Below are 189239 nucleotides of genomic sequence, written 5' to 3'. Positions count from 1 at the left end.
ACACAGCGCCGCCGCGTCGAGCAACTCACGGTTGGATTCGCTCCGTCCTTGCACCCGACAATTCTCGACGGTCTGGGCCCAAATCGCGAGCACCGAAGCGAGAATTGTTCAACAGTGTCCTAGGCAAGTGTTGGAGTCCAGGGGGCCGGCCTCGGAGGGTTCTCGGCCCGGATCCCCAGCGCGACCGGGTCAGGTCGCCGCAGGCGAGGCGGTGAGCTGTTCAACTTCATCGTGTTCGGCAACGGCATGCCGCTGTCCCGGAGCCCCTCGCCGATGCGCGGAGCGGACAGACAGCTCCGTCAATCGGGGCCAGGCAGCTCCCGAGCCGGGGAGGTGAGATGGTGGCCTGCCGGCTCGCTAAGGCCGTAACGACCGGGCCCGGCGCGGACGGCGCCAGCCCGGCGGCACGTACCAATGCCGCCGGCAGACGCCGGCTCGACGCCGGATGCCGCCCTCGTGTGGATTAGGCACCTGACTGGCACTGGTTGAGGACGCCTTAGAGGCAGCTCTATCCAGTGCTGGATCTCACAGTGCCTGGGCTCGAGCCTCTGCAGCCCTTAGCCGGCACGGGGCGAGCCCTCCGCAGGGCCGACGCCCGGGTAGCGGCGAGGTTTCACGTGCAACAGGGCGACCTAACCCTCAGGCACACGTTCCACGTGAAACATCCCGGGCGAACCTCTTGCCACACCGGATACGGGGGCACCCAAGTGGAGCCTGCGGCAAGGGCGAGCAGCGGGCGCACTGGGGACGCGCGTGCGCACCAGGCCGCGCCGGGGACCCAGGGAGTGCGGGGGGCACCGGGGAGTACGGGGGGGCACCGGGGAGTACGGCAGGCCTGGGGCGTACGGCCGCAGCAGCCGGACCCTCTATCCCTCCGGTCTAGGACCAGAGCGGCCTCTTCACAGGGATTCCGGTCCGTCGTGGGTACCGGGCTGGGCACTCGACGACCTGGCGGAGGACCTGGGCCGCAAGCGGCTCGGTCATCGACTCCGAGGCGACCAGACCGAGCTCTGACAGTCCCGACGGCAGCCATCGATCCGGAGCACCCCCGGGCGGCTCGGTCACCACCGCCGCGCCTCCGACGCGGAGGAACGGTGCGGCGCACTCCGCAGTCGGCGCCGGCGCGGCGAATCCCCTGGCCACCAGAAGGTCATAGGCGCCTCGCAGAGCCCCCCGAGCCGCTTCCTCGGCCCGTTGGGCGATGACGTCCACCCGGCCGCCTAGGGCGAGGGTGGCGACGAACTCCTCCAGAGCCCCTGCACGCTTGGCCGACCCGTCCAGGAGCGTCCACTCCCACGCTGGGATCGCCAGCGCCAGCACCAGTCCGGGCACACCTCCGCCGCTGCCGAGGTCCATCGCCCGGAGTCGTCCGCTCGCGGCGGCGCTCCCTTTGCGTGCCTCTGCAGCGCCCTCTCGGGCGGGCTCGAGCGAGCTCCCGGTCCGATTGGCGGCAGCAGCACTGCGCAGCACTACCGGGACCAGGGCCAAGCTGCGGTCGATCTGGTCGTCTATGGGCCCGGGACCGAGGAACCCCAGCTCCCGGGACCGGTGTAAGACCTCGGTCAGACGCGCCCGGTCCCCGGCCTCGAGGCCGGGGACCGGATCAGATGTAGTCACTCGGCACCAGACGGGCCGACCTCGACGCCCACAGCGGGGGAGCAGTCAGGCCCACGGGGGAGCGGTCACGCACGCAGCGAGCGGTGACCGGCGTCAGTCTTCGGCCGGCACGACGACGACGTGACGGCGGGCGTCCTCGCCCTCGGAAATGGTGGACACACCATCCACGTCGGTCAGGGTGTCGTGGACGACCTTGCGATCAACCGCGCTCATCGGCTCCAGGGCCTGGCGCACCCCGGTGGCCTTGACGTTCTCGGCGATCTGGAGAGCGAAGCGGGCCAGGGCCTCGGACCGCTTCCGGCGGTAGCCGGCTACATCGACGTTGATGCGGCCGTTACCGGCGCTGGTCTTCTGCTGGACCGCAGAGCGGGTCAGGTCCTGCAGGGCGAGAAGCGTGGTGCCCTTCGGGCCGATGAGCATGCCCAGGTCGGTGCCGGTCACCGCGACGTCGATGACGTCCTCGTCCCCGACGGTTGCGGTGACCTCCGCGGCCACTCCGAACTCCTGCACCAAGCCGAGGAGAAACTCCCGGGCTACTTTGCCCTGCTCCTCGAGCGGTACGTCCACGTTGCTCATCTTGTCCCTCTCCTCGTTGCGCTCTTCGGTGGCGCGGCGCGATCCGCGACCGGTGCCCGCCGACGCCGAGCCGTTTCGCCGGCCGCTGCCCGCCGGGCGGCCCTTGTCGGCCGGGGATTCGGTGACCGCAGCTGCGGCCTCTGCGATCGCTTCGCCGACGGGGTCCCCACCGGCCGGAGCGGCGGCCGGTGCATCACTGCCGCTTGCCTCGGCTGACACTGCGGTGGTCGCTACCGCTCCCGGCGCGCTGGCCGTTTCGCCGGCGGCTCCCCCGGCCCGGTTGCGCCGGCGGTTGCGCCGGTCGTCCTTCGGGCGCGGCGCAGTGGGACGGACCCGAGAACGAACCCTGGCCTCTCCTCGCATCCGGCCGAACAGGCCGGCCTTGGGCTCCGCAAGCACCTCGAACTCTGCGTCCTGCTCGTCAACACCCAGCTCATCGAGGGCGGCCTCTTTGGCCTCCTCGATCGACTTGCCGGTGGTTTCGATCCACTCCATCTAGCGTCCTCGCCGCTTCCTGTTGGTTCGGGGGGTGCGGGCGGCTCCCGTTCGTCCACCGTTACCGGCGCCTGCGCCGGTGCGCGGACGGGTGGGACCAGCTCCGTCACCGTTTCCGTTGCCGTCGGCGCGGGTGGGGGTGGCCCCGCTGCCGTTGACGGCCTTACCGTTGGCCCCCTTGCCGGCGCCCGTTGCCTTCGCGCCGGTGTTCTTGTTTGCCGGGGCCGCTTGAGGCAGCCCCTTGGCCGCCTGCCCTTTGGCTGCAGGTCCCTTCGGAGGGGTCGCCTTGGCGGATGCGCCCTTGGAAGGGGTGCGCCCGGGCTCCCTGGCGGCGCGCTCCTCGCGGGCCTTGGCGGACTGCTCTGCCGCCGAGGAGAGAAGGTCGCGAAAGCGGCTCTTGGGCGCGGGAGCCGAGGGGGCCTCCCGCTTGCGCTTCCCGGTCTCGATATCGCGGGTCTCCGCCTCGATCTCTTTGATCTCCTGCGCCGCCAGCGCCTTGACCTTCGGGTCGTAGCGGTACATGAGGGTCTGCTGGGCGATCCGGCACAGGTTGGACATGCCGTAGTAGAGGACCACGCCAGCGGGGAACCGAATGCAGATGACGCCGAAGATCAACGGCAGGTACTTCATGATCTTCGCCTGCGGGTTGTCCGCGTTCGCCGGGTTGCGGTTCATCATCTGGACCGTCTGGGCGTACTGCGTGCCCATCATGATCAGCAGCAGGATGAAGTAGGGGAGAGCTGAGCCGACGCCGCTGTGGCTGCTCAGGGCGTTCTTCGACAGATCCACGCCGAAAGCGTTGAGGTGGCCGTGCGCCGCGACGATGTCGTGGTACATCGTCGTCGACTTCGACAGGTACCGGGGGGTGGGCGTCCCGTTGGTGATGTGCGACAGCCCGTCGATCACCCGGAACAGCGCGAAGAACACCGGGAGCGGCAGCAGCGTCGGCAGGCAGGAGCCGAACGGGCTGACGTTGTGCTCCTTGTACAGGTCCATCGTCGCCTGGCTGAGGGCGGCCCGGTCGTTGCGGTGCTGCTCCTGGAGCTTCTTGATCTGGGGCTGCAGCTTCTGCATGGCCAGCATCGACCGGGTTGTCTTCAGCGTCAGCGGGGCGATGAGGATCATCCAGGCCAGCGACAGCACCAAGATGGCGACCCCGTAGTTGGGGATCACCGAGTAGATGCCCGCCAGGATGGCGGCGATGGGCTTGGCGATCGGGTCGAGGCTGAGCCCGCCGGCGGCCAGGACGTGCGCGGCTTGGAAATGCATCAGTGCGTCCTCATTCGGGAACGGGATCGGGACCGAAGGGGCCCCCGGGGCGGCACCGTCCGAGCCGGCGGACGGTCAGGACAAGGCCTCGGCGAGTGCCGTGGCGGGCGACGGCCTGGGCGGCGTACTCGGAGCAGGTCGGGGTGAAGCGACAGGGGGAGAGACGACCGGCCCGGGCCACCTGGTAGACGCGCAGCAGCCCCACCACCCCCCGGGCCACCCAGGTCGGAGCAGCAGCCGCCCGGCTGGTGGCTTCGTCACCGTGGGCGTCGCTACCAGAGCACTGGTGTTCCGGGGCGGTGTCTGCCGGGGCCGGACGCGCCGTCGAGGTCACGCCGGTCCCCGCTCGGAGAGTTCGGACCCGGGCGCGGACGGCCGCGAGCGCTCGGCGAGGGTCGTGACCGCGTCGAGCGCTCGTAGGAGAGTCATCCGAAGGTCCTCGTAGGAGAGGTGAACGGCGTCGGGCCCAGCGCCGACCAGGTAAGCGCCGGGCGGCAACCGATTAGCTGCGCTCCGCAAACAGGTACGGAGCTGGCGGCGCAATCGGTTGCGTACGACGGCCGAGCCCACGCGCTTACCGATGGCAAACGCCACCCTGGGAGGCTCCGAGGGGTCCCCGGGGACCCACGATACCGTGAGGGGGCCGCTGCGGCGGCGCCGCCCGGAACGCAGTGCCCGGAAGGTGGCACGGCGATCGACCCGCCAGATCAGGCCGACAGCTTGTGACGGCCCTTGAGCCGGCGGCTCTTCAGGATCGCCTGCCCGGCGCGGGTCGACATGCGATGCCGGAAGCCGTGCTTCTTGGCCCGCTTGCGATTGTTGGGTTGATAGGTGCGCTTCACTCATTGCCTCCTCGAGTGCCGTCAGTTTGAAGGCCCGGCCGCTGCGCCGTGCCGGATGAGCAACGGCGATGCGCGTCAGTCCAGACGGCCCGCGGGCACGTTGAGCAAGGGTAGAACAGTGCGAGGCCGCACGCCACTCGCCCCTCGCTCCCGGCCCGTCCGGGCCTCGTCCCTCGCCCGCGCCGTGATCGAAGTGAACGGCGCGTACGTTCACAATGTGTGGACGGCGAGCACCACGGTGCCACATCCTGCGGCGGCGCGGTGAGCGGGCCAGCGCCCGCGCATTTGCCGCCTCCCGGCTGGTACGCCGACCCGACTGGGTTCCCCGGCAGCGTCAGGTGGTGGGACGGGGCCCGCTGGAGCCACACCACCGGTCGAGCCCCCGCCTACCGCCAGCCGCCCTCACCGCCAGCGCCGCCGGCCGGCTACTGGCCGCCGCCCTCACCGCCAGCGCCGCCGGCCGGCTACTGGCCGCCGCCCTCACCGCCAGCGCCGCCGGCCGGCTACTGGCCGCCGCCCTCACCGCCGCCGACGTCCCCGCTACGGACGCCGCCAGATCCGCCGCCCGATCACTGTGGCGCCGCCGATGGGCCGTCCGCGACCCGTATGCCGGCTCGCGCCGCGTGGTGGGCCCTGCTCGGCCTCGCGATCGGGGAGGTCGCCGGGGGCGTAATCGGTGCGCTCGCTGGGGCGGTCACCGGCGCCGGCAGCACCTCAGCGCTGGTCGTCCTGGCCGGCGAGCTCGGCCTGTGGGCTGGGATGCTCGGCGCCTGCATCTTCGTGGCCCGCCGGTACGGCACGGGGTCGCTCCGCCGGGACTTCGGTGCCCGGTTCCGTCCCGCCGACCTCGGGTGGGGGCCTCTGGTCACCGTTGCCGGTCTGGTCGCCACGGCGGTGTTGTCCCATGCGTTCGTCGGGACCCGTCTGTCGGGGAGCAACACGCAGCTGATCGACGGTCAGACCCATAACACCGCCGGGTTCGCGGTGATCGCGGTGATCGTGTCGGTCGGGGCGCCGATCTTCGAGGAGCTGTTCTTCCGGGGGCTGGTGCGTGCTGCGCTGAGCTCCCGGCTCGGGCCGATCGGGGCGGTGTTCGCCCAGGCTGGCCTGTTCGGGCTGGCACATCTCAACCCGACGAGCGGGCTGGGCAACGTCGAGGTGGTGGTGGTCATCGGCGCGTTCGGCGTGCTGCTCGGTCTGGCCGCTCAGCTCACCGGTCGGCTGGCCGCAGGGATGATCGGCCACGGGCTTTACAACCTCTTGGTGACGGTCGCGATCCTCACCCGTTGACAGTTAGGGTGGCTCACGCGGGGGTCGAGCCCCGCCCGCGGCAGGGCCTGTGCCGCTACTCCTGCCGGCGGGCCGCGCCGGCCCCTTTTCTCCACCTCCATCGCGATGATCGACGCCTCCGCCCCTCACCACGTCCACTCCGCACTGAGCACCCTCCTCGGTGTCGCCAGCGGGTCGGCTACCAACGACCGCGGGGTGATCTACCAGTTCCTCACCAGCGTCGGGGTGGGCAGCTCGACCGCCCACGACGTCCAGGTCTACGCGGTCGGCCCGCTGCGGATCGTTCTGGTGTTCGTCATCGCATTCGTGATCACCCGGCTGGTCTCCCGCCTGTCCCGCCGCCTGGTGGGGTCCCTCAGGCTGGTGTCGCCGCTGGTCAAGGCCACGCCCCGGGGAGCCGACCGGGCTCGCACCCTGGCCGGGGTGATCACGAGCATCCTCAAGGCGATCATCTGGATCGTGGCGTTCCTGACCGCCCTCGGGGAGCTGAGCATCAACCTGGCGCCGTTCGTGGCCACCGCCACGGTGATCGGCGCGGCGGTTGGCTTCGGCGCCCAGACCCTGGTCAAGGACTTCCTATCGGGCGTGCTCATCCTGGCCGAGGACCAGTACGGCGTGGGCGACAGCATCACCATCAACTCGTCGGGCACGACAGGAGTCGTGGAAAGCGTGAATCTCCGCACGACCCGGGTGCGGGCGCTGGACGGGATGGTCTGGTACGTCCCCAACGGGGACATCCGAGCGGTCGGCAACAGCACGGAGACCGACAGCGCGGCGCTCGTCGACATCATGGTCCCCCATGGCACCGATCTGGTCGCCGCGGGTCACGAGGCGGAGGCCGCCGCCCGCCGGCTGGCGGCCCGGCCGGAGTGGGAGAGCGTGTTCAGTGCCCCGCCCGCCTTCGTGGGCGTGCAGGCGACCGACAACGACAGTGTGACGCTCCGGGTGATCGCCCACACCACTCCGGGCAGCCACTATCGGGCGGCCCGGGAGCTTCGCCTAGCCATCCTCGAGGCCCTGCGGGTCGAGGGTCTGGCCTGGGCTGAGGACCCGCCGGCGCTGTCGCCGGCGCCCCCCGCCGCAAGCCCGGCCGGTGTTGCCGCCGCCGCGCCCGCTGCCAGTGCTGACGCCGGCGTGACCACCGCCAGTGGCGCCGCCGGGTCCGGGACCGCCCCTGGCGGGCCGACCGAGCGCTCCTCCGCCACGCCTCCCCGCCGGTTCCGCCGCCGGGGCTGAAATGTTGAGTAGATGGATCGACTTTCCATCCCGGCTTGCGGTACCGTGCTGCTCATCGGCTCGTGACACGTGCCGGAAACATTCCAGCCGGACATCTCCAGGAGGAACCCATGGCTCTGCAGCTCGGTGACGAAGCCCCCGATTTCACGACTGAGACCTCGGAGGGGACCATCTCCTTCCATGAGTGGCTCGGCGACAGCTGGGGGGTGCTGTTCTCCCACCCGAAGGACTTCACGCCGGTGTGCACCACGGAGCTAGGCGCGGTGGCTCGGCTCAAGGACGAGTTCGACAAGCGCAACACCAAGGTGATCGCGATCAGCGTCGACACCGTCGAGTCCCACAAGGGTTGGATCCCCGACATCAACGAGACGCAGGGGACCACGGTCAACTTTCCGATCATCGCCGACCCCGACCGCAAGGTCGCTGACCTGTACGGGATGATCCACCCCAACGCCGGCGACAGCGTGACCGTGCGTTCGGTCTTCATCATCGGGCCGGACAAGAAGATCAAGCTGACGATCACCTACCCGCAGAGCACCGGCCGCAACTTCCAGGAGATCCTGCGGGTCCTTGACTCGCTGCAGCTCACCGCCAAGCACCAGGTTTCCACCCCCGCGGACTGGAAGGAGGGCGACGACGTGATCATCGCCCCGGCCATCTCCGACGAGGCGGCCAAGGAGAAGTTCCCGGCAGGTTGGAACACCCTCCGCCCGTACCTGCGCCTCACCCCTCAGCCCAAGTAGGACGCTACGCCGTGACGGAGTGGCGCCCGTCACATCGCTCGTCCCCAGGTTGTGGATGAATCTGGGGACGAGTAACAGCGGTGTAACTCAGCTGGTGCCGGTCGCGGCGGGGCAGCCGCCGCCGGTATCAGCTGCCGGTAGCGGGGTCACCGGTACTGGGTGGCGGTGATGAACCCGGCGACGATGCAGCCGAGGCCGATCAGCAGATAGACGTTGCTGGCGCCGCCGGGCAGCACGCCGAGGTAGTTCAAGACGATACCGAGCACGCCGATGCCGAACAGGGCCAGCATCAGCACCGGGACCCACCACGGGGAGCTCCTGTCCCACTCGTGGGGGACGGGAGCGGTGTAGCGGCCGCTCGCCGGGCGACCCGACTCCTCGGTACCAGCCCTCGAGGAGCCGCCGCGCGCCCGCGCCGGTCCTCCCTTGGGTGTTACCCGACCGGGCGCGTCCTTGGTCCTCCTGGCCATGGGCGCCAGCGTAGGCGACCGCCGGCATCCGCACCCCAGCGGCCGGCAGCCGCGGGGGCGGCCAGCGCCCCAGCGGCGGGGCCGGCGCCCCTGGCCGGCGCCCGCGCCCCTGGCCGGCGCCCGCGCCCCTGGCCGGCGCCCGCGCCCCTGGCCGGCGGTAACCTCGCCGGCCGATGACCCGGATCCTGGTGGTGGACAACTACGACTCGTTCGTCTACAACCTGGTCCAGTACCTCGGCCAGCTGGGGGCGGAGCCGGTAGTGGTCCGCAACGACCGCCTGGAGGTGCGTGACGCGCTGGCCATGCGGCCCGCCGGGATCCTGATCTCGCCGGGCCCGGGCCGCCCAGAGGACGCTGGAATCACCATCGAGCTCATCCGAGCGGCCGCCGGCGAGGTCCCGGTCTTCGGCGTGTGCCTCGGCCACCAGGCCATCGGCGCGGCGTGGGGGGCGCCGGTGGTGCGCACCGCGGTGATGCACGGCAAGACCTCCGAGGTGACCCACGACGGGCGGGGCGTGTTCGCCGGCCTGCCCGACCCGCTCACCGCGACCCGTTACCACTCCCTCGTGGTCGACCCCTCGGGCCTACCGCCCCAGCTGGAAGCCACGGCGTGGACCGAAGACGGCACCCTCATGGGCCTGCGGCACCGGGAGTTGGCGGTGGAGGGTGTGCAGTTCCACCCGGAGTCGATCCTGACCGCCGGCGGTCACCGGATGGTCGCCAACTGGCTGGAGGCCTGCGGCCAGGCCGGCGCCATCGCCGCAGCGGTCGCCGCCGGCCCGGCCGCAGCCGGCGAGCGCCGCGAGGCTAGGTCGACGCGGTCGTAGACGGCGTCGACGTCGTGGAGGGCGGCATCGTGGTGCTGGTCGTGGTGGTCGAAGGCTCGGCGGTGCCGATCACGATGGCCACCGCGCTGCCCGGCGCCACCTGAGTCCCGCCCGCGGGATTCTGGCTGGTCACCACGCCCACCTGGCTCGGGTCCGCGGTGGGGGCGTTTGTCGGGGTGGCGGTGAGGCCGGCGGCGGCGAGCTTCTGCTGGGCCGCGGACTGGGACAGGCCGACCACGTTGGGTACCTGGGCGCCGGTCGACACGTAGAGGGTGACCTGGGAGCCGAACGGCTCGCTGGAGCCGGCGGGGGGGTCGGTGCGGGTGACCTGGCCGGCGGGGTACTTGGTCGACGCCTCATTGGCCTGGGTGACGTTGAAACCCAACTTGCCCAACGTGTTGCTGGCGGTGACGCTGTCCTGGCCGGCGAGCGCCGGGATCTGGACCTGCTTTTGTCCCGACGACAGGATCAGCTGCACGCTGGACCCTTTGGGGGCCTGCTGGCCGGCGGCCGGGTTGGTGCTGATGACGATGCCGGCGGGGATCGTCGAGGAGTTCTGGGACGGGCCGACGGTGACCTGGAACCCGGCGGCCCGTAGGGTGGTGGTCGCCGCGTCCTGGGTCTGGTTGGTGACGTTGGGTATCTGCACCGACGTCGGGCCGGTGCTGTAGGTGAGCACGATCGGCGTGGTGGTGGACGTGCTGGTTCCCGCCGCCGGGCTGCTGCTGATGACCAGGCCCTGGTTGACCGAGTCGCTCTTGGCGCCGGTCTGGGTGATCTTGGTGAAGCCGAGCCCGGACAGCTCGCTTTGGGCCGCGGCCACCGGCTTGCCGATGATGTCGTTCGGGATGATCTTGGTGGTCCCCGACGACGAGGACCACCACCCGACCTGGCGGCCGAGGAAGAACAGCAGCACTCCGAGGACGACCAGCAGCGCGACCAGCAGCCCGACGAACAAGGCGGTCCGGGACCGTTCGGTGTCCTCCTCGGCGGCGGCCAAGGCGGCGGCTCTGCGGTCGCCGGGGCCGGGGACCGGAACGACCCGGGTGCTGTCGGCCGCCGGCTGGACGCGGGTGGCCGCGGCGCCGACCGCGCCGCCTACGACGGTCGGGGCGTAGTCGCCGGCGGTGACGGCCTGGCCCTGCGCGAAGCGCAGCAGGTCGGCCCGCAGCTCGCCGGCGGTCTGGTACCGGGCGGCGGGGTCCTTGGCCATGGCCTTCATGACGATGGCCTCGTAGGCCGGGGGGAGGCCCGGTCGGGCCTGGGCCAGCGACGGCGGCTCCTCCCGCACGTGCTTGTAGGCGATGGTCACCGGGTTGTCACCGGTGAACGGGGCCCGCCCGGCGACCATCTCGTAGAGGACCACCCCGAGGGAGTAGACGTCGCTGCGGGCGTCGACGGTTAGCCCCTGTGCCTGCTCGGGCGAGAAGTAGGTGGCGGTGCCCATGACCGCCCCGGTCTGGGTCAGGTTTTCCGCGGCGCCGACCGCCCGGGCGATGCCGAAGTCGGCCACCTTGACCTGCCCGGCCTGGTCGATCAGCACGTTCCCGGGCTTCACGTCGCGGTGGATCACGCCCCGCCGGTGGGCGAACTCGAGAGCGGCGGCCACGTCGGCGCCGATCACCGCGGCCCGGTTGGGGTCGAGAGGGGCCTGGCGGATCTGCTGGCTGAGCGTCGACCCGTCGATGAACTCCATGACGATGAAGTAGGTCCGCTCGCCCTGGCCCCAGTCGTAGACGGCGACGATGTTGGGGTGCGAGAGGTTGGCGGCCGCCTTGGCCTCGGCCCGGAACCGCTGCACGAACGACTGATCCGTCGACAGCTCAGGGAAGAGGACCTTCAACGCGACAGGGCGGTCGAGGAGGATGTCCTTGGCCAGGTACACCTGGGCCATCCCGCCTCGGGCGATGTGGCGCACCAGTTCGTAGCGGTCGCTGAAGACCTGCTGCTGGGACATGGGCGTTTCAGACCTTACGGGAGGAAGGCCGCCGGGTGAGCGTCAAGGCGCACTCGTCGGGCTGGTGGATGCGCTCGTCGGCGGGGTGGTGGCCGGAGGGAGCGTGGTGGCGGGACTCGTCGCCGGCGGGGCGGTGAGCGGGGGCGAGGTCACCGGCGAGGTCGCCGGCGGTGAGGTGACCTGGGTGGTGACCGACGGCGAGGTCGTGGAAGGAGCGGTGGTGGAAGTGGTGGAGGGGCTGGTCACCGCGGACGACGACTGCACCGCCTTGGCCGTGGCCGCGCCGCTGGCCAGCCACGCCTGGATGACCGCCTTGGCGACCGGGGCCGCCAGCGTGCCGCCCTGGTACGCGTTGCCGCTCGGCTGGTCCGGGAGGAGCACGGCGACGGCGATCGTCGGGTTGGGGACCGGAGCGAAGGCCGCGAACCACGCGTCGATGGTGTTGTGCCCGGTCTGGGCGGTGCCGGTCTTGGCCGCCACCTGCACGCCGGGGATCTTCGCGGCCCCGCCGGTGCCGTTGGGGGCGTTGACCACGCTCAGCATGAGCTGGGTTACCGCCCCGGCCGTTGCCGGCGACGTCGCCTGCAGCCACGGCTTGTCGGAGTAGGTCGATACCGTCCGGCCTTGGCTGTCGGTCACGTGGTCGAGGACGTGGGGGGCCATGATCGTCCCGTTGTCGGCGATACCGGCCGCCGCCAGCGCCATCTCCAAGGGGGTCGCCGACACGTTCTCCTGACCGATGGCAGAGAACGCGATCGCCGGCTGGTTCTGGCTGAAGCTGGACACCGCCGGGAAGCGGGCCTGAGCCACCGCGGGCAGGTCCAGCGGCGGGGTCTGGTCGAAGCCGAACGAATGGGCCTCGTCGTAGAGGTTCTGGCCGCCGAGATCCAGGCCAATTGCACCGAATCCGGTGTTGCACGACACCGTGAAGAGGCTGAGCAGCTGCCCGCCGCAGGTCTCCCCGGCGAAGTTGTGGAGCAGGGAGGTGGTCTGGGGGAGCTGCAGGGCGTTGAGGACCGGATAGGTCTTGGTGGCCAGCGCCGGGTTGTGGTCGTAGACCGCGGAGGAGGTGATGATCTTGAACGTCGATCCGGGAGGCCAGGTGTTGCGGTACGACCCGGGCGACAGCGGGTTGCCGGGGGCGGCCACCAGCTTCTTGTAGTTGGCCATGACCTGGGTCTGGCTGTGGCCGGAAAGGAGGTTGGGGTCGTAGGTCGGGTTGGAGTAGAGCGCCAGCACCGCGCCGGTGGCCGGCTCGATGGCCACCACCGTCCCGGTCCGCCCGCCCAGGGCGGTGGCCGCCGCCTGCTGCATCTTCTGCGAGACGGTGAGGGTGATGCTCTGGGACTTGTTGGTCTGGGTCAGCAGGTTGCGCAGTCCCTGGATGGACGTGGGCAGCGAGTTGGACAGGTTGGCGCCGGTCAGGATGCTGTCGTAGGTCTTCTCCGCTCCTTCCGCGCCGTAGGTGAACGAGAAGTACCCGGTGATCTGGGCGAACAGGCTTCCGAGCGGGTACTGCCGCTGGTACTTGAACTGGTCCTTGGTCGGCACCGACGTGGCCAGCAGCTGGCCGTCGGCGGACACGATCTGCCCTCGGGGCCGGTCGTACTCCCGCACCACTCGGGACCCGTTGAGCGGGTTGTTGTCGAGGGCGCTGGCGTGGAACACCTGCAGGTAGTTGAGCTGGACGAACAGGGCTATGAACAGGACCATCACCCCGGCTCCCACGAGGCGGATCTGCCGGTTCACGACACCCCCGATTCCGGCGGGGTCGGGGTGCCCAGGTCGATCATGCCGGTGTCGAGGCCGACGTCACTCAACTCGACCAGCGAGGAGGGCCGCACGACCATTGGCGTCTCGGTGTCGTCGGAGATCCGCAGCAGCACCGCGACGAGGATCCAGTTGGCGATCAGCGAGCTGCCGCCGTAGGACACGAACGGGAGCGTGATTCCGGTCAGGGGGATGAGGCGGGTCACGCCTCCGACGATCACGAACGTCTGGACGCCGAGGATGAGCGCCAGGCCGGCGGCGAGCAGCTTCTCGAACTGGCGGTCGGCGCGCAGCGCGATGCGCAGCCCGGTGCCGACCATCAGCAGGTAGCCCATGAGCAGCGCGGCCGCGCCGACCAGGCCCAGCTCGTTGGCCACTACCGCGAAGATGAAGTCCGACGACGCGTAGGGGATGTGGCTGGCGTTGGACTGTCCGGGCCCGGTGCCAAAGACGCTGCCGTCGGCGATGGCGAACTGGCCTTGGATGATCTGGTAGCCGGTGGTCTCGGGATGGGCCCACGGGTCCAGCCAGGCCTGCACCCGGGACTGGGCGTGACCGATGACTTTCAGCGCGAACACCGCTCCGGCGGCGAAGAGCCCGACTCCGAGCCCGAGGTAGTAGGCCCGCCCGGTCGCCATCCAGAGCATCCCGATGAACAGCGCGAAGAAGAGGAACGACGAGCCGAGGTCGTTCTCGGCCAGGAAGATCAGCAGCGACAGACCCCAGGCGACGATGATCGGGGCCAGGTAGCGGGGGTCGAGGACCAGGAACCGGCCGATGCGCACGGTGCCGTGGGCCAGCAGATCGGCCCGTTCGACCAGCACGGACGCGAAGAACACCGCGAGGGCCAGCTTGGCCAGCTCCCCGGGCTGGAAGCTGAACGAGCCGAGGTGGATCCACAGCCGGGCGCCGTTGATGTTCTCGCCGATGTGGGGGACCAACGGCAGCAGCAGCAGGCCGATGCCGGCGAACGCGAACAGGTACCGGTACCGCTCGAGGTCTCGCCCTCGCCGGACGACGGCCAGGGTGGCGATGAACACGAGGAAGCCGAGGGCGGTCCACGCCGCCTGCTTGGAGGCCTGCGAGCTCGACAGCCGGGCGATGAACGTGTAGCCGACGCCGTTGAGCAGGCCGGCGGTGGGGAGCAGGATCGGATCCGCGTTGGGGGCCAGGTAGCGCATGGCCACGTGGGCGACGACGAGCAGCGCGAAGAAGATGAGGAGAAAGGGGACGATGTTGGCGGGGAGCGAGCCGGCCTTGCCCAGCCCCGCGATGGCGTAGAGGCCCCCGACGAGGAGGACCGCCAGCACGATCAACCCGAGCTCGGTGCGGCGCCGGGCCGGGGCCCGGGGCGTGGTGGGCGCTGCGACGGCTGCGGCGGCGTTCATCCCTGCGCCTGCGCCTGCTGGAACTCGCGGGTCAGGTTGGCAACGTACGCCTGGGCGGCGGACATCGACGATTCGGTGACGCCGCTTTGCAGATCGGGGATGTGGCGGCTCTCCACCTGCGCGGTGGTCACCGCGGTGCGCTGCGCCACGGTCGGTTTGATCCACAGCACCCCGCCGGGCCGTCCCTTGTAGATGGTGATCTGCTGGCCGCTCAACCCCACGTAGTAGCTGCCCCGCCCGTACCAGGCCAGGGCGCCGGCGGCCGCGCCGAGCACGGCCAGCAGCAGCAGGAAGAACAGCACGACCCGCACCGTCACCAGCCGCGCCCGGGGACGGGCCGGCGCCGCGGCCCGCTCGGCTCTGCGCCGCTGGCGGCGGGAAACGGCGGGGGCCGGGGCCGCGACGGGGGGTACCACCGGCACCGCGGTGGTCGGGTCGCGCACGTCTTCTTTCCCCACCTCCGAAGCGGGCAGCAGCGTGGCGGTGGCGTCGCGCTCGGGGGTCAGCGCGGCGGAGGCTTGGGCGGCGCGGTCGCCGTCGTCGAGGACGTCGACCACGACAACGGTGATGTTGTCGCTGCCGCCCCGAAGCTTGGCTTCTGCGACCAACTCCTTGGCCGCCTCGGTGGGGTCCGACAGCCGGCGCAGCACCGAGGCCACCTGGTTGTCCTTGACCTCCCGGATCAGGCCGTCGGAGCACAGCAGCAGGCGGTCGCCTTTGAACGGGGCGACGGTCAGCAGGTCGACGGGGACGTCGCTGTCGACGCCGAGGGCCCGGGTCAGCACGTGGCGCTGCGGGTGGAACTCGGCCTCCTCGGCCCGCAGCTGACCCTCGGCGACGAGCTCCGCGACCAGGCTGTGGTCGACGGTCAGCTGCTCGAGCTCGCCGTCGCGCAGCAGGTAGACGCGCGAGTCGCCGACGTTGACCACCGCCAGCTCCTGGTTGTCCCCCGACCCGGTCAGCGCCACCGCGACCAACGTCGTGCCCATGCCCCGAAGCTCAGGGTCGCTCTGGGCGGTCTGCCACACCTTCCGGTTGGCCTCTTTGGCCGCAGCCGCCAGGGCGCCAGGATCGTGGGCCGCCCCGGCGCTCCACGCGGCCTCGAGGGCCTTCACCGCGGTGTCGGACGCGACCTCGCCGGCGGCGTGGCCGCCCATCCCGTCGGCCACCGCGTAGAGGGAGTCGGCGAGCAGCAGCTGGTCCTGGTTGTTGGCCCGGACCAGCCCCGTGTCAGTCGCCGCCCCCGCCCGCAGCACCGTCACCGGTGGCCGCTCACGAGGACAGCTCCAGGACCGTGCGGCCGACCGTCAGCTGATCGCCGCGGCGCATGACGGCGGGGGCCGACACCTTCTTGCCGTTGAGCAGGGTCCCGTTGGTGGACCCCAGGTCCTCGACCCACACGTCCCCGTCTCGTCGGAACACGCGGGCGTGGAGCTGGGAGATGAACGTGTCCTCCGGCAGCGACACCCCGCACCCCGGGGCCCGCCCCACCGTCAGCTCGCCGCCGTCCTGGTTGCCGGGGAGGGCGAAGGTCTGGCCTCGCCGCTCCGGCGGTTCGGTGATGCGCAGGTGGCTCGGCTCGCCCTTGCCCCTCCGGCGGCGGCCTTCGGGCATCGGCACCGGCGGGGGCGCCGCGGCCGGCGTCCCCGCCGGCGGGGCCATCACCGGCGCCGGCTTGGGCTCGCGCAGCTCGACCCACACCGCGCGCAGTACCCGCAGGAAGAACAGGTACAGCACGGCCAGGAAGACGTACTTGAAGAGGGTGATGACCCCGCTTGACACTCCGCCCTTCTACCCCGACCGCTCAGACCTCGAAGCGGACAGTCGACGCGCCGACGGTGATCTCGTCACCAGGGGCTAGCCGTTCCACTCCGTTGACGATCACGCCGTTGCGTCTCGTGCCGTTGGTCGAACCCAGGTCTCGCACCACGTAGCCCCCGTCCTCACCGGCGCGGACCTCGGCGTGGCGCCGGCTGACGTTGGGATCGGCGAGGACCACCTCGCACTCGGGTAGACGCCCGAGGGTGACCGGCCGGTTGCCGATCGCCACCCGGCGACCGTCGGGCAGGACCAGGCTGGCGGCGCCGGCCGCGGGGCGGACCATCTCGCCGGCGACCAGGCACATGCCCGGAGAGAGGCCGTGGTCGATGTCGAGGGTGACGGTGACCGGGCCGATGAAGACGTAGTTCTCGCTGCGGGCGTGGTCGCGGGCCTGCGAGACCAGCTCGGCGATCAGCTCCTCCTCGATCGGGGCGAAGCGGTCGTGGTCCTCGGGGGACAGCAGGACCACGAACCGGTTGGGGGTCAGGGTGCCCCGCGGCGCGACCGTGCGGCGGAGGTCCATCTCCCTGGTCAGACGGCGTCCTACCTCGACGGGCTGCAGCCCGCTGCGGAAAGCCTTGGCGAACACCCCTTCGACGAGGCGCTCCAGGCGGCGTTCGAACTGCTGCAGTCCCATGGTCGGGTCACGAGCGTACTCGGGACCGCCCGCCGTCCGGCGGCACCCGGGTGCACCTGGCGCGCTCCTGATGTATGCTCGTCGCTCCCATCAAGGGTGGGACCACTCGGGCGAGTGGCGGAATTGGCAGACGCGCAGGATTCAGGTTCCTGTGTCCGAAAGGATGTGGGGGTTCAAGTCCCCCCTCGCCCACGACGACCTCCGCGCGGGCCCGGCTCCCTGGGCGTCCCCATGGTCCGCACGCTGCGGCTGGTTTCCAACGACCCGGCACTGTCATCGACCGGAGTGACGATCCGATTCTCGGCCATCCCGGTTCGTTGCCGCGGCCAAGCTTATGATCCGCGGGGTGTCCAACGGGGGGTCGGCTGTACGAAGGTACGTCGCGAGCCGGCTCGGGCGTTCGCCGTGGCCCGCCAACCTGGCCGAGGCAGCCGGCTTCCACACCGTCGCCGGGAAGCTCTACCAGGCCTTCGGAGGCGGAGACGTCGTCGTGGTGCCGCTGCCGGTCGCTGCTGGTGCGCTCCGGCAGCAGCGGGCGAGGCTGCTTCGCTGAGGCGGCAACGACCAGGGCATCGAGTCTCTCGCGTCGGGAGGACTGGGAGGGTTCGAGGCTCCGTTGCCGGCGCTGCTCGTCGAGCTGGTCCACCGCTGCGGTGGAGCGTTCCTCGACGTCGGCGCGAACACCGGCGTGTATGCGGTGCTGGCGCTCGCGGCCCGGTCGAAGGGGCGAGTCGTAGCCTTCGAGCCTGTCCCGGCGATCGTCGAGTTGCTGCGGGCGAACCTGCGGATCAATCAGCCCCGAGCCAGGCGCGTCGAGGTCCTCGAGCGGGCGATCACCGATGTCGACGGCACCGTGCAGCTGTACCTCCCTCCGCCGAGCGGGACGACGATCGAGACCAGCGCGTCGCTCGACCCCACCTTCAAGGAGGTCACCGATGTGGTCCTCGACGTGACCGCCCAGCGGTTGGACACGTGGTGGGCCGGCGCCGGTCGTCCGGAGGTGGACCTGGTCAAGATCGACACCGAAGGGACAGAGCACCGGGTGTTCGCCGGTGCGAGCCGTCTCATCCAAGAGCAACGACCAATAGTCGTCTACGAGCTTCTGCCCCGCGCCGACCCGACAGGCGCCGAGCGGCTTGTAGCGGGCGCCGGATATGTCGATGTGCGGCTCCGGCCCGAGACGCTGGTGGCCGGCGGCCCCGTCGAGTTTGACCCCGACGGTTGGAACCACGCTCTGGTCCCCCGCGAGAAGCTGCCGATCGTGCGTGCGGCCGCCGACCGGCTCGGATTGGGATTCGTGACCGCCGATACCTAGCGGCCGGGACCTCGCGGCTGGGCTTACCCAGAAGCTGCGCCAGCCGGCAGTCGCCAATCGGCAGCCGGTGCTTGGCCGCCGGGCCTAGCCGGCGGCTGCGATGCGGTTGCTCCCGTCGCGTCGTGCGGTGCGGAGGGCCTCCTCGGCGCGAGCAGCCAGGGAGATGCCGTCCTCCTGGCCGTCCCAAACGGCGAAGCCGATGCTGCAGGTCAGGCGTTCGGGCATGGCTTGGCGGACCCGGCCGAGGACCGCGGCGGCTTCCTCGGCCGGGCAGTCCCGCAGCGCGAACGCGAACTGCTCGGCGCCCCACCGGGCCACCGTGTCGTCGGCGCGCACCGCGCGGTGGGCCGCGTGGGCGACTTGGCGCAGCATCTCGTCGCCGGCGGAGCCCCCGAAGGTCTCGCTGAAGGAGTCGAAGGCGTCGACGGCGGCGACGGCGACGGTCAGCGGCCGGCTGCTCCGCTGCGCGGTGGCCAGCGCCGAGCGCAGCTCCTCGTCCCAGCCGCGACGGTTGGGGAGCAGGGTCAGGGGGTCCCGCATCGCCAGCGCCTCCAGCTCCGCCACCAGCTCCGCTTGCCGGAGCGCTACGCCGGCGTAGTAAACGAGCAAGGTGACCGCCTCCGCCCGGCGATCATCCAGGTCGGGGACGTGCTGGTCCCATGCGACGACCAGCACGCCAGTGACGGCGTCGCCGCAGCGGACCGGGACCAGATACAGCGAGCGTGCCGACATGCCGGTGAGGAACGCCGGGGATACCGAGGGATCGTCCGCCGCCTCGGCCAAGAACAGTGACTGTCCGCCCCGGTAGACCCCCACGGCGGAGGAGAGCCCGTCGAGCCCGAAGGCCGCGTCGAGGGACCGCAGATCGGTGGCGGCCGAGACCCGGAGGCCGTCTTCGCCGCTGTAGGGCTCGATGAGCGAGACGTACGAAGCCTCGGCGAGCTGCCGGCCGGCCTCGACGATTATCTGGCGGGCGTCTCCCCCGGACTGGATCTGGCGGATTACCTCGCCCACGGCTCGCAGGTTGCTCCGCGAGGCGGCGGCCGCCTGCTCTGAGGCCTTGCGTTCGGTCACGTCCTGGACGTGCGCCAGGGTCCACGTCTCGCCTGCCGGCCCCGGAGTGTGGTTGACCGTGACCCACGCCCAGCGGACCTCGCCGTCCGGGCGGACGTAGCGTTTCTCGAAGCGGGCCACGCCGCGGCTGTCACCGCTGGGGGAGGCTCCGACAGCCGGCATCATCGACGGCTCGTCGGGCTCGACCAGCCCCGCGGCGCTGTGGTCGAGCAGCTGGCGCTCGCTGCGGCCGACCAGGTCGCACAGGGACGCGTTGACGGCCACGGCCCGGCCTCGTTCGTCCACGAGGGCCATGCCCACCGGTGACTGGTCGAACACCGCCCGCCACCTTCGCTCGGACTCGACGAGGGCTGCTTCGGCCTGCACCTGAGCGGTGATGTCTCGAACCTCGAGGAGTACCGCGGTCTGGTGCTTGTACCGGGTGCGGGTCGCGGTGATCTCCACCTCTACCCGCACGCCGTCGCGGCGAAGAGCGTGGCAGCGGCGTTCCATCACCGTCTGCCCCCGCAGGACGCTTTGGAACACCTCCCGGGCGGCGGCCAGCTCGTCGTCGGGGACGAACATCGCAGCAGGGCGACCGACGACTCCCATCGGGTTGCGGCCGCCGAGCAGGCCGATCGCCGACGGGTTGGCGTACGCCAGGCGGCCCTGGCGGTCGATGACCGCCACGCAGTGCGGGGAGCGCTCCACCAGGATCCGAGAGTGCTCATCCGAGGGACGCTCGGCGCCGACCCCGTGTCCGAGGGTTATCGCTCCGCCGGCGTCTCCGGGCTGCTCGTGTTGCACCTTTGGTGTGCCCTTTCGTGGCTCTGTCGGGCCGTGACCCGGTCGGGGAGCTGGTGAGGAGAGCTTGGCGGAGCGCCGTCCTTGGATGGCGCACCGACCGGTATGGGGCGGATGGTACCGGTGGTCCCGCTGGCCGGGGAGAGGGCGAAAGGCCCTGCTTGCGCGGTTCGGTGGCCCTCCCCGGGCGCCCTGCCGGAGGCGGTCGCTTGTGCCCGATTTGGGCCACCCGGTGTAGCGTGCCGCGGGTGAAGACCACTCTCGGCGCTGTCGTTCTCGTGACCGCTATCGGCCTGGCTGCGTGCGGGAGCAGCAGCTCCAAGTCGGCGGCGGGGACCACCGCGCCGACCTCGGCCGCGCCGGTGACCACCGTGCCAGCGGGCGCCGGATCGTCGGCGACGACGGTCGCTCCCACCGGATCTGCGGCGTTTTGCTCGCAGGTCGACGCCGTGCTCAACCAGTTCCAGGCGGTGTCGAACCCGACGTCGACCGACATCGCCAACGCTGCTGCGTCGTTCGACCACCTGGCCACCACCGGCCCGGCGTCGCTCAAGCCGTCGCTGTCGGCGGTCGCCGGCGACTTCCGCCAACTGGTGGGGATGTTGAAGACCGATCCGCAGGCGCTTACCCGGGAAGAGCCCAACCCCGCTGAGCAGGCGCTCGCCACCCAGCTCCAGGGCGACCTGACCCCGCTGGTCACCTACCGCAAGACCTGCCCGGCCTGACCGGCCTGACCGGCCTGACCGGTTCCCGGTTCCCAGGGTATTCCAAGGAGACTCTAAGGGAATCCGGACGGTTCTCTTATCAGGCTCTTCGGTAGCCCTGCCAGGGTCTTGGCCGTGTCAACCCCTGGTGCACTTCTCCTCGCCGGTCGGCGGATCCCCGGCCTTCGAGCCGCCGGAACCGCCGCGGCCATAGCGGCCGCCACCGCCAGTCTCGCGGCGTGCGGCTCGTCCACCACCACCGCCTCACCGTCGACGACATCGACGACGGCCTCGGCGGCAGCCCCCTCCGCGGGGGCCAACCGCCTGGCGGCGTTCGACAGTTGCATGGAGTCGAAGGGCATCCCGGCCAGTGCCCTCCCGACCGGCAAAGGTCGGGCGGCCTCGGGCAGCGCCACGCCCACCCCGCCGTCCACCACGCCCGGCCAGACCTTCCCTGCCGGCGGCGGATTCCCTGCTCGCGGCGGATCTCGAGGCGGCGGCATCGGTCGAGTCCCCACCAGCCTCCCCGCCGGCGTCACCACCGCGGAGTACACCTCGGCGCTGTCCGCGTGCCGCTCGACTCTGCCCACCTTCGGCGGCCCGGCGGTCAACAGCCCGGCGTTCACCGCCTACCGCCAGTGCCTGCAATTACACGGCCTGACCGTCCCGGCCGGCCCGCGGGGTGCGGGCGCGACCAGCACTACGACAGCGCCGGCTGAGACCACCACCACCGTGTCCGCCGCCACTCGTCAGGCGGCCATGGCCGCGTGCGCGCCGCTGCGGCCGGCAGCGGCCACACCCGGCGCCGGTGGCTCGACGAGCACCACCACCCCGACCGCGGCCGGCTGATGGCCGGCCGGTTCTCGCGGGGCTTCGTGCTCGGAAACGTGGCCCTGCTCGCAGTAGTCGGCGTAGTCGCCTACCTCGGCATCTCCTCGGTGTTCCACAAGGCCTCCGCGTCGTCGGGAGTCCGTACGGTGACCGTCGCCACCGGCACGGTCACCTCCTCGGTCACCGCCACCGGGAACGTGGCACCCGCGGCCACAGACGACGTCTCCTTCGCCGCGGGCGGTACCGTCGCGGAGCTCGACGTGGCCGCCGGCGCTACGGTGACCGCCGGCCAGGTCCTGGCCAAGCTCGACCCCACGGCGGCGGATGCCACGCTGGCTATGGCCCAGGCCCAGCTCGAGGCCGCGCAGGAGACGCTGACCAACGCGGAGACCAACGGTGGCGAGACGCCAGCCGCCCGGGCCAGCGACCAGTACTCGATCACCTCTGCCGAACAGTCTCTAAACACCGCCACCGCGACGCGCGCCAACGACCAGGCCCAGCTGGACAAGGACCAAGCGGCCTGCACGGCCAGCCAGGCGAGCGGAGCCGGGGTGGCCGCCGCGGTGGCGCCCGGTTCGGGCGCCGGCTCGCCGACCTCCGCCACCACGACCCCGCCCGGCGCGGCGGCGACCCCGGCCGGTTCGACGACGGGCGGGGCGGTCTCCAGCGCCTGCAGCGCGCTGACCCAGGACCAGGCCGCGCTCACCCAGGCCGAAAACAGCGTGACCTCTGCCCAGGGGCAGCTGACCAACACCGAGCTGTCAGTGTCGGCCAAGGAGTACGTCAGCCCTGCGGCCCTCGCCGAGGACCGGGCCGCGGTCGAGCAGGACCAGGCCACCGTCGCCAACGACCAGAAGGTGGTCGGTGAGACCACGCTCACCGCCCCGATCAGCGGGACGGTCACAGCCCTCAACGGATCGGTCGGCCAGACGGTGAGCGGTAGCAGCGCCTCGGCTTCCTCCGGCAGCGGGACCGGCGCTTCTTCCTCCACCAGCGGCTCCGGTAGCGGTTCGGGGTCGGCCGGCAATGGCGCCGCCGGCAGCGGCGCCGCCGGCAGTGGCTCGGGGTCGGCCGCCAGCGGCTCGGCGGCCAGCAGCTCCGCCTCGACCAGTTCCTCCTCGGCGTTCCTCGTCATCTCCGACCTGGCCCACCTGGTGGTGACCGCCGGCTTCGCGGAGGCCGACGCACCGAGCGTCGCGGTCGGCCAGCCGGCGACGGTCAGCTTCGACGCCCTGCCGAACGTGACCGTCCCCGGCCAGGTGTCGGCGGTGAGCGACACGTCCACGACGGTCAGCAACGTGGTGGAATACGACGACACCATCAGCCTCACCGACCCGCCGGCGACGGTGAAGCCCGGAATGAGCACGTCGATCAGTGTCACCACCAAGTCGGTGAGCGGCGTGCTGACCGTGCCGTCCTCGGCCATCACCACCACCGGTTCGAACGCGACGGTGACCGTCCTGCAAAACGGCGTCCGCACCATCCGTGCGGTGACCACCGGCGTGCAGGGGGCCACCACCACCCAGATAATCAGCGGCCTCTCGGCGGGCGACACCGTCGTCCTGCCGACGGTGTCGGTCAGTTCGACCGGCGCCAGCCGGGCGACCACCGGAAGGGCACTGACCGGCGGGCTCGGGGGCGGCGGCCTCGGGGGCGGCGGGCTCGGCGGCGGCGGCTTCGGCGGCGCCAAGGCCGGGGGCTGACGTGGCCATCCCCCCGCCCGAACGGGCTGACGTAGCCGTCCCCCCGCCCGAGGGGGCTGACATAGATGTCCCGCCGCCCGAAGGGCCGCCGCGCCGCCCGGTCATCTCCTTGCGGAAGATCACCAAGGTCTACCGGATGGGGGAAATAGAGGTGGCCGCCCTCCGGGGGGTGTCCCTCGACGTGCTGCCCGGAGAGCTCGTGTCGGTCATGGGTGCATCGGGCTCGGGCAAGTCGACGATGATGAACATCCTCGGCTGCCTCGACACCCCCAGCTCCGGCCGCTACCTCCTCGACGGCGTCGACGTGCGCCGGCTGGACGAGACGATCCTGGCCCGGGTCCGCAACCGCAAGATCGGATTTGTCTTCCAGTCCTTCAACCTGATCCCCCGGACCAGCGCGGTGGCGAACGTGGAGATGCCGCTCGCCTACGCCGGGGTCGGTGCCCGAGAGCGGCGGGCCCGGGCGATGGCCGCGCTCGAAGAGGTCGGCCTCGCCGACCGTGCCCACCACCTGCCAAACGAGCTGTCCGGGGGCCAGCAGCAGCGGGCTGCGGTGGCCCGCGCCATCGCCACCAACCCGTCCCTCATCCTCGCTGACGAGCCGACCGGGAACCTCGACACCCGCTCGACCCACGAGATCATGGACATCTTCGCCCGGCTCAACCAGGACGGGCGCACCGTCGTGCTGATCACCCACGAGCCGGAGGTGGCCGAGCTGACCCGGCGGATCGTGCGCCTCCGCGACGGCCTGGTGCTGAGCGACGAGTCGACCGCCGGCGAGCACCTCCACGCCAGCGACATGGGCGCCCGATGAACCCGACGGACCGATGAGCTGGCTGGAGAACGTCCGCATCTCCCTCCGCGGCCTGAACGCCAACAAGCTCCGGTCGTCGCTCACGGTCCTCGGCATCTTGATCGGGGTCGGCGCGGTGATCATCCTGGTAGCGGTCGGCACCGGCTCCTCTCAAGCGGTCCAGAACCGGATCAAGGCGCTCGGCACCAACACCATCACCGTCCTCGGCACCGGCCGCTTCGGGAGGGGGCCGGCCACAACCGGGACCCAGACCCGGGCCGCGACGCTCACCGCCGCCGACGTCGGGCTGCTCCAGGACCGCACCCAAGCCCCCGACATCCTGACCGTGTCACCAGTCGACAGCACCTCGGTCACCGCCACCAACGGCGCCGCGACCTCCACCATGACCGTCACTGGCACCACACCCACCTACATCGGGGCGTCCGACTTCCAGCTGCAAGCCGGTCGCAACCTCACCTCGTCTGATGTCACGGCCCACACCCGGGTGGCGGTGGTGGGGACCACGCTGGTGAGCGACTTGTTCAGCGCCGGCGCCAACCCGATCGGGTCGGTCATCTCGCTCGGTTCGCTGCAGGTGCAGATCGTCGGGGTGCTGGCCACCAAAGGTTCCACGGGGAACAACGATCCCAACGCGGTGGCGATCATCCCCTACACCACCGCCCAGGACCGCCTGACCGGGTACTCGGCGTCGTTCTCGGAACTGATCGTGCAGTCCCGGTCCAGCTCCGACATCAACGCTGCCGAGTCGGAGGCCGCCTCCATCCTCGCCGGGGCCAACCACACCACCGTGTCGGCCCTGCCGTTCAACTTCTTGAACGAGGGGAGCCTGCTGTCGACCTCGCAGTCCACCAACCAGACCTTCACCGTCTTGCTCGGGGCGGTGGCGGCGATCTCCCTGCTCGTCGGCGGCATCGGGATCATGAACATCATGCTGGTCACCGTCACCGAACGGACCCGCGAGATCGGGATCCGCAAGGCGATCGGGGCCCCCAAGTCGGCGATCCTCGGTCAGTTCCTCACCGAAGCGGTGATCCTGTCGCTCATCGGTGGGGTCGCCGGGGTGATCATCGGTGTCGCCGGCAGCCACTTCCGGATCGTTGGCGTGCAGCCGGTCCTGTCGTGGCAGTCGATCGTCGAGGCCTTCGGGGTCGCGGTGGCCGTCGGCGTCTTCTTTGGGTTCTACCCGGCGAACCGGGCGGCGTCGATGCGCCCGATCGACGCGCTCCGCTACGAGTGACCGGCAGAGGTTGGGAAAAGGGGCGGATCAGACGTGGAGGATGACGTGGACGACGACGACACCCGACAGATGCCGGTGACCTCCGCGGTCCGCACCGCGGAACAGCCGGTACCGGGCGCGCAGTGGGCCCCGCCGGCCGCCGCGCCGCTGCTCGGCGAGGAGGACGAGGACGACTGGATGGCCCTGCCGCCGGCCCGCGGCGTGCGGGTTCGGGTCCCCACCGCGGTGCTCCTGGCGCTCGGGCTCGCGGCCGGCGGCTTCTGGGCGGGCGCGGTGGTGCAAAGACACGACGGCTCCTCGGCGTCGAGCGGGACCAGCGCCCTGGCCGCCCGCCTGCGCGCCGGCGGCTTCGCCCGCAGCGGCGCCAGCGGCGCAGGCGGGCTCGGCGCAGGCGGGCTCGGCGCGGCGACCCGCGGGACGGTCATCGACGTTGCTGGTCCCGTTGTGGCGCTCACCGACTCCTCGACCAGTGCGATCGACAAGTTCAGGATCGGACCGTCGACGACGGTGACCCGCACCGGCGACGGTGCGCCGGGGAGCCTCCAGATCGGCGACACGGTGATCGTCCGGGGCACCGCCGGAGCCGGCGGGGTCATCGCCGCGACGTCGGTCGTGGCCACTGCGGCGGGCGTGACCGCCGCAGGCGCCGGCGGAGCGGCCGGCGGTGCCGGGTTCGCCGGCGGAGCGGCCGGCGGGGGCTGACCCTCGGGCGCTGACCCTCGGGCGTGGTGGCGACGGCTGAGCGCGGGGACGCCGCCCAGGAGGTGACCATCCGCGGTCGCGGCGTCTCGGCGCGCGACGATTTAACAACGAGGCCCGGGCCGCACAGCCTGGCGCCGTGCCGTCACCTCTGAGCGGGCAGTCCGCTGTTCGGTCCGCCGGGGTGGTGCCTTGGCGCGCGCTCGGGTACGGTCTGCTCGGAATGGCCGACCTCGTACAGCCGCGCTCCGACGCCGGCACCGCCGAGCGACGCGCAGCGGCGGGGGCGTCCTCGGCGGCGGTGGCGCTGCTGATGTCGGTGACCGCGGTCATCGTGGTCGGCTTGTCAATGCTCGTCGGTGCGGCCCCGGCAGCTGCCGCCGCGCCGCTGCCAGCGGTGGCCAACCCGCCAGCGTGGGGGTGGAACTGCCCGCCGGGCGTGACCCCACCGTCCGCGCAGTGCGTTTACTACACCACCAGCAGCGGAGCGGTGACGACCGGCGCCACCGGCTCGGCCTCCACCGGCTCGGCCTCCACCAGCCAGGGGGGCGCCGCCCTGCCGAGGTCGGTGAGCGCCGGTTTGGGGCCGATCTCCTCGCCGCCGTGGCCCGGTTCCGCCGGAGGTCTGGCGCTGGCCCTTGGAATACCCGCCGCGAGCGGCGCTTTGCTTCTGCGCCGCCGGGGCGCCCTGCGGGTAGCGCAGATCGCTTGGGCCCCGGCCCTGCGGCCGATCCACCGATGGGCCGCGATGGGTCGCAGCCGGCCGGCGGCCCACCGGGCGGCAGCCGTCGGGCTGGCCGCGGTCTTCGCCCTGTCACCGGTCGCCGCCGCCGGCATCGGCAATCTGCGCTTCTCGGCCCCGGCTGACACCGGACTGGTCCCCGACGCCGCCCTGCCCACCGCGCTGGCGAGCACCCACCGGCCCAACCCCCTATCGGTGGCGGCCGACGCGAGGCCGGCGGCTCTGCGTGCGGGGGATCGCCTTCCCCCAGCCGCCACCGCCACCAGCAGCGTCTCTCCCACCGCAGCAAGTGGGATCGGTGGGGTCACAGCGGACCCCGCCGCAATCGCTACGGTCGGCGGGGTTCCTCCGGCGGCGCCCGCCCCCGCGGAGGCGCCCGATCCGGGCGTGGTCCCGGTCCACATCTCCATCCCATCCCTAGGGGTCGACACGGCCATCGCCCCGGAGTCGGTCAGCGCCTCCGGAGCGCTCGGCGTGCCTCTCAACCCGGCCACCGTCGGCTGGTGGTCGGCCGGCCCGCGCCCGGGTTCAGGCGCCGGCACCGCAGTGCTCGACAGTCACATCAACTACGGAGGCCACCCGGGGGCCTTCGCCCGGCTCAGCCAGCTCGCGCCAGGAGCGATTATCACGCTCAGTGGCGACGGCGGTCTAAGGAGGTTCATTGTCAGCGGTACTCGTGAATATTCGAAGGGCGCCCTCCCGTGGGCCAGCATCTTCAGCAGCCAGGTGCAGGGCCGTCTAGCCCTGGTGACCTGCGGCGGAGCCTTCGACACGTCCACCGGCCACTACGCGGACAACGTCGTGGCGTTCGCCGTCCCCCTTGAATAGGGCCGGCCTCGGAACGGTGCCGCCGCGCCTCGACGTCCAGTTGACCACCACCGGCGGTGGTGAGGTGGATGTTGAACGGTTTGTTGAAGCGTGGTGACGGTAGGGTCCCGGCATGTCACGCGCACTGGTACTTGGAGGGGGCGGTCCGGTTGGGATCGGCTGGGAAGCAGGGCTGGTAGTCGGGCTGCGCGACGCTGGAGTGTCGCTGGCTGACGCCGATCTGATCGTCGGCACCTCGGCGGGCTCCGTCGTCGGAGCGCAGCTGGCCGGCGGAGTAGACCTGGCGAGCGCGATCGAGCTATTGACAGCGTCGACCGGCGAGGTCGACGCCGAGGCGAACCAGGCGGCGGTTGAGGGTCTCCAGAAGCTGACCACCATCGTGGCCGAGGCGGTCGCTAGCGGCGGCTCGAGCGACGAGGTCCGAGCCAAGCTCGGCCGGCTGGCCCTCGACTCGCCGACCGTGTCCGAAGCCGACTTTTTGGGACTTTTCGCGGTGATGGCCGCCGGGGAGTGGCCGGATCGCTTCGCCTGCACCGCCGTGGACGCCGCGACCGGCGCGTTCCGGCTGTGGGAGCGCGGGGACGGCGTCGATCTCGCGCACGCCGTTGCGTCGAGCTGCTCGGTGCCGACGATCTACCCGCCGGTGACGATCAACGGCGCCAGGTACATGGACGGCGGGATGCGCGACATGCTCAACGCCGACGTGGCCGCCGGTCACGACGTGGTGGTGGCGGTGTCTTGCACCCTCCTGTCGCTGCCGGAAGGGTTCGGGGATCCGACCCTCGAGGCGATGCTGGCCGGGACTCAGGCCCAGATCGACTCCCTGCGAGACGGCGGTTCCAAGGTGGAGACGGTGGTCCCCGGGGACGAGTTCCTCGAGGTCAGCGGCTGGGGCCTCAACCTGATGGACTTCACTCGCGCCGAGGCCGCCTACCAGGCCGGTGTGCGCCAAGCGGCGCTCGAAGCCCCCCGCCTGAGCGCTCTTTGGACCCCCTGACGCCCTCAGGCCCAGCCCAGCTCGCGCAGCCGGGCGTCGGAGATCCCGAAGTGGTGGGCCACCTCGTGGATGACAGTCGTGCGGACCATGGCCACCAGGTGGTCCCTATCGCGGGCCAGCGCGGTGATCGGCCCCTGGAAGATGGTGATCCGGTCCGGCATCGTGCCGCCGTAGGACAGCGGCGAACGGCGGGTCAGGTCCACCCCCTCGTACAACCCGAGCAGGGTCCGCCCCGGCGGCCCGGGCCCGATCTGGCGAGCGGTGGGCCACTGCGCCACGGTGACCGCGATGTTCTCCATGCGCCGCCCCAGGCGCTCGGGGATGGAGTCGAGGGCGTCGGCGACCAGCTCCTCGAACTCCCGGCGCCCCACCTCCACGACCATCGAGCCAACGCTACGGGTTGGCGGACGCCTCCCGTGCCGCTCCCGTAGCCTGGTGGGGGCCATGGGCGCTACCGACGACGAGCATTCCGGCCCGGGGCCGCGCCCCGAGGCCGCCGCCTGCCCTGCGCCCACCGGCGACGTCCGGGCTGCCGGCGACACCCACGACTCTCACGCCGCGGGCGACTCTCACGCCGCCGGCGACTCTCACGCCGCGGGCGACTCTCACGCCGCGGGCGACTCTCACGCCGCCGGCGACTCTCACGCCGGCCACGGCCATCACCACGGCGTTTCTGATACCGCTGACCTGCGCTTTCTTGCCGGCGCGCTGGCCCTGATCGTCGCTTTCATGGTTGGGGAGGTCGTCGCCGCCGTCCTGGCCGGTTCGCTGGCGCTGCTCGCCGACGCCGGCCACATGCTCACCGACGCCGCCGCGCTGGGGCTGTCGATGTGGGCACTGCGCCTGGCGTCCCGACCCGCCGCGGGGTCGATGACCTTCGGGTTCAAACGCGCCGAGATCCTCTCGGCCCTGGCCAACGGCGTCACATTGCTGGCGATCAGCGTGGTGGTCACCATCGAGGCCGTCGTCCGCCTGGTCCACCCGGGCAAGGTCGACGGCCCCACCGTCATCGCGGTGGCCGCGGTCGGCGTGGTGGTCAACGCCGCGGCCACCTTCATCCTGGCCCGCGCCGACCGCACCTCGCTCAACATCGCCGGCGCCTTCGCCCACCTCCTGACCGACGCCTGGGCCTTCCTCGCCACCCTCGTCGCCGGCATCGTGATCGTTGTCACGAGCTTCGCCCGGGCCGACGCGGTCGCCTCCCTGTTCACCGTCGCACTCATGCTGCGGGCTGGGTGGGGCCTGGCGCGGGCCGCAGGCCGGGTCTTGCTCGAGGGTGCTCCCGAGGGCGTCGACCTGAGCGAGCTGCGCGCCCACCTCCTGCGGCTGCCGCAGGTGACCGCCGTCCACGACCTCCACGCGTGGGTGGTCACCTCGGACCTGCCGGCCGTGTCGGCCCACATCGTGGTCGCCGACGAGTGCTTCGCCGAGGGTCGCTCGCCGTGGCTGCTCGACCAGCTCCAGGCGTGCCTGGCGGGACACTTCGACGTGACCCACTCGACCTTTCAGATCGAGCCGGCGGGCCACGCCGCCCACGAGGCAGCCCACCACGAGTGATGGTCGCGGCCGCTCCCGGCGAGGTCATCCAGCCAGCGCGGACCGGTTTTGGCGGCCGCCGCGTACGCCCGGGGGATACCCCACCACGGAGGGCGCGGAAGGGTACAGTGCGGAGGACTCGGGGGGTCCGGGGGACAAGGAGGGCGCACAATGGCCACCACCACCACGCCGCACCACGAGGTCGTCGCTGAACCAGCGCTTCCTGCCGTGGCCGACCCTGCACCGCTCGGTCTGGCGGCGTTCGCCATGACCACCTTCGTGCTGTCGGTGTTCAACGCCCACATCATCACCGACGCCAAGCTGGAGGGCGTGGTGCTGCCCCTGGCCCTGTTCTACGGGGGCCTCGGCCAGTTCCTGGCCGGCATGTGGGAGTTCAAAAACCGCAACACGTTCGGCGCGCTGGCCTTCTCTAGCTACGGCGCCTTCTGGCTTGCCTACGCCGCTTACGCCAAGTTCGTCGCCGGCGGTCTACCGGCCAGCGACGCGTACAAGGCGACCGGTCTGTTCCTGCTGGTCTGGACCATCTTTACTGCTTACATGCTCATCGCTTCGCTGCGGGTCAGCGTGGCGGTAGCCGCGGTCTTTTTGACCTTGGCCCTTACGTTCCTGTTCCTCACCATCGGCGCCTTGGACCAGTCGACCACGATCACCAAGGTCGGCGGCTGGCTCGGCCTGATCACCGCGGTCGTCGCCTGGTACGCCTCGTTTGCAGGGGTTCTCAACGCCACCTGGAGGCGGACCGTGCTTCCGGTCGTGCCGCTCGTGCCGCAGTAGCGTCGATGGCGATGTCCATCGCCGATCAGATTCGTCGCTATTGGGACGCCGACGCCGCCACCTATGACCAAATGCCGTCTCACCGGCCGACGTCGGCCGGTGAGATCGCGGCGTGGTCCAGCGCCCTGGCCCGGTTGCTGCCGGCCCCTCCGTCCCGGGTCCTTGACTGCGGCGCCGGAACCGGTTTTCTCAGCCTCATCGCGGCCCGGCTCGGGCACAAGGTGACCGCCCTTGACCTGTCGCCGGGGATGCTGGCCAAGCTCCACGACCGGGCCACCGCGGAGGGCGTCGGCGTCGAGATCGTCGAAGGGCCCGCCGACCAGCCGCCCCCCGGACCGTTCGACGCGGTCATGGAACGCCATCTGCTGTGGACCCTTCCCGATCCGGTAGCCGCGCTGCGGGCGTGGCGGGCGGTCGCGCCAGGCGGGCGCCTGGTCGTCATCGAAAGCGTGAGGGGCGACGCCGATCGGGCCGAGGCGCTCAAAGCCAAGGCCCGCGCCCTCCTCGGGCGGGCCCGGGGACGCCACGCCGACCACCACGCCCCTTACAGCGACGCTCTGCTCGCGGCGCTGCCGATGGGACGGAGCACGTCGCCCTCGCAGGTCGTGGAGACGGTGAGCGCGGCGGGATGGCCCGACCCGTGGCTCGAGCGCCTGCACGACGTGGAGTGGGCCACCGCGGTCGGGCTGCCGATGCCCGACCGCCTCCTCGGGGTGGCGCCCCGCTTCACCGTCACCGCCGGCTGAACCCCAGCCGCTCGGTAGCGTGGGTCTCGGCACCCCCGCGCCGATCGGAGTGGCACACATGCACCAGACCGCCCAGCAGATCCGCTCATGGTTGGACGAGGGACGACCGGTAGCGGTCGGTCGTGTCGTCGCCATCCAGGGCTTTTCGACCTGGCCCGGAGACGAGCTGTTGGCGGTCGACGCCGACGGCGCCACCGCCGGGTCGATCCTGGGCGCCGCAGGGACCGACCAGCTGCGCGGCGCCGCGGTGGAGATGCTCGCTTCGGGCGACGCCCAGCGGACGGTGACCGTGGAGATCCACGGCAAAGCGGTCATCGAGGCCGGCCTGTCCTGCGGCGGGCAGGCGACGGTGCGCCTGCAGCCCGCCGCCGCGTTCCCTGCCGCGTTGTGGAGTGCGCTGGCGGCGCGCGCCCCGGTGGCTTTGGTCACCGAACCCGACGGCGGTATGAGCGTGGTCAGCGCCCCCGCCCCTGGGGGCGGCCCGGCCCAGGACGAAGCGGCGTCGAGCGAGCCGCTTCGTCTCGGCGCGTCGGTGCTCGCGTCGGGTCATTCCTCGACCCAGTCGATCGACACCCCGGCCGGCGCGGTGCTGGTCGAGGCGTGGATCTCCCCGCCCCGGGTCGTCGTGGTCGGCAACGGGGATCTGGTGCCGGCGCTGGCCGCCCAAGCCGCCCTGCTCGGCTGGGACACCCGCGCCGTCGAGAACCCCGAAGGCTTGGATGCAGCCCTCGACTGGGCCGGGACCACCGCCGCGCTGGTGGTCCTCAGCCACGACCCGCACGTCGACGTGCCGGCCCTGCGCATCGGGCTGGAGCGAGAAGTGCCCTATGTGGGGGCGATGGGCTCGCGCCGGACCCAGAGCCGGCGCATCGACCGGCTCCAGGAGTCCGGCGTCGACCCCGACCTGCTCGAGCGCATCCACCGGCCGGTCGGACTGGACCTCGGCGGCCGTTCGGCCCCGGAGGTGGCGCTGGCCATCTGCGCCGAGATCCTCGCCGAGCGCACCGGCAGCGACGGCCGTTCGCTGCGGGACCGGACCGGCCCGATCCACGACCAGCCCAGGGCGCAGCGGTGAGCAGCCAGACCACGACGACGTGACCGACGGCCCGCTGTCGCTGCGGGTCATCGGACCCGGACGGGCCGGGGAGTCGCTGCGCCGGGCCCTGGCCGGCGCCGGCTGGTCGGCCCAACCCAGCCTCTACCGGGACGACGACCTGAGCGATGCGGCCACCGGGGTCGAGCTGCTGGTCGTGGCGGTCCCCGACGCCGCGGTGGCGCCCGTCGCCGCGTCGGTGGGGCCCGGTGACGCGGTGGTCATCCACCTGGCCGGGTCGCTCGGCTGCGACGTCTTGGCGCCCCACACCGACACCGGCGGCCTGCACCCGCTGGTGGCGCTTCCCTCGCCCGATGTCGGCGAGACCCGCCTGGTGTCGGGCGCGTGGTTCGGCGTCGCGGCTACCACCGAACGAGCCCGCCAGATGGTCGAGCGGGTCGTCGACGACCTGGGCGGCCGGGCTGTGGCCGTCGCCGACCGCGACCGGGCCGCGTACCACGCGGCTGCGGCCATCGCCGCCAACCACCTGGTGGCGCTCATGGCCCAGGTGGAGGCCGTCGCCGGCGCCGCCGGGGTTCCGCTGCAGGCCTTCACCGCCCTGGCCGCCGGCGCCCTCAGCGACGTCGCCGCCCTCGGGCCGGGCGCCGCGCTCACCGGCCCCGTCGCCCGAGGGGACTGGGCGACGGTACGCGCCCACCGCGGCGCGCTGGCACCCGAGGAGCTCGAGGCCTACGACGCCATGTCCCGCCGGGCAGCCCGTCTCGCCGGGACCGACTGGCCGGTGTCGGGCGCGCCCTAACCTGTCCGCTGTGCGCGGCTCTGTGGCAGTGGAGATGGCAGCCCCCCCGGAGCGGGTCTGGGCGCTGGTGTCGGACGTGACCAGGATCGGCGAGTTCAGCCCCGAGACCTTCGAGGCGGAATGGCTGGACGGCGCTACCGGTCCCGCGCCCGGAGCCCGCTTCCGTGGGCACGTCAGGCGCAACGGGCGCGGCCCGGTGTACTGGACCACCTGCACCGTGACCCGCTGCGAGGAGCAGCGGGACTTCGCCTTCAGCGTGGGTACCGCCGGTAAGACCATCAACACGTGGGGCTACCACCTGGAGCCGAGCGGTGAGGGAACCGAGGTGACCGAGTGGTTCGAGCTGGCCGACAACCCCTTGAACCGCCTCTACTGGCGGATCGCGGGCCGGGCCCGGGGCCGGACCAACGAGGAAGGGATGCGCACCACCCTGGAGCGCATCAAAGCGGTCGTCGAGGCCTGAGCGCGGGCTACCGCCGCCGCCCGGCCCGGTACCGGCGGATCAGAGCGTTGGTGGAGCTGTCGTGATCCAGTGCCGGTTCGGCCTCGGAGGTCAGCTCAGGGACGATCCTCTGGGCCAAGGCCTTGCCCAGCTCGACGCCCCACTGGTCGAAGGAGTTGATCCCCCACACCACCCCCTGGGTGAGAACCGAGTGCTCGTAGGTCGCGACCAGCTCGCCTAGGACCCTGGGGGTGAGGCGAGGGGCCAGGATGGTGTTGGTCGGGTGGTTTCCACGGAAGGTGCGTGCGGCCACCTGCGCCTCGGGGACTCCCTCGGCGCGCACCTCCTCCGCGGTCTTGCCGAACGCCAGCGCTTCGGTCTGCGCGAAGAAGTTGGCCATGAGCAGGTCCTGGTGGGATCCGACCCGGTGGGCTGACTCGACGAACCCGATGAAGTCGGCCGGGACCAGCCGGGTCCCCTGATGGATCAGCTGGTAGTAGGCGTGCTGGCCGTTGGTGCCGGGCGTGCCCCACACGATCGGCCCGGTCGGCATGTCGACGGGATCGCCGGCCAAGGTGACGCTCTTGCCGTTGGACTCCATGTCCAGCTGCTGCAGGTAGGCCGAAAAGCGCGACAGGTAGTGGTTGTAGGGGAGCACCGCGTGGGTCTCGGCGCCGAAGAGATCGTTGTACCAGATGCTGATCAGCCCGAGCAGCACAGGCAGGTTCTGGGAAAACGGGGCGGTGCGGAAGTGCTCGTCGATGGCGTGGAAACCTTCCAGCATCTCCCGGAACCGGTCCGGGCCGACCGCGATCATCAAAGACAGCCCGATCGCCGAGTCGTAGGAGTACCGGCCGCCGACCCAGTCCCAGAATCCGAACATGTTGTCGGGGTCGATCCCGAACTCGGTGACCTTCTCGGTGTTGGTCGACACCGCGACGAAGTGCTTGGCCACCGCCGCCGGGTCGCCGAGGGCCGCCAGCAGCCAGTCGCGCGCCGAACCGGCGTTGGTCAGGGTTTCGAGCGTGGTGAAGGTCTTCGAGGCGATCACGAACAGGGTCTCGGCCGGGTCCAGGTCGTGGGTGGCCTCCCAGACGTCGTTGCCGTCCACGTTGGACACGAACCGGCAGGCGATCCGCCGGTCGCTGAAGTCCAGGAGGGCCTCGTGGGCCATCGCCGGGCCGAGGTCGGACCCGCCGATGCCCACGTTGACCACCGTGGTGATCCGCTTGCCGGTGTGACCCCGCCACTCGCCGGAGCGGACCCGGTCGGCGAACGCGGCCATCTTGTCGAGCACCTCGTGGACCTGGTCCACGACGTTGACGCCGTCCACCACGATCCGCTCGCCTCTCGGGGCGCGCAGCGCGACGTGCAGGACCGGGCGGTTCTCGGTGACGTTGATGCGCTCCCCGGCCCACATGGCGTCGATGCGTTCCCGCAGCCCGGCTCGTTCGGCGACCCCGACGAGCAGCCCGACGGTCTCGTCGGTGAGGCGGTTCTTCGAGTAGTCGAGGTGCAAGTCGCCGGCGTCGAGGGTGAGGCGCTCCCCTCGCTGCGGGTCTTTCGCGAACAGGTCGCGCAGGTGCACGTCGCGGATCGTGGCGTGGTGGGCTGACAGCGCCTTCCACTCGGGGGTGTCGGTGATGCGTACCGGGTCGATCGTCACTGGTGCCTCCGAAAGGTGTGCGCCACGTTCCTACCCCACCACCGCGCCGGTCGCCTCCTGCCCGGTTTGGCTACGTTGGCCCGGTGCTGCGCCGGCTGCTGTTGTGGGACATCGACGGGACGCTGGTCCGAGCCGGCGAGCTCGGGGCCTTGGTGTTCGACCAGGCCCTCGAGGACGTGTTCGGGCGCCGGCCCGAGACCCGGGTGCGGATGAGCGGGAAGACCGACCCGCAGATCGTGCGGGAGTACCTGGCGCTCATGCACATCGCCGAGGAGGAGCATCACGTCCCGGCCGTGGTCGGCCACCTCGAGCGGAGGATGGCGGCGGCCGCCGAGGAGCTGCGGGCCAACGGGACGATCTGCCCCGGCGTCGACCGGCTGCTCGCCGCGGTGGCCGCCGACCGGCGCATCCTGTCCTCGGTGCTCACCGGCAACATCGCACCCAACGCGGTGGTCAAGCTGGCCGCCTTCGGCCTCGACCGTTGGCTGGACCTGGAGGTCGGCGCCTACGGCAGCGACCACGCCGACCGGCGGATGCTGGTACCGGTCGCGATGACCCGGGCCGCGACCTCCTACTCGGCGCGCTTCACGCCCGACGACGTCTGGGTGATCGGCGACAGCGAACGGGACCTGGCGTGCGCTCAGGCCGGAGGGGCGCACTGCCTGCTGGTCGGTACCGGCCGCACCCCGGCCGAGGAGCTGGCGGTGCTCGGCGCCGACGCAGCCGTCGACGACCTGTCCGACACCGACGGGATCCTCAAGCTGCTCACCGCCGGTCTGGACTGACCAGCACGTCGGACAGCGCAGCCAGGTCCTCCTCGGACGGAACCCACTCGCCGGCGGCCACGTTGGCGTGGACCTGCTCGACCTTGGTCGCGCCGGCGATCACCGAAGCCACCGGGCGGCGGGCGGCCAGCGACCCGATGGCCACCTCCAGCAGGGACCGGCCGCGCTCCAGGGCGTATTCGGCCAGGGCCTCCACGGTGTCCCAGGTGGCGTCGGGGACGTCGCGCCCGGCCATCCTGGTGTTGTCGGCCAGCCCGCCGCGGGAGTGCTTGCCGGTCAGCAAGCCGTTCGCCAGCGGGAAGAACGGCAACACGCCGACCCCGAAGTGCTCGCAGGCCGGCAGGAGCTCTTTCTCGGCGCCGCGCTCGAGGAGGCTGTAGTGGTTCTGGGCGGAGATCATCCGCTCCGTGCCCGCCGAGCGGGCCGTCCAATCGGCGTCGGCGACCTGCCAGGGCGCGAAGTTGGAGCTGCCGATGTAGCGCACCTTCCCCTCGTCGATCAGCTCGTCGAGGGCAGCCAGGGTCTCGCCGATCGGCGTCAGCGGGTCCGGGCGGTGCAGCTGGTAGAGGTCGATCCAGTCGGTGCGCAGCCGGCGCAGGCTGTCCTCGACCGCCCGGCGGATGTAGCGCCGGCTGCCGCGGGCCTGGTCGCCGGGACCGTCCCCCATGTCCATCCCCCACTTGGTGGCCAGGACCACCTGGTCCCGGCGGCCCTCGAGGACCTCCCCGAGGATCGCCTCGCTGCCGCCCCGGTTGCCGTAGGTGTTGGACGTGTCGAGGAGGGTGATCCCCGCCTCTATGGCGGCGTCGACCACCCGGCGGGAGTCTTCCAGGCCGAGCCGCATGCCGAAGTTGTTGCAGCCGAGACCGACGACCGACACGGTGAGGCCCGACGTTCCGAGTTGGCGGTAGCGCATCCCTCAGCCTGCCTGCCCGGGGATTCCTACCGGCGGCGCGCCCTCCGGGCTACCCGCCTCTTTTCCCACCGCCCGCGGGTCGGGCCGGCCGGCACCTGGCTAACCTGAGCCCGCTATGACGCTGGCAGGCCGTTCGGGGACGCATCACTAGTTGGCTTCTCGTCCCTCATCCCGCTCGGGCGGAGGGCGGCGGCTGCTGATCGTCGCTCTGATCGTGACGATCGTCGTGGTCATCATCGACGCCTCGCTCAAGTCCCGTTCCCCGGCGCCGGCCCAGACCCTGAGCGGCCAGGCGTGGATCGACGACGTCCTGCCGGTCATCGCCGCCTCCACCACCGAAGGCCAGGAGATCACCCAGATCCGCGCTCACGGGCTGGGCATGTCGGGATCCCAGATCAGCGCCGCGCTGAATCAGGCCGCGAAGGGCGCCGAGCACAACTACCAGTCGGTGCTGGCCCTCAAGGCGCCGGCCAGCGCCGGCGGGGCACCGGGCCTGCTCGAGGCGTGCCTCCTGGTCCGAGCCCACGCGGCCCAGGCCGCGGCGACGGCCATGACCGCGGTGCTGAGCGCGGCGGCCCCGCCCGCGTCGGCCACCGATCCCAACGTGCAGGCCCTGGCCACCGCCGGCCAGGACTTCGCGGTCTCCGACCGGGCCTATCAGCTCTTCGCGTCCAACCTTCCCAAGTCGCTCGGCGTGACCATGCCAGCCTCGACCTGGGTCGGCGACCCTGCGGTGTGGACCCCCGACGGGCTCCAGGTGTACCTGGTCGCGCTCCGCAACGGGACCTCGCTGACCCCGGTCCATCAGCTGACCATCGAAGCGGTCAGCACCAACCCGCCGCCGGTCGGCACCACCAACAACGTCCAGCAGATCGCGCCGACCCGGGGCCTGACGGTGACGATCGTGGTGGCCGACACCGGCAACCAGCCCGAGAACAACCTGACCATCTCCGCTGCGGTGTCACCGTCCGCCCCCAACCAGACCTCGCAGGTCAGGGACTTCGCCAACCTGACGCCGGGCAACAGCTACGCGACGACCATCGGACCGGTCGTGCCGGTGTCGGGAGCGCCGAGCACCCTCACGGTGACCGTCACACCCCCCGCCGGCTCGGCCACCCCGCCGGTGACCAAAACCCTCCAGATCGAGGTGGCGGCCCCGCCCCCGCCGAGCACGACCACCACCACCTCGACCACCGTGGCCGGGAAGTCCAGCACCAGCACGGCGGCGGGCTGATCCGTGCCCTGCCCGACTCGGAGGGCGCCGGCGGCGACAGAATCCGGGGCCAGGGCAGGTAACCTTCCGGTCTCATCGAGTTGAACGGCGTGCGACCTGCGGGTGACGCCCGGGTACCACGGAGGCAGGGACGGTGACCACAGCATGGGTGCTCCCCGGCGGGGCGAGCATGGGAGCGATCCAGGTCGGCCAGGCCGAGGCCCTCGTCGCCGCCGGGCACGCCCCTGACCTCCTGATCGGCACGTCGGCCGGTTCCCTCAACGCGGCGTGGCTGGCCGCCGACCCCACTCCCCGGGGCGTCGCGTCCCTGCGCCGCTTGTGGCTGGAGGTGCGCCGCAACCAGATCTTCCCGTTCCGCCCCGTCGCTGCCGGCCTCGGCCTGCTTGGCCGGCGGGACCACTTGGTGCCCAACACCGCCCTGACCAGGTGGCTGAGCGCCCACCTGCCGTACCGCCGGCTGGAAGAAGCCCGCCTCCCGATCACCGTGACCGCCACCGACCTCGACACCGGCGACCCGGTCTACTTCTCATCCGGCGACGCCATCCCCGCCCTGGTGGCGTCGTGCGCGGTCCCCGGCGTGTTCCCGCCGGTCGCCCTCGGCGGGCGGACCCTGGTGGACGGCGGCCTCGCAGCCGACGCCCCGATCGAGGTGGCGATGGAGGCCGGGGCGGACCGGATCTTCGTCCTGCCCACCCTCGGGCCGACTCCGCCCGGCCGGCCTCGCGGCGCAGGGGACGTGCTGCTGCGGTCGGTCAACCTGATGCTCGGCAACGCCCGTGACAGCGAGATCGGCCCGTGGGCCGACCGGGTCGACATCTTCGTCGTGCCGGCGCCGTGGGTGCCGGGCGTGTCGCCGTTCTCTTTCTCCCACGGTCTGCAGCTGATGACCGAGGCCCGGGCCCGGACCGAAGCGTGGCTGCCGGCTGCCCGCCCGGTCGCCCCCGGCGAGACGGGTCGCAGCGCCACCACCGCCCGCCGCCCTCCCCTGGACTAGCCAGGCACCGGGCCGCCGGCAGAGAACGTGCGGTCCGCCGCCGCGGAGGGCAGACTCCCGCCATGCGCCTGCCTGCAGCCGCCTCCCGCCCGGCCCGGACCTTCGCCGGCGCGGCGGCCCGGCTCGCCGCCGCCGACGCGGTCATGGCCCGGCTGGTGGCCGAGGTCGGCCCGCCGCGGGTCAGCGAACCGCAAGACAGCGAGTTCGCGGCGCTGGTCCGCAGCGTGCTCTACCAGCAGCTCGCGGGTCGGGCGGCAGCCGCGATCCACGGCCGCCTGGTCGCCCTCTTGGAGGGTCAGGTCGTCCCCGAGCGGATCATGGCGCTGCCGACCGAGACCCTCCGCGAGGCCGGGCTGTCCGCCAACAAGGCGGCGTCCATCCAGGACCTCGCGGCCAAGGTCCTCGACGGCACGGTGGTGCTCGACCCCGACGGCCTGCGGCGCGAGGACGACGACGAGGTGGTGGCCCGTCTCACTACGGTGCGGGGCATCGGGCGGTGGACCGCGGAGATGTTCTTGATCTTCCAGCTGCGCCGCCTCGACGTGTGGCCGACGGGGGATCTCGGCGTCCGCAAGGGGTTCGGGCTGGCGTGGGAGGTCCCGATGCCCTCGGCCAAAGAGCTCGAACCGCTCGGAGATCCTTACCGGCCGTACCGGTCGGTGGTGGCGTGGTACTGCTGGCGGGCGTGTGAGATCTACGCAGACGCGCCTGCGAGCGCCGTGACCCGCTGAGCGGTCGCGGGGTCGGGGTACCGTCGGCCGGTGCCGACATCTCCGACTGACCGGGCCTTGCGTGCCGGGCCGGGTGGGTGGGCCGCTACCTGCTCCGCCTGCGCGGCCGCGTACCCGCTGGAGGATTTCCGCTGGCGATGCGATTGCGGCGGGCTGTTGGACCCGTCCTCGCCGCCCCTCGACCCGGCGATGCTCCTAGGGGCGCCCGGCTCAACTGGCGCGCCCGGCGCCCCTGGCGCGGCCGGCACCCCCAGCGCCGCTGGCGCGCCCGGCGCGCCCACCGGGACGCCTTGGTCGCTGTGGCGTTACGCCGGCGCCCTCCCGCCCCTGGCAGTGGCCGGGTCGCCGGCGGTGAGCATGGGGGAGGGGTTGACCCCGCTGGTGCCCGGTCCGGGCGGCGTGTGGCTGAAGTTGGACTTCGTGACCCCCACGCTGTCGTTCAAGGACCGCGGCGCGGCGGTGATGGTCGCCGGCATGTCAGCGGCCGGCGTCGGGTCGGTGGTCGCGGACAGCAGCGGCAATGCCGGCGCCGCGCTGGCTGCGTACGCGGCCCGAGCCGGGATCGCCGCGGAGATCTTCGTTCCGGCCTCGACCTCCCCGGGCAAGGAAGCGGCCATCGCCGGCACCGGCGCCACGGTGCGGCGGGTGGAGGGCGACCGGGCGGCGGCCACCGCCGCGGCGGTCGCCCGGCTCGGCGAGACCGGCGCGGTGTACGCCAGCCACGTGCACCAGCCGCTGTTCCTCCACGGGACCAAAACCTGCGCCTACGAGCTCTGGGAGCAGCTCGGCGGCCGGGCGCCCGGCACCGTGGTATGCGCGGCCGGCAACGGCAGCATGGTGCTCGGCTTGGACCTCGGGTTCCTGGAGCTTCAGCGCGCCGGGCTGATCGAGCGGGTACCGCGGGTCCTCGCCGTGCAGGCGCAACGTTGCGCCCCGCTCCTCGCCGGCGCCCACCAGGGCCCAGCCGCGCCCGGGCCGGTCGCCGCTCCCGGGCCGGCAGCCCCAGCCGCCTCCGCAGCGGCAGCCCCCGCCGCAGCCGCCGGCGGCCCGGGGCCGACGGTCGCCGAGGGCATCGCCATCGCCGACCCGCCCCGAGGCACCCAGATCCTGGAGGTGCTCAGCCGCACCGGCGGCCGGGTGCTGCTGGCCCCCGAAGAACGCATCGGTGCGGCGCAGCGCTACCTCGGGTCGCAAGGCGTCGACGTCGAGCCCACCGCGGCGGCGGTGTGGGCCGCGTGGGACCTTGCCCGCCACGCCGCTACCGGCCCCGCCGACGAGGACGCTCCGGTCGTGGTGATCCTCGGCGGGGCGGGCGTCAAGGCCCGCCGGGCCCCCTGAGCACTCGGGCCCCTGAGCACCCGGGCCCGGAGCGCAGTCCACTCGCCGCTAACCGCCTACGGCGTCACCGGGGGCAACGCCGGCGCCGGACCCGCCGGCTTCCACAGCTCCCACCACCGGCGGGAGTTGACCGGCAGGTCGTCAGCGGCCGGCACCGGGCCGACCCGCCCGATACGCAGCGTCCTCGCCCCGCCGTTGGCGTAGCCCACCTGGCCCGGCGTCCACGCGTGGTACGCCAGCCGGAGGCCGCCCGCGGCGTCGGCGAACACCTCTTGGCCGCCGGGGCCCGCGGCCATCCGATCGCTGCTCACCCACGGGCGTCGCGCCGTCAGCTTGGTGAACGGGCCGAGCGGCCCCTCACCCACCGCCAACCCCATTGCGTAGCCGCTCGACTCCCACCAGCCGGCGGAGTACGCCAGCCAGTACCGACCGCCCGCCGACCACAAGCTCGGGGCCTCGATCAGCGGCTGCTCCCACCCCCGGTCGTGATCGAGCAGCCGGACCGGGTCGCCGGCGAGCGACGCGCCGCCGCTACCCAGCGCCGCGCCCCACAGGCTGGAAGGACGGTGCAAGGCGTTGGCGTCGGCCTTCCACAACAGATAGCGGGTGCCGTCGCTGTCGCGAAACACGCTCGGGTCGATCGAGCCGCCCTCGTCGCGCTGGAAGATCACCGGGCCGGTCGTGACGTCCCGGTAGGGCCCGTCCCACGTGGAGCAGGTGGCCACGGAGATGGCCTGACGTCCCGACACCGGCTCGCGCACCGCGTACCAAAGCACCCAACCGTCGGGGGTGGCGGCCACCGCCGGCGACCAGGTGAACCCGCCGACCGCCCAAGACGCGACGTCGGGCAGCGCGTCGGGTCGATCTTCCCAGCTGTTCAGGTCGGGACTGAAGCGGACCTGCACGTTGCGGCCCACCGCGTTGGTGGCGAACGCACCCCAGCCGCCGGGGACCGCCACGACAAAGGGGTCGGGAAAGTCGCCGGGTGCGGCGGGACCGGCCAGCATGCTCAGCCCGTCCCCGCTCCGGTCATTGGCCTCGGCCCACCAACGCCGTCAACTCCGAGGCGCCGGGCACCGGCAGCGACGGGTCCTGGGCGCCGACGGGGGACAAGACGCTCACCGAGACCAGGCCTCGGCCCACCGCCCCGCCGTCGGAGTCGGCGGGGAGGTGCTGGGGCTCACCCCAGCTCAGCTTCACGGTGTAGCTGCCGGGCGCGCCTTCTTTCGGGCTGAGCCGCACCTCGCCGATCCCCCGGCTGGGGGCCGGGGCCAGCACCGTGGGGCGCCAGCCGACCAGATCCTCGAGCGCCAGGTTGGGCACGTTGACGTTCACCGCCACGGCCGGGCCGCCGAGCACGGCCCTGGCTACGGTCACCCCGACGGTCGCCGCGGTCTCCCACTGCTGGCCGTCGAGGCCGTCACCGACGGCTTGGCCCTCGACCGCCGCGCCTCGTACCGACTGGCTCACCGCCACACCGGGGATCCCCCCGCTGATGGCGGTGAGTGCGGCGCCGACGGTGCCGGAATGCTGCACCGAGCGGCCGACGTTGGCTCCCGGGTTGATCCCCGACAGCACCATGTCGAAGTCGCCATCGAAGGCGCCGAGCCGGGCGTAGTACACGCACAGCGCCGGCGGCCCGCTCACCGCCCAGGCTTCGGGGACCCCCTCGATGCTCGCTTCGTGCACGTCGGGTTGGACGAGATGGAGCGGTCCGAGCGCCACGCTGGCGCCGGAGTACTCGGTGTCAGGCGCGACGACCACGACGTCGCCGAGGGCGGTGGCCGCCCGGGCGAGGCTGTGGAGGCCGGCGGAGTCGATGCCGTCATCGTTGGTGACAAGGATCCGGGGCACTGCTTGACCCTACGCCGTGCCGGGGCCCTCACCGTGCGGCCACCGCAGCCCGAAAGATGAAAGCCGCGACATACCTGGCGCTTGTTGCCGGGGTCTGTCGCGGGTTGCAGGCCTTCTGCGCCGGCGCGCCGCGCCACATCCCTGCCATCGAAGCGAGGTCTGTCGCGGCGTTCATTTCTCCGACCGACCGACCGGGCGGACCGGACCGCTCGCAGCGACGATCGCGGCGGAGGCCACCGCGGCGGTGACCGACAAGGCCGCCCACCCGAGAAGAGCCGGACGGCCCCAGATTCCGTCCGGCCCGGCGACCACCAACACCAGGGCCGCGCTTAGAGCGCCGACGGCCGCCGTCGGTCGGAGCCGGCGGGACAGGGCCGCGGCGCAGACCGGCCCGAGGGCCAAGAGGCCGGCCATGACCACGTGCCGGCCGAGGGCCGCGTCGATGCCGGCGAGGACCACGTCGAGCCCGACCGCGACCAGCCACGGTTCGCGCAGCTCGAGGCGCACCGCGCTCGCCGCGGCGCCGACCGAGAGCACCGACCCGGTGAGCAGCCCCGCGGTCGCCGCGGTCGCCTCCGGGCCGGCCGGGAGCGCGGCGGCGATTATCAGCAGCGGGACGGTGAACCCGATCCCCGCCACCGCACCGGTCCCGAGGAGATGGCGCGACGAGACGCGCGGAGCGTCGGGCTGCCGGGTCGCCCGCCGCCCGAGCGCGGTCCCAGCCACGATCCCGAGCGGCTTACCGAGGACCCGGGCGACGACCACCGCCACGAAGATGCGGGTGGCGTCGGCGCCGGCGAAGAGGTTGCCCGACAGCACGATCCCGATGTTCGCCAGCGCGAACACGGGGAGCACGACGGTGTTCACCAGCGGCTGGACTCGCTGCTCCCACCTGCGGACCTTCGGGTTGTACCCACCGTCGGCCGGCCGCCGGCGGGGTCCCCACGCTCCGAGGGCAGCGCCGACGACGCACGCCTCGACGCCGGCGTGGAGCATCGACCACCAGGCGACGGCGGCCAGCGCGACGCGCAGCGCACCGACCGGCGCCCGCGTCCACCACACGCCGACAAGCAGGCCCAGAGAACCGGCCCCGGCCAGCAACCATCCGAGTTTGACCCCCTGGTTGTAGGCGACGACCAGGATGACGATGGCGACCAAGTCGTCGGCCACCGCCAGGGTCAGCAAGAACATCCGGGCTCGCCCGCCGACGTTGCCGACCACCGTCAGCGCGGCGACCGCGAACGCCACATCGGTGGCCGTCGGGATCCCCCAGCCGCCCGAACCCGCCCCGCCGGCGATGACGACGGTGTAGAGGAGCGCCGGAACGGTCATGCCTGCGAGCGCGGCGACCACCGGGACGACCGCCCTGCGCAGCGTCTTCAACTCGCCGGCGATGACCTCCCGGCGGATCTCCAACCCGACGACGGCGAAGAACGCCACCAGCAGACCCTGATTGGCCCAGTCCCGCAGGCTGAGGTTGAGCGCTTCGTGGTGCGCGGTCCAAAACCGGCTGTAGCCCGACGAAGGCCAGTTGGCCCAAACCAGGGCGGCGACGGCGGCCAGTAGCAGGCCGCTGCCGGCGACTCGGTCATCGGCCAGGCGGGCGACGAACGCGTTGCGGCGGCGGGGTTGGGCTGGTGCGGGCACAGGATCTCCGGGGGTCGGCGAAGACACGCCGACCAGGCTTCCCGGCACACCCAGCTTCACAAGCTAGCGGTACGGCAGACCTAGAGGGCCGGCGGGGCTTCGTAGGCGACGCTGGCCGCCTCAGGCGGCGACGGTCGGCCCACCGCGCTGGCCTCGCCTCGCCGGGATGACGGCGATGAGCCCGCCTACTACACTGGCTGGGCTGTCTCGCACTCGTAGCTCAACGGATAGAGCATCTGACTACGGATCAGAAGGTTGTGGGTTCGAATCCCGCCGAGTGCACCAGAAACGCCCTGGTCAGAGGGTGCTTTGCTGAGGGGCTGATTGAAGCGGAGGGGCGCTGGGACGGCCGGCCCGCCGGCTGCCACCAGGCTGCGGCTGGCAGCGCCAGTCGCTGAGCGCATTCCGCCATGTCGGTAGCATGCGAAAGTGCCACCCCCTCGACGAACCTTGGCTTTCCGCAGTCGGGCAGCGCGGCATCTCTCGTAATGGCGAGCGATGCGGAGACGGCAGGCCTACCTTCGCCGCTAAACCCCGATCCCTCGGCTGCGAAGTCGGCTGCGCGCCCGAGGCGTGAGAGGTCCGGTGGGGGCATCCTGGCTCCGTTGACTGCACGGCGGCTACTTGGCTGGCCACTGGTCATCGGGTTCCTCTTGGCGATAGCCACCTGGAACATCTCGCCGCAGAGCCTGAAACCGGTCGATGTTATCGATTACGACTATCGGGCAGCGTTGGAATGGGCGGCGACAGACCGCCTCTCATTCGGATCGCACCTGGTGTTCACGTTTGGCCCTCTCGGCTTCCTGGCGTCACCAGTTCTGTTCTTCGCGGTCCCTGCCTTTTTCGGCTTCGCGTTTCTTACCGCACTGAAGACGTGCACGGGATGTGTCATCTATCGGTCCCTCCGCAGTTCCGCTCCCGCCGTCGCGGCATTGCTTTTCTCCTACCTGGTTATGGCGCTGATCAGCCCCGGATTCGCCGTGGAATTCCTGGTGCCGTTGGGCTTTGTTTGGGCTGTCAAGATCGTTGATCGGCCTGGCGGACGTCGCCTCGGGGAAGAGCTTGTCATGGCCGGAGGCTTTACTGCCGTTGCCGGCCTGATCAAGGTGAGCCTGGGCCCGCCAGTGCTTCTGGTGTTTGTCGTGGCCTGGGCACTTCGACCAGATCGTGCCGTCCGCCAACTCGGCGGCTACATCGGCGGCCTGGCCGTCGCGTTTGCTGCAGTGTGGCTTGCTACCGGCAATAGTCTGCTGTCGGTCTTCACCTGGCTGAGACTCGAGGCCGCTTTCATATCGGGATATTCGGCAATGGCCAGCGAGATGCCCGGACGTCTCTACTCCTACTGGTTGGCCGGAGTTGCCATCGTCACCGTCGTGGTCATCGCAGGACTCCGTGGCTTCCAGAGGGGAGGATTGCCACATGCCGCTGGGTGGATACTGATGACTCTCGTCGTGACGGAGGTGCTCTTCAGGGAATCATTTGTCCGCCACGATCAACACGATGTGCTGTTCCTCGCCGCCACGCCCCTGCTGTTTATAGCTGTTGCCGGTCCTGCGCAACGACGTGTTTGGCGTGTGCAGCCCGCTCTGCTTCTGACCGTAGCGGTCTGCGAGTCGGCTGTGGTCGGAGTCGCTCCGTCGCTGGTGGCGCGTCCCCAAACCGCGGCACACCTTTGGCTCTCTGACGGCAAGACGATCGTCTTGCCGTCAGACCGTCGGACCTTGGAAGCAGAGGGGAGGAGCGGCTTGCAGGGCATCTACAGGTTGCCGTCGAGCTGGTTGACCGAGATGAGGGGCCAGCGTGTCGCTGCCGCTCCCCGCGGCCAACCGATGGCCTGGACGTACCCGCAGTTGCGATGGCAGCCCATGCCGACGATACAGGAATATACGGCGTACACATCGTCGCTCGACAACCTGGACGCATCGTTCTTTGGCTCGCAGGACGCGCCGCCGTGGGTGCTTCAGCAAAGCTTCGGCCTGGATGGCCGAAACCCCGCCTGGGATTCCCCGGCGGCCGAGCTGGCTCTTCGATGCAACTATCGCGTCGTCAGCACCGACTCGCCGTTTCTCACGTTGCTGCACCGAACCCATGACATGTGCGGACGGGCACAGCCGCTAGCCGACGTTCACGCAAAGCTGGGTCGTGCCGTCACCATTCCGGCACCAGCGGCGGGCATGGCGTTGGTGACCACCATCCACACCAGCCCGTCACTGGCCGGACTTCTTGCTGGTGCGGTTTTCAAAGGTGGCACCTATTCGGTCATCGTCAACAACACGACCCGATATCGGTTCGTAACAGGCACTGGGTCGTCAGCCCACCTGCTCAACTGGCCCGTTGATAGTGGCACTACTATGGCGGTCCCAGCGGTCCATTCTCTAACGGTGGTATCCAACGACCCTTGGGCCTCAAAGTCTTCGGTAGACCTCCGGCTCTCTGAGATACCCGTCGGTCGGTAGCCGCGGGACCCGGACGCGCCGACGCCCCGACCGGCGGTGCCGGCCGGGACGCCAAGGCGCGTGGCTGCGGGCCTAGCCCGCCGCGGCGGTGTAGCTGTAGGGCACGGCCGCCACTTGGTCGCCGGCCGGGATGGCCTGGCCGAAGGGTGACAGCTCGCTGGCGGTGTCCACGTACAGGGTGCCGCTTACCGGTCCGGCCGCAGTGGGTTTCATCACCGCGTAGAGGGTGGTGGTCTGGCCCGGCTGCACGATCACCGGGTTGACCGTCCCGGTCTGCCACAGGTCCCCGTAGGTGGTGGTGACGGCCGGGTCGAACGCCTGGGTCGTCGCCTGCAAGGTGATGTGGGCTGGGGCGGGGGTGGCGCCCTGCTGCGTGAAGACGCCGACCAGCGCCGGGTCCACGTTCCAGTCGCCCGGGGTCACCGGGTTGTCGGTCCAGGTGGCGGTGGCCGAGTCGCCGGTGCTGGTGGCGGCCACCTGGGGGTCGCCGTTGAGCTCCCCGCCGAAGTCGCCCAGGTAGGGCGACATGTCGAAGGTGGCCGGTGCGGTGGCGTCCAGCTGCCCGGCCAGGCCGGTGGTGTCGGTCGGCACGATGAACTGCGGGATCGGGGTGGCGGTGGGCAGGGGCAGGGTGACCGAGGCGCTGGAGTTGTAGGGCTGCAGGGTCTGGGTCACGGTCTGGTTGAGGCGGGGATCGAGGAAGTACGCCTGGGGCGCTCCGCTGGTGTTGTGCACCGTCACGGCCACCACCTTCGACGACTTCAGCGCCACGCTGCCCGTGGGCAGCCCGGTGGCGGTGGCAGCCACCGGGGCCAGGGTGATCTTCCCGTCGAGCGCCGAGGACACGTTCGGTCCGCTGGCCGGGTTGGCGAACGCCACGATGGCCGTCCAGCGTCCCGCTGCAGGGGCGAGCACGTGGCTGGCTGCGCCGACCTCGGTGACGGTTACCGGGCTGGAGGTGGTGCCCCCGACCGCCAGCTGGTTGCTGGCGTGGCCGAGCGCCTCACCGGTGGGCGACACCAGGAACAACGAGTAGTTGTCGGCGTTCCCGTTGCGGTACCTGGTCGACACGTTCAGCTCCGGGGTCCCCTGCGGGACGTCGAAGGAGAAGTACTGCGTCGTCGCCGGGGCGCCACCCCGGCCGTTGCCGCCGAACACCGGCACGCTGAAGGTGCCGGTCCCGCCAGTGAGCGGCACCAGGCTGCGCAGCGCCACCGGGATGGACGCCGGCTGGCCGAATGGGCTGGTCAGGGTGATGGCGGCGGTCTCGTCGCCGGCGGTGGCGGGGGTGGCCACCGCCACCGACACCGTCTTGGAGGCCCCCGGGGCCAGGGTGATGCTCGAGGGGGTCACCGTCCCGAACGGCTGCCAGCTCTGGCCGGTGGCCACGAAGTCGATCGGCGAGCTCGGGGCCACGTCACCCTGGTAGGTGACGTACGCGGTCCAGGTGCCGGCCGCCGGGTAGCGGACCCCGACGTTGGAGGTCAGCGTCGAGCCCTGAGGGAGGCCGTCGATGGCCAGCCGCCCGAACGGGTCGATCAAGCTGACGTCGACGAAGCCGTTCTGGTCGGCGGCGGCCAAGGCGGCGTGGGCGGCCAGGTAGGACGTCCCGGGGGCCACGGTGAAGGTCAGTTTCTGCTGGTAGCTCGCCGAGGTGGCCTTCAGCCGGCGGGCGGCCAGCGTGGTCGGGTCAGACAGCACCCGGCCGGCCAGGTGGACGGTCTGGGTGCCCGAGCCGGAGTTGGTGACCGTCACCGGCTGGGTGACGGTGGTGCCGGCGGGAGCGGTGGCCGCGATCGTGTCGGGGCTGGTCTGCAGCGTCATGCCCTTCCCCCGCGGGGAGCCGTCAGCGGTCTTCACCGACTCCGCGGCCAGGACCGCCTGGTAGGCGTTGAGCAAGCCGGCGCCCTGCTGGTCAGCGGGCAGCCCCACGTCGGTGGCGGTGGAGGTGATGATCTGCTTGATCAGCGCCGGCGTGGGGGTCGCCCCATGGTGGGTCTTGCGGTAGGCCTGGATGACCAGCGCGGCGGTGGCCGACGTCAGCGGGGCCGCCTCGCTCGTGCCTCCGGAGATGCAGGCGCCGTACTGGGTCGCCGAGACCTGGCACGACACCCAGTTGAGGTCACCGGGGGCGATGAGGTTCGGGCCCTTCAGGCCCTCGGTGAACCCGCTGCTGCTGAGGGAGCTGAGGTTGTTGTCCTCCCAGCCGTTGAAGGCCACGCCGCTAGGGGTGATGCCTTCCTGGGCGTAGACCCGGTAGGTGGTGCTGGCCCCTGCGCTCAGGACCGCCGGGTCGGTGCTCGGCGAGCCGACGGTGTTGGTGGGACCGGCGTCACCGCTCGACACGTCGACCAGGGTGCCCGCCTCGGTGGCCTGCTCGTCGGCCTGGCGGACCACGTCGGTCATGGTGTCGGGCAGCGGGTTATAGCCGAACGACTCGTTGAGCACGTTGACGTGGTCGACGGTCACCGCATAGTCGATGGCCTGCAGGATGGCGGAGGTGGTGGCGTCGTAGTTGGTCGGGAACACCTTGAGCCCGACGATGTCGGCCCCAGGGGCGGCGCCGAGCACGTTGAACTTGCAGGTGGTCCCGTCGCTCAACTTGGCGGTGTAGACGCTGGTCCCCTGGGCCCCTATCGAGCTGGCGTCGAGGGAGGCCTCACCGCCGCTCACTGTGCCGATGCCCTCGCCGGTGAAGTCCTTCTCGTCGACCACGACGGACTTGCCGTTGCGTCGGAGGAAGTTGGGCTGGTTGGGCTGGAAGCCCTCGGCGATGAACGCCACGGTCACGCCCTTGCCGGTGATGCCGAGCGACGAGGCGGTGGGCCCGGCACCGGGCAGGTTGCTGTCGGCGTGGATGGCTTCGAGGGCCTGGGGGTCGAGCTCCACGCCGTTGGGGCCGGGCTGGCACGCAGTGCTCGGCGCGGCGGCTGCCGGGGTGGTGGGTGCAGCGGGGGCCTTGAAGGAGAGGTGGGCGGTCTGGTCGGGGACCACGGCGGCTACCGCGCTGTCAGAGGCCAGGCGGCGCTCCTCGGCGGCCGAGACGTTGGCGCTGAGGGCGTTGAGCACCGAGTAGGTCTTCAGGTGGGGGGCGTTGAGCTGGTGCAGCTCAGCCACCACCGGGGCCTGCTGCGAGGCCACCGCCGCCTTGCGCTGCGGGGTGAGGCCGGGGGTGGCCGGCAGGCTGTTCAGCTGGTCCTTGAACAGCACGATGACCGGGTGCGTGGCCCCCGTGGCCAACGCAGCGGCCTGCGGACCGGCCAGCTGCCCGATAGGCGCGGTCGGTGCGGCGGCTGCGCTCCCGGGCGTCAGCGGCAACGCCACCCCCGCCGAGAGCGCCGCTGCTCCGAGGACTCCGAGGCGCGCGATAACAGGTCTTTTCGGCACGTTTTCCTCCCACCTGACGTTGAAGAGCAGAGTATTGCCGCGAAACGAGCGTTACGCCACCGTCTCTGGCAAATACCTCTGTTACGGACTCGTGACGCTCGGTCGTCCGGCGGGCGACCGGCGTGAGCTCAGGTGATCCCGCTGGCCGCGGCGCCCGGTGACAGCCCGAGGCCGTCGAGCTCCTCATCGGTCAGATGGGCCAGGGGATCTCCAGGGTGGGTGACGACCGCGGCCAGCGTGCCCGCCGCCACCACGACGGTGAGGACGGTGAAGATCCCCGTCGAGTGCAGCAGGCCCAACGGGCCGGTGAGGACTCCGACGGCCATGACGGGAAGGGCCAATGCCAGGTAACCCACCATGTTGAACGCGGACACCATCCCGGCCCGGTTGTGGGTGGGCGCGATGTGGTTGATCAACGCCAGGCTGCCCATAAACGTGATGCCGCCGCCCAAGCCGGTGAGGACCGAGCCGGCGGCGAAGAGCGCCACCGAGCCGGCGTCGAGGGCAGCCCACACCAGAGCCAGGCCAGCGCCGAGGGCGCCGACCCCCGCTGCCATGGACCGCCTGGGGCTCCAATGCCGCAGGCTGAGCTGGCTCACACCCCCGAGCAGGTTGAATCCGAAGAGCAGGCCGCCCGCTGCCAGGTGACTGTTGACGTGGAGGATCTGCCGGCTGATCGTCGCGCCGAGCGCCGCGTAGAGAGCCCCGACCGACCAGGCCACTCCGACCGCGGCGCCGGCCACCGCGAAGGACCGCCGGACCTGCCGGGGCACTTCGGGCCGGGTCACGCGAGGCGTCCAGCGCACGCCGGGTGGGCGGATGACCGTCTCGGGCACCGAGCGCAGCAGCGGCACCGAAATCGCCACCAGGCCGAGCTCCACTGCGAAGGGCAGCACCGTCGGAGCCGGCAGGTACTGGGCGCACACCCCGAATAGGAGCGGCCCGGTCGCCGCTCCGGCCACGAACGTGATCGTGTTGAGCAGCGACGCCCGGCGAGGGTCGCGGTCATCGTCGAGCTCGACCAGCGCCGCCGCCACCCCTCCGGTCAAGGCGCCGGTCGCGACGCCTTGCACCGCACGGGCGACGAACAGCCACGCCACGTTCTCCGCGAGCAGGAACACCGACGCACTGACCCCGAGCATGACCATCGCAGGGAGGATCACCTTCCGGCGCCCGATCTCGTCGGACATGCGACCCACGAGGAGCAGCGAGCCGAGCACGGCCAGGGCGTAGGTGCCGAAGATCGCGGTTACCGTCAGCGCCGCGAAGTGCCACTGCTGCTGGTAGACGACATACAGCGGAGAAGGCGCGTTGCTGGCGAGCAGCGCTACAAACAGCGCGTAGGCCACGGCCAGCTGGCGGCGGTTGATGCCGGCCCCGGTCGGCAGGCTGGCAGCGGGTGGCACCGGCGGCAATCTAGCCTGCGTCTCGCGTTTGCACCTTCGACGGGTCTCGTGCCGACGTGGCCGATGTCATAGCCAGAAAGCCGGGGGACCCTCACCGGGCTGATATCCTGGCAATTCCACCTGCGATTGGCCACTCCTCCGGGAGAAATGGCCGATCTGGTGACGTGATCAGCAGGCAGGCAGGCAGGCAGGCGGCGGCCCCGGACCGAGCTGCGCAGATCACGCCCCCCACCGAATCGAGAGAAGGCATGATGGCGACATCATCGTTTGTTGACGCGTTGAAAAGCGCATGGCGTATCGCCGGCCCCCAGCGGCCGCAGAAGCCGACGGAGCTGGCCAGCGTTCTGGCCAGCGCGGACACCCGGGAGCGGGCCGAGCTGATGGACATCATCTCCCGGCAGGACGCATGGGACGACGTCGAGGGCCTCGTCCACTGATCCTGGCTGCTGCCAGCTGGCTGGCCCTCAACGCAGCCCATCGGGCGCGGGTGACCCGCCATGTGCAGTCGATGCCGCACTCGCCGGGCGCTTGTACCCTGTCGGGCCGCTCGCCGGCGCAGGCGTATCCCAGGCGGGCGGGGACCGCACCGGAAGCGACGTTCGCCCGATCGTGGTGTATCTCGACGGTCTCGATGTCGGGCATCGAGAACGCCACTCCTGTCAGCGTCTCGGCGGCCTCCGTGGCCAGCCCCTGCCCGGTGTGGTCCCGGTCGACCCAGTAGCCGATCTCCAAGCAGCGCGGATCGCGCCCTCGGTGGAGTCCGGTGCCGCCGACCACCCCGTCGTCGAGCACCATCGCCATGACGACGTCGCCACCGCTCCGCCAGCTGCGGTCCCAGTCGTGCATCACCGCCGCCCGGTCGCTCCTGGCCATCGGCTCGTCGGCGACCCAGGGCATCCACGGCCGCAGGTGCTCGATGTTGTTGGCCACGGCCGCCGCGAGCAGATCGACGTCGTCAACGGTCCAGCGGCGCAGGAGGAGGCGCCGGCTGCGGACCGCCTCGGGAAGCTGCACTGCGACCACGAACGGCCAGTCTCGCGCCTCGAGCCGCGGGGCTGGGCGCCGCCCGGGCCGGCTCGCCGGCCCGGGTCGCGCCCTTTAGCGGGCGGCGGCTGCCACTTGTCGACGCAGCCCTGGCTCCGGGGCGCGAAGATGTGCGCTCCCGGACGGGCCTGTGCTGGCCCGCCGCCTTTCCTCACCTCCAGGAGTAGCCGTGACCCGTCGCCCACTTCGTCTCGCCGCAGCAACCGCCGGCGCGGCCCTGCTCGTCGCCGCTTGCGGCAGCTCGTCGTCCAGCTCGTCGTCGACGACGGCCGCCGGCGCGACGACGGCGACCACCGCCGCGGCAGGTGGGGGAGTCGACAGCGCGGCCGCCGCGCTGGTGCCGGCGAAGCTGAAGACCGCCGGGGTGGTGCAAGTCGCCACCGACGCCACGTACGCGCCCAACGAGTTCCAGGCCGCCAACGGGTCGATCGAAGGCATGGACGTCGACCTCGGAACGGCTATCGGCAAGGTGCTCGGGGTGCCGTTCAAGTTCTCCAACCAGTCCTTCGACTCGATCATCGGCACGCTCGGAACCCGCTACGACCTTGGCATCTCGTCGTTCACCGACACCAAGGCCCGGGAAAAGCAGGTGACGATGGTCGACTACTTCTCTGCCGGCGAGTCGTTCATGGTCAACAAGGGCCAGCACACCAACCTCACCAGCCTGGCGTCGCTTTGCAACCTCAACGTCGGCGTCGAGAAGGGCACCACCGAGCTCGATGACGCCACCACCCAGTCCAAGAGCTGCAAGGTCAACGTGCAGGCCTTCGACACCGAGACCGAGGTCAACCAGGCGCTCTCCGCCGGCCGGGTCGACGTCGCGTTCGCCGACTCGCCGGTGAACGCCTACTACGCAAAGCAGTCCAACGGGACGTTCCAGATCGTCGGGCCGATCCTCTCCACCGCCCCCTACGGCATGGCCGTCCCGCTCGGCGCCGACTACCAGGGCTTCGACAAGGCGATCGCCGCCGCGCTGACCGACCTGCAGAAGTCCGGGACCTACCAGCAGATCCTCAGCAAGTGGGGCGTGCAGGCCGGCGCCATCTCGAGCTTCACCATCAACGGCGCCACCAGCTGAGCGAACCGTGACCAGCGTCGACCCCGGCGTGCGCGACGCGCACAACGCGCCTGAGGACATCAAGGCGGTCCCGGTCCGCCACCCCGGGCGGTGGGTGGCGGCCGCCGTCCTCGCGGTGCTGGTCGCCCAGCTCGTCCACTTCCTCGTAGCGACGTCAAAGCTGCGCTGGGACGTGGTGCGCAGCTACCTCTTCAACCACCAGATCCTGGTCGGGTTGGAGCGCACCGTCTTGCTGACCGTCGGGTGCATGGCGATCGGGGTGGCGCTCGGCGTCACCCTGGCGGTCATGAGGATGTCGCCCAACCCGGTCGTCAAGTCGGTGGCGTGGCTGTACATCTGGTTCTTCCGGGGCACCCCGGTGCTGGTGCAGCTGCTGTTTTGGTTCTTCCTGCCGACGGTGATCCACTCCCTCAGCTTCGGCGTGCCGTTCGGACCCTCGATCGTGCACGCCGACGCCAAGACCGTCATCACCCAGCTGTGGTCGGTCCTGCTCGGGCTCGGTCTCAACGAGGCGGCGTACATGTCCGAAATCGCCCGGGCAGGGATCCTGTCGGTCGATGAGGGCCAGACCGAGGCCGCGCAGGCGCTCGGCATGCGCCGGGTCCAGACGCTGCGGCGCATCGTGTTGCCGCAGGCCATGAGGGTGATCATCCCCCCGACCGGCAACGAGACCATCTCGATGCTCAAGACGACATCGCTGGCGTCGACCATCGGCTACCTCGAGCTGCTCGGCTCCGCGCAGCTGATCTACGCCCGCAACTACCTGATCATCCCGCTGCTGCTCACGGTCAGCATCTGGTACCTGGTCCTCACCTCCGTCTCCTACGTCGGCCAGTACTACCTCGAACGCCGCTTCGGCCGGGGTACCGCCCGCGACCTTCCCCCGACCCCCTTGCAGCGCCTGCGGGTCTTGGGCTTCGGCCGGCCCGCCGGGGGGCTCGGCTGATGACCCCGATGGTGGAGGCGCAAGGCGTCCACAAACGCTTCGGGAGGACCGAGGTCCTCCGCGGCATCGATCTGTCGGTGGCCGCCGGCGAGGTGCTCTGCATCGTCGGTCCGTCAGGGTCGGGGAAAAGTACCTTCCTGCGCTGCGTCAACCACCTGGAGAAGGTGGACGCCGGGCGACTCCTAGTCGACGGGGTGCTCGTCGGGTACCGGGAGGAGGGCGGCCGCCTGCACGAGCTGAGGGAGCGCGAGGTGTGCGCCACCAGGCGCGACATCGGCATGGTGTTCCAGCGCTTCAACCTGTTCCCGCACATGACCGCCCTCGGCAATGTCATGGAGGCGCCGATGCAGGTCCTCGGGCGCCCGCGCGCCGAGGCCCGGGCCCAGGCGGTGGCCCTGCTCGAGCGGGTCGGGCTGAGCGCCAAGGCCGACAACTACCCCTCGCAGCTGTCGGGCGGCCAGCAGCAGCGGGTGGCCATCGCCAGAGCCCTGGCCATGGGCCCCAAGCTGATGCTCTTCGACGAGCCGACATCCGCGCTGGACCCGGAGCTGGTCGGCGAGGTGCTCGACGTGATGCGCCAGCTCGCCGCCGACGGGATGACGATGATCGTCGTCACCCACGAGATGGGGTTCGCCCGGGAGGTCGGCGACCAGCTGGTTTTCATGGACGAGGGGACCATCGTCGAGTCCGGGCCACCCCGGGAGGTGCTCGCCGCCCCCCGGCACAAGCGGACGCAGGCGTTCTTGTCGAAGGTTCTCTGATGGTCGAAGCTTCTCCGATCGCCCCCGCCGCGCCGCTGTGATCGTCGTGTGCGGCGAGGCGCTCGTCGACTTCGTCCCCCGTCCCGACGGGTTGTGGGAGGCCCGCCCGGGCGGCGCCCCGGCCAACGTCGCCCGGACGCTGTCGGCCCTCGGGGCGCCGACGGTGTTCCTGGGTGGCTTGTCGTCCGACGGGTTCGGGCGAATGCTGCGAGCCCACCTGGAAGACGCCGGCGTCGACGTGAGCCGCTGCCCGCCGGCGCTCCAAGCAACCGCTCTGGCCGTCGCCGACACCACCCACGCCGACGTGACCTACACCTTCTACGTGGAGGGCACGGCGACGTTCGCCGCGGTCGACCGGGCACCAGCAGCCACGAGCGCGCTCTACGTCGGAGGGTTGGGCACCATCGTCGAGCCGATGGCCACCGCCCTCTACGAGCTGCTGGCGGATCTCCCGGCGAGCGCGATCCGCATGTACGACCCCAACGTTCGCCCGGCGTTCGTGGCCGGGATCGCCGACTACCGCGACCAGGTGGAGCGATGGATCGGACGGGCCGACGTCATCAAAGCCAGCGAGAGCGACATCCAGTTCCTCTACCCGGGGGCGCCCTTTGTTGAGGTCGCCGGCCGCTGGATGGACCTCGGCGCCAGCCTGGTGGCGGTCACCCGGGGCGCCGCCGGCAGCGAGGCGTTCACCGCCGGCGCCCGGGCCGACGTCGAGGCGGCGCCGGTCGACGCGACCGACGCCATCGGCGCGGGCGACGCGTTCTCGGCCGGCCTGCTCCAGAGCCTGGCCGGCGCCGGTCACCTCGACCGCCACGCGCTCGCCGCGGTCGGGGTCGAGCACCTCGCGGCGCACCTCCGCGCCGCCGGCGCGGTCGCTGCCTCCCACCTTCGCCAGGGCGCCCGACGCTGACCTCCTCCGGTAAGCATTCCGCCGGCCCCGGAGCTGAGACCTCCTCGGTCGTCCGGGCCCTGGCGCCGGCCGTCGCGGCGGTGCTGGTCGCCGGCGTCATCGGGGCGGTCGTGGTCGGCGGAGGTGGCGGGCGCCTGCCGGGAGGCGCCTCCGAAAGCGGAGGGCATCCGAGCGGGCACAGCGCCACGACCGCAGCAGGCCCCACCGGCACCGCCACCATCCCGGTGACGACGTTGCCGCCCGCAGCGGGGAGCGCACCCTCGTCGGCGACCCTGTCCGCCAACCTCTTGGCCTTCGCCGATCTCGGCGGGTTCTACGATCCGGTGCCTGCCGACAGCTCCCGTCAGCTGGCCGCCTCCCCCTGCCTGAGCCAGCTGGCACCCACAGGCGCGGCCACGTCCGCCTCGACGTACTTCGCCGGCCCGGCCCGCGGCTCGCTGCCCGCCATCAACGAAGTGGTGGCCGGGTACAACGGCGCCGCGGCGACCGCCGCCTACGCCCACGACGTCTCGGTCCTGCAGCACTGCAGCCCGGTCACCGTCACCGTCGCCGGCGCGACCGCCACCCTCCGGCTGGCGCCCGTCGCGAACACGCTGCCTGCCAGTGACACCGAGAGCGCCTTTGGGGGCACCGGGGTGGTCCAAGGGCGCACCTGGTCGGTCGACATCGGCCTGGTCGCTCAGCCACAGGTCGTCTTGCTGGTGATCTACATCGACACCGTGCCCCCCTCCAACGCCATCTACGGCAATTTCCCCTCGACGCTCGCCGCTGCGCTCGGCAAGCTGGCCTGAGCTCAACGCCAGGCGAACACCGGTTGCTCGTAGCCGGCCACCCGCTCGGTGACGCCCTCGAGGGCGACCCGGCGGAACTGCAGGAGGATCGCGCCGGTCGGGGCGTGGATGAGGTCGCCGCCGATCGGGAGCTGCACGACCGGCCGGTCCGACTCGGGGATGGTGACAAACCGGGGGGAGTCCGCCCGGCACAGCTCCCGGAACGACACGCGGTGGACGGAGCGCACCTCACCTGCGTGGGGCGAGATGACAGGGTCGTCGCCGCCCCAGAACACGAACGGCGAGATCACATACCCGGACCGGGTCGGGTAGTCGTCCAGCGCACCGAGCAGTGCTGAGGGCTCCAGGGCCAGGCCCAACTCCTCGCGCAGCTCTCTAAGCGCGGCGCCGAGCGGCGTCTCGCCGTCGTCGACACGGCCGCCGGGAAGAGCCCACTGGCCGGCGTGGGCGCGCAGGCCGGCGGCTCGGCGGGTCAGCAGCACCGCCGGGCCGCCAGCGGTGCCGACCACGCTGCCGGTAAGGCCAAGACCCTCGGCGCCCGGGATCGCCGCCAGGTCTTCGACCGACGCCGGCTGGTCATCCCCGCCATCGGTGTCCGCGTCGCTGTCGACGACGACCACCGCCACCGCGGCGTGGCGCCGGGCGCCGACCGCCTCCGCTTGGCGGTCATGGCGGCGCAGGTTGGCGGTCAGGTGGGCCCGAAGCGGCGCTCCCCACCGCTGTGCTGCGCCGCTGTCGGTGGCTGCGCCCTCGAGGTTTCCGGAATCAGCCACCCCTCGACGGTAGCGGCGGCTTTTCGATACGTATACGGATCGGAACGCTGCTACCGTTTGCGCTGGACCGCGGTAACCCCCCTCGCGGTCCCCTCAACCCCCCGGAGGAATTGATGAGGTCTTTGGCGCGCTGGTGCTTCCGGCATCGCCGTTGGGTGCTGGCCATCTGGCTGGTCGCTCTGATCGGTTCCTCGGCGCTCTCGCAGGCCGCAGGAACGAAGTTCGCGACCAAGTTCCAGCTGTCGAGCACCGAGTCGGGTAAGGCCCTGACGTTGCTGCAAAAGGACTTCCCTGCGGTCTCGGGAAGCTCTGATCAAATCGTCCTCCATGCCACCTCCGGCACAGTCCGGGACCCGGCGATCCAGGCCAGGGTCAGTGCGATGCTGGCCAAGGTGGCCACGCTCCCCGACGTCCGGACGGTGACCAGCCCGTACTCGGCGAGGGGCGCCGGGCAGGTGAGCAAGGACGGCACCGTCGCTTTTGCCACCGTGGTTTTCGACGGCAGCCAGACCAACCCCAAGGCCGATGTCAAGCAGGTCATCTCCACCGCTCAGGCGGCCGCTGACAGCCAGCTGCAGGTCGCGCTCGGCGGTCAGGACATCGAGCAGGCCCAGCAGCAGAGCAGCAACAGCAGCACCGGGCTCGGAGTGCTCTTCGCCCTCATCGTCCTCGGGGTGGCGTTCGGCGCGCTGTTCGCCGCGTTCTTGCCGATCATCACCGCCCTGGTCGCCATCGGCATCGGCTACGCCCTCACCGGCCTAGCCAGCCACGTGTTCTCGGTGGCGGAGTTCGCCACCATCCTCGGGATCCTCATCGGCCTCGGCGTCGGCGTCGACTACGCACTGTTCATCGTCACCCGCCACCGCGCCGGGCTCAAAGCCGGCCGAGACGTCGAGGAATCGGCAGTGATCGCCGTCAACACCGCCGGGCGGGCCGTGTTCTTCGCCGGTATCACGGTGTGCATCGCCCTGCTCGGGCAGTTCGCGCTCGGCCTGTCGTTCCTCTACGGGGTGGCCGTCTCCGCGTCGGTGACGGTGATCCTCACCATGCTCGCCTCTCTCACCCTCCTCCCCTCCCTCCTTGGCTTCTTCGGGATGAAGGTCCTCAGCCGCAAGCAGCGCGCCAGCCTGGCCGCCAACGGTCCGGTGGACGAGGCGGTCGTCGGGTTCTGGGCCCGCTGGGCCGGCTTCATCCAGCGAACGCCCACGCTGCCGGCCATCGCCGCGCTGCTCGTCGTGGTCGTCGTCGCCCTGCCCGTGTTGACCCTGCGCCTCGGCCTTGACGACGCCGGCACCGATCCGCCAGGCAGCACCACGCTGCAGGCCTACACGTTGCTGGCCAAGGGTTTCGGTCCCGGCGTCAGCGGCCCGTTCCAGATCGTCGGCGAGTTGCCCTCGCCCAGCGCCCAGCCGGCGTTCGCGGCCTTGACCAAGGCGTTGGCCAAGGAACCAGGCGTGGTCTCCGTCGGCCCGCCGGTGGTCAGCCCCGACGGATTGGTCGCGGTCGCCAACCTGTATCCCGCCACCAGCCCGCAGTCGAAGGCCACCACCAGCCTGCTCCACCGGTTGCGGGGCCAGGCCGTCCCCAAGGCCGTCGCGGGCACCGGCATAACGGTTCTCGTCGGCGGGGCCACCGCCATCCAGTCCGATTTCTCCCACATCCTCTCCTCCAAGCTGCCGCTGTTTCTCGCGGTGGTCGTGATCCTCGGGTTCATCCTGTTGATGGCGGTGTTCCGCAGCCTGTTGGTGCCGCTCATCGCTTCGGTCATGAACCTGCTCTCGGTCGGGGCCGCCCTCGGGATCATGAACGCGGTGTTCGAATGGGGCTGGGGCCACTCGCTGTTCCGCATATCGGAGAAAGCGCCCGTCGAGGTGTTCATCCCGGTCCTTTTGATCTCGATCCTGTTCGGCCTGTCGATGGACTACGAGGTGTTCCTCGTCAGCCGGATGCACGAGGAATGGGCCCACTCCCGGGACAACCAGCGGGCCGTGACGACCGGGCAGGCTGCGACCGGGCGGGTCATCACCGCCGCCGCGAGCATCATGATCCTCGTCTTCGCGTCGTTCGCCCTCGGCGACAACGTCATCATCAAACAGTTCGGGATCGGCCTGGCCGGGGCGATCATCATCGACGCCTTCGTCGTGCGAACCGTTCTCGTCCCCGCGCTGATGCACCTCTTCGGGCCCCGCAACTGGTGGCTGCCGGGATGGCTGGACCGGGCCATTCCGCAGCTCAACGTGGAGGGCGCCGACTCCGCCGGGTCGGTTGGAGGGCAGCCCGAGCCGGTGCTGACCGGCCGCTGAGCGGCGTGCGGCGGGGCGCGTGACACCGCCCGGCCGGCCCCGCGACCCCCAACTCGACGACGCGGCGATGACCGCGGTCATCGGGCTCATCGTCGAGGGCGGCTACCACGGTGTGAGCATGGACCGGATCGCGGCGCGTGCCGGGGTCAGCAAGGCGGCGCTGTACCGCCGCTGGCCCAACAAGCTGGCGTTGACCGTCGATGCGATCGCCCATCTCGCGACCACCAAGGTCGTCGTGCCCGACACCGGGGACGTGCGGGCCGATCTCGTCGAGTTCCTTCTCGGATTCATGATCGAGAAGCGGGCCGACGCGGGGACCTACGAAGCGCTGAGCGCGGCGATCGCCGCCGACCCGGACTTGGCGATGCAATGCCGCGACACCGTCATCGCCCGGTTCACCGCCATGTTCCGGGGCATCGTCGCCAGGGGAGTGGAGCGAGGCCAGCTGCCGGCCGACACCGACGTGGAGCTGCTCGGCGACATCGCTCCGGCGCTGATCCGTCACCGCCGGCAGCTGGCCGGCGAACCGCTCGACAAGGCCTACATCGACCGGATCGTCGCACAGTTCTTCCGGCCCTGCCCTTCCTGACCCGCCGGCGTCAGCCCCGGCCGGGGGGCGCGGGTGCCGCGGTGGGGGGGAGGGGGTGCAACGGCCAGGCCGCGATGGTGTTGTCGTGGCCCGATCACCACGGGTCGCGGCCGTCCCCGTCCGCGCAGCCGGCGCAAGTGCCGGTGATGGCGAAATGGCGGATGTCGAGCGAGAACCCGTAACGGTCCCGCAGCGCCGCCGCGACCTCCTCGAAGTCCGCCTGGTCGGCGTCGATGACCGCTCCGCAGCGGTCGCAGGTCAGATGCACATGATGGTTCTCGCCGAGGTGCCACTGCGCCGGCCCGTGCCCGAGATGGCTGTGATACACCACACCCAGCTCCTCGAAGCGCTCAAGGGTGCGGTACACCGTCGCCTGGTGCACCGCTGGGTGCTCGGCGTGGATCTGCTCGGCCAGCTCCTCGGCGGTGCGGTGCGCCGGCCCGGTAGCCATGGCCTCGAGGATCACCCGACGAGCACCGCTGGCCCGACCGCCCCGGGCTCGCAGCAGGTCCATCACCTCGGCCACCCGATCTTCGGCCACCCGATCCTCGGCCCCGTCAGCCGTGCTCTGGCCGACGGGGTCGACTCCCCGCTCCACAGCCGCCCTAGCCCGCATGACCCCCGGCCCCGTAGTGCCCGCCGCCGGCGCCCCCATGACCGTGACCGGTAGAGCCACCGACATGACCGCCGGCGCCGATTGCCGCGGCCGCGTCCCACCGGGCCTCCACCCGACCGTACTTCCAAACGGCCAGCGCCGCGACCCAGGTGAGCACGAACACACCGACGATGATGTATCCGGCGACGTTGAGGTTGAATCCGTTGACCACGTCCCACACCCCGCCCGACAACCGCAGCTGGCCGCTCAACACCGACAGCAGTTCGACGGTCCCGATGGCGAACGCTACGGTCACCGACAGCCCGGTGATGATGATGTTGTAGTACACCTTTCGCACCGGCCGGGAGAACGCCCACTCGTAGGCGAAGTTCATGAACGACCCGTCGATGGTGTCGAGCAGGCTCATGCCCGCCGCGAAGAGGATCGGCATGCTGAGCACCGCCCAGAAGGGCAGCCCCGACGCCACCGCCGTGCCCGACAGGATCAAGAACGCCACCTCCGTCGCGGTGTCGAACCCCAGCCCGAAGAGGAACCCGATCGGGTACAGCTTCCAGGGCTTGTCGATCCTCCTGGCCATCGGCCCGAAGAACCGGTTCATCATGCCCCGAGCGTTGAGCTGGCGCTCCAGTTCCTCCTGGTCGAACCGGCCGCGGCGCATGTCGAGGAACATCCGCACGATGGAGACCAGGATCACGACGTTGAGACCGGCGATTATGTAGAGGAACCCGCCTGACAGCGACGTCCCGATGAGCCCGGTGTAGTGGTGCAGGCCGGAGTTGGTGTCCTTCACCTGGCTGTTTAGGGCTCGGATGCCGAAGTTGAGCAGCACCGACAGCAGGAACACGACGGAGGAGTGGCCGAGGGAGAACCACAGGCCGGTCCCGAGGGGCCGCTGGCCCTCCGACATCAGCTTGCGGGTGGTGTTGTCAATCGCCGAGATGTGGTCGGCGTCGAAGGCGTGGCGCATCCCGAGGGTGTAGGCCAGCACTCCGGTGCCGATCCCGAAGGTCTTGGTGCCACTCAGGTGGTAGTGGCCGCGCGCCGCGGCGACGAGCAGCACGATACCGGCGACGTGGAGCAGCAGGATGAACCCGGCCATTCCTCCTACCCGGCGCCACTCGTGGGGTGTCAGCCCGCGCCTGATCGCCTCCAATCGAGACAGCGGGGGTGCGGCGGTCACGCTCACGGCGGTGGGCTTCCTCTGGTCGGTGAGGGCGCCGGTCTGGTTCCGAGCGCCCAGTTGAAGAGTAGTTGCGTGCTGCTCGCAACAAGCAACGAAAATTTGGGCAAGGTGCTTCCCGGCAAGGACTCAGGAGCGTCACGCGACGCCCCGCCAGTCGAGGTGCCCACCACACCACACCCCGGGCGGCTATACCGAACCGGGCTGCCATGACCGATCCTTCTTTCCTCGTTCGCACTGCCCGCCCCGGCGACGTCGACGCCATGCTCGACTTGTGGGTGCTCTCCGGCCTAAAGGTGCAGCGCGCGCCGGCCCGGCAGGAGCTGGAGCGGCTCCTGCGAGCGGGGAGCGACCTGGTGCTAATCGCCGAGGCCCCGGACCCGGAGGCCCCCTCGACGGGCGTGGCGGTGGGGACGGTGCTCGGCACCTGGGACGGGCGCCGGGGTTGGGTTCAGCGCCTGGCCACCGCCCCGGAGTGGCGGGGCCGGCGCATCGCCACTGCCTTGGTCGAGGAGCTGGAAGACAGGCTCCGAGCCCGCGGCTGTCGCAAGGTCAACCTGCTGGTCGAACGGGACAACGCGTCGGTCATGCCGTTCTACGAAGGCGCGGGATACTCCCGCCGCCCCCTCATCTTCATGGAGAAGCAGTTGGAGAAAGGGAGCCGGGGGTGAACGACGATGTGCGCCGGGAGCTGGCCGTGGCGTTCATGGAGCTGGTTCTCCTCGCGGTGCGCGAGCGACCAAGACAGCTGAGTCTCACGTCGCTTTCGACTCTTGACACGCTGGACCGGACAGGGGCGCGGCGGATCACCGAGCTGGCCGCGGTGGAGGGCGTGGCCCAACCCTCGATGACCGCGGTGGTCGCCCAGGTGGAGCGGGCCGGTCTGGTCCAGCGCCGGCGCGACCCGGACGACGCGCGGGTCGTGATGGTCGCCATCTCCGACGCCGGGCGGGAGTTCTTGCACCAGCAACGCCAACTCGGCGCGGCGGCGTTCGCCTCCCGGCTGGAAGCGCTCGACGACCAGGACCAAGCCGAGCTGGCCGCGGTTCTCCCGATCCTGCGCCGGCTGCGCCAGGTTTGACGGTAGGCGAGGCAGGAACTCAGGCGCTCGGCGGCGAAGTCCGCTACGCCGGGACCGCCGCTGCTGCCAGCGGTGACCCCGCGGACCCACACCGAGGAGATGCTCGCCCCATGACCGCCACCGAGCCGTCCAACAGCCGCCTGCGCTCGGCCCCCGCTCCGGCGACCGCCGCCAACCCGATCCTGGGCCTCGAGCCGGCGCTGGTCGCCAAGGCGGTGATCGGCCTCGGGCTGTTCATGGGCGTCATGCCCTTCGTCGGGCCTGCGGTCGGGCTCCCCCTCGACGGCGCAGCGTGGCAGTGGACCACCGACCGGATCGTGCTCCACGTCATTCCCGGCGCCCTCGGCGTCCTCCTCGGGTACGCCGTGCTGCGCGTGGCCCGCTGCGGCCCCGATGCCCGCCGGGCCATGGCCCCGGCGCTGCGCGCGCTCGCGCTCGCCACCATCTTCCTCGGGGTGTGGATGGGAGCCGGCCCGTGGCTCTTCGACATAATCGTGCCCGGCGCCGGGCAGTCGGGGCTCATGTTCCTCGGCGTTCCCGGCTGGTCGTCGATGTCCCCGCTGCACCAGATGGCGCTCGAGATGGTGTGCCACTGGGGGCCGGGGATCTTGATGGCTTCCGCCGGCGTGGCGGTGTCTACCGTCGCCGCCGGCATGCTGGCTCGCACCGGAGACTGACCGGCGGGCCTGGCCGCCCTGTTTGACCTGCGGTCAGGAACTTCCGTTAGGGTTGACCGTCTTACAGTCAGGCCGCCGGCCTGCCCAGGCCGTCACCCGACTCAGGAGGTCACCCATGGCCACGAAGCGCACCGCCGGGACCAAAGCGGTGGTGACCGGCGCCGGCAGTGGCATCGGTCGGGCCTTCGCTCTGGAGCTGGCCGCCAGGGGCGGGCGGGTTGTCTGCAGCGACATCGCCCTGGACCGGGCGGAGGCCACCGCGGCGGAGATTCGCGCCTCGGGCGGGACCGCCCACGCCGTCGCCTGCGACGTGGGTCGCCTGGAAGACGTGGAGGCGCTGGCTGGCGCCGCGGAGGACTTCCTCGGCGCGCCGGTGGACCTCGTAGTCAACAACGCAGGTGTCGGCACCGGAGGCTCGGTGATCGGCGAGACACCGATCGAAGACTGGCGCTGGACGGTGGGAATCAACCTTTGGGGCGTGATCCACGGCTGTCACGTCTTCGTGCCCCGGCTACGGGCCGCCGGGCGGGGCGGGGTGATCAACGTCGCGTCCGCCGCCGGGTTCGCCGCGGCACCGCAGATGGCCGCCTACAACGCCACAAAGGCTGCGGTGATCGCGGTCTCCGAGACCCTGGCCGCGGAGCTGTCCGGCACCGGCATCGGCGTCACGGTGGTCTGCCCGACGTTCGTCGCCACCAACATCGCAGTCAACGGGCGGATGACAGACCGGGGGCGGGAGACGGCCAACCAGCTGATGGCCCGGGGCAAGGTGTCCGCCGAGGGCGTCGCTCGCATGGCGCTCGACGGTCACGACCGGGGCCGCCTCTACGTGCTGCCCCAGCTCGACGCCAAGATCGTCTGGCGGGCCAAGCGCAGCGCCCCGAACCTGTACCTGCGGGCGGTGAGCCTCGGCGCCCGCCTGGCCGAGCGCCGCCTCAGCAAGTCCGAGCCGGCCGCCGGCTGACAAGCCCAGGGCCGGCCCCGCCGGCTGACCAGCTCTGGGCCGGCCCCGCCGGCTGACCAGCTCTGGGCCGCCGGTTGGGCAGCCCAGAGCCGGCGCCAGCGTTCCGTCAGCTTTCCGGCTCCTCGGGGGCGGGGAACCGCACCGTCACCTCCAGCTCCTCGGCTCCCCGCACGAGGCCGAGCGCCAATGTGTCCTCCGCGGCGTCCAGCGCCGCGGTCAGCTGCTCGAGGGAGGTCACACCGACCCCGCCGGCGCTGACGAGGAGGTCACCTCTCCTGATGCCTGCGACCGCGGCCGGGCTGGCGTCCTCGACGCCCCGCACGAGCAGGCCGTCGCGCTCGGGCAGACCGGCCGCCGCCCGGATCCGCCGGGCCACCTGGGTAGGAGCCAGGGCGACGCCGAGGCGCCGGCGGGTCGGCGACTCGCCTCTCGACAGCCCCTCGATCCGGGTCCGCAGACTGTCCGACACCGGCACCGCGAGGTAGAACCCGTCGCCGAGGCGGTGGGTCGACACCGCCAGAAGCCGCCCTGTCGCGTCGACCACCGGACCGCCCGAGGACCCCGGCGCCAGGGGGGCGGTGTGCTCGACCGCGTCCTCGATCAGCCGGCCGCCCGGCCCGCGGAACTGGCGGCCGGTGGCGGAGACCGCCCCCTGGGTGACCCGGATGCCGCCGCCGGGCGGCACGGCGAGAGCGAACACCGGCTGCCCGAGGCCAGGGGCGGCGCCGGCCCACTCGAGGGGGCGTGCGCCTGCGGTGTCGACGGTGATGGCGGCCAGGTCGCCGTCGCCGTCCACGCCGGCGACGGTGCCGGTGGCTTGGCGGCCGTCGGAGAAGGTGACAGTGGTCTGGGCCCCGCGCAGGTTGTGGGCGTTGGTCGCCACCACGCCAGGGGCGACGACTATGCCGGCGCCCCGTCCGGGGCCCCGGCCGATACGGACCACCGCGGAGCCGGCGCTCCCGGCGATGGACTGGATTGCGGACTGCAGATCGTCGAGGACGGGCATGGAGGCCTCCGTGTCGCTGATTGTAACTTGCGAGTTGCAAGCTACCCGCCGAGCTGGGCTAACGGCGCCGCCCCGATCGGCTCGGGATCAGGCGCCGGGTGAGCCGCCCGCCACCTCGTAGGACCACAGCTCCGAGGACACCGACACCGGGCCGCCGTGCGGGGCCGGCCGGTCTGCGCCGGCGTGGCCGTGGGAGAACGCCGGCGACGACACCCACGCCTGGAACGACGCCTCGTCGCGCCACCGGGTCACCACCAGCCACTGCGTGCGGTCGTCCACGGGCTTGAGCAGCTCGAAACCCTCGAATCCGTCTTGGCCGTCCACGGCGCCGGCCCGGGCTGCGAAGCGCTTGGCCAGTTCGTCGCCCGAGCCAGCCGGCACGGTGATGGCGTTGATCTTGATCACGGTCATGGCCCGATCTGAGCAGATCGCCGGCCCCGTCGCTCGCCAGGGTGGCCGCCGTCGCCTGGCATCATCGGTGGTGGTGCACGGTCGCGTCTGCGTCTTCAGCGGGTCGAGTCCCGGTGCCCGCCCCGAGTACCTCGCGGCTGCCGGAGCGCTCGGCGGGGAGGTGGCCCGGCGGGGCATGACCCTGGTGTACGGCGGCGCCTCGGTGGGGTTGATGGGAGCGGTCGCTGACGCCGCCCTCGCCGCGGGAGGCCGGGTTATCGGGGTGATCCCCCAGGTCCTGGTTGACCGGGAGGTAGCCCACGGCGGGCTGAGCGAGCTGCGGGTGGTCGCTTCGATGCACGAGCGCAAGGCTTTGATGGCGGACCTGTCCGACGGTTTCGTGGCGCTCCCCGGCGGGCTCGGCACGCTCGAGGAGCTGGCCGAGGTGTTGACCTGGTCACAGCTGGGCCTGCAGCACAAGCCGTGCGGCCTGCTCGACGTGGCCGGCTTCTGGGCGCCGCTGCTGGCGTTCCTCGACCACGCGGTGGAGGAACGCTTCGTCCGCGTCGAGCACCGCCGGCTGGTCCTGACCGCCCCCGAGCCCGCGTCGCTGCTCGACGCCATGGCGGGCTGGGTGCCAGAGACGGTCGGCAAATGGGTCGACCGCGACCGCCGGTGACGCGCTGGAGGGAGATCGGGGCCGCCGGTTGGAGTTGGCGCCGGCGCCCCAGGTAGAAACGGCGGGCGTGACCGCGCAGCCCGGAATCTTCGCCCTCGGCACCATCGAGCACTGCTACCTTGAGTTGGACCTGGTGGCGGGAGCGGACCCTGCGGGTCTGGTCGGGGTGCTGGCCTGGTTGTGCGGGCCCGGGAGCCCGCTGGCCGGAGTCAGCGTGACGGTGGCCGTGCGCCCCGAACTGTGGGCCGAGGTGGCGCCTGAGCACGCCCCTCCCGGCGTGCGATCCTTCGAAGCGATCGTCGGGCCGGAGCTGACCATGCCCGCCACCCAGCACGACGCCTGGGTGTGGGTCGCCGGCGGCGGGCGCGACATCGTCTTCGACAGCGCCCGCAAGGTCCTCGACGCGGCGGCCGGCGTGGCCACGGTCGGCAGCGAGATCACCGGTTGGGTGTACCGCCACGACCGTGACCTGACCGGGTTCATCGACGGGACCGAAAACCCGAGCGTCGTCGAGGCGCCCGGGGTCGCGGTCCGCGCCGGCGCTCCAGGGGCCGGCTCCAGCGTCGTGCTCGTCCAGCGGTGGCGTCACCTCGACGCGTGGGCCGCTTTGGGGGACGCCGAACAAGAACTGGTCATCGGGCGCAGCAAACCCGACAGCGTCGAGCTCGACGACGAGCGGATGCCCGCCGACTCCCACGTCAGTCGCAACGTGGTGGAGGAGGACGGCGAGGAGCTGGCGATCTACCGGCGCAACACCGCCTACGGCGGGCCGACCGACCACGGGACGCTGTTCGTCGGGTTCTGCGCAGAGCAGCATCCGCTGCAGATCATGCTCGAGCGGATGGCCGGGGTCGGCGACGGGATACGCGACGCGCTGACCCGCTACACCACCCCGCTGAGCGGTTCGTACTACCTGGCACCGTCCCTCGACGCGTTGCAGGCGTTCCTCCCTCCCGACCTCGGGGTGTCGGTTAGCGTCTAGAGGTCAGTGAGCGCCGTCAGCGACAGGTGGTCCAGGGTCGTGACGGCGTTGGCCGTGTACGAGGACGCCGCGCTGACCCCCGAGGGCATGTGCGCGGCGGCCGTCGCGGTTCTCCGGGTCGCGGGGGCGTCGATCGTGTTGGCCGACAGCGACGACCAGCCAGCAGCCACCTACACCTCCGGTCCCGCGTTCGAGCGGGTGGAGGAGATCCAGTACGGCCTCGGGGCCGGGCCGGCGATCGACGCTCACGCCCGGGGCGCGCCGGTGGCGGCGATGGACCTGCGTCACGACCCTCCGGCGGGGTGGGGGGAGCTGAGCGGCGCGCTGCGACGATCCGGCGTCGCTGCGGTGTGCGCCTACCCCTTGGTCCTCGGTGCGGCCCGCCTGGGGGCGCTGACGTTGTACTGCAGCCAGCCGGGACCGCTCGGGCCGGAGCGCAACGCCGACGCGCTCGTCGTCGCCGCGGTCGTCACCCGGGCGCTGCTGGCGGTGCAGGCTGGTGCCGATGACGGCATGGTCGCCTCGGAGCTGGCGGACGGCGAGCCGGATCACGCCGTGGTCCACCAGGCGACCGGGATGGTGTCCGCTCAGCTCGACGTCGGTGTCGGAGAGGCCATGGCCCGGCTTCGCACCCGAGCCCGGTCCGACGGCTCCAACGTCCGGACCGTCGCGGCCGCCGTCGTCGACCGCCGCATCAGGTTCGATCGGTGACCCTCACGTCCGCCGCGGCCGCCGTTCCCACCCCGGAGTCCCCGCCTCCGCCCTTGTCTGCAGCATCCCCCGTCCCTGCGATCGCGCCAACCAAACCGACGATCGCTCGACAGGCCCCTCGACCAGAGGGCCTGGCAGAAAGGAGGCCGCTTCGTGGCCACCCGTGAGACTTTCCTTGCCGAGACCTTTCTCCGTCTCGCCGACACGCTGGTGGCCGACTTCGACGTCATCGACGTGTTGAGCGGGCTGAGTGCCAGGGTGGTCGAGCTGCTCGACGCTTCAGCGTCGGGGATCGTCGTCGCCGACCCGGGCGGCGCCTTGCAGGTCGTCGCCGCGTCGAGCGACCAGGCCAGCCTGCTCGAGTTGTTCCAGGTGCAAAACGAGGAGGGTCCCTGCCACGACGCGTACCGCCTCGGGGCGGCCGTGGTCGACCCCGACCTGGCTGTCAGCACCACCTGGCCCAGCTTCGCCCCCCTTGCGGTAGCGGCCGGGTTCCGTTCGGTCTACGCCTTCCCGATGGCGGTGCGCACCCAGGTCCTCGGCAGCGTCAACCTGTTCCTCACCAACCCTGGCCTGCTCGCCGCCGACGACGTGGTCATCGCCCAGGCCCTGGCCCATGCCGCGACACTCACCCTCCTCCAGAACCAGGCCGCGGAGGACGCCCACCGCCTGACCTCGCAGCTGCAGCGGGCTCTCAACAGCCGCATCACCGTCGAGCAGGCCAAAGGGGTGGTGTCGGAGCTGGCCCACGTCTCGACCGACGAGGCCTTCGTCCGGCTTCGGGCGTTCGCCCGTGGCCACAACATGAAGTTGACCGACCTGGCGGCCAAGATCGTGCGTCGTACCCTCGCCGCCGACCAGCGCGCCGAGCTGCTGGCCAGCGCGCCGATCAGCCGGGACCAAGCGAAGTAGGCCTCGGGCGGAGCCCGAGGCGGTCAGGCCGTCAAGCCGGCCGTTCGCCACGCTTCCTGGTGCCGCGAGGGGCGACCGAAGGGGCCCGACGCAGGCAGGCCATTATCTCCGGGCGCTGCGCCTGCGTCAGCTTCAGGTCCTTGAGCGTCAACCCGCTCTTGTACATCGACGACAGGAAGTCGTACCAGATGTCGGAGTCGCTGGTCGGTCCCTCCGGTGGTTCACCGGACAACTCGATCAGAGCAGCACGTTGGGTTGGGGTCAGCATCGCACCTTCTCAAGCCGGCGGCGGGGTCGCCTCGATCAGCGTCGGTGCAGCAGGATCTACGGCTACCCCAAGCTTATCGGGTTCGGCAGCCGGGCACTGGTTGTAGGGTTGGGACAAAGAAGGGGGGCACACGATGCCCGAGAAGTCGCCCAAGAAGCCCGCTGTCAAGAAGCCCGGCCGCTCCATCAAGGAGAAGCGCCAGGACAAGAAGGACAAGCAGGTGGCCAAGAAGGCCTTCCCCTCCTAGACCGGTCGCCGCCTCGTCCCCCAAACCTCGCCCGCCTGGAGCGGTCGGAGCTGGCTTAGTGTCATCCCGTGCTGCACCACCTGACCCTGTGGGTCCCCGACATCGATCGGGCCGGCGAGTCGTGGGGATGGCTGCTCGGCCACCTGGGCTTCGACGCCGACCGTCCGCGTCCCCGGGTACTGCTGTACCGCCATCCCACCGGGGCAACGATGGTGCTCGAGCAGTCACCCGACATGGTCCCCGGCATGCTCTACAGCCGGATGCGTCCAGGCCTCAACCACGTAGCGTTCCGGGCACCTGACGCGAGCACTTTGAGCCGGGTCGGCGCCGATGCCGCTGCCCACGGTTGGGGCCAGCTCCAAGCCACCGGCCACTCCATCGCCGCCGGCTCGCGAGTCTTGTATCTCGAGGACCGCGACGGTTTCGAGGTGGAGCTGGTGGCCCCTCAGTCATGAAGCGGGCGGGCCGCCCCGCCAGCCGCGTGGGCCGAGGAGCGCCGCGCCGTCTGCTGAGCGCCGGGGCCCTGTGCGCCCTCGGCGCGCTGGTGGCCGCCGGTTGCGGACCGTCGGCGACGAGCCGGGGCTTGCCGGGCGTAGCCGCGTTGAGCGGCCGGAGCCAGGGGCAGCCGCCCGTTGCACCTGGCGGCAGCGCCGAGGTGGCTCCCAGCCCTCCGAGCACCGGGCCCGCCTCGACCGACGCGCCGACGACCGCACCGCCCCCGACGGTAGACCCGGGCACGTTGGGCCAGACCCGTGCGGTGCCGGTCAAAGACCAGCAGTTCGTCGGGGAGATGGCGATGTTCTGGCAGGCGGTGACCACCGGCCAAGCCGCGCTGGCGACCCCAGCGTTCTTCCCGGAGACGGCGTACATCCAGCTCAAGTCGCTCTACAACGACCGCTCGGACTGGACCTACCGGTTGATGGCCCACTTCGCGCTCGACATTCAAGCGGTCCACAACCTGCTCGGGCCGGCCGCGGCCTCCGCCCGCCTCGTTTCGGTCAATTTGGGCCCGGCCCGCTGGATCCCGCCCGACGCCTGCGCCAACCGGCTCGGCTACTGGAACAGCCTCAACTCCCGAGTCGTCTATAGCTCCGGGGGGACGATCCGATCCTTCGGCATCGCCGCCCTGGACGGCTGGCGGGGTGAGTGGTACATCATCCACCTCGGAAGTGAGCAGCCCCCGCCGGGGAGGGGCGTAGTCGACGCCCCCCAGATCGGAACCGGCGAGGCCGGGGACGGCGGAGGCTGCTGAGCCCGCCTATTCCGGAAGCAGGCGGTGGCGGATGGCGGCGTCGACGATGGCGTCGCGCTTGTCGGGGAAGTCCCGCATCGGCACGTCCGCGAGCACGAAGCGGTTCCAGATCTCCGCGCACTCGACCCGAATGAGCGCCATCGACCAGCCCAGCGCCTCGGCCACCGCGGCGTGCGTCGCGGGCACCGGACTACCGGCCAGGATGGGGCGGATGTACTCGGCCATGACCTGCCACTGGCGGGCGGTCAACTCCGGTTCCAGCCGGGTCCCGGGATCGCAGGCGTCTTCGCCGGTGACCGCCGGGCTGTCGGCAGCCCCGGTCACGATGTCGACGACGATGGTGTAGGTCGCGAGCGAGCCGACGAGGCGAACCTCAAAGCAGCGGTCGGCCGGCGAGAAGATCGCCCCCGGTCGCACCGCCTCGAGCGGTGAGCCGCGGGCCAGGACGTCGAAGGCGCGCCTCTCGGCCAGGTTCTCGACCGCGATCCGCCCGGCCCCGACCACGAGGAACTGGCCCGCTCTGCCCGGCACCCCTGCGTCGAGGGCCGGCTCGTGCCCGAGACGAATGCTGCAGCCTGGCGACCGACCGAAAGGTATGACTGGATGTCGCGTCGTGAGAAAACAACTGCCGCGTTCCCAGCTGAGAGACGCAAGGACCTGTCCCTCTTCACCACGCTCCATCAGGCGGATAGTAGAGCTAAAGGTAATGACGCCGGCTTATCGGGGGTGCTATCCGCCTCGCGGCGCCCGATTCGACCCCTTCGACCAGCATGTTTCCGGGGGAACAGGACCGCTCAGCTGGTATGTGACGTAGTGTCATTTATGTGACGCGGCGTCAGCCCGCGCGGTATCTAACTTTGCGCGGTACCCAGCCCGGCAAACGTCGAGTGATCGATCAACCGCCCGATTTTCTGCAACTCGCGCCGCAGGCCGGCAACGGCCAGGGCCATTGTGATGGGGGTCCCGGCGTCCGCGGCCAAGAACGCCGAGGTGGTCACCGCGTTGCGGATCGTCCCGCCGGCGACCTCCACCGCGTCGGCGAGCGCGTCGAGATCCAAGTCGTCGCCGAGCGGAGCGTCCTTGGGTAGGCAACGGGCCCAAATCCGGCGCCGCTCGGCGGCCTCGGGTACCGGGAAGTCGACGATCACGTGCAGGCGCCGGATGAACGCCGGGTCGATGTTCTTGGCCAGGTTGGTGGCCATGATCGCCAGCCCCTCGTACCGTTCCAGACGCTGCAGCAGGTAGGCGACTTCGATGTTGGCGTAGCGGTCGTGGGCGTCGGACACCTCGGAGCGCTTGCCGAGCAGCGCGTCGGCTTCGTCGAAGAAGAGCGCCACGTTGCTGGCCTCCGCGGCGTCGAACACCGCGGAGAGGTTCTTTTCGGTCTCGCCGATGTACTTGCTGACCAGATTGGCCAGATCCACCTTGTACACGTCCACGCCGAGGTCGGCGGCGATGACCTCGGCGGCGAGGGTCTTGCCTGTCCCCGACGGGCCAGCGAAGAGGGCGACGACACCAGTGGACGGCTGCGGGGACAGGCCCCACTCGCCGAATACCACGTCGCGCTGGCGGCAGCGCATGGCGATCTCCCGGACCCGGTCCATCCGGTCCGGGTCGAGGATCAAGTCGTCCCATCCCCTTGTCGGGCGCACACGGACCGCGGTGGCGTCGATGTGACCGGCAGCCAGCCGGCGGACGGCCTGGTGCAAATCGCCGTCCAATGCCCGCGCGGCCCGGCCGACGTGCCACAGCTGGTCGGCGCTCAACCGGTGACCGCTGACCCCCTCCGGTCGCCCGCCGGGGAAGGTCGCCTCCCATTCCTCTTGGGTGGCGGCTGCCGGCTCGACGTCCACCTCCCTCCACGCCGTGCGCGGCAGCGACGCCAGCGACAGCTCGAGGGGGCTGGTGAGCGCCCATCGCAGGTGGTGGGCCCGCTCGATGCGGTCCCTTGCTGTTGCGGTCAGGGCGCCGTCCACCTCGACCACTACACCGGCATCCGCCAAGGTGCCCCAGCGGATGACCGCGTCCCACTGCTCGGGTCCTTCGGGTGCCGGGATGACCAGCACCGAAGCGGCGCCGAGCGCGCTCACCGCCGCCTGGAGCCGGCGGACCCGGTCCGGGCCGGCCGCCACCACCACCGGGTGGTACGCCGCAGCGCCTGGCTGTGGCGCGGGGTCGGTGGAGTCGGAGGCGCCGGGTCCCTCGAGCAGCTCCGCTCCGGCTGGCAGCGCCGGATCCAAAGCCCGGTCCCCGGCCAGCCACCACGTCACGGGGCCGGCGACGGCTACCGCCTCGGCCGCCCACGGGCCGCCGCCCGCCGGCGCCAGCAGCGCCGCCCGGCGCAGGGCGCCTCCCGGGGCGACCGGACCGAGCGCCCGCCGGCCGAGCAGCACCGCCAGGGTCCAAGGGGTGAGCCGCCGGAGCGTGACGTCGTCGTTCAGGTAGCCGACCAGGCGCTGCCGGCGAGGGTCCAGTTCCACGGCGCAGAGCAGCGCCAGCACTTCGGCGTCGAGCTGGTCGAGGCCGGCGGAGCGGACGAGGTCGGGAAAAGGGCCGTGCGCCGACAACCCGGCGAGGAGCCCCTCGCGCGCCGCGGCCACAGCCAGGTCGGCCTCCCGGGCGGCCTCGTCCAACCCTGCCGCCATCTCCCCGGCACGGGACTGCTCCAGGCCGGGCAGCTCGCGTAGGAGCTCGTCGACGTCCTCGTCGCTCACTCGCAGGCCGGCCAGCGGGTCCGGGCCGTGGTCCCGGTTGGCCCGCAGGAGCAGGGCGCTGCGCTGCAGGACAATATCTGCAAATAAGGTCCAATCAGGGGCTGGAGTTACCCTATGTCCCTTTCCGACAGTGTCCGCACCCATGTCGTCTTTAGTGAAGCAGACGCTGGTGCGGCTATGAATGGCCAACTAGTGTCCAGTCGGGAGGGAGCGTTGTGATTCACACGATCGATCGTGCATTGGAACGTTTCCTCCGCATCGGGGTACCGCTGCCGGAGGGCACCGTCGACGTGTCGTTCGAGGCGCCCGACCGGACCTGGGGCGCGTCGCTCACCACGCCGACCATCAACGTGTTCCTGTGGGAGGTCTCCCGCAACCCGGGCCGGATGCGAACCGGGCTGGAGCACCGAATCAACGACGAGGGCAGCATCGAGCGGCGCCGGACCCAGCCGGTCGTCGACCTGCGCTACTTGGTCACCGCGTGGGCGACCGAACTGGCCGACGAGCACCAGCTGCTCGGGTCGCTGCTGACCTGCATCCTCGCCCACGACCGGCTCCCCGCCGACAGCCTCCCCGACCACTTGGCCGGCTCCCGCTGCGCCCTCACCCTCGCCACTCGCGACCAACGGGTGCCCAACGAGTTCTGGTCCTCTCTCGACGGTCGGATGAAGCCCGGGCTGCAGGTCGAGGTCAGCGTGCCGATCGAAGTGTTCGCGTGGACGGCGACGGCGATCCCCGCCGAGGAGATCGGGGTCAACGCGTCGCGCCTGGCGCCGGCGCCCGCCCGCAGCGGCGGGGACGTTCCGCAGCCGCCGGTGATGCGTCGCCGTCGCTCCGGGAGTGCCCTCGTGATGGAGGGACGACCAGGGTCCTCCGAGCCGGAGGGCTGAGGGCGTGCGAGCCCTGGTTCGCTCAGGGCAGGTCGATCTGGCGCCAGCGGTGGGCGCCAAGGTCGTGGTCGAGGTCACCAACGAGCTGGAAGTCATCGACGGGGTCACCGCGTCCCTCGACGGCGGCTACGGCCTGACTGTCACCGTCGAACCGCCGCTGCTGGCCCTGTTCCCGGACCAGACCGGGATCCTGACGCTCACTCTGACCCCCGACGCCACCTACCCGGCGGGCCCCCGCCGCTTGGAGATCGAGCTTCGCTCCAGCGTCGAGCCGGCCGCCAGCACCGTCGTGGAAATCGCCGCGGAGGTGGCGGCCGCACCGCGGGGGACCGTAACCGTCCTGCCGCCGGTGCGCCGGGCCCGCCGACGGGCCCGTTACTCGGTCGTCCTCGACAACACCGGCAACACCGTCCTCGACGCGTCGCTGGCCGCCAGCGACCCCGACCGGGCGCTCACCGCCCGGTTCGCGCCGCCCGGGCTGGTCGTCCCGGCCGGGGGATCGGCCACGACCGCCATGACCGTGCGGGCCCCCCGTCGGTTCTGGGGGGCGGAGCACGGGCGGATCCTCTCCGTGGTCGCCACCGCCCCCGACCTCGACCTCGACACTGCGGCGACCTTCCGTCACCGTCCGCTCGTCCCGAGTGGTGCCCGGACCATCGCCGTGCTCGCGGTAATCGTCGTCGCGTGGGCGGCGATCTTCGTGGTCGCGCTCAACCACGCCTTCAGCAAGGACCCGCTCGCCAAGGACGTGCCGGCGTCGTTCTACGCGGCGTCGCCCGCCGCCCACACCGCCAGCGGCAAGACCGCGCTCGGCTCGCTCGGCGGGTTCCGCTACCAGACCGCGGCCGCCGACAGCGCCCCGGCCGGGGCGGTACCCAAAAGCGGCGTCGCTATAGGCATCGGCGGGACGATCACTGGCACGGTGACCGCCACCAGCACGCAGGCGGGCATCGGGCGCATAACCGTGGAGGCGATCCGCTCCACTCCGAGCGGACCCAGCCTGGTCTCCTCCGCGGCGACAGGCAACGACGGCACCTACAGCATCGCCGGGCTGCTGCCCGGCGACTACTTCTTGCTGTTCACCGCACAGGGGTACCACGACGTGTGGTACCCGGCGGCTCCGAGCATGACCCAAGCCGTGTCGGTCAGCGTCGCCGCGGAAGCCCAAACCCCCGGGATCAACGCGGTGGTCACCGGCATGCCCGGCTCGATCACCGGCACGGTCGTCACCGGATCGCTGACGCCGGTCCCCGTCACCGTCACCGTGCTACCGAAACAGGGCGGGACCGTCCCGGTCGCCACCGTCACCACCGACGGCGCGGGCCACTACAGCATCCCCAACCTGCTCGCGCCCAACAGCTACGACCTGTCGTTCTCCGCGCCGGGGTACCGGGTGGCCAGCGACACCGAAGACCTCGCTGGCGGCGAGGCCCACGTCGCGAACACCGTCAACCTCGAAGCCGGACCCGGCACCCTGGGCGGGAGCGTCACCGCCGGCGGCTCGCCGCTCGGCGGGGTCACGATCACCGCATCGGCCAACGGGCAGACCTTCACCAGCGCCACGCCGACCACCGGGGCGGTCGGCCAGTTCACGCTGGCCAACCTGCCCAGCCCGGCCACCTACCTGCTGACGTTCACCAAGACCGGCTACGGCACCCAGACCGTCGCAGAAGCCCTCGGGCCCGGCCAGTCGCTCACCACCCTGGCGGTGTCGATGGCCGGCGGGGCCGGGCAGGTGTCGGGCACGGTGACCTCCTCGAACGGGGCCCCGCTCGGCGGGGTGACCGTCACGGTGAACGGCGCCGCCCAAGCGGTGTCCACCCACACCCTCACCGCCGGCCAGGTCGGCACCTACCACCTGACCGGGCTGACCACGCCGGGCACCTACACCCTCACCTTCTCGCTGGCCGGGTACGTGCCCGAGACGGTGGGCGTGACCCTGACCTCGAGCGGCTCCGCCCAAGGCATCAACGCGACGTTGCCGACGGGCACCGCCACCATCACCGGGACGGTCACCACGGCGGGCGGCGGCGGGCTCGCCGGTGTGACGGTGACGGTCACCGACGGGGTCACGGTCCGAACGACGGTGACCACCTCCTCCCCGCTCGGCGGCTACAGCATCACCGGGCTCAGCCCCGGCGCCTATTCGGTCACCTTCTCGCTCGCCGGCTACGCCAACCAGACGTCGCTGTCCGTGCTAGCTACCGGCCAGACCGCCCCCGTGTCGGTGGCGTTGGCGGCGGGGGGCTAGCGATGCGCGTCGAGGTCTCCCCCCGCCGGCTGTCCGCCGTCCCCGGCCGGCCCGCGGTCGTCACCGTCCGGGTCGTCAACACCGGCTCGGTGATCAGCGGCCACAGCATCCGGGTCCTCGGGGTCGACCCGCAGTGGGCCGTGCTCGACCAGGAGAGCCTGTCACTGTTCCCCGACTCGAGCGGGGTGGCGCTGCTCACCGTGACGCTCCCGGCCGGGATCCCCGCCGGCAGCCGGGCGCTCACCGTGGAGGTGAGCGAGCTCACCCCGCCCGCCGAAGTGGCCCGGGTCGAGGTCGAGCTGGCAGTCCCGGCGGAGCCCAACGTCACCGTCGCGGTCGACCCTCCGAGCGTCACCGGCGGCAACGGCGCCGAAGTCGGGCTGGTCATCGAGAACACCGGCAACTCGGTCCTCGACGTGGACCTGCTCGGGCGCGACGAAGAGGGGGAGGTCGGCTTCCGGTTCGATCCGGCCATGCCGACCCTCGCCCCCGGCGAAGCGCTCATCGGTACCGCCCACCTGCGGGCCAAGCGGCCGTGGTTCGGCGGCCCGAAGATCCGCCCCTTCACCATCGAAGCCGGCCCGCCGTCGGCGCCGGTCATCGCGTTCGGCGCCTGGGTGCAAAAGCCCCGCCTGACCCGGGGGGCCATGGCACTGGTCGGCCTGCTCGCGGTGGCCACCATCTTCGCCGTGGTCATCGCGGCGTCTCTGTCGCAGGTGGTCAACAAGTCCACCGCCGACCGGAACCTGGCCATCCAAGTCGCCCAGGCCGGGCAGTCGAGCTCGGCCAACGCCGGGACGTCAGGTATCACCGGCACCGTCAACCTCCTCACTTCGGGAGCGGCGGTCAGCGGCGTGACCGTCGAGCTGTACCAGGCGGCCAACACCGCCACCCCGATCCTCTCCACCGCCACCGACGCCAGCGGCGGCTACCACTTCAGCGGCCTGGCCGCCGGCAGCTACAAGCTGCACTTCTCGGGTGCCGGGTTCAGTGAGCTGTGGTACCCGCAAGCCCTGACGCCCGACATCGCGACGCCGGTGAACCTCGTCGCCGGCAAGACCGTCCCCGGCGTCGACATGCGACTCGGAGGCGTCCCGGTCGTGTTGAGCGGTCAGATCATGGGCGGCGACGCGGCCGGAGCGCTGCTGACCCTGCAGATCCCTCCCGCGGCCGGGGCGAGCAGCGCTGCGGCGCCCGCCGGCCAGGCCGGCACCTCGGCGTCGGCCGGGCCGATCATCGTCGCCACCCAGATCCTCGGCTCCTCGGGCGATTTCTCCCTCGGCAACGTGCCATCACCGGGCCTCTACCAGCTGGTGGTGACCAAGCTCGGGTACGCCCCGAGCGTCCAGCAGGTCGATCTCGGCAGCGGGCAGGCCCGCAGCGACATCTCGATCAGCCTCCACAAAGGGGACGGCTCGGTGACCGGCACCGTCTCCAGTCCGAGCGGCCCGCTCGGCGGGGCCACGGTCAGCGCCTCTGACGGCACCACCACCGTCTCTACGGTCACGGTCACCACGCCCGGCTCGGTCGGGACCTTCACCCTCTCGGGCCTTCCGACCCCCGACAACCTGACCCTGGTCGTCTCCGACCCCGGTTACGCCACCCAGACCCTCGCGTTGTCGCTCGCCGCCGGCCAGCAGCTCACCGGTGAGGCCGTCACCTTGACGTCGGGGGTCGGGTCGGTGTCAGGCACGGTCTCCACCGTCGACGGCGCCCCGGCTGGCGGGGTGACAGTGACTGCTACCAACGGCCAGACGTCGATCACGACTGTCACCTTGAGCACCGGCGCGATCGGCACGTACACCTTGAGCGGGCTGACCGTGCCGAGCACCTACACCGTCACCTTCTCCCGTCCGGACCTGGCCAGCCAGACCCAGGCGCTGGCGCTCACCGCCGTGACCTCCAACGCGACCGGCATCAACGCCACGATGCTCTCGAGCAGCGCGGCGATCTACGGCGTCGTGTCCGACGCGCACGGACCGGTGAGCGAGGTCGCCATCCTCCTCAGCTCCGGCTCGACCAGCTACAAGGTGACGTCGGCGTCGGTGCCGACCGCCGGCGCCTACGAGATCGACGGCGTGGTGCCCGGCACCTACACGGTCAGCTTCACCAGGCCCGGCGGCCTGCCGACCTCGAGGATCGTCACCCTCACCGCCGGCCAGCGGTTGCAGTTCGACGCGGTGCTCAACCCGGCCGCGTCGATCTTCGGGCACGTCACCCTGGCCGGCAGCCAGGGCAAGACCCCGGTACCGGGGACCGAGGTCCGGCTGTACCTGACCAGCCAGTACCCGACGGTGGTGCTGGTCACCGCGGTCACCGACTCGAGCGGCAACTTCACCATCTCCAACGTCGACGCCCCGCAGAGCTTCGTCGTCTCGTTCGACTACCCGGCAGGGTCCAGCCCGCAGGAGACCGCCGTCATCACCACCGCCCTCGGCACCGCCACGCCCGTGTGCGGCTCGCAGACCACCGGCACGGCAGGCGCTGCGCCCACCGCCCCCCAGACGACCTGCAACCCCGCCGCCGACCCGGTCCAGGTGACCACCCAATGAGCGTCGGCGGTCCGCAGCTGCGAGTCGACCCCATCGAGGTCGCGCCGGGGCACGCGACGATCGGTTCCTTCACGCTGCACAACCCGGGTCCCTCCCCGGTCACGTGGTCGGTGCGGGTCATCGGCCTCGACCCGCGCTGGGTCCAGACCCCAGAACGGATCGGTCCGGTGCCGCCCGGGGCGACCGCCGCCGGCGACCTGGTCGTGACCCTGCCGCTCGGCCACCCGCCGAGCGACCTGGTGGGGAAGCTGGAGGCCATGGCCGTCGACCGGCCGGCCGGCTCTGCGGCCGAGATCGTCAGCGCCGACCTGGTGATCTCCGTCGGCGACGGGTCGCAGATCGCCGCCGCCATGGAGCCGCCGACGGTGACGGGCCGTGGGACGGCCCGCTTCGACCTGGTGCTGCGCAACCGCGGCCGCACACCGCTGCGCGTCGAGCTGGCCGCCACCAGCCCCGACCGCCACGTCAAGGTTCGGTTCTCGGACCCGGCCCCGGTCCTGCCGCCCGGCGTCGAGGTGCGCATCCCGAGCCGGGTGAAAGGCCCCCGCCCCGTCGGCGGATCGATCCGCCGCCACCCGTTCGGGATCCGCGTTCAGGGGCGGACCACGCCGCTCAACCTCGAAGGGACCCTGCTCCAGCGGCCGTTCTTCAGGGCCTGGTTCACCAAGGCCGTGGCGATCGGGCTCGTCGTGGCGGTGTGGGTCGCCGTGGCCATCGTCGGCATCTCCGCTCTCTCCGGCCGCCTGGCCAAAAGCGCCAACAACAAGGCCATCGTCTCCTCTCCTCTGTCGGTGCCGGCCGCTCCTTCCGCGGGGGCAGGCGTGGCCTCCGGTGCGGCTGGCGTAGGGAAGGCCGCGGGAGGCGCCGCGTCCACCGGCGTGACGCCCCCGGCCGCCCCGTCGGGAGCGTCGGGCGCCCCGGCGCCTTCCAAGGCGCCGGCGGGATCGCCTCTCGCCGGCTCCGCTCTGGCCGGCGCGTCTGGTGGCGGAGTGGGAGCGGAGGCCGCCGGCCCGGCGACACCCGCCTCCGGGCCGAGCGCGCCCGGATCCACGTCCCCGTCGGGTTCGTCGGGGGCTGCGGCCGGCTCGAACGGCGCGTCGCAGACCAGCCGGGTGTCGGGCCAGGTCGCCGCCGCCGACCCTGGCGGGGTGACCGTCACCATCGCGCCGACGTCGCTGGTGGACGAGGCGGCGCAAGGCGCCAACTTCGCCAACAGCGGCGCCGGCGTGGCCGCCACCCAGACCGCGGCCCGCTCGAAGGCGGGCGGATCGACGCCGATCGGGAAGCTGTACGGGACGCTGGTATCGGCCACCACCGCCAGCGGGACCACCGCGACGGAGAGCCCGTCGATGACCACCAAGACCACGCCTGACGGGTCGTGGGCCTTCTCGGGCCTGCGGTCGCCCGGCTACTACCTCGTGACCTTCGCCAAGGCCGGCTACACGACCAGCCGGTACATCGTCACTACCACCGCCGACGGGCAGCCGGTGAAGCTCTCGGCCGCCATCGGCCCCGGCAAGGGAGCCCTGTCGGGGACCGTGTTCGGCCCGAGCGGCCCGCTCGGCGGCGTCGACCTCACCATCACCGACGGCACCATCACGATCCACACCAAGACGCCAACGGTCGGGGCGGTCGGCACCTGGGCGGTCACCGGGCTCAGCACCCCCGACACCTACCTGGTGAGCGCCACCGCCGCCGGGTACGGCACGCAGACCGCCATCGCCACTCTGCCCGCCGGCGGCAGCCAGAAGGGCATCAACCAGACCATGACCCCGGGCACCGGCTCGCTGTCGGGGATCGTCACCTCGGTCCGCAACGGCGCCGGGGTCGGCGGCCTCACGGTCACCGCCAGCGACGGCACCACCAGCCTCACCGCGACGACCACCACGACCAACCCGGTCGGCTCCTACATACTCCCCAACCTGGACATCCCCGGCACCTACGCGCTCACCATCTCCGGGCCCGGGTGGGTGTCGCAGACCCAACAGGTCGACCTCGCCGGCAACGCGGTCGTCAACTCCTCGGTCACGCCGGCCAGCGCGGACGTCACCGGTGTGGTCACCGACGCTCAAGGCGCCGGGCTGCCAGACGCCGGCGTGGTGCTCACCAACGACACCAACACCTACAAGACCCTGACCCAGAGCGCGTCACCCGTCGGCGGGTTCGACTTCGGCCAGGTCCCGCCCGGCCAGTACATCCTCACCGTCACCGACTACGGCTACCAGACCCAGTCGACCGCGGTCACGGTGGTCGCCGGCCAAGCCAAGTCGGTCAACGTCTCGATGCCAGTCGGGACCAACCTCAGCATCAACACCGGGACGATCCAAGGCACCGTCACCGACCTGTTCAACCAGAAGCCCGTCCAAGGCGCCAACCTCACCCTCGACGGCGTAGCGACAGGACAGGTCAGCGCCTCCAACGGCAACTACCAGATCACCGGCGTCGGTCCCGGAGTGCACGTCGTGAGCGTGTCGGCCGCCGACGCGCTGAAGATCGGGTTCGAACCGGCGAGCGTGCAGGTGACAGTCCCCCTCGGGGCCACGGTGTTCGCCCCCACCCTGCTGCTGCCGATCCTCGACAAGGTGGCCGGCGTGGTGCTCGACGGCGCCACCCACCAGCCCGTGGCCGACCCCGTAGTCACGCTGGTCGACTCGACGACGGGCCAGCCGGCCGGCGTGGCGGCGACCACACCCAGCTTCCCGACGACCCTGGTGCCGGCGCCCTCACAAGGCGGTTTCGAGGTCGACAACCTGCCCCACGGCAACTACACGATGACCGTCAGCGCGCCGACCGTGGGCAACGTCAGCTACCAGAAGACGGAGATACCCGTCACCTTGGCGCTCGACACCAACCAGCTCTTCGTGGGGTCGCAGGCTTTGACCCTCGACGAGGCACCGGCCTACCACGTCGTGACCCTCCTGGCCGCCGGGGTGGCACCTCCCGCCTACCAGGCCGGTGTCACCGTCACTCTGACCAACACCAAACCGGCTGACGGCAGCCCACCGCCGGGCACGTCACCGAGCACCGGCGAGGAGCTCACCGTCGGCCCGCTGGTCGCCGGTGACACCTACACCGTCTCTTACACATACACCTCCGGTGCCACGACCTACTCGTCGCCGTCGGTGCAGTTCAAGGCGGAGCCCAACAACCTGGCGGTCGACACCGCCCTGCTCTACCAGCAGATCTCCACCGACACCAACGTCACCCTCTCCTTCCCCTACCGGACCCCGTCGGGAACGCTCCAGTGCCCGGTGTCCACGACGGCGTCCACCGGGGCTCTCGCGCCTTGTCCGACCGTTCCGCTGCTCAACCTGCCCACCGTGCTGATCAGCGGCGCCACCGGCTACGCGTACGTCTCTCCCGGCGTGCCTGGCGCGCCTCAGACGGCCACCGTGGCCGCCACCACCACCGGCGACGGGACGTGGCTGCTTAGCGCCGCCCAGGCCAACCCGTTCGTGTCCGGGCAGGCCACCGTGACCATCGCCAACCCGAGCGGGGTGTCCACCTTCGTCGGGACGACCTCGCCGATCACCCTCGGCGCCGCGACACCGCTTGCGCTCACCCTCGACCCGGTCCCGAGCGCGATCACCGGGACGATCACTCCGTCGTCGGGTGTCACCGTCAGCGTCACCCCCTCCACGTCCAACGGGGTGTCGATCACCGCCGCCGACGTCGCCGGCGCCCTGCAGTTCAGCGACGGGTCCTCCGCCCAGACCGGCGCGGCCGAGCCCGGCGTGTACGACCTCGCCTACAGCGCAGCGGGCTACGACCCGGCCAGCGCGGTACTCACCGTCGGCCTCTGCCTGCCATCCGCGTGCTCCACCACGGTCACGCCGTCCCCGACCCAACCGGTCCCCCCGGCAGTGAACCTCGTCGCTCACGTGGCGCTCACCGTCAACCTGTCCGCCGCGCTCGCTCCGCCGGTCGGGGCCGCGACCGCCTACCTCTGCACGGTGTCTGGCGGGACCGGGCCCGCGGCGTGCGGCGGCGGGAGCTCCAACCTGGTGTCGTCGACCACGCTCAGCGGGACGTCGGTCACCTTCTCGGATCTGTCGGTCACCGCCAGCGGCCTCAACAACGTGGAGGTGTTCATCCGGGCGGCGGGCTACCGGACGTACGCATCGGGGCCCCTCGCTCTCGTCGCCAGCCAGCCGGCGCTGACCGACAGTGTGGTCGAGGAGGGGTGGATCACCGGGCACGTGACCTCCATGATCGGGTCGACGCCGGGAGCGGCGAACAAGGTGACCGTGACCGCAGTCGACAAGGCCACCACCCCGGGCTGCGCGGAGACCAACCCGCCCGCCGTGGTCACCGACGGCAACGGCAACTACACGATCGTCGGGGACACCAGCCCGGGGGCCACCGACGGTGGCCTGTGTGTCGGGACGAGCGACGTCTACCAGGTGAGCGTCACCCCCCCGACCGGTTACACCGCGAGCACGGCGGTCTTTGTGCCGGCGGCAACGCCCCCGTACCTGCAGCCGGGCGCTAACGGCGCCGCCGACCTGACCGTGACCGCCGTCAAGCAGACCGTGACGATCACGATCGCCGGCAGCGACGGCAAGCCAGTGCCAGGCGTGATCCTGAGCGCACTCAGCTCGACGGGAACGACGGTCACCCAGAACGGCCCCAGCACGTGCACCGCCGACCCCGGTTCGAACTGCGACACCATGACCGTGACGATCGACCCGGTGCCCTACACGTTCAACTTCTCGGCCCCGGGGTACTCGCCGCTTTCGGTCGGCCCAGTCCCCTTCTCGCCCGGTGTCGCCCCCAAGCCGTTTACCGTCACTCTCAACCTCCAGCAGAACACCATCCTCGGGGTGGTCAACACCCAAGGTCCGCTCAGCCTGACCGGCCTGAACGGCGCCACCGTCACCTTGTACAAGGCCGACGGCACCACCAAGCTGGCCACCGCCACGACAGCCCACGACTCCGTCTACGGAGACGGGTTCTACCGCTTCGACAGCTCGAGCGTCGCCGGTCAGTCGCCCGATTACATCCCGAGCGGTAGCTACGTCGTGACCGTCGCGCTGTCGGGATACTCGTTCAGCGCGCCGCTCGCGTTCGCCACCTCATACCCCACCACGACCGAGAACCTGACGATGACCGTCAACCCGGTGGCGGTGTCGGTCCCGGTCGCCAACACGCTCAGCCTGGACCTGAGCGGCGCGACCGCGACCCTCACCCCGGACACCGCGGCCCCGACGGCGACCTGCTCGGGAGTCACCCTGGTGCGGGGTCTCGGCAGATCCCAGTCGGTGCAGGTGTCGGGGACGTCCGCGTCGTTCACGTCCGTCGTCCCCGATGCCTACCAACTGCTCGTCAGCGGCACCGTCGCGGCCGGCACGCTGCCGACGCAGACCGCCGTACCCATCGTCATCTGCCCTGCCGGGACGACCCGCCCGAATACCTTCACGGTCCAGGTCGGGCAGATCAATGGGACGGTGACCATCACGCCGGCATCCACTACCTCCCTGGCCAGCGGCGCCGTGGTCAGTATCTCCGGGGGCAGCCCGGCCCTGGCGAACCCGACCGTTGCCTGCTCCAACACCGGATGTTCGACCGGCTCCTACAGCGTGCTGGCGGCCCTCGGCACCAGCTACACCGTTCACGCGGTCCTGACAGGTTCGGGCTATACCGCCCCGGATGTCACGGCCGACCCGACTTCGTCCTCGCCGACCGCGACGGCATCTAGCGCGTTCACGCCGATCACGCACAGCGTGACGGTCACCGCCAGCAGCATCGCCAACAGTTCGATGACGCTGATTAACGCCGTTGTGACGCTCGTCAACGCGCAGCACACCTACACGGGCACCGCCGGCACGGCCATCACTGGGGTGGTGCCCGACAACACCGACGCATACAACGTGACCGTCACCCTCGACGGGGTGACCGTCACCGGCAAGATCCTGGTGCCGATCGCCGACTCCGGCCCGAGCCCCCTCAACCTCACTTCGGCGTTCGCGCCGGTGTCGGGCACCATCGCGCCCAGCCCGGCTCTCACCTCGGGCACTGCTGCGACCGTGACGATCGCCGGGACTGCGCTCCCGGTGACCGCCGCTGGTGGCGTCGGCACCTTCGGTCCGTACTACGAGCCGGCCGGCGCCTACACCATGGCCTTCGGAGTCAACGGGCTGACCACCCAGTCGGCCACGGTGACCGTCGCCGACGGGACCCCGCTGGTGGAGGACGCCACGGCGGTCGTCGTGCCGGTCCAGGACAGCACCGGCTCTCCCGCCAGCGGGCTCACCGCTACGATCACCACCACCGCAGGCGCCTGGAGCGACAACACCGCCAAAACGACCGGCGACGCCATCATCCTCGTCCCATCGGCCGCCGGGGCGGCCGTGGCGTTCAACGGGACCGTGACCGGCACCCTCAAGGGCAAGACGGTCAACGGAACCTTTAGCGGAAGCGTCACCCCCGGGACGGTGCTCACCGTCCCAGCGGTCACCGCCCAGTAGCGGTCACCGCCGGCTCCAGCGCCTTGGGTCTCACGCGGGCGTTACCCGGGCGCCCCCAGAGGGCCACGCGGGCGCCCGCCGGGCGTCCCGCGTGGCGGGTGTCCGTTTCGGTGGCGCGCTTTGCGCGTCCCAGCGAGAGCAAGTGTCTCTAACCCGCGCAATAGTGCGGGTTAGAGACACTTGCTCTATCCGTCCTGCCTCCGGGGTGCGCCGACCGGGCCCCGCGCTGTGCCCCGGCCGTCGCCGCCCCGCTCCGCCCGGGCCGCCGCGGCCGGAACCGCGCCCGACGTCAGGTCAGGTGGCGACCAAGACGACGAGCAGGACCAAGCCGATCACCAGGCCCAACACGAGCAGCACCCACGGCCAGATGACCCGCTTGGCCGGCGGCGGGGGCGGTGGCGGCGGCATGTAGGTGACCGTCGGCTCGGGCGGAGGCGGGGCCTGGATCACCGGGGCGGGGTGCAGGTCGGCCCCGCAGCGGATGCAGATCGCGGCGGTGACCAGGTTGGGTTCGGTGCACGCCGGGCACTCGAGGGTGGCGACGGCCATCCTGCCTGCTGTGCCGGGCAGGCGGCGCAGGCCGGCGTCGCCGCCGGCGCCGGTCGCCGCTAGCTGCGCGGAGCGAGCCCAAAACAGCGGGTAGTCACACGTCCGGCAGAACGACGCCGCGTCGCGTCCCATCTCCTCGAAGTGGCTGACGGTGCCGCAGGTTGGGCAGGTGATGTCGGTGCTCATGCCGCTCCTCGTCGTCGAGTGCCGATGATCGCACGCGAGCCGGTCACGTGCCGTCACCACCGGGTTCCTGCGCGGACCCGTCACCGTCGGGTGCCTGCGCCGACCCGTCGCCGTCGGGCGCAGGACCGCTTTCGTGGGCGGGGCTGCCGCCCGACCGGCTCTCGCCGAGTGGCGCGGCGGCTGTCGCGTCGCCGGCCCCGGGCACTCCCGGCGGCCCCAGCGCCGACGGCACGCCGCGAGATCCTTCGTCGGCCGTCACTCCGGTGCCGTCGGGGGCGTCGGGGCCGCCCGAAGGCCACAGCCGCCGGTCGCCCACCCACACTTCGAGCATGGCGCTGGCGGGGACCTCGTCGGCCACCAGGGTGACGAATTCGGCGTCAGCCAGCCATCCCGTCGAGGTCACGTTCACCCTTACCGACGGCGGCCGGTGGCCGCCGTCGCCTTCCCGGTAGATGCCGCCGCTCTCAACGATGTCGACCGGTCCTCCGGTGATGACACCGAGGTAGCGCTCCAAGCCGCCCCGGGTTCCTCTCCACGCCAGCGCCCGGCTGCTCTCGCGCACCAGCCGGCGCTGCAGGTCTTCGGGGAGCGAGTCGTCGATGGCGTGCAGCCCGATCCACGAGCCCAGCCACCGCACGACCGGTGCGGGGGCGACGGTGACGTCCACCACGTTGGGGATGTTGTCGGCCCCGGCGACCAGGGTGGACGCCACCTCCTGGAACAGGGACACGAACCGGGTGAAGAAGTCGTCGTCGAGCATGCCCATCGGCAGCTGCGCGACCAGCCAGTCGGCCTGGCGGGCCTGCGCTCCCTGGCGGGCGGGGGCCGCCATCAGCGCACGACGACTTGGTGGCGGGCGGAGAGGAACAGCGACTGGCGGTCCAGGTGGATCATCTCCCGGCCGACCCCGTGGCGTTGCCCGGTGCGCAGGTCGTACTCGAAGAGGAGCACCTCCTCGACCCGCTCGACGCCCTCCACCGCTTCGAGCAGCTCCGCCAGCGGCGACGCGTTGAGGTCGGTGTCGAAGGGCCACCCTTCGGCGTTGGTCCCTCCGCTCAACGGGTTGATGTAGCGGTACAGCGCCTCGAGGGCCCGCTGGCGGACCAGCTCCGCGGGGCGCCCGGCCAGCGAGGTGAGCAGCGCCGCGACGGTGACCCCTTGGTAGTACGGGGTGCCGATCTCGACTGTTGTGCCGAGCATCCGGCGTGGCTCGAGGTGCGACGTGATGCGCGCCACGAGCGGGTCGGAGAGCGCGAAGTCGTCGAGCTGCTGATCCATGGGACGGCGCCGGAGCTGCGGGACGACGAGGAGACGGACTGGTGCTGCCGGCTCCGACGGGCTGAGGCAACGGACCCTGGCCACCTCCGTCGACGCCTCGAGGGTCAGGCGCTCGAAGTCGCGGGCGGTCACCGCCCGCTGCCCGGTCCGCAAGGTCAGCGGGCCCCGCAGCTTGGCGTTGGCCGGGGTCTCGGCGTCCACCCCTCCGATCGCCGGTTCCAGGTTGGTCACCCGGTCGATGTAGGCCAGCGAGCTGCGCAGGACGTTCAGCGTCCCCGCGCCGACGTTGCCCGCCGCTCCGCCGCCGTGGCGGTAGCCGGTGATGAGGATCTCGGCGCCGTCGGGTGGGATGGCCCCGTGCTGGCGGACCGTGCCGTCGGGGTAGCGGACCGCCGGCCCGAACGTGACGGTCCCGGTGGCGTCGTCGAGGATGTAGTGCGCGTCGCCGGGCTTGGAAGCGGTGAAGTCGCTGACTTCGAGCCAGTCCTCGGCCCGGTCGGTGGTCACCACCCGAATGACCTCGCCTTCCGCCCTCGGAAGTACCGGCGGCCGGCCGACGACGAAGGTCTGGCCCGGCGCGCCGACCGACCGGCCGAGGGATTCGCCGGGCATCGCCGAGGCGTGTTCCGCCGACGCGGTGCCGCCGAGGACGTCGGCGGTCACCGACGCCAGGCGGGGCGATGTCTGGTAAGGGGCCTGCCCGTCGCGCGCCGGGATCAGCCGGCAGCGCAGCCAGTAGGCGCTGGTCCCGCCGAGCGACAGGGCGCCCATGGTGCGGGGGACCTGCAGGAGGATCTGGCCGTCGCGGTTGAGCCCGCCGGTGGTGTCGAGCTGTACCGGGGCGTGCAGCCACGCCTCCCCCGACCACGCCTCCCAGACGATGGGCGGGTTGTTCGGGTCCACGCCGATGCCTTCGATGCTGGCCGACACCGACAGGCGCAGCAGGTTGCCGCCGAGGGTGTGCCTGAAACCGAGGTACACCGCGTCGCCGGGGGTGAGCGGGGCGGTGGTGAAGCACACCACCTCGCTGCCGGGGAAGCGAAGGTCGTCCCAGGCGTCGACGAGCAGCTGGTCGTTGCTGGCGGTCCCGGTCTTGGCCGCGAACAGGTCCGGCGGTCCGATCGGCAGGTCCTCGGTCGTGGAGAACACCACGTCCTCGCCGGTCGCGGCCCCGATCGCGGTGGTCACTTCGGTGCCGGCGGGCACGACGACGTTGGTGTCGAGCACGGCCGACAACCAAAACGTCAGGTCGACGCGCGCCACCGACGGCGGGAACGGCTCGATGCCGACCAGATCCAAGAACTTGGTGTACAACCGGTCCGGGACCTGGTTCAGCCGGAACAGGATCATCTCGCTCATCCACGCGAACAGCTCGATGAGCGCCACACCCGGGTCGGACAGGTTGTGGTTGGTCCACTCGGGGCAGTAGCGGGGAATGAGGCGCTTGGCTTCGTCGACGATGTCTTGGAAGTGGCGATCGTCGAGGTTGGGGGCGGGCAGGGTCACCTAGCCCTCCTCTCGGGGGATGACGTAGAAGGGGTAGACCAGGTTGCGCCGGTCGTTGGTGGTGCGCACCAGGTAGGTCACGTGGATCCGCACCAGCGACGAGTCGTTGGAGTCAGGCACGATATCGACCGACTCGACCCTGGCTCGAGGCTCCCACTGGGCCAGCGCGTCGCGCACTGCTTGACCCATTAGGCCGAGGGTGTTGGCGTTGACCGGCTCGAACAGCAACTCCCAGATTCGGCAGCCGAACTCGGGGCGCATGACCCGCTCGCCGGGCGCGGTCGACAAGACCACGCGCACCGAGCAGTCGAGGTCCTCGGGACCCGACGTCAGCGCCAGGCTTCCCCGGTTGTCGACCCCCATGGGAAAACGGAAGCCGCGCCCGATGAACGACGGGTCGGCGGCGGAAGGCTCCGAGGAGCGGCCGGCGGGTAGGAGAGGTTCTGTCATCGTGCACCAGCCATCAGTTGATCTGCACCAGTGAGCCCTTGACCTGGGCCACGCCGTCGGCTTCCACCGCGACCATCGCGCCCTTCATGCCGGCTTTGACCTGGCCCTGAAGTGCCAGTTCGCTTTGGGCCGTGACCTTGACTTGGACGCCCTCGATGGTCACGTTCCCGCCCTCGGATTTCAGGGAGATGTTGCCGCTTTGCGAAGCGATCGTGATGTCCCCGGAGTCGCTTATCACTATCGACGACGTACCGGACTTGACCGTGATCGGCTTGCCTTGGGGCATCTCCACGGTGGCGCCGCTGGCCGCCAGGTTGAGCTTGGCCTTGTCGCCGGCCAGCTTGAAGAGGAAGGCCGCGGTGGTCGGGTCGTCGTCGCCTTCGACGATGGAGAACACGTGGCCTTGCCGGGACGTGATCGTGCGCTCCGCGAGCTTCTTGCTGCTCGTGTACTTGAGCTCGGGCGGCTTGTCCGCCCCGTTGAACAGGCCGCCGAGGATCGCCGGCTGGCGGGGGTCGCCGTTCTCGAAGCCGACGAGGACCTCGTCGTTGACCTCGGGCTGGTAGCCGTAGCCGCGTGTGGCGCCGGCGCCCACGTTGACGACGCGAGCCCACCAGGTCTCTACGTCGTTGGAGAGGCTCGGGATCTTGATCTTCACCCGCCCGAGACCGTCGGGGTCTTGGGCGTTGGTGACGATGCCGACGACCAGGCCGGAGTGATGGAACGCCGGGGTCCGGGCGGCGCCGGTGCCGAGCGTGTCGACCAGCGAATGCGAGGTGCGGTCCCCTGCGCTGAAGCGGGTGGTCAGGGGGGTCCCGGCCCGGAAGACGTGCTCGACCTTGGTGACCGGGTACTTGCCGGCGACCTTGGTCGGGACCCCGCTGACCTCGACGGTGGTGCCCAGAGCGATGCTCGGCTCGTCGACGCAGGTGCCCCGCACGGAGACCGCCGCGCTGACGGCGCGGTCCAAGACGGCCTGGCTGATGGACTGGGCCTCGGTCTGGCTGGCCGGCGTGAGGCCCATCGTGAAGATGGCGCTGCTGCCGAAAGCGGCCTGTGCGTCGTTGGCCTTCTTGGCCAGCGGCGAGGTGGACAGCACTGCGGTCGAGGCGGTGCTGCTGCTGCCGGTGATCGGGGTCTTCTGGGACTTGTCCCAACCCTGGACCTTCACCTGGTCGGGGTGCTGGCCGGAGGCTCGCACCGAGAAGGCGATCAGCGACTCGGCGTAGGTCACCGAGACGGTCTGGCCCGCCGCCGGCTTGGCGAAGTGCAGCTTGCGCCCTTCCGCCCACCAGTCGTATCCGGTCCGGCGGGCCAGCTCGGTGAGCATCCCGAGGTCGCTGTCGGGCTGAAGGATCCAGTCGAAGACCTCGGTGGTCGCGTCGACCATCGCGGTCAACCCCGCCTGCGACGCCATGGTCGACACGATGTCGGACACCTTCGACTGGGCGAATGCCTTCACGGTGGTGGTCCGGCTGAGGCGATGCGATCTGTCGTGGGCGGTGAAGCTCAGCTCGGCGGCGCCGTCTTTGCCCATGTCCATGGTGATGCCGGTGATCTCGCCGTTGAACAGCGTCACCGACTCGCCGCTGTCGGGCGCCAGCGCGGCGATCTCGATGGGCGAGCCGAGGTCGAGGCTGGAGTCGTCGATCAAGAAGCTGGCGCCGCTTATGCCGTCACGCTCGAGGAACCGGAGGGTGGCTCTCGCCGGCACCTGGTACTCGGATTCGACGCGCACCTCGGTGAGCGCGTCCAACCACTCGGCACCCAGGTCCGACCCGTTGACGCTCAGCGTCGGGGTCAGTGAGATAGGCAATTCAGAACCGCCCCGGGATGGCCAGCAGCGAGCCGGCGCGGAGTGCCAGCGGATCCTCGATGCCGTTGGCCTCGGCGATGCTGCGCCAGCGGGTCGAGTCACCGAAGTGCAACGCCGAGATGCGATCCAGGGTCTCACCGGGCTGCACCCGATGTACCCGGTGCGGGTAGGGGGTACCCGACGTCGGGTTTTGCGGTCCGAAAGCCATGTCCTGCTGGTATTGCGTGAGGGTCATGCGGGCCCGGGCCCGCAGCGGGGTGCCCGACGACGAGAAGTACTCGAAGGTCACCTCCAAGTCGGTGACGACGGACTTGAAAGAGTGGAAGTCGCCCCAGTGGAAGATCACCCACGGCGGACGGGCGTTTCCGGTGGTGGCGCTCGAACCGGGCAGGTTGCTGTTGACCTCCATCAGCCCGACCAGCTTCGAGGTGTGGGTGCTCACCGACTCCCCGGTCCCGGTCGTGTCGAAGAACAAGGTGAGGCGCAGCACCCCCGACGCTGCACCGGTGTAGCGCAGCGTGGGGACGCCCTTCCCCGGCCGGGTGGCGCCGGCCCAGCCATTGGATTGGGACAGGGCCAGGTCCGCAGGGTTGAACAGGCAGGAGATCGTCTGCTTGTCCTCGGTCTCCAAGAACGCCTTGTTGTTGTTGGATGCGGGCATCAGAACACTCCCGGGTTGTGGCGAAGCCCGCGTCGCTCGAGATCCTCGATGATGCGCTCCTCGACGGCTTCGATGATCTGCTCGAGCGTCTCGGGGGTCAGCTCCCACGCGGTTGGTCCCTGATGGGGGAGGGAGGGCTCCGATTGGTAGCTCACGCTGGGCGCTCCGTGACTGGGGCTGGTGGTGGCCGGCGGGTCGGTGACGAGCCGGGAAACGGCGGGGGAGCCTGCCGCGTCGAAGAACGCTCGCTGCAGGGTGCTGGTGTCGCCGCCGCGCCGGTCGCGGCGTTCGGGGACGAGTGGTCGGGGTGGGGCGGCGGTGGTTGAAGGGGCGGGGAAAGGAAGCGCGGGTGCGGCGACCGCCAGGCGCTCCACGCCGGCGCCGCGAAGGTCGGCAGGGGCGTGGCCGCCCAACGCCCTCAACAACTGGCCGGTGCGGGTGGCGTGCCGTTCCTCGGCGTCGCGGTGGTCGTCCCCGAAGAACCTGGGTACCGCGGACGGGCGGGCGACGTGCACCAGCTCGTGGGCCATGATCTCCGAGGTGCGCGCCGAGCGGTCGGGGGCGCCTTCGAGGTGGATGACCCTCCCTACGGTGGCTGCCCGCTTGCCGGCGGCGGCCAGCGCCGCTCGGCTGTTCGGCCCGGTCGACATGCTCACCGGGGCGCGCCCGGCGATGACTCGGGCCAGGGGCTCCAGGTGGGCCGGCAGCGCCTCGGGCCGGTCTTGGCCGCGGCTGCGCATTACGGCCGCGAACCGGGTGGATGCTGAGGACGGACCCTGCCTGCCGGTGGCCGCTCCGGCGCCGGTCGCCGGGAGAAGCCCCCGCGCGGTGTCTCCCGCCGGTTCGCTGCTCCCATGCCAGCGGATCCGGGCCGCCCCCGGTCCGGGGGCCAGCCCGTCGGGGTGAGTGACGTGGAGCGGGCCGCGGTCGGGGAAGGAGCGGTCGAAACTGGCCAGGCGCTGCAACGACGCGGTGACCGGCCCGGCGACCGTCCACCGGCGGGGGTCGTGCCGGCGCTGGATACCCGGCCCTGCCCGGCGGTGGTCTCCGGCCCGGGGTAGCTGCCCGTGACCGGCATGGAACGGGTCCTCGGACGCACCGGAGGCAACGGCGGTCCCGTCCCCGGCGCGCCGCCGGAGCGCCGGGCCCTGACCCGTGCCGCGGCCGGGGGCGGCGCCGGCCGCATCACCTGGACGCAGCGGGCGACCCAGCCGCTGATCGGACGCGGCAACGCTCCCACGCCCCCCGGGGACCGCCGGCTGAGGAGCCGGCGCCGGGACCTGGCCGGGTGCGCCGGCGGTCGCTGGCTCGCTGGTGGCGGTCTTCGTGCCGGCGCGGGCGGCGCGCGCCGCGTCGCCCCTGCCGCCGGCGGGATCCGACGCGTCGGGCCTGCCGGCGGCGCCGGCCGGCGGCGCGGGCAAGGCCCGAACCACGCCGGGTGCCAGCGAAGCGGCTTCGGCCGGCCCGGCGACGAGGCGACTGATGGCTCGGCTCCACGAACGGCCGACGATCGGATGCGAGCCCGACCCGTCGCCTCCGTCCAGGCGCAGTCGGCGGGCCATCGCGCCGGGACGGACCATCTCCGCCCCGTCGGGAGAGTCGATCGAGCCGGCGAGGGCAGCGCCCGCGTCGCGGGCCGACGACAGATCGCCGGGCGCTCCTGCCGCGCTGGCGTGGAGCCGCTCGCCTGGACTGGCCGGGGACGCCGCCGGTGCTGTTGCTGCTCGCGCCGATGCTGCTGTCGACGCTGGTTCTGTAGTCGGTCCGGCCGCCGCCTGCGGCGATGCCGTTCTCGGCGCCGGTTCTGTGCCCGTCGCGGGTGGCGCTCCCGGCGTTGCCAGTGCCGGGGCCCCTGACGTTCCGGCGTTCCTCGCTCCCGTTTCGCTGCCAGCGCCCCCAGCCGTCGGGCGGTCAGAGGATGCCAGCGCGACCCGGCGGAGCGGGCCGTCCCCCGCAGGGGGGTAACCCGGCGTGGTCCTGGTCCCCTCCGGCCCCCGCCCGCCGAGAGCCGGAGGAGCGACCGGGCCGATCATCCCGGGCCGGGACGGCCCAGCTCCGCCCGGAACCCGCCGCGACAGCAGGCTCCGGCCTGTGGCCCTCTGCAGCGCCGCGCTCACCGGAGCGGCCAGCGCTCCCAAGCCGATCCCCGGAGCGCGCTGGGCCCGCTCGAGCGGGGCGTCCCCAGCCACCGCGGTGGCGTCCGCCGCGTCCCCCGGTCCCGCCGGCGGGGCGGCCGGCGCTACCGGCGCCGGGTGGTGGGGCGCAGCCGGGCTTTCAGGCGGAGCTGACCCCGCTGGCGTGGGGCCCGCCGGGGCAGGGACGGGGGAGGCCGGGGGCGTCGCGGGCGGCACCACCGCCGCGGGGTCGGCCGGGGGCGTCGCGGCCGGCGGCACCACCGCCGCGGGGTCGGTCCCCCAACCAGCCGCAGGGGCCGGCGCCCGACGCAGCACGGAGCCAGTAGCGGCATAGGGGAGCGGCGGTCCCGCAGGCAACGGAGGGACCGAAAGGCCGGGAGGCGGCGACAGGTCGGGGCCTGCCGTCAGAGACTTGGGCGCGACCAGGGCCGGGGGGGACGGGAAGGAGGCCGCGCTTTGGCGAATCGACGCCTGACGGCGCGGCGAGGCCGCCGGCGCCGGTGCGCTCCGGCGTGCCGCGGTCGTGGCGGCCCGCCCGGGCCGGAGGGTGGCGACCGGCCCGGCCGGTACCGGGCGGGGTGCCGGGTGGGCGACCGACGCCGGCGGCGGGAAGCGGTGTTCGGCGGTCAGATCCGCCGCCATCCGTCGCGCCGAGGCGTGGCCCGCGGCGGCGCGGGCCGCGGCCCGCCGAGGTGCGGGCGGCGACGCCCCGATCCCGAAGGACGCGGGGCCGGCCACGCCAGGGCGGCCGGGTCCGGGCGCGCCGCGAGAAGTGGCGTTGCCCGACCGGGAGCCGCCCGGTCCTGGGCCCGCTGCGTCGCCAGGCGACGCGGGGCGCTCCTGCGGCGCGCTGCGGGGCTCGCGCCGAGCGGGCCGGGTCCTTCCGGCCTCCCGGTCGCTCAGCATCGGGCCTACTGCGCTGACGTCGGCGGGGTGACGGACGAACACCCGCTCGGCTGACATCCGCTGCGTCACCGACGCCGGGCCGGTCGCCTCGCCGACGCGGGAACGCATCCGCTTGGACACGGCCCGCGGCAGGCCCCGCGGCGGGGGTGCAGCGGTGTCGTCGTCGGCCCGGGCCCGGTCCCACCACGCGGCCAGCAGCGGCGCGGGCGGCGCCCCTACTGGGAGGGCGGAGGTCGCGGGCACCCGTCGCAGGGTGGTGGCCTCGAGGCGGGCGCGGCTGGATAGGGGACGCCCGACCATCGACGAGAACTGGCCTGCCCCGCCAGCCAGCCGTCCGAGGGATGCCTTGTGGGCCCGGACGTTGTCTCGGTGCCAGAAGTAGCGGCTCGCGATCTGCCGCCCGAGCGGGAACGTCGGGTCCTCGGAGCTCATCGGATCAGGAGTAGGTCTTGGTCGTGAAACCGTGGTGGGCTAGCTCGATCTCTTCTTGCAGCGGGTTGTTGCCGCCGCTGTCGAACTTGGGCCCGACCCATCGCACGGCGAAGGCGTCCTGCAGCTCCCAGGAACGCAGCCGGGTGCCCGACGTGGAGATCGCGGTGATCGCCCCGGTGTTGCGGGTCAACTTGTTGGAGTTGGCCGCGAAACCGGTCCCTGCGGTCTTGTTCACCCAGTCGAAAAGGGCGTTGTTGTTGGTCACGCCGCGCCGCAGGATGATGTGGGGCCAGGTCATGCGACCTGGCAGCTGGTGAACGAAGCCGTTCTCGCCGCCCTCCGAGTAGGTGGCCACCTCAACGGTGACCTCCAGGCCCTCGATCTCGGAGAACATGCCGATCTCCACGCCGTCCACCTCGAAGAGGAAGGCAGCGCTGGTGGGGGCTTCGCCGTTGAACCCTGTGGTGGTGTCGCTCATTGGGCCCGGACCGCTTCCCACGCCCTGGCGTTGAGCGACGCCACACCCCGCACGAGCCGCGCCCGGTCGCCGTGCTCCAAGTCGAGCAGGTCATCGAGGGGCCAGTGGAGGTGGTACGCCAGGTAGACGACCTCCTGCCACAGGGCCTCGGGCGGGTACCGGATCATCGAGTGGTGCTCGGCACCTCTTGGATCGCAGCCCGCCGGCCGCCCGGGCGGTCGCTCTCCAAGGGCACGTACGGCGCCGACGCCGCGGCGGACGATTCGGCGGTCTCCTCCGCCGGCGGCGCGGGGGCGGCCGGCGGAGGCGCCGCGGGAGCCAGCGACTCCTGCTGCGCGGCGAGCAGAGCGTCGATGTCGGCGTCGGTGCCGAAGTTGACCACCCCGTAGAAGTCCTGCAGGTACGCCAGGTCGGCGGCGAAGAGCCCCTCGATCTCGTTGGGCGTCACGAGGGTGATGGTACCGAGGGTGCGGATGACCCGGGCCAGGACCAGGATGGTCAGGCGCGGGTCATCCGGACCCATGATCGTCGGGTCGCGCAGCGGCTGGAGCTCGTCGCGGGCCGTCGCCAGGCGCATGGTGCCCTTGCGGTGCAGGGCGCCGGACTCGTCGACGTAGCCCCGCGGCAGGACGAACTCGAACTCGGTGCGGACCCCGCTCATCCCCTCGCCACCTCCGGCGTCGGGCTGTCAGTCACTTCTTGCGCTCCAGGCCGGAGTAGGAGATGGTGATCGTCTCGGTGATCGGGTCGTTCTTGGTGACGTCGACACCGTCGGAGGCGATCTTGGTCACGAACGCGTCGGTGAAGTTCCACCGGGAGATCTCGGTGAAGTTGCTCCCGTAGATCACGATCGAGCCGCCCTTGCGGGCGTTGGCCATGTCGCCCTTGCGGACGCTGTCGAACCACTTCCACACGTTGTCGGAGGTGGCGTCTAGAGGAGCGAGCCGCTTCACGGTCAGCTCGCCGGTCATCTTGGGCTTCGACAGCGCGACGCGCTGAACCAGCTTGCCGCCGGTCAGTCGCTCGTTGAAGTCGGTGTGCTCGACCTCCATCGAGAGTCCGTCGACGGCCATCAGGTTGCTGATGACCTCGCCGTCGATCTCGAGGAAGAAGTTGGTGCCGATCATCGGGTCGGAAGAGAGGAAGGTGCTAGGCATGGTTCGCTCCTAGGGTCACAGTCGTTGCGTGGTTCACGGTCGGTAAAGGATGGAGGCTGGCACCGGCGTCAGCCGGCGACCTGCTTTTGCTGGCTGACCCGGAAGATGACGAACTCGGCGGGCTTGACGGGCGCCAGCCCGACCTCGACGATCAGGCGCCCCTCGTCGATCGATTCGGGCGGGTTGGTCTCGGCGTCACACTTCACGTAGTACGCCTGGTCCGGCGTTGCCCCGAACAGCGCCCCGGCGGTCCACAAGCTGTTGAGGAACGCGGTCAGCGTGCGGCTCACACCCTCCCACAGCTTGACGTCGTTGGGCTCGAACACCGCCCACTGCGTGCCGTCCAGGATCGTGGTTTCGACCATGTTGAACAGCCGGCGGACGTTGATGTAGCGCCAGTCGCTGTCCGAGGAGAGGGTGCGCGCCCCCCAGATGCGGATCCCCCGCGTGCCGAACGGGCGGATGCAGTTGATCCCGATCGGGTTGAGCAGGGACTGCTCGTTTTTCGTGATGGGCCGCTCGATGTCCAGGCAGCCGCGAATGGTGTCGTTGGCCGGGGCCTTCCACACGCCGCGGGTCTCGTCGGTGCGGGCCCAAACCCCTGCTACGTGGCCCGACGGCGGGACGTACATCTCGCGGTCGCCGTTGGTGCCGGCCGGGTTCTCAACCTTGATCCACGGGTAGTAGAACGCCGCGAACTGCGTGTCGTACATCGCGACGTCGCTGCGCCACTCCTTGATCTGCTGCACGGTCATCCCGGGAGGCGAGTCGAGGACGGCCATCCGGTTGCCCTGCAGCTCGCAGTGCCCGATGAGGGCGGTCTGGACGGCCTTCCAGAGACCGAGGTCCAAGGTGCCGTCCTCCTTGGTGGCCGCGGTGACCAGGTCGGGCACGACCACCATCGTCACCTCGTCGGCGATGGACAGGCCGTTGATGCCCGTGCGAGCCGTCTCGGAACCGGAGAACTTCTTCCCGGTCACGGGGACCGGCTTCGGCGGGGCCTTCTCGAGGCTGAACACGCCCGGCTTCAAGATGTCAACCGCGTTGGACAGGTCCATGCCCTTGTCGAGCAGCACCTTGACCTTGACCTTGGTCGAGACGCCGTTGACCTGCTTCTCGACGTTGTCGTCGCCGGGCGTGAGGGTGACCGACGGGAAACGCTCGACCTCCCTGCCGCCCTCGATGATGACCAGATCGAACGGAGCCGGGCCCTCTTGGTCCTCGCCGCTGTCGACGGGCTCGACCGCGACGGACAGCTCGGCGTCAGGCTCGATGCTGGTGATCTCCAGAGGCGTGCCGAGGGCCCGGTCGGCCGCAGGCAGCGCCAGCTGCGAGGGCTCGCCGGCCGGGACGGTGTTGGGGACCCGGACGATGTAGGCGATGTTGCCGCCGTTTTGGAAGTAGCCGTACACCGAGAGGGGCAGCATGCAGCCCTTCGCGAAGCCGCCGTAGAGCTGCTCGAACTGGGTCCAACTGGTCACCAGTCGGGGCTGGAGGCCTTCGGGGTCGGCCGGGTCGTCAGACGGCGCCTTGGCCGTGAACCCGACAAAGGCCGCAATGGCGGTGGCTGCCGCAGAGAGGCTCTTCTGGGAGGACGGGACTTCTTCGACGTAGACACCAGGTGCGGCGTACGTGGGCATGGACGGCTCTCCTCTTGTTCACAGGACTCGATGTGGCGCATCAACCAGAAAAAGCCGATGGTCGGACCGTCTTTCGAGCGCCCCCTCCATGCGGGTGACCGGCGAACCAGCCGCACCATCAATGCCGGAATGTAGCCCATTGCCCGGCTGCCGTGCGACAGAATCTCGCCGCTCGATCCGTCTTTTGGGTGAAATGCCAGATTCGTCTGGCGTCAGGCCAGAGTGGTGACCCCACCAGACGGGGTGACCGTCACGACCCCACCCCAGTTGCACATGCACTGCGACCCGGCGACGAGCACCGGCTTACCGGCGACGAGCACCTGCGGCGACTGCGGAATCCAGGCCTCGGTGACCGGGATGCACGGCATCGGGGTCAACACGCCGAGCGCAGCTGCGGTGGCCGCGGCGACCATCGGGTTGGACAGGGTCGAGCACATTCCGAACGGCGGGATGTTGACCATGGGGAGGGCGTCGGCGATGGTCGCCACCGGCAGGCCGCCGCTGGTGGTTCGAGCAATCGGCAACACATTCAGCACAGACGGAGCAAGTCCGAAGCTGCACTGCATCATCGCTCCGGTGGTCATGACGGGCTTGGGCATGACAGGGTGTCTCCCTGGGGATTAGAGCGACCAGATCAGGTGTGGGACGCCTTCACAGAGGCAGTTAGAGGCTGGCCGGTGGTGGTGATGATGCAAACGATCGTCCGGTCTTTCGCGGCCCAGCTGCGCACAGACGGCAACAAATAGGTGTAAAACAGCGAAGAGTCTCGGTAGTCGACCCCGGTATACGCCTTGAACCGCTGCAGGCAGCTGCCGTCCGCGAAGGTGCGCAGCGCCGCCGCGCCCGGGTAGTTGTCGCCGGAGTTGTCGTCGACCAGCGCGAACACCTCCTGGGTGTGGGGGGTCTTGCACGAGACAACCTTGAGGTCTGCCACCTCGGCCTTGATGTCGGTGGGCGGGACGATGCAGCTGCCGGGTTTCAGATGGAACACCGACTCGTTGGCGGAGACGGAATGGTTGGAGCTGCCGCAGCCGGCGGCCAGGGTCGCGACGAGCGCGAGCAGGGTGAGGCGGCGCACTATTCAGTCGTTGGCAGTGGTGTCGATGGCGGCCGCGTGGCCAACCGGGCGCGCCGGGGCGTCTCCTCGGATGTGCAGCTCGAAGGTCGCCCGCAGCGCCGCCAGGCGAGGCACCCGCTGCCACCAGGACGCCAGCGCAAGCTGCCGGTTGTCTCTACGCAGCCCGTCCAGAGCCCGAGTGATGTCGTCGAGACGCCCCTCGATGGCCGCCAGCCGGTCGAGGATCTCAGGAGCGGGAGGCTCGGGGGGTCGCTCCGCGGTCCGCAGAGTGCTGAGGACCTGCTCGACGAGTGCCTCCAACACGTTGGGAGCCGGCGCCGCCTGCGCCTCCCCGGACGCGGCGACGGCGACTGCGGGCAGGCCGGGGACATCCTCTGGCGCTGGCTCGTCGCCCACCGCCCACCGCAGCAGCTGGGCCTCCCATTCGCGCTCGGCGGCGGCCAGGCGGGTCCCCTGGGCGTCGGCCACGCAGGTGGCCGACCCGAGCAGCTGGAACCGCAGCAGGTCGCCGGTGCGGATCACCGACGTCCACCGCAGGCCGTCGTCGGTGGACGCCACCAGCTCGGCGGCGAGGTGGCTGGCCTCCCCGCAGTGAACCAGGGTGGTGACCGCCTCCACCGGGTCGGCGAAGTCGCGAAGAGCGCTCGGCGTCAGGTCGCCGATCTGGTAGCAAGCGACGGTCCACGCGACGGCCGGTACCGAAGGGTCGGGCCGCAGCAGCAAACGGAGGGCGTCGGCGTCACCGGCATCGCCGAGGACCACCAGTCGGCGTCCCGCGTCAGCGGCGTGGTGGCGGGCGTCGTCGCTGTCGGGGATGCTGGCGGCCAGCGCGACCACCGCCTCGCGGAAGGCCACCACGTCGGGATGACGGCTGGGGTAGCGGCGCGCGCCGGAAGTCGGGCTCGGCGCCGCCGTGCTCTGAAGATCCTGAGCCGTTGTGGCCATCCCCTCGCCCTCCTACCTGTCCCTCGGCCGGCGGGATGCTTGGCCAGCCCGGACGTGGGCACTATAGGTCTCGTCACACCTCTCCGGTACCGTCGCCTCCATGCTGGAGCTGCACCGAGCGTCGCGTGGTGACAGCCTGGCCGACGGCCTGGCGGAGGTGCTGCGCTCCCCGGTGGGCGACCCGTTCGCCGCCGAGATCGTGGCGGTGCCGACCAGGGGAGTCGAGCGATGGTTGTCGCAGCGGATTTCGGGCGTGCTCGGCGCCCGGCCGGGCGGCGCTGACGGGGTGTGCGCCAACGTCGAGTTCCCGTTCCCGGCGGCGCTGGTAGGCGCCGCGCTGGCCGCGGCGACGGGCGTGGACCCGGCCGAGGACCCGTGGCCGGCCGAGCGATCGGTGTGGCCGCTGCTCGGCGTCGTCGACGACGCCATCGCCGAGCCGTGGCTGGCCCCGCTGGCCGCGCATCTAGGGCAGGCGCCCGGCGACGACCGATGGGCCCGACGGTTCTCCACGGTCCGCCACCTCGCCGACCTGTTCGACCGCTACGGGGTGCACCGTCCGGAGCTGCTGCGGTCTTGGGCCGCCGCCGACCACTCCCCATCCGGCCCCGACGAGGCCTGGCAGGCCGAGCTGTGGCGCCGGCTGCGAGCCCGCATCGGCGTCCCCGGGCCGGCCGAACGGCTGCAGACCGCCTGCGCCCGTCTGTCCGAGGCCCCGGACCTGGTGGAGCTGCCCGGGCGGCTGTCGCTGTTCGGGTTGACCCGGCTGCCGGCCAGCTACCTCGACCTGCTCGCGGCCCTGGCCGCCGGCCGGGACGTGCACCTGTGGCTGTTGCATCCTTCCCCGGTGCTGTGGGATCGGATCACCACGCTGCCGAGCGCGCCCGGCCTGTCGCGCCGCACCCACCGCCCGCCGGTTCCGGCCAACCCGCTCCTGCACACCTGGGGCCGCGACGCCACAGAGATGCAGGTGGTCTTGGCCCGGGCTGGCGCACGGCCCGGCGCGGTGTTGCCGGACCCGGTCGCACCGGCGACCTTGCTCGGGCGTATCCAGGCGGACGTAAGGGCGGACCGCCAGCCAGCCGCCCCCCCTTTCTCCACCTCCTCCGACACCCGCCCGGCGATGGCGGACGACGATCGCAGCATCCAGGTCCACGCTTGCCACGGGCGGGCCCGGCAGGTGGAGGTGCTGCGCGACGCCATCGTCCACCAGCTCGCCGCCGACCCGACGCTCGAACCTCGCGACGTGATCGTCATGTGCCCCGACATCGAGGCGTTCGCCCCTCTCATCCACGCCACGTTCGGGCCCGGAAGGGAGGTCGCCGGCGCCGATCTCCACGTCCGCCTGGCCGACCGGTCTCTGCGTCAGACCAACCCGGTGCTCGGTGCGGTGGCGCGGCTGCTGGACCTGGCGACCGGCCGGGTCACCGCATCCGACCTGCTGGACCTGGCCGGCACCGCTCCGGTGCGGACCCGTTTCGGCTTCGACGACGACGAGCTGACCCGGGTGGACGGATGGGTGCGCTCTTCGGGGGTGCGGTGGGGGATCGACGGTCCGTGGCGCAGCCCGTACCGGCTCGACGGCGTACGCGACGGGACGTGGGCCGCGGGCCTCGACCGGATCCTGACCGGCGTGGCCATGTCCGAGGAACCCCACGCCTTGGTAGGCGGAGTGCTCCCCCTCGACGACGTGGACAGCGGCGACATCGACCTCGCCGGGCGGCTGGCCGAGTTGGTGGAGCGGGTCGGGGCCGTGCTGCGGGACTTCAGCCAGCCCCGAAGCGTCGAAGGGTGGATGACCGCCATCGCCGGCGCAGCCGACGCTCTCATGGCCTGCTCGCCGGCGGACGAGTGGCAGCGCAGCCAGCTGACCCGGATCCTCGACGAGCTCCACGCCCAGGCATCAGCCAGCCCCGCCGGCGTCTCCACGACGCTGTCGCCCGCCGAAGTCCGGGGGCTTCTCGCCGACCGCCTCCGGGGTGTCCCGACTCGAGCCAACTTCCGCACCGGGCACCTCACCATGTGCACCCTCGTCCCGATGCGCTCCGTCCCCCACCGGGTGGTGTGTCTCCTCGGCCTCGATGATGGCGCCTTCCCCCGCCGCAGCACCCCCGGCAGCGACGACCTCTTGGCCGCCGACCCCCACATCGGCGACCGAGATCCCCGCAGCGAGGACCGCCAACTGCTCCTGGACGCGCTGCTCGCCGCCCAAGACACCCTGATCATCACCTACGCCGGGCGCGACGAGAGGACCAACGCCGCCCGCCCGCCGGCGGTGCCCGTCGGCGAGCTGCTCGACGTCGTCGACCGCACCGTGCGCGTCCCCGGCGACGAACCGGCCCGCCACAAGGTGCTGGTCACCCACCCGCTCCAGCCGTTCGACGAGCGCAACTTCGTGCCCGGCGCGCTGGTGGCGGGCGCGCCTTGGAGCTTCGATCGGTCCGCCCTGGACGGTGCGCAGGCAGCTCGCGGGTCGCGCTCTGCCGCGCCGAGCACGCTGAGCGAAGTGCTGGCTCCGTTGCGGCCCGACCCGGTGGGTCTCGACGACCTGGTGCGTTTCGTGGAACACCCGGTGAAGGCGTTCCTCCGCCAGCGGCTCGGTGTCACCGTGCGCGGCGAGCGGGTGGAACCGGGAGACTCCATAGCCATCGAGCTCGACCCGCTGGAGAAGTGGCAGGTCGGCGACCGGCTGCTGGCGGCGCGCCTCGCCGGCGTCGGAGCGGACGAGTGTGTCCGCGCCGAGCTGGCCCGCGGGTCCCTGCCGCCCGGGCGCCTCGGCCGGCGGGTTCTCGACGAGATGACCCCGGCCGTCGAGGCCCTGATCGCGGAGGCCGCCGCGCCCACCCGCGACGCCCGCCTGATCGACGTCACCGCGCCGGGGGCCGGGTTCACCGTGGCGGGCACGGTCGGCGACGTGTTCGGCGCCCAGGTGCGCACCGTGACCTACTCGCGTCTTGCCGCCAAGCACCGGCTGGCGGCTTGGGTCCGGGTGGTGGCGCTGAGCGCGTCGGACCCGGACCAGCCGTGGACGGCCCGTTCGGTCGGCCGGGGCAAGGGCAACGCGGTGGCGGTGGCCCGCATCCCGCCGCTCGGTCCCGACCCGGCCACCCGCCTGGCTCGGGCCACCCAAGAGCTGGATGCCATCGTCGACCTGTACCTGCGGGGCATGCGAGAGCCGCTGCCGCTGGCCCCCAAGACCGCCGCGGCGTGGGCGGCCGAGGCGCATCGCGGGCGGGACGGAGAGGCCGCGGCCAGGCGGGAGTGGGTGACGGGCTACAGCGCGCCTTTCCCGCTCGAAGACCAGGATCCCGCTCACCGCTTGGCTTTTGGCGGTGTACTCGACTGGGACCGCTACGTCGCGGCCCGACCGCGCCCCGACGAGGCCGGCTGGGGCGGTCACCACAGCCGCGCCGGGTGCCTGGCCCAGCGGCTGTGGGCGGGCCTGCTCGCGCTCGAGGTGCTGTCATGACGGGGATCGCGCCGAGCGCCGTGCGCGCCGGGGACGCCGCCGTGCCCTTCGACCCGGCCGCTCCTCTGCCGAGGGGGGTCACGCTGCTCGAGGCGTCAGCGGGGACCGGCAAGACCTACACCATCGCCAACCTGGCGGTGCGGTACCTGGCCGAGGGCACCCCCATCGACCAGCTGCTGGTCGTCACCTTTACCCGCAGCGCCACCGGGGAGCTCCGCGACCGGGTGCGGGCCCGGCTGGTCGCAGCCGAGGCCGGCCTGCGCGCTGCCGCGGCCGGCGTCGAGCGGGCCGGCGAGGCGGCCGGAGCCGACGGAACCGACGGAGCCGACAAGTCGCCAGTCGAGCGTGACGAGCTGGTCGATCTCCTGGCCGAAGGGTCAGTCGATGACGTGGCCCGCCGGCTGGAACACCTGTCGGCGGCCCTCGCCGACTTCGACGCGGCGACGATCTCGACCATCCACGGCTTCTGCGAGCAGGTCCTGACCAGCCTGGGCACCGCGGCCGACTGCGGGCGCGACCTCCGCTTCGTCGAGGACAACGACGGGCTGGTGGACGAGGTGGTCGACGACTTGTACCTGCGCAAGTTCCGTGGTTGGGACCACCCGACGTTCACCCGCAAGGAGGCCCGACAGATCGTCGCCACCGCGGTGGCCAACCGCGACGCCTTCCTCGAGCCGGCCCTGGCCGGCCGCGACACCCCAGAGGGCCTGCGGGCCAGCCTGGCCGCGCGCGGGCGCGACGAGGTGATCCGCCGGTCCCGACAGGCGGGCACCATCGGATGGGACGACCAGATCGCCCGGCTGGCGGCCACCCTCGACGGTCCGTCGGGGGACACCGCCGTGGGCCGCCTTAGGCGGCGTTTCTCCGTGGTGCTGGTCGACGAGTTCCAAGACACCGACCAGCAGCAGTGGGACATCTTCCGGAAGGCGTTCGCCGCCGGCGACGTGCCCCTGCTGCTGATCGGCGACCCCAAACAGGCGATCTACAGCTTCCGCGGCGCTGACGTGTGGACCTACCTCGCGGCGCGGGCGACCGCCGGGCAGCCCCGCACCCTCGGCACCAACTGGCGCAGCGACCAGCCGCTCCTCGACGCGCTCGACGCCCTCATGTCCGGAGCCACCCTGGGCCACCCCGAGATCCCGTACCGGACCGTCACCGCCGCCGCCGGCCACGACACCAGCCGCCTGGCCGGCGCGCCATCGCCGGCACCGCTGCGACTGCGCCTGCTCCACCGGGGCGACGGGCTGATCGAGCAGACAGCCAAGGGATGGGCGCAGGCCGACAGCGCCCGCCTCGCGGTGGCCGCCGACGTCGCCGACGACATCGTCGCTTTGGTCTCCTCCGGCGCCACCCTCCCCGACGAGCGCCCCGCCGGTGGATCCGTCGCAGGGGCCGCCTGCATCGAGGGTCCGGGCGGGATCGGGGCGCGGGACGCGACCGGCCGCGCTCCTCGCCGCCGGGGCTTGACCTGCGGAGACGTGGCGGTGCTGGTGCGGGCCAACCACGAGGCGGCCACCATCCACCGGGCCCTCGACGCCGCCGGGGTGCCCGCGGTGATCGCCGGCGGCGGGAGCGTGTTTGCCACCCCCGCGGCCGGGCAGTGGCTGACGCTGCTCGAGGCGTTGGAGCAGCCGGCGGCGACGGCCAGGGCCCGAGCCGCGGCGCTGACCGCGTTCATCGGCTGGGACGCCGCGACGTTGGTCCAGGCGACCGACGCCGAACTCGACGGTCTCCAAGCCGTGCTGCACCGCTGGGCCGCGGTCCTGGCCGAGCGTGGCGTCGCGGCGCTGACCGAGACGGTGGCCGTCGAGCAGGGGCTGGTCGCCCGGGAGCTGGCCTGCGTGGGCGGGGAGCGGCGCCTGACTGATCTGCGGCACGTGGCGGAGCTGCTGCACGCCGAGGCCCTCCAGTCCGGTGCCGGAGGGCGGGCGTTGACCGCATGGCTGCGGGATCGGGTGGACTCCGCCGGCTCCGACACCGCCGCGGAGGAGCGCAGCCGGCGCCTGGAATCCGACGCCGAGGCGGTGCAGATCCAGACGGTGCACCGCAGCAAGGGCCTCGAATACCCGGTCGTCTACCTGCCCTACCTGTGGCACGCCTTCCCCGACAAGGACGCCATGCCGCTCTACCACGACCCCGACGCCGGCGACCGGCGGACCATCGACGTCGGCGGCGACCGGCCCGACGGGTGGTGGCGTCATCGCGCCCGGGCCGCCGAGGAGCGGCGCGGTGAGGACCTTCGGCAGGCCTACGTCGCGTTCACCAGGGCCCGCCACCAGGTGGTGGTGTGGTGGGCGACGGGGCACGAGACGACCAACGCGCCGCTGGCCCGGCTGCTGCTCGGCCGGGCCCCGGCCGGGTCGATGTCGCCCAAGCCCGCGGCGGTACCGAAAGACGACGACGTCGTCGAGGCCAGGATGCACGAGCTGGCAGCGCGTGCCGCCGGCACGATCACGGTCGAGCGCGTCGGTGCGCCGACCCGGGGTACATTCCAGCCGGCAGCGGCGGAGGCGGCCGACCTCGACGTCGACCGCTTCGAGCGGACCCTCGACGTGACCTGGCGGCGAACCTCTTACACCGGGCTCACCGCCGCGGCCCACGGCGCGGCCCGGCCGGCCACCGTGGCCAGCGAAGCCGAGACGCCCGGCCTGACCGACGAGCCGGCCGCTCCCGACGCCCTGGCCGACGCGGCCCTGCCGTTGACTGCCGGCGGGGGGTCTGGCGGCGGCGGGTCTGGCGGCGGGGGCGAGTCTAAGGGTGCAGGCGGCGGGGGGTCTGGCGGCGGGGGTGGGTCTGCGGTCACCGGCGAGGCGAGCGCTTTGCCGTCGCCCATGGCGGCGCTGCCCGCCGGCGCAGCCTTCGGTATCACCGTCCACGCCATGTGCGAGGCGGTGGACTTCTCCGTCCCCGACCTGCCGGCGGCGCTGTCGGCGGCTCTCGCCGCGGTCACCGGCCGGGCGGAGGACCCGACGTTGGCTGGGCTCCCCTCGGCGTTACAAGCGGTGATCGAGACTCCCCTCGGGCCCCTCGCCGGCGGGCGGCGGCTACGAGACGTGGGACGCGCCGACCGCCTCGACGAGCTGGCCTTCGAGCTGCCCCTGGTCGGCGGCGACACCCCCCGCGCCCAGTTGGCCCTGGCCGACATCGCCGGCTGCATGCGTCGCCACCTACCCGCCGCCGATCCCCTCGGCTGGTACCCCGATCGGCTGGCTGATCCAGCCATGGCCCAGCTGCTGCGCGGCTACCTGGTCGGCAGTATCGACCTGGTCTTGCGGCTGGCGCCGGTACCGGGGGGCGACGGGCCGGCGGCTGAGGGCCGCTTCGTGGTCGTCGACTACAAGACCAACTGGCTGGGCTCGCCCGGCGAGGCCCTCACCACCTGGCACTACCGACCGGCACGGATGGCCGAGGCCATGGCCGCCGAGCACTACCCGCTCCAAGCGGTCCTCTACTCGGTGGCCCTGCACCGTTATCTGCGCTGGCGCCTGACCGGCTACGACCCTCGCCGGCATCTCGGCGGGGTGCTGTACCTGTTCCTGCGGGGCATGGCCGGCGCCGCGACGCCGGTCGAGGACGGCAACCCGGCCGGCGTGTTCGCCTGGGAGCCGCCAGCGGCAATGATCGTCGAGCTGTCCGACCTCCTCGACCGCGGGGTGCCATGAGCAGCTCGTGGGTCGGTGCCGCGGCCCGCCCCCGGCCAGCGGGACTGGAGCCGGCCGACGCCCGCCGGGCGGCGACCGCCCCGCCCGCCCTGGCCGTGTGGAACGAGCCGGCCGTGCTCACCTCACCCGACATCCACGTAGCCCGGCGCTTGGCGGACCTGGCCGAGGCAGGCGGCGTCGACCATCCCGACGCCGTCCTCGGCGCCGCCTTCGCGGTGCGCGCCGTGCGGCTCGGTCACGTCTGCGTGGACCTGGCCTCCATCGCCGGCACCGCGACCAGCGACATCGACCCCGGCGCGGACCTGGCGCTGCTTCCCTGGCCGGACGTCGGCGGCTGGCTCGACGCCATGGCCGGGTCCGGGATGGCGGCGGTAGGCGACGAGGACCCCCACCCACTCCCGCTGCGTCTCGTCGGCTCCCGGCTTTACCTCGACCGCTACTGGCGCCAGGAGCGCCAGGTCGCGGCCGATCTGGCCGACCGGGCGGCCCGGCCCTTCGCCGACAGCGAACTCGACCCCGAGGGGCTGACCGACGGGCTGCAACGCCTGTTCCCCGACAGCGGTACCGGCACCATCCCGCCGGGCGCGCCTGCCCCTGACCTCCAGCGTCTGGCCGCGGCGGCAGCGGTCATCGGGAGGGTCTCGGTCGTCGCCGGCGGCCCCGGTACCGGCAAGACGACCACCGTGGCCAGGATCCTGGCCCTGCTCGAGGCGCAGGCGGCGACTGCCGGCGGCCGTCCCCTCCGGGTGGCCCTCGCGGCGCCGACCGGCAAAGCGGCGGCCCGCCTGGCTGAGGCGGTCCACGACGAGGCGGCGCGCATCGACGTCAGCGACGATGTCCGCCGGCGGCTGCTCGGTCTGGAAGCCTCCACCCTCCATCGCCTGCTCGGCTGGCGCCCCGACAGCGCCAGCCGCTTCCGCCACGACCGCAGCAACCGCCTGCCCCACGATGTCGTCGTTGTCGACGAGACGTCGATGCTCTCGCTGTCGCTGATGGCCAAGCTGGTCGACGCGGTCCGCCCCGACGCCCGGCTGGTCCTCGTCGGCGACCCTCAGCAGCTGGCCTCGGTCGAGGCCGGGGCGGTGCTCGGAGACGTCGTGGGACCGGCCGCCGCGGGGATGCGCATGCACGATGCGACCCGCCGGCGGCTCGTCGCGCTGACCGGCGCCCCGGTCCCGGCCCGCGACCCGGGCGTCGCCGGTGCGATCGGTGACGGGATCGTCGTGCTCCAACGGGTTCACCGCTTCGGCGGCGGGATCGCCCGAGTGGCGGCCGCGGTGGCCGCAGGGGACGGCGACGCGGTGATCACGCTGCTGCGGGCCGGGGGAGACGATCTGCGCTGGTTCGACACCGATCAGGCGAGCAGGGTGCGCGACGACGTGGTGCGCACCGGGGCCGCCCTGGCCCGCGCCGCACAAGACGGTCGGGGCGCCGACGCCGTCGAGGCGCTCAGCGCCCTGCGGGTGCTGTGCGCCCACCGGCAGGGGCCGGCCGGCCTGGAGGCATGGAACGAACGCATCGAACGGTGGTTGGCCGAGGCGGTGCCCGGCTACGGCCTGGGCGGTCCGTGGTACGCCGGGCGTCCACTACTCGTGACCGAGAACGACTACGAGGTTCAGCTCTACAACGGCGACACCGGGGTCGTCGTGGCGGGCAGGGACGGGAGCCCCGTGGCGCTGTTCGAGCGGCGCGGCGCCCTTCGCGAGGTGGCACCCGCCCGGCTGCGAGCGGTCCAGACCCTCCACGCCATGACCGTGCACAAAAGCCAGGGATCACAGTTCGAAGAAGTAGTGGTGGTCCTTCCCGACGCTGGCGGCCCGAGCATCACCCGAGAGCTGCTCTACACCGCGGTCACCCGAGCCCGCCAGCGGGTGACCGTCGTGGGGCCCGAGGCGGTCCTGCGCAGCGCCGTCGAACGACCGATCGCCCGGGCGTCGGGCCTACGGCAACGCCTCTGGGGCGACTAGCAAGCCGCTGCTCAGCCCTGAGGTTGTGGTCGCCAGATCAGGCTGCGGTCAAGGGCTTCGGGCGACGCCGCGCCGGCCAGAGCCATAGCCCGGCGCAGATCGTCGGTCAGCGCCTCGAACAAAGCCTCGACGCCCCTGGCGCCGCCAGCCGCGACCGCCCACTGGACGGGACGGCCGACCATCACCGCGGCGGCGCCGAGGGCCAGCGCCGTCACGATGGCCAGCCCGTCGTGGACGCCTCCGTCCACCACGACCGGGGCCGCGCCGTCGACGGCGTCGACCACCTCGGCGAGGGCGTCGGCGGTGGCCACCGCCTGGTCCAGCTGCCGCCCACCGTGATTGGACACGATGATCCCCGAGGCGCCCGCCGCCAGGCACTCCGCGGCGTCGTCGCCTCGGAGCACCCCCTTGACCAGGACCGGCAACCCCGACACGTCCCGGAGCCACCCGATGGCGTCCATCCCTGTCCCGGCGTCTTGCGTGGTGGCCGCCAGGGCGGCCGCATCGTCGGCGAGGACCGCCGGCGCCAGGTGGCGGCCGGTGTTGACGTGGCGAAGCGACGGAGGGACCGGGATGGCTGGCGCCTTGGACTTGTCCCCCACGATCGGGGTGTCCCCGGTGAGCACCAAGGCCCGCGCCCCGGCGGCCGCGGCCCGACGGACCAGCGCCTCGGTCAACGACCGGTCGGCGAGGACGTAGACCTGGTACCACCAAGGACCGGCTGCATCGCCGACCGCCTCGATCGACGCCGACGACCGAGAAGACAGGACCATCAACCCGCCTCCCGCGGCCACCCCTGCGGCGGTCGCCACCTCGCCGTCGGGGTGCAGCAACCCGTGATAAGCGCTGGGCGCAGCCAGTATCGGGGCGGCCAGGTCGCTGCCCATGATCGTGGTGGCGGTCCGGAGATCGGCCACGTCGCGAAGCACCCGGGGGCGAAGCCGGACCCGCTGCCACGCCCGGACCGCCTCGCCGGCGGAGATCTCCGCCCACGACCCCGCCGCCACGTAGTCCGCGACCTCCGCGGGAACCGTCGCCAGCGCCGCCCGGCGCTGCTCCTCGATCAGCTGCAACACGCCCACAGCGACCCCTGTCTCGTCGAAACGCGGCGCTGGGGACCGTAGCCCGGGCGGCTTGTCATGCAGCGTTCATCGGGATCACTTGCGCTCCGGGATCGGCGCGCACAGGGTGAAGGGCGGCGTCGGCGACCGCCGGCGCCGTACCCTGCTGCACCCGTCGACCTCACCAACACCAGCCGGAGGAGCCCGCTGATGGTCACCGCCCCCGAGACGATCGCACCGGCTTCCGACCGGGCGTTTGCCGTCGAGCAGCGCGGCATCGACTACGTGCCACTGTCGGAGCGCTGGGCCCGTCCCCACCATCTGTTCGGGATGTGGGCGGGCAGCAGCGTGCAATTCGAGTACCTCGTCTACGGAGCGGTGCTGATGACCTTCGGGCTCAGCTTCGGCCAGGCCGTTGTCTGCATCGTCGTAGGCAACCTGTCCTACGTCCTGCTCGGCCTTTGCTCGTTGCAGGGCCCCGTCGCCGGCACCACGGTGTTCACCATCAACCGGGCCAGCTTCGGGCCGAACGGGTCCCGGCTGATGGCGCTGCTCAACTGGGCCACCCAGGTCGGGTTCGAGACCGAGGGCCTGACCCTCATCGTGCTGGCCGCGGTCGCGCTGTCCGCGAAGGCGGGGTGGAGCGCCGGCACCGGAGGCAAGATCATCTTCATCGTCGCTGCTGCAGCCATCCAGACCGTCCTGCCGTTCCTCGGCCACGCCACGGTGGTCAAGGCGCTGCGGGCGATGATCGCCCCGTTTTGCGTCATTTACGTCATCCTGGCCGCCCTCACCCTCGGCAAGGCCAACCCGGGCGGGGTGCACTCCAGCGCCGACGCCGGCACCTTCATGGTCGGCCTGGCGTTCGTGATCACCCTCGCCGGTCTGGGCTGGGTCGAGTGCGGCAACGACTTCTCCCGCTACCTCCCGCCCGACGCATCCAAGAAGGGCATCGTCGGGTGGATATTCCTCGGCACGGCAGTACCAGAGATCCTCATCATGCTGCTCGGCGCTGCGGTCGCCACCTATGTCTCCAGCGCCGGCGACAACCCGGTTACCAACTTCCCCCACGCCTTCAGCGGGTGGTTCCTGTGGCCGTTCCTCGTGGCAGCCATCGTCCAGCTCTTCGCCATCAACTGCTTGGACCTCTACTCCTCGGGGGTCACCCTCCAGGCCATCGGCCTCCCGGTCAAACGCTGGCAGGCCGTGCTGATCGACACCGTCGTCGCCGGCGGCCTGACCACCTACGCCGTGTTCTCGTCGTCGTTCAACAGGCTGCTCGGGGACTTCGTGGCCGCGGTCATCGCCTGGATCGGGCCATGGATGGCCATCTTCCTCGTGGACTGGGTCCTGCGTCGCTACCGCTACCCCGTCGGCGAGCTGCAGCGCACCGACCGGGGCAGCCTGTTTTGGAGCCGGGGAGGGGTCCGGTGGGCCGCGGTGGGCAGCTGGATCCTCGGTTGCGCCGCCTCGGTGTTGGCGTTCAACCAGACGTTCTACGTCGGGCCGATTTCCACACTTGCGACCGGTGCCGACCTCAGCGTGTTCACCGGCATCGCGGTGGCCGGCGTCGCCTACCTCCTCCTCGCCGGCCGCCAGGTGCGCAAGGAGGCCGCCGACCCCCGCCACGACGACACCACCTCCTTGGAGCCCGTCGCCGCTTCCTGACCTGCGCGCCGGGCACGGCGGTCCTCCCGTTGAGTTCATCGGTCTGTCACACTCCGGACCCATGCAAGGGGCAGAGTCGGTCCGGTGAGCGCCGTCATGGACCAGCGCGCGGGAGGGGCGGTCGGACACGTACTCGCCCAGGTCGTGAGATACGAGTACTCCTCGCCGGTCACCGACCTCCGCCAGCGCCTGGTTGTGCTTCCGCCGGAGGTCCACGGTGGGCAGCGGCGGGTCCGCCACGAGTTCAGCGTCCGCGGCGGCGAGGGCGCCACGTGGGTCACCCGCAGCGACCGTTGGGGGAACACTGTGATCGACGTCCAGGTCCCGACGGTCGAGCGCGCCGTCGAGTTCGTCATAGACGCCGGGACCGCTGTCGACGCCAAACCTCACGCCGTCTCCTCGATCGGAAGGTTCGTCCCCCCGACCCACCTCACTCACCCGCCGGCGGAAGGCCCGATCGCCGCGATGGCCTCGGCGGCACGCGACGCCGACGCTCGAGCCATCTGCTCCATGGTCCACCGGTCCCTCGAGTACCGACCGGGTATCACCGGCGTGCGGACCACCGCCGCCGAGGCCGCCGCGGGCGGCGTCGGCGTGTGCCAGGACTTCGCCCACGTGATGCTCGCAGTGTGCCGGTCCGTCGGATTGCCGGCTCGCTACGTATCTGGCCACCTCGCCGGCGAGGGTGCCAGCCACGCCTGGGTCGAGACGCTGACGCCGGTGAACGCCGGGCGCCGAGCCCGGTTCGCAGTCGAGGCGTGGGACCCCACCCACGACCGGCGCACCGACGAGCGGTACCTCACCGTGGCGACCGGGCGCGACTACGACGACGTGGCCCCCCTGTCGGGCACCTTCGAGGCCGACGAGCTGGTCGACGCCACCCTGACGGTCACCAAGACCCTGAGCGTGGAGGCGGGTCCGTGAGCGCCGTCTGTGAGGCGGGTCCTGTGTGAGGTGGGTCGTGTGTGAGGTGGGTCCTGTGTGAGGTGGCGTCCGCCGGGTGACGGCCTTGGTGGGCTGCTCCTGGCCCAGCTCGGTAACCAACCGAGCTGGGCTTCGTGCGGATTGGGTACATACGTTGGAGTGACCGACGATCCTGCAAGCGGCGTCGCCGCCGGGCGACTCTTGGCTGCGACCCGTAAGCGCGTCGTCGAGGTGGTCGCCGACTTGGAGGAGGAGCTGCTGGCCATCGCGGAGTCCACCGCGGCAAGCCCCGACGACGAACACGACGCAGAAGGCTCGACGGTGGGCTTCGAGCGGGCTCGCGTGGGCGGGCTGCTGGCCCGGGCCCGCCAAGAGCTGGACGACCTCGACGCGGCGCAGCGCCGCCTGGCCGCAGGGACCTACCGCCGCTGCGTCGAGTGCGGCGGAGACATCGGCGCCGCCCGGTTGGAGGCGCTCCCGGGCACGACCCGGTGCGTGACATGTGCCACAAAGGGGTAACCAAACGCTGACAGGACGGCATCCAACACCGCGATCCACGTAATTCTTCCCACCCGCAGTGCCGAAGGTGCTACAGGCGTGACAGACTCAACTCAGCTAATGGCCATCGCCGCCAGTTGACCACGGCGGCGAACCACAAGAAAGCGAGATCGATTGACCACGACCGAGACACTCACCGCTCCAGACGAGCTCGAGCCGCTGGGGAGCGAAGGGCCGGTCGCTGTCAAGCAGAGCTGGGAGCAGGTGGCGCTCGCGCTCTTCATCGTGGTGCCCTTCCTCGCTGTTCTCGCTGCCGTACCCGTCCTATGGGGATGGGGCCTCGGCTGGCATGACGTGGTCATCGCCATCGCCATGTACTGGTTCACCGGTCACGGCGTGACCATCGGCTTCCACCGGGCGTTCACCCACCGGTCGTTCCGGGCCAAAAGGTGGCTCAAGGTGCTCCTCGCCATCGCAGGCTCGATGTCGATCGAGGGTCCGGTCATCCAATGGGTCGCCGACCACCGGAAGCATCACCGCTTCACCGATCGCGACGGCGACCCGCACTCCCCGTGGCGCTACGGCTCCAACCTGCGGGCGCTGACCAAGGGCTTCTTCCACGCCCACATGGGTTGGCTGTTCGACCTGGAGCAGACCTCACACCAGAAGTACGCCCCCGACATGTTGAAAGACCAGGACATCGTCAAGGTCAACGCGTCGTTCAAGTGGCTGGTCGTGGCGTCCATGCTCATCCCGCCGGTGATCGGCGGCCTGTGGGCTTGGTCGTGGGCCGGGGCCCTCACCGCGTTCTTCTGGGGGAGCCTGGTGCGGGTATCGCTCCTGCACCATGTGACCTTCTCCATCAACTCCGTGTGCCACGTGACCGGGCGTAAGCCGTTCAAGACCAAGGACAAGAGCGGCAACGTGTGGTGGCTGGCCCTGCCTTCCATGGGCGAGTCGTGGCACAACCTGCACCACGCCGAGCCCTCCGCCGCCCGGCACGGGGTCCTGCGAGGCCAGATCGACACCAGCGCGCGCCTGATCTGGCTGTTCGAGAAGCTGAAGTGGGTCAGCCACGTGCGCTGGCCCGACCGCCGGGCCCTCGCAGCCCGGGCCCGCGAGGCTGTGCAGCCTCCGGCGCCCGCCCCTTCAGCGGCGTAGCGCTCGTCTCCTCAGCCGCTCGTCACCCCCCTCGCCGGCTGTGGGTGGCGGGCGGTGGGTGGTGGGTGGTGGGTGATGGGTGGGTGGTGGGTGGTGGGTGGTGGGTGGTCGCCTAGGGCTCGGATGGCTTGGCGGCCTGGCTCGCCGGCCTGGCTCGGCGGGGCTGAGCGCTGCTCCACCCGCTGGCCACCTGCCCTGCGGCCACCTGCTCTGCGGGCGCGCCGGCTGCTGGCGGCCCTCCGGCCGGGCCGCTTTCACAAGAGCACATGTCTCAAACCCGCGCTCCAGCGCGGGTTTGAGACATCTGCTCTCCGGGTGGCTGCCGCGAGTCTGCTGCGCCGCCCAGCAGGGGCCGTCCGCGTCGCCCAGCCCCGACGCGACCGCCCAGCCCGCCGGACCGCCTATCCCGCCCGGCCAGCCCCCCTCGCCCCCCGCCAGCCCGCCCGGCCGCCGGCCGGCCGGCCTATCCCGCAGCGACCCGCCGGCGGAAGTCCGGCCGCAACGGCATGGCCGCCTGGCCGTCTTCGGTCTTGACCGCGAGGACCTGGTGCAGCTCGATGCGGCGCTGCTCGAACCCCAACCGGCTGCCGGTGAGGTACAGGCGCCACACCCGGGCCTTCCCTTCTCCGACCTCGGCCACCGCCTCGGTCCAGTGCGCATCCAGGTTGGCAGCCCACGCCGCGCAGGTCCGGGCGTAGTGCTCGCGGAGGTTCTCCTCGTGGCGCACTTCGAGACCGGCGTTTTGCAGGGCGCTGATGATGGTGCCGACGCCTTCCAGCTCGCCGTCGGGGAACACGTACCGGTTTATGAACCCCTTGGACCGCACCCCGTCACCGGTGACGTCGGGTCGGGTGATGCAGTGGTTGAGCAGCCGACCGCGGGCCTTCAGCTTCGACGCCAGGAACGAGGCGTAGGCGGGCAGGTTGGCCAGTCCGATGTGCTCGGTTAGCCCGATCGAGCTGATGGCGTCGAACTCGCTTTCGGTGACGCTGCGGTAGTCGGCGTGGCGGATCTCGGCGCGGTCTGAGAGGCCCTGGTCGGCGATCAGCTTCTGGCCCCACTCGGCTTGCTGGCGCGAGAGGGTTACGCCGAGCACGTTGACGCCGTACTCGGCGGCGGCATGGCGGACCATGGTCCCCCAGCCGCAGCCGACGTCGAGGAGCCGCTGGCCGGGTTGGAGGCCGAGCTTGCGGCACACCAGGTCGACCTTCTCGATCTGGGCTTCCTCGAGGGTGGCTTCCGAGGTCGGGTAGACCGCACAGGTGTACGCCATCGTCGGGCCGAGGATCCACTCGTAGAACGTGTTGGACACGTCGTAGTGGTGCGAGATCACCCGCGAGTCACGGTCGAGGCTGTGGCGCAGACCCCACCACAGTCCGGGGCGGACCTCTTCGGGCGGCGGTTGGACCGGGCGCAGGACTCCGACGCCGAAGCTGCGCAGGACCTCTAGGCGCTCCGCCCAGGTCAGGCCACCGACGGTGTCTCGGGCCAGAAGGACCATGGTGTCGTGCAGGTCGCCTTCCAGGTCGAGGTAGCCCGACACGTACGCCCGAGCCAGACCCAGCTCGCCTGGCGCGGTGACCATGTAATTGAGGGCCCGGCGGTCCCGGATGATGATCCGACCAACGGGGTCTGGGTGACCGGCGCTGCTGCCGTCACAGGCCGAGAAGGCCAGGGGGGTCGTACCACCCAGCACCTTTTCCAGAGCCGACGCGATGTTCAACGAAAGGTCCTCCTGTGAGACGGCGGCAACACCGATGACGACGACGGCAGCGAGCTAGACGGCAGGGAAGGCCGCAGCGAGCGAGCCGGTCGCGAGCAGGACGGCAGCACCCTCACCGCCCGGCCACGCACTTGGCGTACAAGTCGAGGAGCCGTCCGCCGGGGTCGTAGGCCTCTTTCAGCTTGCGGTATACCGGCCCGTTGTAGAGCCGCCAGAACCGCTCCTCGTCGTAGAACGCCGTGGAGTACAGCGACTTGCGCCCGCCCAACCGTTCGACCTCGTCCTCGACCCACCGGTTGTGATGCGCCGGGTCCATGCCGGGGGTCAGGGCCACGCTGGACCAGAACCCGACGTTCACATACAACTCGGAGGGGTCCATGGTGTAGAGGTCCCAGGTGGGCGGCTCCGGTGCGGGACCACCGCTCGAGGGCAGGGGCCGGCGGGCCCGCAGCGGGCACAGCCAGAACGGGAGGATCGGCACCTCGCGCTCGAACCCTTCGACGAACTCGGCCAGTCGCGACACCGGCACCTCGATGTCCTGGATGACGTTCTCCCGTTCGGGCAGACCCCGGCGGCGGTCGATGCGGGCCTTGACGTGGTAGCGGTCCTCGAGGGCCATGATCTTCCAGTACGTGTCCGAGCGGAGGCGGGACGGGCCGAGCAGCCGGCGGACCCACGGCCGCTGCACGCCGAAGGCCCGGGAGCACCAGAACCAGTCGGTGTCCCACCGCCACAGGTAGTCGCGGACCGTCAGCCAGTCCTCGGATCGGTGCTGGATCGACCGGTAGTAGATCTCGGTCCAGGTGTAATCGCTGACCTCGGGGGCGGTGTCGGCCCAGGAGCCGAGCACCAGGTAGCACTCGTCGGGCCCGAAGACCGCCCCGTCCACGAACGCCACCGTTTCCCCGTGGAACGCTCCGGATTCGCAGACCTCGGACAGGACCGGCACCAGGTCGCGGATCGACTCGAACCGTACGTGGCGGAGGTGGACGAACGGGCGCACCGGCTCCAGTTCGATCTTCACCCGCAGGGCGTACCCGAGCGTCCCGTATGAGTTGGGGAACCCGAAGAACAAGTCGGCGTGCTCCCCGTCCGGGGTGGCGGTCAGGATCCGCCCGTCGCCGGTGAGGATGTCCAGCTCGAGCATCGATTCGTGCGGCATGCCCGACCGCCACGACGAGCTCTCGATGCCGAGACCGGTGATCGCCCCTCCGAGGGTGATGGTCTTCAGCTGCGGCACCACGAGCGGCATCAGCCCGTGGCGAAGCGTCGCGTCGACCAGGTGCTCGTAGGTCGTCATGCCCTGCACGTCGGCGGTGCGGGCGTCGGGATCGACCTCGATCACTCCGTCGAAGGCGGCGACGTCCAGTCCGGGCCGGGTGGAGCGGGCCCGGGGTCGGAACAGGTTCGAGGTCCGCTTCGCCAGGCGGACCGGGTCGCCGGCGGGAATGGCTTCGTACTGGGCCTTGAGCGCCTCGACTCGATGCCGGTAGGCGACCCACGATGCGGGTGCGGAGGGGACCGTGGACGCCATCGGGAATCGAGGCTATCGGCTGGGAAAAGCACGCCGTGCCGGCGTCGTGGCTGCCGGCCTCGCTTCGAGTGGCTCGAGGCCGGCGGCGCCGCCAGACTCGGTGCATGCACATCGCTTTGAGGCCGTCCGCATGATCGACGTGGAGCGTCATGGTCGCGTCGCTCTGCTCCGTATGGACCACGGCAAGGTCAACGCCATGGACGTGGAGCTGCTCGTCGCTCTGGCTTCCGCGCTGGCCGATTTGGAGGCCGAGGACGTCGGCGCGGCGGTACTCACCGGCAACGCCAGGGTCTTCTCCGCCGGGGTGGATCTGCGCCGGTACGTCGAGGGCGGCCCGGAATACGTCGACGCGCTGTTGCCGGCGCTGTCGGACGCGTTCCTGGCGGTGGTACGGGCGCGCTTCCCCGTGGTCGCGGCCGTCAACGGCGCGGCGATCGCCGGCGGGGCGGTGCTGGCCGCGTCCTGCGACCGCCGGCTGCTGGCCACCGACGCTCGTATCGGGGCGTCGGAGCTGCTGGTGGGCGTGCCGTTCCCCGTCGCCGCGATCGAGATCCTCGCGGCGCGCTGCGGCCGGCGCACCGGAGAAGCAGTGTGGACCGGGCGGCTTTGGACCGACGATGCTGCGGTGGCCGCCGGCCTGGCCGACGAGGTGGTGGATGCCGGGTCGCTGGAAGCGGCGGCTCTCGACGCCGCCGGGGCGCTGGCTGCGATGCCGTCGGAGGTGACCGCGATGACCAAGGCCTACCTGTGGTCCTCGGTGCTGGAACGCGTCGCCGAGCGGCGGGCCATCGACGACGCAGTGAGGGAGCGGTGGGCGGCCACCGACACCCTTGAGCGGGTAGCCGCCTACCTGGAGACCACCACCCGCCGCTGACCAGACCTCGGCACAGGGCCGTGGTTCGCGCCAGCTTCTATACGGCGCGGGCGAAAGCGAGCTGGAAGTGGTCGCGGCGGTCCAGGATCGTGACCTCCACCGTGTACCCACCGGAGGCGTCGACGCCGTGGCATTCGAATCGCCTGCCGGGACGGAGGTCCCCGGGGATGGTGCAAGCCACTGTCCCCCCGTTGGTGCGGGCGCCGATGGCGGTCATCAGCCGGTCGGCAAAGCCGCTGTCCGCCGACGCTGGGAACCCGATTCCCGCCACGGTCAACCCGACCGCCAACACCACGGCATCGAGCACGATCAGCCAGCGAGGCGGGGCCGAAGGCGCAGGGACGCGGGGCTCGATCCCGGCTGTGGGGTTCAGTGCCCGATTCCTGCCGCCGTGGCGATCTCCGACACGACCGCGGGGGCGTCGGCGGCGGAGACGACCAGGCGCTCGAACGCGTTGCCGTTGAGGTCGACTTGCACCGCGGGTCCGGTCTTGCGCAGCGCCACGAAGTCGCGCCCGGCGCCGTGGCGTCGGGTGCCGAGCGCGCCGACGCCAGGGAACCCGGTGCCTGTCGACCTCCAACCTCGCAGCTCGGACCACGGGCGTTCGGCGACGGCCACTGCCCGCACCGCGCTGAGCGGGACGCGCACCTCGCCGTGGAAGGCCCAGAACTTCTCCCACCGTGAGAGCCGCACCACCAGGTCGTCGCCGTCGATCCCCAAGCCGGGCACGCCGCAGAGTGTAGGCCGGGGCCTGGAGTCGGGCATTACCGTTCCGGCGAACCCGCCGGCGCCAACCCGCCGGCGCCAGCCCGCCGGCGCCAGCCCGCCGGCGGCCCGCCCGTCAGTCGCCGGACCCACCCCTGAGGAGCTAACCGTGAACGACCCCATCCCGACTCCGCCGGAGACCCCGAGCCGGGGTGTCGCAGTGGTCACCGGGGCCTCCAGCGGCATCGGAGCCGCGACGGCCCGCCATCTGGTCGCGGCTGGCTTCGACGTTGTCCTCGGCGCCCGGCGCCTGGACCGCCTCGAGCAGGTCGCCGGGCCGCTCGGCGCCAAGGCTCGCGCGCTGCCCCTCGACGTCACCGACCAGGGGTCCGTGGACGCCTTCTGCGCCGAGGTCCCCGAGGTGCGGGTGCTGGTCAACAACGCCGGCGGCGCCAAGGGTCTCGACCCGCTCAGCGCTGCGGTGGAGGACGACTGGCGCTGGATGTACGAGACCAATGTGCTCGGCACGATGCGGGTGACCCGGGCGCTGCTGCCGGCCCTGCTGGCGTCGGGTAACGGGCTGGTGGTGGGCATCGGGTCGATCGCGGCCTTCGAGCCCTACCAAGGCGGTGCCGGTTACAACGCGGCCAAGCACGCCAGCCGGGCCGTCATGGACGTGCTCCGCCTCGAGATGATCGGCCAGCCGGTGCGGGTCACCCAGATCGACCCGGGCATGGTGCGCACCGACTTCTCCGAGGTCCGCTTCGGCGGCGACCGGGAGAGAGCCGACGCGGTCTACCGGGGCGTGACCCCGCTGAGCGCCGACGACATCGCGGAGATTGTCGCATTCGTGGCCACTCGTCCGGCGCACGTCGACATCGACAACGTGGTGGTGCGGCCCCGGGACCAGGCCCGCTCCTGGCTGGTCAACCGCAAGCCGGAAGGCGCCTGACCCGCTCGCCGGCCCGGGTGGCGCTGACCGGCCACAATTGGCGGATGACCTCGCAACAGCGGCGCGTGACAGTGGTCGAGCACCCGGTGGTGGCTCACCGGGTCGGGGCGTTGCGTGACGCCCGCACGCCGAGCGATGTCTTCCGCACGTTGGCCCGGGAGCTGTCGGTGTTCGTGGCCTACGAAGCCTTCAGGGGTCTCGAGACGGTCCCGATCGAGGTGATCACGCCGATCGGGGCGGCTAACGCCCGGTCGGTGACCGGCCACCTCCTGGTCGTGCCGATCCTCCGGGCCGGCCTCGGCATGGTCGAGGGGGTGCAGATGGTCGTCCCCCACACCGAGGTGGCCCACCTAGGCATGCGCCGCGACGAGACGACTCTCGACGCGGTCACCTACCTCGACGGCCTGCCCGACGACCTGTCGGGCAAGCGGGTCGCGGTGTGCGACCCGATGCTCGCCACCGGCGGGTCCTTGGCCCACGCCGTCGACCTGGTCGCCTCCCGCCGGCCGGCGCGGATCGACGCGCTGTGCCTCCTGGCGTCGGCTCCCGGACTGGCCCGCTTCCACGACGCCCACCCCGACGTCCCGGTCACCTGCGTGGCCGTCGACGACGAGCTCGACGAGCGCGGCTACATCGTCCCCGGCCTCGGTGACGCCGGTGACCGGCTGTTCGGGCCGCCGCCGTCGTGACCGCGCCCGGATTCGACGGCCAGTTGACCACCCCCGTCGGTGCGCAACTGGACCTCGAACCGACCCTCGGGTCTCGCCCCGGCGGGGCTCACCGCCTCCAATCCGCCGCTTGACGAGTTGGCCCGGTGGGATGTCTAGACCCTCGCGTACCACCGCTCGGCGTGAGTCAGGCGCCGCTGGAGCTGCTCGGCGGTGGCCTCGGTGATCCGGCGCACCCCCGCCAGGCGGTTGAGCTCGGCGTTGACCTTGGCGTGCGGCCACCCGGTCCGGTGGACGAGGGCGCGGGCCAGCTCGGCGTTGGCCTCCCGGAGTTTGGCCTTGTGCTCCCGGCGGGTCATCACCGTGCCGTCGGGCCCGACGAGGTCGCCGCCGGCGCCAGGCGACGTCGCGTGAAGCGTGGCCAGCGCCGGCAGGGCGACGAGCAGGCTGGGGTCGTCCTCTTCGACGTCGGTAGGGCCGTCGTCGGCGCCGTCTAGCGCCCCGTCGGATCCCGACTCGCCGTGCATCTCGTCGTGGCCGTGGGTGTCGGTGTCGGTCGCCACTGCGGAGATCACCGCGAACAGCGAGAGCTGGTCGTCCCCGGCCTCCCGGTTGGTGGCGGGTAGCTCGTCGAGTGCAGCGGGGTCTATCGGCGTCTCCTCCTTTTCCGATGGCGGCCGCAGGCTGTGGCGCCGGACCTCGGCGATCTGGAACGCCCGGGCCCGCAGGCGGGCGTCGTCGGGGATGTACAGGTAGCTGCGCTGGGCTGGCACGCCGCGCGTCCAGCGCACGAAGCGTCCTACCGCCTGGCGGAAGAACAGCTCGGTTGTGGTCGTGGTGGCGTACACCCCGACCCGGAGGCGGGGAATATCTACGCCCTCCGACACCATGCGCACCGCGACCAGCCACGGCTCATCGGACGCCGCGAAGCGGGCGATGCGAGCCGATGCCGACGGATCGTCGGAGGTGGCGATCACCGGGCGGACCGAATGCCGCCAGGCCAGCGCGTCGGCGATGCCCTTGGCGTGGTCCTGGTCGGTGGCGATGACCAGGCCGCCGGCATCGGGGTGGGTGCGGCGGATGTCGGTCAGGCGATCGTGGGCCGAGCGCAGCACCGTCGGCAGCCAGTCGCCCTCGAGTGACAAAGCGGTGCGCAGCCGCTGGTTGGCCCGAACCTGGTCGAGAGCGTCATCGAAGGTGGCCGACACCACCGCGCCGTCGGGGGCGCTCCACTCCATCTGCCCTCCGGTGCGCGGGAAGTACACCGGTCGCACGACGCGGCCGTCGGCCAGGGCTGCGCCGTAGCCGTACTCGAAGTCGGGGCGGGCCTCTTCGAGCGCGTAGGTGATGAAAGGGATGGCCAGGGTGTCAGAACGAAACGGTGTCCCAGAAAGCGACAGCCGCCGCCGGGACGGCCCGAAGGCGGTACGTATCGCATCACCCCAGGCCCGGTCGTCGCCAGCATGGTGGATCTCGTCGAAGATGACCATCGCGTCGGTGGCCAGCCCGGCGAGCACCCGGGCGCTGGTCGCCACCTGTTGATAGGTGGTCACGATGCCGTGCATGTCCGCGGGGAGGGCACCGTCTGCCGCCGCCCAGGTCGGCTCGAGATGGATGCCGAAGCTGGCCGCGGCCCGCGCCCACTGGACCTTCAGGTGGGCGGTGGGGGCGACCACGATGAGACGGCGGGGGCCGCCGGGGGTGGCCATCTCGCCCAGCGCCGCGGTCAACGCGAAGGTCGTCTTGCCGGCGCCGGGCGTCGCCACGGCCAGGAAGTCGGGTCGCCCGGAGCTGCGAAAGCGCTCCAGCGCAGCCTTCTGCCAGGGGCGGAGTCGGATCTGGCGGGTCATGGCGAGTCGGGGGGAGAGGCGGTCACGGGGAGGGCTGTTCAGTCTGACACGCCCCTAGCACGGCTGTGGCCGCACCGGTTATGGCCGGGTCGAGCCGGACCAAGCCGAGGCCCCGAGCCTGGCGGACCCCGCGACCCACAAGCCGACCCCAGGACGCCGAACCGACCCAGGAAGAAGCCCGGCCGTTGTGGCCAGGACTTCTGTCAGGCGGTGCCTACCGGCGGCACCTTGGCGGAGAGGGAGGGATTTGAACCCTCGGGCCCAGTTTCCCAAGCCAACTCATTAGCAGTGAGTCCGATTCGGCCGCTCTCGCACCTCTCCTCGGAAGGCCAAGGGTAGCCGACGGGGCCGGGCCTCGCAGGAGGCCCCGCCGAGAGGTGAAGTGCTGGTCAGGCGCCTATCGGGAGGAGCCGAGCGGTGCCGCGAGTCGGTCGGCTCGGTGGACCATGACGCACGCCGTATGGGAGTCGCCGCTCGACGAGAACCCGGCCACGACCACGCCGCCATCAGCGAGGGCGGCGACGGCGGTCGGGTATCCCAGCCCTGAGATCTTGAACACCGTCGCCGTCTCGCCGATGGCGCTTAGGTGGCGCAGGGACCCGTTGCCGAAGTCCGCCACCCAGATCGATCCGTCCGTTGCTGCCGCGACGCCGCCGGGCCAGCGCAGGCTGGCGGCGCGCCCGGCGCCGTCGCGGTCCCCGCCGACCGGTCCGCCGGCGAGCGTGGCGACAGTGCCGTCGGGCCACAGCCTCCGGATGGCGTTGTTGCCCGTGTCGGCGACGTAGCAGACGCCCTCAGCGTCGACATCGACGGACCCGGGTACACGGAACCGGGCGTGGGGCCCCAGGCCGTCGCCGAAGTCGTAGATCGACCCGGCCAGGGTGGTCACCTCTCCCTCTGGGGAGATTGCTCGTATCCGGTGGTTGCCGGTGTCCGCGACGTAACAGGTGCCGTCCGGCGCCACCGCCACGTCCATGGGAACGTGGAACATGGCCTCGCCGGCGGTCCCGTCCCGGTAGCCGCTCAACCCACCCGCGAGCACCCGCACCGACCGGTCGGGCCCGACCAGCGATATCCGGTGACGGCTGGGGTCGGCCACGACCAGCGAACCATCCGCTCGGAGGGCGATCCCGGCCGGCCCGAACAGGCGGCCCTGGTCGGACGCGGACTGGTCGGACGCAGATTGGTCGGACGCGGACTGGCCGGACGCCGGCGGCGGGCTGTAGCGCTCCGTGTCGCCGCCCGGGTCGACTCGCCAGATGGCCGAGGCTTGGGGGTCGCTGACGTAGATCGTGCGATCAGGGCCGACCGCGATACCGCCGGGGCGCCCTTCGAAGCTGAAGAGGGGGTGGCAGGCGATCACCGGTATCGGGATGTCCGGCTCCGGCTGAGTCCGCTCGCGCAGCGAGGCGATCTCAGGCTGCCTCCAGTGCAGATTGGTGAACAGTGCGACCATGCCGTCCTCCGTCCTTACGCTGCTTGGCTTCCCCAGGCGTGATGCTCGTCTCGCGCCTGGAGGGTGAGCAGGGCCAGCAGCTGTTGGGCGCGGGACTCGCAGTCGTGCTGCGGTCGTTGGCAGTGCCGCCCGGCGCTGACGGCCAGCTCAGATGCCAGCGCGCAGATGCGCTCCTGTCCCTTCCTCAAGATGCGAGCCTCACGGGGGGTCACCCGGCCCAACGCGACGGTTTCGACGAGTAGATGGCGACCGAACGCGTCGCTGAAGTGCTTCGCCGCCGACGCCATCCGCGACGGGTCGGCGTCGTAAGCAGCCGCGCAGACCTTCCGGGCGAGGGTTAGCAACGCCTCGTGGTCGAGCGGTCTCGCAGTCTCCAGCCAGTGCTGGTGCTGCCCGTACGAATAGGACTCCATTGCAACTCCTTCCCTCGTGCTCCCCCTGAACCAAATCGTGAGTTCTTGCCTGTGCTGGCGGCTCCGTCACCGCTGGTCGGTGCTATCAGCGCGGCCGGAAACCCAGAGCCGACGCAGCAGCCTCGTCCATCAGCGTCGGGTTCCACGGCGGGTCCCATACGACCCTGATGTCGACACCGACAGTCCCGTCGGTGGCGTCGATGATCGCCGCTCGGGCCTGCTCAGGGAGGCTCTCCGACACCGGGCATCCGGGGGTGGTGAGCGTCATCTCGACCACCACCTTGGAGTCCTCGATCCTCACGTCATAGACCAGCCCGAGCGCGACCACGTCGAGGCACAGCTCCGGATCGAACACGGTGGTCAGCGCCGCCCAGGAGGCGTCGACTGCCTCGACCTGCTCACTCGCCTGCCGGTCCTGGTCGGTAGCGGTCTGGACCGGGGTGCCTGCGGGAGGGCTCGGCGGGTTCACGCCGGCCGGCGGAACGTCACCCGCCAGTCACCTCCACCGATGTCTTCTGGCTCGTAGGTGAAGCCCTGTGAGGACAGGACCCCCTCGAGGGGGACTGGCTCGAATGGGGCTAGCACCACTAGGTCCTCACCAGCGGGGAGCGAGGCTACCGCCGACATGATCGTCTCGAACGGTTCCTCACCGGCGGCGATGAGGGGACGGGCATCAACTATGGCCATGTGCTGGGTCCCTTCGGTGACTGGGAGTTGAAGGCTCCCTGTTTGTCTTAGAGGGCTAGAACTACACGTTCGCCTTGCTACAGGAGCACCTTCAGTGTGTCCCCGTCCCGGTTGTAACTCTAGCGTTAGCTAGATATATTAGCACCATGACGGTTGACAACCAGACGGCGGCTCCGGCGGCGGGATCCTGGCGAGGACGCCCTCCCGGCATGCCCGGGGCGGTTCCGCCTCCGCAGGTGCCTCTCAGTTTCATGGCGGCGGCTTCGATGGGTCTGGTCGCCTGCGGCGCGGCATGGGTCTGGGCGGCTAACGCCGCAGCCAGCGATCCGACCGCCGATCGGGTGGTGGCAGCCGCCCACCTGGGGATGCTGGCCACGCTGTCGATGGGTGTGCTCGGAGCCCTCCACCAGTTCACGCCGGTCGTCACCGGCCGGCCGGTGCGCTCGGTGCGTCTGGCGTACGCCACGTTCGCCAGCTGGCTGGGTGCCGCATGGCTGCTCCCCCTGGGTTTCGCTACCGAGCATGAAGCGGTGGTGGAAGCCGGCGGGGGCCTGGCTGCGGTAGCGGTCCTGCTGCTGGTCACAAATCTTTCCGCCTCGCTCGCGGCGCGCGGCAAAGGGTCCCCCGTGGTCGGCTTGCGCTTCGCCCTGGGCGGTTTCGTGGCCACCGCCTGCTTCGGCGTGGTCTACGTTGCCGATCGGCGAGGCAACTGGTTCGATCTGTCGGGTCACGTCGTGCTGGCTCACGCCACGATCGGTCTGTTCGCCTGGCTCGGGCTGAGCTACGTGGCGGTGGCCGAAAAGCTGTGGCCGATGTTCTTCCTGGCTCACGTCCCCGGGCGGCGCCTGCCCGGACGGGTGGCAGTGTGGGCCACTCCGCTGGGGGTGGCACTGCTATCACCAGGCCTGTTGATAGGTCTGCCCCCGTTGGCGTATGCGGGCGTGGGGATCCTGGCCGTCGGGCTCGGCAGCCATCTCCTTTCGCTGTTCGCCCACACCCGTCACCGGCGCCGGGCCCCTGACTTGCACCTGCTGTTCGTAGTCACGTCCGCGCTGTGGTTGGTGACCGGGGCGGCCCTGGCGTTGGCCGCGAGCATCGTGATCGGCCACGACCACCACCGGGGAACCACTTTAGCTGCGGCCGCAGTCGCGGCGTTCGGTGGCTGGCTGCTCGAGACGCTTGTCGGCCACGCCCACAAGGTGGTGCCCTTCATCGCGTGGGCGTCGCTGAGGTCCCACGGCGTCGACAAGAACCCGGCGGGCAAGCCGCTCATGTTCTCCGATCTCTACGACCGCCGGTGGGCCGTGGTCACCTACGCGGCGGTCACCGCGGGGATCGCCTCCCTCTGCGGTGGTCTGGCCGCTGCCACGCCCGTGTTGACGGCGCTCGGAGGTGGGCTGTTCGTGGTCACCGGGTTGATCGTGGCCGCCAACTTGAGCACCGTCCCCTTGCACATGCTTTCCACCCGGGTCCCTCTCGGTGACCCCGTCACCGAGACCGCCGCGTACCAGGGGCTCTCCCGGTGACGATGACTCAAACTGAAGCGGACGCGCTGCGCCGGGCGATGAACCAGGTCGGGCGCCCGTCGACGAGCTAGATCATCCAGTTGCTGGGGGCGGCGGATCGTCGGCGGTGCCCGGCCTGGCGCCGGAGGGAACGTCACAGTCGCTTCGATGCCCTTCGCTCACCACCGCGCCGCATTCGGGGCAGACGAGGTGAGCCCAGCACGCACTGTCGCCGCCCTCTGACCCCGCCGCGCTGTCGGCAGCCCTCGATCGTTCGGCCATTTCTCTGGCCTCAGGCCGTGGCCCCGACCGAACGTTCACGGTGGAGCACGAGACGACACCCGGCCCGGTGGGGGTCCTTGGCCACCAACCGCTCGACGTCGAGACCGCCAAGCCCTTCGGCTAGGCCCTCGGACAGGCCCAGGTGCAGTTGACAGACGGTACCCGGATCGGCCTCGGCCACCTCTGCGAACGGGCACCGTCCGAGGACGAACTCAACTCGCCGCCCTTTCTCCACCCTGGTCGGCCGGAAGCCCCGGCGCTCCATCTCCGCTGCGAGAAGGTCGACTGGGTCGCCGGTGCCGGACAGTTCCGCGGCGCGCTGATGGCCGTCTTGGCGTCCCGCCTGGCGCGGGTCCTGCCTGCGACGCAAAGCATGGGCCAGCAAGGTGGCCAGCCACGGGTAGGCGCCGGCGGTGCCCCACCGTCCCGAGGCGTCGGGGTGGAGCCGATACAGAAGCCTGGGTCGACCGGGCCGAGCGCGATCTTCGACTTCCTCGATCACCAAGTCGGCGGCTTTGAGGACGGCGAGGTGCTGGCGGACCGCGTTGTGGTTCAACTGCACGTAGTCGGTGAGCTCCGCAACGCCCACCGGTTCAGGCGCGTCAGCGATGTAACGGAACAGGCGGTTCCGGGTCGGATCGCCCAGCGCCTTCGCCTCTTGCTGCAGTGAATCGTCCACCATGCCTGATCCTCCGGTGTCTGATCTTCTAGCCTACACCGGAAGAAACTCTCAGGGAGGACCCAGCCCGGACTGGGCTCAAGTTGCCAGCTACGGCCGGTGGTGATCCGCGGCCGCCGGCCTGGGGCTCACCGCCCGCCGAGCGTGGACCGTGTCGCCGTCGCGGCCGGATACAGCGATGAGCGCAACCCGCACGTCCGCTTGAGGACGAGGGACACTGGGCAGGCCCGGACGCTGACATACAGCCACTGGTTGATCCCGACGAAGGCCGTCAGCAGCAAGAACCACTTCGACACCGTGGCGGCCAGGACCGCTGAGAGCAGGGTGACCGAGCCAGCCATGGCAAATAGGACTCGCTCGAGGGGCCAACTCGATGAGGTGGCGCGGGGCGTGGTGGGGGTCATGGGGTCGGTTCTCCTTGTGGTTGAAGCAGTACGTCGAGTTGGGAGAGACGGCGGCGGAGGCTCCCGCACACCTGTTCGCAGAGGTCGAAGAGGTTCTCGTCGGCGATCGAGTAGTAGGAGCGGTTCCCGGACTTGGCCCGCCGGACCAGGCCCGAGTCCAGGAGCATCCCCAGGTGCTTGGACACGTTCTGCTGCGAAGCCCCGGTGCTGACCTGCAACTCGGCAACCGTGGCCGAACCGTCGCGGAGCGCGTCCAACAGCCGGATCCTGGTCGGCTCCCCCAGGACCCGGAAACGCTGCGCGATCAGATCCACCAGGGCGTCAGGGATCGGCGACGGGAGTGCCACGCCAACCACGGTAACACAACTAAACAACTGTGTAGTTGTAGCATTGTACCTGGGGGGGTATAGGATGAGCTGAGCTTCAGGGCGGCATCGGCCGGCCTGCGTCGGGTGTGATCCCTTTGGAGGTTGGTATGGAAGCGTTCGAAACCACCGTCGCGATGTCGATGCCCGACGCGGAGCGGGTGGTCCGTGAGGCGCTGTCGGAGGGCGGGTTTGGGGTCCTGACCGAGATCGACGTGGCGTCCACCCTGGCCGCGAAGCTGGGCGTCGAGCGCGCTCCGCTGAAGATCCTGGGAGCCTGCAACCCCGCCTTCGCCCATCGCTCGCTGGAGCTCGATGCCTCAGTGGCGCTCCTGCTGCCGTGCAACGTGGTGCTCGAGCAGAACGATCCTCAACACACAAGAGTGGCGATCGCCGACCCGAGGGCGCTGCTCGCCACCGTCGACAGCCCCAACGGCGCAGAGCTGCAGGCCTTGGCCTCCGAGGCGGCCGACACTTTGGAAGCCGTGCTGGCCCGGCTCCAGGGCTGAAGCCACAGCCTCGCCGCCAGCGCCCCGACTACCATCGACGGCGTGCCGGTGTTCGCGGTCAGGACCATGCAGGGGCCGGCGTGGGACGACAACCGTGGTATCCGCGACCAGGCGCTGTGGGCGGAGCACGCCAGGTTCGCCGACGGGCTGGTGGACGACGGTCGCATCCTGTTGGGCGGCCCGATCGAGGACCCCGACCCTCGAGTGGTCGCCCTGATGGCCATGCAGGCGCCCGACGCAGCCGGGGTGCAGGACACGTTCTCCGAAGATCCGTGGGTGCGCGCCGGGATCCTCGCTGTCAAAGACGTCCGCCCGTGGTCGATCTGGCTGCGCCCGACGATCGTGACCGGCCCGGGCGGGTAGGCCAGGAGCCACACCCCGGCCGGCAGAGCCCCCAGGCGCCGACCTGCCGCCCCGGGGATCGTTGGACGGTCCGGGGGCCGGTAGGCAACCGCCGGTAGGCAACCGCCGGTCGGCAACCGCCGGCGGGTCAGCGCACCCGCGAGGTCTTCCCGGCGCGGCGTTCCCGCCCGAAGCGAAGCCTGAGGTCGGCGTCGACGGTCGGCGCCGCCAGCGCCCGGGCCAGGCGCCCCAGCGCCGCGGAGACCTCGAGCATCACCTCTCGGGGGTCCGCGTCGATCGCCATCTCGACCACGACCACGGCGCGGGGCACCGGATGGATCGCCAGCAGCCGGACCCGGGCTGCGCTAACCCCGTGGCAGCTGGCCAGGTCGGCGCCGGCCGCTCGACCGACCGCCGAGGCCGGCACGCTGGTACGCCCCCGCTCCCCGTCCCCGAGGCGCAGCGTCCCGAGCCGAGCGCCGTCAGAGACCGGTCGCAGCTGGGCCCTCGCCCAACGCAGCCCGACGAGCAACAGCACCAGGCACACCGCCATGGCGATCGCAGCAGAGAGGTTCGCGGCCCCGAGGGCGTCAGCCGTCCCCCGGCGGTATATGGACCCGGGGGTCTCGGACCACTGGAGGGCGCCGTTGGCGAGCAGCAGCGTCGCGACGCCGGCGGCGGTCAGGATCACGCCGAGGCAACCGAGCACGATCCGGTTGACCCGGTCCGTCGAGGTCGAGTTGGCGCCCACCCGCCGACGGTCCTTCGCAGGGAGGGCGGCGGGGAGGTCCAAGGGTACGAGAAGCGTCGAGTCCTGGGGGGCGGCGGCCGCCGCGGCGACCCCCGCCGGCGGACCGCCCAAGGGTTCGCTCACCACGAAACCGTCGCAGCCGAGCTCGCGACGCCCTCGCCGGCCCAGCTCACGACGCCCTCGCCGGCCCGCTGATCGCGGCTCGCTGCTCGAGGGGGCGCTCGCCGGGCGTGGTGGGGAGACGGGTGGTCCGCACCCGGGCCGTCACCCGCAGCGGCACCACGAGGGGCCACTGCTCCAGCGCGGAGGTGGCCGCGCCGAGCACCGCCGCCTTGCCTGCCGCCGCCTCGATGCCCGGCTCCAGGCGGGCCTGGACCCGGACCCGGCGCCGCCCCACCCTGGCGGAGCTGCGGCTCACCTGCGCCAGCGCGGCGACGTCATAGGCGACCTTGCGGCCGAGACCCTTGCGCGACAGCCACGTGCCGGCGTGGGCACCGCTGCGCAGCAGGAGGCGCACTGGCTTGCGGGGGATCACCTGCACCAAGAGCAGGAGCGCCCCGCCGGCGGCCACGCCGCCCGCCACTACCGCCAGCGCGGTGTCGTTCCAGCGCAGGCTGGAAAGGGTCCGGGCCCAGTCCGAGCGCGGTACGACCAGCGACGGCTCGCCGAGCACGAGCAGCATCGTCTCGATCCCGGCGATGACCGCCGCCCCGGCAACGCCGAGGCCCAAGAGCAGGGCCACGGACCGGTCCAGGCGTCTCACGCCACGACGTCCCGCGGGCTGGGGGCCTCGACGGCGTCGGGGTCGGCCATGTCGAGAACCTCGACGTCGACTTGCCAGGGGCCAGCGTCGGGGTACTCCGACTGGAGGGCGTCCAGCACGGCGTCAATGGCGGACTTCGCGATCGGGGTCACCGGCCCCCAAGCCAGCTTTAGGTGAAGCGTGACCCTGCGGGCACCGTCACTGTTGCGGACCGTTATCCCTGGCACCCGGCCGTTGCTGCCGTAGGTGACCTTCGTGCCGAGGGGGCCGGAGTCGAGGTCGACCACCCCGGGGACGCGTCGGGCCGTGTCGGCGGCGGTGGCGGCGACGGCGGCCGCGGCGGGACGGGTCATCCGATCGTCTACTCGACCCGACCGGTGGCGCCGGGGCTTCCCGTGCCGTCGAAGGACAGGTCGGTGATGGCGATGTTGACCTCGACGACATCCAGGCCGGTCATGGCCTCGATGCGGTCGATGACGTTCTCGCGCACCGCCTCGGCGGTCTCGTGGATCGGGTACGGGTAGCGGACGGTCATCGACAGGTCGACTGCGGCCTGGCGTTCGCCGACTTCAACCCCGACTCCAGCGGTCCGGTGCTCGTCGCCTCGGATCCGCCCCACGACTCCAGAGATGGCCCCCGAGAGGATCCCGCCGAGCGTGTCGACGCCCTCGACCTCCTTCGCGGCGAGCGAGGCGATCTTGGCCACCACGGACTCGGCGATCGTGGTGCGCCCTTTGCCGCCTTCGCTGGCGACGATGTCGGTGCTTGTCGGGGCGGGCGCGGTGACGCTGCCATCCGCTGCGGGGTCGTCGAGACCGGGGCTGGTCGTGGCGTCGGGGAGGGTGCGGGCCATGGGGGCTCCTTGGGAAGGGAAGGTGGGGAAAATGGGCCGGACTCGTCAGTCGTCGTCGCGGCGACCGACGATCGCGCTCAAATCGACCATGCCGTGGGTGACGACGTAGCCGACAATGCCACCGACGGCCGCGAGCAGAGCGGTCACGAAGGCACCCGCGATGCCAGTGAACGCCCAAACCACGCCGATCACCAGTCCTATGAGCACGGAAAACCGGGCCGTTGTCATACTGCACGCTCCCACAACCGGGGACCTCGTAGGTCGAGGCCGACCGCCAGTACCCAGACCGCTACCCCTACGCGTGGTGCGCCAAGCGTCCGACCGTTCCTGGCTGGGCTTGCCCCCAGCCCGCCGGCGAGAGCGCGTAGGTTCTGTTGCGATGCCCAGGGGAACGCAGGTGGTCCGGCGGAGGGTCGCGGACCTTCAGCACGGCGATGACACCCTCGATTACGGACCGGTAACCCACAGGGAAGGCCGGAAGGTGTGGTTCGAGCAGCGGATCGTCACCTTCACCTCCGAGGAGGACGAGGTCTTGGTCCAGGCGTCGGGTGACTGAGCGGGTGTGGGCGGGCTACGCGAAGCTGTAGGTCGGTGTGCGGCGCAGGCCACCGCCGTCGGAGCGCACCGCGAGGTCCTGCACCAGCATCGCCAGAGGGCCACGGCGAGTCTGGAAGTAGAGACCAATGAACCGGCGGTGATCGGCGACGCGCTCGAGGAGCACCGGACCCTCCCGTAGGGCCCGCAACAGGCGGTCGAAGGTCGGGACGTGCGCGCAGCAGATGGCGAGGCTCGCCCCGTCGCTCAGGTACAGCTCCGAGTCGACGAGCAGCCGACCGCTGCCGCTGCGGGCACCGTTGAGGGCGCTCCCCTCGAGGCGCCGGGCGTGATCGAGGCGGGCGGCGCGCCGCTCCGCCATCCCCTGCTTCCAGATCCGTCCCAACCGCCACCGCATGCTCCAGCGGTCGACACGTCGCAGTCCTGGAAGGTCGTCAGCGCCCATGGCTCAGTTTTCCCGGATCTGGCCTCGAATTCCTACGTGCCATAGGTCACCAGTTGCCCGAAAAGGTCCCGAACCGGCCTCGGGCCGGGGGCGATGGGGTCCCTAGTAGAAGCTGTAGCGCATCGGCAGGTGCTTCACGCCGGATACGAACGCCGACTGCGACCACTCCGCCGGGCCCGCCGGCTCGATATCGGCCAGCTCCTGGGCCATCCGGCCGAGGAAGGTCCTCACCTCCCGGCGGGCGAACTGCGAACCGAGACAAAAGTGGGCGCCGCCGCCGAAGGCCGCCAGCCGATCGGCGTTGTGCCGCCGGACGTCGAAGGTGTCGGGGTCCTCGAAGACCGTCTCGTCCCGGTTGGCGCTGGGATACGACAGCAACGCGGCCCCGCCGGCGGGGATCGCAGTGCCGGCGATCTCGGTGTCGCGGGTGGCGTAGCGCATGAAGTGGCGCACCGGGGAGGTCCAACGGATGGTCTCCTCCGCGGCGTTGGCGGCCAGCGACGGATCGTCCCGGACGGCCCGAAGCTGCGACGGGTCCCTCAGCATTGCCTCGACCCCGCCGGAAAGCGCGAAGGAGGTGGTGTCGTGGCCGGCGGTGGCCACGATGATGTAGTACCAGAGGCGCTGGATGTCGCCCATCGGGCACCCGCCCGGCTGACCGTTGGCGATGACACTGGCGAGGTCCCCGGTCGGGCACTTCTGGCGGTCCTCGGTGATGGCGGCGAAGTAGCTCATGAACTTGAAGGCCGCGTTGACGAACACCTCGGCCGGTGTCGCTGCTTCGCCGATGAACTCGGGGTCGGCTGCCCCGAAGAGGCCCTGGGTCAGCTCGAGCATGAGCGGCTCGTCGGATTCCGGCACGCCGTAGATGTCCATGATCACCCGCAGGGTGAAGGGTTGGGCGATGTCCCGAGCGAAGTCGCACTCGCCGCCCAGGTCGCGCATCTTGGCCATGAACATGTCGGTCAGGGCGTCGATGCGCTCCTGACGGTGGCGGACCGCCGCCGGCTTGAACCAGTCGTTGGTCACCTGGCGGTCGTCCCGATGCTCGACGCCGTCGAGGTGCACCAGGCTCATCGGTTCGGGCACCCCGGCCCCGAGCATGCCGTCCCATTCGGCGTTGGCCATCAGCACCGACCGGGTCGTGTTGTGCCACGTGTCGTTGTCGCGCGACACGGCCATGACGTCTGCGTACCTGGTCAGGGCCCAGAACGGCTGGAAGCCGTCGATGGACACCGAGACGATGGGCGTCGAGCGCCGCGCCTCGCCGATGACCGCGTGCCACCGGTCCATGTCGGCCCACTCTTCGGGAAGCACGAACAGGCGCCCCGCCAGCTCTGCGGTGTCGGTGGTGGTCATGGCCGTCTCCCCTGTGTTATCGGCGTTCACCTACGCGGGAGGAATCGTACTCCCAGGCTCATAGCCACCCACAAGCCGCGAACGCCCGCACGGGCCCGGTGACATGATCGGACGGTGATCATCGGCTTGTGTGGGGGCGGTTTTGCGGAGGTCCGCCGAGCGCTGCAGGTGGCGTTGCCTGACGCCGTCTTTTTCGATATCCCCGGCGAGCTTCAGGATCAGACCGTCGACGTGCTCGCCCCGCTCGGCGGGATCATCGACGCGGCACTGATGGACGCGACCCGCCCCCGGATGATCCAACAGTTCGGCGTCGGCCTCCAAGGGGTGGACATCGCGGCGGCCCGGGAGCGGGGGATCCCGGTCGCGTTCTTGCCGGGGGGAGAGACCGGCAACGCGGTTGCGGTCTCGGAGATCGCCCTGCTGCACCTCCTCGCCCTGCTGCGCCGGTTCGACGACGCCCGCCGCGCCGTGGACCTCGCACAAGTCGGGCAACCGTACGGCCATACCCTCGCCACGCGGACGGTGACCGTGCTCGGCGCGGGTGCCATCGGAGCGGAGGTGACCCGTCGCCTCCTGGCGTTCGGCGCCACCCCGCTGGTCGTCTCGCGCCGGACTCTCGACGCCTACCCCTCCATGGCCGCCCTGATCGACGAGGCGCACTACGCGACCACTGACGGCTTGGTGGAATCCTTGACCCGCTCCGGCGCGTTGGTCGTCTGCTGCCCGCTGACCGAAGACACGCGGGGGCTGGTGGGGCGTCGGCAGCTCGACGCCCTCGGCCCCGAGGGGATCGTCGTCAACGTGGGGCGAGGCCCGGTGGTGGACTACGACTCCTTGCTCGAAGCGTTGCGCTCGGGGCGCCTAGCCGGAGCCGGGCTCGACGTGGCCTGGAGCGAACCGATCGACCCGGCCGACCCCCTCCTACGCATGAACGTGACGGTCACCCCTCACATCGGCGGGGTCACCCACGAGTCCTACGCGTCGATGGCGACCGCCTTCGCGGCGAACGTCCGGCGGATGGCCAGCGGTCAGCCGGTGCAGCACCGGGCCGCCTGAGGACCGAGCGCGTCCGCCGGGGCGGGCCGTTCGGCCTCCAGGTTGACCATGATCTGGGTCTCAGCGTCGGAGCCGGCGAGAGCAGCGGTAGGTGCGTGGTCCGCCGGGGCCTGCTCCACCCGTCGGGAACGCCGCCGCCGGTCGTCGATGACCCGCCGGTGGGCGATGGCCGACCAGCCACGCTCGGAAGTTGGCCTCGCCGCCTCGGAAACCGGGGAGCCCGTTGAACACCGCGCCGCCGCCAGCGGCGGCCAGGACGTTGTCGACCTGACCGGGCGAGAGGTGCCTCGGTTTCCTGTCCATAGTCTCCATCTCAGCATCAGTGGCGCGAGCGTCGGGCTGAATCGATTGTCATCACTCTGGCATCACCGTTTCGACGCCCCATCCCGGTCAGGTAGTTGGTACGCTCGAACTCGACCAAGTCGGGAGTTCGCACCAAGCGGGCTGAGAGGGCGGCTAGGGCCGTCGACCGAATGAACCTGTCCGGGTAATGCCGGCGTAGGGAGTAAGCGATGCGTGATTCCACCGCGGCCGCGAGCAGCACTGACAGCCGGAAGACCTATCTCGTCGGTTCCCGGCCGGACCTGCGGGTGCCGATGCGAGAGGTTTCGCTGTCCACGGGCGACGCCATGGTGCTCTACGACACCAGCGGTCCGTGGACCGAGCCCGGCTTCGACGGTGACGTGCGCCGGGGGCTGCCGCCGCTGCGCGACGGGTGGATCGCGGAGCGGGCCGACACCGACGCCTACGACGGGCGTCCCGCCCGCGCTGAGGACGATGGCCGCGTTCGGGCCGGCGGCGATGTGACCCAGGAGTTCAACCGGTCGGCCCGGCGGCCCCGTCGGGCGGTCGGGGGGCGTGCCGTGACTCAGCTGGCCTACGCCCGCGACGGGCGCATCACCCCGGAGATGGAGTTCGTGGCGCTGCGCGAGGGCGTCGAGCCGGCGACGGTTCGAGACGAGGTGGCCGCGGGCCGAGCTGTCATCCCGCTCAACATCAACCACCCTGAAGCCGAGCCGATGGTGATCGGTCGGCGCTTCCTGGTGAAGATAAACGCCAACATCGGGAACTCCGCGGTGACCTCCTCCATCGAGGAGGAGGTCGACAAGATGACGTGGGCCACTCGCTGGGGTGCCGACACCGTCATGGACCTGTCGACCGGCCGCAACATCCACACAACTCGCGAGTGGATCATCCGCAACAGTGCCGTCCCGGTGGGCACCGTGCCGATCTATCAGGCGTTGGAGAAGGTGCACGGCAAGGCCGAAGACCTCACCTGGGAGGCCTACCGTGACACCGTCATCGAGCAGTGCGAGCAGGGCGTCGACTACATGACCGTTCACGCCGGCGTCCTGCTGCGTTACGTGCCGCTTACCGCGCGGCGACGGACCGGGATCGTGAGTCGGGGCGGGTCCATCCTGGCCGCGTGGTGCTTGGCCCACCACGAGGAAAACTTTCTCTACACCCACTTCGCCGAGCTGTGCGACATCCTTCGCAGCTACGACGTCACGTTCTCGCTAGGGGACGGCCTGCGGCCTGGCTCCATCTCCGATGCCAACGACGAGGCGCAGCTCGCGGAGCTGCGCACCCTCGGCGAGCTCGGGCGGATCGCCCGGGACCGCGACGTACAGGTGATGATCGAAGGCCCGGGCCACGTACCGATGCACAAGATCAAGGAAAACATGGACCTTCAGCTCGAGCTGTGTGACGAGGCCCCGTTCTACACATTGGGTCCTCTCACTACCGACATCGCTCCAGGATACGACCACATCACATCGGCGATCGGGGCCGCAATGATCGGATGGCTCGGGACGGCGATGCTGTGTTACGTCACTCCCAAAGAGCACCTGGGGTTGCCTAACCGTGATGACGTGAAGACGGGTGTGATCACCTACAAGATCGCGGCCCACGCGGCCGACCTGGCCAAAGGACACCCCGGGGCGCAGGCATGGGACGACGCCCTCTCAGACGCCCGCTTCGACTTTCGCTGGACCGACCAGTTCAACCTGGCGCTTGATCCAGACACCGCCCGTTCCTTCCACGACGAGACCCTGCCGGCCGACGCCGCAAAGACCGCCCATTTCTGCTCGATGTGCGGGCCTCACTTCTGCTCGATGCGCATCAGTGGCGACGTCCGCCGCTACGCGGAGGAGCGCGGGCTCGGCGTCGACGACGCCTTGCAGGCCGGCCTCGCCGACAAGGCTGCAGAGTTCAAGGCCGAAGGGGGACGCATCTACCTGCCGGTGTCCGGCGACTGACCGCCGGCCAGCGCAGCGTTGCTCCCGCCGCCCGGTCTGGGGTATGACCTACCGTGTGCAAGGACGCGAGGCGGCGCAGACCGATGTGGCGGGTAAGCCTGCAGTGGTGCTTCTGAGCGGCGGTTTGGACTCGGCCACCGCGCTGGCCGTCGCCATCGACACAGGTTTCCGGCCTCACGCTTTGAGCTTCCGTTACGGGCAGCGCCACGAGGTCGAGTTGGCGGCCGCAGGCCGGGTCGCGCAGGCCCTCGGAGTGTCCGACCACGTCGTGGCTGACATCGACCTGCGGGTGTTCGGCGGCTCGGCGCTGACCAGTGACATCGCGGTCCCCCACCACGAGCGGGTCGAGGAGCTCGGCGCAGAGATCCCGGTGACCTACGTCCCGGCCCGAAACACCATCTTTTTGTCCTTCGCGCTGGCGTGGGCCGAGACGCTCGGCGCGGAAGACATCTTCATCGGGGTCAACGCCTTGGACTACAGCGGCTACCCCGATTGCCGACCGGAGTACATCGAGGCGTACGAACGGATGGCCAACCTGGCCACCAGGGCCGGCGTGGCCGGCGACCAACACCTGACGATCCACACCCCCCTGATAGATCTGACCAAGGCGCAGATCATCCAGCTGGGACGGTCGCTCGGCGTCGATTACGGCCTGACCCACAGCTGCTACGACCCTGATCCGGACGGCTCTGCGTGCGGGCAGTGCGACTCGTGCCTGTTGCGCCAGAAGGGGTTCGACGAGGCCGGCGTAGCCGACCCCGTCGTCGCGCGCCGCTGCTGATGGCCTACCGGGTGAAAGAGATCTTCTACACCTTGCAGGGAGAGGGGACCCACGCCGGGCGGCCGGCGGTTTTCTGCCGCTTCTCGGGATGCAACCTGTGGAGCGGCCAGGAGCGGCATCGTCTGGCCGCGGTGTGCAACTTCTGCGACACGGACTTCGTCGGCACCGACGGTCCGGGTGGCGGTCGTTTCGAGACCCCGGCCCTTCTCGCTGCCGCGGTGGCAGCCGCATGGCCCGCCGCCGACCACCCGGCCGCTCGACCCTACGTCGTGTGCACCGGCGGCGAACCGCTGTTGCAGCTGGACGAGCCGGCGGTCCAGGCGCTGCACGACACCGGGTTCGAAGTGGCAGTCGAGACCAACGGCACCCGGGTCGCGCCCGCCGGCTTGGACTGGATCTGCGTCAGCCCGAAAGCCGGAGCTCCGCTCCGGCTCCGCCGGGCAGACGAACTGAAACTCGTTTACCCCCAAGACGAGGCTCCTCCCGCCTCCTTTGAGACCTTCGACTGCCGGCACCTCCTCCTGCAACCGATGGACGGCCCAGCCCGCGACCGCAACACCGCGCTGGCCGTCGACTACTGCCTCGCCCACCCGCAGTGGACGCTGAGCCTTCAAACCCACAAGTACCTGGGCATCCCCTGATATGGAACTGTTCCGCACGATCACCTTCGAAGCCGCTCACCACCTCCCCAACGTCGCTGCCGGCCACAAGTGCCGTCGACTGCACGGCCACTCCTACCGGGTGGAGGTCCGAGTGGGCGGCGACGTCGACCCCTCGACGGGCATGGTGATGGACTTCGCCGACATCGCCCGAGCCTGCGAACCGGTACGGGATCGGCTCGACCACTACTACCTCAACGAGATCGACGGGCTGGACAACCCGACCAGCGAGAACCTCGCCCGCTGGATATGGGACCGCCTGGTGCCGTCCCTTCCTCTCGTCTCGATCGTCGTGCGAGAGACCTGCACCTCGGGAGCCGAGTACCGAGGTCCCGCACCGGCGGCATAGCCTTCGGAGCGACTCGCGGCGACGAGGTCGGTTGCGGGAAGATGTCGGGGTGAGTGACACATCGAAGCTGACTTCGCTGGGATCGGGCGCCACGGTGTACCGCTACGACCAGCCTGACGCGGCGATGCTCGAGCTGTTCGACAACCAGCATCCCGCCACGCCGTGGGTGGTCGAGCTCGAGTGCACCGAGTTCACCAGCTTGTGCCCGATGACGAGGCAGCCCGACTTCGGCCGGATCCTGATCCACTACGCGCCGTCCGAGCTGTGCGTGGAGAGCAAGAGCCTCAAGCTCTACCTGGGCGCGTACCGCAACCACGGGGCGTTCCACGAGGACTGCGTCAACCGGATCGCCGACGACTTGGTGGAGCGGATCGCGCCGCGCTACCTGCGGGTGTTCGGCGACTTCAACGTCCGAGGCGGCATAGCCATCAAGCCGCTCGCGCTTCGCGTCTCACCGGCGTTGACTGGCCCGGAGCGGGCCGAGATCCTCGAGATGCTGAGCCACCACGACGCGCTGCGGCGGGGTTGAACTGGCCGCCTGAAAGGAGCGACGTCCCCAGCTGCTTGGCTCGCAGGACCGTCCGTCCTGGCATCCAGTAGCCATGTCCCGGTCGGTTCTAGGCCATCTCAGCGTCACCTGAATGGAGCACCATCGGGCCCATGCCCCGCATTCGCTTCATTTCAAGCCTCGCTGCCGGCACGGTCCTGGTTGCTGCTCCCCTCGGAGCACTTCCCGGGACCGCGTCTGCGTCTCCGCCGCACTCGGCTGCCGCCGGGCGGGTGCTGGATGCGTCCGGCTTGCATCGGACGGTGCTCGGGTTGTCCGTAGGTAGCGGCCTGACCGCGGCGCCGTTCGTGACCGCGCCGGCAGGCGCGAAGGGTCCCGACGACATCACGACGTTGGGCGGGGACATCTTCACCGCCTACCAAAACGGCATCGGGCCTACGGGGACACCTGCCGGCGCGACCAGCACGCTGGTCGAGTACCACGCCGACGGCGCCATGGTCGCGTCGTGGAGCCTGGTGGGCAAGATCGACGGCCTGAGCTCAGATCCTGCGTCCAACCGCCTGATCGCCACGGTGAACGAGGACGGCAACTCCAGCGTCTACACCGTCCACCCGTCGGCTCCCGCTGGTCAGCAGGTGTTCCACATGGCCTACAGCCCCTCGACTCTCACTTGGGGCGGCGGCACGGACCAGCCCCGGATGTTCAACGGCAGCCTGTACATCAGCGCGTCGGCGCCGGCGTTCGCCAACAACACCCCGCTTGCCAACCCCGGCGGCATCCCGGCGCTCATCAAGGTCGACCTGAGCGAGTCGGCCGGCACCGCCACGTGGACGCCGGCCTACGAGGCGCCCGCCGGCAACTCCGCGCAGATCGCCAGTGACCCGGACTCCTCCAACGTAGTGCCCTCGTCGGTTCCGACCTTCGGCGGCGACTTCGTCCTGGACAGTCAGGGCGACGGCCAGCTCTACTTCATCAGCAACCCGAGCGGCCCGTCGGCCACCGCCACCCCCCTCCAGCTCGGGACCCAGATCGACGACATCGAGTTCGCGACCGCCCCCGCCGGCACCCTCTACGCCGTTGACGGCAAATCCAACCGGATCGTCGCCATCCGGTCCGGGTCCTTCACTCCAGGCACCGCGTTCGTCGCGGTGCCCGGTGACTCGACCGTGCCGAGCTTCATCGGCACCCTCAACCTCTCGACCGGTGCCATCACCCCCGTCGTTGTCGGCCTGACCAGCCCCTCGGGCCTGCTGTTTGTGCCGAGCACCAACGCCGGGCCTTTCGGTTACCGCCTCACCGCAGCGGACGGAGGCAGCTTCACCTTCGGCGACTCGTCGTTCCTCGGGTCGCTCGGTAACGTCAAGCTCAACAAGCCGATCGTCGCCGCGGCGACCACACCGGATCGGGGCGGGGAGTACCTCGTCGCCTCCGACGGCGGCGTGTTCACCTTCGGCGACGCCGCTTTCCACGGATCCTTGGGCGCCGCTGGGAGCCCGAGCCCCGTCGTCGGTGCCGCCGCCACCACCGACGGGTACTGGGTCGTCGCCTCCGACGGGACTGTCACCGCGTTCGGTTCGGCGCCCAAGCTCGGCTCGGTGCCGGCGCCGCCCAGCCCCGTCGTCGGCATCACCGCCACTGCAGACGGTGGCGGCTACTGGGTCACGACCAGCGACGGGTCGGTCTACGGCTTCGGTGACGCCGGCACCTTCGGCGGCCTGCACGGCACCCACCTCAACAAACCGATCGTCGGTATCGCCGGCACGCCCGACAACGGCGGCTACTGGCTCGTGGCCTCCGACGGCGGCGTGTTCAACTTCGGTGACGCCCAGTTCCTCGGGTCGACTGGTGGCATCCACCTGAACAAGCCGGTCGTCGCCATCTCTGCGACCAGTTCGGGCGACGGCTACCGGCTGGTGGCCAGCGATGGCGGTGTGTTCACCTACGGCGACGCCGGCTTTTTCGGCTCCACCGGGTCGGTCGCGCTCAACCGGCCCATCGTGGCCGCCGGGTCGTGACCGGGAGGAACGCCTGAGCCGTCGGGATCGACCGCGGGGGAGGGGCCAGCGCGTCCCGACCCCGCGGAGCGACCTGAAGCCGACCTGAAGGATCGGCGAGCGGTTCGGCGGCTTCAGGAATCCTTCAGCTGGGCCGGGCGATGATGCACGAGATGCCCCACGTCTCAGACGACCACCCGCGGCGGTGCCGACCGGTTCGGCTGCCAGGACTGGCGCCGGAAGCCCTCGGGGGCTGCTGATGCCCCGCGCGTACGACTGGCCCGAGTCCTACTGGGAGCGCACCCCTGACAGCGACCCGGGTCTCGCCGTGCAGCCGGAGCGGAAGGCGGTTCCCTCCGGCCGGCCGCCGCGTCGAAGGCGCCACCCGGTGCTGGTCGCGACAGCCAGTGTGGTGGGCGCATTCTGCCTGCTCGTGGCCATCTCGGTCGTCGCCGCGGCGCGCACCCCCGGCAACTCCAGCTTCGACGCCAAGTGGGCCGACTGGCTTCGGTCGCACCACGCGGGCGGCCTGGTCGGACCGCTGGAGCAGTGGTACTACAACGCCAAGGCTCCGTCGAAAGGAGGTCAGCCCCGCTCGCTGAACCCGGTGCCCAACGTGCGCCGAGGTGCGGCGATCGCAGCCCCGGTGGCGACCCACCTCCCGCCACCGGCCGCGGTCCCCCTCGTGGTGACGCCCGCCGTCCCCGGCGAAGGCCAGTGGCAACCCACCGGGCCGCTCGTCAACGGCCACCCCGCCATCTACGTGGCCCAGTACCGGGCCGACACCGTCTACACCAGCCAGATCACCACCGCGGTGTGGATCGACCCGACAGCGCTGCGGGTGAGGCTCGTGCCCGGAGCCAAGCAGCCGGGCGGGACCTGGCCCGAGCCCCCCTTCTTGAGCGGTGAGCTCGCGGCTCGGGCCGTGGCCGCCTTCAACGGTGGTTTCCGCTTACAAGACGCCCAGGGCGGCTTCTACGACGCCGGCCGGACCGCGGTGGCGCTGCGAACCGGCGCCGCCTCGCTGGTCCTTTACAAGAATGGGACGGTCAACATCGGCGCGTGGGGCAGCGAGGTGACGATGACCCCGAACGTCTCGGCGGTCCTCCAGAACCTCGTGCCGCTGGTCGACGGGGGGAACATCGCCCCCGATGCCACCTACCACGACACCCGGGTGTGGGGCGCGACGCTCGGAGCGAGCACGGTCGTCGCCCGCTCAGGGATCGGCGTCACCGCTGACGGCGCCCTGGTGTACGTGGCCGGCCCGGCCCTCACGGCCAAGACCCTCGCCGAGGCGCTCCAGCGGGCCGGAGCAGTGCGGGCGATGACACTCGACATCAACCCTGAGTGGGTCACCTTCAACTTCTTCTCTCACCCCGACCCAGCCAACCCAGCCGTTACCACCGGCACCAAGCTCTATCCGCAGATGCAGCGGTCAGCCGACCGGTACCTCGGCCCTACGCCGGAGTCCCGCGACTTCTTCACGGTCTCAACGAGCTGACATGGCAGGACTGCACGCAGCTCCAAAAGCACGGGACCGTCGCTTCCTCCTGGCCGCGGGGGTCACCATGTCGGTCGCGGCTGCCGTGGCCCTGGCGGCCACGCTCCTGCCCAGCACCAAGACGTCGCTCAGGACGAGCCAGAAGGCTCCGGCCCCGGTGGCGGCCACCCCCACCACCGCCGCCGTCCCGCTACGGGTCACCGCGGTGGAGCCGGCCTCAGGGTCGACAGGTGTGGCGGGCACAACCGCCCTGACGGTGCACACCACCGCTACCGTCGACCTCGCCGCCGGTGCGCCGACGCCTACCGTGTCGCCTGCCGTCGGCGGCGCCTGGTCGGTGACGGGCACCACCCTTTCCTTCACTCCATCCGGGGCTTGGCCGCCGGACACCAAGGTCGTGGTGACGGTGCCCGCCGGGCTGCGCACCAGCACGGGGGCCACGCTGCCCACCGCTACGTCCTGGTCATTCCGGACCGCGCCGGGCTCGGTGCTTCGCCTCCAGCAGCTCCTCTCCACCTTGGGTTACCTGCCGCTCAGATGGACACCATCGACTGCGACCGACGCAACTCCCACCGCCGACGCGGCGCAGCGGGACGTCTACTCGCCACCCGCCGGTACCTTCAGCTGGACTTGGGCCTCGATCCCACCCACACTGGCCGCAGAGTGGACCCCGGGTGCCGCCAGCGCCATGACCAAAGGGGCGGTGATGGCCTTCGAGTCGGACCGGCATATGGCCGTCGACGGGATCGCCGGCCCGCAGGTGTGGAGCCAGCTCCTTGCCGCCACGACCCCCGGGTCTGTCGCCGCTCCCCGCAGCTACACCTACGCCCTGGCATCGAAAACGCTGCCGCAAACCCTGACCGTGTGGCAGGACGGGACCGTCATTGCCCACAGCCCTGCGAACGCCGGGATCCCCGCGGCGCCGACGGCGGACGGGACCTTCCCCGTGTACGAGCGTCTCGCCACGCAAACCATGCGCGGCACCAACCCGGACGGTTCCCGCTACGCCGACCCGGTGGCCTGGGTCGCCTACTTCAACGGCGGCGACGCTATCCACTACATCGCCCGCGGCTCCTACGGGAGCCCCCAAAGCCTCGGATGCATCGAGGTGCCCTACGCGGTGGGGCAGACCATCTGGCCGCACCTGACGATCGGAACGCTGGTGACGGTTGCGGGGTAGAGCTGCCCTGTGACCGTCGGCAACCGGACCGCACCGACTGCTCAGGACGGCCCCAAGCTCGACAAGCCGGCCAGGCGGGGTCGCCACGCCGCTCCCCGCAACTGGCGGCGGCTGGTGCTGAGCCTCGCCGCCGTCGTGCTCGTCGTCGTGGGCGTCGGCGCCAGAGTTCTTACCGTCCCGGTCCCCCCCACCTCGGCTCGCCCTCTCCTCGCCACCTCCGCCGTCCTCCCGGGGAGCCTGAGTGGACTGGCATGGCCCAAAGCCGGTGAGGCCGCCGTCGCATTCGACAACGGCGCCGTCCTGGCAAGCAACGGGCCGTCCGGTCCCGTGCCAATCGCCAGCGTCACCAAGGTCATGACGGCATACGTGATCCTCCACGACCACCCCCTCCAACCCGGGGAGGGCGGGCCGACACTGACCATCACCGCGGCGCAGGCCGATGCCGTCCCGGCGCTCCGTGCCGCCGGCGAGTCGGTCCTCGACGTGCACGCCGGCCTGGTGCTCGACGAGTACCAGGCGCTGCAAGCGCTGCTGCTCGCGTCGGCCGACAACATCGCTGACGCCCTCGCCGTGCAGGACGGGGGCAGCATGGCCGGCTTCGTCGCCAAAATGAACCTCGCAGCCGCGGCGTTTGGGATGCATGCCACCCACTACGCCGATGCCAGCGGACTGAACCCGGGCAGCGTTTCGACCCCCGCCGACCAGCTCCGCCTGGCGAAGGCCGCCATGACCAGTCCGGTCTTCGCCGCCATCGTCAACCAGCGCTCCGCCTTGATCCCCGGCGTCGGGACCATCACCAACTACAACACCCTCGTGGGCACCGCCGGCTTCCAGGGCATCAAGACCGGTTCGACCACGCCGGCCGGCGGATGCCTGCTGTTCAGCGTGACTAGGGACGTGGCCTCACACCCCTACACCATCACCGGCATCGTGCTCGGCCAGCGCGACGGCGCCTACGTGGCCGCTGCCCTCAACGCCGCCAAAGTCCTGGCCGACTCTGCGTTCTCCACGATCGTGCCTCGCACGGTGGTAGCCGCGGGCCAGCCCGTGGTGATGCTCACCCGGGCCGACCGGAGCGAGGACGTGGCGTCCCCAGCTGCCATCCGCCTGACCGGATGGCCCGGAGAAACCGTCGCTCTTCGGGTTCAGCGGGCGGGACCGACCAGCTTCTCGATCGCGGCGACCGGCACCGGGTCATCGGCCGGGCTTGTGGTCCATGCGCCGCCGTTGGCCCCACCCACCCTGAGCTGGAGAGCCAGTCACATCCTGTCTTGACCGGCCCGCCTGGGCCCCGACGCGCTATCACCCGCCTCCGAGTTGGATTGCTTTGACGATGAGGAGTAGCACGGCGGCAATGAGGTAACCGCGAAGAGAGAGGATGCCTACTCGTAAGGCCGGTGACCATTTGACGGGTTTCAGGAGGGTCAGGGGCGGCATCCGCCACGTCAGCTTTTCGTGCTCGGTCACCTCTGGCGCTGGTGGGAGGATCGGTTGGTGGCTGCGCCGTGACACGACACGAAGTCCGATCACGACAACGACCCCGGCGGCGGCCAGTGCGACGGCTAAAGCGACGAAGACATCGGTGACGTTGACGCTCGGGAAGAGTGTGGTGGCCATGAGGGTGCCGGAGAGGACGAGCAGGACGCCGACAATGAGCGCAGCGAGAAGGTTGAGCCATTTCGGGTTGACCCACGGGCCGAGCACCTCCCGGTCGTTGCAGAGCAGCAAGAGGAACACGCTGGCAGATGGAAGGAGGAGCCCGGCGAGAGCCTGGACGCTTGTAGTGATGAGTCCGAGCGGGGCTCCGGGGATGAGGACGATACCGGCGGCGACCGCGATCATGAGGCTGTAACTGAGGTAGAACGCCTTCGCGTCCTTGAAACCACGATGTAGGGAGTGACGGATACCGAACACGTCGCCGAAGGCGTAGCTGGTGGAGAGGGTAACGGCGGCGGCCCCGAGGATGCTGGCGTCGAAGAGCAGGATGGCAAAAAGGGTGCCGAGCCCATTCCCTCTGGCTGCGAGGAGGTGAGCGACGCCGGCGGCGTCGGTGAAGTTGCCGAAGGCTCTAGTGCCGCGAGCCGCGTAGTCAGCGGCGACCATGATGCACGCCGCTCCAATGACGACGACGAACGACCCGAGGACGGTATCGGCGCGTTCGTAGCTAATGAACCGCGGGGTGATGCGCTTGTCGACGATGTTGGACTGCTGGAAGAACAGCTGCCACGGAGCAACGGTGGTGCCGACGATGGCGATGATGAGCAGTACCGCGGCGGATGAGACGCCCCCGTGGATGCCGGGCACGACGAAGTCGTGCCCGATGGTGCCGTAGCGCGGGTGGGCCAGGAAGAACATCGGGATCTGCACCAGACTGACGGCGATAAAGACGAACATGGCCCGCTCCCAACGCTGGAAGCTGCCCGAAGCCATGATCGCGATCAGGGCCACGCCGGCACTAGGGACGGCGATGTATTTCGAGATGCCGGCGTAGGACGCCGCTAGGGAGATGCCGATGAACTCGGTGACGATGGTGAGGAAGTTGAGGACGAACAGGTCTCCGACGCTGAACCAGCCCCACCCTTTGCCGAACCGCTCGTTGATCAGCCGGGCGTGACCTACGCCAGTCACTGCACCCAAACGGACGACCATCTCCTGGTTCACGACTAGGACCGGGATAAGTAGAAGAAGGGTCCACAGAAGGCTGGTGTGGTAGTTCTGGCCGGCCTGGGCGTAGGTGGACACGCCGCCGGCGTCGTTGTCGCCGACCATGACGATCAGGCCCGGACCGGATATGGCTGCGAAGGTGAGGAGGCGTTTCTTGAGGCTGTGGCGTTCGCCGATGTCGCCGACGCTGATCTTTCCGAACGCCCCTTCGATGTCGCCGAGATGCGCCGAGTCGAGCACGGCCGACACTGGGTCCCGTAGCTGGCGGTCGAGATCGGTGGGTGGCCGCGGGCCTTTGGCCGCCTCTGGACGCTCGGCGCCCGTGGCGGCGGTCGGATCCGTCACGGCTAGGTCCCGGTCGTGGAAGTGGTGGAGGTCCCGCCTGCTGTGTCGTCTTCTGCGGCAGGAATCTCGGGTCGGGGCGGGGGCTCTCGACGTCGCCAGTCGTCGGGGATGGTCGCCTCGAGGACGTCGTCGACGGTGATCACTCCGAGCAGCCGATTGGTGTCATCGACCACGGGGACGGTGAGCAGATTGTAGTCGGCCATCAACAGCGCGACATCAACCACATCGGTGGCGGCCGACACCCGCACTGGGTCGGAGTCCCCCGCATCTGACAGCGGGGTTTCGGGGTCAGCGTGGAGCAGCTCGATGACACTGATAGTGCTTAGGAGCCGACCGTCGACATCGACGGCGTGGACGGTGACGAGCGCTTCGGGTTGGAGGTTCCCGGCGAGCTTGATCCGCCGCAGCGCCTCCGCCACGGTGGCATCGGCGGGGACGGCGAGCACGTCGACGCTCATCAACCCGCCGGCGCTCGAGGAGTTGAACCCGAGGAGCGTGAGAACCTTCGCACGCGTACCGGGCGGGAGCAATTCGATCACGGGCTCTCGCCGGTGCTGTGGAAGCTCGTTGACCGCGTCGGCGGCGTCATCTGGGCGCATACGAGCGAGAACGCTCGCCACCTCAAGGTCAGTCCGGTCCCCGAACAGTCGAGTTGCGGTATCGGGATCCAGTTCCTCGAACACGTCGGCCTCGAGCTCGGGGTCATCGTGGACCACGTCGAGGATCTCCTCGACCTCTGGACGCGACGCTTCCTCGAGCAAATCGGCGATCTGGGCTGGCTTGAGACGGTTGACCCGCCCGAACTTGGCCCGAGCGCTGACGCTAGCGCGGTGACCGATGAGCGGTTCGAAGGCCTTCCAGTCCCTCGACGGGTGACCAGCTGAACGAGGAATCAGTCCGAACAGCCGAGCGGGGCGTCGGGTGTCGAGGCGGGACAGCACCCAGCCTTCCCGGGTGGGCTGCAGCTCGACGTCCCAGGCCCTGATCAGCTCCGCGTCGGCGACATCGATCAGTCGGTGACCGAGGATGTCTTGGCGCAAAAGCACCTCGCCTTCGCGCCGCTCGAAGCTGCGCAGGTCCACCTTCGACTTGGCCAGAGCGACGTGCCCCTCGCTCAGGTCCTCCACGCGACTGATCGGCACGAACACCCGCCGACCGCCCAACTTGACAACCAGCCCCGTGACTAGGGGGTACTCCCCGCCACGAAGACGAGCTATCACGTCATCCACCTTGCCTACCGGCTCGCCGCCCGGTGACGACAGCTCTGACCCCAACAACCCGGAGAGGTGCACTCAATAACCATACCGTATTAGTAGGCGCGTCGATTCCACATTGAGCTACCTCCACCAGTGCAGTGCACGGTAAGTAGCAAATCAAATTGTAGGTGAACTTTGTGAGGGTTCATCAGCATGCCCTCGGTTCCCAATTGGCCATGTAGGCGGTAGACGGGCTAGGTGTTTGACCGCCCGGAGTCGGAACGGTTTGCGCGGCGGCGGGCGATTGGGTGGGCGCCGTCGAGCTCGCCGAAGCCGGGTTGGTCGGCGAGGTTGGAACGCCCGCGAGCAGGCTGCCGGCCTCGACGGTGACGGTGCCGGCTGCCACTGTCGTGTCCAGTCGCAGCACAATCGCGCCCTGCAGGTGTGCCTCGACGGCCAGGGCATCCGCTACTCCGCCCGGTGGGTAATCGATGAGCGTCTCGGTCTCACTTGCCGGGACGGTCAGGTTGCCAGCAGCAGTCGCCGCCAGTCCATCAGCGTTCAAGGCTGCCGCTGTCTTGGCCGCCAGATGGTACGTGCCGGCGAGGTTCTCGACCCGAACGGCGCTCGGCACGGTTGGAGCCGGCAGCGAGCCGGCGTCCCACGCGGCGATCGCCGCATTGTCAGCTGGCTGGACGGCGAAGTCGACGTCGCCGATCGCTGCGCCAGCGTAGTAGTAGCCGCTGGGCCCGCCAACCAGTGTGACCGGCAATGTGATCTCGGGGGCGGTGGAGGGATCCAGGTGCCGGAAGTGAGTGACGAGCTTCGTCAGCTGACCCTTCAGCCCGGGATCGATGATGACCTGGCTCAGGAGGGCGCCCAGGAAGCTGTTGAGCTTCAGTGGGTTGGTGAAGCCCTCCGACTCAGCAGTCTTCACGAGGATCCGCATGACCAACTGGTCCCGTGCGATGCGAGAGAGGTCGGACTGGGGATCCGCCGGCCAGTCGGCCGGGTTGGCCGGTGATCCGGGAGCGTCGTACTGGACGTGGCGGGAGCGGATGAGTTGCAGCGCTTGGGCGCCTCCCAGCAGCTGGCACCCAGTGGCGGTGATGCGGAGGCGGGAGGTCGCATCGTAGAGTTGATCTGGGAAGTCAACCCTGATTCCGCCGAGCGCGTTGACCATCGCCTCAGCGCCGTCGAACTTGAGTTCGATGTAATGATTGATCGGAATTCCCAGGTCATCGGTAATGGCTGCGATGAGGTTGTTGGGCCCGTTGGCGCCGTCGTTGAGCGCGGCGTCGATCTTCTGATAGGGCCCGACCGGGCTTCCGGCGGGCATCGGGACGAATAGGTCTCGCGGGATCGACAAAAGTGAGGCGCGACCCGTGGCTGGGTCGAGGTGAACAATCATGATGATGTCGCTCAAGGAACCGCTGTAAAGGGTCGGGCTGCCAAAGCCGTTCTGACCGGCTCGAGTCTCGTTTCCGATCAGCAAGATGTTCTCGGGCGGCAGCCCACCGGAGGTCTGGGCCTGCTCAGTTTTGCTACCACCGACCTTGGTCAGGTGGGACGCCGCAACGGTTGTTATCGAGTCGAGACGCCACCGGGCGTAGCCGTAAACGGCACCGATGCCGAGAAGACTGGTGGCAACCATTATGTTGACGGCGACCAGGACCCGTCTCGGCCACCGCCTGATGGGGCGTCCTCGACTCGTCGACAGGGGGTGGCCGGCAGTACGCATGAACAGGCGTTCATGTTAGTAGGAGACGTCGGCGCAGTGGTCGCGTCACAGCGGGAACCCCGGCCTCAGCTCAGGCGTCCGGTTGCTGCGGAGCTGCGGAGCTACGGAGCTACCATCCTGGCCAGCCGGACCGCGATGAGCGCAGCCGTGAGCAGCAGGTAGGCGCGCAAAGCCACCAGTCCGACGGTCTTCGACCTGGACATCGGTGCCCTGCCGAGGGAATCAATCGGCGGCATTGTCCAGGTACGTCGCTCCATCGGGTCCCAGGCGACCACCTCGCTCGTCGCGGAGGAACGGTGCAACAGCAGCCATGCGACGAGCGCAACCGATGCGGCTCCGCCGATGCCCATGGTCACCGGACGGGCCGCAAGGTGAGGGAAGACGGTGGTCAGTCCCAGGACGCTCGAGAGAAGGATGAGGCCGCCTAGAGCAGCGGAGGCGGCGACGTTCAACCACCTGGGGTTCACGTGCGGGCCGAGCACCTCCCTGTCGTTGGCCAACAACAGCAGGAACACTGCCGCACTTGGGAAAAGCGCCCCGGAGAGAGCTTGGACGGCCAAGGTCACCGCCCCAAGCGAGCCGTTCGATGCCAGGACGGCGACCGCCGCTCCGATGATGCTTACGGCGTAGGTGGCGTAGAACGTGCGGGCGTTGCCCCACCGACGGTGCAGGGAGTGACGGGTCCCGCGCACGTCACCCAGCGCGTAGGAACTGGCCAAGCTGACGGCGCTGGCCCCGAGGAGCGATCCGTCTATGAGGGCGACGGCGAACACCGACCCGGCCCAGGAGCCGACCCGGTCACGGAGTCCCCGCGCGACCGACTCGCCGTCGATGAAGTTGCCGTGCAACGGGCCCACCCGGAAGGCGGCGGCACATCCTGCCACCACCGCCAGACCAACGACAAGGAACGCCACTGTGCCCAGAGCAGTATCTGCCCGCTCGTAGGGAATCCATCTGGTGGTGATCCGCTTGTCGACGACGTTGGACTGCTGGAAGAACAGCTGCCACGGAGCCACGGTCGTTCCGACCATGCCGACGACGAACAAGATGCCCGTGCCAGTGGCTGCGCCGGTCATGCCACCCGCATTGCCGGTGCCGTGTGCGCCCCCCACAACAAGTCCGAGCGGGAGCACGACAAGGCTGGCCCCGACCAAGCCCCACATAGCCCGTTCCCATCGTCGGAAGTCCCCAAGAGCGGTGATGGCGAGAAGCGCAACGGCGCCGCACGGCACGGATATCCACCTACTGACGCCGAAGTAGCCGAGGCCGAACTGCAGCCCGATGAACTCCGTCATCACGGTGAGCACATTGAGGACGAGGAGGTCGCCAACAGCGAAGCCGCCCCAGCGGGGCCCAAACCTCTCGTAGATCAGCCGTGCGTGACCTGCACCGGTTACCGCCCCCAACCGGGCGACCATCTCCTGGGTGACGAACAGCGCAATGCCCAACAAGCCAAGCAGCCACACCAGCCTGAGGCCGTAGTCCTGCCCGGCCTGCGCGAAAGTGGCCAAGCTGCCGGCGTCGTTGTCGGCCACCATGACTATGACGCCTGGGCCGACGATCGCCAAGAGGGCACCCATCCGCCGCCGGTAGGACCGTCGAGGTGCAGTATCAGAGGCTGCGATCCGACCGAAGCCCCCTACGATGTCCCCCTGGTGGGCTCGGTCGAGCACCGACCGTCTAGCCGCATCCGGGCCGAAGTCCACAACCACGACCTCGTCGGGCGGCCGCCGACTGTCCACAGGGCGCTTACCTTTGGTCTACAGACGAAGCACGATGCTGGACCCCGCGCCTGGAGCGCCGTGACCTTGGGTCGCTGCGTTCGACGTGGTCAACGGCCGCAGAAAGCAGGTCTATGAGGTGTTCGCTGGCAAGCTCGTAGACCCGGCTGCGACCAACACGGTCGGCCCGCACCAGCTGATGCTCCCGCAAGATGCGCAGCTGATGAGAGACCGCCGACTGCTCCATGTCTAACCCCTCGCACAAGTCCCCGACAGTCCGAGGACCGCCCGACAACAGGCAGAGTATCTGGACCCGGCTGGGTGTGGAGAGGGCGAACATCGCGTCGGCAATCTCTTGACTCAGCTCCCGGGACACCGAGGGCTCCTGTGCTTCGCCGCTGCCCGAAAGCCGCGTGATCGGCAGAGAGTCGTGCATGTCAGTTCCCATTCTGCCAACCTTCGCGTCCGGGCAATCGGTGGCAACCCGGCCATGGGACCTCAGGTCGGGGTGCTTCGTCTCGGCGCGGGTACCGGCTGGCGCCCAGTGCGTTTGCGTCTCCCGGACGTGTCCTCGGTCAAATGCCCCAACCGCCTCCGCCTCCGCTGCCTCCTCCGCCGAGAATCTGGTCGATGATCTCCCCTCCGATTATGCCCCCGAGGATGCCCCCTCCCATACCCGAGAAGGCGCCCCGCGGTCGCTGCGCCACCTGGGGGTAGGAGCGGACCATCGTCTCGAGGAAAGACTTGGGTCCGCCCTCTTCGGGCGGTGTCTCGCGCTCGCGGCGCGGTGCGTCGGCGAGGCTGGGTGTCGCGATCACCTGGCCGAGGTAGAAGTATGCCTCGGCGGCGTGCTTGAGAGCGATCTCGATCCCCTCGTGCACTTGGGCGGGCGCCGGTCCCGACGAACCGCCCCACATCGCGTTGGCGTAGTCACTCGCCGACGCGGCCTCGGCCATACCCTGGGCGACGATTTCTTTGGCGTGCGCCTGGCCGGGACCCGGGTCGAATCCCGACAGGGTCCCTTCGGTGTACTCGCGCAGCCGGGCAACGGCCTGGCGCAGCGCTAGTAGGTGGGCGGGCGGGCAGGGCTCGACCTCTACCCATTCGGGGAGGACCTCAGGCAGGGGAACGTCGATTCGGTAGTTCGGGTTCGCCTTGGCGGCGCTGGCGCGGGCCATCCACGCCTGTACCGGCTCATAGAACTCGTGCACCTGCGCGGAGGTCACCTTGGGTACGTAGTTCGCGGTCGCCGGGTCGAGCGCGGCGTCGGCGTCGAGCATTTCGTCGCCGAGGACCTGGAGGGCGAAGGCGACCCAACCGGCCAGCAACGCCGCCTGCACGCCCGGCTCTGAGACGTCCCCGCTGCGGATCTCGTCGAGTTGCAGAATGTAGTCGTACACGCCCCTACCGGCGGCTCGGTAAGGGTCAAGGGAGTCCCGGGAGACCTCCCCGTGCGCCATGAGTCGCTCTCGCCATTTGCTCATGTCTGCCCCCCGAGCGCAACGCTTGCGCCGTCGGAGGTCGCTGGAGGCGGGCTGAGTGCCGCGGGCTGGCGCGCTCCTGAGTCGAGTTCGGCGAGAATCTGGTCGGCCTCGCTGGTCAGCTCCGCGTGGTGGGCGTGCATCTCGAGCACTTCAGGACTGTTGCTCGTCAGCTCCGTCGAGGCCTGGGCCTCGGCGAACTGCGCAGCCACCTTCTGCTTGATCTCGTCGAGCGACGGCACGTCGCTGCTGCGGGTCAGGTCGCTCACCTGCTTGAGGCTGGCGGCCATCTCCTTTTGCATGTTCGCCTGGTCGACCTGGGCGAGAATGGTCCCCTTCTCATTGAGCTTCTGCTGGAGCTGGTCCGCGGATTCCTGGACCGCCTGGCGGGCGTCGGCGGCCGCTTCCTCGAGCTGGGGGATCTGGGCGGTCAAGCCCTGGATCTGCTCCCGGAGGGCGGCGATACGCGTCGCGAAGGTACGGGCCATGTCGAGGTTGCCCTGTTGCTTGGCCGCCAGCGCCGACTTGGTGTACTTGGCCTCCTGGTCGGAAAGGTCCGACAAGCGCATCTTGGCCATCTTTTCCTGGGCGATCACCTGGCTGGCGGCCGCCTCGAGGTCGCGGTGGTGCTCCTGCATCCCGGCGATCGCCTGCTCCAACTGCACCTTGGGGTCGGCGTGGGCATCGAACTCCGCCTCCGCCTTGGCCTCGGCATAGCTGTTGGCTCGGGAGAAGATCCTGATCCAGCTCATTGTCGTAGCCTCCGGTAATTGGACCCGCGCGCAGCGTAGCCCGGCCGGCGAGGCCCAGGGCCGCCTTGCCGGCTGCGGTCACCAGACGGGGTTCTTCGCCGGAGCGTCAGTTCAGCTGCGGTGCAGCCGCACCCCAGGGACCCTCCGGAAGTCGCGAGTGTTCTTGGTGTGAAGCGACAGCGAGTGCACAACGGCGGTGGCGGCGATGAGAGCGTCGGGCATCCGCAGAATCGAGACCTCGCGGCGCAACCGGCCGGCTCGATCGGCGACCCGGCGGTCGACCGGGATCTCGTCCATGCCGGCCAGGAGACGCCGGACGTCGGCCTCCTCGTCGTCCTCGGCGCCGGCCAGCAACTCGGCTCGGGTGATGACCGAGTAGCCAAGTCGGCCGGATCCTCGGGGGAGGCGGCGCACGCCTGCGAGGTGGTCGATGCACACGTCCGTGTCTACGAGCAGCTCAGCCACGTCGATCCCATTCCGAGCGCGACGGCACCCGGCCGGCTATTCCCGGGGCGGCCCCGAACGTCAAGTCGAAGTCGTCCTCCCCCTCCAGCAGCGAGTCGACCGCCTCCCGGATGAGCTGCGACATCGCCACCCCCTGGCGGCGGGCCCGCTCGGCCAAGCGAGCCCGCTGCTCGTCGGTGAGGTAGATCTGCGTTCTCGTAGCCATATACACCACGGAGCATACACCGCCCTACGGAGTCGCCGATCACGGGGCAATGTCGCGCTGCCAGTGTCGCTCGTCGGTGGGCGGCTCGTTTGCGGCGCCGCTTGCAAGTCGCAGCAACGCGTCAGTGAGGTCGTTGGGAACCAGCACCCAGCGGTCGAGGCTGCGAAACGTTCGACAATTATGAACGCCTCATGGCCGTCGCCCGCAGGCGGAGCCTCCAAAAGTGGCGGAGGGAGTGGGATTTGAACCCACGGAGACTTGCGTCTCAAGGCTTTTCAAGAGCCTCGCATTCGGCCGCTCTGCCATCCCTCCAGTGCGCCCGATGGTAGCGGCCGGGGTCGGTCGGACGGGTATTGGCGTCAGGCCGTGAGCGAGCCGGGGTCCTCGGGCACGTCCACGGCATGCTCCCTCAGGGCGTCGAGGGGCACGACGTCGAGCACCCGCTCGTGGGTCGAGGCCAAGACGACGAAGGCGGCGGCCCCGTCCAGGTGTGCCCGGAGCCAGTTGATGGCGGTAACGCACCACCGGTCCCCCGGCACCAGGCCGGGGAACCCGTAGGCGGGCATCGGGGTGATGAGATCGTTGCCGATCCGACGCTGGTGATCGAGGAACTCCTGGGTGACCACGGCGCAGATGGTGTGGCTGCCCAGGTCCTCGGGTCCGGTGTTGCAGCATCCGTCGCGGTAGAAGCCCGTCAGCGGATCGAATCCACAGGACTCGAGCTCCCCGCCCAGCACGTTGCGCTCAGTCATCTGCGCAGTATCGCAGCCCGCCGCCGTTCAGCGGGTATGCCCCCAGCTGTCCCAGAAGGTGATCTCCTCGACGGGACGGCGCACCGCCGGCTTGAAGTCGTCGCCGATGGTGTAGGCCACCGGCAGCAGCGCCACCTGCGAGATGTTGTCAGGGATGCCGAGCAGCTCGGCCGCCTCCTTCTCCTTGTGCAAGTGCAGGGACGTCCACGCCGAGCCGAGACCCCTTGACCGCAACGCCAGCTGGAAGCTCCACACCGCCGGGAGGATGGAGCCGTAGAAGCCGGCGGCCTGGCCGTTGGACGCCCCGTCGACCCGGCCCTCGATGCAGGGGATCACCATCGCCGGAACCCGGTGGAGCACGTCGAGCAGGTACGCCGCGCTGCTGTACACCCGACCCTGCGCTCCCGCCGCCGTCGCGTTCTTGCGTAGGTAGTCCCCACCGCCCTCCTCGTAAAGGCGGGCCAGCTTGACCTTCTTGTCGGGGTCGGTGACGACCATCCACCTCCAGCCCTGGCTGTTGGAGCCGGTCGGGGCCTGGATGGCCAGCCTCAGGCACTCGAGGATCACGTCCGGCTCTACCGGGCGATCCAGGTCTAGGCGCTTGCGGACGGCGCGGGTGGTGGTGAGGAGGTGGTCGGTGACGGCGGTGTCCATGGCCCCATGCCTACCCGCTCAGCGGCCCTGCTGCGTGTCCACCCTTCCCTGCAGCTCACGCATCCAGCTGTCCGCCGCCCTCCACGCCTCGCCGGCCGTGGCCCGGATGGCGTGGGCGCCGTCGCCGGCGGCCGGGTAGCTGCCGAGGAACTTCAACTCGCGGAGGGTCGCGTGGAGGTCCCGGAGGCAGTCGGCGACGACCTCGTCGGCGACGTGGCCCTCGAAGTCGATGATGAAGCAGTAGTCGCCGAGGCGATGCTTGGTCGGGCGGGACTCCAGCTTCACCAGGTTGATGTCTCGGGCGGTGAACTGGCCGAGGATCCCGTGCAGGCTGCCGGGCCGGTCCGCCGACTGGAAGCACACGACGCTGGTCTTGTCGTGACCGGTGGGCGCAGGGATGGTGCTGTCGGCCGGCCCGACCAAGACGAAGCGGGTGACGTTGTCGGGGTGGTCCTCGATGTGGGAAGCCAGCACGTCGAGCCCGTAGAGCTCGGCGGCCAGGGCGGTGCCGATCGCGGCGGTGCCCGCCCCGGTACCGTCGGTTCCCTCCGCCACCAGACGGACCGCCTCGGCGGTTGACGTGGCGGCCATCTCGACCGCGGCGGGCACGTTGGCGCCGAGCCAGCGCCGGCACTGCGCGGTGGCGTGGGGGAACGACACCACCCGGCGCACGTCGGCCAGGGTGGTGCCCGGTCGGGTCAGGAGGTTCTGGGTGATCGGGAGAACCACCTCACGGAGGATGATCAGCTCCCGCTCGAAGATCAGCTGGTCGACGGTGACCGGGACGGTCCCCTCGATCGAGTTCTCGAGGGCGACGAACGCCAAATCGCTCGAGCCGGTCCCCACCGCCGAGAGCACCTCGACGAATGTCCCCATCGCCTTGTGGCTGGCCACCGCCAGCTCCGGGTCGCGGCGCAGCGCCTCCTCTGTGAACGTCCCGCGCGGGCCTAGGAAGCTGATCGTGGTCGTCGGGGTCACCAGCGCCGTCATTGCTGCCCAGGTTAGGGCCGGGCAGGATGGGTCAGCCATGGAAGTGTCCGCCTTGCACCAACTCGTCGACCGCATCCGCTCCGGGGAGGTCGGTCCCGACGACGCCGTCCGCGAGCTGCGCCGGCTGCCGTTCGTCGACCTCGGGTATGCCAAGGTCGATCATCACCGCCCGATCCGGCAAGGCCGACCCGAGGCGGTGTTCGCTCCCGGTAAGACGCCAGCGCAGTGCGCCGGGATCGTCGCCGAGCTGCTCGGCCACGCCGGCGGCGGCCCAGTGGTGCTCAGCCGGGCCGATCCGACACAGGTGACCATCGCTCTCGCAGCCAACCCCGGTGGCGAGGTGAGCGGTGACACCGTCGTGTGGAGGGCCGCGCCTCCCCGGCCGGAGAAGGTCCTGGTCGTCACCGCCGGGACCGCAGACCTGCCGGTGGCCGACGAGTGCCGGGCCACGCTGGCTGCGTTCGGGTTCAATGCCAGCCTCCTCGCTGACGTCGGCGTCGCCGGCCTGCATCGCCTCCTCGCCCACCTCGACGAGCTGGAGCAGGCTGACGCAGTCGTGGTCGTTGCCGGGATGGAAGGTGCGCTGGCCAGCGTGATCGGCGGTCTCACCTCGGTCCCGGTCGTCGCGGTGCCGACGAGCGTCGGGTACGGCGCAGCCCTGGAGGGGGTGACCGCTCTGCTCGGCATGCTCTGCGCGTGTTCGTCGGGACTCACCGTGGTCGGGATCGACAACGGCTTCGGGGCCGCCTTCGCGGTCGCCCGGCTGTGGCCGACCCCCGCCGGGACCGCCGTCCCCGCAGAGCTCGATGAGCCCGCCCCGGTCGGGACCGACGTCCCCGCCGGAGTGGAGCGCCCCGGGACGGCGCAGGCGGGCCAGAGCCAGTGACCGACCCCCAGCACGGGCGGCGAGCGCAACGCCCGTCGGTCCGCGACGGGGTCCCCGCAGAGGATGCAGGCGCGTCGGGCAGGACCATCGCCTGGTGGCACTGCTTCGCCGGCATTGCCGGTGACATGGCCCTCGGCAGCCTGGTCGATGCCGGCGCCGACCTGGCCCTGATCGAGCGGGAGCTGGCGGCCCTGTCGGTGGGCGGCTGGTCGATCGAGTCCGAGGAGGTCCTGCGCGGCGGGGTCGCCGCAACCCATCTCCGCGTCCGGGTCCGCAACGACGAAGTGGTACGCACCCACGCCCACATCGTCGGGCTGATCACCGAGGCCCGGCTTCCCCCTCGAGCCCGGGACCGGGCCCTGGCCACCTTCGCCCGTCTGGCCGAGGTCGAGGGGCGCCTCCACCGCCGGCCGGCGGCCCAGGTCCACTTCCACGAGGTCGGCAGCGCCGACGCGGTGATCGACATCGTCGGCACGTGCGTGGCTCTGGAGGTGCTAGGAATCGATGAGGTTTGGGCCAGCCCGATCGCCCAGGGGACCGGCATGGTCCGCTCTGCTCACGGCCTGCTCCCGATCCCCGTCCCTGCGGTGGTGGAGCTCCTGGCCGGCGCGCCGACCTACGGAACCGACATCCCCGTCGAGCTCACCACCCCCACCGGCGCCGCCCTGGCCTCCACCTTGGCCCGCGGGTTCGGCCCCATGCCGGCGATGACGGTGCGATCCTCCGGTTACGGGGCGGGCACCCGGGACCTCGACGGGCGGCCGAACGCTCTGCAGGTGGTCGTCGGCACCGCCGCCTCGACCGCAGCGGGAGCCGGCCATCCCGTGGTGTTGCTCGAGGCCAACGTCGACGACGTGACCGGCGAGGTGCTCGGCCACACCCTGGACGCCCTCATGGCCGCCGGGGCCCACGACGCGTGGCTGGCGCCGGTCCTCGGGAAGAAGGGCCGCCCAGCCCACGTGGTCAGTGCGCTCGCCGACCCGGCGCTGGCCGAGGCGCTGCGCCAGGTGTTGGCCGAGGAGACCGGGACTCTCGGCGTCCGGCGCAGCGACCTGGTGCGCTGGACCGCGCCCCGCAGCTTCGACCAGGTGGAGGTAAATGGGCACGTGGTCCGGGTCAAACGTGGCCCGGACCGGATCAAGGCGGAGCACGACGACGTGGTGCGGGTGGCCCGCCTGGTGCACCTGCCGGTGCGCGAGGTTGCCCGCCGGGCGGAGGAAGAGGCCCGGAGCAGGGGCCTGCCCGACGCCCCGGCCACCTGACGCCCCGGCCGCCTGACGCCCCGGCCACCTGACGCCCCGGCCGCCTGACGCCCCGGCGGCCTGACGCCTCGGCCGCCCGACGCCCCGGCCGCCGGATGCCAACCGCCGCTCCAAGCACCCGCATCGGGCGCCATAACCGGTCAGAGGGTGGCCGGTTAGCGCTCGTAGGTTACGCCCAGGACCGGCGCATGGCCGTCCGCACGAGCCCAGGAGCCCGCCATGAGCACGCCCACCCTCACCGACGACCGCCGCCCGCAACTGCAGGCCGCCTACTCACAGCTTGCCCGCGTCATCCACTCGGTCAGTCCAGACGAGCTGCGCCTGCCCACCCCTTGCACGGAGTGGGACGTCGCCGGCCTGGTCGACCACGCCGTGTTCGCGTCCCGGCGGGCCGCGGCGCTCGCCGACGGCCGAGCCGACACGGTCGAGTCCGAACACCTGGACCGAGACGCGGCGGTGCTGGCGGTGCGGGCCGCGGCCGCCGACGCAGCCGCTCGATGGACCGACGCCAACGTGGCCCGAGTGACCACGATGCCTTGGGGTGTCGACTACCGGGGCAGCCAGCTGGTGGACATGTACCTGATGGAGTTGGTGACCCACACTTGGGACCTGGCCCACGCCGTCGGCCGCGGCGCCATGCTCGACGACGAGCTGGCGGAGGCGGCCTTCGTCGCCGGCCGCCCGCTGGCCCCACCCGAATACCGGGGCGACCCCGCCGACGGGATGCCCTTCGCCCCCGAGGTCGACGCCGACGACGGGCGGGGGGCCTACGACCGCCTGGCTGCGTTCCTCGGCCGCAACCCGGCTTAGCTGGCTCGCCTCACGGCTGGAGCGCACGACGGGTGGAGCGCTCGGCTTCGCTGATGATCGCTTGCACCCGCGGCGGGGGCGGAGTCGAGATCAGCTGCAGCGCCACCCCCCGCAGGAGACCGACGAGGGACACGGCCATGGCGTCGGGGTCGACGTCGGCTCGCACCGATCCGTCGCGGATCCCGTCGCGGACCTTGTCGGCCAGGAGCCGCCGGAAGCTGGCGTCGTGCTCCGCGTACAGCGGCATCAAGACGGGATCGGCGGCGATCGCCTCACCCCACATCTGCAGGAACGCGCTGGCCGCTGGGCGTCGGCTGGTGACGTTCTTCAGATAGGCGCGAACGGTCGCGGCCAGCCAATCCGCGGCGCTGTCCCCGACCTCTGGGAGGGCGAACGTCCGAGCTTCGCGCATCACCGCCCGAAGGAGGTTCTCCCTGCTGCCGAAGTGATGGGAGACGATGCCCCGGCTGTAACCGGCGCCCTCGCCGACCGCCGCCAGGGTGAGGGCGCGTGACCCATGCTGGGCGATCAACGCCGTGGCCGCGGCCAGCACTTTGCGTTCGGTCTCTTCGCGGCGCTCTTGCTGCGTGCGGCGAACGGGAGGCGGATCGGGCATCAGGACTGCTCGGGCATGGGTCGGCCAAGCATATGGTCCGCCGCCGGCGGCCTGGGCGTAACGGCCTGGGCGGAACGAGCTGGGCGTAACGAGCTGGGCGTAACGAGCTGGTACGATACTTGCGTGTCAACCAACAAGTATCTGAGAGGTCGTCTTGTGTCGCGCACCCCGTTGGTCCTAGTCCACGGCAATCCCGAGTCAGCAGTCATCTGGGGACCGCTCATCGGCGAGCTCGATCGGCCCGACGCGATCGTCGTGTCTCCACCCGGATTCGGGGTCCCCGCGCCCCGCGGGTTCGACTCGTCGACGACTGCTTACCGAAACTGGCTGGCGTCTCAGCTGGAGATGTTCGGCGCCCCGGTCGACGTGGTCGGCCACGACTGGGGCGGGATCCACGTCGCGGCGTTGGCCATGAGTCGCCCAGACCTGATCCGCAGCTGGGCCTCCGACGCGCTCGGGGTCTTCGCGCCCGACTACGCCTGGCACCCGCGGGCCCAGGTGTGGCAGCAGGAAGGCGCCGGGGAAGCCTCGGTGCAGGAACTGTGGGGAGGCGACTTGCAGCAGCGGCTCGCAGTGGCGTCGGCGCTGGGCATGACCGGGCGCATGGCGGAGCGGGTCGCGGCGGGCATGGACCCCGAGATGGGCCACGCCGTGCTCAAGCTGTTGCGCTCGGCTCGCCAGCCGGCGATGGCCGAAGCGGGGCGGCTGCTGGCCCAAGCTGCGCAACGTCCGGGTCTGGCTCTCATCGCCGTCGACGACTTCGAGCGCGCCAGCGGGACGGTGGAGCAACACGAGTGGGCCGCGCGCCAAGCGGGAGCGACAACGGCGCATCTGCATGGCGTCGGCCACTGGTGGCCGGAGGAGACGCCGGCGCCGGTCGCGGAGGCCCTGGCAGACTTCTGGGCGCAGCTGCCCGCCCCCCAAACGGCTACCGCCCCTGGCCCCAGGAGCTGATCGAGCGGCTGCCCACGGCCAGGCGACCCCCGGGACCGCCACGCGCCTCGCTGACGGCAGGAGGCCTGACGCTCACGGCTACTCGAGTTCCATCTCGCTGGCTGTATCGGCCACGTACCCGGCGGTGACGTGGTGGGGGAGGCGGGTGTAGAGCGCCAACCGATACACCGCGAGCGAGAACACCGCCACCACCGCGATGTCGATCCAGAACGGGATGATCTTGTGGCCGGTGCCGTACTGGCCGAACGCCGAGATGACGGTCAGACCGGCCAGCCACGGGATCATCCACCAGTTGTGGCGCCAGTCCAGGGCGGGCCGGGACGCCGGGTCCTTGAAGGCGCGGGCGACGGCCATGACGACGGCGCCGATGGCGATGGCGGCCATCAGGCGCCAGTTGGTCTTCCATCCGCCCCAGTAGAAGATCAGGTTGGCCATGACGAACCCGACCGGACCCCAGAAACCGGCGGCCGGCAGCCGGTAGGGGCGGGGCCGGTCCGGGTCCTGGCGGCGCAGGGCGCCGAGGGCCAGGGGAGCGAACGCGTACATGAGAGCGGACGCGGACGTGATGAAGTTGACCAGGCTCTCCCACCCCGGGAACGGCAGCAGCATGACGATCCCGACCAGCGCGGAAACCCCGATCGACCACACCGGGATCCCCCGCTCGGAGAGCACCGCAGCCTTCGACGGGAAGTAGTCGTTGCGTCCCATCGCGTAGCTGATGCGGCTGCTGGTGGCGGTGTAGATCAGCCCGGTCCCCGCGGGGGAGATGAACGCGTCGGCGTAGATGATCCCCGCCAGCCAGGTGAGCCCCAAGCCAGAGGCGATCGTGGCGTATGGGCCGAAGTTGCCCTTCGGGATCGGGTTGGCCCAGCCGTGCGCCAGGTTGGCCGGGTCGAGGGAGCCGACGAAGGCCACCTCGAGCAGGAAGTACACCACCACCCCGATGAGCACCGACCCGATGATCGCCCGGGGCAGGTCCTTGCTCGGGTTGCGGGCCTCGGCGCCCATCTGGGTGGCCTGCTCGAACCCCTGCAGGGCGAACACCACACCGACCGGCAACGCCGCGAAGATCCCCCGGACGCCGAAGGGAGCGAAGCCTCCTCCGGCGCTGAAGTTGCCGGAGTGGAAGGCGGTGACCATCAGCGTGATCAAGGTGAGCACCGGGATCGCGGTCTTCCACCACACCGCCGCGGTGTTGGTCCGGGCCAGCGACCGCACGCCGAGGACGTTGATCACCGCGAAGACGACGACCAGCGCCACCGCCACCAAGAACCCGTTGGGGAAGGTGAGGACGGCGCTGGTGCTGCCCTTGGGGGTGTGGGTCAGCCAGTGCAGGTGCTTCAGGTTGGTCAGGTAGGTGAGCGCAGCCTCGACCTCGATCGGGGCCAGGGCCACCGTGCCCAGCCACGCCATCCACCCGTTGACCATCCCGGCCGAGCCGCCGAACGCGTAGATCGGGAACGACACCGACCCGCCGGCCACCGGGTACGCGGCTCCGAGCTCCGCGTAGACCAGCGCCAGCACGATCACCACCGCCCCGGCGAGCAGCCACGAGATCAGCGACGCCGGTCCTGCCGCCTGCGCTCCGTGCAAGGCGCCGAGCAGCCAGCCGGAGCCGATCACCGAACCGAGCGAGGTGAACAGCAGGCCGACCACGCCCACCTCCCGGCGAAACCCGCTCTTCGACGCCGTCGTCCCACGATCGAGCGCTGTGGCCATGTCGTCGCCTCCCGTCTACCGGCGCCCACCTGCCTTCCAGCGACCAGTACCCGCGGCCGCGAGTTCTCACGCCTTGATCAGGATCACGCCTTCCCAGCCGTCCAGCTCGGGCCGGTCGACGACCGCGGTCCCTGGATACGCGCCCGCGACGTGGCGCCACTGCCCGGGGAGCAGGCCGGCGAGCAGCAACCGGCCCGCGCTGCGCACCAGGGGCGCGACGTGCGCTCCGATTGTTGCGTGGACCGCCGCGGTGACGTTGACGAGGGCCAGGTCCCAGGTGCCTTGGAGGTCCCCGACCGGCGTGGCCGAAACCCGCACCTTTTCTCCGACCCCGTTTGCGTCGGCGTTGGCCGTGCTCGCCGCTACTGCGTCCACCTCGATGTCGACCGCGTCCACCGCCGCTGCGCCGAGCAGCGCCGCGGTCACCGCCAGGATCCCGCTGCCACAACCCACGTCGAGCACCCGCAGCCCGGCCGGCGGGTGCCGGTCCAGCTCGGCGAGGATCAACCTGGTGCTCGGGTGGGTGCCGCTGCCGAAGCTCCAGCCCGGGTCGATGCGCACCACCAGCCGCCCGCCCACCTCGACGTCCCGCCACGCCGGCGCCACGACCAGCCCGCCGACCCGGACCGGCTCGGCGTAGCGCTTCCACACATCCCGCCAGGAATCGTCGACGGCGCGCAGCTGGGCGCCCAGCTCCTCGGCCACCGTGCGGGCCGCGTCAGAGGTGGGGAAAGAGGCGACGAGGGTGACGGCGCCGTCGCGGTCCTGCCAGCCCACCGCGGTCGCTCCGGCCCCCCACAACCGGTCGGCGGAGAGCTCGGCAACCCCCTCGGGGACGGTGAGCTCTACGACCATGTCCTGGGGCACAGGAAACACTGTCACGCCCCGGCCCGGATGTCCGCCACAATGGACGGGTGCTACAGGCCCGCCAGTTGAGCGTGGAAGTCGGTGGACGCCTCACCCTCGAGGAGGCGTCGTTCGTCGTGCGCGCCGGTGACAAGGTCGGCCTGGTGGGCCGCAACGGCGCCGGCAAGACCAGCCTGTTCAAGGTGCTCGGCGGCGAGGCGCCGGCCTATGACGGGCAGGTGTCGATCCAGGGCCAGCTCGGGTTCTTGTCGCAGGACCCCCGCAAGCTCAAGGAGGCCACCGACTCCACCGGCTTGGCCTACGTGCTGTCGGGCAAGGGACTCGACGAGGCCGCGCAGCGGGTCGAGAAGCTGCGCCTGGCTATGGAGGAGGACCCCTCGGAGCGGGCCATCCACCGCTTCGCGAAGGCCGAGGAGGCGTTCGCGTCGGCCGGTGGGTACGCCGCGGAGTCCGAGGTCCGCTCGCTAGTCGCCGGTCTGGGCCTCACCGCGGACCGCATCGACTTGCCGATCGACGTCCTCTCCGGTGGCGAGCGCCGCCGGGTGGAGCTGGCCCGGATCCTCTTCGCCGGCTCCGAGGTGTTGCTCCTCGACGAGCCGACCAACCACCTCGACAGCGACGCCAAGGCGTGGCTGATGGGGTTCCTGCGCTCCTACCGGGGTGCGCTGCTCGTGATCAGCCACGACCTGGACCTGCTCGACGAGGCCATCACCCGGGTCCTGCACCTCGACGAGGGCCAGATCCACGAGTACAAGGGCACCTACTCCCAGTACCGCACCGCCCGGGCCGCCGACGAGATCCGCCTGGGCCGCCTGGCCGACCGCCAGCAGGCCGAGATCAAACGCCTCTCCACGCTGGCCGACTCCATGCGCGGCCAGACAGCCAAGCGGGCCCGCGTGGCCAAGAGCCTGGACAAGCGGGCGTCGCGCCTCACCGCCACCGCGGTCAGCGGACCGACCAGCCACGAACGCAAGTACCGGGTGAAGTTCCCGACCCCGCCGGCATCGGGGCGCATCGTCCTCGAAGTGACCGACGTAGCCAAGTCCTACGGCGGCCCGCCGGTGTTCACCGACGTGTCCTTCGCGGTGGAGCGAGGGCAGCGCCTGCTGATCATGGGCCTCAACGGCGCCGGCAAGACGTCGCTTCTGCGGATCCTCGCCGGCCAGTCCAGCGCGTCGGCCGGCTCCTACCGCACCGGGCTCAACGTGTCCCCCGGTTACTACGCCCAGGAGCACGAAGGCATCCGCCCCGGCGTGCCGGTGCTCGACCACATGCGCTCGTCGTCGCCCATCGCGGAGCGCGAGCTGCGGGCCTTGCTCGGCATGTTCGGCCTGTACGGGGACATCGCCTTCCAGGACGCGTCGACCCTGTCGGGCGGCGAGAAGACCAAGCTGGCCTTGGCCCAGCTCGTCGCCGGCAACCACAACCTGCTGCTCCTCGACGAGCCGACCAACAACCTCGACCCGCCGTCGCGCACCGCCATCGGCTCGGCCCTCGCCGACTGGCCGGGCACGATGATCGTGGTCAGCCACGACGCTGAGTTCGTCACCGAGCTGGCACCCGACCGGGTGCTGCTCATGCCCGACGGGACCGAGGACGCCTGGAGCGACGACCTCCTCGACCTCGTCGCCATGGCCTGAGGCGCCCCCGTCGCCGGGGGCGGCCCGGCCCTTCACTAGCCTTCGGCGGTGCCTCCCCCCGCTTCTGCTTCTGTTCCCGATCCGTCAGGCGGTCGGCGTGCCGGCGACCCGGCTGCTGCCGCTGGGCCGGCTGCGGCTGACCCGGCCGACCTGGCGCTGGCCTTGCGCCTCGCCGACCGGGCCGACGAGCTGACCGTCGCCGCGTTCCGCTCCGCCGGGTTGGTGGTGGACACCAAGCCGGACCTCACCCCGGTCACCGACGCCGACCGGGGCGTCGAGACCGCCATCCGCTCGCTCATCGCCGCGGAGCGTCCCGGCGACGCGGTGGTAGGCGAGGAGTACGGCACCACCGGCACCGGGCCGCGCCGGTGGATCCTCGACCCGATCGACGGCACCAAGAACTTCGTCCGAGGCATCCCCGTCTGGGCCACCCTCATCGCCCTCGAGGTCGACGGAGCGATCGTCGTGGGGACCGTTTCGGCGCCAGCGCTCGGCCGGCGCTGGTGGGCCGGTCGGGGACTGGGGGCCTTCGCCGGCCCGTGCCCGTCGTCGTCGCTCGCCGGCTCCATGGGGCAGGTCGCGCCGATCCGGGTGTCCAAGGTGGCCGCACTCGGCGACGCCCAGATCACCGGGCCGGGCCTGGAGAGCTGGGACGAGCACCCGGGCGGCGTCGCCCGCCTGGCCGCGCTCGCCGCGGCCACCTGGCGCGACCGCGGCTTCGGCGACTTCTGGTCCCACATGCTCGTCGCCGAAGGGGCCTGCGACGTGGGCCTCGACCCCGTCGCGTCGCTCTGGGACCTCGCCGCCCTCCAGGTCATCGTGGAGGAGGCCGGCGGCCGGTTCAGCGACATGACCGGCGCCCCCCGGCCCGACGGGGGATCGGCCATCAGCACAAATGGTTTGGTTCACGACGCAGCACTGGCCATACTCGGCGGCCATGACCGCTGAGCCGCCGGTGACCGATTCGCTCGAACCGACGGGCCGAACCCAGGTCCGCCGCCACCGGGACCGAGCCACCTACGAGGTCGAGCAGATCGACGCCATCCTCGGCGAGGGCTTCATCTGCCACGTAGCCTGCCACGACGCCGGCACGACCTGGATGGTCCCCACCGCCTACGGGGTGTCGGGCTTCGCCGGCGCCGGCGGCGAACTGCTGCTGCACGGTGCAGCCGCCAACCACCTGTTCAAGGCCGCCGCTGGCGGGGCGCAGCTGGTAGCCACCGTGACCCACGTCGACGCCATGGTCCTTGCCCGCTCCACGTTCAGCCACTCCATCAACTACCGCTCCGTCGTCGTGTTCGGCCAGGCCCGCCACATCACCGAGCCGGCGGACAAAGCCGCCGCGCTCGAAGCCATCGTCGAGCACATGCTGCCCGGGCGCACCGCCGAGGCCCGACCCCCCACCGACAGCGAGCTGCGCCAGACCATTGTCGTCGCGCTGCCCCTCGCCGAGGCGTCCGCCAAGTCCCGCACCGGGCCCCCCGGCGACAGCGACGGCCCCGATGCCGGCCTGCCGGTATGGGCTGGGCTGCTCAACCTGCGCACCTCCGCCGACCTGCCGGTGCCGGCGCCGGGGTTGGGTGCCGGCGGCATCGACGCCGGGCCCTCGGCGTCTTGGGCGGTGCAGCCGGGGCGTTGGTAGCGGCTAGGCACCGCCGGCCGCCCTCGGCGATCCGGGCGAAGGCGGCGTAGGGTCACCACCATGGGGTCCTACATCGCACCAGGCGTCTGGGAGATCGACACGCTGCTCGGCGGGTGGTCACAGGTCACCGCCGGCTACCTGATCGAGGGACCGGCGCCGGTCTTGATCGAGACCGGCAGCCAAAGCTCGGTGCCGGCGCTGCTCGCCGCCCTCGAGGATCACGGCGTCGCCGCCGGTGACCTCGCCGGCGTGGCGGTGACCCACATCCACCTCGACCACGCCGGAGGGGTCGGCGACGTGGCCCGGGCCTTCCCGAAAGCCACCGTCTACGTCCACGAGCGCGGCGCCCGGCACCTGGCCGACCCGGAGCGGCTGGTGCGTTCCGCGTCGCTGGTCTACGGCGACCTGCTCGACACGCTCTACGGCCGCCTCGACCCCACGCCGGCGGAGCGCCTGCACGTGCTGGCCGACGGCGAGGAGATCGAGATCGGGCCGGGCCACGCGTTGACGACCATCGACTCGCCCGGTCACGCCAAGCACCACCTGGCCCTCCACGACAGCCAGAGCGGCGTCCTCTTCGCTGGCGACGCGGTCGGCGTCCGGCTGCCCGACGCCGGCGTGCTGCGCCCGGCGACCCCGCCGGCGGACTTCGACCTCGAGCAAGCGGTCACCTCGCTACGAAAGTTCCGGGACCGCACGCCGGCCGGCGTGGCCCTCGCCCACTACGGGCTGCTGCCAGATCCGATGGCGATGTTGGAGGAGGCAGAGGAGATCCTCCGCCAGTGGGCCTCGGTGGCGGAGAAGGCGTGGCGGGAGGGAAGCGACGTGGTGGCCGCCCTCGAGATCGCGTTCGGCGGCGAGCTGGCCGACATCCCCGAGGAGCACCGCGCCAAGCTCGAGACCCTCAATGGGATCCACTCCAACGCCGCCGGCTTGGTGCGGTGGCTGGAGACCACCAAGGGGGACGGCGCCGCCCAGCCGAGCGCCCATCCGCAGCCGAGCGCCCACCCGCACCCTCACCCCCACTGAGCGGCCGGCGCCGCAGCCGCCCTAACCGGCCGGCGCCACCCCAGCCGCAGCGTCGAGGTCCGAACCCGCGGCGGGCGGCGCATCGGGCCCCCGCAGGTACTGCGTGCGGTACAAGTCGGCGTAGAGGCCACCGGTCTCGATCAGCGACAGGTGGGTGCCACGCTCGACGATGGTGCCGCCGTCGACGACCAGGATCTGGTCGGCGGCTTGGATGGTGGAGAGCCGGTGGGCGATGACGATCGATGTCCGCCCGACCAGGGCCTCGGCCAGCGCCTGCTGCACGAGGTGCTCGGTCTCGGAGTCGAGGTGGGCGGTGGCCTCGTCGAGCACGACTATGGCCGGGTTCTTGAGTAGCACCCGGGCGATGGCCAAGCGCTGCTTCTCGCCGCCTGACAGGCGGTGGCCCCGCTCGCCGACCACCGTGTCGTAACCGTCGGGCAGGGACGCGATCAGGTCGTGGATGCGCGCGCCCCGGGCCGCGGCGACGATCTCCTCGTCGGTGGCCGACGGCCTGGCGTAGCGCAGGTTGGACCCGATGGTGTCGTGGAAGAGGTGGGCGTCCTGGCTGACCACGCCGATGGCGCCGGCCACGCTGGCCAAGGTCACGTCCCGCAGGTCGTGGCCGTCGATCGCCATCGACCCGCCGAGAGGATCGTAGAGCCGCGACACCAGAGCCGACAGCGTCGTCTTGCCGGCGCCGGACGGGCCGACCAGCGCAGTCATGGTGCCCGGCTCGGCCACGAAGGAGATGTCGCGCAGCACCCAGTCGCCCGGGCCTCCCCGCTGCGCCAGCGTGGCCGCCGACTCGAGGGACGCCACCGACACCTCCTCCGCCGCCGGGTACCGGAACCACACGTTGGTGGCCGACACCCGTCCCTGCACCGGGGTGGGCAGCGGCTGGGCTCCCGGCGCGTCGGCGACCATCGGCTCGGCGTCGAGGACCTCGAACACCCGGTCGAAGCTGACCGCGGCGCCCAACAGGCTGACCCGGGTGGTGGCCAGATCGGTGAGCGGGGAATACAACCTGGTCACGTACGCGGCCAGGGCCACGACGGTTCCGACGCCGAGCGAGCCGGTGATGGCCTCCCGGCCGCCGACCCAGTAGACCGCGGCGGTACCGACCGCGCCGACGAGCGACAGCGCCGCGAACAGGTACCGGCTGAGCACCGCCAGGCGGATCCCCGCGTCGCGCACGCCGGCAGCCTTGCCGGCGAACTCTCGCGCTTCGGCGTCGGGCCGGCCGAACAGCTTGACGAGCAGGGCGCCCGAAACGTTGAACCGCTCCGTCATGGTGGCGCTCATGTCGCTGTTGGCCTGCATCTGCTTGCGGGACAGCTTGACGATGCGCCCGGCGAGGAGCCGGTCCACGATGATGAACGGAGGCAAGACGAGCAGCGCCAGCGACGTGATCTGCCACGACAGCACGAACATCGGCACCAGCGTGGCCACCAGTGTCATCACATCCGAGGTCACCGAAGCAACGGTGCCCACCGCGTTCTGGGCGTCGAGGACGTCGTTGGTCATCCGGCTCATGAGCGAGCCGGTCTGGGTCCTGGTGAAAAACGCGATCGGCATGCGCTGCACGTGGTCGTAGAGCGCGACCCGCAGGTCGTAGATGATCCCCTCGCCGATGGAGGACGCGAACCACCGGTTGATGAGCGACAGGGCGGTGGTGGCGAGCGCCAGGGCCACCATCGCCCCGGCCACCAGGTCGACCTCGCTGGTGCGGTGGTGAGGGATGGCGTCGATCAGGTACCGGATGAGCAGCGGCGGCACGGCGCCGATCCCCGCAGTGGCCAGGATGACCAGCAGGTAGATCACCAGGCGGGCCCGGTAGGGGGCGAGGAAGCGCCAGATCCGGGCCAGCGACGCCCGCTCGAAGGAGGCGTCTTTCAGTTTCTCGGGGTCCGGCCCGTGCATACGTCGCACACCGACCTCCTTCCTGGTGGTGTAATCATGTAAGCGGCTACAGCACCAGGAAGGGTAGGTCTATTCCTCCCGGTGCGTCAGCGTCCCTCTGAGACCATCATGGTCACACCGTCGCACACCAGGTTGACCATGTCTCCGGCGGTCGCCTGTCCCTCTTCGGACCCGAACGCCCCAGCCATGTCCTCGGCGCTGTCGAAGCACAGCTCCGCGTTGAGGAAGTACGGCGGGTCGCCGCCGTCCATGCCAGGCAGGCCGAGGCCCCACGTGAAGCGGGACAGGTGGGGCTTGGTCTTGACCAACGGAACGTGGGTGTTCTCGTAGTGGCTGACGAAGGCATCCCGGTCTGCCGGGTTGCCGTAAAGGACGGTTAGTCGGATCATTGCGGTGACGCTAGTCACGCCACCGAGGCCGGGCCGGCTCAGCCGGCGTCGGGACCGGCGGTCAGCAAGAAGCCCGCGGCCCGGAGCCGCTCGACCAGGGGCATGCCGATCCCGGTGGCGGGGGTGAGCACGCCGGCCCGCTCGGGCAGGCGATCGCCGTCCAAGGCCAGCGCCAGGGCGCTCTCGCCGAGCATCACGGCGGTCGCCTTGTAGCCGGGATCGCCGTCGGCCGCGACCACCCCGCGGTAGCGACCGCCGCCCTCGGTGACGGCCACGATGTCGCTGCGGAACCGGCCCGAGTCCATCACCTTCTGGCTCGGCCCCTCGCCGGGCTTGGGCAGCACCCGGTCGAGCAGCGCGCGGGTCGGGGCGAAACGCATCCCGGCCACCGCCCCGGCCAGCCCGCCGGTCACCGCTCCCGCGGCGAGGGCGCCAAGCGGCGCCGCCCCAAACGCCATCACCTCCCGGTACTTCAAGCCGCGGCCGTAAGCCCACCCGGCCAGGGCGTTGGAGCGGCGGACGATGCGCGTGTTGTACGACGCCATGACGAACGGCGCGCTCCACTCCCCGAGCAGGGCGTCGCGCCGAGGGGCGAAGGCGTCGGGCTGCGGGCCGAGGTCCGGCTCGCCGGCCCGGTCCGGGCTCAACGCGTAGGGGTCGTTGACGATCTTGGCCCGCCGCCGGTCGGCGGCGATCGCCTCCATCTGGGCTCGCATCGAGTCGATAGTCCCACCGCTGAACCCGCCTTTGGCCGTGGCCTTGAGGACGGTGTCGGTCAGGCCGCCGGCTCCGTCCTCGGCGGCTCGGGCGTGGACCAGCATCACCCCGATGTCGGAGGGGATGGAGTCGTACCCGCAGGAGGTCACCATGCGCGCTCCGCTATCAGCAGCCCGGTCGTGGAACCGGTCGATGCAGTCGCGCACGAAGAGGACCTCGCCGGTCAGGTCCGCGTAGTGGGTGCCGTGCTGCGCGCAGGCCTCCGCCAGCGCCATCCCGTAGCGGGCGTAAGGACCGACGGTGGTGGCCACCACCGCGGTTCGCGAGGCCATGTCGGCGAGGGCGGCGCGGTCGGAGGAGTCGGCCACCAGCAGCGGCCAGCCGGCGGCCGGGGCCCCCAGACCGTCCCGGACGGCCTCCAGCCGGGCCTGGCTGCGCCCGGCCAGGGCGATGCGGGTGCCCGCGGGGGCGTGGGCGGCGAGGTACCTGGCGGTCAGCGTCCCCACGAACCCGGTGGCCCCGTAGAGCACCACGTCGTTGTCCCGTCGATCGGTCATGGGTCGGAGGTTAAGGCACTCACGCAGGGTCAGCGGAGGGCGCGGCCCGCGCGTCGTCGGGTCCGCTGCCCGAGGGGGCTCGGGTGGCGAGCCCCGCCCTGGTTCGATGCGGCAGCGGAATCGGATGCCATCCCGGTGGGTATGACGGTGGCCGATGTCAGTCGCCGGTCCCGCACCCCGCTCCTTTCCCCGCCGTGTCGCCGTGCCGAGCTTGCCCTCCCCGCGGGGTCCGCTCAGCGAGGCTTTCTTGGCGGCTCTTTCCGGGAGCGGCTCGATGCCGGCGGCGCCGTCGGCGGGCTCCGGCGGCGTGCTCGGCGACGAGGACCTCCAGCTGGTGTTGTACTGCTGCTACGAGCTGCAGTACCGGGGTTTCGCCGGTGTCGACGAGCGCTGGGAGCTGGCCCCGCCGGTGATGGCCCTTCGCGCCGCGATCGAGGACGCGATGGAGGCCGAGCTGCGGGAGTCGGTCGAGCCGTTCCCGCCCGGCACCGGCGCCAGCGAGGTGGTGGACGAGCTGTGGGGCATGGCGCGGGCGGAAGGCCCCTCGCTCTCCGCGTGGCTGCTGGAGCGGGGCACCCGGACCCACGCCGAGGAGCTTGCGGTGCACCGCTCGGCTTACCAGTTGAAGGAAGCCGATCCCCACACCTGGGCCATCCCCCGGCTGTCGGGTGAGGCCAAGGCGGCGATGGTCGCCATCCAATACGACGAATACGGCGACGGCGAGGCGGCGGCCATGCACGCCGCCCTCTTCGCCGACACCATGGCCGCCCTCGGCTTGGACAGCACCTACGGCGCGCTCCTCGACCGGATCCCGGCCGAGACCCTGGCGACCACCAACCTGATCTCGCTGTTCGGGTTGCATCGCCGGCTGCGGGGGGCGCTGGTCGGTCATCTGGCCCTCTTCGAGATGACTTCCGTGGGCCCGATGGCCCGGTACGCGTCGTGGATGCGCCGCCTCGGCGTCCCGGATGCCGGCCGGCGCTTCTACGACGTGCACGTCGAGGCCGACGAGCTGCACCAGCACATCGCGGCCGACGACTTGGTGGGCGGGCTGCTTCGCTCCGAGCCGGACCTCGGCGCGGAGGTGGTGTTCGGGGCCAGGGCCCTCGGGCTGGTCGAGGCCCGTTTCTCCGCCATGCTCCGCCGGGCGTGGGACAGCGGTCGCAGCTCGCTGCGGGCGCCGCAGGCGTCGCCATCGACCGTCGCCGCCTAGCAGCTGGCCCTCGACGAGGCGTCAGCCCTCCCCGGCGGAGAGGTCCTGGCCGGGCCCTGGGGTCTCCACCCCAGCTGTCGTCAGCTCCGAGCCGTCGGCCGCCCCGTCGGCTTGCTGTTGCACTCGCTGCTCCAACTCTGCGTCGGAGGGAGCCGGGTGGCGACCGGCGATCTCGTTGCTCCCGGTCGCCGCTGCCGACGGGTCCGGTCCCGACGACGACGTCTGCTCTGTGTCCGCGGGGGGACCCGCGTTGACTCCTTGGGGCTCGGTCAGGTCGCTGCGGCGCTGCTGGGGCATGCCGGGGTGCTACCCAACGGCCGGCGCTCCGCTCAGACGTTCATTTCGTCCGCCGGTCCGTCCGGCAGCTCGGCGGCTCCTGCGCCGTCGTCGTTCGGGCTCACCGACGCGTCGTCGAGGGTGTAGGCGGTCATCGACAGCGATCCCATCGCGTAGCCCTCCACCAGGACGTCGGCTGGACGGCCGGCCGCCGCGCACATCCCGGCGAGGTACAGAAGCGGGATGAAGTGATCGGGTGTCGGAGCCGACTGGGCGAAGTCGGCGTGCTCCTGCAGCCGGGCGGCGTCGCCCGGTGCCGATCCGAGCACGGAGCGGGCGTCCTCGTCGAAGCGCTGCGCCCAGTCGTAGCCGTCGTCGGGCCGGTGCCAGTCGACGCGGCCCAGGTTGTGGACCACGTTGCCGCTGCCCACGATCACCACACCGCGGCGGCGCAGCGGGTCGAGGGCCGCGCCCAGCTCCAGGTGGTAGTCGAACGGCTTCAGCGCGTTGATCGACAGTTGCACCACCGGCACGCTGGCGTCGGGGAACGCATGGCGCAGCACCGACCAGGTCCCGTGGTCCAGCCCCCAGCTGTCGTGGTCGCGACCCACCCAGGTCGGCTTGACCACTTCGGCCACCTCTTCGGCCAGCTCGGGGGAGCCCGGCGCCGGGTAATCCACTGCGAACAGCTCGTCGGGGAATCCGTAGAAGTCGTGGATCGTCTTGGGGTGGGCCATAGCGGTGACCGCGGTGGCGTTGACGTACCAGTGCGCGGAGACGACGAGGATCGCCCGCGGTGCGGTGATCGACGCGCCGAACGCCCGCCACGCCTCGGTGTAGCGGTTGTGCTCCAAGGCGTTCATCGGACTGCCGTGACCCAAGAACGCGGCGGGAAGCGGGCGGTTGACAGCCTGGTCCGGCAAAGGGTCCTCCCCGGTGTGGTCGGTCTTCGGTTGAATCATTCGGAGAAATCGGCCGGGTGCGGGTGGGCCCTGGCCGCCCGCGGCACCCTACCGGTTCGGCGGGGGCCGATCCGAGGGAGCAGGGAACACCATCGCCCGCCTCGCGAACAGCTCGTCGAAGCGCTCGGTCGCGACGACCGCCCCCCGGGCGCTCTCGACACCGCCGTCGGCGCTCTCGGCGGGCAGCCCCGAGGGGTTGTGCAACCGCAGCCCGCTGTCGTCGACGTCCCACACCAACACCAGGTGGCCGCCGCGCCGGGAGGGGGCTCGCGCCGGCGTGCGGATCTCCTTGGCCACGGAGGCCACGACCATCGCCCCGCCGGCCACGTGCCGGCGAACGTCGGCGGTGCCGAGGCAGCGCTCGGTGCGGCCTTCGATACCCCAGCGCCGGCGCATCCACGCGACGCACGGGTCGTAGACGAGGCCGACGATGGCGTCCCCGTCGCGCTGGTAGGCGCCCGCCGCGGTCAGCTCGGCGACCATCTGCCCGGCCGGGGGAGCCGGCCGGCCGGCCGCGGCGAGCAGCATCTGCATGCACGACGCGCCGCACGAGTGCTCGCTCCACAGTCGGTACTCGTCGGCCGACGCGAAGCCCTCCCCGGCCCAGTCGACGTGCACGGCGGGGTCGCTGCCGTCGCGGATCCGCGCGACGCAGGCGTCGAGCGACCCGAACTGCGACCGGTACGGCGGCGGGCGGAGGAACGTCACCGCGACGATCCTCTCACCCGCCATATGCTCGCCACGACAAGGGGTGGCGACGATGTTCGAGAAGCACCACGAGAAGAAGTTGGCCGAGGAGTACCAACACCGGCTGGCCCAGTGGCAGGCGCTGCGCGACTCGACCGCCCAGGCCCTCGCGGTGGCCCAAGGGTTCAACGGCGAGGGCTCCACGGAGCTGATGCTCAAGCCGGGTGAGGCGGTGTTCGCCGCGGTCAGCAACGCGTCGCTGATCGAGGAGCGCCGGGGTGCGGGCCACTACACCGGCGCCTCGTCGGGGGTGTCGATCCCGATCGGCTCGGTGGGGGGCCACGCCGTTCGCTACCACGTGGGCGCCACCCGCGGGCACTACGTGCAAGCACCGCCGGTGCCGACCTCCATCGACCAGGGCACCGTGTTCGTCACCAACCAGCGGGTGGTCTTCCAAGGCGGACGCCAGACCCGAGAGTGCGCCTTCGCCAAGCTCATCGGGTTCCAGCACACCGCCGACGGGGCGACGGTGTTTTCGGTGTCCAACCGTCAGAAGGCGACGGTCATCCACTACGGCACCCAGATCGCTGGCTGGTTCGACTTCCGCCTCGACTTGGCCCTCGCCCACTTCAAAGGCACCGTCCCAGCCCTGGTGGCCCAGGTCCAAGCCCAGCTGGCGCAGCTGGAGGCCGCCCGACCGCCGGCGCCCCTGGCTCCGTCCTGAGCCCAGCGGCCGGGCCGCTCGGCCGCTCGGCCGCTCGGCCGCTCGGCACTGTAATACCTTCCCCGAGGAACGGCGGCTGCGCTCAGGCAGGTTCCGGCTCCAGCAGACGCGCGGGTGGGTCGGCAATAGGTTCGAGGCGGAGCGACTCCGGCTCAACCCCGCGGGCCGCAACTACGACAGTCAGGGCGTTGGGGCGGGCAACAGCGACCCACTGCTTGCGAGGTGTGGTGAGCATCAGGGTCTCTGTCGGCGTGCCATCGATGATGACGGGCTGCGCAGACCGGACGGCGTCGAGAACCGCTGCACGGCCCTCACGCTCACGAGCTCGAAGCCAAAGCGTGACAGCGGCCCGGGACGCTTCCGGCCACCCACCTGCTGCCTGGTCTCGCCGTATCCAGCTCTGGAGCGTTTTTCGAGCGTCGCCAAGTGCCGGCTCGGGATGGAGACGTTCGCTCTTGGTGGTGATCGCCAGACGTGGCCGATCGCCTGCAGCAGGGTCGGGGACGGGCGCGTCGTAGTGGTCGATCGTGATCTCGGTGACCTGGCCGCTTCGCGATCCGCTACCCCCTAGCCGTGCGGGCCAGCCGTCGGCGCCGTAGGTCGGGAACCGAGTCTGGCGAAGGGTCGCCACGGTGGATAGCCGTTGACGCCGGCGTTGGTCGGCGCGGGCGAGCGCTAGGCGGGCTGAGTGCTTCTCATCGTTCTCTTTATCGGGGAAGGCGAGACCGACGCTCAGAAGTGTGGCCTCGGGTTCCTCGTGGCCACACACCCGGCACGACACGACCGGGTTGGGGGCGGCGGTCCCATCCGGCATGCCATGGCCGCCTCGCCACTGCTCGAAGGGGGTGTACTCCTCGAAATCGATCGCGCCACATCCGGGACATTGCTCCGCTGCGCCGGTCCGTTCGCACGACCGAGTCTGGACCAGATGCGTGGATGTCCGATACCGGGGGCCGGTTCAGCGACCTCGCCTACGCCGACGGAGCGACGAGCGTTCCCGGGGAACCGGAGGACCCCCGGCCCGGCCGCCTCACGGCCACCGGACCAGGGGTCTCGCCACTGCCGGGCCCGCACCTTCGCGAGGACCCAAGTGCGGAGGGAGTGGGATTTGAACCCACGGTGGGCAGGACCCACAACGGTTTTCGAGACCGTCCGATTCGGCCGCTCTCGCATCCCTCCTCGCAGGTCAGAGCCTACAAGCCCGACCTCCCCGGTGCAACAGGACTACTGTCGGGACTACTAACCATCACCGGGAACGTCGGAGGAGCGTAGCCGTGGCCCAGGGCACCAAGTCGGAGATCCGCCCTGGTGTCTGGCGGCTCAGAGTGTTCGTCGGTGTCGACCCGACGACGGGCAAGCGCCGCCAGCTGAGCCGCACGGTCCAAGGTGGAGCCCGGCACGCCTCGCAGGAACTGGCCCGCTTCGCCGCTGAGGTACAGGCCGGCGACGTGCCGGCGGGGCCCGACCAGACCCTCTCGGAGTTCCTCTCGTCGTGGCTGGATTTCGTGGAGTCCCAGCGGTCACCGACGACGATCCGGGGCTATCGGGACAAGGTGCGGCGCTGGAACGTCGCCCTGGGGCAGGTGCGGGTCTCGAAGTTGACCGCCCAGGACCTGGACCGCACCTATGCCCGTTGGCTGGGCGAGGGGGCCTCGCCGGCGACGATCCGCCACTGCCACCGGATCCTGGCCACCGCCCTCAAGCAAGGGCAGCGCTGGGGCCTGGTGACCAGCTGCGTGACGGACGTGGCCTGCCCGCCGGCGAGCGAGCACCGCCCTCCCCCCGACATCGATCCGGTGACCTGGCAGGCGGTGGTCCTCGACTTGAAGGAGCGGGAGCCGGTGACGGCCATGGCGGTGCTGCTGGCCGGAGTCACCGGCGCCCGGCGGGGAGAGCTGTGCGGGCTTCGGTGGTCTGACGTCGACTGGACCCGAAGCATGGTGATGATCGCTCGCTCGATCCACCACGGCCTCGACAAGAAGGAGCTCGTCGTCGCTCCGACCAAGACCGGCAGGATCCGGCGGGTGTCGCTCGATGCCCGCACCGTGGCGCTCTTGGACCAATACCGATCCCAGGCTTCGGTATGGGCGGAGGGGGCCGGCGTCGAGCTGGCGGAGGACGGCTACATTCTCACGTTCGACCCGAGCGGCCAGTCGCCGCTCAAGCCCGACACGATCACCGCCGGCTTCTCCCGGGCTGCCCGGCGGGTGGGGGCGAAGATCAGGTTCCACGACCTGCGGCACATGAGCGCCTCGTTGCTCATCGGCGCCGGAACCGACGCGCGGACCGTCGCCGGCCGGCTCGGCCACACCGACGCCTCGACGACGCTGCGGATCTATGCCCACGCCTTCGAGGCGCAGGACCGCCAGGCGGCAGAGGTGTTGGGGGCGCTGCTGCCGGTCTGAGGGTCCTGGTTTGGGGACAACCCGGCTGCGGCAACGCGCCTGCGGCGTGCTACAAGTCGAACAACGGCGGATCGTCCGCTGCGGGCTCCACGATCGCGGCGGCGGCGCCGACCGCCCGACCGCGGGCGTCGCGGACCAGGGTGAAGCGCGCCGGGAACCGGCGGGTGTCCCCGTCGGCGCACATCACCGGGATCGCCGCTCCCATTCCCTCCGCCCGGGCGACCCCGGACTGCATGGCCGCTCGGAACCCCGCCCAGTGCCGTTCCCGGTAGTCGGGGGGCACGATCACATCCAGGTCCCTGCCGACCACTGGTGCTGGAGCGTGTCCGGTGAGAGCCTCGGCGTCGCCCGCGAACGCCACGATGACGCCGTCCCGGTCTACGAGGATCATGGCCTGCCGACCCATGATGTGATCCTGCGCCGGCTCGCTCGCCTTGGCAAGGGTCGGCTGCTTGGATGGGACTATGAGCGATCACGACCCGCCGCGTGTGGTTAGGGCATCTCGGATCATCGGAGCCAGCGCGGAGCGTGTCTTCGAGTTGATCGCCGACCCCGCCCAGCAACCTCGCTGGGATGGCAACGACAACCTGGCCGAGGCCGCCCCCGGGCAACGGGTGCGAGCCGCCGGTGACGTCTTCACCACCCGCCTGAAGAACGGCGCAGTGCGCGAAAACCGGGTCGTTGACTTCGCTGAGGGGCGGCGCCTGGCCTGGCAACCAGCTGAGCAAGGCAAGTCCCCGCCAGGGCATCTCTGGGCGTGGGAGCTGGAACCGCTCGACCCGACGCGGACCGTGGTCACCCACGTCTACGACTGGACCCACCTCACGGACCCTTCTCGGATGCCGCGTGCCCAAGCGACCACCGCTGACAAGCTGCAAGCCTCGCTCGATCGACTTGCGGTCTTAGCGGAGGAGCCCCCGTCTGGCTCCGAGCCTTGAGCGGCTCGCGCACGTCCTTTGCGGCCAACCAGGCGCTGCTGCTCGACCAGAGCGCGTCTTACCTCAGAATTGGCGAGACCGTCGATCCCGGCAACACCTCCGGGTACCCGGCGGCGGTCGGCGAGCTGGTTCAGCTGGCCGGTTTGCCGGAGACCGGCGACACGCCAGCGCAGATGGCTCTGGCCAAGTCCGACATCGCCGCTCTCGACAGCTTCTTCGCCACCCCGGGAGCCGTCGGATAGCGCCCTTCGGGCGTCGCCCGAGCCAGATCGCCGACGAAGGAGGAGACCGCGCCCGGCCGCTGCCGCGTCACCGGCCGCCAAAGGCATTAAGACCGGCCCGACTCCAGTCGATGGGGATCTGATCGAGTGCACCCGAGCGAAGGAAGTCAACCGATGTCCATCTCCCCAGTCAGCCAAGGACCCGCAGTCGCACCACCGCCGCCTCCCCCCCCGGCGGCAGCCGCCGCTGCGGCGGTGGCCGCCACTTCCAGCTCGGTCGCCGCTCAGGTGACGCCCCAAGCGGTGTCCGCGGCGGTGCTGCAGCGGGCCACCGGCGACGGTGACGGCCGTACCGGCGCCGCCGCCCTCAACGACGGTGACGCCGCGGCTCAGGCCGCGGCCCTGCAGGCCAAGTCCGTCGGACGCCACGTCGACGTCAAGGCCTGACCAACGGGCACCCACCTGGCTTCCCCACGCCGGGTGGGTGCCCTGGCCGCTGCCGCGCTAGTCGAGCGGCCGGCGGGCGATCGCTGGGGGCTCGCGCCCGGCGAGCAGCCACCCGCCGCCGGAGGCCAGCAGCGGAAGGCCGGCGACGATGAGGACCAGGTTGACCACCGGTACCCGACCGAGGGGACTCAGGTCGCTGCGGTACCACACGAGCAGCGCCGCGTAAGCGCCGGCGGTGCCGAGCAGGGCGCCGAGGAGGGCGAGAGCGCCGCTGGTCGCGCCGGTGATCGTTCTCCTGGTGGCGCTGCCTGCCCCGGCGGCGGCCAGGATCCGTAGGGCGCCGGCGGTCTCGCTGCGGATCAGGCCGACGGTCATGCCGAGGACGCCGAGGGCGAGCAGTACGCCTACGGCGGTCGACCAGTTGCGCAGCGCCGCGGAGGACTTGGTCGCGGTCCTGGCCTCCACGTAGAGGCCGAGGCCGGCCGCCGCGGCTTGGGCGGTGTGGATCTGCTGGCCGGTGAGCGGGTGCGCCGCTTGGACCAGCCAGGCGCCAGGCAGGGCGGTCAGGCCGAGTCGCTGGAGGGCGGCGGTGGTCAGGAGGCTCCCGGGAGCGGAGCTGTACCGGGGGAGCTGGGTGAGGTGCTGGAGGGTCGGGGTCACGTCCGCTACCTTCGGCGGTCCGCCGTTCGCGGTTCCCGGACCGACGGGCGACTGGAGAGCGAAGAGCTTCCGACCGGCGAGGTCGCTGCGCGCGGTGAGGATGTCGGCGCCGGAGCTGACTGCGGAGGGGCTGATGCCGTAGTGGGCGAGCAGGGCGGGCGTCGCCACGTACAGCGGGTCGAAGCCTCCTGAGATCTCGACGCCTCGGGGACGGATCGTCACCTTGGCGAGGGACGCGACCGGGTAGCCGGCAGGGATGGTGCGGCCGCCGGGGCCCGAGATCGGCGGCTGGAGGCCGGCGGCGGGGCTGTAGGCCTGCTCGAGGGGGACCATCGTGGCGTGGATGGCGCGGGCCAGTTGGTCGAGCCGGCCGGTGACGGCGCCGAGCTGTGGAGCGCTGAGCGGGGGTACCTGCCCGGCGCTGGTGTCGGGCGTGACGTACATCATCAGCTGGTCGGGGGCCAGGTTGCCGACCGGGTCGGGTGTGGAGCTGGCCGCGGAGCTGACGGCGATGGTCGCGGTGATCGCGAGCGCCAGGGTGATCGACCCGAGCGCGGCGCCGGAGCGGGCCTGGTAGCGGACCAGGTCCCGCAGGGCCAGCCGGACGGCGACACCGGTCCTCGCGGCAGCGGCGGCGAGGACCCGGATCGCCAGCGGAGCGAGGAACAGCAGCCCGATCGGGGTGACCAGCGCTCCGAGGACGATGAACGGCGGCCGGGTGTGATCGGATCCGTGGTCGGAGAAGTACAGGAGGGCGAGGCCGCCGGCGACCAGCACCGCGCCGACAGCCGAGAAGCGACGCACCGACCGCGGCGGGGATGGGCGCCCCGCGAAGGCGGCGATGACCGACGCCTTGGTGATGGCCCGCGCCGGCCACCAAGCCGCGATGAGCGCGGTCAGCACGGCGAGGACCAGGCTGACCCCGACGGCCCACCACGGCAACCCGAAGCGGTCGATCCGGTGGCCCGACGTCGCCTGCAGGGTGGGCACGAAGGCCAGCCAGGCGCCGACGCCGATCACCCCTCCGGCGAGCGCGCCGAGCGCGCCGACGGCGGCGCCGTCGGCGAGCATGACCAGCCGGACCTGGCGGTCGGTGGCGCCGAGGGAGGAGAGCATGCCGAGCGCCCGTTGATGCCGTTGGGCCATGACGGTGAAGCCGGCTACCGCCATCAACCCGACGAACAGCAGGCCGATGGTTCCGAGCGCCAACACCAGCGCGTCCGCGGCCCCGGAATGCTGCGGGCCCCGCGAGCTCACCGACCCGTTGAGGCTCACGCCGAGCCCACGGCCGGGGCCGGGATGCCACGAGGTGAAGATCGACACCGTCGTCGGGGGGCGGGCCTGGCCGGGGGCGACCAGCGCGAACTCGTCGAGCAGGTTCAGTGGGTTCTCCACTATGCCGACGACGCGCCGGCTCGTGCCGCCGGCGGTCCAGGTGCTGCCGATCTTGAGGTCGAACTGCCTGGCGAGCCCGCTGGTCAGCGCGACCTCGCCCGGGCCGGCCGGGTAGCTCCCGGCGTCTAAGCGCAGCGTCACCCGGTCGAAGGTCCCGCCCGGCGCCTGGTCTCGGATGTCGATGCTGGCGACCGACCCTGGGATGGCCAGCTGCTGGTGGGCGACGACGTCGAGGGGACCGGCCTTGGCGCGCAGCGCGGCGATGTCGGCGGCCAGCCGCTGGTTGGAGCCCGACAGCGTGACGATGGTGTTGGCGGTGCCGAAGGTCGGGTCGGCCTTGAGCTTGGTGGCGTTGGTCGCCGTGCCCAACCCCACGATCGTCGCGGCCACCGCCAGCGTCAGCATGGAGAGGACCAGCAGGTGGCGGCGCCACTCCCGGCGGAACAGCCGCCACCCCCACCTGGCGACGGCGCGCCGAGCCGGCCTGCCACCACCCGAGCGAGCCTCGACCGGCGCCGGCCGCTCGGACAGGATCGCGCTCACGGGTTTGGGGTGAGGAGGGATTCGGGACCCGACGCGGGGACCGTCTGGTCGACGATCCGCCCGTCGCGGAGGAACACCACCCGGTCTGCCCACGACGCCAGCTGCGCGTCGTGGGTCACCACCACGCCGGCCACTCCCCGCCGGCAGGCGGCGCGGATCAGGCGCATCACCGCCTCGCCGTTGGCCGAGTCGAGAGCGCCGGACGGTTCGTCGGCGAGCAGCAGCCGGCGATCGCCCACGACCGCCCGGGCGATCGCCACCCGCTGGCGCTCACCGCCGGACAGCTCGTCGGGGAAGCTCCCTGCCCGCCCTCGCAGCCCCAGCTCGTCGAGGGCTCTCAGCCCGCACTGGACGGCCGACCTCGCCGGCATGCCGTCGAGTTCGAGCGGCAGCGAGACGTTCTCGGCGACGGTGAGCCCAGCGAGGAGGTTGAAGTCCTGGAACACGTACCCGAGGCAGCGGCGCCGGATCCGGGCCCGGTCGTCGCGCCCCATGCCCGACACCGGCTCGCCGGCGATGAGCACGTCACCAGAGGTCGGCTCCTCGAGGGTCCCGGCGATCGTCAGCAGGGTGCTCTTGCCCGATCCGCTCGGACCCATCACCGCCACCAGCTGACCCTCGCCGACAGACAGCGACACTTCCCGCAGCGCATGGACCTGGGCCGATCCCTCGCCGTAGACCTTCGATACGCCCCGCAGTTCCAGCACGGTCATGGCCTCAACACCACCTTCCTCGGAGTCTTCGGCAGCGGCGCACGCGGGAGGTCCCGGTCCTCCAGCGACGCCCGCTTGATGCGACCGTCCGCGGCGTCCAGCCAACGCACCACCGCGTCGAGGCGGAACAGCTCGGCGTCCACGGCCAACCCGAAACCCAGGTCCCGGTCGGCCGCGTACTCCTTGAGCCGGGTCCACTCCTGCATCAGCTGCACCAGGTACCGGCGGTGGGTCTGCACCACCTCGTGGACGTCGACGCCCGGCAGCTCCACCGCGACGAGGACTTTGATCACCAGCTCGTCGCGAGGCGGTGATGACAGGTCGGGCGGGGTCCGCAGCCACGCCGCCAGCTCCGCCCGGCCCTCGTCGGTGATCTTGAACCCCTTCTGCGGGCCGTCATCGTCGCCGCCGTCGGACTCGACCAGCCCGTCTCGCTCGAGGCGCTGCAAGGTCGTATACACCTGCCCGACGTTGAGCGGCCACACCTCGCCGGTGCGGGCCTCGAACTCCTGGCGCAGCTGGAGGCCGTACCTCGGCCCCTCGCTGAGCAGCGCCAGGAGGGCGTGTCGAATGGTCATGACCAGAACCAACCCGGTTGCATACTCAGTATTGTACTCATGAGGCAAGCGGATGCAAGCCCCACCGGCGACCCGACGCGGCGCGGGGTCCGGCGACGCTGGCAGACTTGCGGGGTGGCCAGCCGCATCGATTCGATCTCCCTGGATGCCATCGACCCGTCCCGGCTGGCGTCGTTTTGGTGCGCGGTGCTCGGCTGGGAGGTCCTCGAGGAGGAGGAAGGGGGCGTCCGCGTCGGCAACCCCGACCGGTCGCTGCCCGCTCTGGACTTGCTGCCCGTCCCCGACCGCAAGCAGGTGAAGGACCGCCTGCACCTGGACCTTCGAGCCGACGGGACCACCCGCGACGCCGAACTGGCCCGGCTGACGAACCTAGGCGCCCGCCCGGTCGACGTGGGCCAGGGGAGCGACGTCAGCTGGGTGGTCCTCGCCGACCCGGAGGGCAACGAGTTCTGCCTGCTGTCGCGCACCGTCGACGAAGCGGCGCAGGCCGCCGCCGGCTGACCCTACAGCTCGACCGTGGCCGGCTCGTCGGGGGCCGCGGCGACCGGCGCGGAGCCGCCGTCGTCCACGTAGCGCGATCCCCGCGACCAAGAGGCCAGCGCTGCGACCAGGCAGGCGACGGTGGCGAACACGAACGCCTCGGTCAGCCCGGAGTGGAACGGCTTGGAGATCAGCTGCGGGAAGAACGAGTGCCCGGTGAGCGCGCTCTGGTTGGCCGGGGACAGCTTGGACAGCACGTTGGTGCCGACCAGGGTCTGGATGGGGTTGTAGCCGAGGAACGCGGCGAAGAGGATCGACACCGGGGGCAGGTGACCGACCCGGCTCGCGGTGGCGGCGTCCACGCCGTGGGCCGTGAGACCGTGGATCAGCGCGCCCGAGAGGGTCGACGCCAGCCCGACGATCATCAAGGTGAAGAAGATGCCGATCGACAGGACCTGGGCGGAGTTTTGGAATGTCGAGTTCATGGCGCCGCCGACGCCGCGCTCCGACGCGGGCAGGCTGTTCATTACTCCGGCCCGGTTGGGTGACGCGAACGCCCCCATTGACAGGCCGTTCAGGAGCAGGATGACCGCGAACTGCCAGTAGGTGAAGTCGACCGGCAACAGCAGGAGGAGGAGAAAAGTGGCCGCCGCGCCGACCATCCCGCCGGTCGCGAAGGGCCGCGCGCCGAAACGGTCCGAAAGGATGCCCGAGATCGGCCCGGCAATCAAGAACCCGACGGTTAGCGGCAGCATGTAGATCCCGGCCCAAAGCGGCGTCCTGGTGAAGTCGTATCCGTGCTCGGGGAGCCAGATCCCCTGCAGCCAGATGATCAGCATGAACATGAGGCCGCCGCGCCCGACCGCGGAGAGGAACGTGGACAGCGTGCCGAACGTGAACGCCCGGATCCGAAACAGCGGGAGCCGGAACATCGGCGACTGCACCCGCGACTCGATGATCCCGAAGGCGATCAGGCAGGCAACACCGACCCCGAGCTCGGTCAGGACCGGCGTGCTACCCCAACCCATGTTGTGGCCGCCGGCCGGCTCGATCCCGTAGGTGATGCCGATCATCACCAAGATCAGGCCCGCCGCGAAGGTGATGTTGCCCGGCCAGTCGATCCTCGCCGGCCGCCGGATGCTGCGGTCCTCGAGCTTGAGGTACGACCACACCGTGCCGAACAGCCCGAACGGCACGGAGATGAGGAAGATCAGCCGCCAGTCGACCGGTGCCAGCAGCCCGCCGAGGATCAGGCCGATGAACGTGCCGCTGATGCCGGCGATGTTGTTGATGCCGAGGGCCAGGCCCCGCTGGTTGGTCGGGAACGCGTCGGTGAGGATCGCCCCCGAGTTGGCGATCAAGAACGCCGCGCCGATCCCCTGCAGGATCCGCCCGATGATCAACCACAGCGCGCCGGCCCGCCCGGTGAGCGGGTCGACGGTGAGGAACAGCGACGCGACGGTGTAGACGACGAAGCCCAGGTTGTACATCTTGACCCGGCCGAACATGTCGCCCAGCCGCCCCAGGCTGACGACCAGCACGCTGCTCACGACCAAGAAGCCGAGGATCATCCAAAGCAGGTAGAAGCTGTTGCCGGCGCCGAGCGGGTCGAGGCCGATGCCCCGGAAGATGTCGGGCATCGCGATGAGCATGATGGACGCGTCGATGGTCGCCAGCAGCACGCCGATGGTGGTGTTGGACAGCGCCACCCACTTGTACCTCTCGCCCCGCGGGTCGGGCCCGGCGCCCGCGTCGCCGACGATCGGGGCGGTGGTCACGACTGTGCCTGCGTGGTCATCGTCGGCTGTCTCCCCTGCACCGGTTACTTAGAGGCCGCGCGGATAGGCGAAGGAGCCCCTGACCAGCATCTCCGCGCCGTTTGAGGGGCATCCACCGGTCGTCGTGTTGGCCCGAGTTTGATCTCGGGTGCGACCAACAACCGACGACCGAG

General features: G+C 71.0%; 179 protein-coding genes, 5 tRNA genes, 1 pseudogene and 1 riboswitch. Of the genes and pseudogenes, 90 read left to right on the top strand and 95 right to left on the bottom strand.

The window, feature by feature from the left end; genetic code table 11:
- Nucleotides 1-879: 879 nt before the first annotated feature.
- The 6 genes from K6U06_RS17285 to rpmH all read right to left on the bottom strand — a co-directional run bounded on the left by K6U06_RS17285 (nt 880) and on the right by rpmH (nt 4799).
- Nucleotides 880-1617: an RsmG family class I SAM-dependent methyltransferase gene (locus tag K6U06_RS17285; protein ID WP_262323207.1), complete on the bottom strand. Its 738-nt coding sequence runs from the start codon at nt 1615-1617 to the stop codon at nt 880-882.
- Between the two features lie 93 nt (nt 1618-1710).
- Nucleotides 1711-2688 (bottom strand): RNA-binding cell elongation regulator Jag/EloR, encoded by a 978-nt coding sequence (gene jag / locus K6U06_RS17280; RefSeq protein WP_262323206.1) that lies wholly within the window; start codon nt 2686-2688, stop codon nt 1711-1713.
- Nucleotides 2689-3957 (bottom strand): membrane protein insertase YidC, encoded by a 1269-nt coding sequence (gene yidC, locus K6U06_RS17275; RefSeq protein WP_262323205.1) that lies wholly within the window; start codon nt 3955-3957, stop codon nt 2689-2691.
- Nucleotides 3958-3967: 10 nt separating this feature from the next.
- The gene (gene yidD / locus K6U06_RS17270) at nt 3968-4291 is read right to left on the bottom strand and encodes a membrane protein insertion efficiency factor YidD (RefSeq protein WP_262323204.1); all 324 of its coding nucleotides are present in this window, start codon (nt 4289-4291) and stop codon (nt 3968-3970) included.
- Nucleotides 4288-4665: a ribonuclease P protein component gene (gene rnpA / locus K6U06_RS24800; protein WP_410051074.1), complete on the bottom strand. Its 378-nt coding sequence runs from the start codon at nt 4663-4665 to the stop codon at nt 4288-4290. The genes yidD and rnpA overlap by 4 nt, the downstream gene beginning before the upstream one ends.
- Nucleotides 4665-4799, bottom strand: a complete 135-nt coding sequence (rpmH, locus tag K6U06_RS17265) for a 50S ribosomal protein L34 (protein ID WP_262323203.1) — start codon at nt 4797-4799, stop codon at nt 4665-4667. Before rpmH ends, rnpA begins: the two co-directional genes overlap by 1 nt.
- 219 nt (nt 4800-5018) lie before the next feature.
- Between rpmH and K6U06_RS24795 the strand changes: the two are divergent.
- From K6U06_RS24795 to K6U06_RS17250, 4 genes and pseudogenes are all read left to right on the top strand, one after another.
- Nucleotides 5019-5174: pseudogene (locus tag K6U06_RS24795) on the top strand (DUF2510 domain-containing protein); the annotation flags it as partial.
- A 231-nt stretch (nt 5175-5405) separates the two neighbouring features.
- Nucleotides 5406-6089 carry a CPBP family intramembrane glutamic endopeptidase gene (locus K6U06_RS17260; RefSeq protein WP_262323202.1) on the top strand — a complete coding sequence of 228 codons (684 nt, stop codon included), beginning with the start codon at nt 5406-5408 and terminating at the stop codon, nt 6087-6089.
- A gap of 105 nt (nt 6090-6194) precedes the next feature.
- On the top strand, nt 6195-7325 hold the full coding sequence (locus K6U06_RS17255; RefSeq protein ID WP_262323201.1) for a mechanosensitive ion channel family protein: 1131 nt from the start codon (nt 6195-6197) through the stop codon (nt 7323-7325).
- Between the two features lie 110 nt (nt 7326-7435).
- Entirely contained in the window at nt 7436-8068 is a 633-nt protein-coding gene (locus K6U06_RS17250; RefSeq protein ID WP_262323200.1) for a peroxiredoxin, read from the top strand.
- 146 nt (nt 8069-8214) lie between these two features.
- On the opposite strand, the gene K6U06_RS17245 is transcribed toward K6U06_RS17250, so the two are convergent.
- Nucleotides 8215-8538 (bottom strand): cell division protein CrgA, encoded by a 324-nt coding sequence (locus K6U06_RS17245; RefSeq protein ID WP_262323199.1) that lies wholly within the window; start codon nt 8536-8538, stop codon nt 8215-8217.
- A 173-nt stretch (nt 8539-8711) separates the two neighbouring features.
- Here K6U06_RS17245 and K6U06_RS17240 point away from each other — a divergent pair, with 173 nt between their 5' ends.
- Nucleotides 8712-9365: an anthranilate synthase component II gene (locus K6U06_RS17240; RefSeq protein ID WP_262323198.1), complete on the top strand. Its 654-nt coding sequence runs from the start codon at nt 8712-8714 to the stop codon at nt 9363-9365.
- Here K6U06_RS17240 and pknB read toward each other — a convergent pair.
- Genes pknB through K6U06_RS17210 form a run of 6 tightly spaced genes read right to left on the bottom strand, consistent with a single transcriptional unit; the run spans nt 9346 to nt 16938 of the window.
- The gene (gene pknB, locus K6U06_RS17235) at nt 9346-11322 is read right to left on the bottom strand and encodes a Stk1 family PASTA domain-containing Ser/Thr kinase (RefSeq protein WP_262323197.1); all 1977 of its coding nucleotides are present in this window, start codon (nt 11320-11322) and stop codon (nt 9346-9348) included. The two genes, K6U06_RS17240 and pknB, sit on opposite strands and share 20 nt — an antisense overlap.
- 42 nt (nt 11323-11364) lie before the next feature.
- Complete coding sequence (locus K6U06_RS17230; RefSeq protein WP_262323196.1) at nt 11365-13071, bottom strand: peptidoglycan D,D-transpeptidase FtsI family protein; 1707 nt, start codon at nt 13069-13071, stop codon at nt 11365-11367.
- The gene (locus tag K6U06_RS17225) at nt 13068-14480 is read right to left on the bottom strand and encodes an FtsW/RodA/SpoVE family cell cycle protein (protein ID WP_262323195.1); all 1413 of its coding nucleotides are present in this window, start codon (nt 14478-14480) and stop codon (nt 13068-13070) included. The genes K6U06_RS17230 and K6U06_RS17225 overlap by 4 nt, the downstream gene beginning before the upstream one ends.
- Nucleotides 14477-15742, bottom strand: coding sequence for a Stp1/IreP family PP2C-type Ser/Thr phosphatase (locus tag K6U06_RS17220; RefSeq protein ID WP_262323194.1), 1266 nt, complete (start codon nt 15740-15742; stop codon nt 14477-14479). The genes K6U06_RS17225 and K6U06_RS17220 overlap by 4 nt, the downstream gene beginning before the upstream one ends.
- Before the next feature lie 10 nt (nt 15743-15752).
- Complete coding sequence (locus K6U06_RS17215) at nt 15753-16262, bottom strand: FHA domain-containing protein (RefSeq protein WP_262323193.1); 510 nt, start codon at nt 16260-16262, stop codon at nt 15753-15755.
- 22 nt (nt 16263-16284) lie between these two features.
- Nucleotides 16285-16938, bottom strand: coding sequence for an FhaA domain-containing protein (locus K6U06_RS17210; protein ID WP_262323192.1), 654 nt, complete (start codon nt 16936-16938; stop codon nt 16285-16287).
- 108 nt (nt 16939-17046) lie between these two features.
- Between K6U06_RS17210 and K6U06_RS17205 the strand changes: the two genes are divergently transcribed.
- The 3 genes from K6U06_RS17205 (at nt 17047) to K6U06_RS17195 (ending at nt 18253) form a co-directional block, all read left to right on the top strand.
- A tRNA-Leu gene (locus tag K6U06_RS17205) sits at nt 17047-17130 on the top strand.
- Nucleotides 17131-17284: 154 nt separating this feature from the next.
- Nucleotides 17285-17491 carry a hypothetical protein gene (locus tag K6U06_RS17200; protein ID WP_262323191.1) on the top strand — a complete coding sequence of 69 codons (207 nt, stop codon included), beginning with the start codon at nt 17285-17287 and terminating at the stop codon, nt 17489-17491.
- Between the two features lie 63 nt (nt 17492-17554).
- Nucleotides 17555-18253 (top strand): FkbM family methyltransferase, encoded by a 699-nt coding sequence (locus tag K6U06_RS17195; protein WP_262323190.1) that lies wholly within the window; start codon nt 17555-17557, stop codon nt 18251-18253.
- 84 nt (nt 18254-18337) lie between these two features.
- On the opposite strand, the gene K6U06_RS17190 is transcribed toward K6U06_RS17195, so the two are convergent.
- Entirely contained in the window at nt 18338-20113 is a 1776-nt protein-coding gene (locus K6U06_RS17190) for a PAS domain S-box protein (protein ID WP_262323189.1), read from the bottom strand.
- Nucleotides 20114-20358: 245 nt separating this feature from the next.
- On the opposite strand from K6U06_RS17190, the gene K6U06_RS17185 reads away from it, so the two are divergent.
- The 8 genes from K6U06_RS17185 to K6U06_RS17150 all read left to right on the top strand — a co-directional run bounded on the left by K6U06_RS17185 (nt 20359) and on the right by K6U06_RS17150 (nt 28665).
- Nucleotides 20359-20835: a hypothetical protein gene (locus tag K6U06_RS17185; RefSeq protein ID WP_262323188.1), complete on the top strand. Its 477-nt coding sequence runs from the start codon at nt 20359-20361 to the stop codon at nt 20833-20835.
- A gap of 114 nt (nt 20836-20949) precedes the next feature.
- Entirely contained in the window at nt 20950-21663 is a 714-nt protein-coding gene (locus K6U06_RS17180) for a hypothetical protein (RefSeq protein WP_262323187.1), read from the top strand.
- Entirely contained in the window at nt 21582-23348 is a 1767-nt protein-coding gene (locus tag K6U06_RS17175; RefSeq protein ID WP_262323186.1) for an efflux RND transporter periplasmic adaptor subunit, read from the top strand. The genes K6U06_RS17180 and K6U06_RS17175 overlap by 82 nt, the downstream gene beginning before the upstream one ends.
- Nucleotides 23349-23484: 136 nt before the next feature.
- On the top strand, nt 23485-24162 hold the full coding sequence (locus K6U06_RS17170; protein ID WP_410051073.1) for an ABC transporter ATP-binding protein: 678 nt from the start codon (nt 23485-23487) through the stop codon (nt 24160-24162).
- A 13-nt stretch (nt 24163-24175) separates the two neighbouring features.
- A complete protein-coding gene (locus tag K6U06_RS17165) occupies nt 24176-25399 on the top strand; it encodes an ABC transporter permease (RefSeq protein ID WP_262323184.1) in 1224 nt (407 codons plus the stop codon).
- A 33-nt stretch (nt 25400-25432) separates the two neighbouring features.
- The gene (locus K6U06_RS17160; protein ID WP_262323183.1) at nt 25433-26101 is read left to right on the top strand and encodes a hypothetical protein; all 669 of its coding nucleotides are present in this window, start codon (nt 25433-25435) and stop codon (nt 26099-26101) included.
- Between the two features lie 220 nt (nt 26102-26321).
- Nucleotides 26322-27668, top strand: a complete 1347-nt coding sequence (locus K6U06_RS17155) for a class F sortase (protein ID WP_262323182.1) — start codon at nt 26322-26324, stop codon at nt 27666-27668.
- 112 nt (nt 27669-27780) lie between these two features.
- On the top strand, nt 27781-28665 hold the full coding sequence (locus tag K6U06_RS17150) for a patatin-like phospholipase family protein (protein ID WP_262323181.1): 885 nt from the start codon (nt 27781-27783) through the stop codon (nt 28663-28665).
- A 5-nt stretch (nt 28666-28670) separates the two neighbouring features.
- On the opposite strand, the gene K6U06_RS17145 is transcribed toward K6U06_RS17150, so the two are convergent.
- Nucleotides 28671-29048, bottom strand: a complete 378-nt coding sequence (locus K6U06_RS17145; protein WP_262323180.1) for a metallopeptidase family protein — start codon at nt 29046-29048, stop codon at nt 28671-28673.
- 61 nt (nt 29049-29109) lie between these two features.
- Here K6U06_RS17145 and K6U06_RS17140 point away from each other — a divergent pair, with 61 nt between their 5' ends.
- The 6 genes from K6U06_RS17140 to K6U06_RS17115 all read left to right on the top strand — a co-directional run bounded on the left by K6U06_RS17140 (nt 29110) and on the right by K6U06_RS17115 (nt 34058).
- Complete coding sequence (locus K6U06_RS17140; RefSeq protein WP_262323179.1) at nt 29110-30222, top strand: cation diffusion facilitator family transporter; 1113 nt, start codon at nt 29110-29112, stop codon at nt 30220-30222.
- 150 nt (nt 30223-30372) lie between these two features.
- The gene (locus K6U06_RS17135) at nt 30373-30996 is read left to right on the top strand and encodes an acetate uptake transporter (RefSeq protein WP_262323178.1); all 624 of its coding nucleotides are present in this window, start codon (nt 30373-30375) and stop codon (nt 30994-30996) included.
- An 11-nt stretch (nt 30997-31007) separates the two neighbouring features.
- The gene (locus K6U06_RS17130) at nt 31008-31742 is read left to right on the top strand and encodes a class I SAM-dependent methyltransferase (RefSeq protein ID WP_262323177.1); all 735 of its coding nucleotides are present in this window, start codon (nt 31008-31010) and stop codon (nt 31740-31742) included.
- A gap of 58 nt (nt 31743-31800) precedes the next feature.
- Nucleotides 31801-32817 (top strand): XdhC family protein, encoded by a 1017-nt coding sequence (locus K6U06_RS17125; protein WP_262323176.1) that lies wholly within the window; start codon nt 31801-31803, stop codon nt 32815-32817.
- 19 nt (nt 32818-32836) lie between these two features.
- Nucleotides 32837-33595 carry a DUF2520 domain-containing protein gene (locus K6U06_RS17120; RefSeq protein WP_262323175.1) on the top strand — a complete coding sequence of 253 codons (759 nt, stop codon included), beginning with the start codon at nt 32837-32839 and terminating at the stop codon, nt 33593-33595.
- 10 nt (nt 33596-33605) lie between these two features.
- Nucleotides 33606-34058: an SRPBCC family protein gene (locus tag K6U06_RS17115; protein WP_262323174.1), complete on the top strand. Its 453-nt coding sequence runs from the start codon at nt 33606-33608 to the stop codon at nt 34056-34058.
- Between the two features lie 7 nt (nt 34059-34065).
- Here the strand turns inward: K6U06_RS17115 and pgi are convergent, their stop codons facing one another.
- On the bottom strand, nt 34066-35703 hold the full coding sequence (gene pgi, locus K6U06_RS17110) for a glucose-6-phosphate isomerase (RefSeq protein WP_262323173.1): 1638 nt from the start codon (nt 35701-35703) through the stop codon (nt 34066-34068).
- A gap of 83 nt (nt 35704-35786) precedes the next feature.
- Here pgi and K6U06_RS17105 point away from each other — a divergent pair, with 83 nt between their 5' ends.
- Nucleotides 35787-36488: an HAD family hydrolase gene (locus tag K6U06_RS17105; RefSeq protein WP_262323172.1), complete on the top strand. Its 702-nt coding sequence runs from the start codon at nt 35787-35789 to the stop codon at nt 36486-36488.
- Here K6U06_RS17105 and K6U06_RS17100 read toward each other — a convergent pair.
- Nucleotides 36469-37404 (bottom strand): aldo/keto reductase, encoded by a 936-nt coding sequence (locus tag K6U06_RS17100; RefSeq protein WP_262323171.1) that lies wholly within the window; start codon nt 37402-37404, stop codon nt 36469-36471. The two genes, K6U06_RS17105 and K6U06_RS17100, sit on opposite strands and share 20 nt — an antisense overlap.
- A gap of 214 nt (nt 37405-37618) precedes the next feature.
- Between K6U06_RS17100 and K6U06_RS17095 the strand changes: the two genes are divergently transcribed.
- From K6U06_RS17095 to K6U06_RS17080, 4 genes are all read left to right on the top strand, one after another.
- Nucleotides 37619-38638, top strand: a complete 1020-nt coding sequence (locus K6U06_RS17095; RefSeq protein ID WP_262323170.1) for a hypothetical protein — start codon at nt 37619-37621, stop codon at nt 38636-38638.
- 133 nt (nt 38639-38771) lie between these two features.
- Nucleotides 38772-39632, top strand: a complete 861-nt coding sequence (locus K6U06_RS17090; RefSeq protein ID WP_262323169.1) for a patatin-like phospholipase family protein — start codon at nt 38772-38774, stop codon at nt 39630-39632.
- A gap of 62 nt (nt 39633-39694) precedes the next feature.
- Nucleotides 39695-40363: a DNA-3-methyladenine glycosylase family protein gene (locus K6U06_RS17085; RefSeq protein WP_262323168.1), complete on the top strand. Its 669-nt coding sequence runs from the start codon at nt 39695-39697 to the stop codon at nt 40361-40363.
- A gap of 30 nt (nt 40364-40393) precedes the next feature.
- A complete protein-coding gene (locus tag K6U06_RS17080; protein ID WP_262323167.1) occupies nt 40394-41701 on the top strand; it encodes a pyridoxal-phosphate dependent enzyme in 1308 nt (435 codons plus the stop codon).
- 56 nt (nt 41702-41757) lie between these two features.
- Here K6U06_RS17080 and K6U06_RS17075 read toward each other — a convergent pair whose 3' ends face one another.
- The 3 genes from K6U06_RS17075 to K6U06_RS17065 all read right to left on the bottom strand — a co-directional run bounded on the left by K6U06_RS17075 (nt 41758) and on the right by K6U06_RS17065 (nt 45262).
- A complete protein-coding gene (locus K6U06_RS17075) occupies nt 41758-42708 on the bottom strand; it encodes a glycoside hydrolase family 43 protein (protein ID WP_262323166.1) in 951 nt (316 codons plus the stop codon).
- 22 nt (nt 42709-42730) lie between these two features.
- Entirely contained in the window at nt 42731-43555 is an 825-nt protein-coding gene (gene surE, locus K6U06_RS17070; protein ID WP_262323165.1) for a 5'/3'-nucleotidase SurE, read from the bottom strand.
- 171 nt (nt 43556-43726) lie between these two features.
- Nucleotides 43727-45262, bottom strand: coding sequence for a Na+/H+ antiporter NhaA (locus tag K6U06_RS17065; RefSeq protein ID WP_262323164.1), 1536 nt, complete (start codon nt 45260-45262; stop codon nt 43727-43729).
- A 149-nt stretch (nt 45263-45411) separates the two neighbouring features.
- Between K6U06_RS17065 and K6U06_RS17060 the strand changes: the two genes are divergently transcribed.
- Both K6U06_RS17060 and K6U06_RS17055 read left to right on the top strand, forming a co-directional pair.
- Nucleotides 45412-45487 (top strand) — tRNA-Arg (locus tag K6U06_RS17060).
- Nucleotides 45488-45855: 368 nt separating this feature from the next.
- Entirely contained in the window at nt 45856-47658 is a 1803-nt protein-coding gene (locus tag K6U06_RS17055; protein WP_262323163.1) for a hypothetical protein, read from the top strand.
- 72 nt (nt 47659-47730) lie between these two features.
- Here K6U06_RS17055 and K6U06_RS17050 read toward each other — a convergent pair whose 3' ends face one another.
- Both K6U06_RS17050 and K6U06_RS17045 read right to left on the bottom strand, forming a co-directional pair.
- Complete coding sequence (locus K6U06_RS17050) at nt 47731-51045, bottom strand: S8 family serine peptidase (protein WP_262323162.1); 3315 nt, start codon at nt 51043-51045, stop codon at nt 47731-47733.
- 128 nt (nt 51046-51173) lie between these two features.
- The gene (locus K6U06_RS17045) at nt 51174-52451 is read right to left on the bottom strand and encodes an MFS transporter (protein ID WP_262323161.1); all 1278 of its coding nucleotides are present in this window, start codon (nt 52449-52451) and stop codon (nt 51174-51176) included.
- Between the two features lie 164 nt (nt 52452-52615).
- Here K6U06_RS17045 and K6U06_RS17040 point away from each other — a divergent pair, with 164 nt between their 5' ends.
- Nucleotides 52616-52888, top strand: a complete 273-nt coding sequence (locus tag K6U06_RS17040; RefSeq protein WP_262323160.1) for a hypothetical protein — start codon at nt 52616-52618, stop codon at nt 52886-52888.
- Here K6U06_RS17040 and K6U06_RS17035 read toward each other — a convergent pair.
- Nucleotides 52839-53474, bottom strand: a complete 636-nt coding sequence (locus tag K6U06_RS17035) for a GNAT family N-acetyltransferase (RefSeq protein ID WP_262323159.1) — start codon at nt 53472-53474, stop codon at nt 52839-52841. The genes K6U06_RS17040 and K6U06_RS17035 overlap by 50 nt on opposite strands.
- Nucleotides 53475-53664: 190 nt before the next feature.
- Between K6U06_RS17035 and K6U06_RS17030 the strand changes: the two genes are divergently transcribed.
- The 5 genes from K6U06_RS17030 (at nt 53665) to K6U06_RS17010 (ending at nt 57984) form a co-directional block, all read left to right on the top strand.
- Complete coding sequence (locus K6U06_RS17030; RefSeq protein ID WP_262323158.1) at nt 53665-54573, top strand: ABC transporter substrate-binding protein; 909 nt, start codon at nt 53665-53667, stop codon at nt 54571-54573.
- 7 nt (nt 54574-54580) lie between these two features.
- A complete protein-coding gene (locus tag K6U06_RS17025) occupies nt 54581-55519 on the top strand; it encodes an amino acid ABC transporter permease (protein WP_262323157.1) in 939 nt (312 codons plus the stop codon).
- An 8-nt stretch (nt 55520-55527) separates the two neighbouring features.
- Complete coding sequence (locus K6U06_RS17020) at nt 55528-56280, top strand: amino acid ABC transporter ATP-binding protein (protein WP_262323210.1); 753 nt, start codon at nt 55528-55530, stop codon at nt 56278-56280.
- Nucleotides 56281-56317: 37 nt separating this feature from the next.
- Nucleotides 56318-57193 carry a carbohydrate kinase family protein gene (locus tag K6U06_RS17015; RefSeq protein ID WP_262323156.1) on the top strand — a complete coding sequence of 292 codons (876 nt, stop codon included), beginning with the start codon at nt 56318-56320 and terminating at the stop codon, nt 57191-57193.
- An 80-nt stretch (nt 57194-57273) separates the two neighbouring features.
- Nucleotides 57274-57984, top strand: a complete 711-nt coding sequence (locus K6U06_RS17010) for a hypothetical protein (RefSeq protein ID WP_262323155.1) — start codon at nt 57274-57276, stop codon at nt 57982-57984.
- Between the two features lie 2 nt (nt 57985-57986).
- On the opposite strand, the gene K6U06_RS24540 is transcribed toward K6U06_RS17010, so the two are convergent.
- Nucleotides 57987-58676, bottom strand: a complete 690-nt coding sequence (locus K6U06_RS24540; protein ID WP_410051072.1) for an NUDIX hydrolase — start codon at nt 58674-58676, stop codon at nt 57987-57989.
- 194 nt (nt 58677-58870) lie between these two features.
- On the opposite strand from K6U06_RS24540, the gene K6U06_RS17000 reads away from it, so the two are divergent.
- Entirely contained in the window at nt 58871-61060 is a 2190-nt protein-coding gene (locus K6U06_RS17000; RefSeq protein WP_262323154.1) for an MMPL family transporter, read from the top strand.
- Nucleotides 61061-61079: 19 nt separating this feature from the next.
- On the top strand, nt 61080-61649 hold the full coding sequence (locus tag K6U06_RS16995) for a TetR/AcrR family transcriptional regulator (protein WP_262323153.1): 570 nt from the start codon (nt 61080-61082) through the stop codon (nt 61647-61649).
- A gap of 94 nt (nt 61650-61743) precedes the next feature.
- Here the strand turns inward: K6U06_RS16995 and K6U06_RS16990 are convergent, their stop codons facing one another.
- Both K6U06_RS16990 and K6U06_RS16985 read right to left on the bottom strand, forming a co-directional pair.
- Nucleotides 61744-62265: a Fur family transcriptional regulator gene (locus K6U06_RS16990; RefSeq protein WP_262323152.1), complete on the bottom strand. Its 522-nt coding sequence runs from the start codon at nt 62263-62265 to the stop codon at nt 61744-61746.
- Complete coding sequence (locus K6U06_RS16985; protein WP_262323151.1) at nt 62255-63364, bottom strand: HoxN/HupN/NixA family nickel/cobalt transporter; 1110 nt, start codon at nt 63362-63364, stop codon at nt 62255-62257. Before K6U06_RS16985 ends, K6U06_RS16990 begins: the two co-directional genes overlap by 11 nt.
- Nucleotides 63365-63654: 290 nt before the next feature.
- On the opposite strand from K6U06_RS16985, the gene K6U06_RS16980 reads away from it, so the two are divergent.
- The 4 genes from K6U06_RS16980 (at nt 63655) to K6U06_RS16965 (ending at nt 66167) form a co-directional block, all read left to right on the top strand.
- Entirely contained in the window at nt 63655-64116 is a 462-nt protein-coding gene (locus K6U06_RS16980; RefSeq protein ID WP_262323150.1) for a GNAT family N-acetyltransferase, read from the top strand.
- On the top strand, nt 64113-64526 hold the full coding sequence (locus K6U06_RS16975; RefSeq protein WP_262323149.1) for a MarR family winged helix-turn-helix transcriptional regulator: 414 nt from the start codon (nt 64113-64115) through the stop codon (nt 64524-64526). The genes K6U06_RS16980 and K6U06_RS16975 overlap by 4 nt, the downstream gene beginning before the upstream one ends.
- 110 nt (nt 64527-64636) lie before the next feature.
- The gene (locus tag K6U06_RS16970; protein ID WP_262323148.1) at nt 64637-65203 is read left to right on the top strand and encodes a hypothetical protein; all 567 of its coding nucleotides are present in this window, start codon (nt 64637-64639) and stop codon (nt 65201-65203) included.
- Between the two features lie 115 nt (nt 65204-65318).
- Nucleotides 65319-66167 carry an SDR family NAD(P)-dependent oxidoreductase gene (locus K6U06_RS16965; RefSeq protein WP_262323147.1) on the top strand — a complete coding sequence of 283 codons (849 nt, stop codon included), beginning with the start codon at nt 65319-65321 and terminating at the stop codon, nt 66165-66167.
- Between the two features lie 106 nt (nt 66168-66273).
- Here K6U06_RS16965 and K6U06_RS16960 read toward each other — a convergent pair whose 3' ends face one another.
- Both K6U06_RS16960 and K6U06_RS16955 read right to left on the bottom strand, forming a co-directional pair.
- Nucleotides 66274-67173 carry a S1C family serine protease gene (locus K6U06_RS16960; protein WP_262323146.1) on the bottom strand — a complete coding sequence of 300 codons (900 nt, stop codon included), beginning with the start codon at nt 67171-67173 and terminating at the stop codon, nt 66274-66276.
- A gap of 87 nt (nt 67174-67260) precedes the next feature.
- The gene (locus K6U06_RS16955; protein WP_262323145.1) at nt 67261-67584 is read right to left on the bottom strand and encodes an antibiotic biosynthesis monooxygenase family protein; all 324 of its coding nucleotides are present in this window, start codon (nt 67582-67584) and stop codon (nt 67261-67263) included.
- On the opposite strand from K6U06_RS16955, the gene K6U06_RS16950 reads away from it, so the two are divergent.
- The 4 genes from K6U06_RS16950 to K6U06_RS16935 all read left to right on the top strand — a co-directional run bounded on the left by K6U06_RS16950 (nt 67583) and on the right by K6U06_RS16935 (nt 70847).
- Nucleotides 67583-68242, top strand: coding sequence for a TIGR00730 family Rossman fold protein (locus K6U06_RS16950; protein ID WP_262323144.1), 660 nt, complete (start codon nt 67583-67585; stop codon nt 68240-68242). The two genes, K6U06_RS16955 and K6U06_RS16950, sit on opposite strands and share 2 nt — an antisense overlap.
- 67 nt (nt 68243-68309) lie before the next feature.
- Complete coding sequence (locus tag K6U06_RS16945) at nt 68310-69224, top strand: Dyp-type peroxidase (protein ID WP_262323143.1); 915 nt, start codon at nt 68310-68312, stop codon at nt 69222-69224.
- A gap of 6 nt (nt 69225-69230) precedes the next feature.
- Nucleotides 69231-69935, top strand: a complete 705-nt coding sequence (locus tag K6U06_RS16940; protein ID WP_262323142.1) for a GAF and ANTAR domain-containing protein — start codon at nt 69231-69233, stop codon at nt 69933-69935.
- A gap of 153 nt (nt 69936-70088) precedes the next feature.
- Nucleotides 70089-70847: a GAF and ANTAR domain-containing protein gene (locus tag K6U06_RS16935; protein WP_262323141.1), complete on the top strand. Its 759-nt coding sequence runs from the start codon at nt 70089-70091 to the stop codon at nt 70845-70847.
- Nucleotides 70848-70878: 31 nt separating this feature from the next.
- Here the strand turns inward: K6U06_RS16935 and K6U06_RS16930 are convergent, their stop codons facing one another.
- Nucleotides 70879-71115 carry a hypothetical protein gene (locus K6U06_RS16930; protein WP_262323140.1) on the bottom strand — a complete coding sequence of 79 codons (237 nt, stop codon included), beginning with the start codon at nt 71113-71115 and terminating at the stop codon, nt 70879-70881.
- Between the two features lie 315 nt (nt 71116-71430).
- Between K6U06_RS16930 and K6U06_RS16925 the strand changes: the two genes are divergently transcribed.
- Both K6U06_RS16925 and K6U06_RS16920 read left to right on the top strand, forming a co-directional pair.
- The gene (locus tag K6U06_RS16925) at nt 71431-71817 is read left to right on the top strand and encodes a VOC family protein (protein WP_262323139.1); all 387 of its coding nucleotides are present in this window, start codon (nt 71431-71433) and stop codon (nt 71815-71817) included.
- A 284-nt stretch (nt 71818-72101) separates the two neighbouring features.
- Nucleotides 72102-72614, top strand: a complete 513-nt coding sequence (locus tag K6U06_RS16920) for a hypothetical protein (protein WP_262323138.1) — start codon at nt 72102-72104, stop codon at nt 72612-72614.
- A 6-nt stretch (nt 72615-72620) separates the two neighbouring features.
- Here the strand turns inward: K6U06_RS16920 and K6U06_RS16915 are convergent, their stop codons facing one another.
- Nucleotides 72621-73145, bottom strand: a complete 525-nt coding sequence (locus K6U06_RS16915) for a hypothetical protein (protein WP_262323137.1) — start codon at nt 73143-73145, stop codon at nt 72621-72623.
- Nucleotides 73146-73465: 320 nt separating this feature from the next.
- On the bottom strand, nt 73466-75328 hold the full coding sequence (locus K6U06_RS16910) for an AAA family ATPase (RefSeq protein ID WP_262323136.1): 1863 nt from the start codon (nt 75326-75328) through the stop codon (nt 73466-73468).
- A 239-nt stretch (nt 75329-75567) separates the two neighbouring features.
- On the opposite strand from K6U06_RS16910, the gene K6U06_RS16905 reads away from it, so the two are divergent.
- From K6U06_RS16905 to K6U06_RS16890, 4 genes are read left to right on the top strand one after another with little or no spacing between them, the layout of a single operon-like run.
- Nucleotides 75568-76218 carry a DUF4255 domain-containing protein gene (locus tag K6U06_RS16905; RefSeq protein ID WP_262323135.1) on the top strand — a complete coding sequence of 217 codons (651 nt, stop codon included), beginning with the start codon at nt 75568-75570 and terminating at the stop codon, nt 76216-76218.
- Nucleotides 76219-76222: 4 nt separating this feature from the next.
- Nucleotides 76223-78469, top strand: coding sequence for a carboxypeptidase-like regulatory domain-containing protein (locus tag K6U06_RS16900; RefSeq protein WP_262323134.1), 2247 nt, complete (start codon nt 76223-76225; stop codon nt 78467-78469).
- A 2-nt stretch (nt 78470-78471) separates the two neighbouring features.
- Nucleotides 78472-81021, top strand: coding sequence for a carboxypeptidase-like regulatory domain-containing protein (locus tag K6U06_RS16895; RefSeq protein WP_262323133.1), 2550 nt, complete (start codon nt 78472-78474; stop codon nt 81019-81021).
- On the top strand, nt 81018-87488 hold the full coding sequence (locus K6U06_RS16890) for a carboxypeptidase regulatory-like domain-containing protein (RefSeq protein WP_262323132.1): 6471 nt from the start codon (nt 81018-81020) through the stop codon (nt 87486-87488). Before K6U06_RS16895 ends, K6U06_RS16890 begins: the two co-directional genes overlap by 4 nt.
- 294 nt (nt 87489-87782) lie before the next feature.
- Here the strand turns inward: K6U06_RS16890 and K6U06_RS16885 are convergent, their stop codons facing one another.
- From K6U06_RS16885 to K6U06_RS16815, 15 genes are all read right to left on the bottom strand, one after another.
- Nucleotides 87783-88223, bottom strand: coding sequence for a hypothetical protein (locus K6U06_RS16885; RefSeq protein WP_262323131.1), 441 nt, complete (start codon nt 88221-88223; stop codon nt 87783-87785).
- 43 nt (nt 88224-88266) lie between these two features.
- Nucleotides 88267-89055 (bottom strand): phage tail protein, encoded by a 789-nt coding sequence (locus K6U06_RS16880; protein ID WP_262323130.1) that lies wholly within the window; start codon nt 89053-89055, stop codon nt 88267-88269.
- Nucleotides 89055-91007, bottom strand: coding sequence for a putative baseplate assembly protein (locus K6U06_RS16875; RefSeq protein ID WP_262323129.1), 1953 nt, complete (start codon nt 91005-91007; stop codon nt 89055-89057). Before K6U06_RS16875 ends, K6U06_RS16880 begins: the two co-directional genes overlap by 1 nt.
- Nucleotides 91008-91457 carry a GPW/gp25 family protein gene (locus tag K6U06_RS16870; protein WP_262323128.1) on the bottom strand — a complete coding sequence of 150 codons (450 nt, stop codon included), beginning with the start codon at nt 91455-91457 and terminating at the stop codon, nt 91008-91010.
- Between the two features lie 13 nt (nt 91458-91470).
- The gene (locus K6U06_RS16865; RefSeq protein ID WP_262323127.1) at nt 91471-93273 is read right to left on the bottom strand and encodes a VgrG-related protein; all 1803 of its coding nucleotides are present in this window, start codon (nt 93271-93273) and stop codon (nt 91471-91473) included.
- Between the two features lies 1 nt (nt 93274).
- A complete protein-coding gene (locus tag K6U06_RS16860; RefSeq protein WP_262323126.1) occupies nt 93275-93934 on the bottom strand; it encodes a LysM peptidoglycan-binding domain-containing protein in 660 nt (219 codons plus the stop codon).
- Nucleotides 93934-97407 carry a DUF4157 domain-containing protein gene (locus K6U06_RS16855; RefSeq protein ID WP_262323125.1) on the bottom strand — a complete coding sequence of 1158 codons (3474 nt, stop codon included), beginning with the start codon at nt 97405-97407 and terminating at the stop codon, nt 93934-93936. The genes K6U06_RS16860 and K6U06_RS16855 overlap by 1 nt, the downstream gene beginning before the upstream one ends.
- A gap of 4 nt (nt 97408-97411) precedes the next feature.
- Entirely contained in the window at nt 97412-97885 is a 474-nt protein-coding gene (locus tag K6U06_RS16850; RefSeq protein ID WP_262323124.1) for a phage tail protein, read from the bottom strand.
- Nucleotides 97882-98052 (bottom strand): DUF6760 family protein, encoded by a 171-nt coding sequence (locus K6U06_RS16845; RefSeq protein WP_262323123.1) that lies wholly within the window; start codon nt 98050-98052, stop codon nt 97882-97884. Before K6U06_RS16845 ends, K6U06_RS16850 begins: the two co-directional genes overlap by 4 nt.
- The gene (locus K6U06_RS16840) at nt 98049-98546 is read right to left on the bottom strand and encodes a hypothetical protein (protein ID WP_262323122.1); all 498 of its coding nucleotides are present in this window, start codon (nt 98544-98546) and stop codon (nt 98049-98051) included. The genes K6U06_RS16845 and K6U06_RS16840 overlap by 4 nt, the downstream gene beginning before the upstream one ends.
- Before the next feature lie 31 nt (nt 98547-98577).
- Entirely contained in the window at nt 98578-99042 is a 465-nt protein-coding gene (locus K6U06_RS16835) for a phage tail protein (protein WP_262323121.1), read from the bottom strand.
- A 68-nt stretch (nt 99043-99110) separates the two neighbouring features.
- Nucleotides 99111-100682 carry a phage tail sheath family protein gene (locus tag K6U06_RS16830; protein ID WP_262323120.1) on the bottom strand — a complete coding sequence of 524 codons (1572 nt, stop codon included), beginning with the start codon at nt 100680-100682 and terminating at the stop codon, nt 99111-99113.
- A gap of 212 nt (nt 100683-100894) precedes the next feature.
- The gene (locus K6U06_RS16825; protein WP_262323119.1) at nt 100895-101281 is read right to left on the bottom strand and encodes a DUF4280 domain-containing protein; all 387 of its coding nucleotides are present in this window, start codon (nt 101279-101281) and stop codon (nt 100895-100897) included.
- Between the two features lie 35 nt (nt 101282-101316).
- A complete protein-coding gene (locus tag K6U06_RS16820) occupies nt 101317-101760 on the bottom strand; it encodes a septum formation family protein (protein WP_262323118.1) in 444 nt (147 codons plus the stop codon).
- A 3-nt stretch (nt 101761-101763) separates the two neighbouring features.
- Nucleotides 101764-102705, bottom strand: coding sequence for a hypothetical protein (locus K6U06_RS16815; protein ID WP_262323117.1), 942 nt, complete (start codon nt 102703-102705; stop codon nt 101764-101766).
- A gap of 100 nt (nt 102706-102805) precedes the next feature.
- On the opposite strand from K6U06_RS16815, the gene recC reads away from it, so the two are divergent.
- Genes recC through recD form a run of 3 tightly spaced genes read left to right on the top strand, consistent with a single transcriptional unit; the run spans nt 102806 to nt 111800 of the window.
- Entirely contained in the window at nt 102806-106171 is a 3366-nt protein-coding gene (recC, locus tag K6U06_RS16810; RefSeq protein ID WP_262323116.1) for an exodeoxyribonuclease V subunit gamma, read from the top strand.
- Entirely contained in the window at nt 106168-109833 is a 3666-nt protein-coding gene (locus K6U06_RS16805; protein ID WP_262323115.1) for a UvrD-helicase domain-containing protein, read from the top strand. The genes recC and K6U06_RS16805 overlap by 4 nt, the downstream gene beginning before the upstream one ends.
- On the top strand, nt 109830-111800 hold the full coding sequence (gene recD, locus K6U06_RS16800; protein ID WP_262323114.1) for an exodeoxyribonuclease V subunit alpha: 1971 nt from the start codon (nt 109830-109832) through the stop codon (nt 111798-111800). The genes K6U06_RS16805 and recD overlap by 4 nt, the downstream gene beginning before the upstream one ends.
- Nucleotides 111801-111811: 11 nt before the next feature.
- Here the strand turns inward: recD and K6U06_RS16795 are convergent, their stop codons facing one another.
- Nucleotides 111812-112882 (bottom strand): alpha-hydroxy acid oxidase, encoded by a 1071-nt coding sequence (locus K6U06_RS16795; RefSeq protein ID WP_262323113.1) that lies wholly within the window; start codon nt 112880-112882, stop codon nt 111812-111814.
- A gap of 189 nt (nt 112883-113071) precedes the next feature.
- Between K6U06_RS16795 and K6U06_RS16790 the strand changes: the two genes are divergently transcribed.
- From K6U06_RS16790 to K6U06_RS16775, 4 genes are all read left to right on the top strand, one after another.
- Nucleotides 113072-114529, top strand: coding sequence for a purine-cytosine permease family protein (locus tag K6U06_RS16790; protein ID WP_262323112.1), 1458 nt, complete (start codon nt 113072-113074; stop codon nt 114527-114529).
- 84 nt (nt 114530-114613) lie between these two features.
- On the top strand, nt 114614-115453 hold the full coding sequence (locus K6U06_RS16785) for a transglutaminase family protein (RefSeq protein WP_262323111.1): 840 nt from the start codon (nt 114614-114616) through the stop codon (nt 115451-115453).
- Between the two features lie 159 nt (nt 115454-115612).
- On the top strand, nt 115613-115972 hold the full coding sequence (locus K6U06_RS16780) for a TraR/DksA family transcriptional regulator (protein WP_262323110.1): 360 nt from the start codon (nt 115613-115615) through the stop codon (nt 115970-115972).
- Nucleotides 115973-116125: 153 nt separating this feature from the next.
- The gene (locus tag K6U06_RS16775; protein ID WP_262323109.1) at nt 116126-117112 is read left to right on the top strand and encodes an acyl-CoA desaturase; all 987 of its coding nucleotides are present in this window, start codon (nt 116126-116128) and stop codon (nt 117110-117112) included.
- A 463-nt stretch (nt 117113-117575) separates the two neighbouring features.
- Here the strand turns inward: K6U06_RS16775 and K6U06_RS16770 are convergent, their stop codons facing one another.
- Together K6U06_RS16770 and K6U06_RS16765 are read right to left on the bottom strand one after the other, a co-directional pair.
- Nucleotides 117576-118835 carry a class I SAM-dependent methyltransferase gene (locus K6U06_RS16770; RefSeq protein WP_262323108.1) on the bottom strand — a complete coding sequence of 420 codons (1260 nt, stop codon included), beginning with the start codon at nt 118833-118835 and terminating at the stop codon, nt 117576-117578.
- A 112-nt stretch (nt 118836-118947) separates the two neighbouring features.
- A complete protein-coding gene (locus K6U06_RS16765) occupies nt 118948-120369 on the bottom strand; it encodes an FAD-binding oxidoreductase (RefSeq protein ID WP_262323107.1) in 1422 nt (473 codons plus the stop codon).
- A 130-nt stretch (nt 120370-120499) separates the two neighbouring features.
- Here K6U06_RS16765 and K6U06_RS16760 point away from each other — a divergent pair, with 130 nt between their 5' ends.
- Nucleotides 120500-121243: an enoyl-CoA hydratase/isomerase family protein gene (locus tag K6U06_RS16760; RefSeq protein ID WP_262323106.1), complete on the top strand. Its 744-nt coding sequence runs from the start codon at nt 120500-120502 to the stop codon at nt 121241-121243.
- Between the two features lie 37 nt (nt 121244-121280).
- Here the strand turns inward: K6U06_RS16760 and K6U06_RS16755 are convergent, their stop codons facing one another.
- Nucleotides 121281-121550 carry a hypothetical protein gene (locus K6U06_RS16755; RefSeq protein WP_262323105.1) on the bottom strand — a complete coding sequence of 90 codons (270 nt, stop codon included), beginning with the start codon at nt 121548-121550 and terminating at the stop codon, nt 121281-121283.
- A 62-nt stretch (nt 121551-121612) separates the two neighbouring features.
- Nucleotides 121613-121972 (bottom strand): hypothetical protein, encoded by a 360-nt coding sequence (locus K6U06_RS16750; RefSeq protein ID WP_262323104.1) that lies wholly within the window; start codon nt 121970-121972, stop codon nt 121613-121615.
- A gap of 145 nt (nt 121973-122117) precedes the next feature.
- Here K6U06_RS16750 and K6U06_RS16745 point away from each other — a divergent pair, with 145 nt between their 5' ends.
- Complete coding sequence (locus tag K6U06_RS16745; protein ID WP_262323103.1) at nt 122118-122900, top strand: SDR family NAD(P)-dependent oxidoreductase; 783 nt, start codon at nt 122118-122120, stop codon at nt 122898-122900.
- A 44-nt stretch (nt 122901-122944) separates the two neighbouring features.
- Entirely contained in the window at nt 122945-123589 is a 645-nt protein-coding gene (gene upp, locus K6U06_RS16740; RefSeq protein ID WP_262323102.1) for a uracil phosphoribosyltransferase, read from the top strand.
- A gap of 134 nt (nt 123590-123723) precedes the next feature.
- Here upp and K6U06_RS16735 read toward each other — a convergent pair whose 3' ends face one another.
- The 6 genes from K6U06_RS16735 to K6U06_RS16710 all read right to left on the bottom strand — a co-directional run bounded on the left by K6U06_RS16735 (nt 123724) and on the right by K6U06_RS16710 (nt 127974).
- Nucleotides 123724-125418: a DEAD/DEAH box helicase gene (locus K6U06_RS16735; protein ID WP_262323101.1), complete on the bottom strand. Its 1695-nt coding sequence runs from the start codon at nt 125416-125418 to the stop codon at nt 123724-123726.
- Between the two features lie 229 nt (nt 125419-125647).
- Nucleotides 125648-125739 (bottom strand) — tRNA-Ser (locus K6U06_RS16730).
- A gap of 76 nt (nt 125740-125815) precedes the next feature.
- Entirely contained in the window at nt 125816-126874 is a 1059-nt protein-coding gene (locus K6U06_RS16725; RefSeq protein WP_262323100.1) for a hypothetical protein, read from the bottom strand.
- Between the two features lie 14 nt (nt 126875-126888).
- The gene (locus K6U06_RS16720; protein ID WP_262323099.1) at nt 126889-127287 is read right to left on the bottom strand and encodes a hypothetical protein; all 399 of its coding nucleotides are present in this window, start codon (nt 127285-127287) and stop codon (nt 126889-126891) included.
- Between the two features lie 85 nt (nt 127288-127372).
- Nucleotides 127373-127756, bottom strand: a complete 384-nt coding sequence (locus tag K6U06_RS16715) for a metal-sulfur cluster assembly factor (RefSeq protein WP_262323098.1) — start codon at nt 127754-127756, stop codon at nt 127373-127375.
- A complete protein-coding gene (locus K6U06_RS16710) occupies nt 127753-127974 on the bottom strand; it encodes a DUF2249 domain-containing protein (RefSeq protein WP_262323097.1) in 222 nt (73 codons plus the stop codon). Before K6U06_RS16710 ends, K6U06_RS16715 begins: the two co-directional genes overlap by 4 nt.
- A 236-nt stretch (nt 127975-128210) precedes the next feature.
- On the opposite strand from K6U06_RS16710, the gene K6U06_RS16705 reads away from it, so the two are divergent.
- The gene (locus K6U06_RS16705; protein WP_262323096.1) at nt 128211-129500 is read left to right on the top strand and encodes a hypothetical protein; all 1290 of its coding nucleotides are present in this window, start codon (nt 128211-128213) and stop codon (nt 129498-129500) included.
- A gap of 271 nt (nt 129501-129771) precedes the next feature.
- On the opposite strand, the gene K6U06_RS16700 is transcribed toward K6U06_RS16705, so the two are convergent.
- The 3 genes from K6U06_RS16700 to K6U06_RS16690 all read right to left on the bottom strand — a co-directional run bounded on the left by K6U06_RS16700 (nt 129772) and on the right by K6U06_RS16690 (nt 131191).
- Nucleotides 129772-130443: a helix-turn-helix transcriptional regulator gene (locus tag K6U06_RS16700; protein ID WP_262323095.1), complete on the bottom strand. Its 672-nt coding sequence runs from the start codon at nt 130441-130443 to the stop codon at nt 129772-129774.
- A gap of 125 nt (nt 130444-130568) precedes the next feature.
- Complete coding sequence (locus tag K6U06_RS16695) at nt 130569-130844, bottom strand: hypothetical protein (protein ID WP_262323094.1); 276 nt, start codon at nt 130842-130844, stop codon at nt 130569-130571.
- Nucleotides 130841-131191 carry an ArsR/SmtB family transcription factor gene (locus K6U06_RS16690; protein ID WP_262323093.1) on the bottom strand — a complete coding sequence of 117 codons (351 nt, stop codon included), beginning with the start codon at nt 131189-131191 and terminating at the stop codon, nt 130841-130843. The genes K6U06_RS16695 and K6U06_RS16690 overlap by 4 nt, the downstream gene beginning before the upstream one ends.
- 128 nt (nt 131192-131319) lie before the next feature.
- Here K6U06_RS16690 and K6U06_RS16685 point away from each other — a divergent pair, with 128 nt between their 5' ends.
- Complete coding sequence (locus tag K6U06_RS16685; RefSeq protein WP_262323092.1) at nt 131320-131718, top strand: DUF302 domain-containing protein; 399 nt, start codon at nt 131320-131322, stop codon at nt 131716-131718.
- A 42-nt stretch (nt 131719-131760) separates the two neighbouring features.
- The gene (locus K6U06_RS16680) at nt 131761-132081 is read left to right on the top strand and encodes a YciI family protein (protein ID WP_262323091.1); all 321 of its coding nucleotides are present in this window, start codon (nt 131761-131763) and stop codon (nt 132079-132081) included.
- Nucleotides 132082-132208: 127 nt separating this feature from the next.
- Here K6U06_RS16680 and K6U06_RS16675 read toward each other — a convergent pair whose 3' ends face one another.
- From K6U06_RS16675 to K6U06_RS16655, 5 genes are read right to left on the bottom strand one after another with little or no spacing between them, the layout of a single operon-like run.
- Complete coding sequence (locus K6U06_RS16675) at nt 132209-132934, bottom strand: hypothetical protein (protein ID WP_262323090.1); 726 nt, start codon at nt 132932-132934, stop codon at nt 132209-132211.
- Nucleotides 132935-132980: 46 nt separating this feature from the next.
- Nucleotides 132981-133553 (bottom strand): DUF6286 domain-containing protein, encoded by a 573-nt coding sequence (locus K6U06_RS16670; RefSeq protein WP_262323089.1) that lies wholly within the window; start codon nt 133551-133553, stop codon nt 132981-132983.
- Between the two features lie 17 nt (nt 133554-133570).
- A complete protein-coding gene (locus K6U06_RS16665) occupies nt 133571-133927 on the bottom strand; it encodes a hypothetical protein (RefSeq protein ID WP_262323088.1) in 357 nt (118 codons plus the stop codon).
- A gap of 8 nt (nt 133928-133935) precedes the next feature.
- A complete protein-coding gene (locus K6U06_RS16660; protein ID WP_262323087.1) occupies nt 133936-134427 on the bottom strand; it encodes an Asp23/Gls24 family envelope stress response protein in 492 nt (163 codons plus the stop codon).
- 45 nt (nt 134428-134472) lie between these two features.
- The gene (locus K6U06_RS16655) at nt 134473-134655 is read right to left on the bottom strand and encodes a hypothetical protein (protein ID WP_262323086.1); all 183 of its coding nucleotides are present in this window, start codon (nt 134653-134655) and stop codon (nt 134473-134475) included.
- Nucleotides 134656-134806: 151 nt separating this feature from the next.
- Between K6U06_RS16655 and K6U06_RS16650 the strand changes: the two genes are divergently transcribed.
- On the top strand, nt 134807-134983 hold the full coding sequence (locus tag K6U06_RS16650; RefSeq protein WP_262323085.1) for a hypothetical protein: 177 nt from the start codon (nt 134807-134809) through the stop codon (nt 134981-134983).
- Nucleotides 134984-134998: 15 nt separating this feature from the next.
- Here K6U06_RS16650 and K6U06_RS16645 read toward each other — a convergent pair whose 3' ends face one another.
- Both K6U06_RS16645 and K6U06_RS16640 read right to left on the bottom strand, forming a co-directional pair.
- Nucleotides 134999-135427, bottom strand: a complete 429-nt coding sequence (locus tag K6U06_RS16645) for a hypothetical protein (RefSeq protein WP_262323084.1) — start codon at nt 135425-135427, stop codon at nt 134999-135001.
- A 102-nt stretch (nt 135428-135529) separates the two neighbouring features.
- Nucleotides 135530-136786, bottom strand: a complete 1257-nt coding sequence (locus K6U06_RS16640) for a cytochrome P450 (protein ID WP_262323083.1) — start codon at nt 136784-136786, stop codon at nt 135530-135532.
- A 114-nt stretch (nt 136787-136900) separates the two neighbouring features.
- Between K6U06_RS16640 and K6U06_RS16635 the strand changes: the two genes are divergently transcribed.
- The 10 genes from K6U06_RS16635 to K6U06_RS16590 all read left to right on the top strand — a co-directional run bounded on the left by K6U06_RS16635 (nt 136901) and on the right by K6U06_RS16590 (nt 148347).
- Nucleotides 136901-137842 carry an NAD(P)-dependent oxidoreductase gene (locus K6U06_RS16635; protein WP_262323082.1) on the top strand — a complete coding sequence of 314 codons (942 nt, stop codon included), beginning with the start codon at nt 136901-136903 and terminating at the stop codon, nt 137840-137842.
- A 412-nt stretch (nt 137843-138254) separates the two neighbouring features.
- Nucleotides 138255-138364, top strand: a riboswitch (TPP riboswitch).
- Nucleotides 138355-140100, top strand: coding sequence for a phosphomethylpyrimidine synthase ThiC (gene thiC, locus K6U06_RS16630; protein WP_262323081.1), 1746 nt, complete (start codon nt 138355-138357; stop codon nt 140098-140100). It overlaps the preceding riboswitch by 10 nt.
- Nucleotides 140101-140143: 43 nt before the next feature.
- A complete protein-coding gene (gene queC, locus K6U06_RS16625; RefSeq protein ID WP_262323080.1) occupies nt 140144-140881 on the top strand; it encodes a 7-cyano-7-deazaguanine synthase QueC in 738 nt (245 codons plus the stop codon).
- Complete coding sequence (gene queE, locus K6U06_RS16620; protein WP_262323079.1) at nt 140881-141522, top strand: 7-carboxy-7-deazaguanine synthase; 642 nt, start codon at nt 140881-140883, stop codon at nt 141520-141522. The genes queC and queE overlap by 1 nt, the downstream gene beginning before the upstream one ends.
- Nucleotide 141523: 1 nt before the next feature.
- Nucleotides 141524-141889: a 6-carboxytetrahydropterin synthase QueD gene (queD, locus tag K6U06_RS16615; RefSeq protein ID WP_262323078.1), complete on the top strand. Its 366-nt coding sequence runs from the start codon at nt 141524-141526 to the stop codon at nt 141887-141889.
- Between the two features lie 49 nt (nt 141890-141938).
- The gene (queF, locus tag K6U06_RS16610; protein ID WP_262323077.1) at nt 141939-142418 is read left to right on the top strand and encodes a preQ(1) synthase; all 480 of its coding nucleotides are present in this window, start codon (nt 141939-141941) and stop codon (nt 142416-142418) included.
- Nucleotides 142419-142699: 281 nt separating this feature from the next.
- Nucleotides 142700-144412: a hypothetical protein gene (locus K6U06_RS16605; RefSeq protein ID WP_262323076.1), complete on the top strand. Its 1713-nt coding sequence runs from the start codon at nt 142700-142702 to the stop codon at nt 144410-144412.
- 238 nt (nt 144413-144650) lie between these two features.
- Nucleotides 144651-145892, top strand: a complete 1242-nt coding sequence (locus K6U06_RS16600; protein WP_262323075.1) for a phosphodiester glycosidase family protein — start codon at nt 144651-144653, stop codon at nt 145890-145892.
- Between the two features lies 1 nt (nt 145893).
- On the top strand, nt 145894-147072 hold the full coding sequence (locus K6U06_RS16595) for an Ig-like domain-containing protein (protein WP_262323074.1): 1179 nt from the start codon (nt 145894-145896) through the stop codon (nt 147070-147072).
- Nucleotides 147073-147081: 9 nt separating this feature from the next.
- Nucleotides 147082-148347 (top strand): D-alanyl-D-alanine carboxypeptidase family protein, encoded by a 1266-nt coding sequence (locus K6U06_RS16590; protein WP_262323073.1) that lies wholly within the window; start codon nt 147082-147084, stop codon nt 148345-148347.
- Between the two features lie 27 nt (nt 148348-148374).
- Here K6U06_RS16590 and K6U06_RS16585 read toward each other — a convergent pair whose 3' ends face one another.
- The 13 genes from K6U06_RS16585 to pheA all read right to left on the bottom strand — a co-directional run bounded on the left by K6U06_RS16585 (nt 148375) and on the right by pheA (nt 160038).
- A complete protein-coding gene (locus K6U06_RS16585) occupies nt 148375-149976 on the bottom strand; it encodes an NRAMP family divalent metal transporter (protein ID WP_410051071.1) in 1602 nt (533 codons plus the stop codon).
- A 107-nt stretch (nt 149977-150083) separates the two neighbouring features.
- Complete coding sequence (locus tag K6U06_RS16580) at nt 150084-151373, bottom strand: magnesium transporter MgtE N-terminal domain-containing protein (RefSeq protein ID WP_262323071.1); 1290 nt, start codon at nt 151371-151373, stop codon at nt 150084-150086.
- A gap of 112 nt (nt 151374-151485) precedes the next feature.
- Complete coding sequence (locus K6U06_RS16575) at nt 151486-152931, bottom strand: LCP family protein (RefSeq protein WP_262323070.1); 1446 nt, start codon at nt 152929-152931, stop codon at nt 151486-151488.
- Nucleotides 152932-153119: 188 nt separating this feature from the next.
- The gene (locus tag K6U06_RS16570; RefSeq protein ID WP_262323069.1) at nt 153120-154598 is read right to left on the bottom strand and encodes an NRAMP family divalent metal transporter; all 1479 of its coding nucleotides are present in this window, start codon (nt 154596-154598) and stop codon (nt 153120-153122) included.
- A gap of 169 nt (nt 154599-154767) precedes the next feature.
- Entirely contained in the window at nt 154768-155079 is a 312-nt protein-coding gene (locus tag K6U06_RS24790) for an ArsR/SmtB family transcription factor (protein ID WP_410051070.1), read from the bottom strand.
- Between the two features lie 235 nt (nt 155080-155314).
- Nucleotides 155315-156223: a hypothetical protein gene (locus K6U06_RS16565; protein ID WP_262323068.1), complete on the bottom strand. Its 909-nt coding sequence runs from the start codon at nt 156221-156223 to the stop codon at nt 155315-155317.
- Entirely contained in the window at nt 156220-156972 is a 753-nt protein-coding gene (locus K6U06_RS16560; RefSeq protein ID WP_262323067.1) for a PspA/IM30 family protein, read from the bottom strand. The genes K6U06_RS16565 and K6U06_RS16560 overlap by 4 nt, the downstream gene beginning before the upstream one ends.
- Before the next feature lie 111 nt (nt 156973-157083).
- Nucleotides 157084-157437 (bottom strand): type II toxin-antitoxin system VapC family toxin, encoded by a 354-nt coding sequence (locus K6U06_RS16555; protein ID WP_262323066.1) that lies wholly within the window; start codon nt 157435-157437, stop codon nt 157084-157086.
- The gene (locus tag K6U06_RS16550; RefSeq protein ID WP_262323065.1) at nt 157430-157642 is read right to left on the bottom strand and encodes a ribbon-helix-helix domain-containing protein; all 213 of its coding nucleotides are present in this window, start codon (nt 157640-157642) and stop codon (nt 157430-157432) included. The genes K6U06_RS16555 and K6U06_RS16550 overlap by 8 nt, the downstream gene beginning before the upstream one ends.
- Before the next feature lie 224 nt (nt 157643-157866).
- Nucleotides 157867-157954 (bottom strand) — tRNA-Ser (locus tag K6U06_RS16545).
- Nucleotides 157955-158001: 47 nt separating this feature from the next.
- The gene (locus K6U06_RS16540) at nt 158002-158394 is read right to left on the bottom strand and encodes a DUF2237 family protein (RefSeq protein WP_262323064.1); all 393 of its coding nucleotides are present in this window, start codon (nt 158392-158394) and stop codon (nt 158002-158004) included.
- 27 nt (nt 158395-158421) lie between these two features.
- On the bottom strand, nt 158422-159048 hold the full coding sequence (locus K6U06_RS16535) for a nitroreductase family protein (protein ID WP_262323063.1): 627 nt from the start codon (nt 159046-159048) through the stop codon (nt 158422-158424).
- 18 nt (nt 159049-159066) lie between these two features.
- Complete coding sequence (gene pheA / locus K6U06_RS16530) at nt 159067-160038, bottom strand: prephenate dehydratase (RefSeq protein ID WP_262323062.1); 972 nt, start codon at nt 160036-160038, stop codon at nt 159067-159069.
- Between the two features lie 37 nt (nt 160039-160075).
- Between pheA and larB the strand changes: the two genes are divergently transcribed.
- From larB to K6U06_RS16515, 3 genes are all read left to right on the top strand, one after another.
- Nucleotides 160076-160924 carry a nickel pincer cofactor biosynthesis protein LarB gene (gene larB, locus K6U06_RS16525; protein ID WP_262323061.1) on the top strand — a complete coding sequence of 283 codons (849 nt, stop codon included), beginning with the start codon at nt 160076-160078 and terminating at the stop codon, nt 160922-160924.
- Nucleotides 160921-162186 (top strand): nickel pincer cofactor biosynthesis protein LarC, encoded by a 1266-nt coding sequence (larC, locus tag K6U06_RS16520; RefSeq protein ID WP_262323060.1) that lies wholly within the window; start codon nt 160921-160923, stop codon nt 162184-162186. Before larB ends, larC begins: the two co-directional genes overlap by 4 nt.
- 219 nt (nt 162187-162405) lie before the next feature.
- Complete coding sequence (locus K6U06_RS16515) at nt 162406-162996, top strand: TIGR03086 family metal-binding protein (RefSeq protein ID WP_262323059.1); 591 nt, start codon at nt 162406-162408, stop codon at nt 162994-162996.
- A 10-nt stretch (nt 162997-163006) separates the two neighbouring features.
- On the opposite strand, the gene K6U06_RS16510 is transcribed toward K6U06_RS16515, so the two are convergent.
- Complete coding sequence (locus tag K6U06_RS16510; RefSeq protein WP_262323058.1) at nt 163007-163612, bottom strand: TetR/AcrR family transcriptional regulator; 606 nt, start codon at nt 163610-163612, stop codon at nt 163007-163009.
- A gap of 123 nt (nt 163613-163735) precedes the next feature.
- Between K6U06_RS16510 and K6U06_RS16505 the strand changes: the two genes are divergently transcribed.
- Nucleotides 163736-164566, top strand: coding sequence for an alpha/beta fold hydrolase (locus K6U06_RS16505; RefSeq protein ID WP_262323057.1), 831 nt, complete (start codon nt 163736-163738; stop codon nt 164564-164566).
- A 78-nt stretch (nt 164567-164644) separates the two neighbouring features.
- Here K6U06_RS16505 and K6U06_RS16500 read toward each other — a convergent pair whose 3' ends face one another.
- Nucleotides 164645-166285 (bottom strand): APC family permease, encoded by a 1641-nt coding sequence (locus tag K6U06_RS16500; protein ID WP_262323056.1) that lies wholly within the window; start codon nt 166283-166285, stop codon nt 164645-164647.
- A 66-nt stretch (nt 166286-166351) separates the two neighbouring features.
- Nucleotides 166352-167152, bottom strand: a complete 801-nt coding sequence (locus tag K6U06_RS16495) for a 50S ribosomal protein L11 methyltransferase (protein ID WP_262323055.1) — start codon at nt 167150-167152, stop codon at nt 166352-166354.
- 47 nt (nt 167153-167199) lie between these two features.
- Here K6U06_RS16495 and K6U06_RS16490 point away from each other — a divergent pair, with 47 nt between their 5' ends.
- From K6U06_RS16490 to K6U06_RS16475, 4 genes are read left to right on the top strand one after another with little or no spacing between them, the layout of a single operon-like run.
- A complete protein-coding gene (locus K6U06_RS16490; protein ID WP_262323054.1) occupies nt 167200-168792 on the top strand; it encodes an ABC-F family ATP-binding cassette domain-containing protein in 1593 nt (530 codons plus the stop codon).
- Between the two features lie 48 nt (nt 168793-168840).
- Nucleotides 168841-169740, top strand: coding sequence for an inositol monophosphatase family protein (locus K6U06_RS16485; protein WP_262323053.1), 900 nt, complete (start codon nt 168841-168843; stop codon nt 169738-169740).
- Nucleotides 169730-170434, top strand: a complete 705-nt coding sequence (locus K6U06_RS16480; protein WP_262323052.1) for a pyridoxamine 5'-phosphate oxidase family protein — start codon at nt 169730-169732, stop codon at nt 170432-170434. Before K6U06_RS16485 ends, K6U06_RS16480 begins: the two co-directional genes overlap by 11 nt.
- 60 nt (nt 170435-170494) lie before the next feature.
- Nucleotides 170495-171463 carry an MBL fold metallo-hydrolase gene (locus tag K6U06_RS16475; RefSeq protein WP_262323051.1) on the top strand — a complete coding sequence of 323 codons (969 nt, stop codon included), beginning with the start codon at nt 170495-170497 and terminating at the stop codon, nt 171461-171463.
- Nucleotides 171464-171484: 21 nt separating this feature from the next.
- Here the strand turns inward: K6U06_RS16475 and K6U06_RS16470 are convergent, their stop codons facing one another.
- From K6U06_RS16470 to K6U06_RS16460, 3 genes are all read right to left on the bottom strand, one after another.
- Complete coding sequence (locus K6U06_RS16470) at nt 171485-173383, bottom strand: ABC transporter ATP-binding protein (RefSeq protein ID WP_262323208.1); 1899 nt, start codon at nt 173381-173383, stop codon at nt 171485-171487.
- Nucleotides 173384-173469: 86 nt separating this feature from the next.
- Entirely contained in the window at nt 173470-173772 is a 303-nt protein-coding gene (locus K6U06_RS16465) for an EthD family reductase (RefSeq protein WP_262323050.1), read from the bottom strand.
- Between the two features lie 38 nt (nt 173773-173810).
- The gene (locus K6U06_RS16460; protein ID WP_262323049.1) at nt 173811-175046 is read right to left on the bottom strand and encodes a saccharopine dehydrogenase family protein; all 1236 of its coding nucleotides are present in this window, start codon (nt 175044-175046) and stop codon (nt 173811-173813) included.
- Between the two features lie 274 nt (nt 175047-175320).
- On the opposite strand from K6U06_RS16460, the gene K6U06_RS16455 reads away from it, so the two are divergent.
- Nucleotides 175321-176259 carry an iron-containing redox enzyme family protein gene (locus K6U06_RS16455; RefSeq protein ID WP_262323048.1) on the top strand — a complete coding sequence of 313 codons (939 nt, stop codon included), beginning with the start codon at nt 175321-175323 and terminating at the stop codon, nt 176257-176259.
- Between the two features lie 21 nt (nt 176260-176280).
- On the opposite strand, the gene K6U06_RS16450 is transcribed toward K6U06_RS16455, so the two are convergent.
- The 3 genes from K6U06_RS16450 to K6U06_RS16440 all read right to left on the bottom strand — a co-directional run bounded on the left by K6U06_RS16450 (nt 176281) and on the right by K6U06_RS16440 (nt 178205).
- A complete protein-coding gene (locus tag K6U06_RS16450; RefSeq protein ID WP_262323047.1) occupies nt 176281-176556 on the bottom strand; it encodes a hypothetical protein in 276 nt (91 codons plus the stop codon).
- Between the two features lie 32 nt (nt 176557-176588).
- Complete coding sequence (gene ygiD, locus K6U06_RS16445) at nt 176589-177458, bottom strand: 4,5-DOPA dioxygenase extradiol (RefSeq protein WP_262323046.1); 870 nt, start codon at nt 177456-177458, stop codon at nt 176589-176591.
- Between the two features lie 87 nt (nt 177459-177545).
- The gene (locus tag K6U06_RS16440; protein ID WP_262323045.1) at nt 177546-178205 is read right to left on the bottom strand and encodes a hypothetical protein; all 660 of its coding nucleotides are present in this window, start codon (nt 178203-178205) and stop codon (nt 177546-177548) included.
- 52 nt (nt 178206-178257) lie between these two features.
- Here K6U06_RS16440 and K6U06_RS16435 point away from each other — a divergent pair, with 52 nt between their 5' ends.
- Complete coding sequence (locus K6U06_RS16435) at nt 178258-178908, top strand: hypothetical protein (protein ID WP_262323044.1); 651 nt, start codon at nt 178258-178260, stop codon at nt 178906-178908.
- A 1093-nt stretch (nt 178909-180001) separates the two neighbouring features.
- Here K6U06_RS16435 and K6U06_RS16430 read toward each other — a convergent pair.
- Nucleotides 180002-180087: transfer RNA gene (locus tag K6U06_RS16430), tRNA-Ser, on the bottom strand.
- A 95-nt stretch (nt 180088-180182) separates the two neighbouring features.
- Here K6U06_RS16430 and K6U06_RS16425 point away from each other — a divergent pair.
- Complete coding sequence (locus K6U06_RS16425) at nt 180183-181313, top strand: tyrosine-type recombinase/integrase (RefSeq protein WP_262323043.1); 1131 nt, start codon at nt 180183-180185, stop codon at nt 181311-181313.
- A gap of 49 nt (nt 181314-181362) precedes the next feature.
- Here K6U06_RS16425 and K6U06_RS16420 read toward each other — a convergent pair whose 3' ends face one another.
- Nucleotides 181363-181719, bottom strand: a complete 357-nt coding sequence (locus K6U06_RS16420) for a PAS domain S-box protein (protein ID WP_262323042.1) — start codon at nt 181717-181719, stop codon at nt 181363-181365.
- 58 nt (nt 181720-181777) lie between these two features.
- Between K6U06_RS16420 and K6U06_RS16415 the strand changes: the two genes are divergently transcribed.
- From K6U06_RS16415 to K6U06_RS16405, 3 genes are all read left to right on the top strand, one after another.
- Nucleotides 181778-182251: an SRPBCC family protein gene (locus K6U06_RS16415; protein WP_262323041.1), complete on the top strand. Its 474-nt coding sequence runs from the start codon at nt 181778-181780 to the stop codon at nt 182249-182251.
- Nucleotides 182248-182493 (top strand): hypothetical protein, encoded by a 246-nt coding sequence (locus tag K6U06_RS16410; RefSeq protein WP_262323040.1) that lies wholly within the window; start codon nt 182248-182250, stop codon nt 182491-182493. The genes K6U06_RS16415 and K6U06_RS16410 overlap by 4 nt, the downstream gene beginning before the upstream one ends.
- A 153-nt stretch (nt 182494-182646) precedes the next feature.
- Complete coding sequence (locus tag K6U06_RS16405) at nt 182647-182919, top strand: hypothetical protein (RefSeq protein ID WP_262323039.1); 273 nt, start codon at nt 182647-182649, stop codon at nt 182917-182919.
- 57 nt (nt 182920-182976) lie between these two features.
- Here K6U06_RS16405 and K6U06_RS16400 read toward each other — a convergent pair whose 3' ends face one another.
- From K6U06_RS16400 to K6U06_RS16390, 3 genes are read right to left on the bottom strand one after another with little or no spacing between them, the layout of a single operon-like run.
- On the bottom strand, nt 182977-185517 hold the full coding sequence (locus tag K6U06_RS16400) for an FtsX-like permease family protein (protein ID WP_262323038.1): 2541 nt from the start codon (nt 185515-185517) through the stop codon (nt 182977-182979).
- The gene (locus tag K6U06_RS16395; protein ID WP_262323037.1) at nt 185514-186230 is read right to left on the bottom strand and encodes an ABC transporter ATP-binding protein; all 717 of its coding nucleotides are present in this window, start codon (nt 186228-186230) and stop codon (nt 185514-185516) included. The genes K6U06_RS16400 and K6U06_RS16395 overlap by 4 nt, the downstream gene beginning before the upstream one ends.
- Entirely contained in the window at nt 186227-186808 is a 582-nt protein-coding gene (locus tag K6U06_RS16390) for a PadR family transcriptional regulator (RefSeq protein WP_262323036.1), read from the bottom strand. The genes K6U06_RS16395 and K6U06_RS16390 overlap by 4 nt, the downstream gene beginning before the upstream one ends.
- 114 nt (nt 186809-186922) lie before the next feature.
- Between K6U06_RS16390 and K6U06_RS16385 the strand changes: the two genes are divergently transcribed.
- Nucleotides 186923-187309, top strand: coding sequence for a VOC family protein (locus K6U06_RS16385; RefSeq protein ID WP_262323035.1), 387 nt, complete (start codon nt 186923-186925; stop codon nt 187307-187309).
- Between the two features lie 2 nt (nt 187310-187311).
- Here the strand turns inward: K6U06_RS16385 and K6U06_RS16380 are convergent, their stop codons facing one another.
- Nucleotides 187312-189066, bottom strand: coding sequence for an MFS transporter (locus K6U06_RS16380; RefSeq protein ID WP_262323034.1), 1755 nt, complete (start codon nt 189064-189066; stop codon nt 187312-187314).
- Nucleotides 189067-189239 lie beyond the last annotated feature (173 nt).

Source organism: Acidiferrimicrobium sp. IK, assembly GCF_025499425.1.
Classification (GTDB): Bacteria; Actinomycetota; Acidimicrobiia; order Acidimicrobiales; family Palsa-688; genus Acidiferrimicrobium.
Note: the sequence above shows the minus strand (reverse complement) of the source record. Positions and strands in the feature narration are given on the sequence as shown.

Coding starts and splice junctions, on each gene's coding strand:
- K6U06_RS16930 (WP_262323140.1), bottom strand. CDS start 71,115: ATGCTGACCCCAACCCAACGTGCTGCTCTGATCGAGTTGTCCGGTGAA.
- K6U06_RS16550 (WP_262323065.1), bottom strand. CDS start 157,642: ATGGCTACGAGAACGCAGATCTACCTCACCGACGAGCAGCGGGCTCGC.
- upp (WP_262323102.1), top strand. CDS start 122,945: ATGACCTCGCAACAGCGGCGCGTGACAGTGGTCGAGCACCCGGTGGTG.
- K6U06_RS16805 (WP_262323115.1), top strand. CDS start 106,168: ATGACGGGGATCGCGCCGAGCGCCGTGCGCGCCGGGGACGCCGCCGTG.
- K6U06_RS16985 (WP_262323151.1), bottom strand. CDS start 63,364: ATGGCCGGGTTCATCCTGCTGCTCCACGTCGCCGGTATCGTGCTGCTC.
- queC (WP_262323080.1), top strand. CDS start 140,144: ATGACCTACCGTGTGCAAGGACGCGAGGCGGCGCAGACCGATGTGGCG.
- K6U06_RS24790 (WP_410051070.1), bottom strand. CDS start 155,079: ATGTTCGCCCTCTCCACACCCAGCCGGGTCCAGATACTCTGCCTGTTG.
- K6U06_RS17165 (WP_262323184.1), top strand. CDS start 24,176: ATGAGCTGGCTGGAGAACGTCCGCATCTCCCTCCGCGGCCTGAACGCC.
- K6U06_RS16470 (WP_262323208.1), bottom strand. CDS start 173,383: ATGCACGGGCCGGACCCCGAGAAACTGAAAGACGCCTCCTTCGAGCGG.
- larB (WP_262323061.1), top strand. CDS start 160,076: ATGGAAGTGTCCGCCTTGCACCAACTCGTCGACCGCATCCGCTCCGGG.
- K6U06_RS16500 (WP_262323056.1), bottom strand. CDS start 166,285: ATGGCCACAGCGCTCGATCGTGGGACGACGGCGTCGAAGAGCGGGTTT.
- K6U06_RS16540 (WP_262323064.1), bottom strand. CDS start 158,394: ATGACTGAGCGCAACGTGCTGGGCGGGGAGCTCGAGTCCTGTGGATTC.
- K6U06_RS17240 (WP_262323198.1), top strand. CDS start 8,712: ATGACCCGGATCCTGGTGGTGGACAACTACGACTCGTTCGTCTACAAC.
- K6U06_RS16990 (WP_262323152.1), bottom strand. CDS start 62,265: ATGCGGGCTAGGGCGGCTGTGGAGCGGGGAGTCGACCCCGTCGGCCAG.
- K6U06_RS16950 (WP_262323144.1), top strand. CDS start 67,583: ATGGCCCGATCTGAGCAGATCGCCGGCCCCGTCGCTCGCCAGGGTGGC.
- K6U06_RS16650 (WP_262323085.1), top strand. CDS start 134,807: ATGCCCAGGGGAACGCAGGTGGTCCGGCGGAGGGTCGCGGACCTTCAG.
- K6U06_RS17170 (WP_410051073.1), top strand. CDS start 23,485: ATGGGGGAAATAGAGGTGGCCGCCCTCCGGGGGGTGTCCCTCGACGTG.
- K6U06_RS16660 (WP_262323087.1), bottom strand. CDS start 134,427: ATGGCCCGCACCCTCCCCGACGCCACGACCAGCCCCGGTCTCGACGAC.
- K6U06_RS17100 (WP_262323171.1), bottom strand. CDS start 37,404: ATGCGCTACCGCCAACTCGGAACGTCGGGCCTCACCGTGTCGGTCGTC.
- K6U06_RS17155 (WP_262323182.1), top strand. CDS start 26,322: ATGGCCGACCTCGTACAGCCGCGCTCCGACGCCGGCACCGCCGAGCGA.
- K6U06_RS16465 (WP_262323050.1), bottom strand. CDS start 173,772: ATGATCCGACTAACCGTCCTTTACGGCAACCCGGCAGACCGGGATGCC.
- K6U06_RS16885 (WP_262323131.1), bottom strand. CDS start 88,223: ATGAGCACCGACATCACCTGCCCAACCTGCGGCACCGTCAGCCACTTC.
- thiC (WP_262323081.1), top strand. CDS start 138,355: ATGCGTGATTCCACCGCGGCCGCGAGCAGCACTGACAGCCGGAAGACC.
- K6U06_RS16710 (WP_262323097.1), bottom strand. CDS start 127,974: ATGGCCATAGTTGATGCCCGTCCCCTCATCGCCGCCGGTGAGGAACCG.
- K6U06_RS17255 (WP_262323201.1), top strand. CDS start 6,195: ATGATCGACGCCTCCGCCCCTCACCACGTCCACTCCGCACTGAGCACC.
- K6U06_RS17130 (WP_262323177.1), top strand. CDS start 31,008: ATGTCCATCGCCGATCAGATTCGTCGCTATTGGGACGCCGACGCCGCC.
- pknB (WP_262323197.1), bottom strand. CDS start 11,322: ATGTCCCAGCAGCAGGTCTTCAGCGACCGCTACGAACTGGTGCGCCAC.
- K6U06_RS16815 (WP_262323117.1), bottom strand. CDS start 102,705: ATGGCCACAACGGCTCAGGATCTTCAGAGCACGGCGGCGCCGAGCCCG.
- K6U06_RS16790 (WP_262323112.1), top strand. CDS start 113,072: ATGGTCACCGCCCCCGAGACGATCGCACCGGCTTCCGACCGGGCGTTT.
- queE (WP_262323079.1), top strand. CDS start 140,881: ATGGCCTACCGGGTGAAAGAGATCTTCTACACCTTGCAGGGAGAGGGG.
- K6U06_RS16890 (WP_262323132.1), top strand. CDS start 81,018: ATGAGCGTCGGCGGTCCGCAGCTGCGAGTCGACCCCATCGAGGTCGCG.
- K6U06_RS16955 (WP_262323145.1), bottom strand. CDS start 67,584: ATGACCGTGATCAAGATCAACGCCATCACCGTGCCGGCTGGCTCGGGC.
- K6U06_RS17020 (WP_262323210.1), top strand. CDS start 55,528: ATGGTGGAGGCGCAAGGCGTCCACAAACGCTTCGGGAGGACCGAGGTC.
- K6U06_RS16565 (WP_262323068.1), bottom strand. CDS start 156,223: ATGAGCAAATGGCGAGAGCGACTCATGGCGCACGGGGAGGTCTCCCGG.
- K6U06_RS16575 (WP_262323070.1), bottom strand. CDS start 152,931: ATGGTTGCCACCAGTCTTCTCGGCATCGGTGCCGTTTACGGCTACGCC.
- K6U06_RS16685 (WP_262323092.1), top strand. CDS start 131,320: ATGGAAGCGTTCGAAACCACCGTCGCGATGTCGATGCCCGACGCGGAG.
- K6U06_RS16665 (WP_262323088.1), bottom strand. CDS start 133,927: ATGACCCGTCCCGCCGCGGCCGCCGTCGCCGCCACCGCCGCCGACACG.
- K6U06_RS16960 (WP_262323146.1), bottom strand. CDS start 67,173: ATGCCCGTCCTCGACGATCTGCAGTCCGCAATCCAGTCCATCGCCGGG.
- K6U06_RS17000 (WP_262323154.1), top strand. CDS start 58,871: ATGAGGTCTTTGGCGCGCTGGTGCTTCCGGCATCGCCGTTGGGTGCTG.
- K6U06_RS17085 (WP_262323168.1), top strand. CDS start 39,695: ATGCGCCTGCCTGCAGCCGCCTCCCGCCCGGCCCGGACCTTCGCCGGC.
- K6U06_RS16515 (WP_262323059.1), top strand. CDS start 162,406: ATGAGCACGCCCACCCTCACCGACGACCGCCGCCCGCAACTGCAGGCC.
- K6U06_RS17140 (WP_262323179.1), top strand. CDS start 29,110: ATGGGCGCTACCGACGACGAGCATTCCGGCCCGGGGCCGCGCCCCGAG.
- K6U06_RS16570 (WP_262323069.1), bottom strand. CDS start 154,598: ATGGGTGCCCTCTTGGCGATCGTCGGCCCAGGCGTCATAGTCATGGTG.
- K6U06_RS17210 (WP_262323192.1), bottom strand. CDS start 16,938: ATGGGACTGCAGCAGTTCGAACGCCGCCTGGAGCGCCTCGTCGAAGGG.
- K6U06_RS16860 (WP_262323126.1), bottom strand. CDS start 93,934: ATGCCCGCATCCAACAACAACAAGGCGTTCTTGGAGACCGAGGACAAG.
- K6U06_RS17245 (WP_262323199.1), bottom strand. CDS start 8,538: ATGGCCAGGAGGACCAAGGACGCGCCCGGTCGGGTAACACCCAAGGGA.
- K6U06_RS16560 (WP_262323067.1), bottom strand. CDS start 156,972: ATGAGCTGGATCAGGATCTTCTCCCGAGCCAACAGCTATGCCGAGGCC.
- K6U06_RS16880 (WP_262323130.1), bottom strand. CDS start 89,055: ATGGCGGCCCCCGCCCGCCAGGGAGCGCAGGCCCGCCAGGCCGACTGG.
- K6U06_RS16700 (WP_262323095.1), bottom strand. CDS start 130,443: ATGGTGGACGATTCACTGCAGCAAGAGGCGAAGGCGCTGGGCGATCCG.
- K6U06_RS17225 (WP_262323195.1), bottom strand. CDS start 14,480: ATGAACGCCGCCGCAGCCGTCGCAGCGCCCACCACGCCCCGGGCCCCG.
- K6U06_RS16765 (WP_262323107.1), bottom strand. CDS start 120,369: ATGGCGTCCACGGTCCCCTCCGCACCCGCATCGTGGGTCGCCTACCGG.
- K6U06_RS17250 (WP_262323200.1), top strand. CDS start 7,436: ATGGCTCTGCAGCTCGGTGACGAAGCCCCCGATTTCACGACTGAGACC.
- K6U06_RS16720 (WP_262323099.1), bottom strand. CDS start 127,287: ATGGAGTCCTATTCGTACGGGCAGCACCAGCACTGGCTGGAGACTGCG.
- K6U06_RS16405 (WP_262323039.1), top strand. CDS start 182,647: ATGTCCATCTCCCCAGTCAGCCAAGGACCCGCAGTCGCACCACCGCCG.
- K6U06_RS16870 (WP_262323128.1), bottom strand. CDS start 91,457: ATGACAGAACCTCTCCTACCCGCCGGCCGCTCCTCGGAGCCTTCCGCC.
- K6U06_RS16840 (WP_262323122.1), bottom strand. CDS start 98,546: ATGAGCGGGGTCCGCACCGAGTTCGAGTTCGTCCTGCCGCGGGGCTAC.
- K6U06_RS16640 (WP_262323083.1), bottom strand. CDS start 136,786: ATGACCACCACCGACACCGCAGAGCTGGCGGGGCGCCTGTTCGTGCTT.
- recD (WP_262323114.1), top strand. CDS start 109,830: ATGAGCAGCTCGTGGGTCGGTGCCGCGGCCCGCCCCCGGCCAGCGGGA.
- K6U06_RS16695 (WP_262323094.1), bottom strand. CDS start 130,844: ATGACCCCCACCACGCCCCGCGCCACCTCATCGAGTTGGCCCCTCGAG.
- K6U06_RS16835 (WP_262323121.1), bottom strand. CDS start 99,042: ATGCCTAGCACCTTCCTCTCTTCCGACCCGATGATCGGCACCAACTTC.
- K6U06_RS16850 (WP_262323124.1), bottom strand. CDS start 97,885: ATGAGCGACACCACCACAGGGTTCAACGGCGAAGCCCCCACCAGCGCT.
- K6U06_RS17150 (WP_262323181.1), top strand. CDS start 27,781: ATGTCACGCGCACTGGTACTTGGAGGGGGCGGTCCGGTTGGGATCGGC.
- K6U06_RS16455 (WP_262323048.1), top strand. CDS start 175,321: ATGCCGGCGGCGCCGTCGGCGGGCTCCGGCGGCGTGCTCGGCGACGAG.
- K6U06_RS17260 (WP_262323202.1), top strand. CDS start 5,406: ATGCCGGCTCGCGCCGCGTGGTGGGCCCTGCTCGGCCTCGCGATCGGG.
- jag (WP_262323206.1), bottom strand. CDS start 2,688: ATGGAGTGGATCGAAACCACCGGCAAGTCGATCGAGGAGGCCAAAGAG.
- K6U06_RS16760 (WP_262323106.1), top strand. CDS start 120,500: ATGATCGACGTGGAGCGTCATGGTCGCGTCGCTCTGCTCCGTATGGAC.
- K6U06_RS16600 (WP_262323075.1), top strand. CDS start 144,651: ATGCCCCGCGCGTACGACTGGCCCGAGTCCTACTGGGAGCGCACCCCT.
- K6U06_RS16970 (WP_262323148.1), top strand. CDS start 64,637: ATGACCGCCACCGAGCCGTCCAACAGCCGCCTGCGCTCGGCCCCCGCT.
- pheA (WP_262323062.1), bottom strand. CDS start 160,038: ATGACGGCGCTGGTGACCCCGACGACCACGATCAGCTTCCTAGGCCCG.
- K6U06_RS17145 (WP_262323180.1), bottom strand. CDS start 29,048: ATGGTCGTGGAGGTGGGGCGCCGGGAGTTCGAGGAGCTGGTCGCCGAC.
- K6U06_RS16390 (WP_262323036.1), bottom strand. CDS start 186,808: ATGACCATTCGACACGCCCTCCTGGCGCTGCTCAGCGAGGGGCCGAGG.
- K6U06_RS16395 (WP_262323037.1), bottom strand. CDS start 186,230: ATGACCGTGCTGGAACTGCGGGGCGTATCGAAGGTCTACGGCGAGGGA.
- K6U06_RS16510 (WP_262323058.1), bottom strand. CDS start 163,612: ATGCCCGATCCGCCTCCCGTTCGCCGCACGCAGCAAGAGCGCCGCGAA.
- queD (WP_262323078.1), top strand. CDS start 141,524: ATGGAACTGTTCCGCACGATCACCTTCGAAGCCGCTCACCACCTCCCC.
- K6U06_RS16435 (WP_262323044.1), top strand. CDS start 178,258: ATGTTCGAGAAGCACCACGAGAAGAAGTTGGCCGAGGAGTACCAACAC.
- K6U06_RS16595 (WP_262323074.1), top strand. CDS start 145,894: ATGGCAGGACTGCACGCAGCTCCAAAAGCACGGGACCGTCGCTTCCTC.
- K6U06_RS16480 (WP_262323052.1), top strand. CDS start 169,730: ATGACCGCTGAGCCGCCGGTGACCGATTCGCTCGAACCGACGGGCCGA.
- K6U06_RS17075 (WP_262323166.1), bottom strand. CDS start 42,708: ATGCTGGCCGGTCCCGCCGCACCCGGCGACTTTCCCGACCCCTTTGTC.
- K6U06_RS16645 (WP_262323084.1), bottom strand. CDS start 135,427: ATGGGCGCTGACGACCTTCCAGGACTGCGACGTGTCGACCGCTGGAGC.
- K6U06_RS16415 (WP_262323041.1), top strand. CDS start 181,778: ATGAGCGATCACGACCCGCCGCGTGTGGTTAGGGCATCTCGGATCATC.
- K6U06_RS17125 (WP_262323176.1), top strand. CDS start 31,801: ATGCACCAGACCGCCCAGCAGATCCGCTCATGGTTGGACGAGGGACGA.
- recC (WP_262323116.1), top strand. CDS start 102,806: ATGCTGGAGCTGCACCGAGCGTCGCGTGGTGACAGCCTGGCCGACGGC.
- K6U06_RS16845 (WP_262323123.1), bottom strand. CDS start 98,052: ATGATCCGGTACCCGCCCGAGGCCCTGTGGCAGGAGGTCGTCTACCTG.
- K6U06_RS16735 (WP_262323101.1), bottom strand. CDS start 125,418: ATGACCCGCCAGATCCGACTCCGCCCCTGGCAGAAGGCTGCGCTGGAG.
- K6U06_RS16450 (WP_262323047.1), bottom strand. CDS start 176,556: ATGCCCCAGCAGCGCCGCAGCGACCTGACCGAGCCCCAAGGAGTCAAC.
- K6U06_RS16965 (WP_262323147.1), top strand. CDS start 65,319: ATGGCCACGAAGCGCACCGCCGGGACCAAAGCGGTGGTGACCGGCGCC.
- K6U06_RS16535 (WP_262323063.1), bottom strand. CDS start 159,048: ATGGACACCGCCGTCACCGACCACCTCCTCACCACCACCCGCGCCGTC.
- K6U06_RS16475 (WP_262323051.1), top strand. CDS start 170,495: ATGGGGTCCTACATCGCACCAGGCGTCTGGGAGATCGACACGCTGCTC.
- K6U06_RS16830 (WP_262323120.1), bottom strand. CDS start 100,682: ATGCCCACGTACGCCGCACCTGGTGTCTACGTCGAAGAAGTCCCGTCC.
- K6U06_RS16895 (WP_262323133.1), top strand. CDS start 78,472: ATGCGCGTCGAGGTCTCCCCCCGCCGGCTGTCCGCCGTCCCCGGCCGG.
- K6U06_RS16855 (WP_262323125.1), bottom strand. CDS start 97,407: ATGAGCTCCGAGGACCCGACGTTCCCGCTCGGGCGGCAGATCGCGAGC.
- K6U06_RS17135 (WP_262323178.1), top strand. CDS start 30,373: ATGGCCACCACCACCACGCCGCACCACGAGGTCGTCGCTGAACCAGCG.
- K6U06_RS16980 (WP_262323150.1), top strand. CDS start 63,655: ATGACCGATCCTTCTTTCCTCGTTCGCACTGCCCGCCCCGGCGACGTC.
- yidC (WP_262323205.1), bottom strand. CDS start 3,957: ATGCATTTCCAAGCCGCGCACGTCCTGGCCGCCGGCGGGCTCAGCCTC.
- K6U06_RS16725 (WP_262323100.1), bottom strand. CDS start 126,874: ATGGTCGCACTGTTCACCAATCTGCACTGGAGGCAGCCTGAGATCGCC.
- K6U06_RS16460 (WP_262323049.1), bottom strand. CDS start 175,046: ATGACCGATCGACGGGACAACGACGTGGTGCTCTACGGGGCCACCGGG.
- K6U06_RS16420 (WP_262323042.1), bottom strand. CDS start 181,719: ATGGGTCGGCAGGCCATGATCCTCGTAGACCGGGACGGCGTCATCGTG.
- K6U06_RS16655 (WP_262323086.1), bottom strand. CDS start 134,655: ATGACAACGGCCCGGTTTTCCGTGCTCATAGGACTGGTGATCGGCGTG.
- K6U06_RS16825 (WP_262323119.1), bottom strand. CDS start 101,281: ATGCCCAAGCCCGTCATGACCACCGGAGCGATGATGCAGTGCAGCTTC.